The sequence below is a fragment of the Streptomyces telluris genome (genome assembly GCF_024519335.1).
In the GTDB taxonomy this organism is placed as follows: Bacteria; Actinomycetota; Actinomycetes; order Streptomycetales; family Streptomycetaceae; genus Streptomyces; species Streptomyces telluris.
Genome location: NZ_JANIID010000007.1, coordinates 1 through 226321, shown reverse-complemented (window position 1 = coordinate 226321; position 226321 = coordinate 1). Strand labels below are relative to the sequence as shown.

Sequence of the window (226321 nt, the reverse complement as noted above, 5' to 3'; positions counted from 1 at the left end):
ACCGGCGGCCTCACCGACCCGGTCCACGGCTATCTGGCCCCCGTGATCGCCTACATGACGGCCGTCGGCATGTCCCGGCGCCCCCGCTGGCGCGTGGCGATGTGGGCGGTCCTCCTCCTGGACGCCTTCGCGGTCCTGGTCAACGGCTACACGACACCGTTCTCGATCGTCACCACGGTCCTGATCGGCTGGACGGTCGCCTACGGCACCCTCTACGCCGTCGGCTCCCCCAACGTCCGCCCCACCGGCCGCCACTTGCTGACCGGACTGCGCCGCGTCGGCTTCAAGCCGGTCACCGCGCTGCGCGCCGAGGACGGCGCCGACGACACCGAGCCGCACGAGCGGGGCCGCCGCTACATCGTCACCCTGGAGGACGGCCCGCCCCTGGACGTCACGGTCGTCGACCGCGAACAGCAGGCGCAGGGCTTCTTCTACCGCGTGTGGCAGCGCCTCGCCCTGCGCGGCATCACCCAGCGCCGCAGCCTGCAGTCCCTGCGCCAGGCCCTGGAACAGGAGGCCCTGCTCGCCTACGCGGCCATCGCCGCCGGCGCCAACGCGCCCAAGCTGATCGCCACCTCCGAGCTGGGCCCGGACGCCGTCATGCTCGTCTACGAGCACATCGGCGGCCGCCCCTTCGGGCAGGTGCCCACCGACGAGATCACCGACGAGCTCATGGCGGGCGCCTGGCGCCAGGTCCAGGCCCTGCAGTCGCGCCGCATCGCGCACCGCAGGCTCGACGGCGACGCCCTGCTGGTGGATCGTTCCGGCAACGTGGTGCTGACCGACCTGCGCGGCGGCGAGATCGCGGCCGGCGACATCGTCCTGCGCATGGACGTCGCCCAGCTGCTCGTCACGCTCGGCCTGCGGGTCGGCGCCGAGCGCGCCGTGGCCACCGGCGTCGCCGTCCTCGGCCCCGACGCCGTCGCCGACAGCCTCCCGCTCCTGCAGTCCATCGCCCTCACCCGCACCAGCCGGGCGACCCTGCGCCAGCTCGCCCGCGAGCGGGCCCAGCGGGAGCGCGAGAAGGTCCTGGAGGCCGCGAGCGCCGCCAAGGAGGCCAAGGCCGCGGCGGCCGAGGAGGAGGTCAGCGGCCGCAAGGCGCTCAAGGCCGAGCGCCAGGCCGAGAAGCGGGCCATCGACGAGGCGCTGGAAGAGGCCCGCGAAGAGGACCTGCTGGCCCAGATCCGCCGCCAGGTGCTCCTCATCCGCCCCCAGGCCCCGATAGAGCCCGTACGCCTGGAGCGCATCAAGCCGCGCACCCTGATCAGCTTCGTCGCCGGCGCCTTCGCCGCGTACTTCCTGCTGTCGCAGCTCACCCACGTGCAGTTCGGCGACCTCGTCCACAAGGCGGAGTGGCCGTGGGTCGCGGTCGCGGTGGCCTTCCAGGCGCTGACGTACGTCGCCGCGGCCCTCAGCCTGCTGGGCTTCGTGCCCGAGAAGGTGGGCTTCGCCCGCACGGTGCTGGCCCAGGTGGCCGGCTCGTTCGTCAAGCTGGTCGCCCCCGCGGCGGTCGGCGGCGTGGCGCTCAACACCCGCTTCCTGCAGCGCTCGGGCGTCCGCCCCGGCCTGGCGGTGGCCAGCGTCGGCGCGTCCCAGCTGTTCGGCCTCGCCTGCCACATCATGCTGCTGCTGTCCTTCGGCTACGTCACCGGCACCGAGCGCAGCTCCTCGCTCGGCCCCTCGCGCACGGTCATCGGCGGCCTGCTGACGGCCGCGGTCCTGGTGCTCGTCGTGGCGGCGATCCCCGTCCTGCGGAAGTTCGTCTCGACGCGCGTGCGGTCGCTGTTCGCGGGCGTGGTCCCGCGCATGCTGGACGTCACGCAGCGCCCGCAGAAGCTCCTCTCGGGCATCGGCGGCATGCTGCTGCTGACGGCCGCGAACGTCATGTGCCTGGACGCCGCGATCCGCGCGTTCGGCGGCGAGCTGAGCTACGCGAGCATCGCGGTGGTCTACCTGACGGCGAACGCGCTGGGTTCGGCGGCGCCGACGCCCGGCGGCGTCGGCGCGGTGGAGCTCGCGCTGACCGCGGCCCTGACGGTGGCGGGCCTGCCGGCGGAGCAGGGCACGCCGGCGGTGCTCCTCTTCCGCCTGATGACGCTGTGGCTGCCGGTCCTGCCGGGATGGCTGTGCTTCACGCACCTGACCCGCAAGGGCGCGATCTAACCCGCATCTGCCAGCACACCAGCCCCAGCCCCTTGCACATGCAAGCGACAAGCACCTACGGTGCCGCATATGCGTTCCTACACGATCGGCCGTGCCGCCAAGCTGCTGGGCGTCAGCGCCGACACCGTGCGGCGGTGGGCCGATGCCGGCCGGATACCGACGCGCCGTGACGAGGCGGGGAAGCGGCACATCGACGGGGCCGACCTGGCCGCGTTCTCGGTGTCGCTCGCGGCGGAGGCGGCGGACGGCGAGGACGCGTACACCAGCGCCCGCAACGCCTTCCCGGGCATCATCACGGCCGTCAAGCTCGGCGGCGTCGCGGCGCAGGTGGAGATCCAGGCCGGTCCGCACCGCCTCGTCTCGCTGCTCACGCGCGAGGCCGTCGAGGAGCTGGGGCTGGCGGTCGGGATGGAAGCGGTGGCCCGGGTGAAGGCCACCAACGTGCACGTCGACCGCACCTGACACGGAGAACCGATGCACTCTCGCCGCGCGCTGCCGCTCCTGGCCGGCACGATGCTCATCCCGCTCCTGGCCGCCTGCAGCAGCGAGGACAAGGCGGACGCGAAACCGCGAACGGAACTCACCGTCCTGGCAGCAGCGTCCCTGACGGACGTCTTCAAGCAGGCGGGCCGGGCCTACGAGAAGGAACACCCGGGCACCACGGTCAAGTTCTCCTTCGCGGGCTCGCAAGAGTTGGCCGCACAGGTCCGCCAGGGCGCCCCGGCGGACGCACTGGTGACGGCGGACACGAAAACGATGCAAGATCTGAAGAGCGAGACGACCACCCCCACGGTGATCGCGAAGAACCGCCTGACGATCGCCACGGCGAAGAACAACCCCAAGAACATCAAGGCCCTGTCGGGCCTCTCCCGCAGTGACCTCAAGGTCGTCCTGGCGGCGCCGGAGGTGCCTGTGGGCCGCTACAGCAAGAAGGTCCTGGACCAGCAGCACGTCACGGTGAAGCCGGTCTCCCAGGAGCCCAACGTGCGGGCCGTCCTGAGCAAGGTCACCTTGGGCGAGGCCGATGCCGGGATCGTCTACGTGACCGACGCGGCCAAGGACAAGGTCGCCACCGTCACGGTGCCCGACGAGCAGAACGCGGTGGCGTCGTACCCCGCGGCCACGCTCAAGGGCTCCAAGCACGCGCAGCAGGCCGGCGACTTCGTGAAGTGGCTCGGCACGGAGGAGGCCCAGAAGCTCCTGCGGGCGGCGGGCTTCCAGCAGCCGTGACCAGGGCCCGCACGCCTCTGGCGCTCGGGCTGCCCGCGGCACTGGCGGTGGCGTTCCTGTTCCTGCCGCTGGCAGGCATCCTCGCCCGCACCCCGTGGAGAACACTCCCGTCCCGCCTCACCTCGGAAGCGGTCACCGAAGCCCTGGGGCTCTCCCTCCTGGTATCGGCCTGGGCACTCCTGCTCTCCCTGATCCTGGGCGTGCCGCTGGCGTGGCTGCTGGCGCGGGTGGAGTTCCGGGGCAAGTCCCTGGTGCGCTGCCTGGTGATGCTGCCGATGGTGCTGCCGCCCACGGTCGCCGGCGTGGCCCTCCTGCAGGGCTACGGCCGCCGCGGCGTCCTGGGCCCGGCCCTGGAATCCATGGACGTCACCCTCCCCTTCTCCACGGCAGGGGCAGTGGTGGCATCGGCTTTCGTGGCGATGCCGTTCCTGGTGATCAGCCTGGAGGGGGCGCTGGCGGGCCTCCACCCCCGCTACGAGGAAACGGCGACGTCCCTGGGGGCGGCGCCGCTCCGCGTCTTCCGCACGATCACGCTGCCGATGGTGGCTCCCGGCCTGATCGCGGGGGCGGCGCTCAGCTGGGCGAGGGCCCTAGGGGAGTTCGGCGCGACGATCACCTTCGCAGGCAACCTCCCGGGCGAAACACAAACGCTCCCCCTGCAGGTCTACCTGCTCCTCCAGGACGACCCCCAAGGGGCCACCGCAGTCTCACTCCTCCTCCTAATGATCGCGACAGCCGTACTTCTGGCTCTCAGGGGCCACTGGCTGCAGACGCAAAGGAACGGGAGGGGCCGGGGTGGTCCGGGGCCGGCAAGGGGCGTGACGCGTGATTTGCGGCGGGCTTCGGGGCGCCCGGCGCGTCGGGGCGAGGTCGTAAATCATGCAGCCCCGGAGGCCCCGGACCACCCCGGCCCCGCCCCCACGCCGCACCCGCTGCGCACCACAGTCGTAGGTGCCACCAACACCACCCTGAACGCCCCCGCAGGCACGACCATCGCCGTAGTGGGCCCGAACGGCGCAGGGAAAACCACCCTGCTCAGAGCCCTCCTGGGCCTGACGCCCCGCGCACACGCCACCCCCCTGCGCCTGGGCGACAAGGACATGGCCGAAGAGCCCCCGCACCGGCGCCGCATCTCCTGGGTCCCGCAGGACACGTCCCTCTTCCCCCACCTCACGGCCCTCGCCAACACCGCCTACGGCCTCCGCGCCCAGGGCGTCCCGAAGGCCGAGGCCCACCGCCGGGCCCGGTACTGGCTGAACCGCCTGGACGTGGGCGCCCTCGCCCACCGCAGGCCAGCGAGCCTCAGCGGCGGCCAGGCCCAACGCGTGGCCCTGGCCCGGGCCCTGGCCGCCCGCCCCCGCCTGCTCCTCCTCGACGAGCCCCTCGCCGCCCTCGACCAGTCGGCCCGCTCCGCCGTCCGCCACACCCTCCGCACCCACCTCGCGGACTTCCCCGGCGTCTGCCTCATCGTCACCCACGACCCCGTCGAAGCGGTGTCCCTGGCCGACCACGTCCTCGTCCTGGAGGACGGCGCGACCGTCCAGTACGCGACGCCGACGGAGCTGACCCGCCACCCCCGCTCGCCCTGGGTGGCCCGCATGCTGGGCCGCAACGCGTGGCCGGGCAAGTCGACCGCCGAGGGAGCCCTCCTCCTGGACGACGGCGCAAGTCTCACCGCGGCCGACAGCCACGAACCGGCGACGGGCCTGGCCGTGGTCCCTCCGGAGGCGGTCTCGCTCCACACGACCCGCCCCACGCCCGGCAGCCCTCGCAACACCTGGCAGGGCACGGTCCGCGAGATCACCGCCCACGGCGGCCGCCTGCGCGTCCTGGTCACGGGCGAGCCGGACGTCGTAGCGGAGATCACCCCGGCCGCCGCGGCCGAGCTGAACCTCGCGGAAGGCACACCGGTGTGGGTGAGCGTCAAGGCCACAGAGATCACATTCGTCCCCCTGTAGAGGGTTTGCAGCACACGCCACCACACACCCCTGCACACCCCCACACCCACACGCACCCACACAATCCGCCCAGCCCCAGCCCGGCCCCAGCCAAGCCCCACCTCCACCCCGCCCTCATCCCCAGCCCACCCCCTCCCACGTAACCCGTACGCCCCGCCCCGCGCGCCCCCGCACCTCCCCGCCCGGACGATGAGCAGGTGACCAGATCCGCACGGGCAAGGGGCATACTCACCGCCGCACTCCTGGCGGTCACGGCGGCGGGCTGCACCGGAAGCAGCGGAGGCGGCACCGGAAGCGGCGCGAGCGACCCGAGCGGGGCCGCCCACGCGAACGAGACCACCCGCGCGGGGGCGGCCGGAGGGACGGCCGCCCTGGAGGCCGCCCGCCAGAAACCGGACTGGAAGCCCTGCCCGCCGCCCACCACGGCGCAGAGCGGTTCCTCGGGCGGGGCCCCGGGCCCGGACTGGGAGTGCGCGACCCTCCACGCGCCTCTCGACTACGCCAAGCCCCGAAGCCGCAGCAACACCATCGACATCGCCCTGATCAGGGCCAAGGCCACGGATCAGGCCCGCCGCATCGGTTCGCTGATCTTCAACTTCGGCGGCCCCGGCGGCTCCGGCATCACCACGCTCCCGGCCTTCGCCGCCGACTACGAGAACCTGCGCACCCGCTACGACCTGGTCAGCTTCGACCCGCGGGGCGTGGGCCGCAGCAGCGGCGTCACCTGCCTGGACGACGGGCAACTCGACGCGTACTACGCCGCGGACGCCACACCGGCCACCCCGCCGGAGCAGAAGGCCCTGGTGGACCGGGTGACGGCCTACGCCGCCGGCTGCGAGCGCAGGTCCGGCAAGGTCCTCCCGCACGTGGGCACGGAGAACTCCGCCCGCGACATGGACCTGATGCGCCAGGTCCTGGGCGACGCCCGGCTGCACTACTTCGGGGTGTCGTACGGGACGGAACTGGGCGGCGTTTACGCCCACTTGTTCCCGGACAAAGTGGGCCGCGCGCTCTTCGACGGCGTGGTGGACCCCGGCGCGGACCCGGTGCAGAGCGCCCTCGGCCAGACGCAGGGCTTCCAGCTCGCGCTGACCAACTACATGGAGGCCTGCACGAGGACGTCGGACAACTGCCCGACGGAGGACCAGATCAGCGCCCTCCTCCGGCGCCTGGGCAAGGAGCCGATCCCGGGCGGGGGCGGGCGCGACCTGACCCGCTCCCTGGCCACGAGCGGCATCGCCCAGTCCCTGTACTCGAAGGACTTCTGGGACTACCTGACCGAGGGCATCGAGGACGCCGAGAACGGCGACGGACGGCTGCTCCTCTCCCTCGGCGACGCCATGAACGGCCGTGGCCAGGACGGCCGTTACAGCACGCTGCAGTCGTCCCTCAACGCCATCACCTGCGCGGACTTCGCCCAGCGCTACACCGCGGCCGAGATCGAGCCGCGCGTGCCCGCGTTCCGCAAGGCGTCCCCCGTCTTCGGCGACTTCATGGCCTGGAGCCTGACCCAGTGCACGGGATGGCCGGTGAAGGGCGCGTGGCGGACGCCCGACGTGAGCGCGAAGGGCTCCGCACCGATCCTCGTCGTCGGCAACACCGGTGACCCCGCGACCCCTTACGAGGGAGCGAAGCGGATGGCACAGGAGCTGGGGCCGGGCGTGGCGGCCGTGCTGACGTTCCGCGGCGAGGGCCACGGCGCCTACGACAGCGGCAACGCCTGTGTCAAGGGGGCGGTCGACGCCTACCTGCTGAACGGTACGGTGCCGGAAACAGACAAGATCTGCTCATAGCACACATAGCACATATCACCGGTGGCGCGGGCCCAAGGCGTGATCGATCCGGATTCGGGGTCGAATGTCAGTGGCTCGCACTACGATCGCCCGCACAGCAGTTCCGCGGACGACGAAGGAAGTTCGGGGGGACGACAGTGCCGCACAAGACGCCGTTCAGCACGCCGCACACCACCGGCGACCAGGCCGACCGCAGGGCCCGGGCCCTCACCGGCGCCCTGGCCATCGCCGCGCTGGTGGCCGCCCTCGTCGCGCTCTGGCAGACGCAGTCCACGCCGCTCGGCGGGCGCTCGTACTGCTGGGGCGCCTGGCCCGAGGACGAGGCCCCGTTCCACCGCGGCGACCACGACCGAACCGCCGACGAGAGCGCACCCGCGCCCGGGCGCCCCACCGGACACTGCTCGCTCCGCTGGCGCGGCGGCCGGGGCCTCGGCGCGTACGAGCAGCAGGTGGACCTCCGTCTGGGCACGGGGCCGCGCCAGGAGGGCGAACGCCGCTCGTGGCTGGGCGAGTTATTCGGGGACGGCGACACCCCCCTTCCCGACGGCTTACCGGGCTTCACCGCCGCCTCCGGCGCGGGCGCCCTGGTGCTCCCGGAGAGCTGCGACGTGGACGGCCGGCCGTCGGTGGTGACGCTGAAGAGCATCACGGCCCTCTCCCCCGCCACCATGGGGGAGTTGCTGGTCAGGGCGGCCAACAAGGCCACGAAGGCGACCAGCTGCACCACGCTTCCCCCGATCCGCCTGCACCGCGACCCGTCGGCTCCCACGCCCTCGGACGCCGGACGAGACCGCTGCGGCATCCCGGGCCTGGTCCCGAGCCCGGTCCCCGCCACGGGCAGCCCCGCCCCCGCCGCGAGCAGGAAGACGAGCCCGGCCCCGGCCGCCGGCCCCACCGGCCCCACCCCCGGCTCCTCCGCGAGCAGCGACTTCCACAGCTGCGCCATAGCGGGCGCCCAGGGCTGGGCCGCCCGCTTCCTGAGCACCGGCAGGCCCCGCCTGGTCGCCCTCTTCGACGGCCTCACCGGCGACCGCCCGCCGGCCCCCGGCTGGCGGGCGCACGGCAGCATCGACGCGGCCGGAGCCCTGGTCCGGGCCGACTGCGGCGGCAGGCCCACCGTCTTCACCATGCGCAGCGGCCCCGGCCGCACCCGCACCGGGCTGGACGACCCGCGCGAGGCCTTCCCCCGCTACGTGGACGCCGTCGCCGCGCAAATGGGCTGTGCGCCCCTGCGCGCCGGGTGACGCCTCCACGCGGCGGCTGCTCCGGCGCCTTCACCTCCGTACAGTCGGTGGAATGAGTTCCCTACGGCCTCGGGCCACCACCCCTCGGGCCACCACCGCCCTCCTCGGCGCCGGCATCGCGCTCGTGACGGCCCTCGCCGCCACCGGCTGCGGCGGCGACGGCTCCCCGGCCTCCGGGGACCCCAAGAACGCCGCCGGAGAAGGCCGCGCCTCCGACGTCCGGCTGCGCTGGACGGCGTGCTCCGCGCCGACCGCCGCGCAGGGCAGTGACGGCAAGGCCCCCGGCAAGGCGTGGGAGTGCGCGAAGCTCCCCGTCCCGCTGGACTACGCCAAGCCCGACGGCGAGAAGATCGAGCTCGCCCTGATCCGTACGAAGGCCCGGGACAAGGACAAGCGCCTGGGCTCGCTCGTCTTCAACTTCGGCGGCCCCGGCGGCTCCGGCGTGGCCACCCTGCCGGGCCTGGCCACCAGCTACGAGAAGCTGCGTGAGCGCTACGACCTCGTCAGCTTCGACCCGCGGGGCGTGGGCGAGAGCGCGGGCGTGCGCTGCCTGAGCGACAAGGAGACCGATGCCGCGAGCCAGATCGACGGCACGCCGGACGACGCGGCCGAGGAGCGGACCGCCCTCGCGGCGAACAAGGCGTACGTGGACGCCTGCGCGAAGAACTCCGGCAAGCTCCTGCCCCACGTCGGCACGCTGAGCGCCGCCCGCGACATGGACCGCCTGCGGGCCGCCCTGGGCGACGACAAGCTCAACTACTTCGGCATCTCCTACGGCACCGAGCTCGGCGGCGTCTACGCCCACGCCTTCCCCGGAAACGTGGGGCGCGCCGTGCTCGACGCGGTGGTCGACCCCTCGCAGGACCCCGTGCAGGGCAACCTCGGCCAGGCCAAGGGCTTCCAGCTCGCCCTGGACAACTACCTCAAGGACTGCGCCTCCTCGGCCCAGGCGGCCCGCTGCCCCACGCAGGAGCGGATCGTCTCCCTGCTCAAGAAGCTCGACGCGCAGCCCCTGCCGACGCGCCAGGGCCGCAAGCTGACCCAGGACGAGGCCGTCAACGGCATCGCGTCCGCGCTGTACTCCAAGGACACCTGGAAGTTCCTGACGCAGGGCCTGCAGGAGGCCATGAACAAGGGCAGCGGCGACACCCTGCTGCTGCTCTACGACCTCCTCACCGGCCGCGGCACCGACGGCCGCTACAGCAACCTCGGGCCGGCCAACCGGGCGATCTCCTGCGCCGACGCCCGGCAGCGCTACACCGCCGACGACGTGAAGAGCCGCCTGGCGGAATTCCGGGCCGCGTCCCCGGTCTTCGGGGAGTCCTCCGCCTGGTCGCTCCTCGGCTGCACGGGCTGGCCCGTCGAGGGCAAGTGGCAGACGATCGACGTGAGCGCGCAGGGCTCCGCCCCGATCGTCGTCATCGGCAACACCGGCGACCCCGCGACGCCGTACGCGGGCGCGCACCGCATGGCGGAGGGCCTGGGCAAGGACGTCGCCGTGGAGGTCACGTACAAGGGCGAGGGGCACGGGGCGTACAACAGCGGCAACGCGTGCATGGTGCGCACCGTCAACGACTACTTGCTGGAGGGGAAGGCCCCGGCCCGGGGCACGACCTGCTCGTGAGCGGGCGGCGCACGACCGAGCAAGGAACGCACAGATGCGTAAGGGGCTCCCCACCATGGCGGGGAGCCCCTTACTCACACAGAAGCGAACAGACCTGAAGGTCTAGTAGACCGGCTTGTCCGGCTCGATCTGGTGGACCCAGCCGATCACACCGCCGCCCACGTGCACCGCGTCGGAGAAGCCCGCAGCCTTCAGCACCGCGAGGACTTCCGCGGATCGGACGCCCGTCTTGCAGTGCAGGACGATCCGCTTGTCCTGCGGCAGGTCCTGCAGGGCCGTGCCCATCAGGAACTCGTTCTTCGGGATCAGCCGGGCGCCGGGGATCGAGACGATCTCGTACTCGTTCGGCTCGCGGACGTCGATGACGTCGATGTCCTCGCCGTCGTCGAGCCACTCCTTGAGCTGCTTGGGAGTGATCGTGGAGCCGGCCGCGGCCTCCTGGGCCTCCTCCGAGACGACGCCGCAGAACGCCTCGTAGTCGATGAGCTCCGTGACGGTCGGGTTCTCGCCGCAGACCGCGCACTCGGGGTCCTTGCGGACCTTGACCTGGCGGTAGGTCATCTCCAGGGCGTCGTAGATCATCAGACGGCCGACCAGCGGCTCGCCGATGCCCGCGAGGAGCTTGATCGCCTCGTTGACCTGGATGGAGCCGATCGAGGCGCACAGCACGCCCAGCACGCCGCCCTCGGCGCAGGAGGGCACCATGCCCGGCGGCGGGGGCTCGGGGTACAGGCAGCGGTAGCAGGGGCCGTGCTCGCTCCAGAAGACGGACGCCTGGCCGTCGAAGCGGTAGATGGAGCCCCACACGTACGGCTTGCCCAGCAGCACGCAGGCGTCGTTGACGAGGTAGCGCGTGGCGAAGTTGTCCGTGCCGTCGACGATCAGGTCGTACTGGGAGAAGATCTCCATCACGTTGTCGGCCTCGAGCCGGCCCTCGTGCAGGACGACGTTCACGTACGGATTGATGCCCAGCACCGAATCCCGCGCGGACTCGGCCTTCGAACGGCCGATGTCCGCCTGGCTGTGGATGATCTGGCGCTGCAGGTTCGACTCGTCGACCTCGTCGAACTCCACGATGCCGAGCGTGCCCACGCCGGCGGCGGCCAGGTACATCAGCGCGGGGGAACCGAGGCCGCCGGCCCCCACACACAGCACCTTCGCGTTCTTCAGGCGCTTCTGCCCGTCCATACCGACGTCCGGGATGATCAGGTGGCGGGAGTACCGACGAACCTCGTCAACGGTGAGCTCGGCAGCCGGCTCGACCAGGGGTGGCAGCGACACGGGGTCTCCAGGGGAGGCGTCCCCGCTCGCGCGGGGAACATACAGGCGGCGTTCGGTTCTTCCCCTGTAACCCTGCCACGCCCCGTCTCATTCCGAGACACCCGGTCCGATGCGCGAGACGATCTCGTCCCAGTAGCCGGGCATCACCTCCCAGGGGTCCGCTTCGTCCCGGTCCGTCCGATCGGTGAAGTAAATCGTGCCGGCGCCCTGCCAGCGGGCGAGGCGCAGCGCCTCGTCCAGGTGGGCGCGGGGGACGCCGTGCACGAGGTGGCAGAAGCGGGCCGCCGGGAAGTCGGCGGTCCACTCGGCGACCTGCGACCAGCGGTAGGCCGGCCAGGGCCCGTAGAACGTGACGAGCTGGTCGGCGAGGTCCGCGTAGCCCGGTGAGGGATAGGTGCCGTGGACGAGCACGACGTACGCCCGGTCGAGGATCGTCCGCAGGGAGGCGACGGTGCGCCGGGTGCCGGGCAGGGCGGCGGGGTCCGCGGGGGTGGCGTCGAGGGCGAACCCGTCGACCTTGTACCAGTTCAGATAGCGCTGGGCCTCGGAGAGCACCTCGCCGAGGGGGCGCTCGCCGAACCGCAGGTCCAGGTGGCCGAGGACCCGGATGCCCGCCTCGCGCAGCCGGGCGGCGGCGGCGACGCGATACGGGTCCGGGCGGTCGCCTGGGCCTCCGGAGGCCGTCCCGCCCGGGGCGGCCATGGCGCCGCTGCCGAGCACGACCCACTCCACGGGGACGTCGGCGCGCAGGAGTTCGCCCCATTCGGCGGGGGCGAGCAGCGGGTGCGCGAAGCCCGGGACCCCGAAGCGCAGCGGGGCCTCGCGGACGGCGCGGGACCGGCGCTGCCCGGGCGGGCTCAGATGCGACACGCGGCCTCCATCCAGATGTCGGCCAGGGACTCCTCCAGGCCGATGCGGGGGCGCCAGCCGAGCCGGTCGCGGGCGGTGCGGACGTCGGCCTGCTGCCAGCTGCCGCAGCCGTCGGGGTAGGGGTAGGCGGGCGGGGTGCCCAGGTGGGGGTCGTCCAGCTCGTGGAGGGAGCCGCCGTAACCGGCGACGCGGGCGAGCGTCGCCGCGGCCTCGCGCAGCCTGACCGCGCGGCCGGTGCCGATGTTGACGGCGCCCTGGGCGGCGGAGAGGGAGGCGGCGTGCACGGCGCGGGCGACGTCGCGGACGTCGACGAAGTCGCGCTGGACGCCCAGGCCGCTGAGCTTGAGCTCGCTGTCGCCGTTCTGCATGGCGCGGCGCAGGGCGTCGGCGAGCCTGCCGAGCGGGGAGCCTGCGGGGGTGCCGGGGCCGACGGGCGAGAAGACGCGCAGGACGATGGCGTCGAGGCCGGAGCCGAGGACGAGCTCGGTGGCGGCGAGCTTGCTCACCCCGTACGGGCCGCCGGGGCGGGGGACGGCGTCCTCGGCGGTGGACGAGCCGGGCTGGGAGGGCCCGTACTCGGAGGAGCAGCCGAGCTGGACGAGGCGGGCCCCGCAGCCGCTGCGGCGCAGCGATTCGCAGACGGTGGCGACGGCGACGGTGTTGTGGCGGGTGAGGTCGCGGGCGCCGCCGCGGGTGGCGCCCGCGCAGTTGATCACGACGCCGGGGTGGACGGCGTTGAGGAAGCGGGTGAGCGCGCCGGGGCTGCCGGTGGCGAGGTCGAAGCGGACGTCCGCGTCGTCGCCGCGGCCGAGGGCGGTGAGCTGGACGGCGGGGTCGGCGAGCAGCCGGTCGGCCACGTAGCGGCCGAGGTAGCCGTTGGCACCGAGCAACAGAACCCTCATCGGTCGCGCCCTCGCTCTCGCCCGGCGGTGCGGATGGGGTGAACGGTCATCTTGCTTGCTCCTCTGACGGGGGGTGTGCGGTGGGACGGATGCGGTCACCGGGCCCGGACGGGGGCTTCTCCCGGGTCGGCGGGGACGGGGGCGAACGCCCCGCAGCGGTGGGCGGAGGCCCGGGAGAACACGGTCAGGGCGTGGACGAGGAGGGCGAGCGCGGGGACCGCGCAGGCCACGAGGGGTATGGCGGCGGGCCCGTAGGTGCCGGCGGCCCAGGCGACGGCGGGCGCGGCGGCCGGCGGCGCGGCGAACGGCCCCGCCCCCGGCGCTCCCGCGCCCAGCGCCGCCGCGCCGAGGGCGGCCGCCTCCACGGCGCAGGCGGCCAGCACGGCGGCGACGGCGCTCCGCCCGAAGCCGCGGGCGGCGAGCAGCCGGGCCAGGAAGAGCAGGCCGCCGAGCGCGGTGACGGCGGCGAGCTCGCCGGGCGGGACGGCGGGAGCGTCCAGGGCCGCCCGCGCGGACCACAGGAGCGTGGCCAGGGCGGCCGTGAACAGCCCTACGGACGTGAGGAGTACGGGCCAGGCGCGGGCGCGGAACTCGGCGCGGGAGCGGCTGGCCACGAGGGCGTGCCGCACGCGCCCGGTGAACCACCGTGCGCACCACAGGGCGGGGGCGAGTCCGCACGCGAGGGCGACGGCGAGGGGGACGGCGGCGCGCAGGACGCCCGCCAGGGCCGGGCCGCTCGCCTGGCCGGGCGCGCCGCCGGAGACACCGCCGGGCGCAAGGCCGGGGGCGTGGCCGGAGAGCAGCACGGCGAGGGCGGGGCCGCCGAGGAGGGCGTACGCGACGAGCCAGGCGCCGGCGAGCAGTCCGGCGAAGCGCCAGGGGGCGCGCACCGTGCGCCCGAGCGCCCTCGTGCCGCGGGGGGCGCCGGGCGCGGGCCGGGCGTGCTCCTCGCGTTCGGCACGGGCGTAGAGCTCGTCGGAGAGGGAGAAGACGTCGCGGTGCCGGCACTCGGCCGCGGCGCGGTCCGTGAGGCCCCCGTCCTCCAGGACGGCGGCGATCTCCAGGGGGTCCACGGCGCGGGCGCACAGTCCGTGGTGGCGGTGCAGGAGGGCCTTCACCGGGTCGGTGCGGGGGGCGGCTATGCCGGCGGCGGCCGGTGCGCTGCCGTCCCTCAGGGGCGTGGTCATGGGCGCCCCGCCCAGGTCGGTGAGGACTGGCGCGGCGTGAGGTCGATCGGTGCGCGTGCTTCGGCGGCGCGGGAGAAGGGGACGGAGGGGTCGGCGGCGTCCTCGCGGGCGGGGGCGCGGGACATGAGCTCGAGGTAGATGCCGTGGAAGTCCGTCACATGCCTTTCGGTGGTGAAGAGTTCGAGGGCGCGGGCGCGGGCGGCGGCGCCGAGCCTGGCTCTTCGGCCGGGGTCGTGCAGCAGCTCCAGGCAGCCCTCGGCGAGGGCGCCGGGGTCGCGCGGCGGGACGACGAGGCCCGTGCCGCCGATGACTTCGCGGACGGTGGCGCAGTCCGGTGCGACGGTGGCGCGGCCGCAGAGCATGGCCTCGACGAGCGGCAGCGGGAAGGCCTCCGCGCCGCCGGCGAGGACGACGACGGTGCCGGAGGCGTAGGTGTCGGGGGTCGCCTCGGGGGCGTAGGAGACGCCGAAGGCGGGCTGGACGCCGGGCAGCGGGGGCGCGGCGATCCGCAGCTGCGCCTCGGGCTCGGTCCGGCGCAGGGCCGCGAGGGCCTCCCACAGGAAGGGGTCGGCGTTGCCGCCGGCCCACAGGACGGTCCGGCCGTCGTCCGTGCCGTCGCCGCCGGACTCGGCCCGCTCCCCCACGCCCTCGTAGGGAGCGGGGTCGAGGCCGGGGTGCACGGTGCGCAGCCGGGCGGGGTCGGCGCCGCAGCGCTCCTGCCAGCGGCGCACCTGGGCGTCGCCGGAGGTGATGATGTCGGCGCCGGCGTAGATCTCGGCGGTCAGCTGCCGGTGGAAGGCGGACAGCAGGGTGCGGACGGGCAGGGAGAGGCCGGCGGCGCTGGCGGCGCTGTTGAGGTAGTAGGCGCGCAGGCGGACCTCGTACTCGGTGACGAGGAAGGGGGTGCCGAAGAAGCGTTTGGCCAGCAGTCCCGGGAGGGCGGCCGGGCCGGCGGTGGTGGCGTGGCACAGATCGACGCCGGTGAGCCCGCGATCGGTGCCGGTGCCGTACCAGTCGAGGGACAGGGGGCGCAGTGCGCGCTCCAGGAGGGCGGTGACGGCGAGGAGGTCGGCGACGCGGATGCCGTAGGCCGCGGGGTGGGACCCGGGGGTGCGGCAGGCGGTCTCCAGGATGCGCAGGGCCTGTTCGGAGCGGAGGGCCGAGCCGAGGCCGCCGGCGTCGCGGGCGAGGTCGGCGAGGCCGTGCAGGGCGTCGGCGAAACGGTACGCCTGGTCTCTGCGGTCGTCGGGTCCGGGCTCGACGGTGGCGGTCAGCGACTCGGCCAGCCCCGCGAAATAGGCGCCGAAGCGGCGGCGTTCCCGGCGGCCGTACGAGCGGTGCGCGCGCCCCACGGCCCCGGCCGGATCCCCCCACAGGGGAGCCGTCCGCACGCGCCGGACGTGCTCCGGCAGATCGCACCAGCCGCCCGCGTCCTGCCGGGCGCGCCGGCTCAGGGCGCAGATCTCGAAGTCGTGCCCGGGCAGCCCCCGCACGAGGCGGTCGCACCACTGGCCGCCCTCACCCGAGGCATACGGATACCCACCCTCCGTAAGGAGTCCCACGCGCACGCACGCACCCCCGTCTGTCCCTTGTGGTCGCCCTCTTGCGGCCCGTGACCGCCGGACCGCAGCGGAAGCACGCTATGCGGGCTCGCCCGTGGCGCGACGGACGGTTGTCCGTCGCGCCACCGGAAGGGGTGAACAGAGGTGACTTTCCAGGAGATGAGACGTTGCCTCGCGCTATGCGGCGGCTTCGGCCCCTTCGAGTCGCGGAACCGCCGCGAGCAGGCCCTTGGTGTAGGCGTGCCGGGGCTGCTCGTAGACGGTGTCGGCCGCGCCCTCCTCGACGATCCGGCCCCCGCGCATCACGACGAGCCGGTCGCTGACCTGCCGGACGACCGCGAGGTCGTGGGCGATGAAGACGAGCGCGAGGCCGAGGTCGCGCTGCAACTCGCCGAGCAGCCGCACGACCTGCGCCTGGGTGGTGACGTCGAGCGCGGAGACGGGCTCGTCGCAGACGATCAGCTTCGGCTCGGGCGCGAGGGCCCGCGCGATGCCGACGCGCTGCCGCTGGCCGCCGCTGAACTCGTGCGGATAGCGGTGGTAGGCGCCGGGGTCGAGCCCCACGCGCTCCAGCAGCTCCCGCACGCGCGCGACGATCGCGGCCTCGTCGAGCTTGCCGGCGGCGCGCAGCGGGTCGGCGATCGACTCGCCGATGCTGCGCCGGGGGTTGAGCGAGGAGACGGGGTCCTGGAAGACCATCTGCAGCTCGCTGCGGAAGGCGCGCAGTTCGCGCTCCTTCAGGCCGCCGATGTCGCGTCCCCGGTAGCGCAGTTCGCCGCCGGTGGGGGCGAGGAGCCGGACGAGCATGCGGCCGAGGGTCGTCTTGCCGCTGCCGGACTCCCCCACGACGCCGACGGTCTCGCCGGGCCGTACGGTCAGCGAGACGTCGTCGACGGCGGTGACGGCGTCCTTGCCGCGGCCGAACCGCCGGGTGAGGCCGGTGGCTTCGAGCAGCGGCGCCTCGTCGGCGCCCGCGGCCCGCGCGCCCGCGCCCGGGCGGCGGACGTTCACGCGCGGTACGGCCGCGAGGAGGTCGCGGGTGTACGTCTCGCCCGGTGCGTCGAGCAGGGTGCGGACGGGGCCGCTCTCGACGGCGCGGCCGTCCTTCATCACGAGCAGCTCGTCGACGCTGCCGGCCGCCACGCCCAGGTCGTGGGTGACCAGGACGAGGCCCATGCCGGTCTCGGCGCGCAGGTCGCGCAGGAGGTCGAGGATCTGGGCCTGGACGGTGACGTCGAGGGCGGTGGTGGGCTCGTCGGCGACCAGCAGGCGCGGCTCGCAGGCCAGGGCCATGGCGATGAGGGCGCGCTGGCGCATGCCGCCGCTGAACTCGTGCGGGCGGGAGCGGGCGCGGCGGGCCGCGTCCGGGATGCCCACGCGGTCCAGCACCTCGGCGGCACGCGCGCGTGCCGCGCGGCGCGAGGCGTCGCGGCGGTGGACGCGGTAGACCTCGGCGATCTGGTCGCCGATGGACTGGTAGGGGTCGAGGGAGGAGAGCGGGTCCTGGAAGACCATGGCGGCGACGCCGCCGCGGAGCCGCCGCAGGGCGGCGTCGCCGGCGGCCTGGACGTCGTGGCCGGCGACGGTCACCGCGCCGGTGACCTCGGCGCCGGTGTCCCGGTGCAGCCCCAGCAGCGCGTAGGCGGCCGTGGACTTGCCCGATCCGGACTCGCCGACGATGCCGAGGGACCCGCCCTTCGGGAGGGTGAACGACAGGTCGTCGACGGCCCGTACGAGGCCGCCTCCGGCCCGGCCGCCGGGCCCCGCCGGGAAGGTGACGGAGAGCCCGGAGACGGTCACCAGGGGGCCGTCCGCGGCCGCGGCTCCGGGCGCCGGCGCGCCGGTCGTGCGGGTTTCGGACGTCATCGCAGGGCCACCCTTCGGTCCGCGACGGCGTAGAGCACGTCCGCCACGATGTTGGCGATGACGACGGCGGTGCCGGTGACCATCACGACGGCGACGACCACGGGCAAGTCGAGGCTCTTGGTGGCGTGCACCAGCAGCTGCCCGATGCCGGGCAGGCCGAACATCATCTCGGTGAGTACCGCGTTGCCGAACATGGACCCGAAGTCGGCCGCCGTCAGCGCGATGACGGGCGCGACGGCGCCGCGCAGGGCGTGGCGCGTGACGAGGGAGCGCTCGGCGACCCCGTAGGCGCGGAAGGTGCGGATGTGGTCCTCGGCCAGGGTCTCCAGCACGGAACTGCGGGTGAGCCGGGCGTACTTCGCCGACTCCAGGAGGCCGAGCGCGGCCCACGGCAGCAGCATGTTCCAGGCCCACTGCTCCGGGTCGTCGGTGAGGGGCACGTAGGACGGGAAGGGCAGCCAGGCCAGGTAGGCGCAGAAGAGCATCAGCAGGCCGAGGCCGCTGATGAAGACCGGCGTGGCCGTTCCGGCGAGGGTGAGCCAGGTCAGCGCCCGCTCGGTGATCCCTCCGCGGCGCAGCGCGGACAGCAGGCCGGTGCCGGTGCCCAGCAGCAGCCAGACGGCCATGGCGCCGACCGCCAGCGAGGCGGTGGCGGGCAGCCGCTCGATCAGCATGTCGGTGACCTGCTGGTTGTTCTGGTACGACAAACCGAAGCAGGGGGCGTCGCAGTGCAGCACCGCGGTGCCGGTGGAGTAGTCGTGCCCGGCGACGATGCCCTGCAGGAAGTGCCAGTACTGGACGTACACCGGGTCGCCGAGGGAGAGCTGCTCGCGGACCTGGGCGATCTGCTCGGGGTTGCAGCGCGGGCCGCAGGCCAGGCGGGCGGGGTCGCCGGGTGCGATGTAGAAGGTCGCGTAGACGACGGCGGAGAGCACGAGGAGGACGACGAGCGCGCCGGCGGCGCGCCGCAGGACGTATCCGGTCACGCCGCACCTCCCGCGCTGCTCGTGCGCGCCTTGCGCCGGCTCCGGCCGACGCGGAGCCGTGAGGCCTCGCGCGGGTCGAGCGCCGTGCGCACCCCGTCGCCGAGGACGGTGAAGGCGAGCGTGGTGACGAAGAGCATGAGCGCCGGCAGCAGCACGTACATGGGGTCGGCCCGGAACCAGGTGGTGGCCGAGGACAGCATGTGGCCCCAGGAGGGGGTAGGCGGCTTCACGCCGACTCCGAGGAAGGACATGCTCGCTTCCAGCACGATGTTGGTGGGCAGCAGGACGGCCGCGTAGGTGATCACGGGGGCGGCGAGCGAGGGCAGCAGCTCGCGCCGGGCGACCCGCCAGGTGGAGCCTCCGGTCAGCCGGGCGGCCGAGACGAAGTCGAGCTTCATCAGGCCCAGGGTCTGGGCGCGCACGAGGCGGGCCATCCCGCCCCACGCCAGCAGCCCGATGGCGATGACGAGCAGCACGGGGCGCGGGAAGTCCGCGGGGACGACGGCCATCAGGGCGATGGCGAAGACCAGCATCGGCATGGCGACCATGACGTCGGTGAGGTGGCTGAGCGCGCTGTCGACGAAACGGTTGCCCAGGGCCGCGGCCATGCCCACGCCGACGCCGATCAGCACCTGGACGAGGGTGGCGCCGAGGGCGACGAGCAGCGAGACGCGGGCGCCGTAGACGAGGCGCACGAACAGGTCGCGGCCGGTGCCCGGTTCGACGCCCAGCCAGTGCTCGGCGCTGATGCCACCGAAGTCGCCGAACGGCACGCCGCCGCGCGCGGAGTCGACCAGGGTGTCGTGGTACGTGTTCGGGTCCTGGCCCTCCAGCGCGGCCAGCAGGGGCGCGGCGACGGCGAGGAGGACGAGCAGGCCCAGCACGGCGGCGGCCGCCAGCGCGGACTTGCGCGCCGCCAGCCGCCGCAGGACCTGCCGGGCGCCGGAGGCGGGAGCGGCTCCCGCCTCCGGTTCCTTCGGTTCCCTCGTGATGAGCGGATCGGTGGTCACTTGACCGCGACCTGCGAGACGTCGAGGACACCGGTCCAGTCGCTGATGACGACGTTCTTGACGTCCTTGCCGTAGAGGCGCTTGTAGACCGGGTGGAAGAGCGGCACGGTCAGGGCCTGCTCACCGATCTTCTTGTCGAGGGCGCCCCAGCGCCGGGCGGCGGCGTCGTGGTCCGTGATCTTGTTGATCTCGTCGATCTCCTCGTTGACCTTGGAGTCGTCGAGGCGGGAGGCGTTGAAGTTGTAGCCGTCCTTGACGATCTGGCGGCCGTCGAAGATCGGGGCGAGGAAGGGGCCGCCGGAGGGCCAGTCGGCACCCCAGTGGGCGAGGAAGAGCGCCGGCTGCTTGTCGACGCTGTGGACCTTCTCCTCGTAGTCGTTGTCCTCCAGGCCCTCCAGCTTGACCGTGATGCCGGCCTCCTTCAGGGCCGCCTGGACCGCGGTCGCGATCTCGGGGCTGGTCTCGGAGTTCTGGGCGGTGGAGTGGGTGAGCGTGATCTCCAGGCCGTTCTCGTGACCGGCCTCCTTCAGCAGCTCCTTGGCCTTGGCCGCGTTGCCCTTGTCGCCCGCCGGGAAGTGGTCGTGGGGGGTGTACCCGAAGGACTTCTGGTTGGGCAGGAACGTCGTCGCGGGCTCGGCGAGCGAGGAGCCGCCGGCGGCGTTGACGACGCTGGTGCGGTTGATCGCGTAGGCGACGGCCTGGCGGACCTTCGGGTCGTCGAAGGGCTTGGCCGCCGGGTTGAACGCCAGGTAGTTGGTGTAGCCGAAGTGGCCGGTGCCGACCCGGCCGGCGAGCTTCTTGTCGCCGGTGACCTGGGCGAGCTCGGCCGGGCCGAGGTTGGTGTCGGTGGTCACCGCGGCGGCGTCGGCACCCGAGCCGGTCGACAGCCGCTGGTTGATGACGGCCGGGGACAGACCGGACTTGACCTCGATCCGGTCGGGGTAGGCGTGCCGCTCCTTGTCGGTCTCCTCCGACCAGTGCGTGTTGCGCTCCAGCGTCATCTGCTCGCCGTCGCCCGCGTTCTTGACGACCTTGTACGGGCCCGAGGAGACCGGGTGCTCGGCGTACTTGGCGCCGGTGTCCTTGGCCTTGGGCACGGGGGCGAACTGGGTGGAGGTGGCGAAGTAGGGGAAGTCGCCCTCGGACTTCTTCAGCTTGAAGACGATGGTCTTCGCGTCGGGCGTCTCGATGGAGTCGAGGCCCTTCTTCTCCTTGTAGGGACCCTGGTAGGTGTCGCCGCCGATGAGCCAGTCGCGCAAGTACGGGGCGCCGCCGGAGAGTTCGGCGGCGAAGGAGCGCTCGACGCCGTACTTGATGTCGGCGGAGGTGATGGGCGAGCCGTCCTCGAACTTCAGGCCGTCCTTCAGCTTGTACGTCCAGGTCCTGGCGTCGTCGCTGGGGGTGCCGGTGTCCGTGGCGAGGTCGGGGACGACCTTGGTGCCCTCGGCGCCGTTCTCACGGTTGCGGGTGGTGAGGGTGCGGTAGACGAGCGAGGGGACGTTGCCGCCGCCGGAGGTGTACAGGCGGGCCGGGTCGAACTGCTTCTGCGGCGCCCTGTTGAGCACCGTGAGCGTGCCGCCCTTCTCGGGCGCGCCGTCGGCGCCGCCGCCCTTGGCGCCGCCGCTCTCCTCCGGGCCGCACGCTGCCGCGCCCCCGATCAGGACCACACTGACGGCGGCGGCCGCCACACGGCGGGATATCGCGGGAAGTTGACGCATGACGAAGGAGGCCTTTCGCGGAAGCGGGAAGAGCGAGGGGGTGAGCTGCTGAGCCGGAAGCACCCACGGAAGGCGGTGGAAGGGGGCGCGAAGGCGCCGGACCGCCCCCCGGCGGACGCGACGCTGCATGCGGAAACGCGGAAGTGCAGACGCGGGAAGTGCTCGGGGGAAGAGTGCGGTCTCAGCGACAGTGAATGTCGGCGACGCTGTGCGCGGCCACGCCGATCAGCGCCAGCTCGAAGCCGGCGGTCTCGGGGGCGTGGTGGTGCGACATGCGCAGAACACTGGACGAATTTTCGCCCCCTGTCCAAGGTGTCTCATATCCGGAGATGAATCATCCCGGAATATGAGACATTGGATCAAGGGTGGGGCCAGGGGTTCGGCTTGCAGGTGACGCCGTCCGACGTGAGGAACTTGGTCTGCTGCATCATCACCGGGGCGAGCGCACCCTCCTTGGAGCACGACTCGTGGTCGCGCCCGAGGCGGTGGCCGACCTCGTGGTTGATGAGCATCTGCCGGTAGGCGTGCATCTTGTCGCCATACGTCGCCGCGCCCTGCGCCCACCGGTAGGCGTTGATCATGACGCGGTCGGTGGCGGCGGAGTCGCAGGAGACGTTGTCCTGCGTGGTGTCGAGCCCCGACTTGGCGCACCAATCGGCCGTGGTGCCCGGGCTGGCCAGGGTGATGACGAAGTCGGCGTCGCCGGAGGAGACCCGCTCGAAGGTGCGGGTGCCGCCGTGGCCCCAGCTGCGCTCGTCGTTGAGCGTGCGGTGCACGGCGGTGGCGAAGAGCTCGCCGTCGAGCGGCAGGCCCTTCTCCACGTCGACGCGGTAGCGCACCACGTCGCCCCGGCCGGGAGCCGGGTCGTGGCCGGCGACGGTGTCGAAGGAGCCGCTGCCCTTGGCCTTCGCGTCCAGGGGGTACTTGCGGTCCATCTTCTGCTCGTACGTGACCGGCGCGGCGACGCCGCCGTTGGGCGTCGGGCGGCTGTCGGAGCGGGAGGCGGCGTCCGGGCTCTGCCGCTCGACGTCCGCCGGGCGGGCCTGCGCCTGGGTTTCCGTGCCGTCCTCGACCTGTCCGGCGACGACGACGGCGAGCACGGCCGTCACGACGGCCGCGGCCACGCCGGTGGCCGTGCGCGCCACGGCTCCGCCGGGCTTCGCCGGGGAGGCGCCGCGGGAGCCGCCGGAGCGGGGGCGGGCGCCGGCGGGGCGGGGCGCCGGCACGCGCGCGGGGGCCGCGGCGGGACCGCCGGAGGCGGCTGCGGCGGCGGGCACGCGCGCGGAGCGGTCGCCGGATTCGCTCCCGGCGGCGGGTGCGGGCACGCGCGCGTGGACGTCGGTCGGCGCACCGTCGCCCGGCGCGGGGGCGGAGGCGGAGGCAGGCGCGCCTCCCAGCCAGTACGGGGAGTACGCCCGGTCCACGAAGGCGGCGTGCTCCGCGGCATCCGCGACGGCCGCGGGCCCGGCGGCATCCCGGCCGTAGGCCGTGCCGTAGGGCGCGTCATAGGACGTGGTCGTGTCATAGGACGTGGTCGTGTCATACGACGCAGGCGCGCCGTAAGGCACGTCGCGGCCCGCCTCGTAGGAGGAGGCGTAAGAGGAGTCGTAGGGGGCGTCGAACGAGGCGTCGTAGGCCGCCGCGTCCTGGCCCGTTCCGTATCCGCCGAGGTATCCGGCCAGCCGCGCGTCGTAGCCGGGCACGCTCCCCGGCCCGTACGCCCCCGCGTCCGTCGCAGGGGTGCGCTGCACTCCGATGACGCCCCAGCCGACGCCGACCTCCTGGCGCTGCCCCGGGAACCCCTCGGGGCCCGCCGGGTCCACCGGGCCCGCGGGTCTGACGGGGTCGTGGAGCGGGTCGCCCTCGCTCTCCCCCGGGGCGGCCGCGGGCTCGTGGCCGGCCGCTCCCGGGCCGCCGCCGGCACCGGGTGCGGTGGGCGCGGCGGGCCGGGAGACGGCACGGGGGGCGCGTGCGCTGTGTTTACCCACGAGGCGAGGCGCTCCGATCGGCAGTGGCGTGGTCCGCGAGGAGGTCGCGGAAGGCACGAGCCACCGCGTCCGGGTCCTCCATCATGGCGACATGTCCTGATTCCACCAGTGTCAGCAGCCGCGAGTCGCGGAAAGTCCTGCTGGCACGGCGGGCCATCCGGATGGAGACGAGCTGGTCGCGCATTCCGTAGACCAGAAGAGTAGGGGCAAGGACGCGCTCCGCCTGCCGCCACAGCGAATGCTGGCCCCCAAGGGTGTATGCGTCGACCACTCCGCGTGCGGAGCGGGCCATGACGTCCCAGAAGTAGGGGAGCTCCAGCCGCCGCTCGTACTCGGCGGCGGCGAGGGCGAAGCCCTCGGATGTCACTCGTCCGGGGTCTCCGTAACAGAGCGCGAGGACGTCACGCGTACGCCGCTCGGGTGTCCACTCCTTCGTCATCCGGGCGAAGAGGGGGGCCACGCCGGGCACCGCGAGCAGCGCCGTGGGCACCGCCGTGCGCTGCGGGCGCAGCTCGGGCAGCGCGGGCGAGATGAGGGTGAGCGTGCGGACGAGGTCCGGGCGGACGGCGGCGACGCGCGTCGCTATGGCGCCGCCCATGGAGTTGCCGACGAGGTGCACGGGGCCGCGGGCGCTGGCGTCGAGGTAGCGGATGACCACGCGGGCGAAGCCGGTGATCGAGTAGTCGCCGTCGTCCGGGGGCGGGGAGTCGCCGAAGCCGGGCAGGTCGAGCGCCTCGCAGGCGGTGTCGCCGGCGAGCAGCTCCATGAGCGCGGACCAGTTCTGCGAGGAGCCGCCGAGGCCGTGGATGCAGAGCGCGGGCGGCAGCCCCTCGGTGCGCGGCGGGCGGGAGCGCACGGCCAGCGTGACGCCGGGCAGCGTCACCGTGCGGACCTCCTCGCCCTCGCTGACGCGCGAGGGCCGACCGGGAGGCACCACGGGAACGGTGCGGGCATCCGGTGACTCGGTCGAAGACATGCGGGCAATGTTACGAGACGATCACGCCGGGCCCGTTGTGGCGGGCGTCACAGATCACCTGGCGGCACGGGGCCTTGTCTCCTAGGCTCGACCGCAAGGAGTACGAGGGCGCACATCCCGGATACCGGAAAGAGGTTCCGCATGCCTGTCGACCCGAGCGACCCCGAGACGTTCGAAGACTTCGACGAGGAGGACGCCGACGTGACGGAGTTCGACGCCGAGACCCCGGAAGCCGACGCCGCGGAGCAGCACGCCGACCTCGCCCAGCACCGCGACGACCCGCTCGCCCTCCTGGACCCCGCCGCGGCCAACGTGGCCGACGCCGCCGAGCAGGCGCGTGTCGTGGACCTGGACGAGGACGACTACCGCTGACCGGGGATGACCGCGGGGGCATGGGCTGACCTGCGCCAATTGTCAGGATTTTGTCAACTTCCCACAGCGTCCGGTCCGTGAAATTCTCCGCTCCGACCACGCACGCCCGGGTTACCCAAAAGTACGATGGCGGACGCGGTGCACACCGCGCAGTGAACGATCATGGGAGGCGGCGTGACAGCCATCGAGCAGACCGAGGCGCGGCCGCGGGGCACGCGCCTGCCGCGCCGAGCCCGACGCAACCAGCTGCTGGGCGCGGCCCAGGAAGTCTTCGTCGCACAGGGGTACCACGCGGCGGCGATGGACGACATCGCCGAGCGGGCCGGGGTCAGCAAGCCGGTCCTCTACCAGCACTTCCCCGGCAAGCTCGACCTCTACCTGGCCCTGCTGGACCAGCACTGCGAGAACCTGCTGCACGCGGTGCGCACCGCGCTGGCCTCCACGTCGGACAACAAGCTGCGCGTCGCGGCCACCATGGACGCCTACTTCGCCTACGTGGAGGACGAGGGCGGCGCCTTCCGCCTGGTCTTCGAGTCCGACCTGACCAACGAGCCGGCCGTGCGCGAGCGCGTCGACAAGGTCTCGCTGCAGTGCGCCGAGGCGATCAGCGACGTCATCGCCGAGGACACGGGCCTGTCGAAGGACGAGGCGATGCTGCTGGCCGTGGGCCTCGGCGGCGTCTCCCAGGTGGTCGCGCGCTACTGGCTCTCCAGCGAGAGCACGGTGCCCCGCGCGACCGCCGTCCAGCTGCTGACCTCGCTCGCGTGGCGCGGCATCGCGGGCTTCCCGAAGAACGCCCCCGAGCAGGGCTGACCCGGCGCCCGACCGGCTAATGTGTGGACGAATACCCACACCTTCGGAGGGACATAAGCCGTGGAGGTCAAGATCGGCGTGCAGCACGCGCCGCGCGAGATCGTCATCGAGAGCACGCAGAGTGCCGAGGAGGTCGAGCGGGCGATCTCCGACGCGCTGGCCGGCAAGGCACCGCTGCTCAGCCTGGAGGACAGCCGCGGCCGCAAGGTCCTGGTCCCGTCCGAGCGCCTGGCCTACGTCGAGATCGGCGAGCCCGCGACCCGCAAGGTCGGTTTCGGCGCGCTCTGAGCCCGCGCTTCGGAGGCCGCAGAGGCTTCGCACGGCGGGGCCCCGGTGAGGAATCACCGGGGCCCCGCCGTTGTCTTTACGGGTACACCCCGGTGCTGAACGGACGAGGGTTGCCGCGCATCCCCGAGGGGTAGTACGGCTTCGACCGGTTTGCACCCGCTCCTCGCCCCAGATACGGGAGGGAAGTGACCATGATCTTGTGGGAAGCGCTCGGCTCGGTCCTCATCGGACTCGCCGTCTCCTACGGCGCCCTGCGCTGGCTGCCCGAGCGGTACGGGCAGTTCCGCTCCCGGCCCCTGACGCTGGCCACCGGTCCCGTAGCGGCGCTCTTCGGCGCCCTGCTCGCCCACTCGGTCCTCGGCCCGGGCCACACGCCGGCCACGCTGGCGGTGTCACTGGGAGTGGCCGTGGCCCTGCTGTCCCTGCTGCTGCGCCAGGGGGACCGGGCCCGCCGCTCAGCCACGGCCTGAAGAGGGCCGCAGCGGCCCGGGCCGGAGCCCGGGCCGGAGGCGTCAGGCCGCCAGGCCCAGCGCGGCCATGCGCTTGGTGTGCGCCTCGGTGATCCGGGAGAACATCTTCCCGACCTCCGCGAGGTCGAAGCCGTCGGCCACGCCGCCCACCAGCATCGTGGAGAGCGCGTCGCGGTCGGCGACCACGCGCTGCGCCTGCGAGAGCGCCTCGCCCATCAGGCGGCGCGCCCACAGCGCGAGGCGGCCGCCCACGCGCGGCTCGGCCTCGATCGCGGCGCGCACCTTCTCGACCGCGAAGGTCGCGTGGCCGGTGTCGTCCAGCACGGTCAGCACCAGGGCGCGGGTGTCGGAGTCCAGGCGGGCCGCCACCTCGCGGTAGAAGTCACTGGCGATCGAGTCGCCCACGTAGGCCTTGACCAGGCCCTCCAGCCAGTCGGACGGAGCGGTCTGGCGGTGGAACTCGTCCAGCGCGGCCGCGAAGGGCTCCATGGCGCCGGTGGGCTCCGCGTCGATCGCGGCCAGCCGGTCGCGCAGCCGCTGGAAATGGCCGAACTCCGCCGCGGCCATCTTCGCCAGCTCTGCCTTGTCGTCCAGCGTCGGGGCCAGCTTCGCGTCCTCGGCGAGGCGCTCGAAGGCGGCCAGCTCGCCGTAGGCGAGGGCGCCCAGCAGGTCCACGACCGCCGCGCGGTACTGCGGGTCGGCGGATGCCTGAGCCCAGTCCTGGGCGGCGATCCCGGTGAGCGCCTCGGCGGGCTCGTTGGCGTTCTCAGCGTTGTCGGACGTCTCCATGGAGCGCACAATAGCCCGCTTCGCAACCCGGTGAAGGCCCAGGTCAGCTACTTCATCCGGATCTGTCCGAAGGATTGTCCGGACACACATGCGCCTTTCCGGGGTACAGTGGTAATGCGCCTGTCGAGTGTGTCGGCAGGCAGTCCCATGCTGTGTCTTCCGGGGGCCTCTCTCGCCCCAGCCCCTGGACCTCCAGCGGATGCCCGGTCGGTGGCCCGATCGGCTTCCAAAACCGACCGCCCTCCGCGCGGCGCACACGAGACGTGTGCACCAGGAGGGATCCGCTCGCGGCACGTGTGCTCGAGCGAAGGCAGTGGTCCCGCGCCATCCGGCGTCCCCAGGCCGGACAGTACTCCGGCGCGGTCCGTACGACCTTGTACGACCCCCTTCGCCGCCCAGCGCCGCCGCGTCTCACAGAAGAGGCAAGATCCTGTCCACTCCTTCGAACCCCTCGACTTTCCGAGATCTGGGAATCCTCCCCGAGACTGCCGAAGCGCTCGAAGCCGTCGGCATCGTGCACCCCTTTCCGATCCAGGAGATGACGCTCCCGGTCGCCCTCTCGGGCTCCGACGTCATCGGCCAAGCCAAGACCGGCACCGGCAAGACGCTGGGCTTCGGCCTGCCCCTCCTGGAGCGCGTCGTCGTCCCCGCGGACGTCGAGGCCGGCCGGGCCGAGCCCGGGCAGCTGACCGACGCCCCGCAGGCGCTCGTCGTCGTCCCCACCCGTGAGCTGTGCCAGCAGGTCACCAACGACCTCCTGACCGCCGGCAAGGTGCGCAACGTGCGCGTCCAGGCGATCTACGGCGGCCGTGCCTACGAGCCGCAGGTCGAGGCCCTCAAGAAGGGCGTCGACGTCATCGTCGGCACCCCCGGCCGCCTGCTCGACCTCGCCGGCCAGAAGAAGCTCAGCCTCGCGCACGTCAAGGCCCTCGTCCTGGACGAGGCCGACGAGATGCTCGACCTCGGCTTCCTGCCGGACGTCGAGCGCATCATCACGATGCTCCCGGCCAAGCGTCAGACCATGCTCTTCTCGGCCACCATGCCGGGCGCGGTCATCTCCCTGGCGCGGCGGTACATGTCCCAGCCCACGCACATCCGCGCCACCTCGCCGGACGACGAGGGCCAGACGCACGCCAACATCGCGCAGCACATCTTCCGCGCCCACAACATGGACAAGCCGGAGATGGTCGCCCGCATCCTGCAGGCCGAGGGCCGCAACCGCGCGATGATCTTCTGCCGCACGAAGCGCACCGCCGCGGACATCGCCGACCAGCTCGTCCGCCGCGGCTTCGCCTCCGGCGCGGTCCACGGCGACCTCGGCCAGGGCGCCCGCGAGCAGGCGCTGCGCGCCTTCCGCAACGGCAAGGTCGACGTCCTGGTCTGCACCGACGTCGCCGCCCGCGGCATCGACGTCGACGACGTCACCCACGTCATCAACTACCAGTCCCCCGAGGACGAGAAGACCTACCTGCACCGCATCGGCCGCACCGGCCGCGCGGGCAAGTCGGGCACGGCCGTCACCCTGGTCGACTGGGACGACATCCCGCGCTGGAAGCTCATCAACAAGGCGCTCGAGCTGCCCTTCGACGAGCCGGAGGAGACCTACTCCACCTCCCCGCACCTGTACGAGGTGCTGGGCATCCCCGCCGGTACGAAGGGCATACTGCCGCGCTCCGAGCGGACCCGTGCCGGGCTCGCGGCGGAGGAGATCGAGGACCTCGGCGAGACGGGCGGCCGCGGTGCCCGCGGCGGCCGTGGCGGTGACCGTGACCGCGGCCGTGACCGTGACCGCGGCCCGCGCCAGGAGTCCGAGGAGCGTCCCGCCCGTACGCGGACGCCGCGTCAGCGCCGCCGCACCCGCGGCGGGGCCGCGCGCGGCGCCGAGACCGCGTCCGCGCCGGCCGCGACCGCCGCTCCGGTGACCGAGGGCGCGCCCGCCACGCCGTCCAAGCCGCGTCGCCGCCGCCGTACGCGCGGCGGTGCGGGCTCGGCCGCCGCCGTGACGCCGGCCGCCACGGAGACCGTGGTGACCACCGAGGCCGCCGCTCCCGCCGAGACCGTCGCGGCGCCCGCCGCGGAGGTTCCGGCCCAGCCGCGCCGCCGCCGTACGCGCGCCGCCAAGCCGGAGGCCGCTGCCGCCGTCGTGACGGCGGAGACGGTGCCGGTCGAGGCCGCGCCGGTCGTTCCGGCCCAGGAGGTCCAGGAGCAGGCCGAGGTGCAGGCCGAGGCCAAGCCGGCCCGCCGGACCCGTACCAGGAAGGCTGCCGCCGCCCCCGTGGCGGAGGTCGTCGCCGAGGCTGTCGCCGTGACCGAGGCCGTGACCGAGGCTCCGGCCGAGGCCAAGCCGAAGCGCACGCGCGCCAAGAAGGCCGCAGCCGCGCCCGCCGAGGTCGCCGTGGAGGCGACCGAGGTCGTGGAGACCGTCGAGGCCAAGCCCAAGCGCACCCGCGCCAAGAAGGCCGCCGTCGCCCCCGTAGCGGAGCCGGCCGTCGAGGCCGAGGCCGAGGTCAAGCCGAAGCGCACCCGTAAGGCCGCCGCCCCCAAGGCGGACGCCACGGAGGCGGAGGCCGTGGAGGCCAAGCCGAAGCGCACCCGCGCGAAGAAGGCCGCGGCCGCCCCCGCCGAGGTCGCCGCCGAGGCGACCGAGGTCGTGGAGACCGTCGAGGCCAAGCCCAAGCGCACCCGCGCCAAGAAGGCCGCCGTCGCCCCCGTGGCGGAGCCGGCCGTCGAGGCCGAGGCCGAGGTCAAGCCGAAGCGCACCCGCACCACCAAGAAGGCTGCGGCCGCGGTGGAGCCGGTGGCCGAGGCCGCGACCGAGGCCGTGGAGAAGCCCAAGCGGACCCGCAAGACCGCCGCGGCGAAGAAGGCCGAGGCCGAAGCCGCGGTCGGCACCGCCGAGGCCGCCGAGGCGAAGCCCAAGCGCACCCGCACCACGAAGAAGGCCGCCGCCGCCGCGCCGGCCGAGCCCGTGGCCGACGCCGAGGCCAAGCCGAAGCGCACCCGTAAGGCCGCCGCCCCCAAGGCGGACGCCACGGAGGCGCCGGCCGAGGCAGCGGCCAAGCCGAAGCGCACGCGCAAGGCCGCAGCGCCCAAGGCCGAGGCCGACGTGGACGCCTGACGCCAGGTCCGCTGGCGAAGGCCGGTCCCCCCGTTCGCGGGGGACCGGCCTTCGCCGTTTCACCGGCCGGTGGGAGTTGAGCGCCGCCGCGGCGGGCATGGGGGTTGCGCCCCGGCCCCTCCGGGGGCCGGGGCGCTCTCCGGGAAACGGCGAAAGAGCGGGGCCGCTCCCTCCGCCGCGGCGGCGCTCAGCCCGACACCGGGGAGCCCGGCGGTGCCGGACTTCCGCAATCCGCAGCGCCCGGGGCGCATCCCCCGTACCGCACCGCGTTAGCCTCGACCCATGAGCAGGCCCCCCTTCCTCACCTTGCCCCCGTGCGCCCGCGCCCACCGGCTGTCCACCCCCCGCGGGGAATTCGCCGTGCACGACGCGCAGCCCTCCTCGCCGCCGCGCGGCACCGTGCTGCTCGTGCCGGGGTTCACCGGCAGCAAGGAGGACTTCATCGCGCTGCTGGAGCCGCTCGCGGCGGCCGGGTACCGGGCCGTCGCCGTGGACGGGCGCGGGCAGCACGAGAGCGAGGGGCCGCGGGACGAGGCGGCGTACGCGCTGGGCGAGTTGGCGGGCGACGTCCGCGCCCAGGCGGAGGCCCTCGGCGGCGGCGTGCACTTGCTGGGGCACTCGCTCGGCGGGCTGATCTCCCGCGCCGCGGTGCTGGAGGACGCGTCCCCGTTCCGGTCGCTGACCATCATGAGCTGCGGCCCGGCCGCGATCTGCGCCGCGCAGCAGGAGCGCACGCGGCGCCTGGTCGCGGCGCTGGGCGCGTACGACATGGGCACGGTGTGGCTGGAGATGCGCCGGGCGGACGGGGAGAGCGCGCCGGCCGCGCCCGTCCCGCCGGAGCTCGACGCGTTCCTGCGCCGCCGCTGGATGGGCACGGTGCCCGAGCAATTGACGGCGACGGGCAGGCAGTTGACGGCCGAGCCGGACCGTACGGCGGAGCTGGCGGCGGTGCCGCTGCCCAAGCACGTGATCTCGGGTGCCGTGGACTACGCCTGGCCGGTGCCGTCGATCGACGCGATGGCGAAGGAGCTGTCGGCGGTCCGTACGGTCGTCGAGGGCGCCGAGCACTCCCCCAACGCCGAGCGCCCCGGCCCGACGGCGGAGGCGCTCGTCCGCTTCTGGGACCTGTCCTGAGCCCTGCCCCGGACCCGTCCTGGGCCCCGCTCCCCGCGCCGGTCAGCTCCGTACGGCGGTCGTGAGCGTGAAGAGCCCGCCGTCGGGGTCGCGCAGTGTCGCCTCGTGCCCCACCTGCGACTCCCCCGGCTCGGCGACGACCGTGCCGCCGGCGGCGAGCGCGGACTCGACGGCCTTCTCCACGTCGTCGACGCAGAAGTAGACGTGCCAGCGCGGCCGGATCTGCGGGTCGGGGGCGGCCTCGATGGCGCCGCCGCGCAGGCAGGCCACGGTGTGGCCGCCGGACCGCACCATGACGACTTCGTCCTCGTAGCGGACCTCGCAGCGGTCGGGCCGCCCCGTGGCCCACTCGAAGACCTCGCCGTAGAAGATGGCGGAGGCGAAGGCGTCGCGGGTGCGCAGCTCCAGCCAGGCGGGGGCGCCCTGGCGGCCGATCTGCCACTCGCGCAGGGTCTTGCCCTCCCAGAAGCCGAAGACGGCCCCGGCGGGGTCGGCGGCCAGTGCGGCGCGGCCGGGCCCGACGGTGAGCGGGCCGACGGCGACGGTGGCGCCGCGCTCGCGGATGCGCGAGGCGGTCACGTCGGCGTTCTCGACGGCGAAGTAGGAGGTCCAGGAGACGGGGACGTTGACGTTGACGCCCATGCGGCGGGCGACGTTGCTGATGCCGGCGACGGGCCTGCCGTCGGAGAGTGCGACGGAGAAGTCCTCGCCGAGGCTGCCGCGGCGGAAGGTCCAGCCCATGACGGCACCGTAGAAGGCCTGCGACGCGGCGAGGTCGCCGGTCAGCAGGCTCACCCAGCACGGCGCCCCGGGCACGGCACGGTCAGTGAGCGACATGGCCGATCGCCTCGTTTCTGTTCCGGATTACGGGTCGGGATCCCCGTCAGGGGTGCCGGGCCGGTGGCCACGACCCCCTGCCAGGGTTCCACTCGGCTTCCCCGGATGCATTTCCGGCACGCGCGTTCACCGCGGAGTTCGTCCTATCCGAGGGAGGCCCGGCCGCCTGTGCGGACGACCGCACGGCCGGGCCGCCGGAACCGGGCGGTCAGAACTGCGTGTGCAGGTGGTCCCAGAAGCCGTCCCGCAGCGCCCGCCGCAGGTCCGCGTGGCCGCGCAGGGAGAGCCCGAGCAGCGCCTCGGCCTCGACGAGCAGTTCCTGGTCGACGGCTCCGGGCAGGATGGGGTGGCCGGGCAGCAGCTCGGCGACGGTGTCGCGGCCGCGCGAGGCCAGCCACTGGGCGGCGACCTGGGCCCCGACGAAGCGCACGTCGTCGCGGCCGGGTGCGGGCCGGCCCGCGGAGGCGGCGTCCGTGAAGAGCTCCGCGGCGGGGCGCCGGGTGACGTACGGCTTGCAGAAGTCGAGGTCGAAGGTGCGCTGGCTGTCGACCTCCCACAGCAGCGGCTCGGCCTGGTTGCGCCCGCCGGTCGCCTCGATGCCCCACAGGTGGACGCGGGCGCCGTAGCCCTGGGCGGCCTCGACGGCCGAGACGAGGTCCTCGTCGCCGCCGATGAGGGCCGCGTCGCTGATGGCCCGGTGGCGGGCGAGCGACTCCAGGTCGGTGCGGATGAGGGAGTCGACGCCCTTCTGCTGGTTGTTGGCGTTGAGGTTGCCCAGGCGGACCTTGACGTCGGGGAGCTCGGCGATGCGCTGCTGCTCGGTGGTGTGGATGCGGCGGCGGGCGCCGTCGTACCAGTAGACGCGCAGCAGCCGGCTGTCGGGGAAGATCGTGCGCGCCCGGTCGATGAACGCCTCGATCAGCCCTTCGGCGTCGAGGTCGAAGGAGCGGCGGTCCTCGGTGCCGGCGACGAGGCGACCCGCCGCGGCGTACACGTAGCCGGCGTCGACGAAGATCGCGTGGGTGGACGGGGTGGTGGCGACCTCGGCCAGGACGCGCGTCAGGAGGTCGTTGGTGCGCTCGACTGCGGCGGCGATCGCGTGCAGGTCGGGGGAGTCAGCCATAGGATGTCATCTCGTTCGGTTACACGCCGGACACGTTCCGTTGCACGGATTTAACAACTCTTAGTCAAGTTAAAAATTTCCTTAGCGTAGGGAATGGTTTCAGGGGTAACCTCGTTGTACCCGTACGGAACGCGCCCCGCCGACGCGGCGTGCTCCGTCAGCCATGCAGTTCTCCTCAGGAGGATCAGACGAAGGGAGAAGCCCTTGCGCTTCGAAATCATGCGCCTGGACGACGTCGACGGCTCGGCCGTCGACAGCACCGTCGTGGACGCCGCCTCCGTCAACCGGATCGTGCAGCAGGCCGCTTCCACCGGCCAGCGCATCTACATCCGCCCAGCCACCTCCGCGGCACAGTAGCGGGCACAGTAGCGCCGACGCTCCTTCGCGAACGACGACACCCCCGTACGGACTGCCCGTACGGGGGTGTCGTCGTTCGCCGCCCGTGCGGCAGGGCCGTCAGTTGGCCGCGATCACCTGCGTGACGCCGTTGATGATCTGCTGGACGGCGAGCGCCGAGAGCATCATGCCCGCGAGCCGCGTCACCAGCACCACACCGCCGTCCTTGATCACCCGGATGATCAGCAGCGAGTAGCGCATCACCAGCCACAGCACGATGTGCATGGCGGCGATCGCCGACCACACCGAGATCTGCCCGCCGACGGAGTCCGCGTGCTGCACCGCGAGGATCACCGAGACGATGGCGCCCGGGCCGGCCAGCAGCGGCATGCCGAGCGGCACGAGCGCCACGTTGACGTCCTTGGTCTGCGTCGGCTCCTCCGACTTGCCCGTGAGCAGGTCCAGCGCGATCAGCAGCAGGAGCAGACCTCCCGCGATCATCAGGGCGGGGGTGGTGATGTGCAGGTAGTCCAGGATCTGCTGGCCGCAGATGCCGAAGACGGTGATCACGCCGAAGGCGACCGCGGCCGCCTGCCAGGCCATCCGGCGCTGGACCTTGGCCGGGCGGCCCGAGGTGAGCGCCAGGAAGATCGGGGTGATCCCCGGCGGGTCCATGATCACGAAAAGGGTGAGGAAGAGGGATCCGAAGACGGCGAAGTCGAACACAGTTGAGCCTTGCGGGAGTGGGTGGTGCGAGCAGGTGCGGGACGCCCGCCGGGCCCGTACGGGCGTACGGACGGCGCGGGCAGGGGCGTACGGGCGCGGTCACCCGCGCACGGCATCACTGGGATGGGGACGTGCGGACGCGACCGGACCCGGAAGAGGGGTGGGTGCGGTCAGCCGCCGGCGCCGGGGACGGGGAACGCGCCCGTGGCCCGGCGCGTGATCTCGCCGTAGATTTCCGGATCGGTGGTGAACTCGCCGAGCGCGCAGGTCTTGCGGCTGCCGTGGTAGTCGCTGGAGCCGGTGGTCAGCAGGGAGAGGTCGGCGGCCAGGCCGCGCAGCCGGGCGCGGGTCGGGGCGTCGTGGTCCATGTGGTCGACCTCGATGCCGTCGAGCCCGGCCGAGGCCAGCTCGGCTATCGCGCTCTCGGAGGCGCAGTTGCCGCGCTTGAGCGCGAACGGGTGCGCCAGGACGGTGACCCCGCCGGCCGCCTTGACCAGGCGGATCGCGTCGAAGGGGTCCAGCTCGTGCTTCTCGACGAAGGCGCGGCCGTCGCCGGCGAGCCACTCGGAGGTGAAGGCCTCGGAGACGCTGCCCACGACGCCCAGCTCGACCATGGCGCTGGCCACGTGCGGCCGGCCGACGGCGCCGTCGCCCGCGATCTGCGCCACGCGCTCCCAGCGGACCGGGACGCCGAGCTCGTTGAGCTTGGCGACCATGGCGCGGGCGCGGGGGACGCGGTCGTCGCGGACGAGGTCCCGCTCGCGGGCCAGCTCGGGCTCCAGCGGGTCGAAGAGGTAGGCCAGCATGTGGACGCTGAAGCCGTCCGGGCCGCCGAGCCTGCAGGAGAGCTCCGCACCGGTGACCAGGGTCAGCCCGGCGGGGAGCGCCGCGATCGCCTCGGCGTGACCGCCGACGCCGTCGTGGTCGGTGAGCGCCACGACGTCCAGCCCGGCGGCGGCCGCGTTGCGGACCAGCTCGGCGGGGGTGTCCGTACCGTCCGAGGCCGTGGAGTGGGTGTGCAGGTCGATGCGCACGACACGGCTCCTCACGACGGACGGCGGACAGGGACCGGTTCAGGATAACCGGCGCGAGGACTCGCGCCGCGCTGTTCATCCGCCGCAGGCGGCAGCAGGAGGAGGGCTCATCCGCCGCAGGCGGCAGCAGGAGGAGGGCCCGGCGCCCGGGCGGCGGCGGGCCGCGGGCCGGAGGGAGGGCAGGTGGTGGGGCGGCGGCGGGGCGCAGGCCTAGCGGCTCGCCGGTGGCAGGAGGCGGGGGGACAAGGCCCCGCAGGGCAGGAGGTCCACCTCCGCCCCCGCGTCCCGCAGGTCCGTGAGGACCAGCTCGTCGTACATCAGCAGTCCCGACTGCTCCGGCCAGACCACGGCCCACAGCCACAGCCCGCGCGCCTCGCCCGCGAAGACGGCCCGGTCCTCCGGGGCGCCCTCGACGTGCCACAGGGGGGTGGGGCGGCCGGCGGCGTGGACCTTGGCGTGCGGGGAGCGGTCGACGCGGAGGTAGGGGCCGGGGTCGGGGCCGGCGACGCCCGCGTAGCGCGCGCCGAGGCCGACGCCGAGCTCCTCGGCGACGAGCAACAGCTCACCGGGGCCGCCGAGGGGGCTGGGGCCGGAGCAGGCGACGGCGGTGGCCCGCCCGCCGCTGCGGTCGTCCCCCGCGCAGACCACGCCGGTGAAGAGCCAGCCAACGGGCAGGGGCCAGGGCATCCACACGGGCACCCGGGCCCGGTTGACGACGACGCCCAGGGCCTCCACGCTCGGCGGGACGACGGGCTGCAGAGGGTGCACCGTGCCGTGGACGTCGCACTGCCAGGAGTCGGCGAAGAGACCGGGCGCTCGCACCCGGCCACCGCACTTCGGGCAACTGGGTTCGCCCCTCATAACCTCCAACGGTCCTCCCAGGCGCCCGCCGCGTCAAGGACGATCACCCGTCCGGACGTCGGCGGCCCGGCCGGTCACCCCAGGGGTACCCCGGAGCGCATCGGGTCACGCAGATCGGTGCCGTTGCGCAGCCACCGCTCCTGCAGCGCCTCCGCTCCCTGCACCCTCTTCCAGGCCGCCTCGTTGGGGGTCATCGGCAGCAGCGGGAGGAAGCGGACGGGGTCCATGGGCTCGTCCAGCTCCAGGTCCTCGACCAGGCCCCCGGACTCGGCGACGAGGACGGAGGTGAAGGGCGCTCCGGGCCAGAGCGGTTCCCCGGTGTCGAGCGAGGCGCCGGGCGCCACGATCAGGCCCTCCACCTGGGGGGAGGCGGCGAGGACGGCCAGGGGGCGCAGCACCTTGTCCGTATCGGCGCGGCCGCCGCGGACGGAGAGGACCAGCTCGGCGCGGGGACCGCGCAGGGGGTCCGCGATCACGGCCGTCGGGTCGGCCATCGGCTGGGCGGACATGCCGAGCGTGGCGTAGCGCACGACGTCCCCGTCATGGAAGCGGAGGACCTCGATCCGGTCCGTGCCGAGGAAGGTCACCGCTGCGCGCGCGTCCGGTTCGCCCAGGGCTGTCCGGAGCCGGGCCTCGACCAGTGCGAGAACGTCTGACATGCAGTGAGCATAGAACGCGTATCGAACGGGCAAAGGAGGGTATTGACGGGTTCAGTGGCTGCTAGCCTTGACCTCTGGTCAGGGAGTTACGTTCGTCCCTCAGCGGGGACCGGCCGGAGGAGGTGGGGCTGCGGTGGATCCTAGTCGACCGTGCAGTACCGACAGTTCTCCCGTCCCTTCGCTCCGGACGCACTCCTCGTGATCTGAGATCTTCCGCCTCTCGGCAGTGCCGCCGACGTTTTCCCGGAAGTTCCTCTGCGCCCGCAGCGCCGACGGAAGAGCGCCTTCGTCCCGCTTTGTTCCGTGTTCTCCGCGAAGTTCTCTGCTTCTCTGCGAAGTTCTCCGCGAACTGCCGTCAGCCTCGCCGCACCGCACGAAGCGCCGTCCGATTTGCGGACGTGTCCCGCACACGGCCTCCCCGCCGTCCAGGGCCTCACGTCCACGTTCCGGGCCGCGTTGCACTCGCGCTCCGCACCGGCTGGCGGCCGGCCCGTGAAGGAGCCCTGCCATGTCGATGATCCGTGATCTGCGCGAGGCCGTCCGCCCCGCCCTGCGCCGCGGCGCCCTGCCGTACGAGTACGACTCGACCCGGGACCCGTCCGTCAGCAGTGCGGTCGTCGACTGCGCCGTCTACCGCGACGGCAAGCGCCTCAGCGACCACGTCAGCCCCGCCGAGGCGATGCGCCGGGTGCGGGCCGGCGGCGGATTCGCCTGGATCGGGCTGCACGAGCCGACAGAGCGTGAGTTCTCGGGCATCGCCGCGGAGTTCGGGCTGCACCCGCTCGCCGTGGAGGACGCCGTCCACGCCCACCAGCGGCCCAAGCTGGAACGTTACGACGACACGCTGTTCACCGTCTTCAAGACCATCCACTACGTCGAGCACGCCGAGCTCACCGCCACCAGCGAGGTCGTCGAGACCGGCGAGGTGATGTGCTTCACCGGGCCGGACTTCATCATCACCGTCCGGCACGGCGGCCAGGGCTCGCTGCGCGCGCTGCGCCACCGCCTCCAGGACGACCCGGAGCTGCTGTCCAAGGGCCCCTCCGCCGTCCTGCACGCCATCGCCGACCAGGTCGTGGACGGCTACATCGCCGTCGCCGACGCCGTGCAGGACGACATCGACGAGGTGGAGATCGACGTCTTCTCGCCGGCCGGCAAGGGCGCCTCGCGCGGCGGCGACGCGGGCCGGATCTACCAGCTCAAGCGCGAGGTGCTGGAGTTCAAGCGCGCGGTCGCCCCGCTGCTGCGGCCGATGCAGCAGCTCAGCGAGCGGCCGATGCGGCTGGTCGACCCGGACATCCAGAAGTACTTCCGGGACGTCGCCGACCACCTCGCCCGCGTCCACGAGCAGGTCCTGTCCTTCGACGACCTGCTGAACTCCATCCTCCAGGCCAACCTCGCGCAGGCGTCGGTGGCGCAGAACGAGGACATGCGGAAGATCACGTCATGGGCGGCGATCTTCGCCGTGCCGACGATGATCGCCGGGATCTACGGGATGAACTTCGACCACATGCCGGAGCTGCACTGGAAGTACGGCTATCCGGCGGTCATGGTCGTCACGGTCGCCATCTGTGTGACGATCCACCGCGGCTTCAAGCGGAACGGCTGGCTCTAGCCTTCCCCGGCCCGTCCTCGGGTTCTCGGCCCGTCCCCGGCCCAGTCCCGGCCCGTCCGCGGCCTTCTCAGCCCTTCTTCGCCGCGCGGCCGGCCATGATGACGAGGCCCAGCCCGGCCAGGATCACCGCCAGCGCCGGGTAGGAGGCGACGGGCGGGGTCTGCCCCAGCCACAGCGCGGCGATCAGGGCCGCGCCGGGGGTCTCCAGGAGGATCGCCGTCGAGGTGACGGACGGGCCGAGCCCCTTGACCACGCGGTTGATCAGCGAGTGCCCGAGCAGCTGCGCGGTGACCGTCAGCACCGCCAGCTTCAGCCAGGTGTCCCCGCTGTAGCCCGCGAGGGACGAGCCGGAGAACAGGCACGCCGCGAGCAGCAGGACGGTCGTCGTCGCGTAGCAGACGTAGCTGTACGTGACCGTGCCCACCGTCCGGCGCACCTCCGCGCCCAGCAGGACGTAGCCGGCGGCCGCCATGCCGCCCGCGAGGGCCAGCGCGTCGCCCGCCAGGGCCCGCGGGGACAGGGACAGGTCGACGCCGGTCAGGATCACCACGCCCAGGAAGGCCAGGGCGGTGCCCGCCCACACCAGCGCGGGAGGCCGGTGGCCGCGCAGGCGCATCAGGAGCGTCGTCCAGATCGGGGTGGTGGTGACCAGGGCGGTCGAGGACGCCACCGACGTCATGTGCAGGCTCGGCAGCCACACCCCGAAGTGCACGGCCAGGAGCGCGCCGGCGGCCACGGCCAGCAGCAGGTTGCGGCGGCCGATGCCGCGGAGCTCGGCGCGGTGCCGGACGAGCGCGAGGGGGGTCAGGGCGCCCACGGCCATGGCGTTGCGCCAGAACGCGATGGCCAGGGCGGGGGCCGCGGTCGCGGCGATCAGGGGAGCCGACAGGGAGATGCCGGAGATGGCTATCGCGAGCAGGAAGAGGTCCGTACGGACGGCGGGATGGGGGTGGGCGTTCTGCGCCCCGGCGGCGGTCGCGCCGGTCGGGGCGTCGCTGCGCGTACGGGCACTGGTCACCCGTCCAGGGTAGATCTCCTGGTCGCGGGCACCGGCGCATACAGTAGGCCGCATGACACAGACGCAGGAGCTGCTCGACCGGGCGCTCATCGAGGAGGCCACGAAGAAGTCCGGCCTCATCTGGGTGCAGGGACCGGCGGGGCCGAGCCGTGCGCTGTGGCACGTGTGGCACGAGGGTGCCGTCCACGTCGTGGGCGGCGCCGGTGAGCAGCCCCTGGACGACCTCGGGCTCGCCGACGGCGCCGAGGCGACGGTGACCGTCCGCAGCAAGGACAAGGGCGGGCGCCTGGTCTCCTGGAGCGCGCGCGTCGCCGAGCTCCCGGCGGGGGGCGAGGCGTGGACGGCGGCGGTCGCCGAGCTGAAGGCGAAGCGGCTGAACGCGCCGGACGCGGAGCGGGTCACGGAGCGGTGGGCCGAGGGCTGCCGCGTCCTGCGCCTGGAGCCCTCCGGGGCCACGGCGGCGCTCCCCGACACGGCCCTGGCGGCCCGCCCTCTGCCCACTCCGGCGACGACGCGACTGCCGATGCCGGCGGCACTGCCGAAACTCCTCCGGAGGGGCCGCCGCGCAGGCCGCTAGCAGCGGCTGTCATTCCGGGCGCCCCGCAGGCCTCCGCCGCAGCGGCGCCCGGCCAGGACACACCGGACCGGGGGTGCCGGACCGGGGGTGCCGGACCGGCCTTGCTTCGAGCGTTGCGCACAGCACGGCACCGCCGGACACCGCCGGACACCGCCATCGGGCGTCTCGCCATCGCGGCGGAAACACATGGCGTGGCCGAGCCGAGAGGCCCTGTACGGAGGCCCGGTACGCCGGAAGGCGGCGCGGACGCGCCGCCCTACTTCGCCGGGGCCGGCAGGGACGCGCCCTCGCCCGCGGCGGGGATCCGCTTGCCGTAGTCGACCGTGTCCTGCTTCGGCGGGGGCGTCAGGGCGAAGTCCTTGCCCCAGTCCGACAGTTCCAGCTGGCCCGCCCCGCCCGCGCGCCGGACGCGCAGGGGGTAGGGCGTGTCCATGAGGGAGACGTCGAGCGTGCCGCCCGAGCCGCCGGCGCCGTTGACCCGGATGGTCGGGACGCCGGCCACCGTGCCGTGCTCCCCGCGGGCGAGCTTGCCGTGCAGGCCGATGAGCCCGTCGAGCAGGACGTTCTTGTCGGTGAAGCCCTTGAACTGCTGGTACGCGGGGTCGCCGGCCGGCACCTTCACGTACTTCTTCTCCAGCTTGCCCGCGGCGGCCGCGCCGTCCCCCGTGGCGCCCGTGGCGCCCTTGGCCCCCTTGTCGTCCTTGTCGCCGCGCGACCAGAACGCGGCGGGCGCCTTGAGGAAGAGCTCGTCGCCGACCCGCAGCAGCTCGAAGGTGCTGGCGTCGGAGGCGACCCGCCCCGTCCCGCCGTCCCGCTTCAGCCGCATGTCGAGCTTGTAGGTGCGCCCCTGGCTGACGACGCTGCCGGAGAGGTGGACGGAGGAGGCCTCCCGAGCCGCCGACCGCGCCTTGTCCTGGATCTTCGCGGGGTCGAGCCTGCCGACGCCGTTGGTCCCGGCGTCGGGGTCCTTGGTGCCACCACCGCCGCCGCAGCCGGTGAGCACCACGGACAGGCCGGCGCACAGCGCTCCCACGAGAGCCGCCTTCCGGGTTCGCACGTCGCTCCTGCCTCCTGTTCAGCCCTGTTCAGCCGCTGGAGTACGGCAGCGTACCCGTGCCGCCCGCAGGCGGAAGCAAGCAGTCCGGACGGGCGTCTCCCCCGCGCCGGGGAGAACCCGGTCACGTTAGCCTGAACCGGACACCGGACCACGGAGGAGGTGCGCGGCATGGCGGCAGGCGCCCACCGGGTCTTCGTGTCGCACCTCTCGGGCGTGGCGGTCTTCGACCCCAACGGCGACCAGGTGGGCCGCGTCCAGGACCTCGTCGCGATGCTCCGCGTCGGCGGCCGGCCGCCCCGCGTCCTGGGCCTGGTCGTGGAGGTCGTCAGCCGCCGCCGGATCTTCCTGCCCATGACGCGGGTGACCGGAGTGGAGTCCGGCCAGGTCATCACCACCGGCGTGATCAACATGCGGCGCTTCGAACAGCGCCCCACCGAGACCCTGGTCCTCGGCGAGCTGCTCGACCGGCGCGTACGTCTGGTCGACGGGGGCGAGGAGGTGACCGTCCTCGATGTAGCGATCATCCAGCTGCCCGCCCGCCGCGACTGGGAGATCGACAAGGTCTTCGTGCGCCGCGGCAAGGGCGGGGCGCTGCGCCGCAAGGGAGAGACGCTCACCGTCGAGTGGTCGGCCGTCACCGGCTTCTCCCTGGAGGAGCACGGGCAGGGCGCCGCGAGCCTCCTCGCGACGTTCGAGCGGCTGCGCCCGGCCGACCTCGCCAGCGTCCTGCACCACCTCTCCCCCAAACGCCGCTCGGAGGTCGCGGCGGCGCTGGACGACGACCGGCTCGCGGACGTCCTGGAGGAGCTCCCGGAGGACGACCAGATCGAGATCCTCGGCAAGCTCAAGGAGGAGCGCGCCGCGGACGTCCTGGAGGCCATGGACCCGGACGACGCGGCCGACCTGCTCTCGGAGCTCCCGGAGGACGACAAGGAGCGGCTGCTGACCCTCATGCAGCCGGACGAGGCGGCGGACGTGCGCCGCCTCCTGGCGTACGAGGAGCGGACCGCGGGCGGTCTGATGACGACCGAGCCGATCGTGCTGCGCCCGGACGCGACCGTCGCCGACGCCCTCGCGCGCGTGCGCAACCGCGACCTCTCCCCCGCGCTGGCCGCCCAGGTGTACGTGTGCCGGCCGCCGGACGAGACCCCCACCGGCAAGTACCTGGGCACGGTCCACTTCCAGCGCCTGCTGCGCGACCCGCCCTTCACCCTCGTCGGCGCGCTCGTGGACACCGATCTGCGGCCCCTCCCGCCGGACACTCCCCTGCCGGCCGTCACCAGCTACCTCGCGACGTACAACATGGTCGCCGCGCCCGTCGTCGACGAGAGCGGCTCCCTGCTGGGGGCGGTCACCGTCGACGACGTGCTGGACCACCTGCTGCCCGAGGACTGGCGCGAGACCGAGCTGCACCACGGGGCGCCGGGCATGACCGAGCTGCCGGAGGCCGTCGATGGCGGGCAATGAGCGGGGGCGCGAGGGCACCCCGGGGCACCGCCCCGACCGGGCCGAGCGCGTCCGGGCGCAGTCGGAGGCCGTGCACCCCCACCCGCACCCCCGCCCGCGCGTCCGGCTGGACCTGCCGCGGGTCAAGCGGCGCGGCTGGCTGCCGGAGTACGACCCGGAGGCGTTCGGCCGCACCTCGGAGCGGATCGCGCGCTTCCTGGGGACGGGGCGGTTCATCGTCTGGATGACGGTCGTCATCATCCTGTGGGTGGTGTGGAACACCTCCGCCCCCGGGCACCTGCGGTTCGACAACTATCCCTTCATCTTCCTGACCCTGATGCTGTCGCTGCAGGCCTCGTACGCGGCGCCGCTGATCCTCCTCGCGCAGAACCGCCAGGACGACCGCGACCGGGTCAACCTGGAGCAGGACCGCAAGCAGAACGAGCGGTCGATCGCGGACACGGAGTACCTCACCCGGGAGATCGCCGCGCTGCGGATGGGCCTCGGCGAGGTCGCGACGCGCGACTGGATCCGCTCCGAGTTCCAGGAGCTCGTCAAGGATCTGGAACAGCGCCGCGTATTCCCCGCGGAGAGTGAGGAACGCGACCGCTGACGGCCCTTTCCGGAGGCCCCCTCACGCGCCGTACCATCGTCCGTATGGCTACCGACACGAACGGAACGTCCCCGAGCGAGGACGCGGTCCGCGCCGCGCTCGCGACGGTGAACGACCCCGAGATCCAGCGACCCATCACCGACCTGGGGATGGTCAAATCGGTGGAGATCGCGGCGGACGGTTCGGTCGCGGTGGAGGTCTACCTGACGGTCTCCGGCTGCCCCATGCGGGAGACGATCATCAGCCGGGTGCGGGACGCCGTCTCGGGCGTCGCCGGCGTCACCGGCGTCACCGTCGAGCTCGACGTCATGAGCGACGAGCAGCGCCGCGAGCTCGCGGCCTCCCTGCGCGGCGGCACGGCCGAGCGCGAGGTGCCCTTCGCCAAGCCCGGCTCGCTCACCCGGGTCTACGCGGTGGCGTCCGGCAAGGGCGGCGTCGGCAAGTCCTCCGTCACGGTCAACCTCGCGGCGGCCATGGCGGCCGACGGCCTGAAGGTCGGCGTCGTGGACGCGGACATCTACGGCCACTCCGTCCCGCGCATGCTCGGCGCGGAGGGCCGCCCCACCCAGGTCGAGAACATGATCATGCCGCCGTCGGCGAACGGCGTGAAGGTCATCTCCATCGGCATGTTCACCCCGGGCAACGCCCCGGTGGTGTGGCGCGGCCCGATGCTCCACCGCGCCCTCCAGCAGTTCCTCGCCGACGTCTACTGGGGCGACCTGGACGTCCTGCTGCTCGACCTGCCCCCGGGCACGGGCGACATCGCGATCTCGGTCGCGCAGCTCGTGCCGAACGCCGAGATCCTCGTCGTGACGACGCCTCAGCAGGCGGCCGCCGAGGTCGCCGAGCGGGCCGGCTCGATCGCCGTGCAGACGCACCAGAAGATCGTCGGCGTCGTGGAGAACATGTCCGGGCTGCCGTGCCCCCACTGCGACGAGATGGTCGACGTCTTCGGCACGGGCGGCGGCCAGGTCGTCGCCGACGGCCTGACCCGCACCACGGGCGCCACCGTGCCCGTCCTGGGCTCCATCCCCATCGACGTCCGCCTGCGCGAGGGCGGCGACGAGGGCAAGCCGGTGGTCCTGACGGACCCGGAGTCCCCCGCGGGCGCGGCGCTGCGCGCCATCGCCGGCAAGCTCGGCGGCCGGCAGCGCGGCCTCTCCGGCATGTCGCTGGGCATCACACCGCGCAACAAGTTCTGACGGTACGCGCCGACGCGCGGGCAGGCTGCTCCTCCGCAGCCCTGCCCGCGCGTCGGCGCAGCTCCGTCAGCCCTGGGGCCCCAGGTCCTTCACGGGTGCCGAGGCCGCGTTCTGCTTCACGGACTCGATGCCCCTCTCACAGGCGGACCTGCTGTTGTACGACTCGCCGACGGCGATGATCTCGCCGTTGCCCGCCTTCAGCCGGTAGCGGTACTTGCCGGAGTTGTCCTCGTACATCTCGAACTTGCCTGGCATGGCTCATCACCTCTCCGAGTGCGGCTGCCCCCTGCCGGAAATTCAAGCCCGGCGCAACGGCAGGCGCAGCCCGGGAGAGCCCGGCGGGTGACCCGGCGCGGCCCCGCCGTGAACCGGCCCGGCGGCGGCCGGCGGTCAGCCCCGGTAGGCGGTGATGTCCTTGATCACCGAGAAGCCCATGCCGTAGGCGCTCATGCCCCGGCCGTACGCCCCGATGTGCACCCCTCCGCCGGTACCGGCCCCGCCTCCGCCGTCGCCGCGCTCGTCCATGGCGGAGCCGGCGAGCACCCAGCCGTACTCCGACTCGCGGTAGCGGAAGTCGGTGGGCACACCGTCCACCGGGAGCGACAGCGTCGACCACGCCGGGTCGTCCAGGTGGTCCGCCAGCTCCCAGGCGAGGGCCGTCTGCTGGTCGAGCCAGTCCTGCCGCAGCGCCCGCTCCATCTGCGCGGGCCAGGTGCACGAGAGCAGCCCCGACCCGGCCAGCCACGCCGCGGAGGAGACCGAGGTCGCCTCCAGGACGCCCGTGCCGTCGGCGCTGCGGCGGCCGGGGCGGCTGGCGACGGTCACGACGACCGCGAAGCGCTGCTTGGCGGCGTGGGGATCGGCGCGCTCGCTGCGCAGCGTGGGCTCCTCGCCGTGGCCCGTGGAGCCGTGCTCCACCGTCCCGTCGGCGGCGGTGCCGACCTGCATCAGCCAGCGCGGCCCGGTGTAGGCCTCGTCCAGGCCGTACCACGGGAACGAGGCCTGCAGATAGCCGTCGATCGCCCGCCGGTCGGCCGGCGCGCCCGGTGCGTCCTGCGCTGCGGCGTCCGCGGCGGACGCGTCGGCCGTGCCGGCCCCTTGAGCCCCAACCCGACTCGTCGTCTCCATCTGCGCGGCGCCTCCTTGTTGCCCGGTGTCCTGGGCGAGCCCGCCCCCCTCGGACGACTTCACCCCAAACACAGGGAGGATAGCCACCCCCGTCAATGGCGCACGGGATGCGCGGAACTCAGGTGGCGTCGGAGTCGAACGGAGGACGCTCTCCGGGGGCCGGCTTGTCCTGCTTCTTGAGCAGGTCCGGGCGGGCGGGAGTGCCGCCGTTCGAGGGAGCCTGCGCGGCGCCGGAGGCCGGGTCCGCCGCCGTGTCGCCGCCGCGGCCGTGGACGGCGTCGGCGACCTCGGTCATCTCCGACTTGAGGTCGAAGCCGTTGCGGATCTCCTTCAGGCCCAGCTCGTCCTTGTCCAGCACGTGCTTGCGGACGAACGTCTTGGGGTTGAGGTCCTCGAACTCGAAGTCCTTGAACTCGGGGCCCAGCTCGGAGCGGATGTCCTCCTTGGCGCTCTCGGAGAACTGCCGGATCTTGCGCAGCGTGCGGGACACGTCCTGGATCATCTTCGGCAGCTTGTCCGGTCCGAAGATGAGCACAGCGAGCACCACGAGCGCGACCAGCTCGAGGGGTCCTATGTCGAGCACGTTGAAGCTCCTTGATGCGTCAATGGCCGACGGTCCAGGCCACCTATCACGGTACCTGGCCCTGCGGGGTCGAAGGGATACACCTGGGGCAAGATCAGGCCAAAGCCGACGGCGGCGACGGTTCCGGTGCCCGCTCCGGGCCGGCCCCGGAAGGACGCGGGCGTCAGCGGGCGCCCGCGGAGCCGAGGGTCAGCTCGACCGCCCGCTCCCGGCCGTCCCGCTCCACGGTCAGCGTGAGCCGGTCGCCCGGACGATGACTGCGGATCTTGACGATAAGCTCCTGGCCGCTGCGCACGGCCACCCCGTCGACCTTTTTGATCACGTCGTCGGGCCGGAGGCCGGCCTTGTCGCCCGGGCCGCCGGGGGTGACGGGCGCGCTGTCGCCGCTCTTGGTGTTCACCCGGGCGCCGTCGCCCGAATACCCCATGTCCAGCGTCACGCCGATGACCGGATGGGTGGCCTTGCCGGTGTTGATGAGCTCCTCGGCCACCCGCTTGGCCTGGTTGATCGGTATGGCGAAGCCCAGGCCGATGCTGCCGCCCTGGCCGCCGCCGAGCTCGCCGCTGTCGCCCGCGGAGCGGATCGCGCTGTTGATGCCGATGACCCGGGCCTCCGAGTCCACCAGCGGGCCACCCGAGTTGCCCGGGTTTATCGGGGCGTCGGTCTGCAGGGCGTCGACGTAGCTGACGTCGCTGCCGTCGCCCTTCCGGCCGCCCGCGGTGATCGGGCGCTCCTTGGCGCTGATGATCCCCGTCGTGACCGTGCCCGCGAGGTCGTACGGGGCGCCGATGGCGATCACGGAGTCGCCGACGCGGACGGAGTCGGAGTTGCCGAGGGCGAGGGGGGTCAGGCCGGACACGCCCGACACCTTGATCACGGCGAGGTCGTAGCTGCTGTCCCGGCCGACGAGGGTGGCCTTGGCGGTCTGGCCGCTGTTGAACGTCACCGATATGTCACCGGCGGCTCCCGCGGGCTCCACGACGTGGTTGTTCGTGAGGATGCGGCCCTCCTTGTCGAGGACGAAGCCGGTGCCGGTGCCCTGGTCGCTGCCGCCGCGGACGTGGATCGTCACCACGCCCGGCAGGGCGCGGGCGGCGATGCCCGCGATGCTGCCCGGGGCGCGCCCCGAGCGGTCCGCGGTGGCCTGGGGCAGGCTGACGTGCCGGCCCATGGCGCCGTCCCGCTCCAGGTACGCCCCGACGCCGCCGCCGATGCCGCCGGCGACCAGCGCCACGAGCAGCGCCCCGGCGAGGAGCCGCCCGCGGCCGCGCTTGGCCGCGACGGGCTCCGGGGGACGGGCCGCGGACACGGCCCAGGGGTCGTACTGCCACGGCGCCGGGGTGCCGTGGGCGGGCGTCATCCCCACGGGAGGCACGGGGGTGCCGTGCGGCGGCGTGACGCCGGGCGGAGGGAAAGCGGCGCCCTGGGGCGCGGCGGGCCCTGCGGGCGGCAGCGGAGTGCCCTGCGGCGGCGTCACGCCGGACGGCGGAAAGGCGGCCCCCTGCGGCGCGACAGGCCCTGCCGGCGGCAGCAGCGTGCCCTGCGGCGGCGTGACCGGCCGCTGGACGGGCGGCGCGGGCGCCCACGGCCCGGGCCGCCCGTACGGAGGCGTGCCGTAGGGATCGGGAGCGTGCAGGGGAACGGCGCCGGCGCCGGAAGGCCCTTCCTGGCCGTACGGCGGCAGCGGGCGCGTCGGCGAGTCGCCGGGCGCGGACGCCTCCGGGCCGTACGGCGGCAGCAGGCGCGTCTCCGCCTCCGAGGAGGGCGTCTCGTCCGCCGGGGACGGGGGTGCGTCCAGGAACTGCGGGCTCTCGTCCCGGCCCGTGCGTCCGGCGGCGGCCGGCGCCTCGCCGTCCGGGCGCGGGCGGCTCCACCACTGCGGCGCGGACGTCCGCGCCTTCCCCTCGTCCATGTTCTCCCCACCGATCGCCGGAGGGCGCACGGCATCGCCCGAGGGATGCGCGGCCCACAGGAATTCAACCAGGTCTGCACACATGTGCGCAGGGGGCCCGGGCGGGGGTCAGCGCCGGGCGGTGTCGTCCGACGGCGCTCCCGGTGCCGGGTGCCCCCTCCGTATCAGCGGGGGCAGCAGCGGCGCCGCGGACGGGCGCAGCAGGGACACCTCCCGCACCGGCACGGCGGCCGACGGGGCGGACCCGCCGGAGCCCCCGGCAGCGCCCTGCGAAGCGGAGCGGGCGAGGCGCCGGTCGCGCCCGGCGGCCGACGAAGCGGAGGAGGCCGACGAAGCCGACAGCGGGGTCGCGGTGCGCGGGTTCTCGGCGCGCGGGCCCTGGGGGCCGGCGACCGAGGTCAGCGGAGCCGCGCCGCCGAGGGCGAACGCGGCCAGCGAGACGGCCCCGGCGGCGGCGAAGGCGATCCGCCGCCCCCGTATGCCACCGCGGGGCGGCTCGGGCATCTCGTGGATCCGGAAGCCGCCCTCACGGGGCCGGGCGGCACCGCCGGGGATGAGGCCGAGGGGCGCGAGGGAGTCAGCCCGGGCGCCGAGTACGGCTTTTCCCGGCCCTCCGGGGCCCTCGTGGCCCTCCCGGGCATCCGGGCCGTGGCCGGCCCGGCCGTCGTGATCGGCGCCGAGCGGGGCGCGGGGATCTCCGCCGGCCAGGCCCTGGAGCCGGGCCAGGAAGTTCTCGGAGAGCGGCGGGAGCGCCGCTTCCGCGAACACGCTTTTGAGCCGGCGCTGCGCGTCGGCTTCGGCTTTGCACTTCCAGCAGGTCGCCAGGTGGGCGAGCACCCGCTCCCGAGAATCGTGTCCCAACTCCCCGTCGACCAGGGCCGCGAGGCGGTCGCCGAGATGGTGCTCGGCGGGGGACTGACCGCCTGAACCGCTCACGCGATCCCTACCTCCCCACTGACAGGAACGCCGGGGGCCACGCCCGCCACGGCACGCTGCTCGGCCCGGGCGGCGGGCGAGCGGTGCTGGAGGGCCTTGCGCAGGTGGGAACGGCCGCGGTGGATCCGGCTGCGGACCGTGCCGAGCTTCACGCCCAGCGTCGCGGCGATCTCCTCGTAGGACAGGCCCTCGATGTCGCACAGGACGACGGCGGCGCGGAACTCCGGGGCGAGCGTGTCCAGCGCCTGCTGGACGTCCGCGTCGAAGTGCGTGTCGTTGAAGTGCTGCTGGGGGGAGGGCTCGCGGCTGGGGAGCCGCTCCGCGGCGTCCTCGCCGAGCGCGTCGAAGCGGATGCGCTGGCGTCGCCGGACCATGTCCAGGAAGAGGTTGGTGGTGATGCGGTGCAGCCACCCCTCGAACGTGCCGGGGGTGTAGGTGGAGAGCGACCGGAAGACCCGGACGAAGACCTCCTGCGTGAGGTCCTCGGCGTCGTGCTGGTTGCCGGTGAGGCGGTAGGCCAGGCGGTAGACGCGGGCGCTGTGCGTGCTGACGATCTCCTCCCAGGTGGGAGGCGTCCACGCCTGCGAGTCCGCATCGGTGGCGAAGGTCGCGGTCTGTGCGGAGTCGTTGGTGCGCGAACGGTCAGCGGTCTTGGTCACGGATTTCGGCTCGCCGGCGGACCTGCGAAAGCGCTTGAGCACTCCCCGACGGTCGTCGGCCGCAGCCGCACCTCCCCTGTCGGCTCTGGTGGTGTCCAGTAGAGCCCCTACCATATCCATCCCGCCTGTTAGCTCCGGATAAGGAATTTTGACCTGCATTTGGTCTTGCTTCCCCCGTCCTCCCGGCCATCCCCTCCATTTGCCGTCCCGCCCCTTCAACGCACGGTCCCATCTGCGGGTTCCCGTGGTCAGCGGATACAGTCACGGTTGCGTCGACTACGGGGACAGGAGAGGGCCATTACCGGCAACCAGCAGACGAGCTGGGCGTTCGCCGATGCGTTCGTCGCCGAGGACGAGGCGCTGCGCTGGGCCCGGGACCGGGCCCTGGAGGCAGGCCTGCGCTCGGTGTCGTCCGGCACCGGCGCCGCGCTGCGCCTGCTCGCCGCGGCGGTGGACGCCAAGGCGGTGGCCGAGATCGGCACGGGCACCGGCGTCTCCGGCATCCACCTCCTGCACGGCATGCGGCCCGACGGCGTGCTCACGACGGTGGACAGCGACCCCGAGTGCCAGCAGTTCGCCCGGCAGGCGTTCCGCGCGGCGGGCTTCGCGGGCAACCGCGCGCGCTTCATCCCCGGCCGCGCCCTGGAGGTGCTGCCACGCCTCGCCGACGGCGGCTACGACCTGGTCTTCTGCGACGGCGACCGGCTGGAGTGCCTGGACTATCTAGCCGAATCGTTGCGCCTGCTGCGGCCCGGCGGCCTCGTCTGCTTCGAGGGCGTCTTCGCCGACGGCCGCACGGTCGACTCCGCCGCCCAGCCCGCCGAGGTGCAGCGGCTGCGCGAGCTGCTGCGGGCGGTGCGCGAGTCGCGGGTGCTGGTGCCGTCGCTGCTGCCGGTGGGCGACGGGCTGCTGTGCGCGGCCCGTCGCGGCTGACCCCGCGCGGGCGCCCCGCCCGCCGGGCGCACCCCGGATGCACCACTGCCCCGGCAGCCGGTGCGGACCGGCTGCCGGGGCAGTGTAAGAACGGTGGTTCGGCGTGCGTCAGCCGACAACCTTCTTCAGGGCGTCTCCGAGGGCCTCGGCCTCATCCGGGGTCAGCTCGACGACGAGCCGACCGCCGCCTTCGAGCGGAACCCGCATGACGATGCCCCGCCCCTCCTTGGTCACCTCGAGCGGGCCATCGCCCGTCCGCGGCTTCATGGCCGCCATGCTCGTTCCCCTTCCTGAAACCAGCTCATCGTCAGCCGACGGCCCCACGACAGGCCCGCGTCACCGGCATCGAACACATTGCTTCCAGGCCATTATCTCGCATCGCGTGACCCAATGAACAACATCGGTCCGTATCCCTTCGGCAACGCGATCACGCAAAACCACTCAATTCGGCGATCGGACTGCGATACTGCGCCGCTTCGACCACGCATCCATGGCCGGATTCTTTGACGCAGGTCACATATCGGTGCCCGGTGATCTCCGGCATGCTGGGCCCGGAACGCCACTGACGGGGCTTGCGACGAGGGAGGGACCGGCACATGGCCGACTCCGTGCTGTACGAGGTGACGGACGGGCTCGCGACGATCACGCTGAACCGTCCCGACGCGATGAACGCGCTGAACACCGACACCAAGGTCGCCCTGCGCGACGCCCTGCGGCGGGCCGGGGCCGACGCGGCCGTCCGGGCGGTGCTGCTGACCGGCACCGGGCGCGCCTTCTGCGTCGGGCAGGACCTGAAGGAGCACGTCGAGTCGCTGGCCGCCGACCGCGCGAGCGGCACGGGGAGCACCATGACGACGGTCAAGGAGCACTACAACCCCATCGTCACGGCCATCGCCGGCATGCCGAAGCCGGTCGTGGCGGGGGTGAACGGGGTCGCCGCCGGCGCCGGGGCGGGGTTCGCCTTCGCCGCGGACTACCGGGTGGTGGCGGACACCGCCGCGTTCAACACGTCCTTCGCGGGGGTCGCCCTGACCGCCGACTCGGGGGTCTCCTGGACGCTGCCGCGCCTCGTCGGCCACAGCCGGGCCTCGGACCTGCTGCTGTTCCCGCGCAACGTGCCGGCGCAGGAGGCGTACGAGCTTGGCATCGCCAACAAGGTCGTGCCGGCGGAGGAGCTGGCCGCGGAGGCCGAGGCCGTCGCCCGCCGCCTCGCCGCGGGCCCCACCGGCGCCTACGCCGCGATCAAGGAGTGCCTCGCCTACGGCGCCGGGCGGCCCCTGACCGAGGCCCTGGCCAAGGAGGACGAGCTGCAGACCCGTGCGGGGGCGTCGGAGGATCACTCGATTGCCGTGGACGCCTTCCTCAAGAAGGAGAAGCCGAAGTTCGTCGGCCGCTGAGCGGCCGGGCACGGGCGGGCCCCGCGTCAGCGGGCCCCCGCGCCCTCCCTCGCGTGACACCCCGCCAGGTGGTCGTTCACCAGCCCGCACGCCTGCATCAGGGCGTACGCCGTCGTCGGCCCGATGAAGCGGAAGCCGCGCTTCTTGAGGTCCTTGGCGAGGGCCGTCGACTCCGGCGTCACCGCCGGGACGTCCGCGGCCGTGCGCGGCGCGGCGGCCTGCTCCGGGGCGTAGGACCAGATCAGGGCATCCAGCTCGCCGGGCGCCCACTCCGCCGCGACCCGTGCGTTGGCGATCGTGGCCGTGATCTTGGCGCGGTTGCGGATGATGCCGGGGTCGGCCAGCAGGCGCTCCGCGTCGGCGTCGGTGAAGGCCGCGACCTTGGCGATGGAGAAGCCGGCGAAGGCGGCCCGGAAGCCCTCGCGGCGGCGCAGGATCGTCAGCCACGAGAGCCCGGACTGGAAGGCCTCCAGGCACATCCGCTCGTAGAGGGCGTCGTCCCCGCGCACGGGGCGGCCCCATTCGGTGTCGTGGTAGACGCGGTAGTCCGCCATGGTCTCCGCTTCGAGGCCCCACGGGCAGCGGTGCAGCCCGTCCGCCCCTATGACCGGTGCGCCGCTCATTCCTTCTCCCCCTCGTCCTCGCGCCGCTCCTTCTCCTCATGGCCGGCCTTCGCGCCGCCGGCCATGGCCGCCGCCTGCGCGCCCGCGAGGGCGGCCTCCAGCTCGGAGATGCGGGCGTCGCGCTCGGCGAGCTCGGCGCCGAGGCGGTCCAGGGCCTCGTCCGTCTCCGCCATGCGGTAGCCCCGCAGGGCCACGGGCAGGCGCAGCGTCTCGACGTCGGCCCGGGCCATGGGGCGGTCCGCGGGGAGCGGCCAGACGGTCCGGTCGGCCGCGGCCTCGGGCAGCGCCGCGCCGCTTCCGCCGCCGGCGACGAAGAGCGCGACCGCGGCGACCACCACGACCAGCGCGATGAGCAGGAACCAGAACACGACCATCTCCCAGGAACACGGACTGCGTTTCCGTCCACCCCGATCGTGCCATGCCGCACTGACAGTTAAGGTCGCTGCGGACCACCGAGAGGGAGTAGGGACATGCTGCGGCTGGGACGACGCGAGTTCGATGCGCACGAGCCGGTGATCATGGCGATCGTCAACCGGACGCCGGACTCCTTCTACGACCAGGGTGCGACGTTCACCGACGAGCCCGCCCTGGCCAGGGTGGAGCAGGCCGTCGCGGAGGGCGCCGCCATCATCGACATCGGCGGGGTGAAGGCCGGCCCCGGCGAGGAGGTGACCGCCGAGGAGGAGGCCCGGCGGACGGTCGGCTTCGTGGCCGAGGTCCGCAGGCGCCACCCGGACGTGGTGATCAGCGTCGACACCTGGCGGCACGACGTGGGCGAGGCCGTGTGCGAGGCCGGCGCGGACCTCCTGAACGACGCATGGGGCGGCGTGGACCCCAAGCTGGCCGAGGTCGCGGCCCGTTACGACGTGGGCCTGGTGTGCACGCACGCGGGCGGCGTGGAGCCGCGCACGCGCCCGCACCGGGTGGAGTACGAGGACGTGATGGCGGACATCCTGCGGGTCACGCTCGGGCTGGCCGAGCGCGCGGTGGCGCTGGGCGTCCGGCGCGACGGCATCATGATCGACCCGGGGCACGACTTCGGGAAGAACACCCGGCACTCGCTGGAGGCGACCCGGCGGCTCGGCGAGATGGCGGAGACGGTTCCCCAAGCTCTCGGCTTCGCTCTAGCAGGGGACACCCCATTGCCGGTGCTGGTCTCGCTGTCGAACAAGGACTTCGTCGGAGAGACGCTCGACAAGCCGGTCAAGGAGCGCGTCCTGGGCACGCTCGCGACGACGGCCGTCTCGGCGTGGCTGGGCGCGCAGGTCTACCGCGTCCACGAGGTGGCGGAGACGAAGCAGGTGCTGGACATGGTCGCGTCCATCGCCGGCCACCGCCCCCCGGCAGTCGCCCGCCGCGGCCTGGCCTGACCCGCACCCACGACCCGGCGGACGGAGTCCGGCGCAGCCTCCCGAAGCCGGTGAGGCGCCCCGGCGCCGAACCTCGCGAGGGGGGCGTCAAGAGGAGCAGCCGAAGCAGGTGCTGGACATGGTGGCGTCCATCGCCGGCCACCGGGCACCTGCGGTGGCCCGGCGGGGTGGCCTGAGTCGTGGCAGGACCGGCACCGCCGGGCCGCCCCGTCGTGGTTGCGCGCCGTTGCGGCGGAAGGGATTCCCGCCGCAACCCGCGCGTTCGTCGCGGCCTGCCGGAGGCGGTGGGCTACGCCCCCGCCTCCTTCGTGACCAGCCGCACCGCCTCCTCCACGTCGTCCGTGACGTGGAAGAGGTGCAGGTCGTTCGGGCCGGCCTTGCCTCCGGCGATGAGCGTGTCCCGGAACCAGTCGACCAGGCCGCCCCAGTAGGCGGAGCCGAACAGGACGATCGGGAAGCGCGTGACCTTCTTGGTCTGGACGAGGGTCAGCGCCTCGAACAGCTCGTCCAGCGTGCCGAGTCCGCCCGGCAGCACGACGAAGCCGCTCGCGTACTTCACGAACATCGTCTTCCGCACGAAGAAGTAGCGGAAGTCGACGCCGAGGTTGACGTACTGGTTGAGCCCCTGCTCGAAGGGCAGTTCGATGCCGAGGCCGACGGAGATGCCGCCCGCCTCCGTCGCCCCCTTGTTGGCGGCCTCCATCGCGCCGGGCCCGCCGCCCGTGATGACCGCGAAGCCCGACTCGACGAGGCCGCGCCCGATGGCGATGCCGGCCTCGTACTCCGGCGAGTCCCGGGGCGTGCGGGCCGAGCCGAAGACGCTGATGGCGGGTGGCAGTTCGGCGAGGGCCCCGAAGCCCTCGACGAACTCGGACTGGATGCGCATCACCCGGAAGGGGTCCTCGTGGACCCAGTCCGCGGCCCCTCTCGTGTCCAGCAGGTGCTGGTCCGTGGTGCCCGCCTGCATCTGGCCGTACCGGCGTACCACCGGCCCCCGGCGCTGCTCCCGCCGCGCGCGCGACCCTTCGGGATGTGCCATGCCGTGCTCCCTCCGCTGCAGATCGTTGCTGTTCAGCGTAGGCCCACGGGTACGGCGTACCGAAAGGTCAGCCGACCAGCCAGGCGCGCAGCCGCTCTTCGCAGTCGTTGATCAGCGAGGCCCGGACGCGCTCGTCCCGCTTGTGCGCGAGCGTCGGGTCGCCGGGGCCGTAGTTGACGGCGGGGACGCCGAGCGCGCTGAAGCGGGAGACGTCGGTCCAGCCGAACTTGGGCTTGGGCGTCCCGCCGACGGCCTCGATGAACGCGGCGGCGGCGGGGTGGGACAGCCCGGGCAGCGCGCCGGGCGACTCGTCGTCCACGACGAGCCCGGCGACGCCGCAGTCCGCGAAGACCTCGCGGACGTGCTCCAGGGCCTGCGCGGGGCTGCGGTCGGGCGCGTAGCGGTAGTTGACGGTGACGGTGCAGGCGTCGGGGATGACGTTGCCGGCGACGCCGCCCTCGATGCGGACGGCGTTGAGGCCCTCGTGGTACTCCAGGCCGTCGATGACGGGGCGGCGCGGCTCGTAGGCGGCGAGCCGGGCGAGGATCGGCGCGGCCGCGTGGATCGCGTTGCTGCCCATCCAGCTGCGTGCGGAGTGGGCGCGCTCTCCCGCGGTGTGCAGGTGGACCCGCAGGGTGCCCTGGCAGCCGCCCTCGACCTGGGCGTCGGAGGGCTCCAGGAGGACGGCGAAGTCGGCGGCGAGCCAGTCGGGGTGGGCGTCCGCGATGCGGCCGAGGCCGTTGAGGTGGGCGGCGACCTCCTCGTTGTCGTAGAAGACGAGGGTCAGGTCGCGGTTGGGCTCGGGCACGGTGGCGGCGATGCGCAGCTGCACCGCGACGCCGGACTTCATGTCGCTGGTGCCGCAGCCCCACAGGAAGCCGTCCTCGTCCAGCCGGGAGGGGACGTTGCCGGCGATCGGGACGGTGTCGATGTGGCCGGCGAGCACGACGCGCTCGGCACGGCCCAGGTTCGTGCGGGCCACGACGTTGTTCCCGTACCGGTCCACCGTCAGGTGCGGCAGGGCGCGCAGGGCGTTTTCTACGGCGTCGGCCAGCGTCTTCTCGCTCCCGCTCTCGGACGGGACGTCGACGAGCTGGGCGGTGAGGGCGGCGGCGTCGAGGGACAGGTCGAGTGCGGCGTCATCCATGCGTGCGACTCTAGCCCGGGCGGTGCGGGCGCGGCCGGGCCGGAGGGCGGCCCCGGGCCGCCGCCTGTCCTCTCCAGTAACGTGGGCCGCATGTCCCGGATCTTCGTCACCCGACGTGGCCGCGTGTTGCGCATCGTGGCCGCCTGCGCCGTGCTGCTGGCGCTGATCGGCTACGGGATCGCCCAGCTGGTGACGGGCGGCCCGGGAGCGCCGCGCTGCACGGTGCGCGCCGACGGCGCCTCGTACTCCCTCTCGCCCGAGCAGGCGGTGAACGCGGCGACGATCTCGGCCGTGGGCTCCGAGCGCGGGCTGCCGGAGCGGGCGGTGACGATCGCCCTGGCCACGGCCATGCAGGAGTCGGGGCTGCGCAACATCCACCACGGCGACCGGGACTCGCTGGGGCTGTTCCAGCAGCGGCCCACGCAGGGCTGGGGCTCCGCGCGGCAGATCACCGACCCCGTGTACGCGGCGGGGAAGTTCTACGACCACCTGGTGGAGGTGCCGGGCTACTCGCGGCTGCCGCTGACGGTGGCAGCGCAGAAGGTGCAGCGCAGCGGCTTCCCGCAGGCGTACGCCAAGCACGAGCCGGACGCGTCGCTGCTGTCGTCCGCGCTCACGGGCCGGGCGGTGGCGGCCTTCAGCTGCACGACGAGCCCGAGCGACGGCAGGAAGGGGGACGTCTTCGCGGTGCGGGCCAAGCTGCGCCGGGAGTTCGGCGCGGCGGCGGTGCCGGCGGCGGAGACCCTGGCGGCCCCGGGGAGCGGCGGTGCGGGCGCGGTGGGCGGCGGCGCCGCGCGGACGCTGGCGGTGCCCGTGCCGGACAAGGCGACGGGGCCGGGCGAGCCGGCCGGGAGCGGCCGGGAGCGGCGCGGCTGGCAGCTGGCCTCGTGGGCGGTGGCCCACGCGACCGAACTGCGGATCGAGCGGGTCTCCTTCGGCGGCCGGGTGTGGACGGCGGCCGATTCGCGGGACGGCTGGCGCAAGGACGGCAAGGCCGCGGCGGAGACCGGGAATTCCCCCGGGAACGCGGCCGCAGAGGTACGGATCACGACCGCTCAGTAGTGCGACCGTCCCCCCGCCGGGGGTAGGCACAACAGCCCCGGGCGCTTAATGGGCAACGCCCGCCCCAGGCGTCCGGATTTCCCGGCAATTCCTTGTGACTAAAGGCTTGTCAGCCTTCCCGACCTGCATACTGCGCGCCCGTTTTGCCCCGCTTTTAGGGGGACAGATAATGCGACGCATTACCAACTCTTTACCGTGGCGCACCGCAACCTTCCACGGATTCGCGCGGTAGTCACTGCGTCCGCTCGCCGGACAGCCAACGTCCTCAACTCCGCCAAAGGAGCATCATGTCCCTCCCCCTGACGCGTCGGATCGCCCGGGCCGCCCTGCTGGTAGCCGCCGGTGCGGCACCCGTGATCGGCGCGGCCGGAGCGGCGAGCGCCGCCCCGCAGGCCACCGACCTGGCGAGCGGCCTGACCGCGGTGGACGGCGCGAACCTCGGCACCAACGTCGACGCGGCCGCCCACAAGGCCGGGGAGACGGTTTCGGGCGTCGGCACCAGCGCCATCAAGACCACCGTGCCCGGCGCCGCCGACGCCACCGGCAAGGCCGCCAAGACCGCCGCCCCCGCCGTCCAGAAGGTCGCCGGCCAGGCCGCGGGCGCCACCTCCGGGCTCGCCGGCCAGGCCACCCAGGCCGCCAACGGCGTCAACGCCAAGGGCCTGCCCCTCGGTGGCGGCGGGCTCCCGATCGGCGGCTGACCCAGCGCACGCACGAGCACGCGAGAGGGCCCGGGAGAGATCTCCCGGGCCCTCCGCACGTCCTGCCTCGCGGGCGGCTACGGCGCCAGGCGGCGGACCGCTGCCTCGACGCGCTCGTCGGTCGCGGTGAAGGCGATCCGCACGAACCGCTCCCCGGCCTCCCCGTAGAAGACGCCGGGCGCCACCAGGATGCCGAGCTCGGCCATGGCCGCGACGGTGTCCCAGCAGGGCTCGTCCCGCGTGGCCCACAGGTACAGCGACGCCTCGCTGTGCTCGATGCGGAAGCCCGCGCCCTCGAAGGCGGCCCGCAGGGCGTCGCGGCGGCGGGCGTAGCGCGCCCGCTGCTCGCTCACGTGCGCCGTGTCGCCCAGGGCCGCGACCGTGGCGGCCTGGACCGGGGCCGAGACCATCATCCCGCCGTGCTTGCGGATCTGCAGCAGCTCACCGAGGACGGCGGGGTCGCCGGCCAGGAAGGCCGCGCGGTAGCCCGCCAGGTTCGACCGCTTGGAGAGCGAGTGCACCGCGACGATGCCCTCGTACGAGCCGCCGCAGACGTCCGGGTGCAGGACGGAGACCGGGTCGGCCTCCCAGCCCAGCTCCACGTAGCACTCGTCGCTGAAGAGCAGCACCCCGTGCTCGCGCGCCCACGCCACCGTGCGGCGCATCTCACCGGCCGACAGGACGCGGCCGGTGGGGTTGGACGGGGAATTGAGCCAGAGCAGCTTCAGGCCCGTGGGGTCGAGCTCCGTCGGGTCGTCGTAGACGACGGGCTCGGCGCCCGCGAGGCGCGCGCCGACCTCGTAGGTCGGGTAGGCCAGGCGCGGGTAGGCCACCTTGTCGCCCGCCCCGAGGCCGAGCTGCGTCGGCAGCCAGGCCACCAGCTCCTTGGAGCCGACGATCGGCAGCACGTTGGTGTGCGCCAGGTCCCGGGCGCCCAGCCGGTGCTCCGCCCAGCCGGTCAGCGCGTCGCGCAGCGCGGGCGTGCCCCACACCGTGGGATAGCCGGGGCTGTCGGCGGCGTCGGTCAGCGCCCGCTGGATCAGGGCGGGCACCGGGTCGACGGGGGTGCCGACCGAGAGGTCCACTATTCCGCCGGGGTGGGCCGAGGCTTTCGCCTTGTACGGGGCGAGCCGGTCCCAGGGGAAGACGGGGAGGCGGGAGGAGACTGCGCTCACGGTGTTCGCTCTCTTGCTCTGGGGGTGACCGGCGATACGCCGCGGCCCCGCACGGCGGCGGCCGTACGGGGCCGGGGTGGCCGCTCGGGTCAGTGCTCCGGGTTGATGTCCGCGGGCAGCGCGGCGATGAAGGGGTGGTCGCGCTCGATCAGGCCGAGCTTCGAGGCGCCACCGGGCGAACCGAGCTCGTCGAAGAACTCGACGTTCGCCTTGTAGTAGTCCTTCCACTCCTCGGGAGTGTCATCCTCGTAGAAGATCGCCTCGACGGGGCAGACCGGCTCGCAGGCACCACAGTCGACACATTCGTCCGGGTGGATGTACAAGGACCGGGAACCCTCGTAGATGCAGTCGACGGGGCACTCCTCGATGCACGCCTTGTCCTTCACGTCGACACAAGGCTGCGCGATGACGTAGGTCACGCTGTCGTTCCTCCTCGGTAGGGCTCATCTCGCGCGGGAGCGCGGCGTCGTCGATGCCCACACCTAGTATCTCCGTTCCCGGGCACTTGACGAACAAGAGGGGCGAGGAGAGCTGTGGAATTCACCACGGGCGGACGGCTGGAAATCAGGATCAGTACCGCTGATGTGGGAAAAAGGGTATCCGTACGCCGTCTGAACCCTTCCACAGGGGCTTCGGAGGGATCTTCCGAGCGGTTCACGGACACCGTCGGCACCCTTACCTCCTGGGAAGGAGGAGTGCTGCGGATCACACGGCGGACCGGAGAGATTGTCACTTTCGACGAGGCCTCTCTCGTGGCCGGCAAGGTCGTCCCCGGCGCTCCGCCGCGCCGTCGCGGCCCCGCGGCGACCGTGCGCGAGCTCCAGGAGATCGCGGCCCGCGGCTGGCCCGCGCGGGAGACCGCACGGCTCGGCGCCTGGACCCTGCGCGCGGCGGGCGGCTTCACCGCCCGTGCCAACTCGGTCCTGCCCCTCGGCCCTTGCGGGCTGCCGCTGCCGGAGGCCGTGGACCGGGTGTCGGCCTGGTACGCCGAGCGCTCCTTGCCCGCGATGATCCAGATCACCACCGGGGACCCGGAGCAGGACGCCCTCCTGGACGCCGAGCTGGCCCGGCGCGGCTGGACCGAGGAGCGCCACGCCCTCGTGCGGACGGCGGCGCTGGCTCCGATGGCGGACACGGGGGCGGCCACGGAGCACGTGCGGCTCTCGCGCACCCCCGACGAGGCGTGGCTGCGCGCCTACGGGCGCACGGGCGGCCGCTCCGAGGACGCCCTCGCCGTGCTGGGCGGCGGGCCCTCGGTGTGGTTCGCGGCGGTCCCCGGGGCGCCGGGCGAGGGCCCGGTGGCCGTCGGGCGGTGCGTGGTCGACGGCCGGTGGGCAGGCTTCTCGGCGGTGGCCGTCAGTCCGGAGCACCGCCGCCGGGGGCTGGCCACGCAGGTCATGGCGCGCCTCGCCGAGCAGGCCCTGAGCGAGGGCGCCTCCGCGGCGTACCTGCAGGTGGAGACGGGCAACGGCGCCGCGGCGTCGCTCTACGACGAGCTGGGATTCACGACGCACCACACGTACCACTACCGCTGCGCGGCGCGCCCTTAGCGCCGCTTACGGTGATCGTCCGTTCCGGCGGAACGCACAGTCAGCGCAACCGGCGCGCACCATGGAAGGCGGAGGCGGAGGCACCATGAACGACACCACCGGACGGCAGCGGTTCGCGGACGCGGCGCGCGAGGAACGGCCCGACCTCGCGCTGCTGTGCCTGCTGATCGCCGCCGAGGCCGACCCGGAGCCGGGCGAGGAGGCGGTCGACGCCGCGCAGATAGAGCTGGACCGGCTCGCCGGGCTGCTCCCCGCGCTGGGCCGGCAGGCCGCCCCGCGCCGGTGGGCGGAGGCGCTCGCGGAGCTCCTGGGCGAGCGCTGCGGCTTCCACGGCTCCCCGGCCGACTACCGGCGCCTGGAGTCCTCGCTGCTGACCGAGGTGCTCCGGCGGCGGCGCGGGCTGCCGATCCTGCTGTCCGTGGTGTGGATGGAGGTCGCGCGGCGGGCCGGGGCGCCGGTGTACGGGGTGGCGCTGCCGGGTCACTTCGTCGTCGGCTTCGGCGACCCCCTCGGCGGGCACGTCCTGGCCGACCCCTTCGACGGCGGCCGGATCCTGTCCGAGGAGGAGGCGGGCCTGCTGGTCGCGGGCGCGACGGGCACCCCGCTCGCCCCCTCGATGTTCTCCCCCGCGGAGCCGGCGGAGATCGTGCTGCGCGTGCTGAACAACATCCGCGCCTGGGCCGCGGCCCGGCCCGAGCGCAGCGACGTCCAGCTGTGGGCCGTCGAGCTGTCCCTGCTGCTGCCCAGCCACCCGGCCAGGCTCCGCTACGAGCGCGCCGAGCTGCTGGTGGAGCGCGGCGACTTCGTGGCGGGCGCGCACGAGATGGAGGAGTACGCGGAGGTCATCGACGCGCTGGAGCCGACGGTCGCGGAGACGGTGCGCCGGCAGGCCCGGGCGGCCCGGGCGATGCTCAACTGACGGGCGCCGGGGCGGTGCCCGCCGCCGTCACGGCCGGCCCTCGTCCAGCGCGGTCACAGCCAGCCCTTGTCCCGCGCGATCCGCACCGCCTCGGCGCGGTTGCGCGCGCCCGTCTTCTGGATGGCCGTCGACAGGTAGTTGCGGACGGTCCCGTTCGACAAGTGCAGGGCTTTCGCCAGCTCCGCGTTGGTCGAGCCGTCGGCGGAGGCCCGCAGCACCGCGCGCTCGCGGTCGGTCAGCGGATTGGCGCCCTCCGCGAGCGCCGCCGCCGCGAGGGTGGGGTCGATGACGCGCTCGCCGCGCAGCACCCTGCGCAGGGCGTCCGCGAGCTGGGACGCCGGAGCGTCCTTGACGAGGAAGGCCTCCGCGCCGGACTCCATGGCCCGGCGCATGTAGCCCGGGCGCCCGAACGTCGTGAGGATCACGACCTTGAGGGCCGGCAGCTCGCGGCGGACCAGGGCGGCCGCGTCGAGCCCCGTCATCCCGGGCATCTCGATGTCGAGCAGGACCACGTCCAGGTCATGGGCGCGGGCCGCGTCGAGGACTTCGTCGCCCCGGGCGACCTGGGCGACGACTTCGATGTCGCCCTCCAGCCCGAGCAGCGCCGCCAGCGCCTCCCTGACCATGGACTGGTCCTCCGCGAGGAGGACTTTGATGATGCGTCGGCCGGCCGGATCGGCAGGGTGGTGCTCGTCTGTCACGACGACAGGGTAGGCCGCTCCGGGGCGAGGCTGCGCGAGAGAGGGACGAATGCACGCAAGCGGAAGCCGCCCCGCGGGCCCGGGCCGGTCTCCAGGCGGCCGTCGGCGAGCTGGAGCCGCTCGGACAGGCCCGTCAGCCCGTTGCCGGGAAGGCCGCCCCCGGGGCCGCGGCCGTCGTCGCCGACGGTCAGGCAGAGCTCGTCGCCCTCTTCGGCCAGCGTGATCTCGCAGCGCTGTGCGGCGCTGTGCCGCACCACGTTGGTCACGGCCTCCCGCAGCGCCCAGGCCAGCGCGCCCTCCTCGTCGGGCGGCAGGTCGGGGTGGTCGGTGGCGGCGCGGGCGAGGTCGGCGGTGATGCCGGCCGCGGCCAGGGCCGTCCGGGCGCCGGCCAGCTCGGCCTCCAGCGTGGGGCGGCGGAAGCCGCTCACCGCCTCGCGGACGTCCACCAGGGCCTGCCGGCTGACCCGCTCGATGTCGGCGACCTGCTGGGCCGCCTGGTCGGGCCGGTCCGGGAGCATCCGCCCGGCCAGCTCGCTCTTGAGCGTGATCAGCGACAGGGAGTGCCCCAGGAGGTCGTGCAGGTCGCGGGCGAGGCGCAGCCGCTCCTCGTTGGCCGCGAGGTGGGCGACCGTGGCGCGGGCCTCGCGCAACGCACGGGTCGTCAGCGCCATCTGACGCACCCCCACCATCGCGAAGCCGCCGAGCAGCGCCGGGACGACGAGGGCGGCCAGGTATTCGGGAGCGCCCGGCGTGATCGCACCGAGTCCCGCCAGTACCCCCGTGACCAGCGGAATCGCGATGCGGGACAGCTTCGTCGGCAGGACCGCGCCGGAGGCGACGCAGACATAGACGAAGAGGACGAGCCAGGCGCCCCCGAGCGTGAGGGCCAGCACGACCGCGAGGGACACCAGCGCGGCGAGCGCGCCGAGCACGCGGGCGCGCTCCAGGGGACGGGACGTGTGCCGGAAGACCAGGGCGAGGTAGCCGGAGACGAAGGCCGCAAGGCCGCAGCCGCCGAGGACGTCGCCGGTCAGGGTGTGGTGGTCGCCGAGGAGGTCCTCCACGGGGGCCGCCATGTAGGCGAACCAGATGGCGATCCAGATGAGCTTGATGATCACCTGGCGGCGGTTGTCGGGCTCAGTGCCGATGCCGATGGTGTACGACGGGTCGTCATGGACCTCCATGGCGAGGCGCCATGGGTTCCGGCGCCGCGGTCGTGCTGCCATGTCCTGCCTGTCTTCCTGGTCTTCCGGCGTCCGTCAGGACTTGCGGGTGTCCTTGCGGTACAGCCAGGCTGCCACGCCGGCGAACAGCACGAGGTAGACCACGAGGAGCGTCACGTGCTTGACCTCGGGGGCGTTCGCCTGCTCGATCGACCGGCCGAGCCCGGCGTACGCGTAGGTGGGCGTCCACTCCGCGACCTTCTGCAGCCACGTGGGGAAGGTGGTGGTCGGCATCCACAGGCCGCCGAGCATCGACAGCGCGAAGTAGATGATCATCGTAATGGGGCGGACGGCGTCGCCCGTGGCGAGGTAGCCGACGGCCACGCCGAGCGCGGCGAAGACGATGCTGCCCGCCCAGATCGCGCCGACGAGCGCGAACCACTGCCAGGCGGCGTCCATCCGGACGTCCTTGACGAGCGCGGCGACCAGGAAGACCACCAGGATCGAGGGGAGCGAGACCACGGCGGCGGAGGCGACCTTGGCCGTCACGTAGCCGCGGCCGGGCAGGGCCGTCAGGCGCAGCTGGCGCACCCAGCCCTTCTCGCGCTCCTTGGCGATCCGCTCGCTGTTGCCCACGAGGACGGCGGTGATCGCGCCGAAGGAGGCCATGGAGACCATCATCAGCAGCGGCAGGGTCAGCCCGGTGCCCTCGACGATCTCGGTGCTGCTCGCGCCGCCCGCGATCAGCAGATAGAGGCCGGCGGGGTAGATCACCGAGAAGAACATGAACTTCTTGTTGCGCAGGGTGCGCGCGATCTCGAGCTTGATCAGGGTGTTCATCAGACTGCGCCTCGCGAAACGGATCCGAGCACTGCGGTGGGGCTGTGGTTGCGGCCGGGGGTCCGGGGGTTGTCCCCCGGGGAGATCAGCACAGGGCCGCCTCCTCGGCGGCGGCAGCGTCGGTGATGGCGATGAAGGCCTGCTCCAGGCCGAGCCCCGCGACCTCCAGGTTGCGCGGGTAGAGGCCGAGCCCGTAGACGGCGTGGACCGTGGCGTCGGCGTCGTGCGACTGGATGCGCACCGTGCGGCCGGATATCTCCAGGGAGGACAGGAACGGCAGCTCGCGCAGGGCGGCTTCGCCGATGTGCCCGTCCAGGTCGAAGACGATGCGGCGGGCCCCGGCCTTCGCCTTGATCTCGGCAGCCGAGCCGTCCGCGAGGACCCGCCCGCGGTGCAGCACGATCACGCGGTCGGCGATGGCGTCGGCCTCTTCGAGGTAGTGCGTGGCGAAGAGGATGGCGCGCCCGGCCCGGGCCTGCTCGCGCATCACGCCCCAGAACGCCTGGCGGGCGGAGACGTCCATGCCGGTCGTGGGCTCGTCCAGCACGATGAGCTCGTTGGCGCCGGCCGTCGCGAGCGCGAACCGCACCCGCTGCTCCTGGCCGCCGGAGAGCTTGTTGACCTGGCGGTCGGCTATCTCGGTGAGATCGGCGGCGGCGAGCACCTGGTCGACGGGGTAGCGACGGGGGTGCAGATCACAGCCGAGCTTCACGATCTCGCGGACGGTCACGTCCTCCATCAGGCCGCCGGACTGCAGCATCGCGCCGACCTTGCCCTGGGAGATGGCCTCCTGGGGGGTCGTGCCGAAGAGCTCGACCCGGCCCGCGTCGGGGTTCCTCAGGCCGAGGAGGAGGTCGAGGGTGGAGGACTTGCCGGCGCCGTTGGGGCCGAGCAGGGCGACGGTCTCGCCCGGGTACAGCTGCAGGTCCAGATCGGCCACGGCACGCACCGCCCCGTAGCTCTTGCTGACGTTCTCGAAACTGACCACGGGGGCGCCGGTGCGGCGCCCGTCCCCCGTGTACGTGACTGCTGTGGTGGTCATGTCCACCATCCTGTCCGGCGGGCGGGGTCGGCGGCAGTGTCAGCCGTACGGTCCTGGCGATGACAGATGTCATGGGTGCCCGGACGTGAGCGAGCCCCCGCGCCACGGGGGCGCGGGGGCTCGCAGGGCCTGTCTGCCGGCCGGACGGCGGGCCGTCAGCCGAGCGGGATGGTCCCGGTCCGCTCGGCGAGCGTCTTGCCCAGGAGCGCCTTGCGCAGCGCGCCGACGACGTCCTGCGGGGTGACCTCCGTCTTGGTGCCGTTGCCGCGCTGGATGAGGACGCCCTTGAACTTGGTGCCGTACAGCTCCTTGAGCGCTTCGAGGTCGTAGCTCTCGACGAGCTTGCCGCCCACCTCCTTGACGCCCAGGATCTTCGGCAGCGAGCGCTCCGGGCCGAACTGGATGCTGTGCGCCGCATCCGTGCGCACCGTGACCAGGCCGGACATCGCGGGCTGCGCGAACTCCTTCATCATCCGGTCGACCTCGGCGTTGCTCACCTTCGGCTGCTGGCTCGCGCTCGGCAGCGCCACCGTGGTCTCCTGCCCCGTGGCGGCGCGGTCCTTGTACGCCTTGGCGACGGCATCGACGCCCTTGTCGCCGTCGATGCCCTCGTACGGCTTGCCGTAGACCGGCACGGCCTTGCCCGGCTCGAACTTGATCGTGCCGTCCTTGGCCGCGCCCGACTCGCCGGCGAGCGTCTTGAGCGCGTCCGCGATCTTCTCCTCGTCGGCGACGATCACGGGCTCGGCCTTGCGGGTGCCGCCGATGAGCGAGGGGATGACGGTCAGCGGGTTGTAGTCCCGGCCGGCCGCCGCGCGCACCGTGGCCTGGGTGTCGATGGACAGGCCCGCCACGGACGGCTTGAGCTGCGCCTCCTTGCCGCCGATGGAGACCGTCAGCGGCTTCGTCGCCCGGTCGCCGAGCGCGGAGTCGAGCTTCTGGACGGCCTGCTCCTTGGAGGAGCCGCCGATGTTCACCCCGAGCACGGTGGTGCCGTTCGGCACGTCCGCGTGGTCGAGGAGCAGCCCGGCGCCGTACGCGACACCGGCCAGGCCGACGACCGCGCCGCCCAGCAGCACGAGCTTGGAGCGGCCCTTCTTCTTCGGCTTGGACTTCGCGGGTGCGCTCTTCGCGGGGCCCTTGGGAGCCGCGCCCTTGGCCGGGGGCGGCGGGACGGCCGGTCCGGCGCCGGGGCCCGGCACCTTGGGCTTGGGCACGGCGATGCGCGGCGCGCCGCCGTCCACGGGCTTCTTGGGCTGCGCGGCCCCGCCCGGGCCGGGCGGGGGCACGGCGGGCACCCCGCCGACGAGCGTCGCGCCGCCGGCCGGGCCGCCGGGCGCGGAGGCCTGGGGGCCGCCCTTCTTGCCGCCCTTGCCCTTGGCTCCCTTGCCGCCCTTGGGCGCCTGGGGGGCCTTGCCCGGGGCCGCCGGAGCGGCGCCGGCCGCGGACTGCGCGCCGACGGGCGGCGCGGGCACGCGGGGCACGCCCTCGTGCGGGGTGTCCGTGCGTCCGGCGGCGCCCCCGGCGGGGGCGAACGGCGCCGCGGCGCCCTGGCCCATGGCGGGCGCGGGGAACTGCTGCGTGCTCTCCGGCTCGGTCCACTGCGTGCTGGTGCTCGGCGGCGTGCCCGGGGCCTGCATGATGCCCATGGGGCCGGTGTTCACCGGGTCGTCGGGCCAGGGCGCGCCGGTGCCGCTGCCCGGGGCGGGCGGCTGCGGCATCGAACCGGTCGTCTGCGGGTCACCCGGCCACGGCGTGGAGGCCGTGGTGGAGGGGCCGGCCGGCCAGTCGTCCACGGGTGCGGCGGGAGCGGAGGAGGCCGACGGGCCGCCCGGCCAGTCGTCCTGCGCACCGCGCCGCTGCGCCCGGCCACCGCCGGCCGCACCGCCGGGCACGCCCGCGCCACCGGGCACACCGACGCCCGGAATGTCGTTCATGCCTGCGTTCATGCCGGCATTCATGCCCGGGTCGGCACCCGGGTTCATGCCCGCGTCCCACGAGGTCGCACCCGTGGCCGAGGAGCCGCCGGGCCAGTCGTCCTCCGCGCCGCGCCGCGGCGAGGAGCCGGGCGCCTGAGGGGCGCCGCCCTGCGTGGTGTCGCGCTGCCAGCCGTTGCCCGGGGCGGGCGGCTGGGGCATCGAACCGGTCGTCTGCGCGTCGCCGGGCCAGGGCGCACCGCCCGCGACCGCACCCATGACCGGGTTCGCCGCGGCAGGAGCCTGGGGGGCGTTGCGCGGGCCGGAGTGCTGCGGGGCACCGGAGACCGGCGCACCGCCCTGCGGCGCGCCCGTGCCGGGTGCGCCGCCCTGGGCCGCGGACCGGCGGGCCGCCGCGCTCCCCGAGGGGGCGGGGCCGCCGGACTTGCGCGGGGCGAACCAGTCGCTGGCCTTCTCGCCCTTGGCGCCCTGGTCCTTGTCGCCGGAGCGGTCCTGCGGCTTGCGGCCGGGAGGCGTCGTGGGGGCGGGGCGGCGCGGCAGTTCGGCCTTGCGCTCGCCCGCCGGGGCGCCGCCGCCGGCCGGAGCGGCGGGCTTGGCGGGCGCGCTCGCGGGCGCTGCCTCGCCGTCGACCGGGGTGCGCATGATGACCGGCGGGATGGGCCGGGATCCCGGGATGTTGATACGGATCCGCGTCGTCAGCGTGGTCTCGGTCTTGGGCTCTTCGGGCCTGGAGGCCGCGGCCCCGCGGGCCTGCTCCTCACTGCCGTACGGAGGGGTCCCGGACGGGTAGGCGGCGCCACCGCGCCCCTGGGGCCCGGAGGACGAACTGTCAGATTCACGGCTCAAAGCAGGTTCTCCCGGTTAGCTCCGCCGCCCGTCATGACCTCGCTCGGGCGGCTCGGCGGCGCGCACCACCATACTGGGCACCGCGCACACGCACTTGACGACCGCCGGTTCACACCGGCGGACGGGAGCGCGCTGCGTGGCCGCGCGCCGTCGGCCCGTCACGGGACAAGTCCGGCAGATACCGGATGACCTGCTAGGGAGCCGAACGACACTCAGGCAGAAATCGTCACGTCACTTGCCAAGTCGGACCGAAGGTCCGTCCGGTTGCGGCAGTTTCGGGACAGTGGCGCACATCACAGCCAGCGCCATCCCGCCCAGCAGGAAGACGTACGCGCCGATTCCGGCGCCGAAGAAGAAGTCGCCCTCGGGGCGCGACGAGGTCATCAGGAGCACCGCGACGAGCCAGCCGCCGCCGGCCACCGCCCCGCCGGCGCGGCTGCCCGTCGCGGTCACCGCGCCGTAGCTGAGGCCCGCGACGGCGAGCAGCGCCAGCGACAGGCCGCCGGGGAACCAGCCGCCCTGGGTGAGCGCGCCGGCGAAGCCGGTCGCGGCGCCGAGGACGAAGAGGCCGGCGAAGGCGGCGATGCGCCCGGCGCTCAGGGGGGCGGTCATCCCGGTCATGCGTCCACCCCGGCGAACAGGTCGTCCTCGCGGGGGCCGGCGGCCCGGCCGCGGACGAGCTTGTAGTACTCGTCGGCGAGGATCGGCTGGCCCAGGTCGTTGGAGAGCGCGAAGAACGGACCGTCCACGGCGATCTGGGTGGCATGGGCACGCATCGCCGCGGCCTTGGCCTCCGCATGACCGGCGGTCGCGATCGCGGCCGTCACCTCCTCGTCGGGGACGACGCCCGGCACGTCGGCCGGGGAGGCGATGCCGGGGAAGGGGATCTCGCGGCCCGCGGCGCGCAGCCGGGCGAAGCCCTCCTCCACGACGGACAGCGGCACGCAGTTCCAGTAGACCTTCGCGATCTCGTGGGGGTCGCCCAGGTCGCGCCGGAAGGCCGTCTCGCCGGCGAGCTCCGCGGCGCGCATCGCGACGCGGTGCGCCTGGATGTGGTCGGGGTGGCCGTAGCCGCCGTCCGGGTCGTAGGTGACGAGCACCTGCGGCCGCACCTCGCGAATCACCTCAACGAGGGACGCGGCGGCCTCGTCCACGTCCGCCCGCCAGAAGCATCCGGGGTGGTCGTTCTGCGGCGCGCCCATCATTCCCGAGTCCCGGTAGCGCCCGGGGCCGCCGAGGAGGCGGTGGTCGGTGACGCCGAGCTCCTTCATGGCGGCCGCGAGCTCACCGGCGCGGAAGGGCCCGAGGGCGTCCTCCCGGTCGGCGGCGAGGTGTGCCAGATCGGCCGGGATCACCTCGCCCTCTTCGCCGAGCGTGCAGGTCACGAGGGTGACGTGGGCCCCTTCGGCCGCGTACTTGGCCATGGTCGCGCCGTTGTTGATGGATTCGTCGTCCGGGTGCGCGTGCACCAGGAGGAGCCGGCGACCCGGCAGGAAGGAGCTGTCGGTCATGGGACCAGCCTACGAGTCCTGCGGGCCCGGCGGACCCCCGCCCGCGGACCCGGGGCGGACGCCCTCAGAACTTGATGTTGCTGATCACGTCGGTGGCGCTCTTGGTCACCTGGTGGATCGTCGGCCCGAGGGACGAGCTCGCCAGATAGAAGCCCAGCAGGACACAGACCGCTGCGTGACCGGCCTTCAGCCCGGACTTCCGGCACAGCATGAAGACGACGATCGCCAGCAGCACCACCGCCGAAATCGAGAGTGCCACGGCGGTTCACCTCCAGTAAACGCGCGGTTGGACGGATGAGAACGACGAACGAGCGACGGACAAGCGACGAACAAAAACGACGAAACGCCGAACGGGCAGGCCGAACGGGGTGGAGCGGTTGTCACGCGAAACTCATCTGGCTATGCGTCCGTGATCATAACTTTCCAGAGCGTGACCCAGCACTGGGTGCATGGGGGCAATTCCGGGGCGCACGGCGGATTCTCGCCGTCTCGCCGTAGGCTCGGCGGCATGACCGGACAAGTCTCGTTCCCGCGACAGTACGCCCGTACGCAGCGCTTCTCGCTCGGCGCGCCGCGCTCGTTCACCGTGTCACCCGACGGCTCGCGTGTCGTCTTCATCCGCTCGCGTTCCGGCACCGACCGCTCGGGCGTGTTGTGGGTCCTCGACCCGGCCACGGGACGGGAGTTCCCCGCCGCCGACCCGGCCGTGCTGCTGGCCGGGGCCGGAGAGGAGCTGTCGGCCGAGGAGAAGGCCCGGCGCGAACGGCTGCGCGAGGGTTCGGCGGGCGTCGTGGGCTACGCCGTGGACAGCGCGGCGGAGTTGGCGGCGTTCCCCCTGTCGGGCCGGCTGTTCGTGGCGGAGCTGCGCGGCGGCACCGCCCGTGAACTGCCCGTTCCCGGTCCGGTCGCCGACCCGCGCCCCTCCCCCGACGGCCGCCGGGTCGCCTATGTCGCGGGCGGCGCGCTGCGCGTGGTGGACGTGGAGCCGGCGCCGGGCGAGGCCTCCGGCGCGAGCGCGGACCGGGCCCTGGCCGAGCCGGACGGGCCCACGGTGACCTGGGGGCTCGCGGAGTTCGTGGCGGCCGAGGAGATGGACCGCCACCGCGGCTTCTGGTGGGCCCCGGACGGGGAGTCCCTGCTGGCCGCGCGGGTGGACGACGCCCCCGTGCGGCGCTGGTGGATCGCCGACCCGGCCAACCCCGGCAGCCGTCCCGCGGAGGTGGGCTATCCGGCGGCGGGCACGCCGAACGCCGAGGTGACGCTCGCGCTGCTGGGCCTGGACGGGACCCGCACGGACGTCCGGTGGGACCGCGCGCGCCACCCGTACCTCGCGCGCGTGCACTGGTCGGCGGGCGGGCCCCCGCTGCTGCTGGTGCAGAGCCGCGACCAGCGTCACCAGGCGTATCTCACCGTGGACACCGGGACGGGCGCCACGAGCGTGCTCCGCGAAGAGCAGGACGCAAAGTGGCTTGAATTGTTCCCCGGTGTTCCCGCCTGGACCCCCGACGGGCGCCTGGTGCGCGTCTCGGACGAGGACGGCTCCCGGGCCCTGGTGGTCGGCGACCGCACGCTGACCGGAAGCGGGCTGCACCTGCGCGCCGTGCTCGACATCGGCGCCGACGACGTGCTCGTCTCCGCCTCCGCGGGGGCCGGCGCGGAGGCGCCCGAGACCGGGGAGACGCACGTCTACCGGGTGAGCGAGCAGGGCGTGGAGCGCGTCTCGCAGGAGCGCGGCTGGCACTCGGCCGTGCGCTCGGGGGCGGTCACCGTCCTGGTGTCCGCGGTACCGGAGCGCGCCGGGGCCGCTGTCCGGGTCCTGCGCGACGGCGCGGAGGCGACCGGCGTGACCTCGTATGCCGAAGCGCCGGTGCTCACCTCGCGCGCACGGCTCACGGAGGCGGGCGCGCGCCGGATCCCGTGCGCCGTACTCCTCCCGACGGGCTACACGGAGGGCGACGGGCCGCTGCCGGTCCTCATGGACCCCTACGGCGGCCCGCACGGCCCGCGCGTGGTCGCCGGGCACAACGCCCACCTGACCTCGCAGTGGTTCGCCGACCAGGGCTTCGCCGTGGTCGTCGCCGACGGCCGGGGCACCCCGCACCGCTCCCCCGCCTGGGAGAAGGCGATCCACGAGGACTTCGCCGGCGTCACCCTGGACGACCAGGTCGAGGCCCTGCAGGCGCTGGCCGCGGACTTCCCCCTGGACCTGGGCCGGGTGGGCATCCGCGGCTGGTCCTACGGCGGCTACCTCGCGGCGCTGGCCGTGCTGCGCCGCCCGGACGTCTTCCACGCGGCCGTCGCGGGCGCCCCGGTGACCGACTGGCGGCTGTACGACACGCACTACACCGAGCGCTACCTCGGCCTCCCGGAAGAGAAGCCGAAGGTGTACGCCCACAACTCGCTGGTCACCGACGACGGGCTGGCGGAGACGGCCGGCCCGGTCCGGCCGCTGATGATCGTCCACGGGCTGGCCGACGACAACGTGGTCGCGGCGCACACCCTGCGGCTGTCCTCGGCGCTGCTGGCGGCGGGCCGGCCGCACGAGGTGCTGCCGCTGTCCGGCGTCACGCACATGACCCCGCAGGAGCAGGTCGCGGAGAACCTCCTGCTGCTCCAGGTCGACTTCCTCAAGAGGTCCCTGGGCATGGCCTGACCCTGTGCGCCCCCGCCCGCGGGGGCCGCGCGCGGCGTGCCCGCCACCCCGGCCGGGCACGCCGCGTCAAGCACGCCGCGTCGTCGATACGTCGTCGATCCGCTCAACGTTCGCTCAAGAAGCGCCGCCCGCCCTCCCGCGGTCGGCAGCCCTCTTGACTGCGCTGTGAATCCGTTGCGAAAGTCCGCTCAACCCACTGCGCGCGCCCGTGCGTCCGCGGTGGGTTCGACGACGACAGTGCGGGGGATTACGCGATGACGAGTTCCTCCCCGGCCCCGGTGGCACATCCGGAACCGGTCGGCAGATCACCCGGACAGCTGATGCGGCGGCGCTTCAAACGCGACCGTCCGGGTGTCGTCTCCGCCTACGTGGTGACGTTCTTCTTCCTGGTCGCGCTGGCGGCACCACTGATCGCGAAGCTCTACGGCAGGAATCCGACGGAGACCTACGGGCTGAACGAGCCGGGCCTGCTCAACGAGTTCGGCTATCCGGTGAAGCCCAACGGGGGAATATCGGGGGACTTCTGGTTCGGCATCGAACCCACCCTCGGCCGGGACGTCCTGACCCAGCTGGTCTACGGAATCCGTACGTCCTTGCTCATCGCCGCGGCAGCCACGGTCCTGTGCGTCCTGACCGGCGTGCTGATCGGGGTGACGGCCGGATATCTGGGCGGCCGGACCGACTATCTGCTCGGCCGCTTCATCGACTTGCTGCTGGCCTTCCCGAGCCAGCTGTCGTTCATCGCCTTCACCCCGGTCGTCTACGCGCTCTTCGTGAGCCCGGAGAAGGAGACCCCGACCTACCTGCGCGTGCTGACGCTGATTCTGGTGCTGTGGGTGCTGGGCTGGATGGGGCTGGCGCGGCTGCTGCGCGGACAGGTGCTGAGCCTGCGGGAACGGGAGTTCGTCGAGGCGGCGCGGGTCACCGGCGCCTCGCCCTGGCGGATCATCACCAAGGAGCTGCTGCCCAACCTCTGGACGCCCATCCTGGTGCAGTCGACGCTGATGCTGCCCAGCTTCGTGACCATCGAGGCCGGGCTGTCCTTCATCGGCGTCGGCATCGTGGAGCCCACGCCGGACTGGGGCCGGATGTTCGCCAACGGCGCCCACTACTACGAGAGCGACATCACCTACATCTTCTTCCCCGGCCTCGCGATGATCGTTTTCGTGGTCGCCTTCAACCTGCTCGGGGACTCGGTCCGGGACGCCTTCGACCCGCGGACCGGACGCTGAGGACGTGCACACAGGAACCGCCGACGACGGACAGGCAGGTGCATCGACCCATGACGCCCACGACGAAGCCCACCACGGGCCCCCTCCGCTCCAGAGTCCGGCTCGCGGCCGCGGCGGCCGCCCTGGCCTCCGGCGCCCTCGTGCTCTCCGCGTGCAGCAGCGGAGGCGGCGGGGGCGGCGGTGACAAGAGCCAGGGGCCCGGAGCGGACAAGAACGCCTCCGCCAACTACTCGGTCGGCACCAAGGAGGACTCCGCCGGGCCGGCCCCCGAGGTGCCCGGCGCGAAGAAGGGCGGGACGGTCGGCGTCCTGCAGCGCGACGCCTTCGTCCACCTCGACCCCGGGCAGATCTACTACAACGACATGCTCGCCAACCAGATGCTCTACAACCGCACGCTCACCTCGTACAAGGTGGACGACAAGGGCAAGGTGAAGATCGTCGGCGATCTGGCGACCGACGCGGGCACGCCGTCCGACGGCGGGAAGACCTGGAAGTTCACCCTCAAGGACGGGCTGAAGTTCGAGGACGGCTCGCCGATCACCGCCAAGGACGTGCGCTGGGGCATCGAACGGCTCTACGCCGACTTCGAGACCGACGGCCCGCAGTACATCCCGCAGTGGCTCTCCGGCGACGGCACGGCCTTCCGCAAGGCGCTGCCCGACGGCCCGTACAAGGGCGCGCACCTGCCCGCGTCCGTGCTGGACACCCCGGACGACAAGACGATCGTCTTCCACTTCCGCCAGCCGCACGCCGACACGCCCTTCGCCACCGCCATGCCGAACATCGGCGCCGTGAAGGCGGAGAAGGACACCCGGCGCAAGTACGACAACGCCCCCTTCGCCTCCGGCCCCTACAAGGTCGGCGAGTACAAGGTCGGCAAGTCGCTGACGCTCGTGCGCAACGAGCACTGGGACGCGAGGACCGACCCGATCCGGCACCAGTACGCCGACCGGTTCGAGATCAGCTTCGGCCACCAGTACGCGGACTCCACACGGCGCTACCTCGCCGACCAGGGCGCCGACAAGAACACCCTGTCGTTCTCCAACGCCGTCGCCCCGGAGATGACCGAGAAGGTCCTCGGCCAGGCCGACACCAAGGCGCGCCGGTTCGTGGAGATCCAGCCGTACGTGGACTACATCAGCTTCAACATGGACCGGCTCAAGGACGTCAACGTCCGCAAGGCGCTCGCGTACGCGATGCCCAACGGGCAGATCCTCCAGCAGATGGGCGGCGCGACCGCCGGGGTGGTCGCCACCAACCTCCTCTCCCCCGCCATGGACGGCTACCGGCCGACCGACCCGTTCCGGAAGAAGGACAAGCCGGCCGGCGACCCGGAGAAGGCCCGCGAGCTGCTCAAGGCGGCCGGCAAGGAGGGCCAGGAGATCGTCTACGCCTACGCCAACACCGACATCCAGCAGAAGGTCTCCGTGGTCGTCACCCAGGCCCTGGAGCGCGCGGGCTTCAAGGTGCAGAAGAAGGAGATCGACTCCAACACCTGGCGGACGGCGATCGCCGAGGTGAAGAACAAGTTCGACATCTACCGCACCTCCTGGGGCGCGGACTGGCCCGTCGCCTCGACCGTCGTGCCGCCCCTCTTCGACGGCCGGCAGATCGCCGACGGCTCCCAGAACTACGGCCACCTCGACAACGCCGCGGTCAACAAGGAGATCGACCGGATCAACGCGATCCCGGACGTGAAGCAGGCCGCACCCGAGTGGCAGAAGCTCGCCGACAAGATCCTCACCGAGGACGTGCCGGGCGTGCCGACCTTCTACAACACCCAGTTCTCCCTGTGGGGCTCGAACCTGGGCGGGGTCCGCTACCAGCCGGTCTACGGAACCGTCGACCCGACCGGCGTCTACGTCAAGTAACGCTCCCCCGGACGGCGGACCATGCTGCGCTTCCTCGCGCGCCGCTCGCTCGGCGCCCTCGTCATCATCGTGCTGATCAGCGCGATCACCTTCGCCCTGTTCTTCGCGCTGCCCTCCCAGCCGGCCCTGATGTCCTGCGGCAAGAACTGCACCCCGGACGCCATCGCCCTGATCAACAAGAACCTCGGTCTGGACGAACCGGTGCCCGTGCAGTACTGGCACTACATGACGGGCATCTTCACCGGCCGCGACTTCACCGTCGGCCACTGCCCGGCGCCCTGCTTCGGCTACTCGTTCTCCAACCAGCAGCCGGTGTGGGGCACCATCGTGGACCGCTTCCCCACGACCCTGTCCATCACGCTCGGCGGAGCCGCCGTCTTCCTCGTCGTCGGCGTCGGCATCGGCATGATCGCCGCGGCCTTCCGCGGGACCTGGATCGACAAGTTCTTCAGCTCCCTGTCCCTCGTCGGCAACGCCCTGCAGATCTACTTCGTCGGCGTCATCGCCCTGGCCGTGCTCGTCAGCGGGCTGCACTGGATGGACAACCCGGCCTACCACCCGATCACCGAGGACCCGGTGAAGTGGTTCACCGGCATGCTCATCCCCTGGCTGGTGCTGTCCATCATCTTCATCGCCAACTACAGCCGGATGACGCGCTCCCAGATGATCGAGCAGCTCGGCGAGGACCACGTGCGCGCGGCCCGCGCCAAGGGCCTGGGCCGGCGCGCCGTCTTCTTCCGCTACGCCTGGCGGGGCGCGCTCGCGCCCATCGTCACCATCTTCGGCATCGACCTCGGGTCGCTCTTCGGCGGCGCGATCATCACCGAGTTCACCTTCAGCCTGCACGGCCTGGGCCGGCTCGCGGTGTCCTCGGTGAGCGAGACCGACCTGCCGACCCTGATGGCGGTGATGCTCGTCGGCTGCACGGCGATCGTCGTCGCCAACATCGTGGTGGACGCCGCCTACGCCGTCATCGACCCGCGCGTGCGGCTCGCCTAGCCGTCAGGAGACCGCAGTTGACCCCCTTCCTCTCCGTGCGCGACCTGTACGTGCGCTTCGCCACCGAGGACGGCACCGTACGGGCCGTCGACGGCCTGTCCTTCACCCTGGAGCGCGGCCGCACGCTCGGCATCGTCGGCGAGTCCGGCTCCGGGAAGTCCGTCACCAACCTCGCCGTGCTCGGGCTGCACGACCCGCGCACCACCGAGATCCGCGGCGAGGTCCGGCTCGACGGGCAGGAGCTGACCCGGGCACCGGAGTCCGTCCTGGAGAAGCTGCGCGGGAACAAGATGGCGATGGTCTTCCAGGACTCGCTCACCGCCCTCTCCCCGTACTACACCGTCGGCCGGCAGATCGCCGAGCCGTACCGCAAGCACACCGGCGCCTCCCGGCGGGAGGCCCGGCTGCGGGCGGTCGAGATGCTGCGCCGGGTCGGCATCACCGACCCGGCGCTGCGCGTCGACGACTACCCCCACCAGTTCTCCGGCGGGATGCGGCAGCGCGCGATGATCGCGATGGCGCTGGTCTGCGACCCCGAGCTGCTCATCGCCGACGAGCCGACGACCGCGCTCGACGTCACCGTGCAGGCCCAGATCCTCGACCTGCTCAAGGAGCTCCAGCAGCAGACCGGCGCGGCCATCGTCCTCGTCACCCACGACCTGGGCGTCGTCGCCGGCACGGTGGACGACCTGCTGGTGATGTACGCCGGGCGGGCCGTCGAACAGGGGCCCGTCCGCGAGGTGCTGCGGGCGCCCCGGCACCCGTACACCTGGGGTCTGCTGGGCTCCATGCCCCGGCTCTCCTCCGACGTCGGGCGGCCGCTCACCCCCATCCCGGGCACCCCGCCCAGCCTGCTGGCCCCGCCGCCCGGCTGTCCCTTCCACCCGCGCTGCGCGTACGCCGCCGACGTGGCGGAAGGCCGCTGCCGCACGGAGCGGCCGTCCCTGCCGCCCGGCCGGGGAGCGGCCTGCCACCTCGGGGAGGAGCGGCAGCGCAGCATGTTCGCGGAGCAGATCCGACCCCGGCTCGGCTGAGGAGCAGCGACCATGGACGACAAGAGCCCCCGGGTCGGCGAGCCGCTGCTCGTCGCCGAGAACCTCACCAAGCACTTCCCGGTGCGCGGCGGATTCCCCGTCCGGCGGACCGTCGGCGCCGTGCGGGCCGTCGACGGCATCGACCTGACCGTGCGCGCCGGGGAGAGCTTCGGCCTGGTCGGCGAGTCCGGCTGCGGCAAGTCGACCACCGGGCGGCTGCTCACCCGGCTGCTGGAGCCGACGGCCGGGCGGATCCGCTACCGGGGCCGCGACATCACCCACGCCGGGCGCAGGCAGCTCGCCCCCGTCCGCTCCGAAATCCAGATGATCTTCCAGGACCCGTACGCGTCGCTGAACCCGCGGCAGACGGTCGGCCGGATCGTCTCCGGGCCGATGGAGATCCACGGCGTCGAGCCGCCGGGCGGGCGCGAGGCGCGCGTGCGCGAGCTCCTGGAGACCGTGGGGCTCAACCCCGAGCACTACAACCGCTTCCCGCACGAGTTCTCCGGCGGGCAGCGGCAGCGGATCGGGGTGGCCCGGGCGCTCGCCCTGGACCCGAAGGTCGTCGTCGCCGACGAGCCGGTCTCGGCGCTGGACGTCTCCATCCAGGCGCAGGTCGTCAACCTGCTGCAGTCGCTGCAGCGGGAGCTGGGGATCGCCTTCCTGTTCATCGCCCACGACCTGGCCGTGGTACGGCACTTCTCGCAGCGCGTCGCCGTGATGTACCTCGGCAGGATCGTGGAGACCGGCTCCCGCGACGACATCTACCGGCGGCCGCGCCACCCGTACACGCACGCGCTGCTGTCGGCGGTGCCGGAGGCGGCGGACGCGGAGGGCGCGGAGGGCACGGCGCGGCGCGAAAGGATCCGCCTCACCGGGGACGTGCCTTCCCCGGTCGCCCCGCCGTCGGGGTGCCGCTTCCGCACGCGCTGCTGGAAAGCACGGGAGCGCTGCGCGACGGAAGACCCGGAACTCGCCCGCGCGGCCGGCTCCGGGGACGGACACCTGACGGCGTGCCACTTCCCGGAGGCCCCGACGACGGTGGTGCAGCCCGGCCCTTGATGGGTCCCGGGCCCCCTCGCCTTGCCGCAGGCAAGAACTTCCGCCGCCACGGCGATCAACCACAACGGCGCAGTCCGGCGGTGCCGGACCGGCCCCAGGCCGCCGGGCACCGCCGGACACCCCGGCGGGGGCTGAGCGCCGTCGCGGCGGAGGGTCTGGCCGCGGCGGCCGAGGACTGTGGGAGCACTCGGCTATTGCGGCTCGCCGCAAGGCGGCTCGCGTTCCTCCGCGTAGTGGCAGGCCGACGCGTGCGCCTCCGGGCCGGCGCCCTCCAGGAACCAGTCCGGGATCTCCAGCGGCGGCACGACCTTCGCGCACTTCTCCTGCGCCTTCCAGCAGCGGGTGCGGAAGCGGCACCCCGACGGCGGGTCGGCCGGGGAGGGCACGTCCCCGGTGAGGATGATGCGCTCGCGGCCCTCCCGCGCCCGCGGGTCCGGGACCGGCACGGCCGACAGCAGGGCCTGCGTGTACGGGTGCGTGGCGTGCTCGTAGATCTGGGCGTCCGTGCCCGCTTCGGCGAACCGCCCGAGGTACATCACCGCGACCCGGTCCGAGATGTGCCGGACCACCGACAGGTCGTGGGCGATGAAGACGTACGCCAGGTCGAACTCGGCCTGGAGCCGTTCCAGGAGGTTGACGACCTGGGCCTGGACGGAGACGTCCAGCGCCGAGACGGGCTCGTCGGCGACGATCACCTCCGGGCGCAGGGCGAGCCCCCGGGCGATGCCGATGCGCTGGCGCTGGCCGCCGGAGAACTGGTGCGGGTAGCGGTTGATGTACTCGGGGTTGAGGCCGACGACGTCGAGCAGCTCGCGGACCCGCTTGCGCCGGTCGCCCTTGGGCGCGACCTCGGGGTGGATGTCGTAGGGCTCGCCGATGATGTCGCCGACCGTCATCCGCGGGTTGAGCGAGGTGTACGGGTCCTGGAAGACCATCTGGATGTTGCGCCGGACGGCCTTCAGCGCGCGCCCGGACAGGTTGGTGACGTCCTCGCCCTTGTAGAGGATCCGCCCGGACGTGGGGCGCTCCAGGTGCACGAGGAGCTTGGCGACCGTGGACTTGCCGCAGCCGGACTCGCCCACGATGCCCAGCGTCTCGCCGCGCCGCAGGTCGAAGGAGACGCCGTCGACGGCGTGCACGGCCCCGATCTGCTTCTTGAAGAGGATGCCTTGGGTGAGCGGGTAGTGCTTGACCAGGTCCCGCACCTCCAGAATGGCCTCGCCGTTACCCCGCATCGTCGAGGGTCTCCTTCCAGAAGTGGCAGGCGCTGGTGCGCCCGGGGGCGACGTCGAAGAGCGGCGGCCGGTCGGTCCGGCAGACCGCCCGGGCGCGCGGGCAGCGCGGGTTGAAGGGGCAGCCGGCGGGGATGTCGGTGAGGCTGGGCGGCAGGCCCTTGATGGCGTGGAGCTCCTTGCCCTTGTGGTCCAGGCGCGGGATGGAGCCGAGCAGGCCGGCGGTGTACGGGTGGGCGGGCGCGGCGTACAGCTGGTGGACGGGTGCGGTCTCGACGATCCGCCCGGCGTACATCACGGCGATCTTGTCGGCGACGTCGGCGACCACGCCCAGGTCGTGGGTGATGAGGATCAGGCCCATGTTGTACTCGCGCTGCAGCTCGGCGAGCAGGTCCATGACCTGGGCCTGGACGGTGACGTCGAGGGCGGTGGTGGGCTCGTCGGCGATGACGAGGTCCGGCTCCAGCGCCAGCGCCATGGCGATCATGATGCGCTGGCGCATGCCGCCGGAGAACTGGTGGGGGTAGTCCCCGGCGCGCTCGGCCGCGGCGGGGATGCGGACGCGCTCCATCAGCTGGACGGCCTTGTCCCGGGAGTCCTTGCGGGTCATGCCGTCGTGGACGGAGAACATCTCGCCGAGCTGGGCGCCCACGCTCATCACGGGGTTGAGGGCCGAGAGCGCGTCCTGGAAGATCATCGACAGCTTGGAGCCGCGGATCCGGCGCCGGGCCTCCCCGCCCATGGTGAGCAGGTCCCGGCCGCGGAAGAGGACCTCGCCGCCGGTGACGTGGCCGGGCGGGGAGTCGAGGATGCCCATGACGGCCTGCGCGGTCACCGACTTGCCCGAGCCGGACTCCCCGAGCACGGCGAGGGTCTCCCCGGCGCGGACGCTGTAGCTGACGCCGTTGACGGCCTTGGCGACGCCGTCGCGGGTGCGGAACTCCACGTGCAGGTCGCGCACGTCCAGCAGGGGTACGGCGGCGTCCGCCTTTCCGGTGGGCTGTGTCATCCGCCCGCTCCTCAGCGCAGTTTGGGGTCGAGGGCGTCGCGGACCGCGTCGCCGAGCATGATGAACGCCAGCACCGTGATGCTCAGGGCGCCCGCGGGCCACAGCAGCATGTGGGGGGCGTTGCGGATCTGGGTGGAGGCGTTGGAGATGTCGATGCCCCAGGAGACGGTGGGCGGTTTGAGGCCGACGCCCAGGAAGGACAGCGTGGCCTCCAGGGCGATGTACGTGCCGAGGGCGATGGTCGCGACGACGATGACGGGGGCCACGGCGTTCGGCGCGATGTGCCGCAGCAGCAGGCGGGTGCCGCCCGCGCCGAGGGCCCGCGCCGCCTGGACGTAGTCGTGCTGCTTGGCGGTGACGACGGAGCCGCGGGCGATGCGGGAGATCTGCGGCCAGCCGAGCAGCACGATGAAGCCGACGACGGGCCACAGCGAGCCGCTGGTGACCACGGAGAGGAAGACCAGGCCGCCCAGGATGATCGGGATGCCGAAGAAGATGTCGGCGATCCGGGAGAGCAGCGCGTCCCACCAGCCGCCGAAGAAGCCGGCGAGCCCGCCGAGCGCGCTGCCGAGCAGGGCGGCGCCGGCTGTGGCGCAGATGCCGACGGTGATGGAGGCGCGGGCGCCGTGGACGGTGCGGGTGTAGACGTCGCAGCCCTGGGTGTCGAAGCCGAAGGGGTGGCCGGGCTGGGAGCCCTCCTGGGCCTTGGCGAGGTCGCACTGCAGGGGGTTCCCGCTCGCGATCAGCCCGGGCCACAGGGCGATGAGGACGAGGAAGACGATGATCAGCGCGGAGACCAGGAAGACGGGGTTGCGCCGCAGGTCGTGCCAGGCGTCGGACCACAGGCTGCGGGCCTTGCCGCTCGCGGGGGCGCCGGGGAGCGGGCCGTCCTCCAGGGTCTCCGCTTCGGTGGTGGCCAGGGACATCGCTCCTCCGCCCGCGGGGGTGACGGCCTCGTCGGGGTCGAGGCTCCCGGGCTCCTTCGGCTCGGGTTCAGGCATAGCGGATCCTCGGGTCGAGCACGGCGTAGAGGAGGTCGACGAACAGGTTCGCCAGCAGGAAGACGATGACGAGGATGGTCACGAAGCCGACGACGGTGGGCGAGTTCTGCCGCAGGACGCCCTGGTAGAGCTGGAAGCCCACGCCGTGGATGTTGAAGATCCGCTCGGTGACGATGGCGCCGCCCATCAGCGCGCCGATGTCGGTGCCGATGAAGGTGACGACGGGGATGAGGGAGTTGCGCAGCAGGTGCCGGGTGACGACGCGGCGGCGCGGCAGGCCCTTGGCGACGGCCGTGCGGACGTAGTCGGCGCGGGAGTTCTCGGCGATGGAGGTGCGCGAGAGGCGGGTGACGTAGGCGAGGGAGGTCAGGGCGAGGACGATGCCGGGCAGCAGCAGCTCGTCGAAGGGCGCCTCGGGGGACACGGACGGCGAGACGATCCCCCATTTGACCCCGAAGAGGTACTGCAGCACGTAGCCGCTGACGAAGGTCGGGATGGAGACGACGATCAGGGTCAGCAGCAGCACGGTGGTGTCGGCGGAGCGGCCGCGCCGCAGGCCGCTGAGGACGCCGAGGGTGATGCCGATGACGATCTCGAAGAGGATCGCCACGAGCGTGAGCCGGAGGGTGACGGGGAAGGCGTCGGCCATCAGCTCGATGACCGGCTGGCCGTTGAAGGCCGTCCCGAAGTCGCCCGAGAGGATCTGGCCCATGTAGTGCGCGTACTGCTTCCACAGGGGTTCGTCGAGGTAGAGCTCCTGGCGGATGCGGGCGGCCGTCGCGGGGTCGGGCGCCTTGTCGCCGAAGAGGGCGGCCACGGGGTCGCCCAGGGTGTAGACCATGAAGAAGATCAGGAACGTGCTGCCGATGAACACCGGGACCATCTGGAGCAGCCGCCGGACCACGTACCGTCCCATGGACGCGTCAGCCCACCTTGATCTGCTCGTAGACGGGCACGCTGAACGGGTTGAGCGTGACGTCGGAGAGCCGCTCGGAGTAGCCGGCGCTGCCGTTCTGGTACCAGAGCGGGATGGCCGGCATCAGCCGGGCGAGGATCCGCTCCGCGTCGTGGAACTTGGCGTTGGCCGTGCCCTGGGAGCTCTCGGCGTTGGCCTCGTCGACGAGCCGGTCGAACTGCGGGTCGCTGAACTTGCCGTAGTTGGAGGAGGCGTCCGTGTAGTAGAGCGGCTGGAGGAAGTTCTGGATCAGCGGGTAGTCCATCTGCCAGCCGGAGCGGAAGGGGTTGCTCATGCGGTGCTCGGAGACCTGGTTGCGGAAGTCCGCGGAGGTGCCGACCGGGTTGACGACGCAGGCGTTGTCGTTGCCAAGGGCGTTGTTGATGCTGTTGCAGACGGCGTCCAGCCACACCCGGTGCGAGCCGGTGTCGACGTTGGAGGTGAGGGTGATCCGGCCGCCGGGCAGGCCCCCGCCCTCCTGGATGAGCTGCTTCGCGGCGGCGGCGTCGAAGGTGCACGCGTCCCCGCACAGGCCGGCCTTGTAGCCGCCCTTGTCGCCGAGGGCCGGTGAGGTCCAGTCCGTCGCCGGGGTGCGGGTCTTGTGGTAGATCTGGTCGGTGATCTGCTCGCGGTTGATCGCCATGGACAGCCCGCGGCGGACCTTCTCCATGCCGCTCTTCGACCAGTTCGCGTCGTACATGGGGAAGACGAGGGTCTGGATGATGCCGGCGGGCTGGTTGATGTAGCGGTCGCCCAGGTCGGTCTTCACGTTCTTGAGCTGGGCGCTGGGGATGTCGTCGACCAGGTCGAGGTTGCCGGCCTGCAGGTCGGTGTACGCGGTGTTGTTGTCGGTGTAGACGCGCAGCTCCACGCCGTTGTTGCGCGCCTTGTCGTCGCCCGGGTAGCCCGCCCACTTGGTGAGCTTCATCGCCGAGCCCTTGGCGTAGGAGTCGACGGTGTACGGGCCGTTGCCGACAGGCTTCTTCAGCCAGGCCTCGTGGTCGTCGAAGAAGGCCCGGGGCAGCGGGGCGTAGGCGGCGTAGCCGAGGGTGTCGGGCCACGTGGAGAACTTGGTGCTGAGCTTGACCGTGAAGGTCCGGTCGTCCTTGACGACGAGCCCGGAGAGGGTCTTGGCGGTGGCGGCCCCGCTCGCCGGGTGGACCTTGTCGTAGCCGTCGATGTACTCGAAGAAGGAGGCGTTCTTCTGCTTGTTGTCGACGAGGGCCGCGTAGTTCCAGGCGTCCACGAAGGACTTCGAGGTGACCTTCTCGCCGTTGGAGAAGGACCAGCCGTCCTTGAGGGTGATGGTGAAGTTCTGCTGGTCGGAGGTCTCGATCTGCTCGGCCAGCATGTTCTCGGCGGCCCCGCTGCGGGGGTCGTAGCGCTTGAGCCCGCGGAAGATCATGGCGAGCACCTTGCCGCCCTGGACCTCGTTGGTGTTGCCCGGCTCCAGCTGGTTCTGCGGGTCGCCCCAGGAGGAGCGGACGACCCCGCCGCTGCTGCCGCTGCCGCCGCACCCGGCCGCCGCGGCGGCCAGCGCCGCCGCGAGTGCACAGACGGCCCACCGGGCGCGCGTGGCTCCACGCATCGAGTGCCTCCTCCAGATCCCAAGTGTCACTTAGGCCCAGATAACACCCCATTCGGTGGTGTGATGCACCTCTGTGGCGGCTTTCCCCGGCCGAACCACACGAAAGGGCTCCCCCGGCGCGACCAGCGCGCCCCGGGAGAGCCCTTTCCGTCGTACGACCGGCGCTACGCGGCGCCGACCACCTGCTTCACCTCGGCGAAGTGGCAGGCCGACTCGTGTGCGGCCGGGGTGTCCTTGCCCTCGTAGAGCGTGGGCACGGCCAGGAGCGGCAGCTCCTCGGCGCACTTGTCCTCGGCCTTCCAGCAGCGGGTGCGGAAGCGGCAGCCGGACGGCGGGTTGGCCGGGGAGGGCACGTCACCGGTGAGGATGATGCGCTCGCGGCCCTCGCGGGCCTCGGGGTCCGGCACGGGGACGGCCGACAGCAGCGCCTGGGTGTAGGGGTGCGTCGGGTGCTCGTAGATCTGGGCGTCCGTGCCGATCTCGGCCATCTTGCCCAGGTACATCACGCCGACGCGGTCGGAGATGTGCCGGACGATGGACAGGTCGTGCGCGATGAAGACGTAGGAGAGGTTGAACTCGTCCTGCAGCCGCTCCATCAGGTTGATGACCTGCGCCTGCACCGAGACGTCCAGCGCCGAGACGGGCTCGTCGCAGATGATGATCTCGGGGTTGAGCGCCAGGCCGCGGGCGATGCCGATGCGCTGGCGCTGACCGCCGGAGAACTGGTGCGGGTAGCGGTTGACGTACTCGGGGTTGAGACCGACGACGTCGAGCAGCTCCTGGACCCGCTTGCGCCGGTCCCCCTTGGGCGCCACCTCGGGGTGGATCTCGAAGGGCTCGCCGATGATGTCGCCGACCGTCATCCGCGGGTTGAGCGAGGTGTACGGGTCCTGGAACACCATCTGGATGTTGCGGCGGACGGCCTTCAGCGCGCGCCCGGACAGCTTGGTGATGTCCTGGCCCTTGTAGAGGACCTCGCCGGAGGTGGCCGTCTCCAGCGTCATCAGCAGCTTGGCGACCGTGGACTTGCCGCAGCCGGACTCGCCCACGATGCCCAGCGTCTCGCCCTGGTAGAGGTCGAAGGAGATCCCGTCGACGGCCTTGACCGCGCCGACCTGCTTCTTGAACAGCAGCCCCTGCGTCAGCGGGAAGTGCTTGACGAGGTTGCGGACCTGGAGGATCGGCTCCCGCTGACCGGCCTTCCCGGCCTCCTTGGTCATGTCAGCCATGGATCGTCTCCTTCCAGAAGTGGCACGCGCTGCCGCGGCCGTCGAGCTCGGTGCCGTCCTGCTCCGTCACCGGGTGCAGGGCGGGGATGTCCTCCCTGCAGACGTCCTGGGCCTTGGGGCAGCGCGGGTTGAAGGCGCAGCCGGTGGGGATCCGCAGGAGGTTGGGCGGCAGGCCCTTGATCGCGTACAGCTCCTGGCCCTTGTGGTCCAGACGCGGGATCGAGTCCAGCAGGCCGCGCGTGTACGGGTGGGCGGGGCGCTTGTAGAGCTCGTGCACGGGCGCGGTCTCCACGATGCGGCCCGCGTACATCACGGCGATCTTGTCGGCGACGTCCGCCACCACGCCCAGGTCGTGGGTGATGAGGATCAGGCCCATGTTGTACTCGCGCTGCAGCTCCGCGAGCAGGTCCATGACCTGGGCCTGCACCGTCACGTCGAGGGCCGTGGTCGGCTCGTCGGCGATGATCAGGTCCGGCTCCAGGGCCATCGCCATGGCGATCATGATGCGCTGGCGCATGCCGCCCGAGAACTGGTGCGGGTAGTCGCCCACGCGCTGCTTGGCGGCCGGGATGCGCACCCGGTCCATCAGCTCGATGGCCTTGGCCTTGGCGTCCTTCTTCGACAGGCCCTGGTGCACCCGGAACATCTCGCCGAGCTGGTTGCCGACGGAGAAGACGGGGTTGAGGGCGGACAGCGCGTCCTGGAAGATCATCGCCATCTTCGGGCCGCGCAGCTTGCGCCGCTCGCTCTCCGGCAGCTTCAGGATGTCCTGGCCGTGGAAGAGGATCTCACCGCCGGCCACACGGCCGGGGGGCGAGTCCAGGATGCCCATGATGGCCTGGGCGGTGACGGACTTGCCGGAGCCCGACTCGCCGAGCACGGCGAGGGTCTCGCCGGCGTCGACGCTGTAGCTGACACCATTGACGGCCTTGGCGACGCCGTCGCGGGTCTTGAACTCGACGTGCAGGTCGCGCACTTCGAGCAGGGGCGCGGACTTCTTCGCGTCCTGCGGCGCGGAACCGGCCGCCCCTTCGGTCTTTTCGGTCGTGGTCATCGGGACGTTCTCCTCAACGCAGCTTCGGGTCGAGGGCGTCGCGCAGCCCGTCACCGACAAAGACAAATCCGAGCACCGTCAGCACGATCGCGGAGCTGGGGTACACCCACAGGAAGTCGCTGACGCCGAGGGAGTCCTTGCCCGCGGAGATCATGTTGCCCCACTCCGGCACCTCGGGGCTCACGCCGATGCCGAGGAAGGACAGCGAGGCCTCGGCGACGACGGCGGTGCCGACGCTGAAGGACACGTAGGACATCACGGCCGCGATGGAGTTGGGCATGATGTGCCGCAGGATGATGCGGGTGGTGCTCGCGCCGAGCGCCTTCGCCGCCGTCACGTAGTCCATCTCGCGCACGGACAGGATGCTGGAGCGCAGCAGACGGGCGACGGTGGCCCAGCTGAAGACGGCCAGCGAGATGATGACGGGCAGCACGCCGCGGCCCATCACCAGGATGATCACGATCGCGCCGATGAGCAGCGGGAAGGCGAAGAAGACGTCGGCGGTGCGCATGATGACGCTGTCGACGGCCTTGCCGAAGTAGCCGGACAGGGCGCCGAGGATGCAGCCGATCACACAGGCCAGGAAGATCGAGGCCAGACCGACGATGACGGCGATGCGGCTGCCGTAGATGATCCGGGAGAACTGGTCGCGGCCGAGGGCGTCGGTGCCGAACCAGTGGTCCCCGCTGGGCTCGGCCAGCGTGTTGGTGAGGTTCTGCGCGTACGGGTCGTGGGTCGCGATCAGCGGCGCCGCGGCGGCGACGATGAAGAGCAGGACGACCAGGCCGAGGCCGACCACGGCGAGCTTGTTGGCCATGAAGCGGTGGCGGATCTCGCCCCACTGCGTGATGCGGGCCGGTGCGGGCTCGGCGGTGTTGTTCGCGGCGGCGGTCTGTGCGGTCGCGGCGTCCGGCCCCTGGTCGCTCTTGGTGAGCTCAGTCATGGGTGACTCCTAGAACGGGGTATGACCTGGCGGTCAGCTGAGGCGGATCCGCGGGTCGAGCACCGCGTACAGCAGATCGACCAGCAGGTTGAGCAGGACGAAGACGGCGACACCGTAGGTGACCACACCGACGATGATCGGGTTGTTCCCCTGCTGGATCGCGGTGACCAGCGCGTAGCCCATGCCGTCCCAGTTGAAGATCGCCTCGGTGATCAGGGCGCCGCCGAGCAGGCCGCCGAAGGAGATGCCGATGTAGGTCACCACGGGGATGATCGAGTTGCGCATGACGTGCTTGAGGAGCACCGTGCGGCGCGGAAGGCCCTTGGCGATGGCCGTCTTGACGTAGTCCGCGCGCAGGACCTCGAGCATGGTGCCGCGCATCAGCCGGGCCACGAGCGCCGCGTCGATGATGGCCAGCGTGAACGCCGGCATGATCATCGAGTTGAACGACCCGTCCGAGATCAGCGGGAACCAGCCCAGGTTCACGGCGAACTGGCTCTGCAGGATCATGCCGATGACGAAGCTGGGGAAGCCGATGGCCAAGGTCGTGAGAAGTGTGACCAATACGTCCCAGAACGAATATCTGAACAAGGCCGCCACCAGGCCCGCCAGGACGCCGAGCACCACGTCGATGATGATCGCCGCCACGGCCAGCTTGGCGGTGTTGCCGAGCTTGGGGCCGAGCACCTCGGTCACTTGGCGCCGCTGGGTGTAGTCCTCGCCGAGGTCACCCTTGACCAGGTTGGTCACATAGTTGCCGTACTGCACGGCGAGGGGCTTGTCCAGGCCGTAGCGCTCGCGCAGCTGCTCGACGACGGCGGGGTCACGCGCCTTGTCGCCGCCGAGCGAGCCGACCGGGTCTCCGGGAAGGACGAACAGGCAGGCGAAGAGGATGAGGGTCGCACCGAAGAGGACGATCACCATCTGCCCGATCCGCCGGATCACATATTTGCCCACGATGTCTCCTTGACTTACTGCCGCCGTGGGGCGTTCGCCGTCGCCTCCCGGTACGGGAAGGGTGGGGAGGCGGCCGCACACGGCCCGGCCCTCGGGCCGGGACATGCGGAGGCGAAGGCCGTGGAGCCTCAAGTCGCTGCTCGGGGCTCCACGGTCTTCACGGGACTGGCTGGAGGGTGATGGTTACTTGACGCCGATCTCGGCGAGGTTCGGGTCCTCGAAGAAGTCCATCTTGATGTTGGTGAACTTCTTGCTGTTCACGAGGCGGTACTGGGTGCGCTTCCAGGTCGGGATGACGCCCTGGTCCTCGTCGATGGCCAGCTTCTCGGCCTCGTTGTAGATCTTGGCGCGCTCGGCCGCGTCCTTGGTCTGACGGGCCTTCACCAGCAGCTCGTCGAACTTCGGGTTGCTGTAGCGGCCGCGGTTGTCGCCCAGCGCCTTGCCGTTGGCGTCCGGGTTGATGCCGCTGGTGGACAGCAGGGGCGAGAAGAAGTTGTCGGCGGTCGGGTAGTCGGCGGTCCACGCCTGACGCCAGATGCCGATGGTGCCCTTGTCCTGCTGGCGCGCCAGGGCCTCCTTGAAGGGCAGGCCGTTGAGCTTGACCTTCAGGCCGAGCACGTCCTCGACCTGCTTGGCGACGGCCTGCACCCACTCCTCGTGCCCGGCACCGGTGTTGTAGCCGAAGTCCAGGGTGTCGCCCGGCTTGAGACCGGCCTTCTCCGCGTACTCCTTGGCCTTGTCCTTGTCCTGCTTGACGCAGGAGGTGCACACGTCGGCCTTGTAGACGTCCTTGAAGGACGGGGGCAGCAGGGCGGTGGCCGGCTCCTGGAGACCCTGGAAGACGCCCTTGGCGATCTCCGCGCGGTCGATCGCGTAGGAGATGGCCTTACGCGCGTCGGCCGACTTCATCGGACCCGACTCGTTGAACGGGGAGATGTAGTTGACGCCGCTGACGTCGGCCTTGAGCCACTCGCCCTGGGGGTCGAACTTGGCCTTGGCGCCCGGCATCTGAGGCACCGGCATACGGGCCCAGTCGAACTGGCCCGACTCGAAGCCCTTGTACTCCAGGGTCACGCCGTTGGCCGGGTTGAGGATCGACAGCTCGACCTTGTCCAGCTTGGCCTTGGTCAGACCGTAGTCGTCGTTGCGGACGAGGGTGATCTTCTTGTTGTGCTCCCACGAACCCGACATCTTGAAGGGGCCGTTGCCGATGGGGGCGTCGTTGAACGACTTGTTGTCACCGGCGCCGGCGACCTTCGGGACCGGGCTGAAGGCCGGGTGGGCGGTCTTCTTGTCGAACTCGAAGTCCGGTGCGGAGAGCTTGACCTTGAGGGTGTAGTCACCCTCGGCGCTCAGGCCGGAGAACTTGTCGCTCGAACCGCCGTTGAGCTCCTTGTAGCCGGCGATGCCGTTCATGTGGTAGGCCACGTCGGAGGCGGACGCCTTGGCGGTGACACGGGTCCAGCCGCGGATGAACGCCTCGGCGTTCACGGGCTCGCCGTTGGAGAACTTGGTGTCCTTCTTGATCTGGAAGGTCCACTCGTCACCGGCGTCGTTCGGCTTCGCGGACTCCGCCAGCTTCGCGTTGAGGGTGCCGTCGACGTTCACGTCGTAGAGACCCACGAACAGCTGACGGGCCACCAGCGTGCCCTCGGACTCCTGGGCGTTGACCGGGTCGATCGACTTCGGCTCGGTGATACCGAGACGGAAGACCGCTCCCTTTCCGCCGCTGTCCTTGCTGTCACTGCCACCACAAGCAGTCGCCGCCATCGCCACGACTATCGCGCCGACGACCCACTTGGCGCTCTTGGCACCGCGCATGGGTATGCCTCCTCAAGAGTCCACTTTTCACTACGAGAGAGGCGCCGGCCCCACGCTGACACCCCTGACAGCGGAGACGGAACCGGCACCTCGAGTGTGCTCGTGAGTCGGCGCTCCCCACAGCGCGTGACCCATTGACCCGAGCTCAATGAACCCAACTATTAAGTACGTCCGCCTTGTAAACCACACTTAAAGGGTCTCGCTTTGGTCACATCGAGCACCCCCAGAGGTTCGAAAACCGGACAAAGCCAGCACAGACAGACACCCGCGAAACGGACTGTTAACACAACTTCCGGCGTCGACCGGCCGGTATTCGGACAACCTTTACGGCCGTGCATAAATACGGACTGTCTGATTCCGAGTCACTCGGATACGCCGGAGGCCCGGTCCCGCCGCAGTGGACTGCGGCGGGACCGGGCCTCTCGGTACCCACGCTCCTGTCGGAGCGTCAGGAAATTCAGCGCTTGGCGCGGGAAGCCGTGCGGCCGCGCTCCTTCTGGTCCAGGACGACCTTGCGGATGCGGACCGCCTCCGGGGTGACCTCGACGCACTCGTCGTCGCGGCAGAACTCCAGGGACTGCTCCAGCGACAGCTTGCGCGGCGGGACGATCGCCTCGAAGGAGTCGGCGGAGGAGGAGCGCATGTTCGTGAGCTTCTTCTCCTTGGTGATGTTGACGTCCATGTCGTCGGCGCGCGAGTTCTCGCCGACGATCATGCCCTCGTACACCTCGGTGCCCGGGTCGGTGAAGAGCACGCCGCGCTCCTGGAGGTTCGTCATCGCGAAGGCGGTGACGGCGCCGGCGCGGTCGGCGACCAGGGAGCCGTTGTTGCGGGTCTTCAGCTCGCCGAACCACGGCTCGTGGCCCTCGTGGATCGAGTGGGCGATGCCGGTGCCGCGGGTGTTCGTCAGGAACTCCGTGCGGAAGCCGATCAGACCGCGGGACGGGACGACGAACTCCATGCGGACCCAGCCGGAGCCGTGGTTCGACATGTTGTCCATGCGGCCCTTGCGGGTGCCCATGAGCTGGGTGACGGCGCCCATGTGCTCCTCGGGCACGTCGACCGTGAGGCGCTCGACGGGCTCGTGGACCTTGCCGTCGACCTCCTTGGTGACGACCTGGGGCTTGCCGATGGTCATCTCGAAGCCCTCGCGGCGCATCTGCTCGACCAGGATGGCCAGCGCCAGCTCACCGCGGCCCTGCACCTCCCAGGCGTCGGGGCGCTCGGTGTCCAGGACGCGCAGCGAGACGTTACCGACCAGCTCGCGGTCCAGACGGTCCTTGACCTGGCGGGCGGTGACCTTGCGGTCCTTGACGGCGGACTTGGCGTCCGCGCCCTTGCCCGTGCCGCCGCGGCCGACCAGCGGCGAGGTGTTGGTGCCGATGGTCATGGAGATCGCGGGCTCGTCGACCGTGATCAGGGGCAGCGCGACCGGGTTCTCCGGGTCGGCCAGGGTCTCGCCGATCATGATGTCGGGGATACCGGCGACCGCGCAGATGTCACCGGGGCCGGCGACCTCGGCGGGCTTGCGGGTGAGCGCCTCGGTCATCATCAGCTCGGTGATGCGGACGTTGGAGATCGAGCCGTCGCGCTTGATCCACGCGACCGACTGGCCCTTGCGCAGCTCGCCCTGCTCGACGCGGAGCAGCGCGATGCGGCCGAGGAAGTTGTCGGCGTCGAGGTTGGTGACGTGGGCCTGGAGCGGCGCGTCCTCCTCGTAGGCCGGGGCCGGGACGTGCTCCAGGATCGTGGAGAAGAACGGCTCCAGGTTGGTGCTGTCCGCGGGGACGGTGCCGTCCTCCGGCTTGGTCAGCGACGCGATGCCGTCACGGCCGCAGGCGTAGACGATCGGGAACTCGATCTGGTCCTCGTCCGCGTCCAGGTCGAGGAAGAGGTCGTAGGTCTCGTTGACGACCTCGTCGATGCGGGAGTCCGGGCGGTCCGTCTTGTTGATGCAGAGGATGACCGGCTTCCGCTGCTGGAGCGCCTTGCGGAGCACGAAGCGGGTCTGCGGCAGCGGGCCCTCGGAGGCGTCCACCAGCAGCACGACCGCGTCCACCATCGACAGACCGCGCTCGACCTCGCCACCGAAGTCGGCGTGGCCGGGGGTGTCGATGATGTTGATGGTGATCGGCTCGCCGCCGTCCTTGGGGTGGTACTTCACCGCCGTGTTCTTGGCGAGGATCGTGATGCCCTTCTCACGCTCCAGGTCGTTCGAGTCCATGACTCGGTCGTCGACGGAGTCGAGCTGGTGCGCGGCGAAGGCGCCGGCCTGCTTGAGCATGGCGTCGACGATGGTCGTCTTGCCGTGGTCGACGTGGGCGACGATGGCGACGTTACGGATGTCGTGGCGGGTGGGCATACTTGCGGCGCTTCTCCCGGAATCGTGGATGGCGGCGCGTACGGTCCGGCACGCGCGCCCGCCGGGCAGATCACGCCGCGGCCACTTCCATGGTACGGGCCCGCGCCGACTTCGGCCGCCCCAGGCTTCCGGCGGACCCTCTGACCTGGGGTTTCGCCCCCTTATTCACAGCGCAGGGGGCTGCAACCGGCCCGGGCAAGGAGGTCCCGCCGCGGCGGCGCGCAACCCCCCGGCGGGGAATCCGGCGGTGCCGGACAGCCCTCGGCAGGCTCGGCACCGCCGGATTCCACCGCGGAAGCCGATCGCCGTTGCGGCGGAGAAGGGCACCGGCGCTCGCCGGAAGGAAGACCGCCGCCACGGCGGGAACCCCCGGCGGCGAGGGCCCGGCGGAACGACCGGGCGCAGATACCCGGACATGCTCAGCCGGCGGCCAGGCGGCCGCGCGTCGCCCCGCCGCCGAAGGTCGCCGGGAGGAGACCCGCCAGCACGATGCCGCCCAGGAGGGCGCCGCCCAGGGCCCGGGCGGGGGGCGGGGTGCCGGGGTCGTAGCGGGTGCCGTAGGTGCCCACGTCGTGTTCGGCCAGGGCGCGGGCCTGGCGGGCGAGGGAGTCCGCGTGGCCCGTCTCCGAGCGGACGGTGCGCAGGTCGGCGGAGGTGCGGGCGAGGGCCAGGTGGCGTTCGGCCTCGGCGAGGCGGGTGCGGGCCCGGCAGCCGATCGCGCCCCGGTGGGTGGTGACGAAGTCGCGGGCGGAGGCCACCTCTCCCCGCACCCGGCGCAGGGCCCGCTCGGCCCGGGCCCGCGCCCGGTCCTCGTGCCCGGCGTCCAGGGCGGCCGCGGTCTCCTCCACGTGCCGCAGCACGGCCCGCGGGTCGTACCGCCCGCTTTCGACTTCGCGGCGGGCGCAGGCGAGGGAGCGGGCCTGGGGACTGCCGCGCGGGGCGCGCGCCTCGGCCTCGGCGAGGGCGGCGGGGAGCCGCCCGGTGGCGACGGTCAGCTCGTGGGCGCGGCGCAGGGCGGCGAGGGTCAGGACGCGCGCCTGGGACAGGGCGGCCTCGCCGGCGCGCAGGGAGATCGCGGCGCCGTCGGTGTCGTCGGCGGCGAGGGCGCGCCGGGCCTCGGTGAGGGCGGCCGTGGCGAAGGACAGCCGGTCGCGGGCCTCTCCGGGGTGGCGGGCCACGGCGGCGAGGGCGGCCGGGGTGCAGTGCCCGGCGAGGGCGGCGAGGGCGGCTTCGGCGGTGGCGACGCGGGGGACGAGGGACCGGGCGTCGGCCTCGGCGCGGGCCAGGATGCCGGCCGCGTTGGCCCTGAGGCCGCGCAGCCGGTCGAAGGACTCGGACTCGGCGTCCAGGCGCCGGTTCGCGCTGGTGCAGTGCGAGCAGATCTCGTCCAGGGTCCGGCGGCGGATCTCCTCGTCCTCGTAGGGCGCGTCGTCGAGGGCCTGCCGCAGCCGGAAGGCGTCGGCGAGCTCCTCCCTGGCGTAGGCCACGGCCTCGGCGAACGGCCGGGCGGCCTCCTCGCCCAACTGGGCGGCGGCGAAGAGGAGTTCCTCGGCGCTGGTACGGACCGCGTCGTCGGTCTCGACGAGGGCGCGGACGGCCTCCGCGTCGAGCTCGGGCAGCGGCGTCAGCGGCTGGACGAGGCGGGCGAGGCCGGGCGGGGTGGTGGCCGCGGGGGCGTACGGCTGCTCCTCCGCGCGGCGTCTTCGGGAGGCGCGCCGGGCGCACAGGTACAGCCCCAGGAGGCACAGCCCGGCGCCCATGGCGACGGGGAGCCAGACCCTGCGGTGCCCGGGGACGAGGCCTTCGCCGCCGGGGTCCCTGCTGCCGGGGGAGATGGCGGGCGGGCGCACCGGATCGCCCTGGAGGACGGCCCGGTAGCCGTCGGCGGCGCCGATGGCCGCCCCGGCCCAGTCGTGCTGGGCGACGGCGGGCGCGATGGCGGTGTCGGCGACGGCCTTGAGCTGGTCGGCGCGGAAGCCGGAGCGCTTGTCGGCGGAGACGGCGTACTGCTGGCCGTGGGTGGCGACGGCGAGCAGGACCTCGTGCTCGCCGAGGCCGTTGCGGTCGGCGGTGGCGTCCGCCCAGGCGCGCGCCGAGCGGCCGGAGAAGTCGCGGACGTAGGTGACGTAGAGCTGGACGCGATGGGTGGTGCGCAGCCGTTCGATCGCGGTGGTCACCTGGGCGCGGCGGCGGCCGAGCGCGCCGACGGTGTCGGTGATGCGGCCGCCGGCGTCCAGGTCCAGGGGCGTGTCGGCGCGGGCGGCGGGGGCCGGGAGCAGCAGCAGGGCGCACAGCGCGAGGAGGGCGCCGGCGACGGCCCGCCCCGGCGCCCCCTTCCCGTACCGCCTCGAAAGCCGCGTCACACTTGGGAGCGTATGGCGGCAATGCCCGTTCCGCTACTGGGAGCAAGGGGCTGGATACGGAGCGTGCCCACGCTCCCGCGTGCGCCCGGCTCGCGCCCGGCGGGCGGGCCGCGCCGGGCGAGCGGGGGTCACACCCGGCGGCGGATCTTGCTCCCGAGCCAGACCAGGGGGTCGTACTTCCGGTCGACGGCGCGCTCCTTCAGCGGGATCAGCGCATTGTCGGTGATCTTGATGTGCTCGGGGCAGACCTCCGTGCAGCACTTGGTGATGTTGCAGTAGCCGAGCCCGTGCTCCTCCTGCGCGGAGCGCTTGCGGTCCAGGCCCGCGTCGGCGGCCCCGTCCAGCGGGTGCATGTCCAGCTCGGCGACGCGCATCAGGAAGCGGGGGCCGGCGAAGACCGGCTTGTTCTCCTCGTGATCACGCACCACGTGGCAGGTGTTCTGGCACAGGAAGCACTCGATGCACTTGCGGAACTCCTGGGAGCGCTCCACGTCCTCCTGCTGCATCCGGTACTCCCCGGGCCCGAGCCCGGCCGGCGGGACGAAGGAGGGGACCTCGCGCGCCTTGGCGTAGTTGAAGGACACGTCCGTCACCAGGTCCCGCACCACGGGGAACGCCCGCATCGGGGTGATCACCACGGGCTCGTCCGGGTCGAGCAGCGACATCCGCGTCATGCACATCAGCCGCGGCCGCCCGTTGATCTCCGCGCTGCACGAGCCGCACTTGCCCGCCTTGCAGTTCCAGCGCACGGCGAGATCGGCGGCCTCGGTGGCCTGGAGCCGGTGGATGATGTCGAGGACGACCTCGCCCTCGTTGACGGTCACGGTGTAGTCGACGAGGGAACCGCCGTCCGCGTCGCCCCGCCACACCTTGAAGTGGGCCTCGTAACTCAAGAGGTCAGCTCCTCGTCCGTCAGGTACTTCACCAGCTCCTCCTTGTCGAAGAGCGCGAGCAGGTCGTCACGGATGGGCGGCATGGCGCGCCGCTCCAGGCGCACCCGGCCCAGCAGCGGATCCGCGCCCGGCTCCGTGCTGTCCCCGTTCAGCCGGCACACGAGGTTCAGCCGGCGCCAGCGCCGGTCCATCGCCGGGTGGTCGTCACGGGTGTGGCCGCCGCGGCTCTCGGTGCGCTCCAGCGCCGCCCGGGCCACGCACTCGCTGACCAGCAGCATGTTCCGCAGGTCGAGCGCGAGGTGCCAGCCGGGGTTGAACTGGCGGTGGCCCTCCACGCCGGCCCGCCGGGAGCGGGCCCGCAGCTCGGTCAGCCGGCGCAGCGCCTCCTCCATCTCCGGGCCCTTGCGGATGATGCCGACCAGGTCGTTCATGGCCTGCTGGAGCTCCTGGTGCAGGGCGTACGGGTTCTCGGCCGGCCCCGGGGAGGCGGCCGGGTCCTCGCCCTCCGCGCTGAACGGGCGCAGGGCCTCCGCCTCCGCCGCCTCGATGTCGGCGTCGGAGACCACGGGCCGGCCGGCGCCGGGGAAGGAGGCGGCGTGCTCGGCCGCGTACAGCCCCGCCCGCCGGCCGAAGACCAGCAGGTCGGAGAGGGAGTTGCCGCCCAGCCGGTTGGAGCCGTGCATCCCGCCGGCGACCTCGCCCGCGGCGAACAGGCCGGGCACGCCCACCGCCGCCGCCGTGTCGGGGTCGACGTCCACCCCGCCCATCACGTAGTGGCAGGTGGGGCCGACCTCCATCGGCTCGGCCGTGATGTCGACGTCCGCCAGCTCCTTGAACTGGTGGTGCATGGAGGGCAGTTTGCGCTTGATGTCCTCGGCGGGCAGCCGGGTGGAGACGTCGAGGAACACCCCGCCGTGCGGGGAGCCGCGGCCCGCCTTGACCTCGGAGTTGATGGCGCGCGCCACCTCGTCGCGCGGGAGCAGCTCGGGCGGGCGGCGGTTGTTGTCGGGGTCCTGGTACCAGCGGTCGCCCTCGGCCTCGGACTCGGCGTACTTCTCCTTGAAGACGTCCGGGACGTAGTCGAACATGAACCGCTTGCCGTCGCTGTTGCGCAGCACCCCGCCGTCGCCGCGGACGGACTCGGTGACCAGGATGCCCTTGACGGACGGCGGCCAGACCATGCCGGTCGGGTGGAACTGCACGAACTCCATGTTGATCAGGGACGCCCCGGCGAGCAGCGCGAGCGCGTGCCCGTCGCCGGTGTACTCCCAGGAGTTGGAGGTCACCTTGAAGGACTTGCCGATCCCGCCGGTCGCCAGCACGACGGCCGGGGACTCCATGGCGAAGAACCGGCCGGACTCGCGGTCGTAGCCGAAGACGCCCGCGATGCGGTCGCCGTCCTTCAGCAGGCGGGTGACCGTGCACTCCTGGAAGACCTTCAGCCGGGACTCGTAGTCGCCGGTCTCGCGGTGGTCCTCCTGCTGCAGCGAGACGATCTTCTGCTGGAGGGTGCGGATCAGCTCCAGGCCCGTGCGGTCGCCGACGTGCGCCAGCCGCGGGTACTCGTGGCCGCCGAAGTTCCGTTGCGAGATCCTCCCGTCCCGGGTGCGGTCGAAGACGGCGCCCCAGGTCTCCAGCTCCCAGACCCGGTCCGGGGCCTCGCGGGCGTGCAGCTCGGCCATCCGCCAGTGGTTGAGGAATTTGCCGCCACGCAGGGTGTCGCGGAAGTGGACCTGCCAGTTGTCGCCCTCGTTGACGTTGCCCATGCTGGCGGCGATGCCGCCCTCCGCCATCACGGTGTGGGCCTTGCCGAAGAGCGACTTGCAGATCACGGCACAGCGCATGCCCCGCTCGCGGGCCTCGATGGCGGCGCGCAGCCCGGCGCCCCCGGCACCGACCACGACCACGTCCCAGGCTTGTCGGGCCGTACGCGACATCAGAAAGCACCTCTCCCTTGTGCTGTGAACGTGAACGTGTGCCGTTGAGGCCCGGATCGCCTAGAAGAAGCGCGGGTCGTCGAAGACGCCACTGGCCACCAGGTAGACGTAGAAGTCGGCGACCGCCACGCTGACCAGCGAGGCCCAGGCGAGCTGCATGTGGCGGGCGTTGAGCGCACTGACCCAGCCCCACATGCGGTAGCGCACGGGGTGCTTGGAGAAGGTACGGATCCGGCCGCCGACGATGTGCCGGCACGAGTGGCAGGAGAGGGTGTACGCCCAGATCAGAGCGATGTTGGCGAGGAGGACGAGGGTGCCGAGGCCCATGTGGCCCCACTCGCCGCGCGGATTGCGGAAGCCCAGCGCCGCGTCGTAGGTGAGGATGCCCGCGACGATCACCGCGAAGTAGAAGAAGTAGCGGTGGATGTTCTGCAGGACCAGCGGGAAGCGCGTCTCGCCGGTGTACTTGCGGTGCGGCTCGGCAACGGCGCAGGCCGGGGGCGAGGCCCAGAACCCGCGGTAGTACGCCTTGCGGTAGTAGTAGCAGGTCAGCCGGAAGCCGAGCGGGAAGATCAGGATCAGCAGGGCCGGCGACAGGCTCCACCAGGAGCCGAAGACCTCCCAGTCCGCGCCGTCCTTCATCGGGACGCAGTTCTCCGCGATGCAGGGCGAGTAGAACGGGGAGACGTAGGGCGCCGCGTAGTAGTCGTCGCCCGCGAAGGCCCGCCAGGTCGAGTAGACGACGAAGGCGAACAGCCCGGCGGCGGTGGCGGCCGGCTGCAGCCACCAGCGGTCGGCGCGCAGGTGGCGGGCGGGGATCGTGGCGCGCGAGGGGTGGTGGACCCCGCCTTGGGCGGGAACCCCGGCGGAGGTCGCGGATCGGGGGTCGGTACCAGTGGCCAAGAGGGACTCCGGGAGGAGCGGAAGGGGGTGGGTCGGTTGCTGCCGCGCTGCCCGGCCCCGTCAGGGCGCGTGCCGGTCCCGGGCGCCGAGCCCCTCCTCGTCCGCGTCCTTCCACAAGGACGCGTCGTACGGGGCGTCGGGGACCGGCACCGGCTCGGGGCGCGGCCGCTCCGCGGGGTGGACGTCGCGCAGGAGGGTGACGCTCTCGCGCAGGTGGGCGGCGTCCGTACGCACCCGGCGCAGTTCGAGGTCCTGGCTGCCCAGGTGCTTCTCCAGCCGTGCGAGCGCCCGGCCGAGATCGTCCAGGCAGCGCTGGACCGCGGTCACTTCGTCTTGCAGGGACATGTCTGGCCCTCACTTCCGCTGTACTTCCGCTGTCGGCGGTTGCGGGTGGCGACGGTGATGCGACTGAGAGTGTCGCGCGTCACACCCCTCCGGGGGAAGATAGCGATCGCGCCTTCGCCGGAACGGGTGCGGCGCGCGCCGGGACGCTGCAGAAACGTTCGTTCATGGTGCGTCCACCCGTGGGCGGGGGCTGCGGAATCGTTCGTCCACGCGGGTGGCGTACACCCGGGCGGCGCCGTGTCGGCGCGCAGCCGGACCGACTGTCGCATTCAGTGGTGAGCAGTAGATGCGATCAACGGCGCATTACGCCGAAGGAGCCCGGCGACCGAGTCCGGCGGAGGTGGCACGACCCATGGCCTTTAACCGATCTCTGCGGCGTGCGGGACCTCCCCGGCCCGGGCGATCCCTGCGGTCCGTGCGGTCCCCCCGGGCGCTCCGCTCCCGTACGCGGCGCGGTGCCGCCCTGCTCACCGCCGGGATCCTGCTCACCGGCTGCGGCCTCGACCAGGACGGCGACGGGGTCGTCACCCCGCAGGACATTGCCACCGCGCCACGGGCCAAGGTCGCCGACGGCGGCACCCTCACCTGGGCGGTCGACACCCTGCCCAGCACCCTCAACACCTTCCAGACGGACGCCGACGCCACCACCCAGCGGGTCGCCGCGGCCGTCCTGCCCGCCCTGTTCACCACCGACGGGCGCGGCCGCCCCCAGCGCAACGCCGACTACCTCCGCTCGGCCGAGGTCGTCCAGCGCGAGCCCCACCAGGTCGTCGTCTACAAGCTCAACCCGAAGGCCGTCTGGAGCGACGGCAAGGCCCTCACCGCCGCCGACTTCGAGGCCCAGTGGAAGGCCCTGCGCGGCAAGGACAGCGCCTACTGGACGGCCCGCAACGCCGGCTACGACCGCATCGACCGGGTCGAGCAGGGCGCCGACGCGCAGGAGGTGAAGGTCACCTTCGCCCGCAGCTGCGCCGACTGGCCCGCCCTGTTCACCCCGCTCTACCCGAAGGCCGTCATGAACAGCCCGGACGGCTTCAACGACGGCGCCCGCAAGGAACTCGCACTCGCCTCCGGGCCCTTCCGGGTCGCCGGGCGCGACGACGCGCAGGGCACCCTCACCCTCGCCCGCAACCCCAAGTGGTGGGGCGACGCCGCCAAGCTGGACCGGCTCGTACTGCGGACCGTGCCGCGCGCCGAACGGGCCGAGGCGCTGGCGGCCGGCAAGCTCGACCTCGCCGACGTCAGCGCCGCCGACGCCCGCCGCATCACCGACGCGAACAAGCCCGCGAAGCAGGACAAGGGCGACAAGCCGCCCGCCGCCGCGGCCCCGCGCTCCCCCGCCCTGCGCGGCATCGTCGTCCGCAAGTCCCTGGAGCCCGGGTACACCCAGCTCGCCCTCAACGGCGCGAGCGGCCCCCTCGCCGACGAGCGCGTCCGCCGGGCCGTCGCCCGCGCCATCGACCGCCGGGCCCTCGCCAAATCCGTCCTGGGACCGCTGGGCCTGCCCGCCGAGCCGCTCGGCAGCCACCTCTTCCTCGCCGGCCAGGAGGGCTACGAGGACAACAGCGACGCCATCGGCGGCCCCGACCCCAAGGCCGCCCAGGCCCTGCTCGCGGACGCCGGCTGGGAGCAGGGCCGCGCCGACGGCCGCAGGACGGCGGCCGGAGCCGACGGAGCCGACGACCGCTCCCGTACGCCCGGCAGGACCGTCGAACTGCGCCCCGGCCCGCAGGCCGGGCCCGACCCCACCGACGAGGACGATCCGGAGGGCACCCTCGACGACTCCGCGGACACGGCCGACCCCGAGGACGGCGACGAGAGCGGCAACGACGAGGGCACCTGGCCCGACGACAAGCGCGCCGCCCGCGACGGCGGAGGCAAGGCGGCCGCCGCCCCGGTCCGCATGAAGAACGGCAAAAAGCTCACCCTCCGCTTCGTCGTGCCGGTGAGCGCCGGGACCGAGTCCCTGCGGTCCGTCGCCGACCACATCGCCCGGCGGCTCGACGCGGTCGGCATCGCCACCGAAATGACCAAGGTCGGGGACGTCGGCTTCTTCAAGGACCACATCGCCGCCGGCAGCTACGACCTCGCCCTCTACTCCTGGCCCGCCACCGCCTTCCCCGCGACCGACGCCCGCCCGCTCTACGCCAAGCCGCAGCCCGCCGCGGACGGCTCCCTGGTGGTGGAGCAGAACTACACCCGGGTCGGCACCGACCGCATCGACCAGCTCTTCGACCAGGCCTCCACCGAACTCGACGCGGAAGCCTCCCGCGACCTCGCCGCCCGCGCGGACGCCCGCATCTGGGCCCTGGCGGGCTCGATCCCCCTCTACCAGCGCCCCCAGCTGGTGGGCACCCGCAAGACGGTCGTCAACGCGGGCGCGTTCGGACTGGGGACGCCGCGGTACCAGGACATCGGGTTCCGGAGGTGAGGGACGGGCGGGCGGGCGCCGGGTCGGCCGCCCGCCGGGAGCCTGCCCGTCAGAGCAGGTGATCGGCCTTGCCGGCCTTGATGTCGCGGATGAGTGCGCGCAGGGCGTCGTGGGTGTCGGTGATGGGGTGGTCTTCGGCGCCGTTGACGGCGATGTAGGCGTTGCCGTCGGGGTCGGTGCCGATGCGGAAGCAGTTGTTACCAGTACCGCAGAACGGGTCTTCCCAGTTGACGTGCGGCATGGGTGCCTCCCTTTTGAGCGAGTGCCGCGCTGTCGAGGCGCGGGTCAGAACAGGCTGGCAGCGGGAGCCGGCTCCCCCTTTTCCTGGCGCCGGTCAGGGTGACCGTAGCGGTGGGGCTGGGATCCGTGGGTCGGGCGCGGGTCAGAACAGGCTGGCAGCGGGGGGAGAGGTGGGGGGCTTGGGTTCGGTGAGTTGGCTGTGCGGCCGGTGGGAGGTGGGCCGCCGTACTCGCGCCGTCACGGATGCACGAGCGTGAGGAGACCGGTCCCTCCGGTTGTGGCTGAGGGGGAGCTGGCTGCTGCCGCGATGTGGTTCCTGCCGTCGTGGGCGCTTCGCTCAGCTCGCCACCGTCGTGGCAGAGCGGGCGAGTGTCCCTGAGTGGGGGCTGCTGTGACGGAGGACGCGTGGTGAGACTGCGGGTGGCTTGCGGCCTGCGAGCGGGCCCGCTTATCCGCCGCGGAGGGTGGCCGACTGCCCCTGGGGGTGGTGTCTGTGACAGGAGAGGCCCGGTGGGGCTGGAGGTGGCCCGCAGTCTGCGACTCGGCCCGGTTGTCCGCCGCCGTGGGCGGCTGGCCGTCCCCGAGTGGGCCCGTCTGTGACAGGAGCACCTCGTGGGGCCGCTGAGGTGCCCGGCCGCCGTCCCGGGCCCGCTTATCCGCCGCCCTACACCCCACGCCGGGTGAACTCCGCACCCACATGCATCCCGCAGCCGGACGAGCAACCACAACGGCGGGAAACCGAGCGAAGCGCCCACGACGGGCCCAGCCACATCGCGGCAGCAGCCAGCTCCCCCTCAGCCACAACCGGACAGACCGGTCTCCTCACGCTCGTGCATCCGTGACGGCAGGAGTACGGCGGCCAACACCCCACCCACCGCACAGCCAACGAGCCGGACCCGAGCCCCCCACCCCTCCCCCCGCTGCCAGCCTGTTCTGACCCGCACCCGACCCACGGATCCCAGCCCGGTGGCCGAGCCCGTCAGAGCAGGTGATCGGCCTTTCCCGCCTTGATGTCGCGGATCAGTGCGCGCAGCGCGTCGCGGGTGTCGGTGACGTAGCGGTCCTCGGCTCCGCTGACGGCGATGTAGGCGTTGCCCACGGTGTCGGTGCCTATTCGGAAGCAGTTATTTCCGTCGCCGCAGAAGGGGTCTTCCCAGTGGATGTGCGACATGGCTGCCTTCTTTCAGAGATCGGACGCGATTGTGTGGATGAAGGAACGCGATTGCTCTACGTCGAGGGCAGATCGTTCCATCCAGTCCAGTTGGGCACGGTAACGGGCAATCTGCGCTTCCGCGGACAGGAAGACCGGCCCACCCACCACATCGAGTAGCACAGTGTCGAGTTGGGGTACCCGCCCTTCGGCGTACGCCATTGTGTTCCCCGCACCGGGGAACACTCCGGCTTCCACAGGTACTACCCGCAACACGATGTTCTCGCGCTCGGACATGAGCAGAAGGCGTTCGAGCTGCTCCCGCGTCACCTCGCGACCGCCGAACCGCATGCGCAGTGCCGCCTCATGGATGAATCCCGTGTACTCCATCCTGTCCCCGTCAAGGATCAGTTGGCGTTGCATCCGATGCGCCACGCGGAGCTCAACTTCCAGCCGCGGCAGGGCCGGAAGCACTCCGTCGAAGATTGCACGGGCATACTCCTCCGTCTGGAGGAGGCCTGGTAGATGCATCACCTGCACGGTGTGTAGTCGAGTTGTATGCCACTCCAACTCCGCGATGTCCAGGAGCCCTACGGGTAGGGTGCCCCGGAACTGCTCCCACCAGCCACGCTCGCGCTTCTCGGCCATGGACGCAAGAGCCTCGATGTAGTCCCCGTCGGCACATGCGTAGTGGCAGGCCAGGGTGCGGAGCCGGTCTGGCGTGATGACGCGCACACCGAGCTCGATATTGGAGATCTTCGTGCGGTCGATGCCGAGCAGACCGGCGGCGTGATCTGTCGTAATCCCTGCGGCTAAGCGCATCTTGCGCAGCTCGGCACCGAGCCGCTTCTGGCGTTCGGTGGGCGTTGTCCTGGGTGGCATGCGCCCTTCCTATCGCTTCCGGGTGGCCTATTCATCAGCGCTGGCCGCACTTCACTCGATCGGGGAAATAGTCACAGGACGCGTGGCACGTGTGTCATCACACGGCTAGCTTCAGTGCCGCACCGCGACAGCACGGCGCAGCCGGAAGCGCATCGTACGGGCGACGTACGTCCTCCTGCCCCGAGACAGGCCACCGGCTCAGCGCCGCACCGCAGGATCACACCCCCACACCCAGCCCTGGAGCCCCCGCATGCCCTCCACCGGTCCCGACAGCCTCCTCTGCCCCCTCATCACCCCAACCCCCCGCACCCCCTCCACCCTCGCCTCAACCCACCGCCCCGCCTACGTCCCCCGCTCCGCCGACCCCTCCGCCCTCGCGTACAGCTTCACCGTTCCCGGGGACCCCCGGTCCGCCACCGTCGTCCGGGCGACCGTCCGCAGTGTCCTGCGTACCCACGGGCTCACAGCCATGGAAGAGCCCGCCCTCTCCGTGGCCGGAGAACTCGTCGCCTGCGCTACACGCTTCGCGCCCGGGCAGGACCTCTACCACTCCCTGCGCTGGCAGGAGGGCGCGCTGCGCATCGTCAACTGGGACGCCCACCACGCCCACTCCGACCCCCGCCAGGCCGCCCACTGCACCGCCTGCCGCAAGCGCACCCTGCTCCTGCTCGCCGCCGTCGTGCACGAGTGCCGGGGGACCTGGGGCATCAGCAAGCCGGGGTCCACCACCGAAGGCACCCGGATCTGGGCCAGCCTTCCGCTCGACGGCGGGGCCTGAACCCCGGGCCGCGCCTCAGTACAGGCTCATCAACGCCTCCACCGCATCCGGTGCCGGGAACTCCCCGTCCGGCAGGGCGAGCTCGAACCAGACCGTCTTGCCGTGGGGGGTGCGGCGGCTGCCCCAGGCCGCGCTCAGGAGGCCGACGAGTTGCAGGCCGCGGCCGCCCTCGTCGGTGTCGCGGGCGCGCCGGCGGCGGGGCTGGACGAGGCCGCCGTCCCAGACCTCGCACACCAGGGTCCGGTCGAGGAGGAGCCGGAGCCGGATCTCGCCCTCGCCGTAGCGGAGGGCGTTGGTGACGAGCTCGCTCACCAGCAGCTCGGTCGTGTCGAGCAGGCTTTCCAGGCCCCACAGGGGGAGCTGTTCGCGGGCGAGTTCGCGGGCGCGGGCGACCGAGCGGGGTTCGGCGGGGAGCGTCCAGTCGCCCACGTGCTCGGCCGGCAGTCCGCGCAGGCGGGCCATGAGGAGGGCGATGTCGTCCTCGCCGTGGTGGGTGTCGAGCGCGCCGAGGACGTGCTCGCAGACCTCTTCGAGGGGGCGGGCGGGGCCGGTGAGGGCTTCCTGGAAGGCCTCCAGGCCCTCGTCCAGGGCGTGCTCGCGGGATTCGACGAGGCCGTCGGTGTAGAGGGCGAGAAGCGCGCCGTCGGGCAGGTCGACGACGGTTTCCTCGAAGAGTTCGCCGCCGACGCCGAGCGGCATGCCGGGCGGGACGTCGAGCAGTTCGGCGGAGCGCCCGGCCTGGACCAGGACGGGCGGCAGGTGGCCGGCGTTGGCGATGGTGCAGCGCCGGGTGACGGGGTCGTAGACGGCGTAGACGCAGGTGGCGAGGTAGACCTCGGAGAGGTCGGCGGCGCGCACCCCGCCCCGTACGCCGCGGGTGGAGGACTGCTTGCCGCCGGGGCGGCCGAGCCCGTGGGCGATCTCGTCGAGGGCGGAGAGCACCTCGGCGGGTTCGAGGTCGAGCATGGCCAGGGTGCGGACGGCGGTGCGCAGCTCGCCCATGGCGACGGCGGCGCGCAGGCCGCGGCCCATGACGTCGCCGACGACGAGGGCCGTGCGGTGCCCGGGCAGTTCGATGACGTCGAACCAGTCGCCGCCGACCTCGGTGGCCGCGTTGGCGGGCAGGTAGCGGCAGGCGATCTCCAGGCCGGCGGCCTCGGGGTCGCCGGGGGGCAGGAGGCTGCGCTGGAGGATGACGGCGCGCTCGTGTTCGCGCCGGTAGAGGCGGGCGTTGTCGATGCAGACGGCGGCGCGGGCGGCCAGTTCGACGGCGAGGGCGGTGTCGCGTTCGCCGAAGGGTTCGCTGCCCTTGGTGCGGGAGAACTGGGCGAGCCCCACCACGGTGTCGCGGGCGACCATCGGCACGGCGAGCGTGGACTGCACGACGGCGCCGAGCTCGGGGCCGTCCTCGCCCTCCCGGCGCGGGATGAACTGCACCTGCGCGGTGCGCAGCGCGGCGGCGCACGGGGAGTGGAAGGGGTAGCGGTGCACCTCGCCGACCTGGACGGGCTTCTCGCCGCCGGCCAGGGGCGCGCCGGAGACGGCGCTGGCGTAGGCGACGCGGCGCAGCTCGGCGCTGCCGTCGGCGAGCCCGGGCGGGGCCTCGTCGCCGGCGAGCAGGCCCTGGTAGAGGTCGACGGAGGCGAGGTCGCAGAACTGGGGGACGGCGACGTCCAGCAGTTCGCGGGCGGTGGTCTCCAGGTCCAGGGAGTTGCCGATGCGGGCCCCGGCCTCGTTGAGCAGGGCCAGGTTGCGGCGGACGCCGGCGGCTTCGCGCTCGGCGCGGCGGCGCCGGGTGACGTCGGTGGCGAGCGCGGCGACGCCGATGGGCCGCCCGCTGCCGCTGTGCAGCCGGTAGAGCGAGACCGACCAGCGGCGGCGCTCGCTGTGCCCGGGCACGGGTCCGACGAGCTGGATGTCCGACACCGGCTTTCCGGTGTCGAGGACTTGGCGCAGGGCGGCGGTGAGCCGCTCGGCCTCGCCGCGGGGCAGGAAGTCGTGCGGGGTGCGGCCGCGGTGCCAGTCGGCGGGCCGGCCGAAGGCCTGCGCGAAGCTCTCGTTGACGCGCAGCAGGGTGAGGTCGGTGCCGAAGAAGAAGAATCCCAGCGGAGATTGGCCGAAAACGGCTTCGGAGGCCGCGATGTCGGTCTCTATTCCGCGCAGCGCCCGGACGTCGACGGCGACGCAGAGCGCGGCGCGCTCCCCGCGCTCGTTCTGGGTGGGCATCACGTAGATCTCGGCGAGGCCGGACTGCCCGTCGGCGGGGAGGCCGCCGGCGGTGGACACACCGTCACCTGCGGACGCTCCGTCACGGGCCCCCGGCCCGCCGCCCGCTCCGGGCTGCCGGCCGCCGCGCTGATACGGGATCAGGCCCGTCCACTCGCGCCCGTCGAGGCCGCCCTCGCCGAGGAAGGGGGCGGACGGGTGCGGGCGGCCGTGCCCGTCGGCCGGGGTCAGCACCTCCAGCGGGTCCTTGCCGACGGCGTGCCGTGCCGCTATTCCGAAGAGCTCGGCCGCGCGCTCGCTCCACTGCTCGATCCGCCCGTCGGGCCCCAGGGAGAAGGAGGCGACGCGGATGTAGTCGTAGAGGGATCCGGGCGGGTTGTTCTGCCACATCTCCGTGGCGCGCGGTCCCTGCGCCGTACCACCCGCCGCACCCGCTGGCTTTTCGCTCACGTGCCCGTCCCCTCCGGCTCATGTGCTCGCACCGGCATCAGAAGGCCGAGTATCCAGCACAGGGGCCCTTCGGAACACGGACTTCACGATCACAGCACGGTCTCAACCCGCTACAGGTCCTTTCCCCGGTCAGTGGCCGGGCAGGCTCAGTTCGAACCACACGGTCTTGCCCGTGTTCCCCCGTCGCGTTCCCCAGCGGCGGGAGGCGCATGCCACGAGCTGCAGCCCGCGTCCGCCCTCGTCGTCGGGGTCGGCCACGCGCTCGCGGGGCGGGTCGGGGAGGGGGTCGGAGACCTCCACCAGAAGGGTGGGGCCCGCGTGGGAGTACATCCGTACTCCGATCGGTCCGCTCGCGTACCGCAGGGAGTTGGTGACGAGCTCGCTGACCAGCAGCACCGTCACGTCGGTGACGCCTTCCATGCCCCAGTCCTGCAGGGTGTCGCGGACGAGGGTGCGTGCCTTCCGGACGGCGCCGGGCTCGGCAGGGAAGCTCCATTCGGCGAAGCCGGGTGTCGAGGCCAAGGTCCCCGCGCTGTCGTTCACGCCGACCACTTCCCAGACCGCTGCGGCCCCGCCGGGTTTACCCGGTTCGGGGTGAATAATCAGCACATACCCGGTATGAGGGGCCGACTATCTTCTTCTGCGGTCCGAGGTCGCCGCGCGTGCGGCAGATGGCGTAGCCCGGCTGCGCGCGGCTCGTCCGCGCGCTCGGGGGCGGGCACGGAAGGGCCGGCTCACGGCGCCGTGCGCCGCAGCAGCCCCGCGGCGAGCGCCACGGCGGGGCGGTCCTGGTCGAGCCAGTCGACCTCGTCCAGCTCGTCGGGGGCGAGCCAGCGCAGCTCGTCGTGGTCCTGGAGGGGGCGGGCCTCGCCCGCGAGCAGCCTGGCCGTCCAGACGTGCAGCACGTACGGCGGGCGCAGCGGCCACTCGCCCGCGACGCGCTCCAGCGGCTCGGCCTCGACGCCGAGCTCCTCGCGCAGCTCCCGGACGAGCGCCTCCTCGGCGCTCTCACCGGGCTCCAGCTTGCCGCCGGGCAGCTCCCAACGGCCGGCGAGCTCGGGCGGAGCGCTCCGCCTGGCGGCGAGCAGGCGCCCTCCGTCGAACAGGGCTGCGCCCACCACTACGCGTACGGTCGTCATGGGCCCCCAGCGTACGGGCCGTGCGGGCGGCCGTTACGACGCGGCCCGTCCCACCCGTTCGACTATGTAGAGCCGGCGGCGGCCGCCGTCGCCGTCCAGGCGGCCGACGACCTTCTCGGCCTCGGTCCGCGTGGCGTACCGCCCCACGCGGTAGCGGTTGCCGTTCTCGTCCTGGCGGATCACCAGCCACGGCAGGACCGGTCCGCTGTCCGTCATCGCCCCTGCCCTTCCGCCGCGGTGAGCGCCCGCGCACGCCCCTTGGCCATTCCCGGAGAAACCGCAGTACGCATATGCCCGAGCGTACGCCCGACCCTTACGCAGCGGATACGGTTTTTTACGATGAGGCACGCATTCGGCCACCGGGGCCCGGGGCGCGGATGCGAGAAGGGGCGGCCGACGGCCCTTGCGGGCCCTCGGCCGCCCCTGCGCGGCACTGGAGATCCGGTCGACTACGACTTCGCCAGGGAGGGCTCGGAGCGCTCCTCCGGGTCGCCGGAGGCCTCGGCGGCCTCGGCGGCGGCCATCTCCTTCTCGGTCGCGACGAGGGTCGGGTTGCGCCAGGCGCTGCGGACGCCCCAGTAGTAGAAGACGAGCGCGATCAGGGCGACGACCACGATGTCCCAGCCCTGGGCCAGGTAGCCCTTGCCGCCGAACTCGGTGCCGCCGGCCCACGAGACGAAGGCCATGACCAGCAGGTACGTGACCATCCAGGCGCCGGCCTGCAGGTGCGGCTTGAGCTCGGCCCACGGCTTGCGCAGCTCGTACCAGGCCCAGATCGGCAGACCGATGGCCATGATGAAGATGACCTTGCCCGTCAGCGGCCAGCGGGCCCAGTACATGACCAGGGAGCCGAAGATCATCGCGATGGGGGCGATGACCGGCATGGCCTTGAGCTTGACCGGGCGCTTCATGCCGGGCGCGATGCGGCGCAGCGACATCACGGCGACGGGGCCGGTGATGTACGAGATGACGGTGGCGACACCGACGATCTCGGCGATCGAGCCCCAGCCGCGGAAGACGGCGAGGAAGACGAAGGAGATCACGAGGTTGAGCAGCAGGGCCGGCTTCGGCACGCCGGTCTTGGGGTCGACCTTGCCGAAGACCTTCGGCAGGTGACCGTTCTCCTGGACGCCGTTGATCATGCGCGAGGTGGTGGCCGCGTAGATCATGCCGGTGCCGGACGGGGAGATGAAGGCGTCCGCGTACAGCAGCAGCGCGAGCCAGTTCAGGCCCCAGGTGATGGAGAGGTCGGCCAGCGGCGACTTGTAGGCCAGCGTGTTCCAGCCGCCGGAGAGGTCCGCGGCGGGGACGGCCATCAGGAAGGCGACCTGCAGCGCGATGTAGATGACCAGCGCGATCAGGATGGAGCCGACGACGGCCTTCGGCAGCGACTTGCCGGGGTTACGGGCCTCGGCGGCCATGTTCAGCGGCGACTGGAAGCCGTTGAAGGCCCAGACGATGCCCGCGACGGCGACGGCGCTGAAGACGGCGCTCCAGCCGTTGGGGGCGAAGCCGCCGTGCTCGGGGCCGACGTTGCTGGTGTCGAAGTGCGCGAAGATCAGCGCGCCCGCGGTCAGCGCCGGCACGACGACCTTGAACACGGTGATCGCGTTGTTCGTCTTGGCGAACAGGGTGATCGCGAACCAGTTCAGGAAGAAGTAGAAGACGACCAGGACGCTGGCGGCGGCGAGGCCGGTGCTCGTGAGCTCCTTGCCGTCGAAGAGCTTGCCCGCCCAGTCGAACTTCCACGAGCTCATGTACTGGATCGAGGCGGTCGCCTCACCCGGGATCACCGAGACGATGGCGATCCAGTTCGCCCACGCGGCCATGTACCCGGCCAGCGAGCCGTGCGAGTACTGGCCGTAGCGCACCATGCCGCCGGCCTTGGGGAACATCGAGCCGAGCTCGGTGTAGGTGAGGGCGATGGTCAGCGCCACGATGGCGCCGATGACCCAGGCGAAGATGGCAGCCGGGCCGGCCAGTACGGCGGCACGTTCGGCGCCGAAAAGCCAGCCGGAGCCGATGATCGACCCGAGACCGACGGCCGTCAGGGCCGTCGTGCCCAGGGTCCGGCGGTAATTCGAGTGGGAACCCTGTTCGGTACTCAAGCTCCGGATCTCCTTTTCTCTCTACTCCCCCACGCAGGACACAAACCGCGCCATCGTACGAGCGTTTTGGAGGACCGGATTCCGCGAAACGCCCCTGACCTGGGCGTATGTGAGTTTTGCAACAGAAAAAATGACCCGATTATGTCGGGTCAAAGTGGGACAGACCGTGCACTACTTACCCGCGAGTAAAGAGCGCTCGGAGGGGCCCGGACACGCCGAGGACGGCGCCGGTACGGTGAGTTCACCCCGGCGCCGTCCTCACGTCACCGCTACTTCACCGGAAGGTGGTAAGCGACGCGGTAGCGGTCGGCCAGGGCGACGATCTCGGCCGTCTCCACCGGGCAGCCCCCCGCGAAGTACGTGCGCGTGACGACCACGACGCAGTGGCCGGGGACGCCGCCGAGCGCCAGGACCTCCTCCGCGAGCCCGGGCCGGGCGCCGACCTCCTCGGCGACGTTGTCCACGACGAGGTCGATGGCGGCCATCCGCTCGACGACGCCACGGCCCGCCAGCGGACCCTCCTCGGGGAGCATCACCGGCGTCCGCCCGGTGACGGACAGGGGCTCCCAGGAGGTGGAGAGCATGACGGGCTCGCCCTGCGCCCGGAAGACGTAGTCGGTGCGCATGGTGCGGTCGCCCGTGGCGATGCGCAGGCGGCGGGCCACGGCGGCGTCGGCCGGGACCTGCTCGCTGCGCGACTCCCAGGTGCCCTTGACCCGGCTGTCCGCCTGCTCCTGGCGGAAGGGCGTCGACTCGCCGGCCGGGCGGTACCCCGTGCGGACGAGGGTGCGCGGGACGGGCTGCTCGCGCACGTACGTACCGGAACCGGAGCGGCCCTCCACCAGGCCCTCCGCCATCAGGACCTTGCGGGCCTCCAGGGCCACGGTGTCCGAGACGCCGTACTGCTCGCGGATGCGCGCCTGGGACGGCAGCCGGGTATGCGGCGGCAACTCACCGGCGACGATCTTCTGACGCAGATCGCCGGCCACTCGAAGGTACGCGGGCTGGTCACCGAAGGCCACGGCCACTCCCAACAGGTTGACAGTCCGCAACAGCTTGGCAACCCTCGGTTGCTGTCCGCAACTCAAGGCCATTGATTCACTAGATGTAGTGAATTGCAGCTCAGGGACGCTTAGTTGGCGGCAGCACCCACGCAAGCGGTGAGGGCCACCCCCGGCACATCCGCAAATATGCACCGGCCGATCCATACCCAGCCCACGCGCCGCAAACACGCTCCGTCACGGGAGAGGGTGACCGGCCCGGCTCGTCGCGCCCCGGAGCGGCTCCCACTGGTCCGTTGGTGGGCAAAGCGCCCCGCACACGCTTGCGCCTGCCGCCCCGCTCCCCCGCGGCGCCCAACAATCGCCCTGGTCAGCGGCGCAACGGATGCGCCGCGACACACCGAGGGGAGCAACCCGATGGACGGAGCGGAACACCCGGACCGCAGAGCCCTGCTCGCCGGCGGCCTCGCGGCCGGCGCGATCGCCCTCACGGGATGCGCGGCGAGGAGCACCACCCCGTGGGCGGCGGCCGGCCTGGCGCAGGAAGTGCGGCCGGTCACCCCCGCGGCGGCCTTCGCGCGGCTGATGGACGGCAACAGGCGCTGGGTGAGCGGGCACCTCCACCACCCCGACCGGGATCCGGACCGGCGCGAGTTCGTCGCGCAGGCGCAGGAGCCCTTCGGCTCGGTCCTGTCGTGCATCGACTCCCGCGTCCCGCCCGAGCTCCTCTTCGACACCGGCCTGGGCGACCTGTACGTGATGCGCACCGGCGGGCAGGCGGTCGGCCCGGTCGTCACCGGCTCCGTGGAGTACGGGCCCATGACGAGCGGCACCCCCCTGATCGTCGTCCTCGGGCACCAGCGCTGCGGCGCCGTCGAAGCGGCCTAAGTCCTTCCGCGACCACAAGCCGCTGCCCGGCAACCTGCAGGCGATCGCCCGCGCGCTGCGGCCGGCGTACGAACGCGCGCGCCGCGAGGGCGGCGCCGACCCGGTCGAAACCATGACCCGCGCCCAGGTCCGCCTGACCGCGTCCGACCTCCGCTCCAACCGCGACCTGGCCCCCCTCGTCCGCAAACGCTCCCTCGCCGTGGTGGCCGCCTACTACTCCCTCGACACGGGCAGGGTGGAGGTTTTGGCGGGGGCGCCTTCCTGACGCGGGGCGGGAGCTCGCCGATCGGACGGGGGCCCTTCGGCATCGCGCATGGCCGGCTACCAAAAGCCCGGCCGGCCATGAGCGGCGAACCACCGGAATTCCTCCGGCCGGGGGTCATCGGCCCCGCCGGCCCGAGACGCGGGCCGCTACCGTGAAGCCATGACCGCACTGCCCGACTGGATGCGCCCACCGCGCTTGGAAGGCTGGTTCGCGGAGGATCTGGACAGCCTCCCCGAGGCGCCGCGCCACACCGAGCTGATCGATGGAGCGCTCGTCTTCATGATGTCGCCGCAGAGGTGGTGGCACGGCCACCTCGTCACCATGCTCACCGTCGCCCTCATGGAGCAGGCCCCCGCGGACACCAGGGTCGGCCGCGAGATGACCATCAAGCTCGATCAGCGCAACCGGCCCGAACCGGACCTCCTGGTGACGACGGCCGACTTCGACGGTGACCGGACCTGGTTCGCCCCCGCCGAGGTACAACTCGTCATCGAGGTCGTCTCCCCCGAGTCAGCCCACCGCGATCGCACAGTGAAGCTCCGCAAGTACGCCGAGGCCGGCATCCCGCACTACTGGTGCATCGAGGACGAGGACGGCGCCCCCGTCGTCCACGTCTACGAGCTCGACGAGCCGACCCGCGCCTACGCGCCCGCCGGCATCTTCCGGGGCTCGCTCCGGCGCCCGGTGCCCTTCGAGATCACCCTCGACCTGGACAGGCTCACACCGCCCAGACGCAGCTGAACGCAGAAAGGCTGCGGCACCGGTGCCGGGCCGGGCCGGGCCGGGCCGGGCCCGCCGGATTGTCAGTGGTGGCTGCTTCCATGGCGCCATGAGCACCGTGCATGAGATCGCCGCCCTTCTCCCCGACCCCGCCCGGCTCCGTGCCCATCTGCGTGCACTGGCTGTCCTGGACGCGGCGATCGGCGACGATCCGCGGTTCTGCCAGTACACCTTCGACACCGCCTGGGGTCCCGGTGAGGAGGCGGCCCTGATGGAGAACGGTTCGGGGGACGACTTCTCCGTCCTCTTCACCCCGGCCGGCGCGCTCATACGCGGCTTCGACCACGAGTCGGAGATGAGCCCGTACGGGACGGACGACGAGCAGGTCTGGCCCGGTGTCATCGACGAAGTGCCCCCGGTGCTGCGCCCGCTCCTGGACGAGCCCGCCTTCTGCGACGAGGGCATCGACGTCCCTCGGGTCACCGCCTGCCTGTGGCGGGAGACCGGCGACACCGTCTGGCGCACCGGCTCGGCGATCGCCTTCCCCGCCGGCAGCAAGGACCCGGACGGCTCCGGCTTCCTCTTCCGGCTCCTCACCGACCGCTCCCCCGAGGCCGTCCAGGCCCACTTCGAGGACTACTACGAGCGCCCCGTCCCCCTCGACGCCATCCGCCACGTCCTCGCCGGGCACCCCCTCACCCCCGCGATCGCCGGGGCCCTCAACCCGGCTGTCCTCTCATCCGGCACTCGTCCGGCACGGTGATGCGGAAGGGGCCGGCTCCTTGAGGAGCCGGCCCCTTCTGACGTGCGCGCCTGCACATCACCTCGCGCGCAGCGACACCGCGATCAGACGTTGAAGCGGAACTCCACCACGTCGCCGTCGGCCATCACGTACTCCTTGCCCTCCATGCGGGCCTTGCCGGCCGCGCGGGCGTCGGCGACGGAGCCGGCCGCGACGAGGTCGTCGAAGGAGATGACCTCGGCCTTGATGAAGCCCTTCTGGAAGTCGGTGTGGATGACACCGGCCGCCTCGGGGGCCGTGGCGCCCTTCTTGATCGTCCAGGCGCGGGTCTCCTTGGGACCGGCGGTGAGGTAGGTCTGCAGGCCCAGGGTGTCGAAGCCGACGCGGCCCAGGGTGGCGAGGCCGGGCTCGTCCTGGCCCATGGACTGCAGCAGCTCCAGCGCCTCCTCGTCGTCCAGCTCGATGAGCTCGGACTCGATCTTGGCGTTGAGGAAGATGGCCTCGGCCGGGGCGACGAGCGCGCGCTGCTCGTTCTTGAAGTCCTCGTCGACCAGCTCGTCCTCGTCCACGTTGAAGACGTAGAGGAAGGGCTTGGTGGTGAGCAGGTGCAGCTCGTGCAGCAGGTCGCCGCGCTCGGTGCCCTTGGTGATGCCCGCGGAGAACAGGGTCTGGCCCGACTCCAGGATCGTCTTCGCCTCCTCGACGGCGGCGAGGACGGCGACCTTCTCCTTCTGGAGGCGCGACTCCTTGGTCAGGCGCGGGACGGCCTTCTCGACCGACTGCAGGTCGGCCAGGATCAGCTCGGTGTTGATCGTCTCGATGTCGTCCTTGGGCGAGACCTTGCCGTCGACGTGGACGACGTTCTCGTCCTTGAAGGCGCGGATGACCTGGCAGATCGCGTCGGACTCACGGATGTTCGCGAGGAACTTGTTGCCCAGGCCCTCGCCCTCGGAGGCGCCGCGGACGATGCCCGCGATGTCGACGAAGTCGACCGTGGCGGGGAGGATCTTCTGCGAGCCGAAGATCTCGGCCAGCTTCTGCAGCCGGGGGTCGGGGACGCCGACGACGCCCACGTTGGGCTCGATGGTGGCGAACGGGTAGTTGGCCGCCAGCACGTCGTTCTTGGTCAGGGCGTTGAACAGGGTCGACTTGCCGACATTGGGCAGACCGACGATTCCGATCGTGAGCGACACGTGGCGACTTCCCGTAGGTTCCAAAGGGTCCGCGGCCCACTGGCGGGCCGGTCATGGCCCACCTGCCGGGCCGGTCATCCAGTCTACGGGTCCACTCGCCCGGCGAGCCCGTACGGACTATCAGTCGAACGTACGGCCAAGGTGGCTCAAACCGCGTGTCCAACGCCGGATTCCTCCCGCTTGTCGACCTAGTTTGGTCGGGTGGAGCAACCCAGCACGCGCACGCCCCAGGGCAAGGCCCGCCGCGTCCCTCCCGTGCCGCGGCCCGCGGCGCCCGTGGGGCAGGGCCGGGCCGCCGCCGTCCGCCGGCCCCGCGGCGGGCCGTCCACGCAGCAGCTGCGGGCCCTGGGGCGGCTGCCTGCGCCCCGGCTGACCGGCCTCGGCAGCGGCGTGCTCACCACCGCGTGGATGCTCGGCATCGGCTGGCTGGACTCCCTGGCGGGCGGCTCCTCCGCCTTCTACGGGCTCTTCTTCCTGCTGGCGGGCACCGTGTGCGCGCTGTGGGTGCGGCCGGCCGACCTGATCACCGCGCCCGTCACCGCCCCCATCGCCTTCGCCGTGGGCGCCGTGCCCCTGGCCGGCGGGGGCGACGGGGCGGGCGCCAAGGTCATGGGCCTGGTCACGCTGCTGTCGCTGAACGCGGGCTGGCTCTACGCGGGCACCCTGCTGACCGCACTGATCACGCTGGTGCGCCGGATCGTGCTGATCAGGCGGCGGAGACGGGCACGGCTGCGCCGGTCGCAGCGGCAGCAGCCATCGCGGCCCCCACGATCCCCGCGTTGTTCTCCAGCTCCGCAGGCACGATCTCGGCGCTGACGCCCTCGATCAGCGGCAGGAACTTGGCCGCCTTGCGGCTCACCCCGCCGCCGATGACGAACAGCTCGGGCGAGAACAGCATCTCCACGTGGGCCAGGTAGCGCTCCACGCGCCGGGCCCAGTGGTGCCACTTCAGGCCCTCCTCCTCCTTGGCCCGGGTCGAGGCGCGGGTCTCCGCGTCGTGGCCCTGCAGCTCCAGGTGGCCCAGCTCGGTGTTGGCGACGAGCTTGCCGCCGGTGAAGACGGCGCTGCCGATGCCCGTGCCGAAGGTGAGGACGATGACGGTGCCGCGGCGGCCGCGGCCCGCCCCGAAGTGCATTTCGGCCAGGCCGGCGGCGTCGGCGTCGTTCAGCACGGTCACCGGAGCGCCCAGCCGCTCGCCGAGCAGCCCCGCGGCGTCCCGGCCGATCCAGCCCTTGTCGACGTTGGCGGCCGTGCGCGTCGTGCCGCCGACGACCACGCCGGGGAACGTGGCCCCGACCGGCCCGGCGGGCGCGCCGAAGTGCTCCACGACCTGCCGGACGCAGTCCGCGACGGCGTCCGGGGTCGCCGGGCGCGGAGTGAGCACCTTGAAGCGCTCCTGGGTGAGCTCGCCCCGCAGCACGTCGACCGGAGCGCCCTTGATGCCCGATCCGCCGATGTCCACGCCGAATACGTTCATGGCCACCACGCTACGGCGTGGTGGCCATGAATGCAGGGTTCCTGCGCGGTCCGGGGGCCCTTAGGCGGACTCGCCGCCGACCATCCCCGCGGCCTCCGCGCGCAGGTCGCGGCGGAGCTCCTTGGGCAGGGAGAAGGTGATGCTCTCCTGGGCGGCGGTGATCGTCTCGACGTCGCCGTAGCCGCGCTCGGCCAGCCAGTCCAGGACGCCCTCGACGAGGATCTCCGGGACGGAGGCGCCCGAGGTCACGCCGACCGTGGTGACGCCCTCCAGCCAGGCCTCGTCGATCTCGTCGGCGTAGTCCACCAGGTGGGCGTCCTTGGCGCCGGCGCCAAGGGCGACCTCGACCAGGCGGACGGAGTTGGAGGAGTTCTTCGAGCCGACGACGATCACCAGGTCGGCGTCGGCGCCCATCTGCTTGACCGCGATCTGACGGTTCTGCGTGGCGTAGCAGATGTCGTCCGACGGCGGGGAGAGCAGGTTGGGGAACTTCTGCTGCAGCGCGCCGACCGTCTCCATGGTCTCGTCCACCGAGAGTGTGGTCTGGGAGAGCCAGACGACCCGGTCCGGGTCGCGGACCTCGACGTTCGCCACGTCGCCGGGGCCGTCGACCAGGGTGATGTGGTCGGGCGCCTCGCCGCTGGTGCCGATGACCTCCTCGTGGCCCTCGTGGCCGATCAGGAGGATGTCGTAGTCCTCCTTGGCGAAGCGGACGGCTTCCTTGTGGACCTTGGTGACCAGCGGGCAGGTGGCGTCGATGGTGGCCAGCTTGCCGCGCCGGGCCTCCTCGTGGACGACCGGGGCGACGCCGTGCGCGGAGAAGATGACGATGTTGCCCTCGGGCACCTCCTCCGTCTCGTCGACGAAGATCGCGCCCTTCTTCTCCAGGGTCTTCACCACGTACTTGTTGTGGACGATCTCATGACGCACGTAGACGGGGGCGCCGTACTGCTCCAGGGCCTTCTCGACGGCGATCACGGCGCGGTCCACACCCGCGCAGTAGCCACGGGGGGCGGCGAGGAGGACCTTGCGGGCGGTGGGTGCAGTCATGCCGTCCATCGTAAGGGCCCGCGGTGCCGACCGGCGGCGGGCGGCCCGGTGGGGCACGATGACGGAAGCCGCGATTCCGTCCGCTCCAGAGGCAGCCCATGACCGCACCCGTGACCGCACCCCCCGGCGGCACCGACGGAAAGCTTCACCGCACCCTCACCTTCCGGGACCTGATCGTCTACGGGATGCTGTTCATCGCCCCCATGGCGCCGGTGGGAATCTTCGGCACGCTGGACGCGAAGTCGCGCGGGGCGGTGGCGCTCGTCTACATCGTCGCGACGGTCGCGATGGCCTTCACCGCCTTCTCGTACGCGCAGATGGTGCGCGTCGCCCCGCAGGCCGGCTCGGTCTACACGTACGCGCGCGTGGGGCTCGGCGAGGGCCCGGGGTTCATCGCCGGCTGGATGGCGCTGCTGGACTACCTCCTGATCCCCGCGGTGGCCTACCTCTTCTCGGGGATCGCCCTGCACGCGCTGGTGCCGTCGGTGTCGCAGTGGGTGTGGACGGCCGTCGCGGTCGTGGTGACGACCGCCCTGAACCTGGCGGGCGTGCGGACGGCCGCCGCCGTCGGCTTCCTGGTGCTCGCCATGGAGATCGCCGTCCTGCTGGTCTTCGTGGCGTGCGCGGTGTTCGCCCTCGCGGAGCACGGGGCCCGGCGCGGCTTGCTGTCGCCGCTGACCGGGGAGGGCGACTTCGCCATGGGCGCGGTGGTCGCCGCGGTGTCCGTGGCGGTGCTGTCGTACCTGGGCTTCGACGCGATCGCGGCGTTCGCGGAGGAGGCCGCCGGAGGCTCGGAGCGCGTCGCCCGGGCGGTGATGACCTGCCTGGCGGTGGCGGGCGTGCTGTTCATCGTCCAGACGTACCTGGCGGCGCTGCTCGCCCCGATGACGGCGGCTGAGCTGGCGGCGGACCCGGCCGCGCAGGGCTCGGCGTTCTACGACACGGTGGACTCGGCGACCGGCGCGTGGCTGCACGACCTGGTGGCGGTCAGCAAGGCCGTCGGGGCGGCGTTCGCGGCACTGGCGGGGCAGGCCGCGGCGGGGCGGCTGCTGTTCGCGATGGCGCGGGACAGGAGGCTGCCGGGCCCGCTGTCGAAGGTGGACCCGGCCTCGGGCGTGCCCCGGATCGCGGTGCTGGGCGCGGCGGCGGTCAACCTCGTGGCGGCGGTGTGGGCGGCGCGGCGCGCCGACGGCCTGGACCGCCTGGTGTCGGTGGTGGACGTGGGCGCGCTGGTGGCCTTCGCGCTGCTGCACCTGTCGGTGATCGGCTGGTTCGCGATCCGCAGACGAGGCCGCGAGCTGCGGCCCGTGCGGCACGTGGTGATGCCCCTGCTGGGGCTGGCGGTGGTGATCGCGGTGATCGTCGAGGCGTCGCCCATGGCTCAGGTCGTGGGCGGGGTGTGGCTGGCGGCGGGGCTGGGGGTCCTGGGGGCGGAAGCGCTCCGCAGGGGTCCGGCGTAGGAACGGTGCGGCGCGGTGCGGCGCGGTACAGCCGCCCTGCGGCGCGGCGCGGTACAGCCGCCCTGCGGCCCGGTACGGCACCGCCGGGCTGCGCCGCGGTGGTCACTCGCCGCGGCGGCGGCTTGAGGGGCGAGGCCCTCAAGGAAATGCCCGCCGCCACGGCGGGCGACCACGACGGCGAGGGTCCGGCGGAACGCCCGGAGAGGGCCGACCGTACGTGCCCGGCCCCCGGCCGGTGAGAGGCCACTACGCTCACCCCATGGCCCTCAACACGTCCCCCGACGCCCCGATCCCCGTGGGGCAGGTGTCCCGGCTCATCGGCGGCTGGATCGACCGTCTCGGCGCGGTGTGGGTCGAGGGGCAGATCACCCAGCTCTCCCGCCGCCCGGGCGCCGGCGTCGTCTTCCTGACGCTGCGCGACCCGGCGCACGACATCTCGCTGTCCGTCACCTGCTACCGCGCGGTCTTCGACCGGGTCGCCGACATCGTCTCGGAGGGCGCGCGCGTCGTCGTGCACGCCAAGCCCGAGTGGTACGCCCCGCGCGGCCAGCTCTCGCTGCGGGCGGCGGAGATCCGGCCGGTGGGCGTCGGGGAGCTGCTGGCGCGGCTGGAGCAGCTGAAGAAGTCGCTGGCGGCGGAGGGCCTGTTCGCGGCGGAGCGCAAGCGGCCGCTGCCGTTCCTGCCGCAGCTGATCGGCCTGGTCTGCGGCCGTGCCTCGGCCGCCGAGCGGGACGTCCTGGAGAACGCCCGGCACCGCTGGCCCGCCGTCCGCTTCGAGATCCGCAACGTGCCCGTTCAGGGCGTGCACGCGGTCCCGCGGGTCATCGAGGCCGTCGAGGAGCTCGACAAGGCCCCCGGCGTGGACGTGATCATCGTGGCGCGCGGCGGCGGCAGCGTCGAGGACCTGCTGCCGTTCTCCGACGAGCGCCTGGTGCGGACGGTGGCCGCGTGCGGCACGCCGGTGGTCTCCGCGATCGGCCACGAGCCCGACTCCCCCCTGCTGGACCTGGTCGCGGACCTGCGCGCGTCCACGCCGACGGACGCGGCCAAGCGCGTGGTGCCCGACGTCGGCGAGGAGCTGGTCCGGGTCCGCCAGCTGCGCGAGCGCGCCCTGCGCTGCGTCACCGCGCACCTGGACCGCGAGGAGCGCGGCCTGGCGTCGGTGCGGGCCCGCCCGTGCATGCAGCACCCGCAGCGGATGGTGGAGGAGCGCGAGGACCGGATCGACGCGCTGACGGCCCGGGCGCGCCGGACGCTCGGCCACCTGCTGGACCGTGCGGACTCGGAGCTGTCGCACACGCACGCGCGCGTGGTGGCGCTGTCCCCGGCGGCGACGCTGCGCCGGGGCTACGCCGTGCTGCAGCACGCGGACGGCTCGGTGGTGCGGGACGCCGCGGAGGTGACGGCGGAGGAGGAGCTGCGGGCCCGGGTCGCGGAGGGCGAGTTCACGGTGCGGCCCGTTGCGGGGTCCGCTGTCGTACCGCCCGCATAGGCTGGTGGCCATGGCGACGACAACGGATGCGCTGGGGTACGAGCAGGCGCGCGACGAGCTGATCGAGGTCGTGCGCCGCCTGGAGGCGGGCGGCACGACGCTGGAGGAGTCGCTGGCCCTGTGGGAGCGCGGCGAGGAGCTGTCGAAGGTGTGCCGGCGCTGGCTGGAGGGCGCGCGGGCGCGGCTGGACGCGGCGCTGGCCTCCGAGGAGGAGGCCGGGGCGGCGGAGGGTGCCGCGGAGGATGCCGAAGAGGCGTCCTGACACCGGCCTACCCCTTCTGACCAGGCAATACGTCACCGAGGGCGGGTGAACCCGGCCACATCCCCACCCCTTTAGTTGAAGTTTCATCTACTTGTCGTACAGTGGATCCCGTAAGCCCTCCCCCCGGGATCTTCCGTACGCAAGAAGGTGCACCGCCATGTCCCTCGCCCTCGACTCCGCCGCCCAGGACCTGCTCTTCCGTGAGGCGCACACCGCCAACACCTTCTCGGACGAGCCGGTGACCGACGAGCAGATCCAGGCCGTCTACGACCTGGTGAAGTACGCCCCGACGGCGTTCAACCAGTCGCCCCTGCGCATCGTGCTGATCCGCTCCGAGGAGGCCCGCGAGCGCCTCGCGCCGCTGATGGCCGAGGGCAACCGCGAGAAGACCCGCAACGCCCCGCTCGTCGCGATCCTCGCCACGGACAACGAGTTCCACGAGGAGCTGCCGGAGCTGTTCCCGCACTTCCCGCAGGCCAAGGACGTCTTCTTCACCGAGCGCCCGGTCCGTGAGAAGTCCGCCGCGCTCAACGGCTCGCTGCAGGCCGGCTACTTCATCCTCGGCATCCGCGCGGCGGGCCTGGCCGCCGGCCCGATGACGGGCTTCGACTTCGCGGGCGTCCAGAAGGAGTTCCTGGACGGCGACCACACCCCGCTGATGATCGTCAACATCGGCAAGCCGGGCGAGGGCGCCTCGTACCCCCGCTCGCCGCGCCTGCCCTACGAGCAGGTCGTCACGACGGTCTGACCCGTCCGCACAGCCCGGAACGCGGGGACGGCCTCAGGTCGTCCCCGCAGCGGCACCGGCCGTCGCGCTCCCTCAGCCCTTCTTGGACTTGAGCGCGGCGGCCATTTCCGCGAGCCGCTCCGCGGACGCGGTTCCGGTGACCACCGTGGTCACGCCGCGCTCCTCGCGCACGAGCGCGTTGTACTTCTCGCCCTCGTAGTGCCGCCACGTGGCATCGCCCACGCGCTGCGTCCTGTCCGTCTTCACCGCGCGCTGGCTCGCGCCGTCGATGAAGGCACGGGCCGGGCCGTCGCTCTGCTCGACCGCCACGTACTCCGTGTCCGGGTCGAGGAAGCCCAGGTGCCAGACCGAGCCCTCCTTGCCGCCCGTCCCGCCCGCCCGGTACGAGACCGAGGTGGCGCGCCAGTCCTTGTCCAGCCCGGCCGGGGCCGCGACGGGGTACGGCGCCGCGCGCCGCGCCGTGTCGAGCTCGACGCGGTAGTCGACGGTCGGCACCGCGTCGCTCGCCCTGCCCTCGTCGTGCGGGATGAACACGTAGCTGACGAAAGCGACGGGAATGATCACCGCCATCGCGAGCACCATGTTGCGTACGGTCTGCGCCTTGGGATTCCTACCTGCCACGACCCCATCGTCCCCCATGCCCCGGGAGATCTTGACGGCGGCCCCGGGGGCGCGCCGGAACCCCGTCCGCGGCCCGTCCGCAAGACCTTGACGCCGCTCATGCGTGGGGCCCTCTGCTCACTCTCGCAGTAAACAGATAAAGTCATCAGCACCCTCACCTTCTGCCCCTTTCGGGGGAGAGGGGTCCCACGGCCGTCGCCGTACAGAAAGGTGCGCTCCGATGACCGAGCATCATCTGCCGTCCTCGCTCGAGGTCAGCCCCGAGGCTCCCGACCGCAACCTCGCCCTGGAGCTCGTCCGGGTCACCGAGGCCGGTGCCATGGCATCGGGCCGCTGGGTCGGCCGGGGCGACAAGAACGGCGCGGACGGCGCCGCGGTCAAGGCCATGCGCGCCCTGATCGGCACCGTGTCCATGAACGGTGTCGTCGTCATCGGCGAGGGGGAGAAGGACAACGCCCCCATGCTCTACAACGGCGAGCGCGTGGGCGACGGAACCGGCGCCGAGTGCGACGTGGCCGTCGACCCGGTGGACGGCACGACCCTCACCGCCAAGGGCATGGCCAACGCCGTCTCCGTGATGGCCGTCGCCGACCGCGGCACCATGTTCGACCCGTCCGCGGTGTTCTACATGGACAAGCTGGTCACCGGCCCGGAGGCCGCCGACTTCGTCGACATCGACGCCCCCGTCGCCGTCAACATCCGCCGCATCGCCAAGGCCAAGCACTCCTCCCCCGAGGACGTCACGGTCGTCGTCCTGGACCGCCCCCGCCACGACGGGCTCGTCAAGGAGATCCGCGAGGCCGGCGCCCGGATCAAGTTCATCTCCGACGGCGACGTGGCCGGCGCCATCATGGCCGCCCGCGAGGGCACCGGCGTGGACCTGCTGCTGGGCATCGGCGGCACGCCGGAGGGCATCATCGCGGCCTGCGCGATGAAGTGCCTCGGCGGCACCATCCAGGCCAAGCTGTGGCCCAAGGACGCCGAGGAGCGGCAGCGCGCCCTCGACGCGGGCCACGACCTCGACCGCGTCCTGCACACGAACGACCTGGTCAGCGGCGACAACGTGTTCTTCGTGGCCACCGGCATCACCGACGGGGAGCTGCTGCGCGGCGTCCGCTACCGCGCGGAGACGGCGACCACGCAGTCGCTGGTCATGCGCTCCAAGTCGGGCACGATCCGGCAGATCGACTCCACGCACCGGCTCTCGAAGCTGCGCGCGTACAGCACGGTGGACTTCGAGCGCCCCAGCTGACCGCCCTGCGGGCACGCGTGCCCGCAAACGCCGGACGGGCTGCGATTCCGGCTGGACCCAGCCGAAATCAAGCCCGTCCGGCGCTCGTGCCGCCCCGGTGCGCTCAGCCCGCGGCGGCGACCCGCGTCGTGCGCGCCAGCTCGGCCTCGCGCCGGCGCCGGCGCGCCAGCACCACCCGGCGCTCGGCGGCGGTGAGACCGCCCCAGACCCCGTAGGGCTCCGGCTGCAGCAAAGCGTGCTCGCGGCACTCGACCATCACCGGGCAACGGGCGCAGACGCGCTTGGCGGCCTCTTCGCGCGACAGACGGGCGGCCGTCGGTTCCTTGGATGGTGCGAAGAAGAGCCCGGCTTCATCCCGGCGGCACACCGCCTCCGAATGCCAGGGGCCGGCCTGATCCCGCGCGGACGGAATCCGCGGGGACGGTACGGCGGCTTCCTGCAGGGGCTGATGCGGTAGCAGCACGGTCTACTCCTGACGACGGCTTTTGCTTGGCCGGTTGAGTCACCCTTGCCCGCCTCCACTGCGCACGGCCATTCGCACCGGCAGCCGTACGAGAGACGATGCACCAAGCTTTACCCGCTGTGCGCGTGCTTATTCACACCGTTGCCATGAGCGGAACGCGGTAACCCGCAGTAAGTTCGCGGTGATAGGGCGCGCGGCCCGCCATCAGCGGCCCGGGCGAAGGTTCTTGAGCCGCTTTCCCCGCTTCGGTTCGGCGTCCACGCCCCCGAAGACGGCGAAGCCGGTGACGGAGACGACCGGGGCGTCGGGGTCGGGCGCCTCCACGGTCCTGACGTCGAAACCGCCGAAGATCCCGGTGCCCGTGGAGCGCAGGGTGACGTTCTCCGGGACCGTGATGTCGACGCTGCCGAAGAGCGAGGTCGCGTTGATGACGATCTCCCGCTGCTCGAAGAACGCCTCGGTCAGATCGATCTCCACGGCGCCGAAGAGCGCGAACGCGTTCGTCCGCCGGCTCACCCGCCAGCGTCCCTTGCGGCTCGCGGCGCCGAAGACGGCGACGAGGTTCTCGGCGGGACCCGCGCCGGCGGTGTGCACCGGGGCGGCGTGCGGGCGCGCGGAGCCCTGCGGCCGGGCCCGGCCGTCCACCGGCAGGTCACGGACCGGCGGCTCCAGCTCGCCCAGGGTCCTGGCCCGGTAGACGGCGCCGATCCGCTCGGCGTGCTCCTCCGCGGTGATCCGGCCCTCGCCCAGGGCGTCGCGCAGGATGCGGGCGGTGCGGTCGCGGTCGGCGTCGGAGGCGCGCAGCCCGGCCTCCGGCACGGCGGGCCGGCCCGGCCGGGGGTTCTTCTCGAACGAGGGGGACGATGGCTCTTCCACGGCAAGCAAGGGTAGCCACAACGCGATAGATCGCGATAGAGGGCAGGGTCATCCCGGGGATTCCCGCTGGTCGGAGCGGGTGAGCCTTACCTCACAAGACCGTTCCCCCGCGCGCGCCCTAGGCTGGTATGCGCTGTCGAGGACGCCAGCCACCACCGCCTGCCGAGTGAGGAATCCGCCGCAATGTCTGCCTCTGAGTTCGCCTATACGGACCTCCTGCCCCTGGGCGAGGACAACACTCCGTACCGCCTGGTCACCTCCGAGGGCGTGTCGACCTTCGAGGCCGACGGCCGCACCTTCCTCAAGGTCGAGCCGGAGGCGCTGCGCAAGCTGGCCGCCGAGGCGATGCACGACATCTCGCACTACCTGCGCCCGGCCCACCTCGCGCAGCTGCGGAAGATCCTCGACGACCCCGAGGCCTCCCCGAACGACCGCTTCGTCGCCCTGGACCTGCTGAAGAACGCCAACATCGCGGCCGCCGGCGTGCTCCCGATGTGCCAGGACACCGGCACCGCGATCGTCATGGGCAAGCGCGGGCAGAACGTGCTGACCGAGGGCGGCGACGAGAAGGCCCTCTCGCACGGCATCTTCGACGCCTACACCGAGCTCAACCTGCGCTACTCGCAGATGGCCCCGCTGACCATGTGGGACGAGAAGAACACCGGCTCCAACCTGCCCGCGCAGATCGAGCTGTACGCGACCGACGGCGGCGCCTACAAGTTCCTCTTCATGGCCAAGGGCGGCGGCTCGGCCAACAAGTCCTTCCTCTTCCAGGAGACGAAGGCCGTGCTCAACGAGGCGAGCATGATGAAGTTCCTGGAGGAGAAGATCCGCTCGCTCGGCACGGCCGCCTGCCCGCCGTACCACCTGGCGATCGTCGTCGGCGGCACCTCCGCCGAGTACGCCCTCAAGACCGCCAAGTACGCCTCCGCGCACTACCTCGACGAGCTGCCGGAGGAGGGCTCCCCGCTCGGCCACGGCTTCCGCGACAAGGAGCTGGAGGAGAAGGTCTTCGAGCTCACGCAGAAGATCGGCATCGGCGCCCAGTTCGGCGGCAAGTACTTCTGCCACGACGTGCGCGTCGTCCGCCTCCCGCGCCACGGCGCGTCCTGCCCGGTGGCCATCGCCGTCTCCTGCTCCGCCGACCGCCAGGCGCTCGCGAAGATCACGCCCGAGGGCGTCTTCCTGGAGCAGCTGGAGACCGACCCGGCGCGCTTCCTCCCGGAGACCACCGACGCCGAGCTCAACGGCGGCTCCGCCGCGGGCCTGGAGTCGGAGGGCGACGTCGTCCGCATCGACCTCAACCGGCCCATGGACGAGATCCTCGCCGAGCTGACCAAGTTCCCCGTCAAGACCCGCCTCTCGCTGACCGGACCGCTCGTCGTGGCCCGCGACATCGCACATGCGAAGATCAAGGAGCGGCTGGACGCGGGCGAGGAGATGCCCCAGTACCTCAAGGACCACCCGGTCTACTACGCCGGCCCGGCCAAGACCCCCGAGGGCTACGCCTCCGGCTCCTTCGGCCCGACGACGGCCGGCCGCATGGACTCCTACGTCGAGCAGTTCCAGGCCGCGGGCGGCTCCAAGGTGATGCTCGCCAAGGGCAACCGCAGCAAGCAGGTCACCGACGCGTGCGGCAGCCACGGCGGCTTCTACCTCGGCTCGATCGGCGGCCCGGCGGCCCGCCTCGCCCAGGACTGCATCAAGAAGGTGGAGGTCCTGGAGTACGAGGAGCTGGGCATGGAGGCCGTCTGGAAGATCGAGGTCGAGGACTTCCCGGCGTTCATCGTCGTGGACGACAAGGGCAACGACTTCTTCGTGGACCCGGCCCCGGCGCCGACGTTCACGTCCATTCCGGTGCGCACGAAGTAGTCCCGCAAGCCGGCTTGTGGGCAGTCGTTCCGCCGGGCGGAACGGGTGGGCACAAGCCGGCCCCACGGCGGGTCGGCCGCTACGCGAACCGCTGTGACCGCGACCCGTCACACGCCTGCAGCCGTACGGGGTCCTTGGCCGCCCCCAGCGTCAGGCAGAGCCCGCCGGCCGCGGCCGGCCGCACGGTCAGACCGTCCCGCACGAACTGCTGGTTCGCCCCGCCGTGGCAGTTCCACAGCACCACGGCCGTCCCCGCCGCGTACTTCCCCCCGGGAACGTCCACGCACCGGTCGTGCGAGAGGGCCGTCCGCAGCGCCTTGGTGCCGGGGTCGTGGCCCCACTCCTGGTTGCGGTTGCCCGTGCAGTCCCATCCGCCGACCGCGGTCCCGTTGCGGCTGCCCGCCCCGTACGCGTCGACGCAGGCGCCGGTGGCCTCGTTCTTCAGCGGCCGGAAGGCGTCGTCCCAGGCGCCCTCGCGCAGCACGGGCTTCCCGGTGCTCGCCGGGTCGGCGCAGCCGGCCTCGCGGTAGCCGGCCTGGTAGGCCTGGCTCAGGCAGGACGCGAACGCGCCGTGGCCCCGGGCGTTGGGGTGGAAGGACTGCCGCACGGAGTTCGCGTCGGGCGGGAAGGGGTTGGACAGGTCGACGTAGAGGCCGCGCGCCCAGGCGTCCTCCATGCAGACCTCGTGCCCGTGGAAGAGGCGCGAGTTGTCGAGGTAGACCGCTCCCGTGTCGCGCGCGGCCTTGCGCATGCCGCGCTCGAAGGCCGGCACGGCGTGGTTGCGGCCCCAGGCGGCGTCGGAGGTGTGGCCGACGCAGCCGCCGGGGAGCTTGCCGGGGAAGGAGGGGTTGTCCTCGAAGTCGGGGCCGATGGGGCTCGGGTAGCCCATGAGGACGAGCTTGTAGTCGCCGTCGGCGTAGCCGGCGTCCTTCATCACGGTGCGCAGGTCCCGTACGGTCTGCTCGACCTTGGGGACGAGTCCGTCGACGCGGGCCTGCCAGCCGGGGGCGTACTTGGGCTCGCAGGTGCCCTGGAGGGTCAGGTAGCGGGTGACGCAGTCGGTCATGACGGGCCCGAACTGCAGGTCGTCGTTGGCGCCGGCGACGAGCAGGACCATCTTCACGCGCGTGTTGCGCGCCTTGACGGCGAGGCTGTCGCTCTGGACGAGCTCGTCGGCGTACTGCTTGGAGCCGCCGATGCGGATGTTGGCGGTGGAGGCGCCGGAGCAGGCGACGTTGTAGGTGACGTCGGCGGGGATCGTGGTGCGGTGGATGGCGGCGTCGGGCGAGCGGTGGCACCAGTTGGCGGGGCCGTTCGTGCCCGGTTCGTAGGTGCCGACGCCTTCGCCGGAGATCTCGCTGTCGCCGAGCGAGAGGAGCGAGGTCTTGCGCTGCTCCAGGGGGCGCTGGGCGGCGTCCCCGTAGAGCTTGACCGCTTCGGCGGCGCGGATCTTCTCCAGTTCGGGCGACAGGGGCGTCGCGGCGGCGGGCGCGTTCGGCGCGGGGGCCGCGTGGGCGGTGGGTGCGGTGACAGCGATGCCGCCGAGCGCCGCGGCGAACGCGGCGACGGCGGCGAGTGAACAGCGCAGGGTGGGTCTGCGTGTCATGGTGCCTCCCCGATTTCAGTTGTTACCCGCGGTATTTACTAGGCGGTAGTGCTTTTTGGGAACACCGTGAACCGGACAAACGCTTGGTGTGTCAGGAGGTAGTGACGATGACCGATGGTGAGCAGTACCGGATCGAACACGACTCGATGGGTGAGGTCCGGGTCCCGGCGGATGCCAAGTGGCGGGCGCAGACCCAGCGCGCGGTGGAGAACTTCCCCATCAGCGGGCAGCGGCTGGAGCGGTCGCACATCGAGGCGCTGGCCCGGATCAAGGCCGCGGCGGCCAAGGTCAACGCCGAGCTGGGCGTGGTGGACAAGGACGTCGCGGAGGCGATCGAAGCGGCCGCCGCGGAGGTCGCCGAGGGCCGCTGGGACGACCACTTCCCCGTGGACGTCTTCCAGACGGGCTCCGGCACGTCCTCCAACATGAACACGAACGAGGTCGTCGCCACCCTGGCGAGCGAGCGCCTGGGCCGCCCCGTGCACCCCAACGACCATGTGAACGCGTCGCAGAGCTCCAACGACGTCTTCCCGTCCAGCATCCACATCGCGGCGACGGCCGCCGTCACCCGCGACCTGGTGCCCGCGCTGGAGCACCTCGCGGCGTCCCTGGAGCGCAAGGCCGCGGAGTTCGCCGAGGTCGTCAAGTCCGGTCGTACGCACCTGATGGACGCCACCCCGGTGACCCTCGGCCAGGAGTTCGGCGGCTACGCGGCCCAGGTCCGCTACGGCGTCGAGCGGCTGCGGGCGTCGCTGCCGCGCCTGGCCGAACTCCCCCTGGGCGGCACGGCCGTGGGAACCGGCATCAACACCCCGCCCGGCTTCTCCGCCGCCGTCATCGCCGAGGTCGCCCGCGCCACGGGGCTGCCGCTGACGGAGGCCCGCGACCACTTCGAGGCGCAGGGCGCGCGCGACGGCCTGGTGGAGACCAGCGGCCAGCTGCGCACCGTCGCCGTCGGCCTCACCAAGATCGCGAACGACCTGCGCTGGATGGGCTCGGGCCCGCGGGCCGGACTGGCCGAGATCAACCTGCCGGACCTGCAGCCGGGCTCCTCGATCATGCCGGGCAAGGTCAACCCGGTCATCTGCGAGGCCGTCCTGATGGTGGCCGCCCAGGTCACCGGCAACGACGCGACGGTCGCGGCCGCGGGCGCCGCCGGGAACTTCGAGCTCAACGTGATGCTCCCGGTGATGGCGAAGAACGTCCTGGAGTCGGTGCGGCTGCTCGCCAACGCCTCCCGGCTGCTGGCCGACCGCACGGTCGACGGCATCACGGCCAACACGGAACGGGCCCGCGAGTACGCCGAGTCCTCCCCGTCGGTCGTCACGCCCCTCAACCGCTACATCGGTTACGAGGAGGCGGCGAAGGTGGCGAAGAAGTCGCTCGCCGAGCGGAAGACGATCCGCGAGGTCGTCCTCGAGTCGGGTTACGTCGAGCGCGGGTTGCTGACGCTTGAGCAGCTGGACGAAGCGCTCGACGTGCTGCGCATGACGCGCCCGTAGGGGCCGGGCCGGTTGCCGGCGGGCGGGGTCCGCGCGTCCCCGCCCGCCGGCAACCGATCCTGTGCGTCACACATCACGGCGCATACGCACCCCCCGCGCCTAGGATCTCCGCATGACAGCGGACGCGGACACGGACACGGTGGACTCCACGAACACGGCCGGCACGCCCTCCTGGGCGCCCGGGGACCAGATCCTCTGGCGCTACCGGGGCAATGCCACGGACCGGGTCCACATCTGCCGCCCCGTCACCGTCGTGCAGGACACGGCCGACCTGCTCGCGGTCTGGGTCGCGCCGGGCACGGCCTGCGTGCGCCCGCTGCTGGCCGACGGCACCCCGGTCCACCAGGAGCCGCTCGCCACCCGCTACACCAAGCCCCGCACCACGGGCGTCTCCCCGTGGTCCGGCACGGGCGTGCTGAAGCTGGCCCGGCCCGGCGAGCCGTGGTCGGTCTGGCTGTTCTGGGACCGTGACTGGCGGTTCAAGAACTGGTACGTGAACCTCGAGGAGCCGCTGGCCCGCTGGACGGGCGGCGTGGACTCCGAGGACCACTTCCTCGACATCGCCGTCTACCCGGACCGCAGCTGGCAGTGGAAGGACGAGGACGAGTTCGCGCAGGCGCAGCAGGCGGGCCTGATGTCCGCCGGGCAGGCCGAGCGGGTGCGGGCGGCCGGGCGGGCCGCGGTCGAGCGGATCGAGTCCTGGGGGGCGCCGTTCGCGGCGGGCTGGGAGGCCTGGCGGCCGGATCCGGCGTGGCCCGTACCCGCCCTTCCGGACGACTGGGACCGTTCCCCGGCCCGGATCCGGGCATGAGGCATGACGGAACCCCGGAGAGAACCGGCAACCGCTTGGCGTCGGCCCTCCGGGCAATCGTAGGATCGGCCTCCGCGATACTGCACAGCAGCACGGCACTAACAGAGCACGGCATGTGACGCTTGTTCACGGAAATACGGTCACAGAGAGGGCGGGCGCCGTGAGCGGTGACGAGAACCAGCGGGACTACGACGGCTATGCCCGTCCGGGGCTGGACCGCAGCGGTCAGGCCGAGGCGTTCGACGCGATAGGCCACCGCTACGACGAGGCCTTCCCGCACAAGGAGGGCCAGCTCGGCGCCGCCGCCTGGCTCGCGGCCGCCCTGCCGCCCGGCTCCCGCGTCCTCGACGTCGGCTGCGGCACCGGCCTGCCCACCGCCCTGCAGCTGGCCGACGCGGGCCACCACGTCGTGGGCGTCGACCTCTCCGCCGGCATGCTGGAGCTGGCCCGGGAGAACGTTCCCGGGGCCGACTTCCACCTGGCGGACCTGGCGGACCTGCGCGACGGCCGGCTGGGCGCCTTCGACGGCGTCACCGCGTTCTTCTCGCTGCTGATGCTGCCGCGCGCGGAGATCCCGCACGCCCTGCGGATGCTCCACGGGCTGCTGAGACCCGGGGGGTTGCTCGCCCTGTCGATGGTCGAGGCCGACGTGGACGACTACGCGATCCCGTTCCTGGGCAACACGATCCGGGTATCCGGATACCTGCGGGACGAACTGCGCCAGGTCGTGCGCGAAGCGGGTTTCGAAGTCGCCGGGGAGAACTCGCTGGCGTACGCCCCGGCGAGTACGGACGTACCACCCGAGATCCAGCTCTTCCTCAATCTGCGACGCGCCTGACCCACGGTGCACCCGCGCGAGCGGGCGCACGGCCCCGACGGATGGAACCCCACGCGTGACGGAGCACACCGACTCCCACGGAAGCCAGCGGATCGCCGCGGTGCGGCAGGCCGCCGCGCCCGCCGCTGCCTCTGCCCCGGAACCGGAACCGGGACGTCCCCGGCCGGTCCCCGAGCCGGGGCCCCAGGGCGTGCCGCCCCAGCGGCGCGACGACGCGCACGCGGGGACGCGCCCGGCGGCGGACGCCCCTTCCCGCGGGCGGACGCGCGCGAGCTCCCACCCGGAACCGGAGGGCCTCCCGGCCCGGGGCACCCCGGCGGCACCCGGCCCGGCGCCCGCGCCCACGGGGTCCCGGGCCACCGGGTCCCCTGCCGACGGCTCCCCGGCCGACGGCTCCCCGGCCGAGGAGCCCCGCGCCGCCGGCTCCCGCACCGCCCGGTCGCGGCGGGCCGAGGGGTCCCGGGCCGCTTCGTCCCAGGCCGGTGGAGTCCCGGCCACGAGCCCTCGCGGCGGCCGCTCCCGTACCCGTGCCTCCGGCGCGGCCTCCGCCGCGCTGCCCGCCGCCACGGCCGAGCGCCCTCCCTCCGTGACCGCTGACAACGATGCCCCGAAGCCCGCCGCGGGCGCCCCGCAGCCGGAAGGAGCCACCGGGCCCGCGAACGGCGGCGACGGCGCGCAGGCCGCCGCGCCGAGCGGCCCGGGTGCGGGCCCGGTCGGCACCACCGGCGGCGAGCGCCTGCGGTTCGTGGGAGCCGCCACGCGGCGGATCGCCCGGGGCATCGACCTGGACGAGATCGTCCTCGGCCTGTGCCGGGCCACCGTGCCGACGTTCGCCGACGCCATCCTCGTCTACCTGCGCGACCCGCTGCCGGTCGGCGACGAGCGGCCCGTGGGCCCCGTCGTGCTGCGGCTGCGCCGCACCGACCAGCTGCCCGAGCACGTGCGCGGCGTGGGCGAGGGCGACGGCACGGACTTCGCGGCCGAGCGCCCCGAGCCCGTCCCCGATCTCGCCGGCTGCGCCGCCGAGCGCTGCGAGGTGCGCATAGGAGGGCCGCTCGCGGAGGTGCTGCGGGGTGTCAGACCGGTCTTCGGGGACTCCTCCGCCGCGCGGGCGGCCCTTCCCGAGCTGCTGGGCGACGACCGTCCGGTCCCGGACCGGCACCGGACGATCCTGGCGCCGCTGCGGGGGCGGCGCCGGGTGATCGGCGCCGCGGTGTTCATCCGCCGCCCGGACCGGGCCGCGTTCGAGAACGACGACCTGCTCGTGGCCGCGCAGCTGGCGACGCACACCGCCCTGGGCGTGGACAAAGCCGTGCTCTACGGCCGCGAGGTGTACATCGCGGACGAGCTGCAGCGCACGATGCTGCCCGACTCCCTCCCCCAGCCGACCGGCGTCCGGCTCGCCAGCCGCTATCTGCCGGCCGCCGAGACCGCCCGCGTGGGCGGCGACTGGTACGACGCGATCCCGCTGCCGGGCAACCGGGTGGCCCTGGTCGTCGGCGACGTCATGGGCCACTCCATGACCTCGGCCGCGATCATGGGCCAGCTGCGCACGACCGCGCAGACCCTGGCGGGCCTGGACCTGCCCCCGGCCGAGGTGCTGCACCATCTGGACGAGCAGGCCCAGCGCCTCGGCTCGGACCGCATGGCCACGTGCATGTACGCGGTGTACGACCCGGTCGCGCACCGCATCGTGATCGCCAACGCGGGCCATCCGCCGCCGATACTGCTGCACCGCGGCGGCCGCGCGGAGGTCCTGCGCGTCCCGCCGGGCGCGCCGATCGGCGTGGGCGGGGTCGACTTCGAGGCGGTGGAGCTGGACGCGCCCGCCGGGGCGACGCTGCTGCTGTACACGGACGGCCTGGTGGAGTCGCGGATCAGGGACGTCTGGACGGGCATAGAGCAGCTGCGCGAGCGGCTGATCGAGACCGCCCGGCTGACCGGCCCGAACCCGCCGCCGCTGGAGCCCCTGTGCGACGAGGTGCTCGGCATGCTCGGCCCGGGCGACCGGGACGACGACATCGCCCTGCTCGCCGCCCGCTTCGAGGGCATCGCGCCCAGCGACGTGGCCTACTGGTTCCTCGACCCGCGCCCGCAGACGGCCCGTCAGGCGCGCCGGCTGGCCCGCCGCGCCCTGACCCGCTGGGGCCTGGAGGAGCTCACGGACTCCGTGGAGCTGCTGGTGAGCGAGGTGATCACCAATGCCGTGCGGTACGCGGAGCGGCCGATCACGCTGCGCCTGCTGCGCACGGACGTGCTGCGCTGCGAGGTGGGCGACGACGTGCCGCAGCTGCCGCGGCTGCGCCAGGCCCGCCCCTCGGACGAGGGCGGCCGCGGGCTGTACCTGGTCAACCGGCTGGCCAGGCGGTGGGGAGCGACCCGGCTGAGCACGGGAAAGGTGGTCTGGTTCGAGCTGGCGCTGCCGCCCCGCGCCCGGTGAGCCGCGCCGGGTGACCGCGCCGGGCGGCGCCCTCTCGTACCCGCTCCGGGCGGGCTCGAACACGAGGAGACCCGTACGCGGTGAAATTCTGGACAGTGTCCAGACGCCCGTTGCCGACACGTCGTCGGCGGAGTTCACTGGCGAGTTGGAGGGCGGGCACTGCCGCGCGCCCTCACCATCCCCCGTACCGGGAGGCGTCCCATGACCGACTCGGCGCAGCAGACCCCGTACACGACGGACAACGCCGGCATCCCCGTCGAGAGCGACGAACACTCGCTCACCATCGGCGACTCCGGACCCATCCTTCTCCAGGACCACTATCTGATCGAGAAGATGGCCCAGTTCAACCGGGAGCGGGTCCCCGAGCGGGTGGTCCACGCCAAGGGCGGCGGCGCGTACGGCACCTTCCGCGTGACCGGCGACGTCAGCCAGTACACCAAGGCGGACCTCTTCCAGCCCGGGCGCAGCACGGAGATGCTGGCCCGCTTCTCCACGGTGGCGGGCGAGCAGGGCAGCCCCGACACCTGGCGCGACCCGCGCGGCTTCGCCCTGAAGTTCTACACGGACCACGGCAACTACGACCTGGTCGGCAACAACACCCCGGTCTTCTTCGTCCGGGACCCGATCAAGTTCCAGGACTTCATCCGCTCCCAGAAGCGCCGCACCGACAACGGACTGCGCGACAACGACATGCAGTGGGACTTCTGGACCCTGTCGCCCGAGTCCGCCCACATGGTCACGTGGCTGATGGGCGACCGCGGCGTGCCGCGCACCTGGCGCCACATGAACGGCTACGGCTCGCACACCTACATGTGGGTCAACCGGGGCGGCGAGAAGTTCTGGATCAAGTACCACATCAAGACCGACCAGGGCATCGAGTGCTTCACCCAGGCGGAAGCCGACCGGATGGCGAGCGAGGACGCCGACTTCCACCGGCGCGACCTCTTCGACGCCGTCAGGAGCGGTGACGCCCCCTCCTGGACGATGTACGTGCAGGTCATGCCGTTCGACGACGCCCCGGACTACCGCTTCAACCCCTTCGACCTCACCAAGGTGTGGCCCCACGGCGACTACCCGCTGATCGAGGTCGGCCGGATGACGCTGGACCGCAACCCCGACGACTTCTTCGTCCACATCGAGCAGGCCGCCTTCGAGCCGTCGAACCTGGTGCCCGGCATCGGCCCGTCGCCCGACAAGATGCTGCTGGGCCGCCTCTTCTCCTACCCGGACACCCACCGCTACCGCATCGGCCCCAACTACGCCCAGCTGCCGCCCAACCACCCGCGCTCGGACGTCCGCTCGTACGCCAAGGACGGCCCCATGCGCTACGAGGCCGCCCGCGTGGCCCGCCCCTACGCGCCCAACTCCTACGGCGGCCCGGCCGCCGACACCGGGCGCTTCGGGGACGTCGCCGGCTGGCGGGCGGCGGGCGAGATGGTCCGCGAGGCGTACAAGCCGCACCGCGAGGACGACGACTGGGGCCAGGCGGGCACGATGGTCCGCCAGGTCCTCGACGACGCCGCCCGCGACCGCCTCGTCTCCAACGTCGCCGGCCACGTGGGCAACGGCGTGAGCACGGCCGTCCGGGAGCGGGCCCTGCAGTACTGGCGCAACATCGACAAGGAGATCGGCGACCGCATCGCCACGAAGGTCAACGGCGGCTGAGCGGGTTCCCCCTGACGGTCATGAAGGAGCCGGGAAAGCGAAAGCCCCGGCCGCTCACCCTGCGCGGAGGGTGGGCGGCCGGGGCCGGAGCCGACCGGAGGTCAGTTGCCGATCGGTTCGCGGCTTCCGTTGGGCTGGAGCCCGCCACCGCCGGTGGCCGGCTGGGAGGTGGACGGCTTGCCGCTCGGCGTGACCGGCGGGACCGGCGGCCGCGAGGACGGAGGCGCCGACGAGGGCGCGCGGGACGGGGTGCGCGAGGACGAGGCCGACGGCGACTGCGAGGGCCGCGAGGGCGACGGCGACGGGCTGTGCGACGCGGGCGCGGAGGGGCTGGACGAGGCGGGCGGGCCGGGGATGACCGGGACCGTCGTGCTCATGTTCGTCTCGAGGTCGAACTCCTCGGCCTCCGAGCCCTGCAGCGCGTTGGCGGTGTAGGCGGCCCAGATGCGGGCCGGGTACGTACCACCGTTGACGCGGCCGTTGCCGCCGGTGCCCTTGAGGGTGACCTGCTTGCCGCCCTCGCCCTCGCCGAACAGGCCGACGGCCGTGACCAGGTCGGGGGTGTAGCCGGTGAACCAGGCGGACTTGTTGTCGTCGGAGGTGCCGGTCTTGCCCGCGACCTGACGGCCGACGCTCTGCACGACGGAGGCCGTACCGTCGTCGACCACGCCCCTGAGGACGGTGGTGACGCCGTCGGCGGTGTTCCGCGAGATGGCGTCGCCGCCGATCGGGTTGTCGAGCGACAGCTCCTTGCCGTTCTGCGAGGCCGACTTGATGATCGAGGGCGTGACCTTCTTGCCGTGGTGGGCGAGGGTCGCGTAGACGCCGGCCATGTGCAGCGGGCTGTTGCCCATGGAGCCGAGCGACATGGCGGGCTTCTCCACGAAGTCGCGGACCTTGCCGTTCATGCCCATGTCGACGGCGGTCTTCTTGACCTCGGGCAGGCCGACGTCGATGGCCATCTGCGCGAAGACGGAGTTGACCGAGTCGTTCATGGCCTTCTGCACGGGGATCATGCCGTGCGAGTAGCCGTCCTCGTTCTCCGGGGCGAAGTGCTCGCTCGTGCCGGTGACGGGACGCTCGGTGGTCGAGTCGTACAGCGTGCCGGCGTTGATGCGCACCTTGTCCTGGGTGGTGGACTTGTTCTCCAGCGCCGAGGCGAAGATCATCGGCTTGAAGGTCGAGGCGACCTGGTAGTCCTCGCGGGTGGCGTTGTTCGTCCAGTGCTGGAGGGCGTCGGTGCCGCCGTAGAGGGCGACGACCTTGCCGGTCTTCGGGTCGACGGAGGCGGCGCCGACCTGGACGTTCTTGTCGACCGCGCGGGCCTTGGGGTCGAGGTCGTCCAGGAGCTTGTCCTTGACGGCCTTCTCCAGGGCCTTCTGCTTCTTGTTGTCGACGCTGAGGGTGATCGTCCAGCCGCCGGCGTCGAGGTCGCTCTCGGGGCGGCCGTCCTTGGCCAGCTTCTTGCGCATCTCGGCCTTGGCGGCCTCGATCAGGTAGCCGTTCTGGCCGGTGAGGCCCTTGGCGGCCGGCGGCTTGCCGGGCTCCTTGAACTGCATCGTGGCGCGCTTGTCCTTGTCGAGCCACTTCTGCTCGACCATCTTGTCCAGGACGTAGTTCCAGCGGGCCTTGGCGTTCTCCTTGCCCGCCGGGGTGGCCGCCGTCCAGTCGTACTGGCTGGGGGCCTGGAGCAGCGCGGCGAGGTAGGCGCCTTCCTCAAGGCTGAGCTTGTCGACGTCCTTGTTGTAGTACGCGCGGGAGGCGGCCTGGATGCCGTAGGCGCCGCGGCCGTAGAAGCTGGTGTTCAGGTAGCCCTCGAGGATCTCGTCCTTGGACTTCTCCTTCTGCACCTTGAGGGAGATGACCAGTTCCTTCACCTTGCGGGTGACGGTCTGCCGCTGGTCCAGGTAGTAGTTCTTGACGTACTGCTGGGTGATGGTGGAGCCGCCCTGCTTGCCGCGGCCCATCACGGTGTTGAGGACGCCCCGGGCGGTGCCGAGGACGTCGACGCCGGGGTCGGTGTAGAAGTTCTTGTTCTCGGCGGCGACGACGGCGTGCTCGATGTCGTCCGGGATCTTGTCCAGGGTCACTTCCTGGCGGTTGACGTCGCCGCTACGCGCGATGATCTTGCCGTCGGCGTCCTTGAAGACGTTGCTCTGCAGCTTGGCCTGGCTGTTGCCCTTGGGGACGTCCACGTACAGGTAGAGCGCCACGCAGGCGCCCGCCCCGAGAGCGACGAGCACCACGAAGTAGGCGAGCAGCTTCTTCCAGGTGAAGAAGCGGCGTATACCGGTTTTCCCGGCCTTCTTGGGCTTCTTGCCCTTTGCTGTGCGGGTGCTCTTCTGCGCCCGTCGCGCTTCCGCTCGGCCCATCTCTCCCGTAGCTCCAGTCTTTCCGCCCCCAACCCAGCTCATGAAGCTAACACCGCAACTGTCACCAAACGCCCATTGATCAAGGCTTTGACGCACGTGACATACAGCACCCCGGCTGGCGGGAACCGGGCGCGGCGCAGTGCGGCAAACCGTACAGGGCTCCGATTCCGGATCCGATTCGGCAGCCCGAACAGCGGGCGCACAAGGGGCTGTCGGGGCCGGCGGGCCATATCTGCAGGGGCCACTCACCGGCCAATCAAGGGCGATTTTCAGCCACCTATACTCCCTATGTATACACACGATGTACAGTCCGGGCATGTCAATCGGACACACTCTGCTCGCGCTCCTGGAGTCCGGCCCGCGCCACGGCTACGACCTCAAGCGCGCCTTCGACGCCCGCTTCGGCCACGACCGCCCGCTCCACTACGGCCAGGTCTACGCGACCATGTCGCGGCTGCTGAAGAACGGCCTGGTGGAGGTAGACGGGGTCGAGCAGGGCGACGGCCCCGAGCGCAAGCGCTACGCGATCACCGACGCGGGCGTCACGGACGTGGCGGACTGGCTCGCCCGGCCCGAGAAGCCCGAGCCCTACCTGCAGTCTGTCCTCTATACGAAGGTCGTCGTGGCCCTGCTGACCGGCCGGGACGCCGACGAGCTGCTGGACGCCCAGCGCGCCGAACACCTGCGGCTGATGCGCGAGCTCACCCGCCGCAAGACCGGCGGCGACCTCGCCGACCAGCTGATCTGCGACCACGCCCTCTTCCATCTGGAGGCCGACCTGCGCTGGCTGGAAATGACCGCTGCCCGGCTCGACCAGCTCGCCCGGGCGGTGCGCCCATGACGCCGTCGGGCTCCCTGCTCGCCGCGACCGGACTACGCAAGGCCTACGGGCCCACGACCGCGCTGGACGGCGCGGACTTCTCCGTCCACCCGGGCGAGATCGTCGCCGTCATGGGCCCCTCGGGCTCCGGCAAGTCGACATTGCTGCACTGCCTGGCCGGAATCATTCGCCCGGACGCGGGCGTCGTCCGCTACGGCGCACGCGAGCTTTCGGAGCTCTCCGACGCCGAGCGCAGCGCCCTGCGACGCGGCGAGTTCGGCTTCGTCTTCCAGTTCGGGCAGCTGGTCCCGGAGCTGACGTGCGTGGAGAACGTGGCGCTGCCGCTGCGGCTGGGCGGTCTGCGGCGCAAGGAGGCCGAGCAGCAGGCCATGCGGTGGATGGAACGGCTGGAGGTCGCGGACGCGCGCGGCAAGCGCCCCGGCGAGGTCTCCGGCGGCCAGGGCCAGCGCGTCGCCGTCGCCCGCGCGCTGGTCACGACCCCGCGCGTGATCTTCGCGGACGAGCCGACCGGCGCCCTGGACTCCCTCAACGGCGAGCGTGTGATGGAACTGCTGACCGAGGCCGCCCGCGACACCCGGGCCGCCGTCGTCCTGGTCACCCACGAGGCCCGCGTCGCCGCGTACTCCGACCGCGAGGTCGTCGTGCGCGACGGACGGGCGCGCGACATGGCGGGGGCGAGGCTGTCATGACCGGCCGCGACGACAAGCACGGGCGCGAGGGCGGGAACGGGCGCGGCGACGAGAACGGGCGCGAGGGCGGGGCTCCCCGCCCCGGTGGCGGCCCAACGGACCGGCCGACCGGGCCGACCGGGCCGTCCGGCCCCGCCGCCTGGCTCCGCGACCTGCTCATGGGCGCGCGCTTCACCGTCACCGGCGGCCGCGAGGGCCTGGTGCGCGCCGCCCTCACCGCCCTGGCCGTCGGCCTCGGCGTGGCCGTCCTGGCGATCGCCGCGTCCGTGCCGCAGCTGCTGGACGACCGCGACCGGCGCGACGCGGCCCGCAGCGTGTTCCCGGCGGGCGCGGACATCCCGCCGGACGACCAGCCGCACAAGGGCACGGGAACGCTCCTCTACCAGCGGGCGTCCACGGACTTCCGCGACCGGCCGGTCGACGGCGCGATCCTGCGCCCCGAGGGCCCCGGGGCGCCGGTGCCGCCCGGCGTCGGCACGCTCCCCGGCCCCGGCGAGATGCTCGTCTCCCCCGCCCTCGGCCGGCTCCTCGCCTCCGACGAGGGGAAGCTGCTGAGCGAGCGGTTCCGCCACCGGACCGTGGGCACCATCGGCGACGCGGGGCTCACCGGCCCCGACGAGCTCTTCTACTACCTGGGCAGCGACCGGATCGAGCAGGGCGGCGGCGTCGTCCGCATCGACGGCTTCGGCAGCAGCCGGGACGAACCCGTGGACCCGCGCGTCATCGTCCTGGCGGCCATGGTGTGCGTCGTGCTGCTGCTCCCGGTCGCGGTCCTCATCGGCACGGCCGTCCGCTTCGGCGGCGAGGGGCGCGAGCGCCGGCTCGCGGCGCTGCGGCTCATCGGCGCCGGCATCGGCTCCACCCGGCGGATCGCGGCCGGCGAGGCGCTGTGCGGCGCCCTGCTCGGCCTGCCGGCCGGGGCGGGGATCTTCCTCTTCGTCCGCGGTTTCGCCCCGCACGTCGCGATCCGCGAGATCGGCGTCTTCCCCGCGGACGTCACCCCCGACCCGGTCCTGGCCGCGCTGATCGCCGTCGCCGTGCCCGCCCTGGCCGTCGCCGTGACGCTGTTCGCGCTGCGCGGCGTCGCGGCCGAACCGCTCGGGGTCGTCCGCGACGCCCCGGTCCGGCGCCGGCGGCTGTGGTGGCGGCTGCTGATACCGGCCGCGGGTCTGGCCCTGCTGGCGCCCGGCGTGCTGCAGACGCGCGGCGCCCCGGGCTTCGGCTCCGCCTTCGCCGGGTCCGGGCAGCCGGTCCTGGTGGCCGCCGGTGCCGCGCTGCTGCTCACCGGGGTCGCCACGCTCCTGCCGTGGCTGGTCGAGGTGTGCGTGGCCGGGCTGCGGGGCGGGCCGCCGGCCTGGCAGCTGGCCACGCGGCGGCTGCAGGCGAACAGCGGCCCGGCCGCGCGGGCGGTCGCGGGCATCACCGTGGCGGTGGCCGGGGCCGTCGCCGTCCAGATGATGGTCTCCGGCATGCGGGGCGACGACGACGGGCCGCCGGGGACGGTCGCGAGCCACTCCCAGCTGCAGGCCGCCTACCGCCCGGGCACGCCGGACGAACTCCGCGCGCACACCGAGGCGTTCCGGTCCACGCCGGGCGTCCGCGACACCGTCGCCTTCGTGGAGCAGTACGCCGCCGCCGGCTCGGGCCCGGAGCGCAAGGTCACCACGGTGCACGTCGCCGACTGCGCCACCCTGAGCCGCATGGCGAAGATCGGCTCCTGCCGCGACGGCGACGTGTTCGTGGCGCAGGAGAAGGACGGCGACGTCGACACCGCCGGGCGGTTCCCGCCCGGCACCGCGCTGGAGATGGACGGCTTCGAGGAGGCGAAGGCCAAGGGCACGCCCGCCTACCGGTGGACGGTCCCGCGGACCGCGCGCGTCGTGGAGACGCGGACCGCCCCCGCCGGATCGGACACGTTCGGCATCCTGGCCACGCCGTCGGCCATCGACGCCCGGGCGATCCCGGACGCCCGCACCACCGTGCTGGCGCGGGTCGACCCCGGTGACCGCGACGACGCCATCGAGCGGTTCCGCAACACCGCCGCCGCCATCGACCCCGGCATGCGGGTGTGGCGCATGGGCGGCGTCGTGAAGAAGGACCAGCTCGCGGCCGTCGAGGGGGGACTGACGACCGGTGGGGTCGGTGTCCTCGTCCTCATCGGGCTGAGCCTCCTCGTCGCCACGGTGGAGCAGTTGCGCGAGCGGAGGCGGGCGCTGTCCGTGCTGGTCGCCTGCGGGACGGACCGGTCGACGCTGGCCTGGTCGGTGCTGTGGCAGACGGCGGTCCCCGTCGCCGTGGGCCTCGTGCTGGCGACGGCGGGCGGCCTCGGGCTGGGCCGGTTGATGGTGGCGCTGACCGGCGAGCGGGTACGGGACTGGTTCGCCTTCGTCCCGCTGGTCGGCGCCGGCGCGGCCGTGATCGTCGCGGTGACGCTGCTGGCGCTGCCCACCTTGTGGCGCCTGACTCGGCCGGAGAGCATGCGGACGGAGTGACGGGGGCGGGCGCCCCGGGGTGACCGACCGGGGCGCGCGGCCGGGGGCGGGTGCCGGTGACGGGTGCCGGGGGCGGAAGGGCCGGAGGGACGGTCCGGCCGCCCCCGGTCACCCGTTGACGATCCGTACGGGCAGCTTCCGCATCGCGATCCGCAGGGCCGCCGCGAACTGCTCGAACTCCCCCTGCCGCGCCGCCCCGGTCCGCATCGCGAGGGCGATCCTGCGCGAGGGCACCGGGTCGGCGAAGTGCCCGGTGGCGAGCTGTTCGTTGCGCTCGGTCTCGACGCGCAGGGCCGTGCGCGGCAGCAGGGTGACGCCCATGCCGCCGCCGACCAGCTGGACGAGCGTGGACAGGCCGGCCGCGCTGGTGGTCACCGCGGCGCCGGTCGTCCGGCCGGCCTCGCGGCAGATGTCCAGCGCCTGGTCGCGCAGGCAGTGGCCCTCGTCCAGGAGGAGCAGCTCCAGCTCGCGCAGGGCCTCCCGCGGGATGTCTCCGCGCTCGGCCAGCCAGTGGTCCCGGGGGGTGACCAGGACGAAGTCCTCGTCGAAGAGGGGGATTTCGCTGACGCCGGGCGCACCCAGCGGCACGGCGAGCAGCAGCAGGTCCAGCCGCCCCTGGGTGAGCCCGTCGAGCAGGGAGGACGTCTGCTCCTCGTGGACCTGCAGGTCGAGGTCGGGGTAGGAGTCGTGGACCAGGCGCAGGACCGTGGGCAGGAGGTAGGGGGCGACGGTCGGGATCACCCCGAGGCGCAGGACTCCGGTGAAGGGCGCGCGGGCCGCGTCGGCCTCCTCCATCAGGGCGGCTACGGCGTCGAGGACCGTGCGGGCCCGGGTGGCGAGCCGCTCCCCCGCGGGACTGAGCAGCACCTTTCTCGTCGTACGCTCAAGGAGCTGGACGTCGAGGATGTCCTCCAGCGCGGAGACGGCGCCCGAGAGAGCGGGCTGGCTCATCCCGAGCGCGGTGGCGGCGTCACGGAAGTGCAGGTGCTCCGCGACGGCGGCGAAGGCCCGCAGCTGGGCGAGGCTGGGCTGGCGGGGGCGCGAGCCCGGGGCTATGGAGGACACGGCCGGACCGGCCGGCGTCTGTGGTGGGTGCGGTGCGGACGACATGACTGATAAGCACCTCCGATCAACATCTCCCAGTCTAGCTATTTCCGTTATCAATGGCTCCTGTGGCAGGGTTGCTCATGTCCAACCCCGAGGGAAACTCCTGTCACGGGAGCTTCCCGCTCGCTGCAAGGAGAGCGCGTGCTCACTGTCGGTGACAAGTTCCCCGAGTTCGACCTGACCGCTTGTGTGGACCTCGACGCGGACAAGGCTTTCGCGCAGATCGACAACAAGACCCACGAGGGCAAGTGGAAGGTCGTCTTCTTCTGGCCCAAGGACTTCACCTTCGTCTGCCCGACCGAGATCGCCGCGTTCGGCCAGCTGAACGACGAGTTCGCCGACCGTGACGCCCAGATCCTCGGCGTCTCCGGCGACTCCGAGTTCGTCCACCACGCCTGGCGCAAGGACCACAAGGACCTCCGCGACCTGCCCTTCCCGATGCTGGCCGACGCCAAGCACGAGCTGATGCAGGCTTGCGGCGTCGAGGGCGAGGACGGCTACGCCCAGCGCGCCGTCTTCATCGTGGACCCGAACAACGAGATCCAGTTCGTCATGGTGACCGCCGGCTCCGTCGGCCGTAACCCCAAGGAGGTCCTGCGGGTCCTCGACGCCCTGCAGACGGACGAGCTGTGCCCCTGCAACTGGTCCAAGGGCGAGGAGACCCTCGACGCGGTCAAGCTCCTCGCGGGCGAGTGAGCTGATCTCCCATGGCGCTCGATGAGCTGAAGTCCGCCATACCGGACTACGCCAAGGACCTGAAGCTGAACCTCGGCTCGGTCATCGGCAACTCCGACCTGCCGCAGCAGCAGCTGTGGGGCACCGTCCTCTCCTGCGCGATCGCGACCCGCTCGCCGATCGTGCTGCGCGAGCTGGAGCCGGTCGCCAAGGCCAACCTGTCGCCCGAGGCGTACACGGCCGCCAAGTCGGCCGCCGCCATCATGGCGATGAACAACGTCTACTACCGCACCCGGCACCTGCTGTCGGACCCGGAGTACGGCAACCTGCGCGCGGGCCTGCGGATGAACGTCATCGGCAACCCGGGCGTGGAGAAGGTCGACTTCGAGCTGTGGTCGCTGGCCGTCTCGGCCATCAACGGCTGCGGCCTGTGCCTCGACTCGCACGAGCAGGTCCTCCGCAAGGCGGGCGTCTCGCGCGAGACGATCCAGGAAGCGTTCAAGATCGCCGCGGTCCTCCAGGCCGTCGGCGCCACCCTGGACGCCGAGAAGGTCCTGGCGGACAACGCCTGATCTGCTCTCCTGCTCTGATACGTGTGGGCCCCGGCCGTTGCGGCCGGGGCCCACACGTGTGTCCTGGACTGCGGTTCTCAGCCGCGGGGGGCCTCGGAGGAGGCTTGCGCAGGAGGCCCGTCCGGTGGCGCCGCGGCCAGGGCCTTGTCCTTGGCGTAGGCGCGCAGGTAGCCGACGACCGTATTGGTCACCGCGGCCAGCGGAACCGCGACCACCGCGCCGCCGATGCCGGCGACCAGGGAGCCCGCGGCCACCGAGAGGACCACCGCGAGCGGGTGGACGCGCACGGCGCGGCCGAGGATGAACGGCTGCAGCACGTGCCCCTCGATCTGCTGCACCGCGAGCACCACGGTCAGCACCATCAGGGCCGTGAAGACGTCCTTCGTCACCAGCGCCACGACCACCGCGAGCGCGCCGGAGACCACGGCACCGACCAGCGGGATGAAGGCGAACAGGAAGATGAAGACGGCCAGCGGCACCGCCAGCGGCACCTTGAGGAAGAACAGCCCTATGCCGATGAAGATCGCATCGATCAGGGCCACTATCACCGTGCCCCGCACATAGGCGGTCAGCGTCGCCCACGCGCGCGGGCCCGCGCCCGCCACGCCCTCGCGCGCCGCCGCCGGGAACAGCTTCAGCAGCCACTCCCAGATCCGCGGCCCGTCGTAGAGCAGGAAGAGCGTGCTGAACATCGCCAGCAGGATGCCGGTCAGCACCTCCAGGATCACCTGGACGCCCTCGATGCCGGCGGTGGTGATGTCCTTGGTGTTGGCGCCGATGGCCGTGCTGAGGTTGTCGGCGATGTTGTTGATCTGGTTCTCGGTGACGTGGAACGGGCTGGTGAGCAGCCAGTGCTTCAGGTCCTTGATGCCCTGCTGCACCTGTCCTGACAGGTCGTCGAGGTTGTCCGTCACCTGCCACACCACGAACCAGCCGACCAGGCCCATGACGACGAAGCCGGAGATGAACGTCATGGCCGTGGCGAGTCCCCGCGGCACCCCACGGCGCTTGAGCCAGGCGACGGTGGGCTGCAGCAGCGCGGTGATCAGCAGGCCGGCGACGAAGGACAGCACCACCAGGCGGACCGAGCTGATCACGCGCATCAGCACCCAGAGGGTGCCCGCCAGGATCAGCAGCCGCCAGGCGACCTCGGCCGCGACCCGCACGCCCCAGGGCACGACGGCCACGGGGTCGGGGCGCGCCGGGACCGCGGGTGCGTACCCGGGCGGCGGCGGTACGTGTTCGGGGTCGCCCGCGGCGGGCGCGGGTGCCGGACCCGGATGCCCCGGGCCGGACCCGGCGGAGTCACCGGCGGAGTCACCGGCGGAGTCACCGGCGGCGCCGGAACGTATCGGCAAGGAGGCGTGTGCAGGGTCGGCGGCGCGGCCGGACTCGGGCGCGCCGTCGGCACCGGTGGCGCCGGCGGCCGGCGCCGCGCTCTCCACCTCGGCCGTGCGCTCCTCGAGCCGCCGGGCGAGACGGGTCAGACCCGCTCCCACACCGCCGACCCATCGTGGCAATCTGGACATTTCTCTTCCTCTACCCCCACTCCCCCGTGGCCAGGGTGAACGTTACCCCTGACGGGTGACGCGGTAGGACAGCCAAGCCCCCGGCCTGATGAGGACCGGGGGCTTGCGAGGGCGGGGAAGTGACCGGCGCTAGGCGCGGCCGGTGCGCCCTAGTACCACTGGTTGGCCTGCCAGAACGACCAGGCGCCGCAGGGGCTGCCGTAGCGCTCGTTCATGTAGCCGAGGCCCCACTTGATCTGGGTGGCGGGGTTGGTCCGCCAGTCGGCGCCGGCGGAGGCCATCTTGGAGCCGGGGAGCGACTGCACCAGGCCGTACGCGCCGGAGGAGGGGTTCTCCGCCGTGTAGTCCCAGGTGCTCTCGTTGTTCACGATGTTGCTGAAGCACTGGAACTGGTCGCCGGGGACCATGGAGCGGGCCATCGCCTTGACCTCGGCGACGGAGTAGGAGCTCTTGGCGGGGAAGGACGAGGCGTCACGCGTCGCAGAGCGACTGCTGACCTGCTCCTTCTCCTCCTTCTCGCGCTCCTTGGCCTTCTCCTCGGCCTCCTCCTTCTTCTTGGCGGCCTCGTCCGCGGCTTCCTTCTTCGCGGTGGCGTCCTCGGCGGCCTGCTTGCGCGCGGCCTCCTCGGCGTCCTTCTTGGCCGCGCTCTCGGCGGCCTCGGACTGCGTGTCCGCCTGCTGGGTCAGGGAAGCGGCCTGTGCCCGGACGTTCTGTCCTGCGGGGATGTCCGCGAGGAGCGTCGTGTCCGCTGCGGTCGCCTCGACCCGGTCGTTCGTACCCTGGTCATGGCCTGCAGCGACACCCACGACGGCGCCGACGGTGGTGACCGCGGTGGCGGATGCCACGGCGAACCCCCGGACCGAAATCCGGCTCACACGTTTTCCTTCCAGCATCGCCCGCATGGGTGACCTCGCGAGCGCGATCGTGCCCCTGGCGCTGGCCTCCGTAATCGGTCACAGAAGGCACGGGCCCGTGGGGCCTCCCGCGAGGGAGGTCCGCGTGACGCTCGGGCGGCATACGGCGACGCTGTTCAGTTCTGGATCTGCTCTGCACCGCCCCGGTGAGGGGACGAAGTGCCGTATGCGGGGCCTGACAGGACCCAGACTCTGCCCGACCCGGTTGCCCCGAGGCAATTCCGGGTTACGTGGGAAAGGTCACACCTCGTTTATGCCTGGGCTTTTCCGGAAAGCCCGACGCACAACAGCGGCGCGCGGCTAAGCTCCTTGGCTTTGCCGCGCGCCACCGGGTATCGGCCTTCGGGGAACACTCCTCGGACAACGGCCTTCGGTGATGGGCCGGATGAGCCGGACGGGCCGGATGAGCCTGATGAGCCGGACAGGGCGGCCGTCTCCTCTCCTTTGAGGACGAACCCTGCCCGGTCTTTCGAGGACGAGCCCTATCCGGCGAGCCGCATCAGATCCGGCCTTCCTCCAGCATTTCGGTCACCAGCGCCGCAATCGGCGAACGCTCCGAACGCGTGAGCGTGACGTGCGAGAAGAGCGGATGCCCCTTCAGCTTCTCGACCACGGCGACCACGCCGTCGTACCGCCCCACCCGGAGGTTGTCGCGCTGCGCCACGTCGTGCGTGAGCACGACGCGCGAGTTGGCGCCGATGCGGGAGAGGACGGTCAGCAGCACGTTCCGCTCAAGTGACTGCGCCTCGTCCACGATCACGAAGGCGTCGTGCAGCGACCGGCCGCGGATGTGGGTGAGCGGCAGCACCTCCAGCATGCCGCGCCCGGTGACCTCCTCGATCACCTCGGAACTCGTCACCGCCGAGAGGGTGTCGAAGACGGCCTGGGCCCAGGGGCTCATCTTCTCCGCCTCGCTGCCCGGCAGATACCCCAACTCCTGCCCGCCGACCGCGTACAGCGGCCGGAAGACCATCACCTTGCGGTGCTGCCGCCGCTCCAGGACGGCCTCCAGCCCCGCGCACAGCGCCAGCGCGGACTTGCCCGTGCCGGCCCGGCCGCCCATCGAGACGATCCCGATCTCGGGGTCGAGCAGCAGGTCGAGCGCGACGCGCTGCTCGGCGCTGCGACCGTGGATGCCGAACGCCTCGCGGTCGCCGCGCACCAGCCGCACCGAGCCGTCGGCCGCGACCCGGCCGAGCGCCTTGCCCCGCTCGGACTGCAGCACCAGGCCGGTGTGCACGGGCAGTTCCGCGGCCTCCGGGACGTGGACCACCTCGGCGGCGAAGAGCTCGTCCACCTGCTCGGCGGTGACGGTGAGCTCCGCCATCCCGGTCCACCCGGAGTCGGTGATCGCAAGCTCCGCGCGGTACTCCTCGGCGAGCAGGCCGACCGCCGACGCCTTGATCCGCAGCGGCAGGTCCTTGGAGACGACCGTGACGTCGTACCCCTCGGCCTGGAGGTTGCGGGCGACCGCGAGGATGCGCGAGTCGTTGTCGCCGAGGCGGAAGCCGGCGGGCAGTATGCCCGTATCCGAGTGGTTGAGCTCGACCCTGAGCGTCCCGCCCAGATCGCCGATCGGAATCGGGGAATCCAGTCGGCCGAATTGCACCCGGTACGCGTCCAGCAGGCGCAGCGCCTGCCGCGCGAAGTAACCGAGCTCGGGGTGGTGCCTCTTGGCCTCCAACTCCGTGACCACCACCACGGGCAGCACGACCTCGTGCTCCTCGAAGCGGGACATGGCGCCTGGGTCGGCCAGCAGGACGCTGGTGTCGAGGACGTAGGTGCGCCGGTCGTTCTCACGGCGCTTCTTGCTGGTCACCACGGGTGGACGAACCCCCTCGGGGAGGTCGGGGCGCGACGGCGTCGCCGGGGAATGGGCCGGGATCGGAGCCCTTCGAGGGCCCGGCTGCGGCCCTCCGCGGGCGGCCGCGCGACCTGACAGGGCCGCTCGGTCCGCACGGTCGTCGTCCGTGTGCAAAGGGCCTCCCGGGCGGGCGGCCCCATGCCGCCCGCTGGCAGAGCGACGGTCTTAGGACAGACCGTCGGCCTGCAGGGGATATTCCCGCTGGACCGCTTGACCATGCAACGGCATATGCGGTGACGTGGTGAGCCACCGGTCCGTCAGGAGCCGTACCGGTGGCAGAAGGAGTTGCGGCCACGGGACCTCAGGAACCGTACCTGCGGTGCCGCGCCGCACAGCGCCTTGCGGGGGATAACCCCCGCGCCCCCAGCCGGATCCATGCGCAGCGCAAACGCCTCAGGAACCGTACCTGCGGTGCCGCGCCGCGTAATCCCGCAATGCGCGCAGGAAGTCGACCTTCCGGAAAGCCGGCCAGAAGACTTCGCAGAAGTAATACTCGGAGTGCGCGCTCTGCCAGAGCATGAAGCCGGACAGCCGCTGTTCACCGCTGGTGCGGATGATGAGGTCCGGATCGGGCTGGCCGCGCGTGTAGAGGTGCTTGGTGATGTGCTCGACGTCGACCGTCTCGGCCAGTTCCTCGAAGGACGTGCCGTTCTCCGCGGCTTCGAGGACCAGCGAGCGCACCGCGTCCGCGATCTCCTGCCGGCCGCCGTAGCCGACGGCCACGTTGACCAGTATTCCGCCGGTGCCGAGCGTGTCCTGCTCGGCCTCCTTCAGCACCGACTGCGTCCGGGCGGGCAGCAGGTCCATCGTGCCCACGTGGTGCACGCGCCAGCGGCCGTCCGCGGCGAGGCCGCGCACCGTGTTCTCGATGATGCCGAGCAGCGGGTTGAGCTCCACGGCCGGGCGGTCGAGGTTGTCGGTGGAGAGCATCCAGAGGGTGACGACCTCGACGTCCGTCTCGGCGCACCAGCCGAGCAGCTCGGAGATCTTGTCGGCGCCCGCCTGGTGACCCTGCTCGGTCGTGCGGCCGTCGGCCCGCGCCCAGCGGCGGTTGCCGTCGAGGATGACGCCGATGTGCTTGGGCACCTGCGCATGGTCGAGGCGGCCTTCCACCCGGCGTGCGTAGAGCCTGTACACCAGGTCGCGCAACTTCACGTTTCCAGCCCCTCCAAGCCACAGCGGTCGCCCCGAGGGCGCCACATTACTGCCCGCGTGTCACGGGAACCCAACTCGGTCTGTCACAAGACCGTGATAGTCAGATGCACATGACCGATTCCACACATTCCGCTCACTATCGTGCGGCCGATTCCCGCTACGACGCGATGGAGTACCGGCGAACGGGCCGCAGCGGGCTGAAGCTGCCCGCCATCTCCCTCGGACTGTGGCACAACTTCGGTGACGACCGCAGCCTGGAGTCGCAGCGCGCCATTCTGCGCCGCGCCTTCGACCTCGGTGTCACGCACTTCGACCTGGCCAACAACTACGGCCCGCCGCCCGGCTCCGCCGAGCTGAACTTCGGCAAGATCTTCGCACAGGACTTCCGGCCGTACCGCGACGAGATCCTGATCTCCACGAAGGCCGGGTATCTCATGCACCCCGGCCCGTACGGCGAGTGGGGCTCGCGGAAATACCTGCTGTCCTCGCTGGACGCGTCGCTGCGCCGGATGGGCGTCGACTACGTCGACATCTTCTATTCGCACCGGTTCGACCCGGAAACCCCGCTGGAGGAGACGATGGGCGCGCTCGCGTCCGCCGTGCAGCAGGGCAAGGCGCTCTACGCGGGCGTGTCCTCGTACAGCGCCGAGCAGACCGCCGAGGCGGCCCGGCTGCTGCGCGCGATGGGCGTACCGGCGCTGATCCACCAGCCGTCCTACTCGATGATCAACCGCTGGACGGAGGACGACGGCCTGCTCGACACCCTGGAGACGGAGGGCATGGGCTGCATCGCGTTCGCGCCGCTCGCGCAGGGCCTGCTCACCGACAAGTACCTGCAGGGCGTCCCGGAGGGCTCGCGCGCGTCGCAGGGCAAGTCGCTGGACCCGGGGCTGCTGACCGAGGACGTGGTGGGCCGGCTGCGCGGCCTGAACGCGATCGCCGGGCGGCGCGGGCAGTCGCTCGCCCAGCTGGCGCTCAGCTGGGTGCTGCGCGATCCGCGGATGACCTCGGCGCTGATCGGCGCGTCGAGCGTCGGCCAGCTGGAGGCCAATGTGGCCGCGCTGGGGTCTCCGAAGCTGACCGATGAGGAACTGGCCGAGATCGATTCCTTCGCGGTAAGCACCGAAGGCGTCAACATCTGGGCCCGCCGCAGCTGACCCGGGGCGGACCGGCCCGGGATGCACCGCATCGTCACCGTGGGTGACAAGGGGGAAAGAAAACGGGCCGGTCCGTGGGGGGGATACGGACCGGCCCGAGGGGGGGTTTCCACCTTAACCGGTCTGAGGCCGTGCTCGTTGCACCGACAGGGGTGACGGCGCGCGGGATGCTGACACTGGGTGACCTTTTTGATCTTGAACGAGTAGACGCGGCCGGTGTGTTCGGAGGCCCGGGGGGCCTGCCAGCACTGGGCCTACAGCGTAGAACCAGCCATTCGGCGGACAGCTCCGGTCGGCGCTTGGGAACACTTCGATAACGTCCGGAAAAATCACGGCCGACTTGACGCCGCGACGGGCTCGGGCGCGTCGGCGGCCCGTTCGGCGGCACCCTCGGCCGGACGGGTGAGGCTCCGCCGCGGAAGACCGGGAACGAGACCGGGAACGAGACCGGGAACGAGATCGGGAACAAGGGTGAGGACCCCGGCGACGGCCATGGCGGCGCCGAGCCACAGCGGCGAGCGCAGGCCGTAGGCGTCGATGGCCAGCCCGCCGAGCGACGAGCCGATGATGATCCCGAGGGTGATGAACGAGGAGTGGATGGAGTTGACCAGCGGGCCGGCGTTGCCGGCGCGCTGGACACGGGTGACCATCGCCGGGTTCATCGTGACGCCGACGAGGCCGATGCCCAGCAGGAAGGCCACCGTGGGGGCGGGCAGGTGCGCGGTCAGGGCGAAGCCGGCGAGGAAGACCGCGTTGAGGACGAGGCCGCACAGCAGGACGCGGACGGGGTACCGGTCCGCGAGGCGCCCGACGACCCAGTTGCCGACGACGGTGGCGGCACCGTAGGCGATGAGCAGCAGGGGCACGGAGCCGGCGGAGAACCCGGTGACCTCGGTGAGGACGGGGTTGAAGTAGCTGAAGGCCGAGAACGTCGCCCCGATGACGAAGGTGCTGGTCAGCAGCGTGAGCCAGAGCTTGCGGCGCTTGAAGACGGCCAGCTCGCCGCGGATTCCGCCGCCCCCGGCGGGCCGGTCCGCGTCGGGGATGCCGAGGGCCGTGCAGAGCGCGGCGAACAGGGCGAGGGCGGAAATGACCCAGAAGGCGGCGCGCCACCCGAAGTGCTCGCCGACGAGGGTGGAGAGCGGCAGGCCCAGCAGGGTGCCGAGCATCAGGCCGTTCATGGCGACGGCGACGGCACGGCCGCGCACCTCCGGACGGGTCAGCTGGGAGCACAGGGACAGGGAGACGCCGAAGAAGGCCTGCGCGGCGACGCCGGTGACGATCCGCGCGGCCAGCATCGCGCCGTACGTGGTCGCGGTGGCGGCCAGGACGTTCCCGGCGAGGAAGACGGCGAACAGCGTCAGCAGGGCGGCCCTGGGCCGCAGCCGCATCACGGCGACGGTCAGGAACGGTCCGCCGGCGGCCATGGCGACCGCGAAGGCGGTGATGAGATAGCCGATCTCCGGAACGGTGACTCCCAGCCCGTCGGCCATCTGCGGCATCAGGCCGGCGACGACGAATTCGCTGGTCACCATCGCGAAGATGCCCAGGGCTAGGAGGTAGACGGCGCGGGGCATGGTGGGGTGCTCCTCGGTGCTTGGGTAGGGCATGGTTTTGGATTGCTCAGTACAAAATCAAGGCACGAAAAGGCATAAAGGTATGAATCAAACGGAGAGGAAGAAGGAGAGGTAGAAGAGGAGAGACGAACCGGCAGAGAAACGGACCGGCCGCACCCCCAGGAGGCGCGCCCCGCCCGTCAGAGCGCGTCGACCGTGGTCCGCATGATCCCTTCGAGCGCCTGCCGCCCGATGCCGGCCCGGGCGGAGACGCGCATGCCGCCGACGGCCGCGATCACGAAGTGCGCGAGGGCGCCGGCGTCCTTGGCGCGGTCGATGTCACCGTCCCGCTGCCCGGCTTCAATGGCGGCCTTCAGCGCCTCGAACCGCCGCCGGTAGTCACGCTCCAGCACGCCGGCCACCTCGGGGTCCCTGGACCCCAGCTCGATACAGGTGTTGACGACCAGACAGCCGCGCCGGTCCTCCGGGTAGAGCCCCTCCTCCTCGATGATCACACCGAGGAGTGCCCGGATCTTCTCCTTCGCGGGCATCTCGCCCTCCAGCACCGCGTCGAGGTTCCCGTTCTTGCGCTCCATATAGCGGAGCAGGGCCCGCCGGAAGAGGTCGTGCTTGCTCTTGAAGGTGTTGTAGATGCTGCTGCGGCCCAGGCCGGTGGCGTCGCACAGATCCTGGGTCGAGGTCGCCTCGTACCCGGCGGTCCAGAACGCCTCCAGCGCGGCGTCGACCGCCCGCTCCTCGTCGAACTTCCTCGGTCGGGCCATGGTGGGAACCGTAGCAGTTTTGGATCACCCATTCCAATACTTTCGGGCCGCTCAGCCGATGCCCGTCCCTCCGGTCAGCACCCCCAGCCAAGCGCCTGCGATCATGAAGGGCCCGAAGGCCAGCGCCGAGCCGCGGCCCGCGCGGCGGGTCACCAGCAGCGCCACCCCGTAGAGGGAGCCGAGCATCAGCCCGGCGAAGGCTCCCAGGAACAGCACCTGCCAGCCGTACCAGCCGAGCGCACAGCCCAGCCCCACCGCCAGCTTCACGTCACCGAAGCCCATCCCCGCCGGGTGGATCAGGAACAGCGTGAAATACCCGCCGCCCAGCACCAGGCCGCCCAGCAGCGCGCCCGGCCACGACCCGGCGGCCCCGGGTATGAGCGCGGCGGCGCCGAGCAGGACGGCCATTCCCGCGGCCAGGGGCAGCGTCAGCACATCCGGCAGTCGCCGCACCGAGCGGTCGACCGCCGCCAGCACCACGGCCACCGGCGCGGCCAGCAGCCACACCGCGAGCTCGGGCCGGGCCCCGACCCCGGCCGCCAGGACCCCGCACACCAGGGCGGTCATCGCCGCGGGCCACAGCGCCCCCTGTCCGTACGCCTCGCCGCACACGCCGCACCGCGCACGGCCGAGCCACCCCCCGACCGCGTGCCCGCACGGGCCCGCCGACCGCCAGGGCTCCTCCGGCTCGACGCTCAGCCGATACCGGGCCCGTGGCACCAGCAGGCCGGCCCCGGCCCCGTAGACGACCGCCAGCATGATCAACAACGCCTCCATGCCCCGAGAATACGGAGATCCGCCCGCACCCGCCGGGGCCTGTGGATAAAGTCCGGGCATGCCCCGCAGACAGGACGGCACGGCGCAGCTGCACATCCCCGGCCGGCCGCCGGTCCCGCTGGAGATCGCCGCGTCCTACCGTGCCCGCACCCGGGGGCTCCTGGGCCGGGATACCCTCGAAGGCGCACTGCTCCTCACGCCTGCCACGAGCGTGCACACCTTCCGGATGCGCTTTCCCATCGACGTGGCCCACCTGGACCGGGACTTGACCGTCCTCGCGGTGCGCACCATGCGGCCCGGCCGACTCGGAGCGCCGCGGCTGCGGGCGCGCCACGTGCTGGAGGCAGCGGCGGGCGCCATGGGCGGCTGGGGCCTGCGCCCGGGCGTCCGGGTGGAGATCCGGGACGCGGATCCGGCCTCCGGCCCCGGGCTCCCGCGCCCCCTCTAGCCCCTTCAGTTCCTCATCCCCCTCAGCCCCCTCAGCCTCTTACGCACCGGGGCGGCGGGCCCGGCGGCGGGCCGCCAGCGTCCACCCCGCGAGGCCGACCAGCAGCGCCGAGCCTGTTCCCACGCCCGCGTAGCCGACGACGCGCAGCCGACCGTCGGGGCCGCCGCCCACGGGGGCCGCTGCACCGCCGGCGGCTGGCTTCGGGTCCGGCCCGGCCGGCCGGGCGGCGGCCACGTCGACGTCGAGCGTGACGGGCACCTCCGCGGAGGTCCCGCCGGCCTTCGGGCTCACGCTCACCTGGAGGTAGTACCACCCGGCGAACCGCATGCCGCGGACGGCGTCACCGATCGCCACACCGTTGGCGTAGGCCGCCGGGGGCGTGGCCAGGGAGACCGTCACGGGCCTGCCCTGGTAGCCGGTCGTCCTGTTCATCACGTATCCGCGGGCGGAGTTGTTCAGCCCGAGGCGCACCCCGCCGGCCACGTACCGGGCGGTGGGGCCGCCGCTGGGGGCCGCTCCGAACCGGGCCCGGGCGAAGAGCTGCCGGCCCGCGTCGACCGAGACCCGGTAGAAACGGGTCTCACCGGGGCGGAGTTCGTCCTTCCAGGAGCCGGCGGCCACCTCGGCCGCGTCGTGGAAACCGGATCCGCCGGTGATCTGCGTGCCCGGCCCGTCGGGCATCTCCGGCACCTGCGAGGACCAGGTGCCGCCCGAGGCCGACGGGCCGCCGCCCCGGACACCCGGCCTCCCCGCGTCCGGCGGAGCCGTGACGTACTTCAGCTCCACGGGCACCGGCGAGCCGTCCCCGCCCGTGGCATCGCCCCGCTCCAGTACGAAGTGGTACGTCCCCGCGGACGCGCAGGGGCTGCCCGACCGCACGACCCGTTCCGCGTAGTCGGCGACGGGGTAGGCGCCCCCGGCCGACAGGAACGTGCGGTGCCGCCCGCCGCCGCAGGGCGTCCCGTCCGGCGCCTCCAACGCGACCTCGATGCCGTCCCTGGGGCCCATGGTGCTGCCGGGGCGGGGAGCCGCCACGGCGGAGACGTACGCGCTGGACCCGCCGTCCAGCTCCACCGTGTAGTACCTGCGCTCTCCCGGCCGGACGGAGTCCTTGTACGTCTGCGGGCCCGGTCTCAGTAACGGCCCGCCCTCCTTGGCCGCGGTCCCTTCCACCAGCTGTGCCCCCGGCGCCATCACGTACGCGGCCGGGGTCCCTGTCTCGTCTGCCGCTCCCGCCCGGCCGGTCACCGCCATCAGGAGCCCCAGCGCCGTCACCCCGACGATCCCGCCCCTCGCCTTCCCGTGGCCCCGCATCCCACGCCTCCCTCACCACTCCCCCGGCACCCGCGCCGTCCCATCCTGCCGTGCCACCCGGGGAGTTCGCGAGCCTTCAGCCCTCTGCGCGGAGGTCGTTCAGCGCCCTTCGGACCGTGCGGACCATTAGCCGAGGACGGTGGAAGACGTCGTCCCGGGTGAAGCGGAGAATGCGGCACACTCCGGGGCAGCCGGCCAGATCGTTGAAACGCATGGCGTCGTTCTGATGGGCGGCCCTCGTGCCGTGCCAGGTGAACCCCTCGATCTCGATGCCGAGTCCCTCCGCGCGGAAGAGGAAGTCCAGCCGCGCCGTGCGCCCGCGGGCCGTCGTGACCTCGGCCTGGGACTCCGGGTGCAGTCCCTCCCGCCCCATCTCCAGCCGGGCCTTGGTCTCGGCCGGGGAGCCGCTGGCCGGATCGGTGAGCGCCAGAGCCCGGCGCGCCGGGCGGGTGCCCGGGCGGCGCGCCGCCTCGTCCAGGGCCAGGGCCACGTCCTCCCGTCGGGCCAGGCCGCGGGCGAACGCCGAGTCGGCGGCGATGACCGCCTCTTCGGCAGGCAGCACCCGCAGCAGATCGGACAGCGTCCGCACCGCAGTCGTGACCCGGACGCCCGCGACCACGGTGACCTCGCTCTCCGCCAGCAGGACCCGGTGCGAGACGACCCCCGCTCTGCGTCTGCGCCCTTCGAGAGCGGTGAACTCGGGCCTGCACGGCCGTATCAGCGCGATCCCGTGCGCGGCGGCGGCCGAGGTGTGGCTCGCGACGAGCTCCGGGTGGTGCAGTTGCAGAGCCCGCAGTCGCAGCCGCAGACCGGCCTCGCGGCCGGGCTCGGCCCACGCGCCGGCATGCAGCCGGGACCAGCCCGCGCGGCGCAGCGAGCGGGCCGCTCCGCCGGGCGACAGTCCGGCGGCCACGGCCTGGGACGTCAGCACGACGCCGCCCTGTACGGCGGCCAGTTCACGCAGGCGCGGGTGATCTGCCTTCATCCATCCAGCACAGCGCATACCCGCCCCGCACCGCGACCCCTGTGGACAACCGCCCCGGGGGCATGGGCACCCCTATCCGCGCCGCGGGAAGCTCACCTCCACCCGGCGATTCTTCCTGCGCCCCTCCTCCGTGGAGTTGTCCGCGATCGGGAACTGCTCCCCGTACCCCCGGATCTGGTACGTGACAGAGGACGAACCGATCTCGCGGGCGAGTTGCCGCTGGACCGCGTTGGCACGTTCCTTCGACAGGGACAGGCCGTGTGCGACGGAGCCGAGGTTGTCGGTGAAGCCGAAGACGCGCAGGGCGCCCGCCTTCTGCTTCTTCACCTCCGCCGCGATCGAGCTGATGCGCTTGCCGGCTTCGCCGCTCAGCTGCGCGCTGTCCTTGCCGAAGAGGACCTCGGCCTGCAGGGCGAAGGTGACATCGACGTTGGTGTCCTCGCGGCGCTCGTCCCCGCCCTCGGTCTCGACCACGGACTTGATGTCGAGGACGCGCCCCGCGGCGAGCTTCGCGCCGGAGCGCAGCTTCAGGTCCGGATCAGCGCTGTCGATCTTGACGGGTGGGGTGGTGTTCGCCGGACTGCCCGGGCCGCCGGCGCCGGGGCGTCCCTGCGCGGCGGCGGGCGGGGCGGCGGGTGTGACGGCGAGGATCGTGGTCAGGGCGGCGGCGAGAGCGGTGCCGCAGCAGGCCCGGAGCGTCGGCACGGCGCCCTCACCCCGAGATCTTGATGTGGACGGACGGCATGGCGGGCAGTTGGAAGTCGACCTCGGTGACGTCGTCCGGGGGCGCGGGGAACTGGGCGAAGACCGGGCGGGTCTCGTTGGGCTTGACGTTGGTCAGGCCCGTGCTGCACAGGCACTCCCCGTCGGTGTCACGGAGCACGAGATAGCGCTTCTTGCTCGCCTGGTCGACGAGTGAGGCTCCGGAGACGGAGGACCTGGACTTCATCTCCGTCTCCTTCGACGACCAGTGGATCGCGTTGAACGGCCTGGAGCCGCGGTTGGTGAGTGTGCCGTTGACGGTGACGAACCCGCCCTTGTCCCGTACGGCTGAGGTGAGGGCGATGGCCGTGCCGTCCGGGCCTTCCATCTCGCCGATCCCGTCGGAAGCGGGTTCCCGGGCGCGGTTCTTGGCCTCGCCGTGCTGGGCGGCGGGCTTCTTGGAGCTACGGGCGTCCGCGCCATCCTCGCCCTTGTCTCCTCCGTCGTCGCCGCAGCCCGCCACGGCCAAGGCCATGACGGCCGTGAGCACGGTCACCGCCGCGCGCCCGCGGGCCTTCGTCGTGCGCCGCATTCTCATGGTCGCGTTCCTTCGCTCGTCGGGCGGGCTTCCGCTGCACGGGCCGCGCGGGACAGCACCGGGCCGGGCCTCCGGCCGCACGGCGCCGCACCGTGCAGCCCCTCCGCACGGCCCCTCACTCGCCGTCCGCCAGGCGCACGGTGAAGAGCGTGGTCGCTCTCACCAGGGTCCCGTGCCCGCCGGGTTCGATCCTTACGGTCTCGCCGTCGCAGACGACCTCGACGGCCGGCTTGTGCTCCGCGGGGCTCCCGGGGCCCGGGCCGCCGGACGGTTGCGGGCTGCCGGACGGCCCCGGCGGGGGCCCCGATGGCTCCCCTTCCGGGGGCTTTTCCCCGGGCGGCTTCGCCGTGCACCGCGGCTCGACCACCGCACGCGCCGTCGCGGTCGCGTGCCGGTCCTCGGTGCCGGGGACAACCGATTTACCCACCGCCTCGGCGGACCTGACCGTGACAATGAAGGAGACGGGCAGCGGACCCCACGAGGCCGAGCAGCGCCCTTGCACGTCGGCACCGTTGGCCTCCGCGTACGGGCCCGCCTCGTCGCAGGCCGCGGCCGCATCGCCCAGGCGGCCGACAAGCCAATCGGTCCAGGGGCCGCCTGCACCGACGGCCGTCAGGAGACCGGTACGGAGCTGATCACGGTAGGCCTGTGCGGCGGCGAGGGCCGCCGCGTCGGCCGCGGTCTGGGTGCCGTTCTTCGTGGCGCCCGCGCGACCGACGGCGAAGAACGCCAGGGCGAGGAAGAGGAGGGCGGCCACGGCGGTGATGTAGATCGGGAAGGCCTGCCCCCGGTCGTCCGCCGCCCGCGCTCCGGTCAGCCGCTGGTGACCTCGCTGATCTTGTCGGAGATGGCGCTGGCGATCGCGCTCCCGAAGTCCGTCCTGGTCAGTACGAGAACGATGGCCACGACCACGGCGATGATGCCGAGGTACTCGATCGCGGTCTGGCCACGGTCGTTTCCCGGGAGGCGGCCCCTCCGCGGAAAGCGGTCGTTCCCCACGAAGCGGATCCTCCCCAAGAGGCGGCTCTTCCCCGCGAAGCGCTTCCCCATCACGTTCCCCTCCATCGGCAGCCTGCCCCGTCCGTCCTGGCGGGCGAGCACAAGAAAAGTACGCCGGTTCAGCCGCGGCGGAACAGTGCCTCCGCCACCATTCACCCACCGTTGAAGCGAGTTGGGGAATCACCCGCACCACCTGAACCACACGCACCGCACGGCTCGGCCGGTCCATCCGCCCCACCCCCGCCCCGCAGTGCCCCGCCGAGGATCCTCCGGAGAACGACTGTCCCACATCCCATTGCACCCGCGAAGGGTTCTTCCGCAATGACGCCTCGGTCATGCCAACCCCGCCGGGAGCCACGTCAATCCCCCAGGATCGGGCCGAAGTTCGTTCCCGACCCCAGGAAGAACCCGGCGACCAGCAGGATCATCGTGGCCGGGACCATGAAGGTCGTGATCACCACAGTCGCCTTCGGCACCGCGCGCGCGGCGCGGCGCCGGGCCTGCTGGGCATCGACGCGCCGCATGTCGTCGGCGATGGCGATCAGCGTGTCGACGATGGGGGCGCCCAGCTCCTCGCCCTGCTGCAGCGCCGTGACGAACTGGGCCACCTGTTCGGAGTCGTTGCGTCGGCGCAGCTCTTCGAACGCCTGCCGGCGGCTCACGCCCATGTCCATCTGGCGCAGAGTGATGCGCAGTTCGTCCGCCCACGGCCCCGCGTAGCGCTCGGCGACGCGCTCCAGGGCCTGCCGGAAGCCGAGACCGGCGCTGACGACCACCGCGAGAACGTCCAGGAAGTCCGGCAGCGTCCGGTCGATCGCCGCCTTGCGCTCGCGAACGGCGGCCCAGATGCCGACCTCGGTCCAGAACAGCCCGAAGGCCACCAGCAGCAGCGCCAGGAGCAGCTGACCGTCGCCGAGCATCACCAGGGCGCCGCCGAAGCCGAGCGCGCCGTAGACGGCGCGGCGGGCCGCGTACCGGTCGACGGTCAGGCCTCCGGGGTTGCCCGCGCGGTCGATGCGGCTGCGGACCTTCGCCACGCGCTTGCCGCCCATCATCCGCAGCACCAGCGGGGCGTAGCGCATGCCGAGCCGGTCCACGGCCGACCCCACGGCCGTCGTGCGCGTGGAGCCGACCTCCAGTGCGATGGCCAGGTCCTCCGGCAGCCTGGCCCGGCTGCGGCACAGGACGAGGCCGGCGCAGGCGCCCGCCACGGACAGCCCGGCCAGCAGACCCAGCAGAAGTCCCGCGATTCCCATGTGCAGCCGCCCCTCAGACGTCGATCCGGGACAGGCGGCGGATGACGAAGAAGCCCAGCCCGTACAGCGCGAAGGCGGCGATCACGGCCGCCTGCCCCAGGACGGAGGAGGTCATCCGGTCGATCGAGCCGGGTGCGACCCGGTCCGTCAGCAGGAGCGTGCCGATGCCCATCAGCGGGACGACGTACGCCGTGATGGTCACCTGGGCCAGCTGGGTGCGCACCTCGCGCCGGGTCTCCTTGCGCTCCTCCAGCGTCCGGGTGAGGTTGCGCAGCGAACTGACGACCGTGCCGCCCGCCCGGTTCGACAGGATCAGGGTGGTGACGAGGACGACCAGCTCGCGGGAGGGCAGCCGGTCTGCCAGCTCGCCCAGCGCGTCGTCGATGGAGTGGCCCACGGCGAGCTTGTCGGCGACCTTGGCGAGCTCCTCCCCGGCCGGCGCCTCCATTTCGTCCGCGGCCATGCCGAGGGCCGTGCGGAGGGCGAGCCCGGCCTGGGTGGCGTTGGCGAGGATGCGCGAGAGCTCGGGGAGCTGGTTGATGAACTTCTCGATGCGTTTGCGGCGCTGCCGGGCGAGGAAGCCGGAGGCGGTCCACACCGCGACCAGGGCGGCCAGGGGTCCGAAGAACGGGGCGAGGGCTCCGGCCGCGACCAGCCACAGCCCCGCGGCGGCGCCCAGCGTGGCGACGGCGAATTCGGCGGGAGTGACGTCCAGGCCGGTCGCGGCGAGCCGCCGTTCCAGCCGGCGCCCGGCTCCGGTGGCCCGAAGCCGCCGGTCGAGACGCGCGAAGCGGCGGGTGCGGCCCGCCTGCGGCAGCGCGGGCGCGTCGGAGAGCCGGTCCACCAGGGAGCGGCGCTGCGCCTTCCCCGAGGCGTACATCTGCAGGCCCGCGGTGCCGAGGACACCGGCCAGCACGACGGCGCCGATGGTCGGCGCGACGAGGTGCGCGAGATCGTCCATGCCCGTCGCCCTCCCTATCCCTGCCGCGCTTCCGGTGCCGCCGGCCCGGTGGGGAACGCCGCGACGCCGAAGGCGGGCGGCACGGATTCCCCGGCGAGCCGCAGGCGGTCGGCGGCCCGCTCCGGAACGGGGAAGCAGGTGAAGCCTCCGCGGACGATCCGGTCGGCGTCGAGCGGGCGGGCGTCGAAGCGGCAGACGGTCGCCAGCCGGTAGTCCTCGCGGCCCTGCGAGTCGAGCAGGGCGACCTCCGCGATGCGGCGCGACCCGTCGGCCTGCCGGGTGAGCTGGATGACGCAGTCCACGGCGCTGTTGATCTGGTCCCGCAGCGCCTCGTAGGGGACCTTGACCTCCGACATGGAGGCGAGCGTCTGCAGCCGCATCAGCGCGTCCTCGGCGCTGTTGGCGTGCACCGTGGCGAGGGAGCCGTCGTGTCCGGTGGACATGGCCTGGAGCATGTCGAGGGTCTCGCCGCCGCGCACCTCGCCGACGATGATGCGGTCGGGCCGCATGCGCAGGGAGTTGCGCACGAGGTCGCGGATGGTGATCCGGCCCTTCCCCTCGACGTTGGGCGGCCGCGATTCGAGGCGGATGACGTGCGCCTGCTGCAGTTGCAGCTCGGCGGCGTCCTCGACGGTGATGATGCGCTCTCCTTCCGGAATCAGCCCCGAGAGGGCGTTCAGCAGGGTCGTCTTGCCGGACCCGGTCGGGCCGGACACCACCACGTTGAACTTCGCCCGGACGAGCGCGGAGAACAGCATCAGCATCCGCTCGTCCAGCGTGCCCATGCCGATGAGCTCGGGCAGGGCGTAGGCGCGCGGGAAGCGCCGGATGGTCAGCGTCGCGCCGTTGAGGGCGAGCGGCGGGATGATGACGTTGACGCGCTCGCCGCTCGGCAGCCGGGCGTCGACCATCGGATTCGACTCGTCCACCCGGCGGTTGACCGTGGAGACGATGCGTTCGATGGTCTGCATGAGCTGCTCGTTCGATGCGAACCGCACGGGGACGGGCTCGACCCGCCCCGAGCGCTCGATGAAGATCTGATCGGGCCCGTTGACCATGATCTCGGTGATGGAGGGGTCCTCCAGGAGCGGTTCGAGGACGCCGAGGCCGAGGGCCTCGTCCACGACGCGGCGGATGAGCCGGTCCCGCTCGGCGGTGGACAGGACCGGTCCCTCGCGGCTGATGATGTGGCCGAGGACGCGCTCCAGCCGGGTCCGGCGCTCGGAGGCGGCGAGCGCCGACATCTCGGCCAGGTCGATCTCTTCGAGCAGCTTGGCTCGGTAGACGGGGACGAGGTGGCCCGACTCCCGTCCGTCGCCGGGGGTCTGGGGGGTGGTGATGCGGGCCCGCAGGCTCATGGCGCACTCCTCGGCAGCGGGTACGGTCCGGTGTCGGCCGGGCAGGGCATCGTGGCCCGGCGGGTGACGGAACGCTCGCCGAGGAAGGGCAGCACCGCCGGGATGACGACGGTGACCGAGGCGGTCGTCCGCGGGGCGCCGGCCGCGCACGGCGCCGCCGCCGGCGCGCCGTCGGTCCGCAGCCACCCGCTCATGGCGGCCCGCCCGGCTGCGGCCGGCGACACCCTCGGGTCGTCCAGCGAGGCGGTGCGCGCCGCGGCCCGGGCCGCGCTGCCGGCCTGCTGCGTCGCGTACGCGGCGAGCCCGAGCTGGATGGCGGCCAGCCCGACGAGCAGGAGCACCGGCAGGAAGCCGATGAGTTCGATGGACAGGGAGCCGCGGTCGCCGCGGCGGGCGGCCGCCGCCCCCGGCCGGGGTGGCCGCATCACCTCGCCTCCTCCGCCGCGCCCGCGGAACCCGTCACCGTCCACGGCCAGTTCACGAGCCCGGGGAAGAGGGCCGGGACCTGCAGGGCGACCTCGGCGCGGACGACGCCCGTGCCGTCTCCCCCGCACTCCGGGCCGCCGCGCCAGGCTCCCGGCAGGTCCGCCCTGGCGGCTGCGACGCAGTTGCCTCCGGCCGCCCCCGCCCGCGCGCCCTTGTCCGCCGCGTCCCCCGCGAGCGAGTACGTGTAGCCGATCAGGACGCACTGCCACACCACCGCGAACACGACGAGGATGAGCGGGAGGATGCCCAGGAACTCCACGGCGACCTGCCCCCGGTCGCCGCCCGCCCGCCGCCGGAAGCGGCTCGTCGGCACGGGGGAGAGCCGGTCGGCCCCCGTGCCGCCGGAGCCGCCGGCTCCCAGGGCCCGGCGCCGCCGGGTGCCGCCGGTGAGCGAGCGGTTCGCGTGGGCGGCGCCGCCGCGTAAGGAGCCGCCGCCCGCGGCGGGAGCGGCGATCAGGCCGATCTCGCCGGCCAGGGTCCACAGGGCCTGCCGCACCCCGGAGCGGGCGTCGAGGTCCTGCATCCGGCCGGAGTCGACGGCCGGTTGCAGCTCCTTGTAGCCCGCCGGGACCGTGGTGCGTGCCGTCCGCGTGCCCGTGGTGCGCTCCACCAGGGCGGGCTGGATCTCACTGTTACGGGTGTGCCGGTTGATGACGGTCGTGGTCTCGGCGGCCTTGCGGATCTGGAGCCGGTCCCAGAGCCGCACCATGCGCTTGGCGGCCCGTACGGAGACGACGTCCGGCGTCGTCACCAGCAGGGCCACGTCCGCCGTCTCGACGACGGCGGCGCCCGCCGCCGTTATCTGCGTGCCGCAGTCGGCGACGACCAGCTCGTAGCGGCTGCGCAGGGCGGCCGCGATCTGCCGGGCGGCGAGGTCGCCGATCTCCTCGCCGCGCTCGCCCTCGGCCGGGGCCAGCAGCAGGCCGAGGCCCGTGGGGTGCGGGAAGACGGCGTCCTGGAGGACTCGCGGCGAGATGTCGCTGATGCCGGCCAGGTCCGCGATCGACCGCCGGAACTGGACGTCCAGGTAGGAGGCGATGTCACCGGACTGCAGGTCCAGGTCGACCAGGGCGACGCTGCGCCCGGCGGCGCAGGCGGCGAGGGCGAGCTGCACGGCGGTGACGGTCGTGCCGACGCCGCCCTTGGCCCCGACGACCGCGAGGAGCGTCCCGCCCTCCCCGCCGCCGGGCCCCTCTCCGACACTGCCGAGATGGCGGCGGACCCCTACGGCCCAGTGGGCGGCGGCCTGGACGCGGGCGCCCACCTCCTCGTACGACAGCGGCAGTCCGGCGAGCCCGCGCGCCCCGACGTCCATCGCCGCCGCGTACAGCGCGGGCCCGCGGTCGGCGGTGACGAGCACGACGCCCGTGGCCGGGAAGCGCAGGGCCACCTCGCGGATGACCTCCAGGGCGGGTACCGGTCCGAGCCGCTCGTGGACCAGCACGACCTCGGGAAGCTCGTCGACCGAGGCGGCCGCCAGGACCGCCAGGGTGTCGAGCAGGCGCGTGGAGTCGCCGACGGCCTGCAGCGGTTCGACACCGGGCAGCTGTCCGAGCAGCCCGCCGAGGGCGCGGGCGGCGTCGGGGTCACCGACGGCCGGGAGGATTCTGATGGTCACCGTTCTCCCCTGCTCTACTTGTCGCCGTCGAGCGTGTAGGTGCGGTCGCTGCCGCTGACCGCGTCGTCGCCGCCGGGGGCGACGAGCGCGAGCCGGACGTGGGAGGCGAAGGACTCCGCGTAGGCCACCCGCTGGGCGTCCTTGGTGTCGAGGGCGAAGGTGATCGGCACGGCCTCGCCGCCGCGCCGCCCGCCCGCCGTGCCGCTGCCGGCGTCACGCTCGAAGGGGGTGAGCTTGCCGACCTGGATGACCTGGGCGTTGGTGACGATCACCTTGGACACCGGCTTGGCGCCCTGCTCCTTGCCGTCGAAGGTGGCGTAGACGTTGACCTTCGCCCCCGCGTAGATCTTTCCCGCGACACCCGTCGCCGCGTCGATCATGATGGCGATCTCCTGCTGGCCGGGCCGCAGCTCCGGGCGGGCGACGGCCATGTCCTGCTGGAGGAGCGACCCCTTGCGGAGCGGAGTGACGGAGATCTTCCCGTCGAGGTAGTCCAGGTCGGTGACGGCCGTCGCCGGGAGCCAGCGCCGGGGCATGGAGACCCTTTCGAACCGCTCCTTGGCGTCCCCGAGGTGCTGGTAGGCCGGGATGTCGGCCTTGAGCCGGTAGGCGGTGGCCTCGGGGCCGAGCTTGGACTCGGCGTCGTGCACGACCGCGAGCACTCCGGCGAAGGCGCCGAGGGCGCAGAGCACCGACAGGAGCAGGAGGATGATCCCGCGGCGCTGACGTGAATTCATGGGGCGGCGAACCTCGTTCGGGGACGTGACCGGGCGGTCCCGGCGGACCGGGCGGTGCTCAGCGGCGGGCGGGGACGGCGGGGGCCGCCCGGTCGCGGCGGGGCGGGGACGGGGCGGGGCCGCCGTCGGTTCGCGGCAGGGGCCCGGTGCAGAACGCGCAGCGGTCCCCGATGAGTTCGAGGCCGCACCAGTGGCACTCCTCCCTCCTGACGGACGCCACGAGCTGGTAGAGCAGGGACGGGTCCGGGATGGCCGCCGCGAACTCGACCGCCCGCCGCGTGCCCCACCAGCGCCGGGACTCCTCGGGCAGCGCGGTCTCCTGAGCACCCTGGACGTGCCAGTGGGGGGCGAGGGTCTCCAGCACCCAGTCGTCGCCGCGGACCGGCTTGTCGCGGGCGACGGTCATCCAGGTGGCGAAGCCCGGGCCGTCGGGGACGGCGTCACCGCCGATCCTGAGGAGCCGCGGACCGGGGTTGACGAGGGCGGCGAAGCGCGTGCCGGGCAGGACCGAAGCGAGGTGCGCACCGAGCCCCACCTCGACGCGGTCGAGGCCGGTGACGCTGGAGAGCTGTGCTCCGGCGTAGATGTAGTGGGCGAGCAGCCGCGCGGCGGAGGCGAGCACTCCCGGACTGAGGTCGGAGACCGACAACTGCCGTAACTGGCGGGCCAGGACGCCGACGGCCAGCGGTGGCAGCGCGATGGGCAGCAGTGCGATCCGGTCGCTCTCCAGGACGGCCCGGACCGCGTGCAGGCGCCGCACGTACGGGCCGGGCAGGGAGTCGGGGTAGAGGACGACGACGTGGCCGCACCGGTCGAGCAGCGCGGACGCGCGGGCCACGGCGGTCTCCAGCGGCTCCTCCCCGGGCGGATGGAGGACGGCCGCGTCGGGGACCGGCCCGTCGGTCGGTGAGATCACCAGGTCGGGGCTGGTCACTGCTATCGCTAGGGGCACGTCGGCTTCCCCGTTCACTCCGGCCTCGGGGGCTGCTGGCAGGCGCGGTTCGGCACTGCCCCGTCCTGGCGCCTCCGCACTTTATCCACGAATGGAGCGGCTGAGAACCGGTCTTCGGGAACCCTTGACGGATGTATTGGCCTAGACCATCTTTACGCGCACACGGCCGCCGCCGTACCCCCACATCACTACCCACCGGCACGACGCCAACTCCTCTCCCACCGGAGGAAACAGTGGATCACCATCGGCATGGCACAACCCGTCGCAGCAGACCCTCCAGACCCTGCAGATCCCGCAGACCTCACGCTCGCCGCACCCCCTTCCTCGCCGCCGTCACCCTCCTCCTGACCGGCCTCCTCCCCCTGTTCGGCGGCGCGGCCCCCGCACAAGCAGCCGCCGAGCCCAATCTCGCCAAGAACCCCGGATTCGAGAACGGCCTCTCCGGGTGGTCCTGTTCCGGGGGCAGCGGGGTCGTCGTCGGGGCGCCCGTGCACGGTGGGAGTGGGGCGCTCAAGGCCTCGCCGGCCGGGGCGGACAACGCGCGGTGCGGGCAGAGCGTTGCCGTGCGGCCCGGGTCGTCCTACACGCTGAGTGCGTGGGTGCAGGGGCCCTACGTTCACCTCGGTGCGAGCGGGACCGGGACGACGGACGTCTCCACGTGGACGCCTTCCGCCGGTACGTGGCAGCAGCTCTCCACCTCCTTCACCACCGGGCCCTCCACCACCTCCGTCACCGTCTACACCCACGGGTGGTACGGGCAGGCTCCCTACTTCGCCGACGACATCACCCTCACGGGGCCCGGCGGCGGCGAGCCCGGCGAACCGGTGCCGGGGGCTCCGGGCGGGCTCAGGGCCGGGGCCGTGACCGCCTCTTCCGTGGCCTTGTCCTGGGACGCGGTCGCCGGGGCCACGGGGTACAACGTCTACCGCGACGGCACCAAGGTCGCTTCGGCCGAAGGGACTTCGGCCACGGTCGGCGGGCTCGCGGCCTCCACCTCGTACCGGTTCGAGGTGACCGCCACCAACGCGACCGGGGAGTCGCCCAGGTCGGCCGCGGTGACCGCCACGACCACCGCCGGCGGGGATCCGGGGCCCTCCCTGCCCAAGCACGCCGTCACCGGCTACTGGCAGAACTTCAGCAACGGCGCCACCGTCCAGAAGATCAGTGACGTGCAGAGCCAGTACGACATCATCGCCGTCGCCTTCGCCGACGCGACGGCGACGCCGGGCGCGGTCGACTTCCGGCTCGATCCCGCGCTCAACTACTCCGAGGCGCAGTTCAAGGCCGACATCGCCGCCAAGCAGGCGGCCGGCAAGCGCGTCATCATCTCGATCGGCGGCGAACGCGGCACGGTCACCGTCAACGACGCGGCCTCTGCCGCCCGCTTCGCGGACAGCGTCCACGCCCTGATGCAGAAGTACGGGTTCGACGGCGTCGACATCGACCTCGAGAACGGCCTCAACCCGACCTACATGACGCAGGCCCTGCGCGCGCTCTCGGCGAAGGCGGGCAGCAAGCTCGTCATCACCATGGCGCCGCAGACGATCGACATGCAGTCGGCGTCGGCGGGCTACTTCCGCACGGCCCTCAACATCAAGGACATCCTGACCGTCGTCAACATGCAGTACTACAACAGCGGGTCCATGAACGGCTGCGACGGGAAGGTGTACGCGCAGGGGTCCGTCGACTTCCTCACCGCGCTCGCCTGCATCCAGCTCGAAGGCGGCCTCGACCCCTCGCAGGTCGGTCTGGGCCTGCCCGCCTCCCCGCGCGCGGCGGGCGGCGGCTACGTGTCTCCGTCCGTCGTCAACAACGCCCTGGACTGCCTGGCGAAGGGCACGGGCTGCGGCGCGTTCAAGCCGTCGAAGACGTATCCCGGGATCCGCGGGGCGATGACGTGGTCGACGAACTGGGACGCCGCGGCCGGCAACGCCTGGTCCGGTGCGGTGGGGCCGCACGTCCACGGGCTGCCGTAGGTCCTGCCCGCCCGGCGCCCCACGCATCCCCTGCTGCCGGGCGGGCCTGCGGGCCCGCCCGGCAGCAGGGCAGCAGAGCAGCAGAGAGGCGGGGTGCCAGGGGTGCGAGGGGTGCGAGCGGCGATCAGGGCTTCGGCAGGGCACAGCCCGGCAGGCTCAGGTCCACCTTGTTCCCCGCCTTGACGCACTTGGCGATGCCGTACGTCTCCTGGGCGTAGTTGATGCCCTTCCGCACGGTGACCTGGCCGCTCTCGTCGACCTCGCACGGGTTGTTCATCGTGCAGCGCTCGCCGCTCTCGTTGCCCGTGTTGTTGATGGCGACGACCTTCCCGGTGTTCGCGTCGATCACCGGCGAGCCGGACGTGCCGCCTATCGTGTTGCACGACGGGGTGTAGCGGAGCGAGTCCTTCCAGGTCCAGTCGCTCTCGCGCAGGCGGTAGACGAAGCCGTCGACGTTGCAGCTGTAGATCCGCTTCCAGAAGCCGGAGACGACCTTGATCGGCGTACCGCTCACCGGGTGGTCCGCCGACAGGCTGAGCGCGTTGATCCCGTAGCGCTGCTTGATCTGGGCATATGTTGTGTTCAGCTCGTACAGCGTGACGTCCGTGTCGGTCATCGTGGCGTACGAGATCTTGGTCGCGCGCAGCGTGGCGACCTTGTTCGCGCTGGAGTCGAGCAGGCTGAACGTGCGGGTGGACGGCTTGTCGGTGAAGACGACGCCCGGGCCCGGCATGCCGGTCTCCAGGCAGTGTCCGTTGGTCATGACGAGACCGGGGTCGTTGTCGGACGAGCTCGGCAGGCGGATCAGGGAGCCGGAGCAGTTGCTGAGCGCCACGGTGCCGGCGAAGTCGACGGCCTTGGGCGTGCCCTTGCCGTAGGCGCTCGCGCCGATGTTCGCGGCCGCAGCTGCAGCCGAAGCCGTGGTCGTAGCTGTAGCCGAATCCGTGGCCGTGGTCGAAGCCGTGACCGAAGCCGCTCCCCCGTCCGGGGAGACGGCGGAGGCGGTTCCGGCGCCGGCCATGGTCGCCCCGGCGAGGAGGAGGGTAGTGGTGAGCGCGCCGACGAGAGGTCTTCTCATGGGGGGTGGTTCCTCTCTGAGACGGATCCGGGCCGCCCGGGCCGGATCCGGGCCGAAGTTCCGTTCGGTTTTGACGTGTGCATTGTTGGTGCCCCTGAGGGCGCGCGCAATCAACCGGTCGCAAGTGAAAGGGAAGTTGGCCTGAATCTCCCGTTCGGACGCGTTGACCAGTTCATGACACCCTCCGACACTGGCCACGCGCCCCCGGGCACTACCCGCACCCTACGCACACCCCGCGCAACCCGCACGCCATGCGCCATCCGCACGCCATGCACCACCCGCGGGCGACGCACCGCCGGCGGGCCCGGCACGCCATGCACCACCCGTGCACCACCCGCGGGCCCCGCACCCCCCACCCGTCGCACTACCGGAACCCCCCAGGAGACCGCATGCGACCCCGCTCGCACGGCAGATGGGCCACCGCCCTCGCCGCCGTGCTCACCCTGGCCCTGGCCGTCCCCGCCGCCTCGCGGGACACGGACGAGAAGACCACCGACGGAAGGTCCCGGGCGTACGAGGTCACCGGCCCTCGTACCGCCGCCCAGCGCACCGCCGTGGCCGCGACCGGCGCCGCCATCGACGCCGTGCGGCACGGCTCGGTCGTGATCACCGCGGACGACGCCCAGGCCGAGCGCATCCGCCGGATGGGCTACAAGGTCAGCCGGCTGCCCGGGCCGCCGGACCGCACGGAGGGCCGCTCCCCCGAGCCGTACGACTTCCCGCCCGCCGACGCCGGGTTCCACAACTACCGCGAGGCGATGGCGGAGATCGACGCCGGCGTCGCCAAGTACCCGTCGATCATGAGCAAGAAGGTCATTGGCAAGTCGTACGAGGGCCGCGAGATCGTCGCCGTGAAGATCAGCGACAACGTGGCCGCCGACGAGGACGAACCCGAGGTCCTCTTCACCGCGCATCAGCACGCGCGCGAGCACCTCACCGTCGAGATGGCCCTCTACCTGATCAAGGAGTTCGGCTCCAAGTACGGCAGCGACCCGCGGATCACCAAGGCGGTCGACAGCCGCGAGATCTGGATCGTGCCCGACGTCAACCCCGACGGCGGCGAATACGACATCGCCACCGGCTCGTACCGCAGCTGGCGCAAGAACCGCCAGCCCAACGCGGGGTCCAGCAGCCGCGGGACCGACCTCAACCGCAACTGGAACTTCAAGTGGGGCTGCTGCAACGGCTCCTCCGGCAGCACCGGCTCCGAGACCTACCGCGGCTCGGCCGCCGAGTCCGCGCCCGAGGTGAAGGTCGTCGCCGACTTCGCGCGCAGCCGGATCGTCGGCGGCAAGCAGCAGATCAAGGCCGGGATCGACTTCCACACGTACAGCGAGCTGGTGCTGTGGCCGTTCGGCTACACCTACAACGACACCGGCCCCGGCATGACCCAGGACGAGCACGACGTCTACGCGACCCTCGGCAAGTCCATGGCCGCCAGCAACGGCTACACGCCCGAGCAGTCCAGCGACCTCTACATCACCGACGGCACGATCGACGACTGGCTCTGGGGCGACCAGCGGATCTTCTCGTACACCTTCGAGATGTATCCCGACGAGAGCGGAGCGGGCGGCGGCTTCTACCCGCCCGACGAGGTCATCGACCGCGAGACCGCGCGCAACCGCGACGCGGTGCTGCAGCTGCTGGAGGCGTCGGACTGCATGTACCGGGTCATCGGCAAGGAGGCGCAGTACTGCAAGCAGTAGCGCGGCAGGAGCCCGCGGTACGAGACCGCAGGCAGCAGTAGCCGTCGTACGAGCGGCCCCGCCGGGCAAGCCGGACAAGCCCGCGGGGCCGCGGCCCCGCGTCACGGAATCACGACGCTCAGCGCCCCCGCCACCGCGAACCCCGCCACCGACAGCACCGACTCCAGCACCGTCCACGACTTCAGCGTCTCCCGCTCCGGTATGCCGAAGTACTTGGCCACCATCCAGAAGCCGCCGTCGTTGACGTGCGAGGCGAAGGTCGAGCCCGCCGACACCGCCACGATGACCAGCGCCAGGTGGGCCTGGGAGGAGGTGGTGCCGGAGAGGAGCGGGGCGACGATGCCCGCCGTCGTGACGATCGCGACCGTCGCCGAGCCCTGTGCCACGCGCAGCGCGACCGCGAGCAGCCAGGCCAGGACGATGACCGGCAGGCCCGCGCCGTCGAACGTGCCGGCCAGCGCCCGGGCCACCCCGCTGCCCTTGAGGACCGCACCGAAGATCCCGCCCGCGCCGACGACGAGCAGGATGTTGCCCACCGGCTTCAGCGACGCGGTCGAGACGGCCTCCAGCGACGCGCGGGACCAGCCGCGCCGCAGGCCCAGCAGCCAGTACGCCAGGAGCAGGGCGATGGTCAGCGCCACGAAGGGGTGGCCGAAGAACTCCACCACCGAGCGGGCCGTGCTCGGTGCGAACGCCACCGAGGAGAACGTCGCGAGGAGGATGAGGAGCAGGGGCGTGCCGATGACGGCGAGCAGGGTGCCGAGCGCGACCGGCTTCTCCGGCGCGGCCGGGCTCCCGGGCTCGGCCCGTTCCCCGGATTCCCCAGGTTCCCCGGATTCCCCTGATTCCTTGAGCACGGGGCTCTGCGCGGTCACCGCCCGCTTCGTCTCCTCCGCCGCCTCGGCCATGTCGGCCGGTACGGGGACGAAGACGCGGCGGCCGATCCACGCCGCGTACCCCCACGCCGCCAGGACCGCCGGCACGCCCGTCGCGGCGCCCATGAGGATCACCCAGCCGAGGTCCACGTGCAGCAGCCCGGCCGCGGCCACCGGGCCCGGGTGGGGCGGCAGGAACGCATGGGTCATGGAGAGCCCGGCCAGCAGCGGCAGCGCGTACAGCAGAATCGATTTCCCGCTGCGCCTCGCGGCCGCGTACACGATCGGCGCGAGGACGAAGATGCCCACGTCGAAGAAGACCGGGATGCCGAAGAGCACCCCGGTCACCCCCATCGCGAGAGGCGCCCGCCGCTCGCCGAAGAGGGCGAGCAGCCGCGCGGAGAGGGCCTCCGCCCCGCCGGAGACCTCCAGGACCGAGCCGAGCATCGTGCCGAGCCCGATGATGACGGCGATGTGACCGAGGGTGCCGCCCATGCCCGCCTCGACGAGCGGGACGGCACCGGACTTCTGGACCGTGCCGAAGAGTTCCGTCACGGACAGCCCGGCGCCGAGGCCGACGGCGACCGAGACGGCCAGCAGGGCCACGAACGGCTGCAGCCTGACCTTGATGATCAGGAACAGGAGCAGGGCGATGCCGAGGGCCGCGACGGTCAGCAGACCGGCGGTGCCGGGTACGAGGGCCGGCAGCCCTCCCGTGCGACCCTCGGCCGCGTATATGACGGATGTGGCGGATGTGGCAGATTTGGTGGATATAGCGGATGTGACGGACACGGCGAGCACCCCCGGGCCCCGGTACGGCCGTCAGCCGAGCACGGCGAGCGCGTCGATCTCGATGAGCAGGCCCGCGGGGAGGCCGACGTAGACGGTCGTACGGGCCGCCGGAACGGACTTCAGGTCGGCGAAGTACTCGTTGTAGATCGCGTTCATCTCCGCGAAGTGGGCGGTGTCCGTGAGGTAGATCCGCATCATGATCACGTCCTCCCAGGTCGCTCCGCCCTCCTCCAGGACGGCCTTGACGTTGGCGAGGGTCTGCAGGGTCTGCTCGCGCAGGGTGTCCCCGGCGGGCGTCGGAGGCTGTCCCTCCACCGCCGGCAGGAAGCCCACCTGCCCGGCGACCTGCAGGATGTTGCCCTTCTTCACCCCGTGCGAGAACTTCGCGGGCGGGGTGGTGTGGGTGGCCGGCGTGATGGCGGCCTTCTCGGTCTTCGCGGCCTTCTCGGTCTTCGCGGCCTTCGCGGTCTTCGCGGTCTTCGCGGTCTTCGCGGTCATGGCGTGACTACTTCCTGACGGGTGGCGGTGGCGGTGTGGTGCCGGAGTACTCCGCGCTGACGGCTTCCGCGGTGCGGCGCAGCAGCGGGAGGAGTTCGAGGAGCTCGCCCGTGCCCACGACGACGTTGGGCGCGGAGATCGAGCAGGCGGCGACGACGCGCCCGTCGGTGCCGCGGACCGGTGCGCCGACGCAGTTGATGGACTCCTCATGGCCGCCGAAGTCGGTGGCCCAGCCCTGCTCGCGCACGGTCGCCAGCTCCTTGAGGAACGCGGCGGCGTCCGGCGTCGAACGGGACGTGTAGGCGGGGTAGTCGAGGCGTTCGGCGACGGCGCGGCGCTCGGGCTCGGGCAGGTCGGCGAGGAGCAGCTTGGCGACGGCGGCGACGGTGATCGCGACGGGCTTGCCGATGCGCGAGTACATCCGTACGGGGTAGCGGCTCTCGACCTTGTCGATGTAGAGGACCTCGCCGTCCTCGTACACGGCGAGGTGCACGGTGTGCCCGCACCGCTCGTTGAGCGCGACGAGGTGCGGGTGGGCGATCTCGCGCACGTCGAGGTTCTCGGCGGCCTGCTGGGCGAGGGCGAACAGGCGGGTGCCGAGGCGGTAGCGCTGGTCCTGCTGCCGGTAGACCATGCCGTGCTCGTGGAGGGTGCGCAGCAGGCGCAGCGCGGTCGACTTGTGGACGTCGAGGCGGGCCGCCACCTGCTCCAGGTTGGCCGGCCCCTCGGCGAGCAGCGGCAGGATCCGCAGGGCGCGGTCGACGGTCTGGCTCATGTGCGTTCCTTCGCGGCGGCGGGCCCGGGGTCGGTGCCCCCGGTCGATTCGGTGGGGCCGGTGGGGCCGGTGGGGTCAGTGGATGCAGGGGGTGCGGCGGGTGCAGGGGGTGCGGTCACGGCCTCCGTCCAGCCCGGGCCGAGACGCAGCCGCCCCCACTCCTCGGCGCCGAGGGCCGCGAGCCGGTCGGCGAGGTCGCGCCGGGGCGGGGCAGCGAGGTCGCCCGGGGAGGTCAGCGCGGCGGCGGCCATCAGGTGGCCGTGGCGCAGCCGCCGCTCGACGGGCAGCCCGCGCAGCGTGCCGGAGAGGAAACCGGCGGCGAACGCGTCCCCGGCACCGACGGGCGCGACGACGTCGACGGAAAGGGCGGGAACGTAGACGACTGCGTCAGTGTCAGCACCGGCACCGGCAGCGGCAGCGGCAGCGGCAGCGGCAGCACCGCGTACGTACGCCGTCGCCCCCGCGGCCCCCTGTTTGACGACGAGGACCCGCGGCTCGGGCAGCGCGGCCCGTATCGCCGCGGCGCCGCGGACGCCCCAGGCCGCTTCCGCCTCGTCCTCGCCGACGAAGACGAGGTCGCACCGGCGGGCGAGGTCGGCCAGGACGGCGGGTCCGTCGGAGGCGCCGGCCCCGGCGGAGGCGACGGGCCCTGCGGAGGCGTCAGGTCGCCCTGCGGGAGCGCCCCGCCACAGCGCCACGCGGTAATTGACGTCGAAGGAGACGAGGGGGCGGCCGGGGCGCCGCTCGGTGAGGTCGCGGACGAGGGCGAGGCAGCCGGCGGAGAGCGCGGCGGTGATGCCGGTGAGGTGCAGGACGCGGCCGGACCACGCGGTCGCGCGGCGGACGAGGGCCGGCGACATGGCGGAGGCGGCGGATCCGGCGCGGTAGTAGAGGACTTCGGAGAGGGGGGCGGAGGCGGGTCCGGGATGCCCGGGACATCCGGGAAGCCCGGAAGGTCCGGGAAGCCCCACGCCCCGCTCCCCCGCCGTGCGGAAGTACACGCCCGTGGGCCGCCCGGCATCCCGCTGGACCGCTGACACGTCCACGCCGTACGCGGCGATCGCCGCCACCAGGTGGTCGCCGAACGCGTCCGCGCCGACCCGGCTCACCCATTTCGCCCGGTGCCCGGCGGCGGCCAGTGCGCAGGCGACGTTGGACTCCGCTCCCCCGATGCCGCGGTCGAAGGACGCGACGCCGGCGAGGGGGCCCGGCTCCGGCCGCGCGGGGCGGAAGGCGACCATCGACTCGCCGAGGCACACGACGTCGGCTGCGGTCACGGTCGGCCTCGCTCCCCGGTCCGGTTGCGTACGCCTCTGGTGTACGCGTCTGGTGTACGCCTCTTGTGCACGCGCCTTACGCACGCGCCTTACGCACGCGCCCCTGTGCACACGGTCCTGTGCACGCGGTCCCATGTACGCAGTCCCATGTACGCGCCCTGTGCACACGGTCCTGTGTACGCGTCCTGTCACGGTCGCTCTCAGGACGCGAGATGACCGTTGACCCCGTACTTGGCGGGATGTTAGACAGCATCCAGCGCTCTACGCAATGGGCGTTGCACTGTGCGCAACGAAATCCGACGCGCGCTGTACGTACACACGACTCCCCGGGAGGCTCCATGGCCACCGCCGACGCGACCAACGCGACCACCGACGCCGTCGCCCGCCTCGCGGACACCCGCGTCGACCACCGCTTCAAGGGCCTGCCCCCGGACGCCGAGGGCCTGACCGTCGGCGCGCTGGCCGCCGAGCGCCGCTCGCTGTTCACGGGCGGCTTCACCACGCCCGTGCTCGCCCTCTCGGCGGAGGCGCTCGACCACAACCTCGCCCTCATGGAGCGCTGGTCCACCGGCCACGGCCTGGCCTTCGCCCCGCACGGCAAGACCACCATGGCCCCGCAGCTGCTGGAGCGGCAGATCGCGCACGGCGCCTGGGGGATCACTGCCGCGACGGTCTCCCAGGTTCGCGTCTACCGCGCCTTCGGCATACGCCGCGTCTTCCTCGCCAACGAGGTCGTGGACCCCGCCGCGCTGCGGTGGCTGGCCGCCGAGCTGGACGCCGACCCGGAGTTCCGCCTCTTCACCTACGTCGACTCCGTGCGCGGCGTCGAGCTGATGGACGCCGCGCTCCGCGAGGCCGGGGCCGCGCGCCCGCTCGACGTCGTCGTCGAGCTGGGTGCGGCCGGCGGCCGCACGGGCGCCCGCACCGAGGCCGAGTGCACGGCCGTGGCCGACGCCGTGGCCGCCGTGAGCACCCTGCGACTGGCGGGGGTCGGCGGGTACGAGGCGGAGATCCCCGGCGCCGACGGCGAACTCGTCGGCGCGTGGCTGCGCCGGCTGACCGCGCTGGCCGTCGAGTTCGACAAGGCGGGCCGGTTCGCCGGCGTGGAGCAGGTGGTCGTCAGCGCGGGCGGCAGCGCGTGGTTCGACGCGGTCGCGGAGGTCTTCGCGGAGCTGCCGGAGCTGTCGGTGCCCGTGCTGAAGCTGCTGCGGTCGGGGGCGTACATCACCCACGACGACGTCGCGTACCGGAAGAAGACCCCCTTCAACCGGCACCCGGAGGAAGGCGAGCTCCGCCCCGCGTTCCGCCTCTGGGCCCAGGTCGTCTCCCGCCCGGAGCCGGGCCGCGCCTACCTCAACGCGGGCAAGCGCGACGTCCCCTACGACCTGGACCTGCCGGTGGTACGGGCGGTGCGCTCGGCACGGGACGGCTCGGTGCGGGGCGGTGCGGGCATGACCGTGATCGGGCTGGCCGACCAGCACGCGTTCGTGGAACTGGCGGAGGACGTGGAGCTGGAGGTCGGGGACTGGGTGGGGCTGGGTCTGTCGCACCCGTGCACGGTCTTCGACAAGTGGCAGCTGATCCCGCTGGCCACGGAGGCCGGCACGGTCACGGACTACGTCCGCACCTTCTTCTAGGCCCGGTTCGGGTCGGCTCGCCCCCGCGCAGGGCACGGGCCGCTGCGCGGGCCTGCCCGGCACCACCGCCGGCCACTGCGCCGGCCCGGCGTGCCAACCGATCCGCACAGGCCGGACCGGCACCACCGCACTTCGCCGTCGTGGCAGACCACCGCTGCGGCGGGAGAGGGTGGCCCGGCCACTCGGTACGCCCTGCCGCCGGGCAGGAACCACCACCGCACCGGCCGGCGGTGCCCGGCCGGCCGTCACACCGGCCGTGACACCGGCCGTCACACCGGCCCGCCGGCGGCGCCGCCGGACCGCGCCCTCCTGGCCGGTCACCACCACGGCGGGACGGGCAGAAAGACCCGGCCCCTCCGTACGTCCCGCCGCCGGGCAGAAAAACCCGCCGCCGCGGCGACCGGCCACGACGGCGCAACCCGGCGGTGCCGGACCGGCCGTCACAGCCCGCGCGTACCGGCCGTCACAGCCCGCGCGCACCGGCCGGTCGTCCCCCACCGCCCACCCCCCGCCTTCCGCCAACCGCTCGCGAAGGGACCCGCTCATGGACACCGTCTTCCGCAACGTGCGCGTCATCGACGGGTCCGGCGGGCCCTCCTACCGGGCCGACGTCGGGCTGGCCGGGGGGCGGATCGCCGAGATCCGGCGGCCGGGGGACGGGCCCCGTCCGGGCGCCCGCCGCGTCGTCGACGCGGCGGGCCTCGCGCTGTCCCCCGGCTTCATCGACATGCACGCCCACAGCGACCTGGCCCTCCTCCGCGACCCCGTCCACGAGGCGAAGGCCGCGCAGGGCGTGACGTTGGAGGTCATCGGTCAGGACGGGCTGTCGTACGCGCCCGTCGACGACCGCACGCTCGCCGGGGTCCGCGCTCAGATCACCGGCTGGAACGGTGACGGTTCGGACGTCGCCTTCTCCTGGCGCACCGTCGGCGAGTACCTGGACCGCCTCGACCACGGCTTCGCCGGCGAAGGGATCGCGGTGAACGCCGCCTACCTCCTCCCCCAGGGGACCGTCCGCGCGCTCGCCGTCGGCTGGGAGGACCGGCCCGCCACGGCCGCCGAGCTCGGCCGCATGAAGCGGCTCGTCGCCGAGGGGCTGGAGCAGGGCGCGGTGGGCCTGTCGTCCGGGCTGACGTACACGCCCGGCATGTACGCCGACGACGCCGAGCTGACGGAGCTGTGCCGCGTCGTCGCCTCGTACGGCGGCTACTACTGCCCGCACCACCGCTCGTACGGCGCGGGCGCCCTCGCCGCGTACGAGGAGATGATCGCCCTCGGCCGGGCCGCCGGCTGCGCCCTGCACCTGGCCCACGCCACCATGAACTTCGGGGTGAACGAGGGCCGCGCCCCCGAGCTGCTGGCCCTGCTCGACTCCGCGCTCGCCGCGGGCGCGGACATCTCGCTCGACACCTACCCCTACACCCCCGGCTGCACCACGCTCGTCGCGATGCTGCCGAGCTGGGCGGGCGAGGGCGGCCCGGAGGCGGTGCTGGCGCGTCTGCGCGACGACGCGACCGCCGGGCGCATCCGGTACGCGATGGAGGTGGAGGGCGCGGACGGCTGCCACGGGGTGCCCATCGACTGGGACACGATCGAGATCTCGGGCGTCTCCGACCCGGCCCTCGCCGCGGAGCACGTCGGAAGGACGGTGGCGGGCGCCGCCCGCGAGCGCGGCGAGGAGCCGTGGGCGACCGCGCGCCGGCTGCTGGTCGCGGACCGGCTGGGGCCGACGATCCTGCAGCACGTGGGCCACGAGGAGAACGTCCGCACGATCATGCGGCACCGCGTGCACACCGGCGGCAGCGACGGCATCCTGCACGGCGCCAAGCCGCATCCGCGGGCGTACGGCACGTTTCCGCACTACCTGGGCCGGTACGCGCGGGAGCTCGGCGTGCTCTCCCTGGAGGAGTGCGTGGCGCATCTCACGTCGCGGCCCGCGGCGCGTCTGAGGCTGCCCGACCGGGGTCTCGTGCGCGTCGGGCACCGCGCCGATCTCGTCCTCTTCGATCCGGAGACGGTGGCCGCCGGTGCCACTTTCGAAGCCCCTCGGACCCTTCCGACCGGCATTCCTTATGTCCTGATTGCGGGACGCTTTGTGATGGAAGACGGGCAGCGGACGGACGTCCTGGCCGGCCGGGCGGTCCGGCGCACCGCGGCGGCGTGATCGGCCGCTGCGCGGCGGCTCCGGCCGGGCCGGAAACGGCGAGCACGCGGCCCGGAGCCCCCGTATGGTGGCCGTCATGCAGGTGATCCAGTCAACGAAGCTCGCCAACGTCTGCTACGAAATCCGTGGCCCGGTGCTCGAGGAGGCCATGCGGCTGGAGGCGGCAGGTCACCGCATCCTCAAGCTCAACACCGGCAACCCCGCGATCTTCGGGTTCGAGTGCCCTCCGGAGATCCTGGAGGACATGCTGCGCAACGTGGGCGACGCCCACGGCTACGGCGACGCCAAGGGCCTGCTCGCGGCCCGCCGCGCGGTGGTGCAGCACTACGAGACCAAGGGCGTCGAGCTGTCCGTCGAGGACGTCTACCTCGGCAACGGCGTCTCGGAGCTGATCCAGATGTCGATGCAGGCGCTGCTCGACGACGGCGACGAGGTCCTCGTACCGGCCCCGGACTATCCGCTGTGGACGGCCTCGGTCTCCCTGGCCGGCGGCACCGCCGTGCACTACCGCTGCGACGAGCAGTCGGACTGGATGCCGGACCTGGCGGACATCGAGCGCAAGATCACCGACCGCACCAAGGCCCTCGTCATCATCAACCCGAACAACCCCACGGGTGCGGTCTACGACGACGAGATGCTGCGCGGCCTCACCGAGATCGCCCGCCGCCACAACCTGATCGTCTGCTCGGACGAGATCTACGACAAGATCCTCTACGACGGCGTCACCCACACCCCCACCGCGGCCCTCGCCCCGGACCTGCTGACGCTCACCTTCAACGGCCTGTCCAAGGCCTACCGGGTGGCCGGCTACCGCAGCGGCTGGATGGCGGTCTGCGGCCCCAAGGCCCACGCCGAGAGCTACATCGAGGGCCTGACGATCCTGGCGAACATGCGCCTGTGCGCCAACATGCCCGCCCAGTACGCGGTGGCCACGGCCCTCGGCGGCCGGCAGACGATCAACGACCTGGTGCTGCCGGGCGGCCGGCTGCTGGAGCAGCGCGACGTCGCGCACGAGCTGCTGACGCAGATCCCGGGCGTGACGTGCGTGAAGCCGAAGGGCGCGCTGTACGCCTTCCCGCGGCTGGACCCCAAGGTCTACAAGATCAAGGACGACCGGCAGATGGTGCTGGACCTGCTCCGCGCCGAGAAGATCATGGTCGTGCACGGCACGGGCTTCAACTGGCCGGAGCCGGACCACTTCCGCCTGGTCACGCTGCCGAACGCCACGGACCTGGCGGACGCGGTGACGCGGATCGGGAGCTTCCTGGACGGTTACGGGCAGCCGTAGCCGGCCTGCGGCCCACCGGTTACGGGCAGCCGTAGCCGGTCGGCCGACCGGTTCTCTATAGAGAAGATAACTTTAGACGCCGTCTAAGTTAGGATGGCCTTCTGAGGCATTCCCAGGAGGCCATCCATGTACGAGCCGATCCGGACGCAATCGGTCCACAGCCTGGCCGCACAGCGCTGGAGCAAGCGGGTCCTGCACCGTTCCCGCGAGGAGGAGCTGGACATCCGGCTCGCGGGACATCTCACCGCGCTGCTGACCGTGACCGACGAGCTGCGCGCCCTCGCGCCGTCCGGCGCGCTGGACGACGCCGCCGACCGTCTCGCCGACGCCATCACCCGCATGAGCGGCACCACCCCGCTCCGGGCGGCCCCGTCGGCGGACCACCCCACCCCCGCCCGCGTCAACGCCCTCCACCAGCGCGCCCACCAACTGGCCGGCCAGGCCCTGGTCGTCGCCGCATCGGCCGGCGACGCAGCGGGCCGGGCTCTCGCGGCCGAGCGCCTGCGGGCTCACGCGACGGCGCTCGGCATCCCCGAAGAGGAGTAGTGACGCCCGCCCCGGGAGCCGGGGCGGGCGTCGCGCGCGACCCGGGCCGTCAGCCCAGGCGCCGTACCAGCGCCCGGTACTCGTCCCACAGCTCCTTCGGCGTGTGGTCGCCGAAGGTGTTCAGGTGTTCGGGGATCAGCGCGGCCTCCTCGCGCCAGACCTCCTCGTCCACCGTCAGCAGCAGGTCGAGGTCCTCGTCCGAGATGCGCAGGCCCGCGGTGTCGAGCGCCTCGCGGGTCGGCAGGATGCCGATGGGGGTCTCGACGCCCTCGGCGCGGCCGTCGAGGCGGTCGACGATCCACTTCAGGACGCGGCTGTTGTCACCGAAGCCCGGCCACACGAACCGGCCGTCGGCGTCCTTGCGGAACCAGTTGACGTAGTAGATCTTCGGGAGCTTGGACTCGTCCCCCTTGGCGATTGCGGTCTTGCCGACGTTGACCCAGTGGCCCATGTAGTCGCCCATGTTGTAGCCGCAGAAGGGCAGCATGGCGAAGGGGTCGCGGCGCAGCTCGCCGACCTTGCCCTCGGCGGCCGCGGTCTTCTCGGAGGCGACGTTGGCGCCGAGGAAGACGCCGTGCTGCCAGTCGAAGGACTCGGTCACCAGCGGGACGGCGGAGGCGCGGCGGCCGCCGAAGAGGATCGCGGAGATCGGCACGCCCTTGGGGTCCTCCCACTCGGGCGCGATGATCGGGCACTGCGAGGCGGGGACGGTGAAGCGGGCGTTGGGGTGGGCGGCCGGGGTGGGCGAGGCCGGGGTCCAGTCGTTGCCCTTCCAGTCCGTCAGGTGGGCGGGCTGCTCCTCGGTCATCCCCTCCCACCACACGTCGCCGTCGTCGGTGAGGGCGACGTTGGTGAAGACGGAGTTGCCCCAGAGGGTCTTCATGGCGTTGGCGTTGGTGTGCTCGCCGGTGCCGGGGGCGACGCCGAAGAAGCCGGCCTCGGGGTTGATGGCGTAGAGGCGGCCGTCCGCGCCGAAGCGCATCCAGGCGATGTCGTCGCCGATGGTCTCGACGGTCCAGCCGGAGACCGTGGGCTCCAGCATGGCGAGGTTGGTCTTGCCGCAGGCGGACGGGAAGGCCGCGGCGACGTACTTGGACTCGCCCTGGGGCGGGGTGAGCTTGAGGATGAGCATGTGCTCGGCGAGCCAGCCCTCGTCGCGCGCCATCACGGACGCGATGCGCAGGGCGTAGCACTTCTTGCCCAGCAGGGCGTTGCCGCCGTAGCCGGAGCCGTAGGACCAGATCTCGCGGTCCTCGGGGAAGTGCGAGATGTACTTGGTGGTGTTGCACGGCCACGGGACGTCGGCCTCGCCCTCGGCGAGCGGCGCGCCGAGGGTGTGGACGGCCTTGACGAAGAAGCCGTCGGTGCCGAGCTCGTCGAGGACGGCCTGGCCCATCCGGGTCATGGTGCGCATGGAGACGGCGACGTAGGCCGAGTCGGTGATCTCGACGCCGATCGCGGACAGCGGGGAGCCGACCGGGCCCATGCAGAAGGGCACGACGTACATCGTGCGGCCGCGCATGGAGCCGCGGAAGATGCCGCCCTGGTCGTCCTTGCCCCGGAAGATCTCCCGCATCTCGGCGGGGGCCTTCCAGTGGTTGGTCGGGCCGGCGTCCTCCTCCTTCTCGGAGCAGATGAACGTGCGGTCCTCGACGCGTGCCACGTCACTGGGGTCGGAGGCGGCGTAGTACGAGTTGGGGCGCTTGACCGGGTCGAGCTTCCTGAAGGTGCCCTTGCGGACGAGCTCCTCGCTCAGGCGCTCGTACTCCGCCTCGGAACCGTCGCACCAGACCACGCGGTCCGGCTGGGTGAGGGCGGCGATCTCGTCGACCCAGGAGATCAGCTCCTGGTGCTGGGTGGGGGTGGTGGGAGCCGCATCACTGCGCGCCACGATCGCTCCGTCCCGCCGGAATCCACACTGGCCGGCGTAGATGTTGAGGGTTGACGGACTCGCCCGTTTCGCCCGCGAAGTCCGCTTCTATGGATGGATGCCCCTTGGGGGCTGCGACCCAGACGCTTCGTGACTGCTCATCCGGTGCCGCCCGCACTCATTTGATCATCCGACTCCGTCGACATTCTGTCCAGGGGGCGCCCCCGTGACCATCGCCACGCGATACTGATCCGTAACTTACGGTGGCGTAGGTAGCATGTCGGCCATGACTCCCGCGCCCGACGCAGCGCCTTCCGCGCTCCCCGCGCCCGCCGGCGCCGCGGCCGCAGCAGCCCTCCCCGCCGGGGCCGCACCCTCCGCCGCCGGCCTGCCCGCCGACCCGCCGGTCCCCGTGAAGCCGCGCCTGCGCGGCTGGCTGCACGCAGGGATGTTCCCCGCCGTGCTGATCGCCGGCGTCTTCCTGACCGCTCTCGCCGACAGCACGCGCGGCCGGATCGCGTGCGCCGTCTACGTCCTGACCGCAGGGTCGCTGTTCGGCATCAGCGCCCTCTACCACCGGGGCGACTGGAGCCCGCGCGCCAACGCCGTCCTGCGCCGCCTCGACCACGCGAACATTTTTCTGATCATCGCCGGTACGTACACCCCGCTGACGATGCTGCTGATCCCGGGCGGCCGCGGACAAGTGCTGCTGTGGGCCGTCTGGGCGGCCGCCGCGGCGGGCATCGCCTTCCGCGTCTTCTGGGTCGGCGCCCCGCGCTGGCTCTACACCCCCTGCTACATCGCCATGGGCTGGGCCGCGGTCTTCTTCCTCCCGGACTTCCTGCGCAAGGGCGGCATCGCCGTCCTCGTCCTGGTGGTCGTCGGCGGGCTGCTCTACAGCGCCGGCGGCGTGATCTACGGGATCAAGCGGCCGAACCCCTCGCCGCGCTGGTTCGGCTTCCACGAGGTCTTCCACTCGCTCACGCTGGCGGCGTTCATCGTGCACTACGTCGGCATCTCCCTGGTGGCCTACACCCACGCCTGAGCCTGCCACCCCTTCCCCTCCTTCGCAGGACGGCCGCGACCGCAGAGGTCGCGGCCGTTTTTTCATGCCCGCTCCCGGACCCTGATTGACAGTGTCCATCTTTTGAGAGTTACTGTCATTTGACTTCAACTCTCTTTCGGAGGTGTGCCGTGAGCACCCGTCCCGACCCCCGCCGGTGGTGGGCCCTCGGCGCCCTGGTCGCCTGCATGCTCGTCCTCGGCTTCGACGGCACGATCCTGAACGTGGCCCTGCCGGAGATGGCGGCCCAGCTGGGCGCCGACAGCGCCGAGCAGACCTGGATCGCCGACTCCTACCTGATCGTCTTCGCCGCCCTGATGCTCCCCGCGGGTCTGCTCGGCGACCGCTTCGGCCGCCGCCGGATGCTCCTGGCCGGCCTCGGGATCTTCCTCGCCGGATCGCTCTTCGGCGCGTTCGTCACCAGCCCCGGGCTCGTCGTCGCCGCCCGCGTGGTCCTGGGCGCGGGCGGGGCGCTGATCATGCCGCTCGCGCTGTCCGTGCTGCCGTCGCTCTTCCCCGCCGAGGAGCGCTCCCGGGCGCTGGGCGCCGTCTCGTCCGCCTCCGCGCTGGGCCTGCCGCTCGGCCCGATCGTCGGCGGCTGGCTGCTGGACCACTTCTGGTGGGGGTCGGTCTTCCTCGTCAACGTCCCCCTCGTGGCCCTCGGCATCGCCGCGTGCCTCTTCCTGCTCCCGGAGACCAGGGACCCCGCGTCCCCGAAGGTGGACCTGCGGTCCACCGCCCTGACCGTCACCGGCCTGGCCGCCCTCGTCGCCGGCGTCAACGAGGGCCCGGCGCGCGGCTGGTCCTCGCCCCTCGTGCTCGGCGCGCTCGCCGCGGCGGTCCTCCTGCTCACCGCCCTGGTGCTGCGCGAGCGCCGCTCGGCCCGGCCCGTGCTGGACGTGGCCCTGCTGCGCAACCGGGCGTTCCGCTGGAACACCCTGGCCGCGGCCCTGGTGACCTTCGCCCTCACCGGCCTGCTGTTCGTCGTCCCCCAGCACCTGCAGACCGTCCAGGGCCAGGACGCCTTCGGCACCGGGCTGCGGATGCTGCCGATGATGGGCGGGCTGCTGGTGGCCTCGCGCGCCGCCGGGCCCCTCGCCGGGCGCTTCGGCTCCCGCGTCGTCATCCCCGGCGCCCTGCTCGTGCTCGCCGCCGCCGCGCTGACCGGCAGCCGCACGGAGGCCGGCGACGGCTACGGCTTCACCGCGCTGTGGCTGACGCTCGCCGGCTTCGGGTTCGGCTTCGGGATCCTCCCGGCCATGGACGGGGCGCTCGGCGCCCTGCCGCGGGACCGGGCGGGCAGCGGCTCCGGGCTGCTGATGACGCTGCGTCAGGTCGCGGGGGCCGTCGGCGTCGCGGTGCTCGGCAGCCTCATCGCCGGCTCGTTCGCCGCCCGCCTCGACACCGGCGGCCTGCCCCCCGCCGCGGCGGACGCCGCGGGCGACTCCGTGGTGGCCGCGCACCAGGTGGCCGCGCGGCTCGGGGACGCGGCACTCGCCCGGTCGGCGGACGCCGCGTTCGTCCACGGCATGGACCTCGCCCTGCTCGCCTGCGGCATCGCGGCGATCGCCGCCGCGGCCCTCACCGCCGCCTTCCTGCCCGGCAAGCAGGCCGGGGCCGGGGCGGCCGGGCCTGCGGAGGCGCGGCCCGCGGAGGCCCGGGAAGTGGTTCCGCGGAAGGCCGATGCCTGAGAATGCAGGCATGGCCTCCGCAGATACACCTTCCGTCGCACAGGCCGGGCCCCGGCTCGGACTGCGCGAGCGGAAGAAGATCCAGACCCGTCAGGCGATCCGCCGCGCCGCCTACCGGCTCTTCGAGCAGCAGGGCTACGACGCGACGCCGGTCGACCGGATCGCGGAAGCCGCGGACGTCTCCCCCAGCACCGTCTTCCGGTACTTCCCCACCAAGGAGGACATCGTCCTCACGGACGAGTACGACCCGGTGCTGGAGGCCGCGATCCGGGCCCGCCCGGCCGGGGAAAGCCCGGTCGAGGCCATCCGGCAGGGCGTCGTCGACTCGATGCAGCGCATCATCGACCGCGACCTGGCCGAGCTCCGCCAGCGCACCCGGCTCATGCGCGAGGTGCCCGCCCTGCGTGCCCGGGCCGCCGAGGGCATGACGGATTCGGCGCGCATGCTCTGCGCCGTCCTGGCCGAGCGCACCGGGCGCCCGGCCGACGACGTCGAGCTGCGCATCGTCGTCAGCGCGATCTTCGCGGCGATGAACGAGGCCCTCATGTGCTGGGTCGAGCAGGGCCAGACGGGTGACCTCATCGCGCTCATCGGGCAGGCGCTGGACGTCCTGGCGCGAGGCCTGACGCTCTGACGCCCGCGTCCTGACGCCCGTCTCCTACGCCCGCCACCTGGAACCGGCCGGCCCGGCGTCACGCCGGCCGGTGTCCCACAGCCCGGCCGGTGTCCCATCAGCCCGGCCGGGCTCAGCGCAGGCTCTCCGCCAGCGCCTCCGGATCCGTCGTCGGCGCGTCGCAGGTGAAGCCGCGGCACACGTACGCCACCGCGCGCCCGTCGGCCAGCGGCCGGTGCGCGAGCAGCGGCACCTCGACCGCTGCCGGCTCGGACGCCGGCGGGGGCCCGCCCACGGCGACGGCCAGGCCGGGCGCCGTGGCCAGCAGGGCGGTACGGTGCAGCGCCACGGTGGCCGGATCGTCCGGCAGGCCCACGACGGCGACCTCGCGGGGGCCGTCGAGCAGGGCCTCGGCCACCGCCAGTCCCCAGCTGATGAAGCGCGGCGCCCGCGGGCCCAGCGCCCGCACGACGCCGAGCGCCCGCTCGGCCGCCTCGCGGTGCGTGGTGCTGCCGGTGTACGCGGCGTAGGTCAGCAGCGCTCCGCAGGCGGCGCTCCAGCCCGACGGGGTGGCGTTGTCCATCGGGTCCTGCGGGCGGCGGATGAGCGCCTCGGCGTCGTCGGCGGTGTCGAAGAGCGCGCCGTCCGCGCCGGTGAAGCGGGTGAGGACCGTGTCCAGGAGCAGGCCCGCGAAGTCCACCCAGACGCCCTCGCCGGTGACGGCGCTCAGCGCGAGGAAGCCCTCGGCGACGTCGCCGTAGTCCTCCAGGACGCCCGCGTGGGAGCCGGCCGTGCCGTCCAGGGAGGTGCGGAAGAGCCGGGCGTGCCAGTCCATGTGCGTACGGACCAGCAGGTCGGCGGCGTCCGTGGCGGCCTGGACGAGGTCCGGCCGGTCGAAGTAGGCGCCCGTCTCGGCCAGCGCGGCGACGGCGAGCCCGTTCCAGGCGGCCACGACCTTGTCGTCGCGGCCGGGCCGGGGCCGCTGTTCGCGCGCCGCGAGGAGCCTGCGGCGCACCGAGTCCAGCTTGCCGGCGTCCAGGAGCTCCTCGGAGTCGGGCAGCTGGAGGACGGAGGCGCCCTCCTCGAAGGTGCCCTCCTCGGTGACGCCGAAGTGCGCCGCCGCGAGCAGGGCGTCCTCCTCGCCGAGCACGTCGCGCAGCTGCTGCGGCGTCCACACGTAGTAGGCGCCCTCGGCGTGCCGCCCCGTGCCGTCGTCGCTGTCCGCGTCCAGCGCGGAGGCGAAGCCGCCCTGCTCGGTGCGCATCTCGCGGACCAGGAAGTCGGCGGTCTCCAGGGCGACGCGGCGGGCCTGCTCGGAGCCGGTGGCGCGCCACAGGTGCGCGTAGACGCGGCAGAGCAGGGCGTTGTCGTAGAGCATCTTCTCGAAGTGCGGGACCACCCACTCCGCGTCGACCGAGTAGCGGGCGAAGCCGCCGCCCAGCTGGTCGTAGATGCCGCCCCGGGCCATCGCCTCGCAGGTGGCCTGCACCATCTCCAGGGCGCCCGCGGAGCCCGTACGGGCGTGGTGGCGCAGCAGGAACTCCAGCGTCATGGACGGCGGGAACTTCGGCGCCCCGCCGAACCCGCCGCGCACCGCGTCGAAGTCACGGGTGAGCGCCAGCAGCGCGGCGTGCACGTCCTCGGCGGACGGGGGCTGCGGCGGGGCGCCCTTCTCCCCCGCGACGCCCAGGGCGAGCGTGCGCTCGGACAGCTCCCGCACGATGCGGCCGGCGACCTGGCCGACCTCCTCACGGCGGTCGCGCCACGCCGCCCGCACGCCCTCCAGGACCTGCTGGAAGCCCGGCATGCCGTGCCGGGGGGCGGGCGGGAAGTAGGTGCCGAAGTAGAACGGCTCGGCCTCGGGCGTGAGGAAGACCGTCATCGGCCAGCCGCCCTGGCCCGTGGCGGCCTGGACGGCCTCCATGTACACCGCGTCGATGTCGGGCCGCTCCTCGCGGTCGACCTTCACGGAGACGAAGTGCTCGTTGAGGAGGGCCGCGGTGGCGTCGTCCTCGAAGGACTCGTGCGCCATCACGTGACACCAGTGACAGCTCGAATAGCCGACGCTCAGCAGCACCGGCACGTTCCGCCGCCGCGCCTCGGCGAAGGCTTCGGCCGACCACGGCCACCAGTCGACCGGGTTGCCGGCGTGCTGGAGGAGATAGGGGGACGTCTCGTGCGCCAGTCGATTGGGCATACGCCCATCCTCGCGCACGGGCTTCCGTACGGGGCGGCGGTGGGCCCGTGTCCGCGACCGGGCCACGGGCCCGGAGACACCGCACACCAGGGGCCGCGTCGCCCTGCACCGCCGGGACGCATGCATATGGCTGATCACCGCCGCGGCGGAAAATCTTCCGCCGCAACGGCGAAACGCCCAACGGCGGCCACCGGCGGCCACCGGCGGTGCCGAACACACCCCGGCAGGCCGCCCCGGCACACCGACGGCCGGACCCGCCCGGGACCCGGGCCGGCCGAGCCGGACACCACCCACCGGCCGACGCCGGTCCGGCACCGCCGGCACGCGCCGGCATGGCTGATCACCACTGCGGCGGCAGATCTTTCCCGCCGCAACGGCGAAACGCCCCGACGGCGGCCACCGGCGGTGCCGAACCCACCGGCAGCCCCCGGCACACCGACGGCCGGAGGACGATCCGGCACCGCCGGAACGCATGCACATGGCTGATCACCGCCGCGGCGGGAAGAACTCCTCCACCGCAACGGCGAAACACCCGACGGCACAGCCACCGGCGGTGCCGAATCCACCCCTCCTGCAGGGAGGACCGCTCCGCCCGGCGGCGACCCCCGAGTCAGCCCTGCCGGACCTCGCCGGAGGCGACCGGTGCCGCGCCGGAGACGTCCGGCTCCTCGGCGAAGTCCACTCGCTTCATGTGCTTGTTCATGCTCTTCATCAGGAACCACACCGCCACGCCGATGACGGCGAAGACGATGAAGCCGAGGACACCGGGGGTGACCTTGTTCTTGTCGAGTTCTTCGGCGAGCGGCACCAGCTGGGTGGCGGCGAGGGAGCTCATCATGGGGTCAATTGTTGCGGATGCCCGCGAAGAGGTCGTCCTCGGGGAGGGACGTGCCGACGAGAGACTTCGCCAGCTCGTACTCCTCCGTGGGCCACACCTCGCGCTGGAGGTCCAGCGGCACGCGGAACCAGCCGCCGTCCGGGTCGATCTGCGTGGCGTGCGCGATCAGCGCCTTGTCGCGGATCTCGAAGAAGTCGCCGCAGGGCACGAACGTGGTCAGCGTGCGCTCGCGGCCCATGGTGTGCCAGCGCTCCAGCCACTCCCCGTAGGGGGACTCCATGCCGCGCTCCAGCAGCGCGTCGTGCAGCGCCTGCGTGCGCTGACGGTTGAAGCCCTGGTTGTAGTAGAGCTTCTGCGGCTGCCAGGGCTCGCCGGCCTCGGGGTAGCGCTCGGGGTCGCCGGCGGCCTCGAAGGCCACCATCGTGATCTTGTGGGTCATGATGTGGTCGGGGTGCGGGTAGCCGCCGTTCTCGTCGTACGTGGTGACGACGTGCGGACGGAACTCGCGGATGAGCTTCACCAGGCGCCCGGCCGCCTCGTCCACGTCCTGGACGGCGAAGCAGCCCTCGGGCAGCGGCGGCAGCGGGTCGCCCTCCGGCAGGCCGGAGTCGACGAAGCCCAGCCACTCCTGCTTGACGCCGAGGATGTCGCGCGCCTCGGCCATCTCCTTGGCCCGGACCTCGTGGATGTGCTCCTCGATGTACGGGTCGCCCTGGAGCTTGGGGTTGAGGATGGAGCCGCGCTCGCCGCCCGTGCAGGTGGCCACCAGCACGTCCACCCCCTCGGACACGTACTTGGCCATCGTGGCCGCGCCCTTGCTCGACTCGTCGTCGGGGTGGGCGTGCACGGCCATCAGTCGCAGCTGCTCAGTCAAGACTTCGTCCTCGGTCACTGGTCATGGCCCGTCTTATCGGTGTGTCGGGGCGCCTCCTATAGTGACCGAAGCGGGAGGCGTTTCATTCCTGTTTCCCGACCAGCACCGACCCGGAGGAAGATCATGGCTGCGGCACGCGAGGGCCTTCCCGACGGTCGCTACGGCCGCTCGGCGGACGCGCGCGCGGACCGCAAGCTCAAGATCGTCGGCGCCGTGCTGGGCGCGGGGCTGCTGGGCGTCGTCGCCTGGTCGGGTGTGCACTACATCACCACGACCGACGTGACGGGACAGCTCCTCCGCTCGAAGCCCGTGTCGGACGACACGGTGGAGGCGGTCATCGAGGTCCGCAAGGACAAGGACCGCACCGCGGTGTGCACCCTGCGCTCCCTGGGCGCGAACGGCGCCGAGGTCGGCCGCAAGGACGTCACGCTCGACCGGCGCGAGGAGCACTTCACCGAGACGGTCGTCCTGCGCACCACGGCGCACGCGGCCGCCACCGACCTCGAGGGCTGCCGCTCCGTCTCCGGCAGCTGAGCCGCCCCGGCCACCCCGCGCTGACCTGCATTGACGCAGCGCTTGCGTGATTTCTCCCGTTTACTTCTTCCCCCTTTCGGGACGGAATTGTTAGGCTCGTGGTTTCGCCCCGCTTTGAAGGTGCACCCTTCTGAGTAGGGCGTTCATTTGTTATCGCGATGTATCCCCAAGCATTCCCCAGTACCGACGAGGAGCACCTGTGACCCAGACCAGCGACAACGTCACCTGGCTGACTCAGGAGGCGTACGACCAGCTCAAGGCCGAGCTGGAGTACCTGTCTGGTCCCGCTCGCACCGAGATCGCCGGCAAGATCGCGGCGGCCCGCGAGGAGGGTGACCTGCGAGAGAACGGCGGGTACCACGCGGCCAAGGAGGAGCAGGGCAAGCAGGAGCTCCGCGTGCGCCAGCTCACCCAGCTGCTGGAGAGCGCGAAGGTCGGCGAGGCCCCGGCGGCCACCGGCGTCGTCGCGCCCGGCATGGTCGTGACCATCGCCTTCGACGGCGACGTGGACGACACCCTGGAGTTCCTCCTCGCCTCCCGCGAGTACGCCAGCTCGGACATCGAGACGTACTCGCCGCAGTCCCCGCTGGGCTCCGGCGTCAACGGCAAGAAGATCGGCGAGGACGCCCAGTACGAGCTGCCGAACGGCAAGAAGGCCATGGTGCGCATCCTGGAGGCCAAGCCGTACACCGGCTGAGCCCCACGGACGCGACCGTGACCGTGCCCCGTACTCCTCTCCCGGGAGTACGGGGCACGGCGCTTTCCGGGCGGTTCCCGGTGGTGAACACCCTCGGGACCCCCTCAGGCCCTCAGGACCCCTTCAGGCCGTCCTCAGGCCGCCCTGAGGACCTCCTCAGGCCACCCTCAGGACGTCTTCAGGACCCCCTCATGCCGTCTTCAGGCCCCCTCAGGCCGTCGCCGACCGGAACTTCCGCACCGACAGCGTCCGGAACAGCGCGATGATCAGCACCGACCAGATCAGCGACGCCCACACCGGGTGCTGCATCGGCCACGCCGACGGCACGGGATAGCCCGCCGGCAGGTTGCCGAAGAGCTCCCGGGCCGCCTGCACGGTCGCGCTGAAGGGGTTCCACTCGGCGATGGTGCGCAGCACGGTGGGCATGTTGTCGGCGGGCACGAAGGCGTTGGAGATGAAGGTGAGCGGGAAGAGCCAGATCAGCCCGCCCGAGGTGGCCGCCTCCGGGGTCCGTACGGACAGCCCGATCAGGGCGCCGATCCAGGAGAAGGCGTAGCCGAGCAGGAGCAGCAGGGCGAAGCCCGCCACGGCCTTGGGGATGCCGTTGTAGACGCGCCACCCGACGATCACGGCGACGATCGCGAGCACGACGAGCGTGAGCGCGGTCTGGACGAGGTCGGCGAGCGTGCGGCCGGTGAGGACGGCCCCGCGGGCCATGGGCAGGGACCGGAAGCGGTCGATGAGCCCCTTGTGCATGTCGTCGGCGATGCCCGCTCCGGCGCCGGCGGTGGCGAAGGTGACGGTCTGGGCGAAGATGCCCGCCATCAGGAACTGGCGGTAGGTGTCCGGGTCCGTGCTGCCGCCGACGGCGATGGAGCCGCCGAAGACGTAACTGAACAGCACCACAAACATGATCGGCTGAATAAGCCCGAAAATGACCACTTCGGGGATGCGCGCCATGCGGATCAGATTGCGCTTGGCGACGACCAGGGAGTCGCGCACGGAGCGGCCGAGGCCGCCGTGCACCCGCAGGGCCGCTTCCCTGGAGGCGGCGCTTCCGACGACGCTCATGGCCTGACCTCCTGCTGCGCTCCGTCCTGCTGTGCTCCGTCCTGCTGCGCTCCGGCGTCCCCGGCCGCTCCCGCGGCGGCCCCGGCGGGACCGGCCGCCCCGCCGTCGCCGTTCCCGCCGTCGCCGTTCCCGCCGTCGCCGTTCCCGGCGGCGCCGTTCCCCGCGGCGCCTGTCTCCGCGGCGTCCGTCTCCGCGGCGTGACCGGTGAGCGAGATGAAGACGTCGTCCAGGGTCGGGCGGCGCAGGGCGATGTCGTCGATGTCGATCCCGCGGGCGTCGAGCTCTCTGATGACCTCGGCGAGCAGCTTCGCGCCGCCGGAGACCGGCACGGTGACCTTGCGGGTGTGCTTCTCGACCGAGGACGCGCCCTTGCCGAAGCCCAGCAGGACCTCGTCGGCGGTGGCGATGTGCTCGGGGCTGCGCACGACGACTTCGACGCGCTCGCCGCCGGTACGGGCCTTGAGCTGGTCGGAGGTGCCGCGCGCGATGACCTTTCCGTGGTCGACCACGCAGATGTCGTGGGCGAGGTGGTCGGCCTCCTCCAGGTACTGGGTGGTGAGCAGGAGGGTGGTGCCGCCGGCCACCAGTTCCTGGATGACCTCCCACAGGCCCTGGCGGTTGCGCGGGTCCAGGCCGGTGGTGGGCTCGTCCATGAACATGACGGGCGGGCTGACGACGAGGGCCGCGGCGAGGTCGAGGCGGCGGCGCATGCCTCCCGAGTAGGTCTTGGCGATGCGGTCCGCGGCCTCCGCGAGGTCGAAGCGCTCCAGCAGCTCCCCCGCGCGGGCCTTCGCGGCGCGGGCGCTCATCTGGTAGAGCTGGCCGACCATGCGCAAGTTCTCACGGCCCGTCAGATACTCGTCGACGGCGGCGAACTGGCCGGACAGCCCGATGGAGCGGCGGACCGCGTCGGGCTTCTTCAGGACGTCGATGCCGGCCACGAGGGCCGAACCGCGGTCGGGCTTGAGCAGAGTGGTCAGGACGCGTACGGCGGTGGTCTTGCCGGCGCCGTTGGGGCCGAGCAGCCCCAGAACGGTTCCTTCCGGCACATCGAGATCGACCCCGTCCAGAGCCCTGACGTCGCCGAAGGTCTTCACCAGGCCTTCGGCATAAATGGCGCCTGGCATGGAAGTACTCCCCGCTTGGTGACGTACTGCCCGATTTTACGTTCGGGACAGCCGTTGCGCCCTGTGAATGCCGCACCCCACTTGTCGCATGCGGCCGCCTGCGGGGCGGCGGTTCGCGGCGATCAGGCCGTCACCCGGTACCCCGCCGCCCGCAGGGCCTCCCGTACCGCGGCGCAGTGCGCGTGCCCCTTGGTCTCCAGATGCAGCTCCACCTCGGCCTCGGTCAGGCCGAGCCGCGGGTCGGTGCGGACGTGGCCGACGTCCAGGACGTTCGCGTCGGCCGCCGAGAGCACCTCCAGGAGCGCCGCGAGCGCCCCCGGCCGGTCGGTCAGCCGCACGCTCAGGCTCAGGTAGCGGCCGGCCGCCGCCATGCCGTGCCGCAGGACGCGCTGCAGCAGCAGCGGGTCGACGTTGCCGCCCGACAACACGGCGACGAGCGGTCCCTCGAACGAGTCGGGTTCCGCGAGCAGGGCCGCCACCGGCGCGGCCCCGGCGGGCTCCACGACCATCTTGGCCCGCTCCAGGCAGAGCAGCAGCGCCCGGGCGAGCGCGTCCTCGGAGACCGTCCGGACCTCGTCGACCAGCTCCCGGACCAGGGCGAAGGGCACCGCGCCGGGGCGGCCCACGAGGATGCCGTCGGCCATCGTCACGGGCTCCGCGAGCGTCACGGGGCGCCCGGCGGCCAGCGACGGCGGGTACGCGGCGGCGCCGGCCGCCTGCACGCCCACGATCCGCACGTCCGGCCGCAGCGCCTTGACCGCCACCGCGGTGCCCGCCGCGAGCCCGCCGCCGCCCATGGCCACCACGATCGTGCGCACCTCGGGGCACTGCTCCAGGATCTCCAGACCCACCGTGCCCTGACCTGCGACGACGTCGGGGTGGTCGAAGGGGTGGACGAGGACGGCGCCGGTGCGGCGCGCGTGCTGCCGGGCCGCGCTCAGCGCCTCGTCCAGGCCCTGCCCGCACAGCCGCACCCCGGCGCCGTACGAGCGGGTCGCGGCGATCTTCGGCAGGGGCGCGCTCACCGGCATGAACACCGTGGCGCGCACGCCCAGGAGCGCGGCCGCCAGGGCCACGCCCTGCGCATGGTTGCCCGCGCTGGCGGCCACGACCCCCGCCGCGCGCTCCTCCCGCGCCAGCGCCGCGATCCGGGTGTACGCGCCCCGCACCTTGAAGGAGCCGGTCCGCTGGAGGTTCTCGCACTTGAGGTGGACGGGCGCGCCGATCAGGCCGGAGAGGTGGCGGCTGCCCTCCAGGGGCGTGGTGCGGACGACCCCCGAGAGGATCTTCCGGGCACCGAGGACGTGGTCGAGGGTGACCGCGCGAGGGGGCTCCGCCGGTGGACGGACTCCGTCCGGCACGTCCGGTACGTCCCTGTCCGCCGCATCCGTTCCGTCCGCTGCGCGTGCGGCCATAAGGCCAGTCTTGCAGCTCGTTTGCGTAACGACCGTCGCAACGGACGCATATCGCCCGGACGATTCCGGATCGCATGGCAGCGCATATCGATGCATACCGAGCGGATTGTTCGGTACCGGCGGAGCGGATTGCCCGGCACCGGCCCAGGCGCCCTCCGGGCCGCGTACTCTGTCCCCCAATCTTCCCTGCCCGACGCACGAAGTGAGCCCCAGGCCATGCCCACCCCTTCGGACATGACGACCGACCTCGCCCCAGGTGTCCTCGACGCGCTCCAGCACCAGGTGGCCGTCTTCGCACGCCGCGCCGAACAGACGCGGCTCGGCGGCGTGGGCCAGGTCCGCAACTCGATGGACCGCGCCGCTTATCTGCTGCTCAACCGCCTCGACCAGGAAGGTCCGATGGGCGTGAAGGCGCTCGCGGCCGGCATGGGCATCGACTCCTCGACCGTCACCCGCCAGGTGGCGCCGCTGGTCGACACCGGCCTGGTCAAGCGCACCTCGCACCCCGAGGACGGCCGCGCCGTCGTCCTCCAGCTCTCCCCGCGCGGCAAGGCCCGCCTGGAGGAGGTCCGGGCCTCGCGGCGCGCGCTGATGGCCCTGGTGACGGACGGCTGGAGCGAGGACGAGCGGGACGCGTTCTGCACCCTGCTCACCCGCTTCAACACGGCCCTCTCCGAGGTCCACAACGCACTGCCGCCGGTGACGCCGACGGCCTGACCGGCCTGACCGGACCGGGGGGGAGCAACCGGGGGAACCAGCGGAGACACAACTGCGCCGGGCGGGCCGGAAGAAACCGGCCCGCCCGGCGCAGAACAGCAGGTGCGGGTGGCGCTGAGCGCCAGGGGACTAGCCCAGCGCCTGCGTGAGGTCGGCGAGCAGGTCGTCGACGGACTCGATGCCCACCGACAGGCGCACCAGGTCCGCGGGGACCTCCAGCTGCGAGCCGGCGGTCGACGCGTGCGTCATCAGGCCCGGGTGCTCGATCAGCGACTCGACGCCGCCGAGGGACTCGCCGAGGGTGAACACCTCGGTGCGGTTGCAGATCTCCACGGCCGCTTCCTGGCCGCCCTCGACGCGGAAGGACACCATGCCGCCGAAGGCCTTCATCTGCTTGGCGGCGACCTCGTGCAGCGGGTGCTCGGGCAGGCCCGGGTAGTAGACCTGGGTGACCTTGGGGTGGGAGACGAGCAGCTCGGCCACGCGCTCGGCGTTGGCGCTGTGCCGGTCCATGCGCACGGCCAGCGTCTTGATGCCGCGCAGCGTCAGCCAGGAGTCGAAGGGGCCGGCGACGGCGCCCATCGCGTTCTGGTGGTAGGCGAGCTCCTCGGCCAGGGCCGCGTCGGCGGTGACCAGCGCGCCGCCCACGACGTCGGAGTGACCGCCCATGTACTTGGTGGTGGAGTGCACGACGACGTCCGCACCGAGCGCCAGCGGCTGCTGCAGGTAGGGGCTGGCGAAGGTGTTGTCGATGACCAGGCGGATCCCGGCCGAGTGCGCGACCTCGGCGAGGGCGGCGATGTCGCTGATGCCCAGCAGCGGGTTCGACGGGGTCTCCACCCAGATGACCTTGGTCGTGGGCCGCAGGGCGGCGCGCACGGCGGCCGGGTCGGAGGTGTCGGCGACCGACCACTCCACGCCCCAGCGGCTGATCACCTTGGCGAAGAGGCGGAACGTGCCGCCGTAGGCGTCGTTCGGGATGACCACGTGGTCACCGGGCGCCAGGAGCGTGCGCAGCAGGGTGTCCTCGGCGGCCAGGCCGGAGGCGAAGGCGAGGCCGCGTACGCCGCCCTCCAGCGCCGCCAGGTTCTCCTCCAGAGCGGTACGGGTGGGATTGGCGCTGCGGCTGTACTCGTAACCGCCGCGCAGGCCGCCGACGCCGTCCTGCTTGTACGTGGACACCTGGTAGATCGGCGGCACGACAGCCCCGGTCAGCGGGTCCGGCTCCTGCCCGGCGTGAATGGCAAGGGTCTCGAATGCATGCTGATCGCTCATTTTCCCGAGCCTAGTACTCCGCACACCCGAACACCCGTGTTCACTTGTAACCGGAGCATGAACGATCCGCGGACCTCGCGCGTTGTTCCTCACACAGCCCTACTCGTAGCACTACGCTGCCCCACCCACGTTCAGGACCGATCATGGAGTTTCTGCTCATCCTGCTGGCCGTCCTCGCGATCTGCGCCGTCCTCGCCGGGCCGGCGCTGCGCCGCAGGCGGGCGCACGCGGGCCTGACCCCCTCCCCCGGGGCGACGGCCGCGTCGTACGGCTTCCTGCCGCCCGAGCAGCTGGACGTCCGCCTGCCCGGCCCCGACCCCGAGCTGCTCTCCGCCGTCGAGGAGGCCCGCCGCACCCAGGACTGGAAGCCGGCCGCCGAGCTGCTCTCGCACACCGAGGACCCCGAGCAGCGCTGGCAGCGGGTGCAGACCCTGGCGGGCGCGGCGGTCCGCGAGCTGGCCGAGGCGCCCGGCACGGGCGGGCTGTGGCTGCGGCACTGGCGGGTGGTGGCCCCCGAGGACGCGGGCGGCGCGGCCGTCCAGGCCGAGTTCCTCGTCCAGCAGGCGCTGCGCGACCCCTCCTCCGAGGACTACCGCATGATCCTGGAGGAGGCCGGCACGGTCTGCGCGGAGGCCGCCCGGCTGGCCCCGGAGGACGTGGTGCCGCTGATCGTCGAGCTGGGCCTGGCGCGCGGCACGGGGGCCGGCGAGGCCGAGTTCCAGTCGGCGTGGGAGCGGGTCGTCTCCCGCGCCCCCCAGCACATGGGCGCGCACCTGGCCGCGCTGCGCTACTGGAGCGCGAAGTGGCACGGCTCCCGCGAGAAGGCCGACGCCTTCGCGCAGCGCGCCGCCGCGGGCGCGCCTCAGGGCAGCCTGCTGCCGGCCCTGCCGCTCTTCGCCGTCCACGACCACCTGCCGGACGTCAATCTGGTCCAGGGCCTCTACCGCGGCGAGGTCGTCACCCGCGCGATCCAGGCCGCCCAGTACGCGGCCGCCCACGCCCCCGCGACCCACCCCGTGCTGCCGCACGTGCGCCACCTGCTGGTGTGGTTCCTGGTCAACGCCGAGCGCTATCCGGAGGCCCTGGAGCAGCTGCAGCGCGTCGACGGGCACATCGGCGCGGTCCCGTGGACGTACGAGGCGGATCCCGTCGCGGCGTACACGGCGTACCGGGCGCTGGCGGTCGCGGGCGGGGAATCGCCGGGCACGGCGAACCGTTGGCCCTGACACCGGATCTTCCCCACCACTCCCGGAGGCCGCCACCATGCTCTTCCCCACCCGAGAACCCCGCCTCCCCACCCCCGAGGAAGCCCTCAAGGGCCGCCCCGAGCCGGAATTCCCCCTCCAGGAACGCCACACGGTCCTGGGCACGCCCCTGGGCGGCCCCTACCCCGCGGGCCTGGAGGTGGCGGACTTCGCCCTGGGCTGCTTCTGGGGCGCGGAGCGCAAGTTCTGGCAGACGGAAGGCGTCTGGACCACCCTCGTCGGCTACCAGGGCGGTCACACCCCGCACCCCGCCTACGAAGAGGTCTGCAGCGGCCTGACCGGCCACACCGAGGTCGTCCGCGTGGTCTTCGACCCGTCGGTCGTCCCCTACACCGCCCTCCTGAAGCTCTTCTGGGAATCCCACAACCCCACCCAGGGCTTCCGCCAGGGCAACGACCGCGGCACCCAGTACCGCTCGGCGGTCTACACCCACTCCCCCACCCAGCAAACGGCGGCGGAAACCTCCCGCGACTCCTACCAACAGGTCCTGCACGCCGCGGGCTACGGCCCCATCACCACGGAAATCCTCCCGGCGGGGCCGTTCTGGTACGCGGAGGCGTATCACCAGCAGTACTTGGACAAGAATCCCGCGGGTTATTGCGGCATAGGAGGCACGGGCGTCAAGCTGAGTGACCCCTTCGAGACGAACTGGGGCGGCTCGTGCCCGACGGGGATCGCGCCGGTCGAGGACTGACGCGCACAGGCTGACAGGGCACCCCGTCGCGATCATCGGGCGGGGGCTGGTCGCCGAGCAGGTCACCGCACAGCTATCGCGTCCAGGTGAGCGCGCGCCGAACGGGAGAAGCTGTCCAGGAGCGCCTTGCCCTTGGCCGCGGTGGCCAGCGACGGCTGTCCGATGATGCCGTTGGTGGTGTAGCCCGACATGCCCAGGGTGAGTAGGTGGGGGCGCTTCGGGGCCGAGTGATCGTCCCCCTCTATGCCCTCGTGCACCAGGTGCGGCGCACCGTGGAGAAGTAGAGAGACCTCGAACTCGCCGCCGTGCATGTCCTCGGCGCTGCTGCTCTCCAAATCGGCATCGGCGCGGGCCTGAGCCCGGTCCTCGCTGACGGGGAAGAGGGCGACGCGGGGGCCGGTGACGTTGAGCTCCTGGACGACGTTCGACAGGACGTAGTTGCCGCCGTGGCCGTTGACGATGATCAGCCCGGGGTGTCCGGACGCTTCGAGCGATCTCCAGATGTCGTTGACCATGGCGTACAGCGTTCCGGCGCTGATGCTGACCGTGCCAGCCATGGGGGCGTGCTCGTGAGAGCAAGCCATGGTGATCGGTGGTAGCAGGAACAGGCCGTGGTCATCGGCGAGCCGACGAGCGATCAGGCAGGCGATGACGGTGTCGGTGATCAGGGGCAAGTGGTCGCCGTGTTGCTCGAAGCTTCCGATGGGCAGGACGGCGACGGCGGGCCCTCGACGGCGCTCGTCGCCGGTGGTGGCTTGCGTGATCAGTTCGTCCATGATCCCAGCATCTCTCATCAATTCCGGGCCAGTCATGCCGCGAACCGGTCACGAACCACGGCGAAGTGCTCAAGTAAGGCCGCTACGGTCGGAAGTCGCCGCTCTCCTGCCACAGAGTCCGCCACTGCCGAAAGCACGCCGAACGTACGGGCGGATCCGGTGTACCTGACGATCCCGAGCGACTTCGTCGCGGCCTCGGCCCCGCGTTCCAGCTCACCGGCACGGACGTACGCGCGGGCAAGGCGCGCGAGGTAGACACCTCGGTCATTGCGGTAGACCTGCGGCAGCGCTTCCAGGTGCCCTTCGAAAAGCTCGATTGCCTGTTGAGGCTTACCCAGATCGATCCAGCAGTTTGCGCGCTGCATCTCGATGTACGTGGGCGTGCAGTACGAGGTGTCGAGCCCGGTAGCCGGCACTGTCTGGGTAGGCTCGGCCACGAGGGCGCGCGCCTCGTCGAACCTGGCCAGGGCAGCCTTCGGGTTCCCCATCAACGCGTACCCCTGGGCCTCCTGCTGAGCAGCGAGCGCCTCGATCTGCGGGGTGAGCCCGGGCAGACGCTGCGCCGCTTTGGCCAGCCCGACCGCCCTGTCTGCGCTGGCACGCGCAGTCGCCTGGTTGCTCTTGCGGAAGAGGATGTAGGCCTGCATGTGGCCGTCTGCGGCCTCTTGGGCCCACTCCATCGCGCGGTCGGACCAGAGGGCCGCGCGCCGGAAGTCACCCAAGTCCTGGTACAGCCACCCGATGAACTCGGCGACTCGCCCACCGGTCTGCAGGAGCGCCTCTCGCGGCACCCCGCTGCTGCCGCGCTCCAGCAGCCTGGTGATGGTCTGAGCGTGCTGTACGACGGCCGGGATGGTGTGCCGGGCGCCGAAGAAGTTCGAGCTCTTGTAGTGCTGGGGCAGCTGGCTTTCGATGAGCGCGGCAACGAATTGCGGATCGGTGGGCTCAACATCCGGACCGGTGTCGGCCAAGCAACCGAACGGGTCCACCTCGGACGACGTCACCTGCACGGCCACCGCGGCGCTGTCCGCCTCCCAGTCGCGGCGGGCGAGTCCCAGCATGCGCCCGGGGATCCGCAGGCCATCGGCGACGCGCTCCACCACGCTGATGTTGTTGATCTCGCGGTTCCCCTTGATGATCTCCCCGACGGCACTCGGCGTCAGCTCCACACACCGCGCGAGGCGCGCAGGGTAGAAGCCCGCTCGCTTGGCCAGCTGGAAGATCACCGAGAAGTCGCGGACGCGGCACGCTTCCACCATCGCTTCCTCTCGCAACAGGCGTGGTGGAAAGCCTTGTGAAAGCTCGTGCTTGGGCATGAGCGGTGCTCCGGGAAGGGACGGAATCCGCGGTGAGACCATGCGGGTCGGGTTACCGGTGATGTTACCCATCGTGGGTAACCACGCCGGGCTCGTTTCCCGAACTGTCACCCGTGATGCTGCTCGGCATGGAGAGACGACAGGAAGACACGAACGGCGAAGAGGTGACCAGGCGTTGGCCCTGCCACCCTCGCTGCGTCGGCCTGGCGCGCCGGGAGCTGCGCAGAGCACTTGAGGCCTGGGGGCTGACGTCGGTCGAGGACACGGCGCTCTTGGTCCTCTCTGAGCTTCTCACCAACGCGGTGGTGCACGGGCGGGTTTCGCCGGGCCGGGAGATCGAGACCCGGTTTCAGCTGGAGGCGGGCGCCCTCCGCATCAGGGTCGATGACGCCTGCGGGCAGTGGCCTTCCACCGGAACCCGAAGGGCAGAGGGAGGCCGCGGGCTGGCTCTGGTCGGCGCGCTGTCGATCACCTGGGGCGTGAGCAGCCGGGTGGGCGTCGGCAAATCGGTGTGGGCGGTGCTGGCAGTACCGGCCGGGAAGGGAGAACACAGTGGCACGAATGCGGGCGTCACAGTTGCGGCGCGGTGACCTGGTCAGCCTCCGGGGCGACTTCCGAGAGGTCAAAGACGTACGCACCAAGGAGCGGGGCCTGCGGAGCGGTTCCGAAGTGGTGCTGACGTTCAAGACCGGCAGTGCCGTGCGCATGGAGGCAACGGACGAAGTCGAGGTCTCGGTGTACCCGTCGCGGCGGTCCCGATGACGACGGCCTGGTCGAAGTTCTCAAGGGCGCCCGGCCGTCGGCAGGGCACTCTTGGCAGGGACCTGGACGCACTGCTGGCGGACTTCCGCGCCCATCTGGTCAGGGGGCTGCGCCCCGTGACTGAAGAGGCGAACGCGGCCGCGCTCCGGCGCCTTGAAGAGCGCGTGTCCCGCCGGATCGCAGAGGGGCTCGGGCCCCCTTAGACACCCTCGGGGCCAGGGCTCACAGCTGTCACGTGCTGCGCGCCCTGCGGATCCCCCGACACCCCGAGGGGAGGCGGCGCCCATCCTCAGGTTCCGCCGCCTGCGGCCCTGCTCAAGATCCGAAGCTTGGGCAGGGCCGCGAACAACAAGCGCATACGAAACCGGACCACCCCGTTACCTGGCGGGCGCGGGGGTGGTCCGACGGGGACCTTCAAGATCCCCGGTGCCGATGGTACCGGGGCGGTCGCCGTGTGTCAGTGCGATGAACCCCACTGGTTACCAGTCCAGTTCACATGAAGGGGATGGGTGAGATGGGGTTTGACGTCGAGGAATTCGACCCGGACGACGTGCTCTGGGTGCGCGGCGTGGACTACGTCGCCGGCTGGCGCGAGGCCACCGACCTGGCGGCGGATCTAACGGCGGCGCTGACCGCGGCCGGGGTGCCCCTAGAGGGCGCGAAGGCCACGGCGCGGACGGCGCCGGACGGGTCGGGAGTGGTCCGGCTGATGTGGCCGGTGGAGACCGTACGGGCGGTGGTGGAGCTCGTCCGCGGTGACGGGCCGGACCCTTGGCAGCCTGAGCCTCGGCCACCGATCACGGGCAGCCGGACGCTCGGCCACGGCGGCGCCGAGCTGAGCGAAGCGCCCACGACGGGCCCGGCACATCGCGGCAGCTGCCCGCTCCCCCTCAGCCACGGCCGGGCAGTGCGGTCTCCTCACGCTCCTGCATCTGCGACGGCGGGAGTACGGCGCCCATCTTCCCACTGCACCCACCGGACCCGCGCCCCCACCTGTCCCCCCGCTGCCAGCCTCCTTGACGCGCGCAACGACGAGACCGGCGGACGACCAAGCACCCGCCATGTGTACCGCTGTGCGTAGCCGTGCCACCCAGTGGGCTGCAGTCGGCGAGGCCGGGTGGAGGTGGATGGCTTATAAGGCGCCTCAACGCTGGCGGTCGGGTGTCCGTCCCCCGGGCCGCCGAGGCCGACGGGCGCACACAACGTTGCGCCTTGGCCAGAGTTCTGCGACGTCAACGTGACTCGGCGCTCCCCAGGTTCACGCTGGCGGGTGGATTGATCCCCCGAACGGCCCAATCGGTCTATTTCCGGTCTGGATGCCAGCACCATGGACCTGGCTCAACCCGCGCCCACCGCCGAAGGGAACCCCCATGCGTGCGCGTCCCACGCTGCTCGCCCTCGCGAGCGCTCTCGCCCTGGTCTTCTCCGTCCCCGGTTCCGCGCACGCGGCACCCCAGACCGGCATTTCGTTCTCTTACCACGACAAGGACGGCGACCACTCGGCAAACATTCAGGAGCGGGATCTGAACGAGTGCGTCTTCCTCGACGTCCTCGGAGCCGAATCGACCAACTATGGGTTCTCCCCGGAGAACGTCGGCACCGAAACCTATGCCGATCTCTACCCGGATGACGACTGCAAGGAAGCCAAGCTCGTCACCCTCAAGCCCGGAGAAAGCGAGGGCGAGGATCTGCACTTCCGGTCAGTGCTGTTCCGGCCCATGCCCACGTGATGAGGCGTCCGGAACGCGGCTCGGGCCGAGTCACCGCTCGCCGCCCGAGGCGACAACAGTTGCCTTGCCGTCACTCCACCGGGACGTGACCGATCGCCCTGCAGTCCGGCCACCCGCTCCGGACTCGCCCCCACTTCAGTGAGGACACCCCCATGGCCGTAAGCATCCGCACCCGTCTCGCCGCCGCCCTCGGCACCCTGGTCCTGGCCGCCGGAGGAGCGGTCATCGCGGCCCCGGCCGCCCACGCCAGCAGCGCCGACTGCTCCAACTCACGCGCAGCCTCCACGCCCGCCCACAGCACCAGCATCGGGGACCTCGCCTGCAGGGTCGGCGCGACCGGCCTCCCGACAGCCAGCGAACTGGCGTGCAACCTCCTGCTCACCCAGCTCGCCGCTGCCGGCCCGGCGAAGGCCGGCAGCGACTGCACCCTGGCCCGCCGCTGACCCCAGCGGATTCGAAGCCCCGGCCGAGACCGGCCCGGGGCTTCGTCTCGACCACTTCCGAGCGGCGAACCGGCCCCAATGAACCAGGGGTGCACGCCGCCGAAAAGTAGCCTTGACCTAGGGCAGCCGCGCCCAGCATGCATGCCCATAAGACATCGTCTGCCGTGGCCCTTGTCGGCCTGTGCCACCGACAGTCAGCCGCGATGGTGGGGCGGTCGGGCGATCACCCGCCACGTGTGCACCTGTGCCATATTCCGGTCTCAGCCATGCTGAGATGGCTTTTCCCACGTCACGGCCGGTGCCACCGGCGTCGGCACCGATGATGCCCATACACCTCCTGCAGGCGACAACGGCACCGCAACGCGAAGCGAGCCAAGCCACCGGCCATCAGGCCCCGCCGGTCCGCGGCCGACGATCAGCCTGCCCCGGTACGCCTTCGCTGACCGCGACTGGCAATGGCCGGGAGCCGAAGCCCGGAGCCGTGACGCCGGGCTCTGACGGGCTTGGTGTGTCTTCACGCTGCGGCGGGTTCGGGATCGCCTGGGCGGTGGGGCGTCCGGCGGGACCGGCCGTCAGGCCGCAGCCCGCCGGGCGCCCCGGCCGCCCGGCGCGCCCACGGCGCGCCCTTGAGGAAGTGAAGAAGATTTCTACCGATCGCCCCATCCAATGGAACGAGTTGGCGGCGCATAGCCATTGCGGGAATTCAGGGACTCAGCGTCCGTGCGGCCGCAAGGGACGGATATTCGCTGGTGGCTTTGAGGGACGCCTGGGAACGTGTAAGGACGAGCGATAACTACAGCATCTGATCTAGGTGCATCAGCGCGGCTGACGTGAAGCCAGCCCAGGTAAGAGATCTGTCCACGATCCCCGTGGTCCGGCCGCTGACAATGCCCTGGAGGTTGCTCGTTGCCCGTCGGCCTCAGTTCCGACACTCACAAAGCCGCTCGTAGCAGGGGCCCCTTGGCTCCTGATGAACTTCGCCATCGCGTAGCCGCCTCCCGCGCTCGCCAGCTGAGCTGTCGTCACGCCCGCGGCTTCGCCGCCAGTTGTGACGGGTCGTAGCCCGGGGCGACGCCGTCGGTGAGGATGATCGGGCCCTTCACGTGTTCCGTGCGGAGGGGGATCAGGGCCTGGTAGGCGGGTGACGCGTACCAGGCGCGGGCCTGCGTCAGGTCCGGGAAGGCGATCAGGACCAGGTTGCCGGGCCAGGTGCCCTCCACGACGTGGACCTCCGCGCCGTGGACGAGGAAGCGGCCGCCGAACGGGTCGAGGGTGGCCTGGATGCGGTCGATGTATTCGAGGATGTCGCGGTGGGTGCCGCCGGCGGTGTGCGGGGCGATGTCGCGGAAGCTGCCCAGGGCGTATGCGGTCATGGTGGCTCGCTCTCAAGGTGGGGGCCGGGGCCCGCTCCGGGGACCCGGGTAATTCCCTTGGTCCGTCTCGGGTTTCAGCGGGCTTCAGTCTTGCCCGGCGTCCCGGGCCCGTCGATTACCTCCCAGGTCATCGCCCCCGCCTCGCCACGAAGCGGAAACTCCCCTTCCCCACCGTCACCGTGCACTCCGCGAAGCCCGCCATCCGCAGCCGTGCCTCCAGGGTCTCCGGCGGGACCGGCACGCACGTGTCGCCGAGGTGGATCAGGCGGAAGGCCCGGCTGCTGAGGGCGTCGCAGCCGGTGAAGACGCCGCCAGGGCGGAGGACCCGGTGGGCTTCGGCGAAGAGGCGGTCCTGTTCGGTGAGGGACGGTACGTGGTGGAGCATCGTGAAGCAGGCGACGGAGTCGAAGCGGGCCTCCGGGAAGGGGATGTCGGCGCCGTCTCCGTACACGACGTCCACCCGGTCCCCGAAGAGCAGCCGCAGCCGCGCCGCGTAATCCGCGTCCGCCTCGACGACGCTCAGCTTCTCGGCCTTGCGCACCAGGACGCGCGTCGTGGCCCCGTAACCCGGGCCGATCTCCAGGCAGTCGGTGCCCAGCGGGACGTCCTCCAGTGCCCAGGGCAGGAGTTCGTCCCGGATCGCGCGGGCCCAGCGGTCGGAGGAGCAGAGGCGGCGGTGGATGAGGTTCATCGGCATGGTTCGAGGCTAGGAAGGAGGGGACGTGTCGTATACGGGCCAGGAGGTCAACTCATGTCGTCGGACGGACATCGGGCGGAGGGGCGCGAGCACCGGTCCCCGCCCCATCTCGTCAATCCTCCCGGCGCCGCCGTCGCCGTCGGCAGCTTCCCCCTCGACGGCAGCGAGTGGTTCGGCCGTCACCAGCACGCGGCGCACCAGCTGGCGTGGGCGCCCCACGGGGTCCTGGCCGTGCGCGCCTGCGGCCGTACGTGGGTGCTGCCGTCGACCGTCGCCCTCTGGATCCCCGCGGGCGTCCCGCACGCCACCGGCGCGACCTCGTCCGCGCTCCTGCGCAGCCTCTACTTCTGGCCGGACCGCTGCCCGCTGACCTGGGACGAGCCCCAAGTCGTCCCCGTCTCCGGCCTCTTGCGCGAGCTGATCGACCACCTGGCGCAGGACCCGGAGGTCCTCGGCCCGGAGGCCCGCCACCGCGCCGAGGACGTCGTCCTCGACCTCCTGCACCCGGTCTCCGTGACGACCGTGCGCGCCCCGTTGCCCGCCGACCCCCGCGCCCGCCGCGTCGCGGAGGCCCTGCGGGCGGATCCCTCCGACGGCCGGTCGCTGGCGGAGTGGGGCGAGGTCGTGGGTGCGAGCGCGCGGACCCTCGCGCGCGCCTTCGTCTCCGGTACGGGCATGACGTACGGGCAGTGGCGCACGCAGCTGCGCCTGCAGGCGGCGATGCCGATGCTGGCGGCGGGTTCGACGGTCTCGGCCGTGGCGCGGCGCGTCGGCTACGGGTCGCCGAGCGCGTTCGTGGCGGCGTTCCGGCGGGGGGTGGGGGTGCCGCCGGGTGCCTATTTCACGCCTGCGGAGCCCCGGCCGTGAACCGGCGAGGGCCCGCCCCGGCCATGCCTCGCCCCGGCTCGCCTCACCCCAGTTCCGCCGCGTCCGCCGCCTCCGCCCCCCGCGCCCAGCCGTCCGCGTCGCGCCCCTTCAGGCGGTGCGAGGTGGTCTGCGGGAAGAGCCGTTCGGCGGTCTCGCCGACCGCGAGGTCGCGCGCGGCGAGCACCGGCAGCACCTCGGGCCGCGCCTCCTGCGCGACGGCCTCGGCCGTGGCGTCGCGCACCGCCGCCGCGAGCCGCTCGCCGATGCGGGACGCGTAGGCGATCAGGAAGGACTCGCGGAAGTCGCGGGTGCGGCGCGAGCGCCCGCCCGCGTGGTGGGCGTCGGCCGCGCGGTGCATCGCGGTGGTGGCCTGGACCAGCAGGGACGTGTACATGAGCTCGACCAGCTCCAGGTCGGCGTCGAAGCCGACGACGGTGGAGAAGCAGTGGTCGGCGGACCACACGGCCTGGCAGTGGTTGGCGCCGGCGACCGCGTCCAGCAGCAGCGCCTTCGCGGACTCGTACGGGCCCTCGACGCCGATCCGGCAGGCTCCGGGCCCGTCGGCGGCGGCCCCGTCCGCGTGGGCGGCGAGCAGCGCCTCGTCCATGGAGTGCCGCGCCATGAGCTCCTGGGCCTTGGCGGAGAGCGCCTCGGCCTCTTCGGGGAAGTCGGTCGACTCGGCCTTGGCCAGCAGTGCGCGGATGCGGCCCAGGACGCGCGGCTCGACGTGCACGCCGGGCCGGGTGTACGCGGCGCCGGGCATCGGCCCGACCGCCCCGGTCCGCGGCAGCCCTGCGGCGAGCCGCAGCGCGCCGAGCGCGCACGCGACGGTCTCGAAGCGGCTGAGGCGCTCGCGCTGCGCGAAGCCCTCCAGGAAGGCCGCGTCGTCGTCCCACCACACCCGCGCCTGGAGCTCGCGCAACTGCGCGGTCCAGCGGGCGCCGAGGGTGTCGGGGGCGTAGCGGCGCGCCTCGGCGGCCAGCGCGGCCACGGCGAAGCGCACCTCGGCGGGGGTGAGCTCGCGCCGGGCGAGCCGGATCACGTCCGCGGGCTGCCAGCCGCGCTCCCAGCAGCCGCGTACGGTCGCCGAGGCGGTGCGCACGACGGCGCGGCTGAGGGCCTCCCAGCCGGCGGGGGCGGCGGAGAGTGCGGAGGCTGCGGCGTAGACGGCGTCGTCGAGGGTGTCGGGTCCGTGCGTGCGCAGGGAGGCCAGGGCCGCCTCGACGGACTCCAGGAGGGCGGTGTCCTCCAACCGCTCCTGCTGCCGCTCTTGCTGCTGCTTCCTGCGTTCGGCCACGGAACTCTCTTCCTTGCATGACGCACGGCGGATCACCGCGACGGAGGGGTCGCTGCGATACGGCGTACGGCGCTACGGCGGTACCCCGGTACGGCCCATTGTCCGTGACATTGTCCGTGACGGCCGGGTCGCCGGGGGTTACCGCCCAGGTCAGCGCGCGGAGGCTACCATTCCGCAGGCTGTCCCGGGGAGCCCCCTGCGCCATCCCGGCCGTCGCCGTCCCGGCCGCCGCCATCCAGACCGCCGCCGACCCGACCGCCGCTGCCGTCCCCACCGCCCCGCAGCGCCTGCAGCACCTCGCCCGGCGCCTTCGCCTGGAAGATCCCGACGGACCGCTCCGGCCGGTAGCCCAGCATCTTGTTCACGGCGCGCATCGGGCCGTTGTCGTCGGCGACGTGCGTGGCGATCTCCCGTATGGGCGGCTCCTGCTCGCGCAGCAGCTGCAGCATGCGCAGCTTGACGGCGCGTCCGAGGCCCAGGCCCCGGTGGGCGGGCGCCACGACGGTCTCGTACTGCTGCGCGCGGACGTCGCCGGGCGAGCGCCGGCCGACCTCCGTGAGGGCCGCGTACGTGCCGTCGGGAGCTTCGGCGACGACGGTGAACAGGACGCCCCCGCGCTCCCCGTACGCGCTCTGGGCGGCGGTGACGGTCTCCGCGTGCCAGCGCATGGGCTCCTGGTCCAGCTCGCCCATCGGGGCGTCGGCCATGGCGTTCCTGACGCCGGCGTACGCCTCGGCGGACCCGGCGGGTACGGCGCCCGTCCATTCCACGAAGCGGTAGCCGACGGGCAGCCGGGGCAGCTCCGGCCCGGCTGCGTCACCGGCGATCCCCTCCGCGACCTCGCCGACGCCCTGATCAGCGACCTCGTCTGCGACCCGATCAGCGACCTCGTCGGCGACCCGCTGGACGTACAGGACGAGCTGCAGCCCGCACACGAACCCGCGGTTCCTGGCGAACTGCTCGCCCTCGCCGCCGATTTCGACCTCCACGCTCACCGACTGCCGCTGCTCGCGCTCCAGGACGGCCTGTATCTCCTGCCACAGCAGCGTGCCGATGCCGCGCCGCCGCTGCTCGGGCCGGACGGCGAGCCGCCCGATCCAGGCGGTCGTGCGGTTCCGGTCGTCCTCGAAGAGCCGCAGGAGGGCGACGCCCGCGTAACCGGGCGCGCCGCCGGGCGACGGGACCACCAGGCGGACGATCCTGCTGCGCGAGGCGGGAATCCGCAGCTGGCCGGCCGTCTCCACGCGCCCCGGCCCCGGGACCCCGGCCGGCATGTCGTGGGCGTGCGCGGCGGTGACGACGGCGTGCCAGGCGTCGATCTCCTCCTCGGAAGGGGCGGCCCCCAGGCGCTCGACGCCTGATCGCAGAAGTTCGCTCATCCAGCGCACGGTACGGATCGCGCTGACGCTTGTCCTGCGGATTTACGGCTCCTGCGGCCTGCTGAGTTACGACCCCTGCTGCCTGCGGATTTACGGCCCCTGCCGCGCGGCACCCGGCAAAAAGGCGGCGGCCCCCACTTCCGTGGGGGCCGCCGCCCTGGAAAAGCCGCTCGGAGGTCCGGAGGGACTACGCGCCGGTGGCGCTCCCCGCGACCCATGCGTTCCAGTCCATGTTCCAGCCGTTGAGGCCGTTCTCCGGAGCGATGGTCTTGTCGGGCGAGTTCTTCACCTCGACGACGTCACCGATCTGGGAGTTGCTGAAGAACCAGGCGCCCGAGGTGTTGGGGTCGTCGGCACCCTGCTTGTCCTGCAGGCCGATGCAGCCGTGGCTGGTGTTGGCCGTGCCGAAGATGCCGCTGCCCCAGTAGTTGCCGTGGATGAAGGTGCCGGAGGTGGACAGGCGCATGGCGTGCGGCACGTCCTTGATGTCGTACTCGCCCTTGCCGTCGCCCTTGGTGAAGCCGACGGTGGAGCCGTCCATCCGGGTCTCCTTGAACTTCTCGGAGATCACCATCTTGCCGTTGTACGTGGGGTTCTCGGGGCTGCCGGCCGAGATCGGGATGGTCTTGATGGTCTTGCCGTCACGGACGACCGTCATCTGGTGGGACTTGGTGTCCACCGTGGAGACCTGGGCATGACCGATCTTGAAGGAGACGGTCTTCTTCTGGACGCCCTTGACGCCCGGAGCGCCCTCGACGCCGTCCAGGTTGAGCTTCAGGGTGACCTGGGAGTTGGCCTTCCAGTAGTCCTGGGGGCGGAAGTCGATGCGCTGGTCGCCGAACCAGTGGCCGACGACCTTCTGGCCGCTGTCCGAGTTCACCTCGATGTGCGACTGGACGGCCTTGCGGTCCTTGATCGGCTTGTCGAAGTTGATCGACACGGGCATGCCGACGCCGACGGTCGAGCCGTCCTCCGGCGTGAAGGAGCCGATGAAGCTGTTGGTGGGCGAGACCGTGGTGAACGAGGAGTTCTCCGTGGCCTTGCGCTTGTCGGAGTCGACCGCCTCGACCACGATCTTGTACTTGGTCGAGCGCTCGAGCTGCGCCTTGGGCTGCCAGGACGTCTTGTCCGGCGATATCGTGCCCTCGACCGGGGTGCCCTTGTCCGTCGTCATCTTGACGCTGGTGAGCGTACCGTCACTGACGGTGACCTTGGCGTTGTCCGCCGCGATGCCGGCGTTGGCGGAGCCGTCCTTCTGCGCGATCTTGATCTGCGCCTTGGAGGCTTCCTTCGCGGCCGCGGCGTCGACCTTGTTCTGCTCCTTGCCGCTGCTGCTGGAGCTGCTCTTGCCGCCGCCGTCGTCGTCGCCACCGCCGCAGGCGGCGAGGGTCAGTACACCGCCGAGCACAGCGGCCGCGGCCACGAGAGCCTTGCGGCGCTTGCCGTACGTCATCACACGCTTCTCCATTGCTCCTGCGGCCCCTATCCCCGAGCCGAACCGTGGGGCAGCACGATTCCCGGCTACTACTTCAAGGAACGCCTGCACCGGTTCGTCCGTTCCACACCCTTGGAGAATGTGGGGAAGGCCACGCCTGCAGAGCCCCTCGGAGGGGCGCCATGATAGCGGGGGTCCTGATAGGGGCGGGGGCGGTTGCGGGGCGCGGGGCGGCAGTGACCGCCGGAAACCCGTGGCTTCCTCAGGGGCGTTCGTATCACTACCATCGGGTCACTGACATCGAGTCAGCCCGGGAGCGGCGGATCCGCCGTGCCCCCAAAATCCGCCGCGCCGAGGGGGTTTCGTCCGTGACCGCACGCCGACCGCTGCTGACCGCCGTCGCCGCAGGGTCGCTCCTGTGTGCGGTGTGGTTCATGCCGACCGCGAACGCGACGGTCGAACGGACGGACCGGCCCGCCCCGGAGGCCCATGTCGCGGCACCCTCTGCGCAAGGCGCTGAGCAGCAGCTTTCCCTCGCCGCCTCGGGCGGTGTCGACACCACTCCCTATGTGTTCGGGGGAGTTGCCTTCCTGGCGGCGGGCGGAGCGCTGGTGACGGTCGCCGTGCGCAGGACGCGCACGGCGGACCGCTGACCAACCTTTACCTTCTTTGCCTTCTTTGCCATTCCTTGCCTGAAGCCGGCTCGGAGGCTGCGGCTCCGGCCCAACGCGGCTACGCCAGCGGACCCGTTACGGGTTCAACCGCCTCGACGAGCTTCCCGGCCCGTACGAACTCCTCCGCCCGGGCCAGGTCCGGGGCGAGGAAGCGGTCCTCGCCGGGGCCCTCGACGCCCGCGGCGCGCACGGCCTTCAGCACCGCCTGCGTGGCGGGCGACGGCGTCAGGCCCTCGCGCAGCTCGACGGCCCGGGTCGCGGCGACCAGCTCGACGGCGATGACGCGCGCGAGGGCGTCCAGGGCGGTGCGCAGCTTGCGCGCCGCCGACCAGCCCATGGAGACGTGGTCCTCCTGCATCGCGGAGGACGGGATGGAGTCCACCGAAGCGGGGACGGCCAGCCGCTTCATCTCGCTGACGAGGGCGGCCTGCGTGTACTGCGCGATCATCAGGCCGGAGTCGACGCCCGCGTCGCCCGCCAGGAAGGGCGGCAGGCCGTGCGAGCGGTTCTTGTCGAGCAGCCGGTCGGTGCGGCGCTCGGCGATGGAGGCGAGGTCGGCGGCGGCGATCGCGAGGAAGTCCAGGACGTACGCGACCGGGGCGCCGTGGAAGTTGCCGTTGGACTCCACGCGGCCGTCGGGCAGCACGACGGGGTTGTCGACGGCGGAGGCGAGCTCGCGGTCGGCGACGAGGCGGGCGTGCGCGAGGGTGTCGCGGCCGGCGCCGGCGACCTGCGGGGCGCAGCGGATGGAGTAGGCGTCCTGGACGCGCGGCGCGTCGTCCTGGTGGTGCCCGGTGAGCCCGGAGCCGGCGAGGACGCGCAGCATGTTGTCGGCGCTGGCCCCCTGGCCGGGGTGCGGGCGGATGGCGTGCAGCTCGGGCGCGAGCACCTTCTCGGTGCCGAGCAGGGCCTCCAGCGACAGGGCGGCGGTGACGTCGGCCGAGGTCAGCAGCCTGCCGAGGTCGGCGCAGGCCATGACCAGCATGCCGAGCATGCCGTCGGTGCCGTTGAGGAGGGCGAGGCCCTCCTTCTCGCGCAGTTCCACGGGCTCGATGCCGTGCTCGGCGAGCAGCCGGCCGGCCGGCTTGACGGTGCCGTCGGGGCCCTCGGCGTCGCCCTCTCCCATGAGCGTGAGCGCGCAGTGGGACAGCGGCGCGAGGTCGCCGGAGCAACCGAGGGAGCCGTACTCGTGCACGACGGGGGTGATGCCGGCGTTGAGGATCGCCGCCATGGTCTCGACCACGAGCGGGCGCACGCCGGTGCGGCCCGAGGCGAGGGTCTTCATGCGCAGGAACATCAGCGCGCGGACGACCTCGCGCTCGACGCGCGGGCCCATGCCGGCGGCGTGCGAGCGCACGATGTTGCGCTGCAGCTGGGCGCGCAGCTCCGGGCTGATGTGGCGGACGGCGAGGGCTCCGAAGCCGGTGGAGACGCCGTAGACGGGGTCGGGCTTGGCGGCGAGGTCGTCGATGACGCGGCGCGACGCGGCGACGGCGGCCAGTGCTTCTTCCGATACGACGACGCGCGCGGCGCCCCGTGCCACGGCGATCACGTCTTCCGCGGTCGTCCCGGCCGTCCCCACCACCACAGTGTGCATATCCATATTCAGGCACCCTAGAGACTGAATCGCTGCCTGTACATAGCCGATGAGTGGCCTGTCAGGTACAACGCGTAGGGACCCGTTCCGCATACCGGACCGGGCCCGGGAATCCCGCCGCCGTCACGGCCGCCGCCCCCGGAAGCGCCGCCGCTCGGCCGCCGGCACGGCCGGCGGGTGGTCCGCGAGACGGACCACCGGGTCGGCCGGTCCCCCGGCCCGCCCGGCGACGACCGGCCCGGGCGCGCGCGCCGCCTTCGCCCGGTACTGCGCGGCGTCCGCGAGGCGGAAGAGCCGGCGGGCCGTGCCCACCGCCCCGATCTGGTCCCCGGTGGAGGCGACGCCGCACGCGACGCCTTCCCCCAGCTCCAACGCGGCGGCCCTGCGGCACAGTTCGCCCGCCACGCGCACCACTTCATCCGCCGTGGGCCCCACCGTCAGCAGGCAGAACTCGTCGCCGCCCAGGCGCGCCGCCAGTGCCCCGGGCAGCATCGCTCCGCACAGCGAGAGCACCGAGCCGAACCGCTCCAGGAGGCGGTCGCCGACCGCGTGCCCCAGGGTGTCGTTGACGCGCTTGAGGCCGTTGAGATCGCACACCACCAGGCTGACGACGACGCCGTCCGCCAGGTGCCGCTCCACGGCCTCGTCCAGCCGCGCATCGACCGCGCGCCGGTTGGCCAGCCCGGTCAGCGGGTCGGTGAAGGCGAGGCGGCGGACCTCCTCCAGCCGCTCGGTCTGGGCGATCCCCGCCGCCGCGACGGAGGCCAGGACGGTCGCGAAGTCGGCGTCCGTGCGGTCGAAGGCGGGCGCTCCGGGCGGCCGGGCCACATACAGCTCGCCCCAGGCCCGCCCGTGCAGCACGACGGGGGCGACCACGCAGCAGCCCCGGCCCCGGCGGCGCAGCGCCGCCACCCGCTCGTGCCGGTAGGCGCCCGGGCCCGCGGCGCCCTGTTCGGCGGCTTCGTCCATGTTCTCGACCCAGGCGCGGGGCTCGGCGCCGCCGCCGACCCACTCCTCGTGGAGGAACTCCACGATCTCGGGGAAGTCGTGCACCGGGTACGACTCGTCCTCGGGGAAGCGCTCCTCGCCCGCGGTCAGCTCCCCCGCGTTGACCAGGACGCGCAGCCGGCCGCGCTCGCGCTCCCACACGGAGACCGCGGCGAAGCTGCCCTCCAGGGCGGACATCACGCGCTCGGCGGCGGCGGACACGGTCTCCAGCGGGGTGCGCGCGGCCGCCATCGCCTGCGCGAGCTCCACCACGGCGCGCAGCCGACCGTCGCACTCCCCGCCTGCCGCCACCCGAGCCTCACATTCCGTTGCTGAGCGCAGTTTCTGCACTCCAGCCTAAGAATGTCGGCCGCATTCCGCCGCATGAGCGCGGAGGTCAGGCGAGGTCGCTCCGGTACCAGTTCCAGCTGTCCTCGCTGGTCCAGGCCTTGGTGAAGCGGTCGAGCGCGCCCTTCGCGCCCGCCGTGGCCCACAGGCCGGTGCGGTTGGTGCCGTCCGGCTCCCGGCCGTTGTTGTAGAGGACACCGACATCGGCCTTGCCGTCGCCGTCGAAGTCACCCACGGTGACCTTGCTCCGGCTGCCGTTCCAGCTGCCCGTGCCGGAGTCCACGCTCTCCCAGGTCCGGTTCGGCTTGCCGAAGCCCTTGCCCGTGGAGGCGAACGTCCACAGGGCGGTGTGGTTCACGCCCTTGCCGTCCTCGCCGTTGTCGTAGAGCACGCCGACGTCGGCCTTCCCGTCACCGTTGAAGTCCCCGGCGACGGCCTTGCTGCGGTCCCAGTTCCAGCTGCCGAAGCCCGAGTTGACGCTCTCCCACGTGCGGACCGGCTTGTCGAAGCCGTTGCCGGTGCTGATGAAGGTCCACAGCGCCGTGTGGTTGACGCCCTTCTCGTCCTCGCCGCCGTTGCAGAGGATGCCGATGTCGGCCTTGCCGTCGCCGTTGAAGGCGCCAGCGGTGACCTTCGAACGGCCCCAGTTCCAGCTGCCCTTGCCGGAGTCGAAGCTGTCCCACACCTTCACCGGGCTGCCACGGTCGTCCGGCTGCTCGCCGCGGGCCACACCGACGAGGCCATCGCCAAACGGCTCGGCGTGTCCTCACGCACGGCGCGGCGCATCGCCACGGACCTCATGGAACGTCTCGGGGCGCACAGCCGGTTCGAAGCGGGAGTCAGGGCGGTACGAAGAGGCTGGCTGCCCGCGCACGACTGACGCGGTCGGCGCCCCGGTGCCGTGCTCAGTGCCCCGGCCACTCGGGCTTGCGCTTCTCGTTGAAGGCCGCCACGCCCTCGGCCCGGTCGCCGGAGAAGGCGACGGACCTCCACGCCGCGTCCTCGACCTCCAGCCCGGCCCGCAGGTCCAGGCCGTGCCCCAGCCGCAGTGCCCGCTTGGCGGCGCGCAGGCCGACAGGGGAGTTACCGGCGATGCGACCGGCCAGCGCAAGGGCCTCCGCCCGGTCCTGCCCCTCGGCGACGAGCTGGTCGACGAGCCCCAGGGCCCGCGCTTCCTCGGCTTCCACGCGCCGCGCACTGAAGATCAGCTCGGCGGCCCGGGCCGCCCCCACCCGCCGGGGCAGCAGCTGCGTCCCGCCGCCGCCCGGGATGACGCCCACCGAGACCTCGGGAAGACCGACCACGGCAGTGGCGTCGGCCACGATCACATCGCAGGAAAGAGCCAGCTCGAACCCGCCGCCGAGCGCGAACCCGTGCACCGCGGCGATGGTGGGCATCGGCAGCTCCAGCACGCCCGTGTAGGCGGCGCGAGCGTGCGGCCGCTGCCGGCTCAGGTCGGCGTCCGTAAAGGAATTCCGCTCCTTGAGGTCCGCACCGACGCAAAAAGCACGCTCATGCGTGGACGTAAGGACAACGACCCGCACGGAGTCATCGCCGCCAAGGGCCCGAGTCGCCTCGGCAAGACGAGCGGCCAGCTCACTGGACACGGCGTTCATGGCCTTGGGCCGGTCCAGGACGAGCTCGGCCACATGACCGTGCCGCCGGACCGCGATCCACTCTCCGAAACGCTGCTCGCTCATCGCCTGCACCCTCCGGGTTAACGCCTGTAAACCTGCGGAACCCGATCATGCCCTGCACCCACCGGGCAGGGCCATACCCGAGGGAGGGCTCGCGGCCGGTCAGCCGCCCCGCCGCGACAGCAGCCACGGCTCGACCATGCCCAGCCCGCGAACCGGCCGCTGCCACATCGGCTGCAGCGCAAAGCGGTACCCCGCGGCCGCCTCGTCGCCCTCCCCCACGTCCGCCTCCGACTTCGGCGCGTCGCCGTTGCGGGTCAGCTCCTCCGCCAGCGCCTGGTCGACGAGCACCGCGTCCTTCGGCGCTATCGACGTCAGCCGCGACGCCAGGTTCACCGTCGTGCCGAAGACGTCGCCCATCCGCGTCGTCACGGTCCCGAACGCGAGCCCGACCCGCAGCTCGGGCATCGTCTCGTCGTGCGTCATGGTCTCGATGAGCCGCAGCCCGATCTCGGCCGCGGTGCCCGCGTCGTCCGCCGAGTACAGGACCTCGTCGCCGAGCGTCTTGATCAGCCGCCCCCCGTGCGCGGCCACCAGATCCGCCGCGGTGGTCTCGAAGGCCTCGACGAGCTCGCCGAGCTCCTCCTCCTCCAGACGCCGCGTCAGACGGGTGAAGCCGACGAGGTCGGCGAACCCGACGGCCAGCCGCCGGTCGACCATCTCCGCGTCGTCCTGAGCCTGGACGACACGGCCCGTGGCGGCCGCCAGCTGCCGCCGCCACACGTAGATGAGGAACTCCTCCAGCTCCGGCAGCAGCAGCTCGACGAGCGGGTAGGTGATCTCCGTCCGTGTCATGCCGGGCTCCTGGGGCTCCGTCAGGCCCTCCAGGAAGGAGTCGATCTGCCAGTCCGCGAGGCGCGCCGTGGTCTGCCCGGTGGACCGGGCGACCTGCACGGCCATCGGCTCGCTGAGCAGCCCGGCCTCCACGAGGCCGGCCAGCCGGCGCAGCGCGAGCACGTCGGCCTCGGTCAGCGCCTTGGCCTGCCCGATGTCGGCGAAGCCCATGGCCCGCCAGAAGCGGGAGGCGAGGTCCATGGAGACGCCGGCCGCGCGGGCGGCCTGGAAGGGGGTGTAGCGGCGCTCGGCGCCGAGGATCAGCGCTTCGAGGCGGAGCGCGATGGGGTCTCCGCCCTCGTCGCCGACGTCGTCGCCGTACTCCTCCGCGACTGCGCCGACACCGTCGACACCGGCTCGCGCGGCGCTGTCGGCACGCGCAGCACCGTCCTCGCCCGTAGCCCTCACGGCACGGGAGGTTCCCCCACCGTCGGCGGTCACCGCCCGCCCCCTGTCCGATCCGTGCGCACTGCCCTGCCGATCACTGCTCGCTTAGGTTCTGGGCACAACGATACGACAGGTGTGCCGTAGCTCACTCTTCCGACGGGGCGGGCCGTACGTGAACGATGTCGCCGGCGCCCACCGGCTGCTGCACCCCGTCGCCCGTGGCGAGCACGAGCCGCCCGTCCCCGTCGACGGCCACGGCCTCTCCGACCAGCTCACGGCCGCCGGGAAGTTCGGCGCGGACGTGGCGCCCGAGCGTGGCGCACCCGGCGGCGTACGCCTCCTGCAGAAGGCTCTGCGCCGGATCGCCCGCCGCGTCGCGCCACCGGCCGTACCACTCCTCCAGCGAACGGAGTACGGCGCGCAGCAGCGGATCGCGGTCCAGGACCTGCGCTCCGGCCAGCGCCAGCGAGCCCGCCGTGGGGACGGGCAGCTCGTCGGCCCGCAGCGACACGTTCAGGCCGATGCCGACGACGACGGCGTCCCCGGTCCGCTCGGCGAGGATCCCGCCGGCCTTGCGCTCGTGCCCGTCGACGGTCACCAGCAGGTCGTTGGGCCACTTCAGCGCCGTGTCGACGCCGGCCGCCCGGGACAGCGCGGCCGCCGTGGCGACCCCGGCGAGCAGCGGCAGCCAGCCCCACCGCTCCACGGGCACGCCCGGGCCGGGCCGCAGCAGGACGGAGAAGAAGAGGCCGGACCGCGGCGGCGCCGTCCACGTGCGGTCGAGCCGCCCGCGCCCGGCGGACTGCTCCTCCGCGACGAGGACCGCCCCTTCGGGCCCGCCGGCGGCCACGAGGTCGGTGTTCGTCGAGCCCGTCCGCGCCACCACGTCCACCGAGGTCCACAGCCCTCCGGGCCGCAGCAGCCCGCGCCGCAGCGCGGTGACGTTGAGCGGCGGCCGGTCGAGATCGGACCAGCGGCCGCCGGAGGGGGAAGGCGTCTCAGGAGGCGTCATAAGAGCCACCATAGGAGGGAAGTGGAGGCGAACCGGTGTGGCCAACGACGCACTGCCGCAGCGCACCCGCGCGGATACGCTACGGACCGGTAGCACCGGTTAGCCCACTCAGCCTCAGTTCATCCTCAGCCAGCCCACCTCTGGACGAGCAGGAGCCGCATCCCGATGTCCGAGCCGGAATACGACATCCACACCACCGCGGGCAAGCTCGCGGATCTGCAACGCCGGATCGAGGAGGCCACGCACGCCGGCTCCGAGCGCGCCGTGGAGAAGCAGCACGCGAAGGGCAAGCTGACCGCCCGCGAGCGCATCGAACTCCTCCTGGACGAGGGTTCCTTCGTCGAGCTGGACGAGTTCGCCCGGCACCGCTCGACCAACTTCGGCATCGAGAAGAACCGCCCGTACGGGGACGGCGTCGTCACCGGCTACGGCACCGTCGACGGCCGCACCGTCTGCGTCTACTCCCAGGACTTCACGGTCTTCGGCGGCTCGCTCGGCGAGGTCTACGGCGAGAAGATCGGCAAGGCCATGGACTTCGCGCTGAAGACCGGCTGTCCGATCATCGGCATCAACGACGGGGGCGGCGCCCGCATCCAGGAGGGCGTGGTCGCCCTCGGCCTCTTCGGCGAGATCTTCCGCCGCAACGTGCACGCCTCCGGCGTCGTCCCGCAGATCTCCCTGATCGTCGGCCCCTGCGCGGGCGGCGCGGTCTACTCCCCCGCGATCACCGACTTCACGGTGATGGTCGACCAGACCTCGCACATGTTCATCACCGGCCCCGACGTCATCAAGACCGTCACCGGCGAGGACGTCGGCTTCGAGGAGCTCGGCGGCGCCCGCACGCACAACAGCACATCGGGCGTGGCGCACCACATGGCCGGGGACGAGAAGGACGCCATCGAGTACGTCAAGGCGCTCCTCTCCTACCTCCCCTCCAACAACCTCTCCGAGCCCCCGGCCTTCCCCGAGGAGGCCGACCTGGAGATCTCGCCCGCCGACAGCGAGCTCGACACCCTCATCCCGGACTCGGCCAACCAGCCGTACGACATGCACACCGCCATCGAGCACGTGCTGGACGACGGCGAGTTCCTGGAGACCCAGGCCCTGTTCGCGCCGAACATCATCACCGGCTTCGGGCGCGTGGAGGGCCGCCCGGTCGGCATCGTCGCCAACCAGCCGCTCCAGTTCGCCGGCTGCCTCGACATCAACGCCAGCGAGAAGGCCGCCCGCTTCGTCCGCACCTGCGACGCCTTCAACGTGCCGGTGCTGACCTTCGTGGACGTGCCCGGCTTCCTGCCCGGCACCGACCAGGAGTACAACGGCATCATCCGGCGCGGCGCCAAGCTGATCTACGCCTACGCCGAGGCCACGGTCCCGCTCATCACGGTGATCACGCGCAAGGCGTTCGGCGGCGCGTACGACGTCATGGGCTCCAAGCACCTCGGCGCCGACCTCAACCTCGCCTGGCCCACCGCCCAGATCGCCGTCATGGGCGCCCAGGGCGCGGTCAACATCCTCCACCGCCGCACGATCGCCGCGGCGGAGACCCCGGAGGAGCAGGAGGAGCTGCGGGCGAAGCTCATCGCGGACTACGAGGACGCGCTCCTCAACCCGTACGCGGCCGCCGAGCGAGGCTACGTCGACGCGGTGATCATGCCGAACGAGACGCGCCGGCACATCGTGCGGGGCCTGCGGGCGCTGCGCGACAAGCGCGAGGCGCTGCCGCCGAAGAAGCACGGCAACATCCCCCTCTAGATCCCCCGCTGGATCCCCCTCCAGACCCCTCTCCAGATCCCTCCAGGAGGCTCTCGGTGATCAAGGTAGTCCGGGGCAACCCGACCCCCGAGGAGCTCGCCGCCGCCCTGGCGGTGGTCCGGGCGCGCGCGGCGGCGGGCAGCGCCGCCGCGCCCGAGACGGGCGAGACCCGCCCGGAGTGGTCGACGCCGGCGCGGCGCCTGACCGCGACGCGCATGCCACAGGCGGGCCCGCGGGCGTGGCGTACGACGTACTGGCCCGCGTAACAGGTACGGCATAACGCGTGGGGGAGCGAGCCGCAGTCGCGGCCCGCTCCCAGCCACCCGATCGACCTGCTGACCGCTTCGGGCCGGGCCACGAAGCGCAAGCCCTAACACCCCCGCCCCCGGCGATTGAGTACGCGTACTCAGGCGCTCCGGACCCCCCGGCGGCACCATGGGGGCAATGCTGTGGTCGGACCCTTCGAACGAACCCCCCGAGGAGCTGCGCGAGGCGCAGGCGATGCTCCGCCGGGCCGGTCTCGTGCTCGCGATCGGCATGGTGATCGCTTTCGTCATCCTCGGCATGGGCTGAGCCACAGGGAACCCACAGTTACAGGCTGTCTGCAACCAAATCCTCCCCATCCCTCATCATGGCTAGTGAAATGCCGCGAACCGGGGAGTGCGTCACACCATGAACAAGCCCGTGCGCCACATATCCGTCTTTGTCGGATTGCTGGTCCTGGCCCTGCTGGTCCGGGCGAACTGGCTCCAGTTCGTCCGCAGCGACGATCTGGCCAATCACAAGGACAACAAGCGGGTGAAGATCGCCTCCTTCGCACAGCCTCGCGGCAACATCATCGTCGGCGGCCAGCCGATCACCGGCTCCGGCGAGACCACGGGCGACTACAAGTACAAGCGCACGTTCAAGGACGGCGAGATGTACGCCCCGGTCACCGGCTACTCCTCGCAGCTGTACGGCAACAGCCAGCTCGAATTCGTCAACAACAAGCTGCTCAGCGGCACCGACGACAAGCTGTTCCTGCAGCGCACCACCGACATGCTCAGCGGCAAGAAGCCCCGCGGCGGCGACGTGGTGACGACCATCGACCCGAAGGCGCAGAAGGCGGCCTTCGAGGGCCTCGGCAAGTACAAGGGCGCGGTCGTCGCCCTCGACCCGCGCACCGGCAAGATCCTCGCCCTGGCCTCCACCCCCTCCTACGACCCCTCGGTCTTCGCGGGGAACACGCTGAAGGACCAGGAGGCGTACAAGAAGCTGGAGGCCGACAAGGACAAGCCGCTGGTCAACCGGGCGATCAAGGAGCGCTACCCCCCGGGCTCCACCTTCAAGATCCTCACCGCCGCGGCCGCCCTCGAACACGGCATCGTCAGCGACATCAACGCCAAGGGCAGCGCCCCGGTCCCGTACAAGCTGCCCCTCAGCACGACCACGGTCCGTAACGACGTCCAGACCGAGGAGTGCGTCAACGGATCCCTCAAGGCCGGCCTTCAGTGGTCGTGCAACAACGTCTTCCTCGACCTGGCCGACAAGCTGGGCAAGGACAAGATGCGGGAGACCGCCGAGAAGTTCGGCTTCAACAACAAGGACATCTTCATCCCCAACGGCACCGTCGAGAGCATCTACCCCAAGAACCTCGACCGCCCGCAGACCGCCCTCACCGGCATGGGCCAGGGCAGCCTCGACAGCACCCCGCTGCAGATCGCGATGATGACCGCCGCCCTCGCCAACGACGGCAAGCTCATGAAGCCGTACCTGGTCGAGGAGCTGCGTGACCCCGGCCTGAACACGCTGGAGAAGCACAAGCCCGAGGTCATGTCGCAGGCCGTCTCCGCCGGCACGGCGAAGAAGGTCCAGCAGATGATGGAGAACACGGCCCAGAACGGCACCGGCAAGAAGGCCCTCATCGACGGCGTCACCGTCGGCGCCAAGACGGGCACCGCGCAGCACGGCGTCAACAACGAGAAGCTGCCGTACGCCTGGTTCGTCTCCTACGCCAAGCAGGGCGACGGCTCCCCCGTCGCGGTCGCCGTCTTCATCGACCCCGAGGGCTCCGGCATCGACCGCGACGAGATCTCCGGCGGCGGTCTCGCCGGCCCGATCGCCAAGAAGGTCATGCAGGCCGTGATCAAGAAGTAGCGCCCGGGGGCGGGGGCCGCGGTTGTCTACGATGGCGGGCATGACCCCTCAGCGCCGCCTCGTCCTCGCCTCCCAGTCCCCCGCCCGCCTCGGCCTGCTCAAGGCCGCCGGGCTGCGGCCCGAGGTGATCGTCAGCGGCGTCGACGAGGACGCGCTGACCGCCCCGACCCCCGCCGAGCTGGCGCGCGTCCTGGCCGAGGCCAAGGCCGACGCGGTCGCCGCCCGGCCGGAAGCGGCCGGGGCGCTGGTCATCGGCTGCGACTCCGTCCTCGAACTGGACGGGCAGGCCCTGGGCAAGCCGGACGACGCCGAGGACGCCACCGCCCGCTGGAAGTCGATGCGGGGCCGGTCCGGGATCCTCCGGACCGGCCACTGCATCGCCGACACGGCCATGGGCCGCCGGGTGTCGGCGACCGCTTCCACGACCGTGCGCTTCGGGGAGCCCTCCGACGCCGAGATCGCGGCCTACGTCGCGACCCGCGAGCCGCTGTACGTCGCGGGCGCCTTCACCCTCGACGGCCGCTCCGCCCCCTTCATCGAGGGCATCGACGGCGACCACGGCAACGTCATCGGGCTCTCCCTCCCCCTGCTCCGCAAGCTCCTCGCCGAGCTGGGGATGTCGATCACGGAGCTGTGGGCCGACGCCTAGAGCGGCAGGACGCCCAGCACCGGCGAGAGCAGACCGACGACCGGGTCGAGCGCCTGCTGGGCCTGGCCCAGCTGGTTCAGCTGGTTGAGCTGGTCCAGCTTGCCGAGCTGGTTGGTGGCCCCGGGGTGGATGCTGGTCGCCGGCGGCTCGGGAGCGGGCGCCGGCGGGGCCATCACATCCCCCGCGTTCGAAGTGGGCGGTTGCGGCATGGGAGCGGCCGTGGCTGCGGTGGCGGTCAGGGCGAGAGCGGCGCCGGTGAGAGCGGCGGCGGCAACGATGCGCTTCATCATGACCGCCCCAACGAGGTCACGGCGCCTCGGTCACCATTCCTTCCGCCAGTCGGGGGGCGCACCCCAGACATGCACGGGCCGTACCGGAATCCTCACCACGGCGGAGAAGTGCGTACGGCCGGGCAAGTACCCGGCATTCTTCGAGGACTTCGCACGCGCCCGGAACAGGAGGCCCCGGCCCTGCTCCCGTTCGGGATCTTCCGGGCGAACGGCCTGTCGGGACGAGGCGGTTCGCGGACGCCCGGACCGCCCACCGGTGCACATACGGGACTCCAGGAGCCCCACCGGCCCCACCCTCACCATCAACCAACCCACCTGGGCAAGTTTCCTCGGACATGTCAAAGCGCATATTCCGGTGTAGGCCGGAAGCCATCCGGCTACGCCTCCTACCCCCGAGGAGCCTGCCGCCATGCCGAGGATCCTGATCACCACCGGTGACGCCGCCGAGGACCTGGAGGTCCTCTACCCCTACCAGCGCCTGCTGGAGGAGGGCTACGAGGTGGACATCGCCGCTCCCACCGTGAAGCAGCTCCAGTTCGTCGTGCACGACTTCGTCGCGAGCTTCGACACCTACACGGAGAAGCTGGGTCACAGCTGGCCCGCGGACGTCGCGCTGGCGAACGTGAACCCGTCGGACTACGCCGCGGTCGTCATCCCCGGCGGCCGCGCGCCGGAGTTCCTGCGGCTGGATCCCGACTTCCAGCGGATCATCAAGTCGTTCTTCGCGCAGAACAAGCCCATCGCGCACATCTGCCACGCCGTGATCGCGCTGACGCCGCTGGGCGTCCTCAAGGGCCGCCGCACGGCCGCGTGGCCGGCGTGCCGCCCGGACGTGCAGCTCGCGGGCGGCACGTTCGTGGACGCGGAGGCCGTCGTCGACGGGAACATGGTGTCCGCGCGGGCGTGGAACGACCAGCCCGCGTGGATGAGGGCGTTCGTGGAGCTGCTGCGCGAGAAGGCGCCGGTCAAGAGCTGACGCCGGCGGCTCCTGTGCGAGGCTGGGAGGTCCGCCGACAGCCGCCCAGCCCCGAAGGAACCCGAACCTCCATGTCCCAGTCCGTGGACCGCGCCCTCGACGTCCTGGACGCCGTCGCCGCGGCGAACGCCCCCGTCACGGCGAAGGCGCTGGCCAGAAACCTCCGCTGCGGGCTCTCCACGGTGTACGAGATCCTCGGCACGCTCACCGCCCGCGGGCATCTGGTCCGCACCGCGGGCGGCTACACCCTCGGGTACCGCGTGCCCGTCCTGCACCAGGCGTTCCAGCGCCAGATGCAGCTGGACGACGCCGTGCACGCGCTCCTGCTCACGGCCCGGCGGGAAGCGGGCGCGGACACGTACTTCAGCACGTACCGCGACGGGGACATCGCCGTGCTCGCCGGGAACGCCGCCGACCCGTCGACGGGCGGCTTCAGCGTGGGCCGGGATCTCGACGGGCACGCGACCGCCCACGGCAAGGTGCTGCTCTCGGCGCTGCCCCGGGCGGCGCGCATGCGCTACCTGACGGGTACGGGGATGCGGGCGATCACGCCGCGGACGATCACGTCGCCGGACCGGCTGGACGCGGAGCTGCGGCGCGTGCGGCGGGAGGGGGTCGCCGTGGAGGTCGAGGAGTGCGCGCCGGGAGTGGCGTGCGTGGCGGTCCCCGTACCGGTCATGCCGGGCGCACGAACCGGCCCCCGCGGCGGCGCGTCCGCCGTGTCCGCCGTATCCGCCGCCGTCCCGCTGGAGGACTTCCACCGCCGCAGGAGCCGGCTGACGGACACGCTGCGCCACGTCGCGGCGGAGGCGGCGAAGTTGGCCGCGCGTCAGCGCGGGACGACGGCCTCCGCCGGCTGAGCCCAGCGCTCCGGGTCGTAGACCATCAGCGTCCAGACGACCAGTGCGAGGACGGCCATGACGGCCGCGAACGCGGACCAGCCGACGAGGCCGACGCAGAACGCGCCCAGCAGGCCGTGCACGACGCCGCAGGTGATCAGCAGAATCCTTCCCGCCGTGCGGGGCGGGCGGTCGCGGAGGGCGGCGCGGAGGGCGACGACGGCGCACAGGAGCAGGTAGAGCGCGAAGAGGCCGCCGGCGATCCAGGCGGCGAGGGCCATGAGGCCGGGGTCGCTGCCCGCGAGGGACATGTGCTGGCGGCGGACGACGACGCCGAGGATCCAGTTGACGAGGGCGATGCCCAGGCCCTCCACGGCGAGGGCGAGCGCAGTGAGGCCGGCGAGGGGTCTGCGGAGCCGGAACCGGGTCGTCACCACCCCTTCACCACCCCCTTGTCAGCCCCTCGTCCGCCCCTCCGCGGGCGATTGCCACCTGTTACCGCGGGTACCTACGTCTGGAGGGACGCTACTCACGGGTAGAACCATGAGCAAGGGGTCGGTGCGGAGTCAGTGACAAAGCGCGCCCGGATCCGCAGCCGCACCCCCTCGGGGCCCGCGCCCGGCCGAACGGCCCCCGGGCCGGTTCCCGCACACGCAAACTTTGGGCCACCCCTTCGTAGGGACTCAACAAAGAAAGCTCTTTCCTGCCCGGCGGCACACGTCGAGAGCTCCGCCACATGCAAAGGTCGACGGAGACCCTCATACCCGGCGTACGGTGGGAGAACTGGGGACTTCGGCGCGCACACGGCCTCCGGTTCACGCTCCGTGTGGGCAAGCTCACCTCGGGAGTCGGCTCGGCACAGAGTGTCGCCAGTACCTAAACTCACCTTGTTTCAAGGAGGGAGC

Annotated in this window: 208 protein-coding genes and 1 pseudogene (1 of these 209 cut by a window edge); 85 read left to right on the top strand and 124 right to left on the bottom strand. The window is 72.3% G+C overall.

Going from position 1 to position 226321, the window contains the following annotated elements:
* The 7 genes from NQU55_RS11070 to NQU55_RS11040 form a co-directional block, all read left to right on the top strand.
* Window positions 1-2163, top strand: partial view of a lysylphosphatidylglycerol synthase transmembrane domain-containing protein gene (locus NQU55_RS11070; RefSeq protein ID WP_168092693.1) — the 3' portion only. Its footprint begins 495 nt before the window's first position; 2163 of the gene's 2658 nt are visible here — the last part of the coding sequence; its start codon lies beyond the left edge, outside the window; the stop codon is at window positions 2161-2163.
* Window positions 2164-2232: 69 nt separating this feature from the next.
* Window positions 2233-2625 carry a TOBE domain-containing protein gene (locus NQU55_RS11065; RefSeq protein ID WP_168092694.1) on the top strand — a complete coding sequence of 131 codons (393 nt, stop codon included), beginning with the start codon at window positions 2233-2235 and terminating at the stop codon, window positions 2623-2625.
* A gap of 12 nt (window positions 2626-2637) precedes the next feature.
* Window positions 2638-3393, top strand: a complete 756-nt coding sequence (gene modA, locus NQU55_RS11060; RefSeq protein WP_168092695.1) for a molybdate ABC transporter substrate-binding protein — start codon at window positions 2638-2640, stop codon at window positions 3391-3393.
* On the top strand, window positions 3390-5351 hold the full coding sequence (locus NQU55_RS11055) for an ABC transporter permease (RefSeq protein ID WP_168092696.1): 1962 nt from the start codon (window positions 3390-3392) through the stop codon (window positions 5349-5351). The genes modA and NQU55_RS11055 overlap by 4 nt, the downstream gene beginning before the upstream one ends.
* Before the next feature lie 197 nt (window positions 5352-5548).
* Window positions 5549-7144, top strand: coding sequence for an alpha/beta hydrolase (locus NQU55_RS11050; RefSeq protein ID WP_168092697.1), 1596 nt, complete (start codon window positions 5549-5551; stop codon window positions 7142-7144).
* A gap of 137 nt (window positions 7145-7281) precedes the next feature.
* Window positions 7282-8388 (top strand): hypothetical protein, encoded by a 1107-nt coding sequence (locus NQU55_RS11045; RefSeq protein ID WP_168092698.1) that lies wholly within the window; start codon window positions 7282-7284, stop codon window positions 8386-8388.
* A 52-nt stretch (window positions 8389-8440) separates the two neighbouring features.
* Window positions 8441-10012 carry an alpha/beta hydrolase gene (locus NQU55_RS11040; RefSeq protein ID WP_168092699.1) on the top strand — a complete coding sequence of 524 codons (1572 nt, stop codon included), beginning with the start codon at window positions 8441-8443 and terminating at the stop codon, window positions 10010-10012.
* Window positions 10013-10114: 102 nt separating this feature from the next.
* On the opposite strand, the gene moeZ is transcribed toward NQU55_RS11040, so the two are convergent.
* The 12 genes from moeZ to NQU55_RS10985 form a co-directional block, all read right to left on the bottom strand.
* A complete protein-coding gene (moeZ, locus tag NQU55_RS11035; RefSeq protein ID WP_168092700.1) occupies window positions 10115-11293 on the bottom strand; it encodes an adenylyltransferase/sulfurtransferase MoeZ in 1179 nt (392 codons plus the stop codon).
* Window positions 11294-11380: 87 nt separating this feature from the next.
* Window positions 11381-12154, bottom strand: coding sequence for a spherulation-specific family 4 protein (locus NQU55_RS11030; protein ID WP_256790410.1), 774 nt, complete (start codon window positions 12152-12154; stop codon window positions 11381-11383).
* The gene (locus tag NQU55_RS11025) at window positions 12151-13065 is read right to left on the bottom strand and encodes an NAD-dependent epimerase/dehydratase family protein (protein WP_030366193.1); all 915 of its coding nucleotides are present in this window, start codon (window positions 13063-13065) and stop codon (window positions 12151-12153) included. Before NQU55_RS11025 ends, NQU55_RS11030 begins: the two co-directional genes overlap by 4 nt.
* 95 nt (window positions 13066-13160) lie before the next feature.
* Window positions 13161-14252 carry a hypothetical protein gene (locus NQU55_RS11020; protein ID WP_256790382.1) on the bottom strand — a complete coding sequence of 364 codons (1092 nt, stop codon included), beginning with the start codon at window positions 14250-14252 and terminating at the stop codon, window positions 13161-13163.
* Window positions 14249-15814, bottom strand: coding sequence for a DUF3492 domain-containing protein (locus tag NQU55_RS11015; RefSeq protein ID WP_308402211.1), 1566 nt, complete (start codon window positions 15812-15814; stop codon window positions 14249-14251). The genes NQU55_RS11020 and NQU55_RS11015 overlap by 4 nt, the downstream gene beginning before the upstream one ends.
* Window positions 15815-15991: 177 nt before the next feature.
* A complete protein-coding gene (locus tag NQU55_RS11010) occupies window positions 15992-17680 on the bottom strand; it encodes a dipeptide ABC transporter ATP-binding protein (protein ID WP_256790381.1) in 1689 nt (562 codons plus the stop codon).
* On the bottom strand, window positions 17677-18666 hold the full coding sequence (locus tag NQU55_RS11005) for an ABC transporter permease (protein ID WP_168094455.1): 990 nt from the start codon (window positions 18664-18666) through the stop codon (window positions 17677-17679). The genes NQU55_RS11010 and NQU55_RS11005 overlap by 4 nt, the downstream gene beginning before the upstream one ends.
* Complete coding sequence (locus NQU55_RS11000; protein ID WP_372504678.1) at window positions 18663-19676, bottom strand: ABC transporter permease; 1014 nt, start codon at window positions 19674-19676, stop codon at window positions 18663-18665. The genes NQU55_RS11005 and NQU55_RS11000 overlap by 4 nt, the downstream gene beginning before the upstream one ends.
* Complete coding sequence (locus NQU55_RS10995; protein WP_168094456.1) at window positions 19673-21394, bottom strand: ABC transporter substrate-binding protein; 1722 nt, start codon at window positions 21392-21394, stop codon at window positions 19673-19675. The genes NQU55_RS11000 and NQU55_RS10995 overlap by 4 nt, the downstream gene beginning before the upstream one ends.
* 181 nt (window positions 21395-21575) lie before the next feature.
* Window positions 21576-21668, bottom strand: a complete 93-nt coding sequence (locus NQU55_RS37085) for an Ms4533A family Cys-rich leader peptide (RefSeq protein ID WP_311766081.1) — start codon at window positions 21666-21668, stop codon at window positions 21576-21578.
* 85 nt (window positions 21669-21753) lie between these two features.
* Window positions 21754-23382, bottom strand: coding sequence for a DUF3152 domain-containing protein (locus tag NQU55_RS10990; RefSeq protein ID WP_256790378.1), 1629 nt, complete (start codon window positions 23380-23382; stop codon window positions 21754-21756).
* A complete protein-coding gene (locus NQU55_RS10985) occupies window positions 23375-24358 on the bottom strand; it encodes an alpha/beta fold hydrolase (protein WP_168094457.1) in 984 nt (327 codons plus the stop codon). Before NQU55_RS10985 ends, NQU55_RS10990 begins: the two co-directional genes overlap by 8 nt.
* Window positions 24359-24499: 141 nt before the next feature.
* Here NQU55_RS10985 and NQU55_RS10980 point away from each other — a divergent pair, with 141 nt between their 5' ends.
* The 4 genes from NQU55_RS10980 (at window position 24500) to NQU55_RS10965 (ending at window position 26301) form a co-directional block, all read left to right on the top strand.
* Entirely contained in the window at window positions 24500-24730 is a 231-nt protein-coding gene (locus NQU55_RS10980; RefSeq protein WP_168094458.1) for a hypothetical protein, read from the top strand.
* Between the two features lie 174 nt (window positions 24731-24904).
* Window positions 24905-25543, top strand: a complete 639-nt coding sequence (locus tag NQU55_RS10975; RefSeq protein ID WP_168094459.1) for a TetR family transcriptional regulator — start codon at window positions 24905-24907, stop codon at window positions 25541-25543.
* A gap of 60 nt (window positions 25544-25603) precedes the next feature.
* Window positions 25604-25831 carry a DUF3107 domain-containing protein gene (locus NQU55_RS10970; RefSeq protein ID WP_058046123.1) on the top strand — a complete coding sequence of 76 codons (228 nt, stop codon included), beginning with the start codon at window positions 25604-25606 and terminating at the stop codon, window positions 25829-25831.
* 191 nt (window positions 25832-26022) lie between these two features.
* The gene (locus tag NQU55_RS10965) at window positions 26023-26301 is read left to right on the top strand and encodes a hypothetical protein (protein WP_179082515.1); all 279 of its coding nucleotides are present in this window, start codon (window positions 26023-26025) and stop codon (window positions 26299-26301) included.
* A gap of 42 nt (window positions 26302-26343) precedes the next feature.
* Here the strand turns inward: NQU55_RS10965 and NQU55_RS10960 are convergent, their stop codons facing one another.
* Window positions 26344-27090 carry a ferritin-like fold-containing protein gene (locus NQU55_RS10960; protein ID WP_058046122.1) on the bottom strand — a complete coding sequence of 249 codons (747 nt, stop codon included), beginning with the start codon at window positions 27088-27090 and terminating at the stop codon, window positions 26344-26346.
* 538 nt (window positions 27091-27628) lie between these two features.
* Here NQU55_RS10960 and NQU55_RS10955 point away from each other — a divergent pair.
* Both NQU55_RS10955 and NQU55_RS10950 read left to right on the top strand, forming a co-directional pair.
* Entirely contained in the window at window positions 27629-30208 is a 2580-nt protein-coding gene (locus NQU55_RS10955) for a DEAD/DEAH box helicase (protein ID WP_256790376.1), read from the top strand.
* A 282-nt stretch (window positions 30209-30490) separates the two neighbouring features.
* A complete protein-coding gene (locus tag NQU55_RS10950) occupies window positions 30491-31342 on the top strand; it encodes an alpha/beta fold hydrolase (RefSeq protein ID WP_168096537.1) in 852 nt (283 codons plus the stop codon).
* Between the two features lie 42 nt (window positions 31343-31384).
* Here NQU55_RS10950 and NQU55_RS10945 read toward each other — a convergent pair whose 3' ends face one another.
* Window positions 31385-32179, bottom strand: a complete 795-nt coding sequence (locus NQU55_RS10945; RefSeq protein WP_168096536.1) for a VOC family protein — start codon at window positions 32177-32179, stop codon at window positions 31385-31387.
* A 208-nt stretch (window positions 32180-32387) separates the two neighbouring features.
* The gene (locus NQU55_RS10940) at window positions 32388-33302 is read right to left on the bottom strand and encodes an NYN domain-containing protein (RefSeq protein ID WP_256790373.1); all 915 of its coding nucleotides are present in this window, start codon (window positions 33300-33302) and stop codon (window positions 32388-32390) included.
* Window positions 33303-33506: 204 nt separating this feature from the next.
* On the opposite strand from NQU55_RS10940, the gene NQU55_RS10935 reads away from it, so the two are divergent.
* Window positions 33507-33659 (top strand): DUF8834 family protein, encoded by a 153-nt coding sequence (locus NQU55_RS10935; RefSeq protein ID WP_168090753.1) that lies wholly within the window; start codon window positions 33507-33509, stop codon window positions 33657-33659.
* A 99-nt stretch (window positions 33660-33758) separates the two neighbouring features.
* Here the strand turns inward: NQU55_RS10935 and NQU55_RS10930 are convergent, their stop codons facing one another.
* The 4 genes from NQU55_RS10930 to NQU55_RS10915 all read right to left on the bottom strand — a co-directional run bounded on the left by NQU55_RS10930 (window position 33759) and on the right by NQU55_RS10915 (window position 36918).
* Window positions 33759-34364, bottom strand: a complete 606-nt coding sequence (locus NQU55_RS10930) for a MarC family protein (RefSeq protein WP_168090752.1) — start codon at window positions 34362-34364, stop codon at window positions 33759-33761.
* 170 nt (window positions 34365-34534) lie between these two features.
* The gene (locus tag NQU55_RS10925) at window positions 34535-35398 is read right to left on the bottom strand and encodes a PHP domain-containing protein (protein WP_168090751.1); all 864 of its coding nucleotides are present in this window, start codon (window positions 35396-35398) and stop codon (window positions 34535-34537) included.
* A gap of 210 nt (window positions 35399-35608) precedes the next feature.
* Window positions 35609-36259, bottom strand: coding sequence for a DUF6758 family protein (locus NQU55_RS10920; protein ID WP_168090750.1), 651 nt, complete (start codon window positions 36257-36259; stop codon window positions 35609-35611).
* A 74-nt stretch (window positions 36260-36333) separates the two neighbouring features.
* Complete coding sequence (locus NQU55_RS10915) at window positions 36334-36918, bottom strand: suppressor of fused domain protein (protein WP_168090749.1); 585 nt, start codon at window positions 36916-36918, stop codon at window positions 36334-36336.
* Between the two features lie 508 nt (window positions 36919-37426).
* Here NQU55_RS10915 and NQU55_RS10910 point away from each other — a divergent pair.
* Window positions 37427-38533 carry a magnesium and cobalt transport protein CorA gene (locus tag NQU55_RS10910; RefSeq protein WP_168090748.1) on the top strand — a complete coding sequence of 369 codons (1107 nt, stop codon included), beginning with the start codon at window positions 37427-37429 and terminating at the stop codon, window positions 38531-38533.
* Window positions 38534-38600: 67 nt separating this feature from the next.
* Here the strand turns inward: NQU55_RS10910 and NQU55_RS10905 are convergent, their stop codons facing one another.
* Complete coding sequence (locus NQU55_RS10905; RefSeq protein WP_256790367.1) at window positions 38601-39551, bottom strand: DMT family transporter; 951 nt, start codon at window positions 39549-39551, stop codon at window positions 38601-38603.
* 52 nt (window positions 39552-39603) lie between these two features.
* Here NQU55_RS10905 and NQU55_RS10900 point away from each other — a divergent pair, with 52 nt between their 5' ends.
* A complete protein-coding gene (locus NQU55_RS10900) occupies window positions 39604-40128 on the top strand; it encodes a hypothetical protein (protein WP_168090746.1) in 525 nt (174 codons plus the stop codon).
* 256 nt (window positions 40129-40384) lie between these two features.
* Here the strand turns inward: NQU55_RS10900 and NQU55_RS10895 are convergent, their stop codons facing one another.
* Entirely contained in the window at window positions 40385-41185 is an 801-nt protein-coding gene (locus NQU55_RS10895) for a hypothetical protein (protein ID WP_168090745.1), read from the bottom strand.
* A 168-nt stretch (window positions 41186-41353) separates the two neighbouring features.
* Between NQU55_RS10895 and NQU55_RS10890 the strand changes: the two genes are divergently transcribed.
* Genes NQU55_RS10890 through NQU55_RS10880 form a run of 3 tightly spaced genes read left to right on the top strand, consistent with a single transcriptional unit; the run spans window position 41354 to window position 44446 of the window.
* Entirely contained in the window at window positions 41354-42652 is a 1299-nt protein-coding gene (locus NQU55_RS10890; protein ID WP_168090744.1) for a magnesium transporter MgtE N-terminal domain-containing protein, read from the top strand.
* Complete coding sequence (locus tag NQU55_RS10885; RefSeq protein ID WP_206328823.1) at window positions 42639-43244, top strand: DUF1003 domain-containing protein; 606 nt, start codon at window positions 42639-42641, stop codon at window positions 43242-43244. Before NQU55_RS10890 ends, NQU55_RS10885 begins: the two co-directional genes overlap by 14 nt.
* 44 nt (window positions 43245-43288) lie before the next feature.
* Window positions 43289-44446 (top strand): Mrp/NBP35 family ATP-binding protein, encoded by a 1158-nt coding sequence (locus NQU55_RS10880; RefSeq protein WP_168090743.1) that lies wholly within the window; start codon window positions 43289-43291, stop codon window positions 44444-44446.
* Window positions 44447-44512: 66 nt separating this feature from the next.
* On the opposite strand, the gene NQU55_RS10875 is transcribed toward NQU55_RS10880, so the two are convergent.
* The 6 genes from NQU55_RS10875 to sigE all read right to left on the bottom strand — a co-directional run bounded on the left by NQU55_RS10875 (window position 44513) and on the right by sigE (window position 49778).
* Window positions 44513-44701 (bottom strand): YegP family protein, encoded by a 189-nt coding sequence (locus tag NQU55_RS10875; RefSeq protein WP_168090742.1) that lies wholly within the window; start codon window positions 44699-44701, stop codon window positions 44513-44515.
* A 135-nt stretch (window positions 44702-44836) separates the two neighbouring features.
* Window positions 44837-45574, bottom strand: coding sequence for a hypothetical protein (locus tag NQU55_RS10870; RefSeq protein WP_168090741.1), 738 nt, complete (start codon window positions 45572-45574; stop codon window positions 44837-44839).
* 118 nt (window positions 45575-45692) lie between these two features.
* Window positions 45693-46157, bottom strand: a complete 465-nt coding sequence (locus NQU55_RS10865; protein WP_168090740.1) for a sec-independent translocase — start codon at window positions 46155-46157, stop codon at window positions 45693-45695.
* Window positions 46158-46320: 163 nt separating this feature from the next.
* A complete protein-coding gene (locus tag NQU55_RS10860; protein WP_168090739.1) occupies window positions 46321-48069 on the bottom strand; it encodes a S1C family serine protease in 1749 nt (582 codons plus the stop codon).
* Between the two features lie 108 nt (window positions 48070-48177).
* Window positions 48178-49005 (bottom strand): anti-sigma factor family protein, encoded by an 828-nt coding sequence (locus NQU55_RS10855; protein WP_168090738.1) that lies wholly within the window; start codon window positions 49003-49005, stop codon window positions 48178-48180.
* Window positions 49002-49778, bottom strand: coding sequence for an RNA polymerase sigma factor SigE (gene sigE / locus NQU55_RS10850; protein ID WP_168090757.1), 777 nt, complete (start codon window positions 49776-49778; stop codon window positions 49002-49004). Before sigE ends, NQU55_RS10855 begins: the two co-directional genes overlap by 4 nt.
* A gap of 153 nt (window positions 49779-49931) precedes the next feature.
* Between sigE and NQU55_RS10845 the strand changes: the two genes are divergently transcribed.
* Window positions 49932-50597, top strand: coding sequence for an O-methyltransferase (locus tag NQU55_RS10845; RefSeq protein WP_168090737.1), 666 nt, complete (start codon window positions 49932-49934; stop codon window positions 50595-50597).
* A 108-nt stretch (window positions 50598-50705) separates the two neighbouring features.
* On the opposite strand, the gene NQU55_RS10840 is transcribed toward NQU55_RS10845, so the two are convergent.
* Window positions 50706-50873 carry a DUF3117 domain-containing protein gene (locus NQU55_RS10840; protein WP_009997451.1) on the bottom strand — a complete coding sequence of 56 codons (168 nt, stop codon included), beginning with the start codon at window positions 50871-50873 and terminating at the stop codon, window positions 50706-50708.
* Window positions 50874-51193: 320 nt separating this feature from the next.
* On the opposite strand from NQU55_RS10840, the gene chcB reads away from it, so the two are divergent.
* The gene (chcB, locus tag NQU55_RS10835) at window positions 51194-51994 is read left to right on the top strand and encodes a 2-cyclohexenylcarbonyl CoA isomerase (protein ID WP_168090736.1); all 801 of its coding nucleotides are present in this window, start codon (window positions 51194-51196) and stop codon (window positions 51992-51994) included.
* 26 nt (window positions 51995-52020) lie between these two features.
* On the opposite strand, the gene NQU55_RS10830 is transcribed toward chcB, so the two are convergent.
* On the bottom strand, window positions 52021-52617 hold the full coding sequence (locus tag NQU55_RS10830) for a DNA-3-methyladenine glycosylase I (protein ID WP_168090735.1): 597 nt from the start codon (window positions 52615-52617) through the stop codon (window positions 52021-52023).
* Window positions 52614-52991: a DivIVA domain-containing protein gene (locus tag NQU55_RS10825; protein ID WP_240976071.1), complete on the bottom strand. Its 378-nt coding sequence runs from the start codon at window positions 52989-52991 to the stop codon at window positions 52614-52616. The genes NQU55_RS10830 and NQU55_RS10825 overlap by 4 nt, the downstream gene beginning before the upstream one ends.
* A gap of 96 nt (window positions 52992-53087) precedes the next feature.
* Here NQU55_RS10825 and folP point away from each other — a divergent pair, with 96 nt between their 5' ends.
* On the top strand, window positions 53088-53987 hold the full coding sequence (folP, locus tag NQU55_RS10820) for a dihydropteroate synthase (RefSeq protein WP_168090734.1): 900 nt from the start codon (window positions 53088-53090) through the stop codon (window positions 53985-53987).
* A gap of 289 nt (window positions 53988-54276) precedes the next feature.
* On the opposite strand, the gene NQU55_RS10815 is transcribed toward folP, so the two are convergent.
* Together NQU55_RS10815 and dapE are read right to left on the bottom strand one after the other, a co-directional pair.
* Window positions 54277-55026 carry an LOG family protein gene (locus NQU55_RS10815; protein WP_058046096.1) on the bottom strand — a complete coding sequence of 250 codons (750 nt, stop codon included), beginning with the start codon at window positions 55024-55026 and terminating at the stop codon, window positions 54277-54279.
* Between the two features lie 67 nt (window positions 55027-55093).
* Entirely contained in the window at window positions 55094-56173 is a 1080-nt protein-coding gene (gene dapE, locus NQU55_RS10810) for a succinyl-diaminopimelate desuccinylase (RefSeq protein ID WP_168090733.1), read from the bottom strand.
* Window positions 56174-56263: 90 nt separating this feature from the next.
* Between dapE and NQU55_RS10805 the strand changes: the two genes are divergently transcribed.
* The gene (locus NQU55_RS10805; protein ID WP_168090732.1) at window positions 56264-57235 is read left to right on the top strand and encodes a VldE C-terminal domain-containing protein; all 972 of its coding nucleotides are present in this window, start codon (window positions 56264-56266) and stop codon (window positions 57233-57235) included.
* Window positions 57236-57522: 287 nt separating this feature from the next.
* Window positions 57523-57936: an ATP-binding protein gene (locus NQU55_RS10800; protein WP_168090731.1), complete on the top strand. Its 414-nt coding sequence runs from the start codon at window positions 57523-57525 to the stop codon at window positions 57934-57936.
* Between the two features lie 77 nt (window positions 57937-58013).
* Here the strand turns inward: NQU55_RS10800 and dapC are convergent, their stop codons facing one another.
* Complete coding sequence (gene dapC / locus NQU55_RS10795; protein WP_168090730.1) at window positions 58014-59111, bottom strand: succinyldiaminopimelate transaminase; 1098 nt, start codon at window positions 59109-59111, stop codon at window positions 58014-58016.
* Window positions 59112-59200: 89 nt separating this feature from the next.
* Entirely contained in the window at window positions 59201-59530 is a 330-nt protein-coding gene (gene fdxA, locus NQU55_RS10790; protein WP_030366150.1) for a ferredoxin, read from the bottom strand.
* A gap of 114 nt (window positions 59531-59644) precedes the next feature.
* Between fdxA and NQU55_RS10785 the strand changes: the two genes are divergently transcribed.
* Both NQU55_RS10785 and NQU55_RS10780 read left to right on the top strand, forming a co-directional pair.
* Entirely contained in the window at window positions 59645-60661 is a 1017-nt protein-coding gene (locus NQU55_RS10785) for a GNAT family N-acetyltransferase (RefSeq protein WP_168090729.1), read from the top strand.
* 85 nt (window positions 60662-60746) lie between these two features.
* The gene (locus NQU55_RS10780) at window positions 60747-61580 is read left to right on the top strand and encodes a transglutaminase-like and tetratricopeptide repeat-containing protein (RefSeq protein WP_168090728.1); all 834 of its coding nucleotides are present in this window, start codon (window positions 60747-60749) and stop codon (window positions 61578-61580) included.
* Window positions 61581-61633: 53 nt separating this feature from the next.
* Here the strand turns inward: NQU55_RS10780 and NQU55_RS10775 are convergent, their stop codons facing one another.
* From NQU55_RS10775 to NQU55_RS10740, 8 genes are all read right to left on the bottom strand, one after another.
* The gene (locus NQU55_RS10775) at window positions 61634-62239 is read right to left on the bottom strand and encodes a response regulator transcription factor (protein WP_168090756.1); all 606 of its coding nucleotides are present in this window, start codon (window positions 62237-62239) and stop codon (window positions 61634-61636) included.
* Between the two features lie 38 nt (window positions 62240-62277).
* The gene (locus NQU55_RS10770; protein ID WP_372504677.1) at window positions 62278-63507 is read right to left on the bottom strand and encodes a sensor histidine kinase; all 1230 of its coding nucleotides are present in this window, start codon (window positions 63505-63507) and stop codon (window positions 62278-62280) included.
* Between the two features lie 33 nt (window positions 63508-63540).
* The gene (locus NQU55_RS10765) at window positions 63541-64284 is read right to left on the bottom strand and encodes an ABC transporter permease (protein ID WP_168090727.1); all 744 of its coding nucleotides are present in this window, start codon (window positions 64282-64284) and stop codon (window positions 63541-63543) included.
* Window positions 64285-64369: 85 nt separating this feature from the next.
* The gene (locus NQU55_RS10760; protein ID WP_168090726.1) at window positions 64370-65326 is read right to left on the bottom strand and encodes an ABC transporter ATP-binding protein; all 957 of its coding nucleotides are present in this window, start codon (window positions 65324-65326) and stop codon (window positions 64370-64372) included.
* Window positions 65327-65481: 155 nt separating this feature from the next.
* Window positions 65482-68109, bottom strand: a complete 2628-nt coding sequence (locus NQU55_RS10755; RefSeq protein ID WP_168090711.1) for a hypothetical protein — start codon at window positions 68107-68109, stop codon at window positions 65482-65484.
* A 231-nt stretch (window positions 68110-68340) separates the two neighbouring features.
* Window positions 68341-68730: a DUF6113 family protein gene (locus NQU55_RS10750; protein WP_168090725.1), complete on the bottom strand. Its 390-nt coding sequence runs from the start codon at window positions 68728-68730 to the stop codon at window positions 68341-68343.
* Window positions 68727-69620, bottom strand: a complete 894-nt coding sequence (mshB, locus tag NQU55_RS10745; protein ID WP_168090724.1) for an N-acetyl-1-D-myo-inositol-2-amino-2-deoxy-alpha-D-glucopyranoside deacetylase — start codon at window positions 69618-69620, stop codon at window positions 68727-68729. Before mshB ends, NQU55_RS10750 begins: the two co-directional genes overlap by 4 nt.
* A 64-nt stretch (window positions 69621-69684) precedes the next feature.
* Window positions 69685-69879 (bottom strand): hypothetical protein, encoded by a 195-nt coding sequence (locus tag NQU55_RS10740; RefSeq protein WP_030366139.1) that lies wholly within the window; start codon window positions 69877-69879, stop codon window positions 69685-69687.
* Window positions 69880-70128: 249 nt separating this feature from the next.
* On the opposite strand from NQU55_RS10740, the gene NQU55_RS10735 reads away from it, so the two are divergent.
* The 6 genes from NQU55_RS10735 to NQU55_RS10710 all read left to right on the top strand — a co-directional run bounded on the left by NQU55_RS10735 (window position 70129) and on the right by NQU55_RS10710 (window position 78471).
* Window positions 70129-72273: a S9 family peptidase gene (locus NQU55_RS10735; RefSeq protein ID WP_168090723.1), complete on the top strand. Its 2145-nt coding sequence runs from the start codon at window positions 70129-70131 to the stop codon at window positions 72271-72273.
* A 254-nt stretch (window positions 72274-72527) separates the two neighbouring features.
* The gene (locus NQU55_RS10730) at window positions 72528-73505 is read left to right on the top strand and encodes an ABC transporter permease (protein ID WP_168090722.1); all 978 of its coding nucleotides are present in this window, start codon (window positions 72528-72530) and stop codon (window positions 73503-73505) included.
* Between the two features lie 50 nt (window positions 73506-73555).
* The gene (locus NQU55_RS10725) at window positions 73556-75376 is read left to right on the top strand and encodes an ABC transporter substrate-binding protein (RefSeq protein ID WP_168090721.1); all 1821 of its coding nucleotides are present in this window, start codon (window positions 73556-73558) and stop codon (window positions 75374-75376) included.
* 21 nt (window positions 75377-75397) lie between these two features.
* Entirely contained in the window at window positions 75398-76375 is a 978-nt protein-coding gene (locus NQU55_RS10720; RefSeq protein ID WP_168090720.1) for an ABC transporter permease, read from the top strand.
* Window positions 76376-76392: 17 nt separating this feature from the next.
* Window positions 76393-77409, top strand: coding sequence for an ABC transporter ATP-binding protein (locus tag NQU55_RS10715; RefSeq protein ID WP_168090719.1), 1017 nt, complete (start codon window positions 76393-76395; stop codon window positions 77407-77409).
* A 12-nt stretch (window positions 77410-77421) separates the two neighbouring features.
* A complete protein-coding gene (locus NQU55_RS10710; protein ID WP_168090718.1) occupies window positions 77422-78471 on the top strand; it encodes an ABC transporter ATP-binding protein in 1050 nt (349 codons plus the stop codon).
* Window positions 78472-78662: 191 nt separating this feature from the next.
* Here NQU55_RS10710 and NQU55_RS10705 read toward each other — a convergent pair whose 3' ends face one another.
* The 16 genes from NQU55_RS10705 to NQU55_RS10630 form a co-directional block, all read right to left on the bottom strand.
* Window positions 78663-79706, bottom strand: a complete 1044-nt coding sequence (locus tag NQU55_RS10705) for an ABC transporter ATP-binding protein (RefSeq protein ID WP_168090717.1) — start codon at window positions 79704-79706, stop codon at window positions 78663-78665.
* Window positions 79696-80712: an ABC transporter ATP-binding protein gene (locus NQU55_RS10700; RefSeq protein WP_168090716.1), complete on the bottom strand. Its 1017-nt coding sequence runs from the start codon at window positions 80710-80712 to the stop codon at window positions 79696-79698. The genes NQU55_RS10705 and NQU55_RS10700 overlap by 11 nt, the downstream gene beginning before the upstream one ends.
* Before the next feature lie 11 nt (window positions 80713-80723).
* On the bottom strand, window positions 80724-81713 hold the full coding sequence (locus NQU55_RS10695; RefSeq protein ID WP_168090715.1) for an ABC transporter permease: 990 nt from the start codon (window positions 81711-81713) through the stop codon (window positions 80724-80726).
* Window positions 81706-82629 (bottom strand): ABC transporter permease, encoded by a 924-nt coding sequence (locus tag NQU55_RS10690; protein ID WP_168090714.1) that lies wholly within the window; start codon window positions 82627-82629, stop codon window positions 81706-81708. Before NQU55_RS10690 ends, NQU55_RS10695 begins: the two co-directional genes overlap by 8 nt.
* A gap of 7 nt (window positions 82630-82636) precedes the next feature.
* Entirely contained in the window at window positions 82637-84256 is a 1620-nt protein-coding gene (locus tag NQU55_RS10685) for a peptide ABC transporter substrate-binding protein (protein WP_168090713.1), read from the bottom strand.
* Between the two features lie 164 nt (window positions 84257-84420).
* Window positions 84421-85485 (bottom strand): ABC transporter ATP-binding protein, encoded by a 1065-nt coding sequence (locus NQU55_RS10680; RefSeq protein ID WP_277355253.1) that lies wholly within the window; start codon window positions 85483-85485, stop codon window positions 84421-84423.
* A complete protein-coding gene (locus NQU55_RS10675) occupies window positions 85478-86539 on the bottom strand; it encodes an ABC transporter ATP-binding protein (RefSeq protein WP_256790358.1) in 1062 nt (353 codons plus the stop codon). Before NQU55_RS10675 ends, NQU55_RS10680 begins: the two co-directional genes overlap by 8 nt.
* A gap of 13 nt (window positions 86540-86552) precedes the next feature.
* Complete coding sequence (locus NQU55_RS10670; protein WP_168096876.1) at window positions 86553-87482, bottom strand: ABC transporter permease; 930 nt, start codon at window positions 87480-87482, stop codon at window positions 86553-86555.
* Window positions 87483-87515: 33 nt separating this feature from the next.
* Window positions 87516-88439: an ABC transporter permease gene (locus NQU55_RS10665; RefSeq protein ID WP_256790357.1), complete on the bottom strand. Its 924-nt coding sequence runs from the start codon at window positions 88437-88439 to the stop codon at window positions 87516-87518.
* A 183-nt stretch (window positions 88440-88622) separates the two neighbouring features.
* Window positions 88623-90260, bottom strand: a complete 1638-nt coding sequence (locus tag NQU55_RS10660; protein ID WP_168095183.1) for a peptide ABC transporter substrate-binding protein — start codon at window positions 90258-90260, stop codon at window positions 88623-88625.
* A gap of 457 nt (window positions 90261-90717) precedes the next feature.
* Complete coding sequence (typA, locus tag NQU55_RS10655; protein WP_168095184.1) at window positions 90718-92622, bottom strand: translational GTPase TypA; 1905 nt, start codon at window positions 92620-92622, stop codon at window positions 90718-90720.
* Between the two features lie 419 nt (window positions 92623-93041).
* A complete protein-coding gene (locus NQU55_RS10650) occupies window positions 93042-94985 on the bottom strand; it encodes a TPM domain-containing protein (RefSeq protein WP_256790353.1) in 1944 nt (647 codons plus the stop codon).
* Window positions 94986-95113: 128 nt separating this feature from the next.
* Entirely contained in the window at window positions 95114-95878 is a 765-nt protein-coding gene (locus NQU55_RS10645; protein WP_168096829.1) for a succinate dehydrogenase/fumarate reductase iron-sulfur subunit, read from the bottom strand.
* Complete coding sequence (locus NQU55_RS10640) at window positions 95875-97815, bottom strand: fumarate reductase/succinate dehydrogenase flavoprotein subunit (RefSeq protein ID WP_256790351.1); 1941 nt, start codon at window positions 97813-97815, stop codon at window positions 95875-95877. Before NQU55_RS10640 ends, NQU55_RS10645 begins: the two co-directional genes overlap by 4 nt.
* Window positions 97816-97875: 60 nt before the next feature.
* The gene (gene sdhC / locus NQU55_RS10635) at window positions 97876-98718 is read right to left on the bottom strand and encodes a succinate dehydrogenase subunit SdhC (protein WP_168093498.1); all 843 of its coding nucleotides are present in this window, start codon (window positions 98716-98718) and stop codon (window positions 97876-97878) included.
* A 60-nt stretch (window positions 98719-98778) separates the two neighbouring features.
* Window positions 98779-99063, bottom strand: coding sequence for an Rv0250c family protein (locus NQU55_RS10630; RefSeq protein ID WP_168093499.1), 285 nt, complete (start codon window positions 99061-99063; stop codon window positions 98779-98781).
* A 352-nt stretch (window positions 99064-99415) separates the two neighbouring features.
* Here NQU55_RS10630 and NQU55_RS10625 point away from each other — a divergent pair, with 352 nt between their 5' ends.
* Window positions 99416-101494: an ABC transporter family substrate-binding protein gene (locus NQU55_RS10625; RefSeq protein WP_206329450.1), complete on the top strand. Its 2079-nt coding sequence runs from the start codon at window positions 99416-99418 to the stop codon at window positions 101492-101494.
* Window positions 101495-101543: 49 nt separating this feature from the next.
* On the opposite strand, the gene NQU55_RS10620 is transcribed toward NQU55_RS10625, so the two are convergent.
* The 3 genes from NQU55_RS10620 to NQU55_RS10610 all read right to left on the bottom strand — a co-directional run bounded on the left by NQU55_RS10620 (window position 101544) and on the right by NQU55_RS10610 (window position 103766).
* The gene (locus NQU55_RS10620; RefSeq protein ID WP_168093501.1) at window positions 101544-101735 is read right to left on the bottom strand and encodes a hypothetical protein; all 192 of its coding nucleotides are present in this window, start codon (window positions 101733-101735) and stop codon (window positions 101544-101546) included.
* Window positions 101736-102713: 978 nt separating this feature from the next.
* Window positions 102714-102905, bottom strand: coding sequence for a hypothetical protein (locus NQU55_RS10615; protein WP_168093502.1), 192 nt, complete (start codon window positions 102903-102905; stop codon window positions 102714-102716).
* Window positions 102906-102917: 12 nt separating this feature from the next.
* On the bottom strand, window positions 102918-103766 hold the full coding sequence (locus NQU55_RS10610) for a Scr1 family TA system antitoxin-like transcriptional regulator (RefSeq protein ID WP_168093503.1): 849 nt from the start codon (window positions 103764-103766) through the stop codon (window positions 102918-102920).
* A 250-nt stretch (window positions 103767-104016) separates the two neighbouring features.
* Between NQU55_RS10610 and NQU55_RS10605 the strand changes: the two genes are divergently transcribed.
* Window positions 104017-104544 (top strand): ATP-binding protein, encoded by a 528-nt coding sequence (locus tag NQU55_RS10605; RefSeq protein WP_168093504.1) that lies wholly within the window; start codon window positions 104017-104019, stop codon window positions 104542-104544.
* A gap of 15 nt (window positions 104545-104559) precedes the next feature.
* Here NQU55_RS10605 and NQU55_RS10600 read toward each other — a convergent pair whose 3' ends face one another.
* The 6 genes from NQU55_RS10600 to NQU55_RS10575 all read right to left on the bottom strand — a co-directional run bounded on the left by NQU55_RS10600 (window position 104560) and on the right by NQU55_RS10575 (window position 111489).
* Window positions 104560-107160: a SpoIIE family protein phosphatase gene (locus NQU55_RS10600; RefSeq protein ID WP_168093507.1), complete on the bottom strand. Its 2601-nt coding sequence runs from the start codon at window positions 107158-107160 to the stop codon at window positions 104560-104562.
* Between the two features lie 189 nt (window positions 107161-107349).
* Window positions 107350-107772 (bottom strand): ATP-binding protein, encoded by a 423-nt coding sequence (locus tag NQU55_RS10595; protein ID WP_058046054.1) that lies wholly within the window; start codon window positions 107770-107772, stop codon window positions 107350-107352.
* 182 nt (window positions 107773-107954) lie between these two features.
* Entirely contained in the window at window positions 107955-108359 is a 405-nt protein-coding gene (locus NQU55_RS10590) for a (deoxy)nucleoside triphosphate pyrophosphohydrolase (protein WP_168093505.1), read from the bottom strand.
* 33 nt (window positions 108360-108392) lie between these two features.
* Window positions 108393-108575, bottom strand: a complete 183-nt coding sequence (locus tag NQU55_RS10585) for a hypothetical protein (protein ID WP_058046052.1) — start codon at window positions 108573-108575, stop codon at window positions 108393-108395.
* A gap of 233 nt (window positions 108576-108808) precedes the next feature.
* On the bottom strand, window positions 108809-110467 hold the full coding sequence (locus NQU55_RS10580; RefSeq protein ID WP_168093506.1) for an APC family permease: 1659 nt from the start codon (window positions 110465-110467) through the stop codon (window positions 108809-108811).
* 269 nt (window positions 110468-110736) lie between these two features.
* Window positions 110737-111489: a GntR family transcriptional regulator gene (locus NQU55_RS10575; RefSeq protein ID WP_168093508.1), complete on the bottom strand. Its 753-nt coding sequence runs from the start codon at window positions 111487-111489 to the stop codon at window positions 110737-110739.
* A gap of 396 nt (window positions 111490-111885) precedes the next feature.
* On the opposite strand from NQU55_RS10575, the gene NQU55_RS10570 reads away from it, so the two are divergent.
* The 4 genes from NQU55_RS10570 (at window position 111886) to NQU55_RS10555 (ending at window position 114104) form a co-directional block, all read left to right on the top strand.
* On the top strand, window positions 111886-112356 hold the full coding sequence (locus tag NQU55_RS10570) for a carbonic anhydrase (protein WP_240976834.1): 471 nt from the start codon (window positions 111886-111888) through the stop codon (window positions 112354-112356).
* Between the two features lie 112 nt (window positions 112357-112468).
* On the top strand, window positions 112469-112621 hold the full coding sequence (locus NQU55_RS10565; RefSeq protein WP_240976833.1) for a carbonic anhydrase: 153 nt from the start codon (window positions 112469-112471) through the stop codon (window positions 112619-112621).
* A gap of 159 nt (window positions 112622-112780) precedes the next feature.
* Window positions 112781-113362, top strand: a complete 582-nt coding sequence (locus tag NQU55_RS10560) for a Uma2 family endonuclease (RefSeq protein ID WP_168095397.1) — start codon at window positions 112781-112783, stop codon at window positions 113360-113362.
* An 88-nt stretch (window positions 113363-113450) separates the two neighbouring features.
* A complete protein-coding gene (locus NQU55_RS10555; RefSeq protein WP_168095396.1) occupies window positions 113451-114104 on the top strand; it encodes a hypothetical protein in 654 nt (217 codons plus the stop codon).
* 83 nt (window positions 114105-114187) lie between these two features.
* Here the strand turns inward: NQU55_RS10555 and ychF are convergent, their stop codons facing one another.
* A complete protein-coding gene (gene ychF, locus NQU55_RS10550) occupies window positions 114188-115276 on the bottom strand; it encodes a redox-regulated ATPase YchF (RefSeq protein ID WP_168095395.1) in 1089 nt (362 codons plus the stop codon).
* Window positions 115277-115477: 201 nt separating this feature from the next.
* Here ychF and NQU55_RS10545 point away from each other — a divergent pair, with 201 nt between their 5' ends.
* Entirely contained in the window at window positions 115478-116092 is a 615-nt protein-coding gene (locus NQU55_RS10545; protein ID WP_206329897.1) for a DUF6542 domain-containing protein, read from the top strand.
* On the opposite strand, the gene ppgK is transcribed toward NQU55_RS10545, so the two are convergent.
* Window positions 115983-116753: a polyphosphate--glucose phosphotransferase gene (gene ppgK, locus NQU55_RS10540; protein WP_168095394.1), complete on the bottom strand. Its 771-nt coding sequence runs from the start codon at window positions 116751-116753 to the stop codon at window positions 115983-115985. The two genes, NQU55_RS10545 and ppgK, sit on opposite strands and share 110 nt — an antisense overlap.
* Window positions 116754-116813: 60 nt before the next feature.
* Window positions 116814-117812, bottom strand: a complete 999-nt coding sequence (locus NQU55_RS10535; protein ID WP_206329896.1) for a 4-hydroxy-3-methylbut-2-enyl diphosphate reductase — start codon at window positions 117810-117812, stop codon at window positions 116814-116816.
* Between the two features lie 89 nt (window positions 117813-117901).
* On the opposite strand from NQU55_RS10535, the gene NQU55_RS10530 reads away from it, so the two are divergent.
* From NQU55_RS10530 to NQU55_RS10515, 4 genes are all read left to right on the top strand, one after another.
* Window positions 117902-119263 (top strand): APC family permease, encoded by a 1362-nt coding sequence (locus tag NQU55_RS10530; protein WP_256790348.1) that lies wholly within the window; start codon window positions 117902-117904, stop codon window positions 119261-119263.
* A gap of 259 nt (window positions 119264-119522) precedes the next feature.
* Window positions 119523-120755 carry an exodeoxyribonuclease VII large subunit gene (xseA, locus tag NQU55_RS10525; protein WP_168095784.1) on the top strand — a complete coding sequence of 411 codons (1233 nt, stop codon included), beginning with the start codon at window positions 119523-119525 and terminating at the stop codon, window positions 120753-120755.
* Window positions 120756-120765: 10 nt separating this feature from the next.
* Entirely contained in the window at window positions 120766-121017 is a 252-nt protein-coding gene (locus NQU55_RS10520; protein ID WP_168095785.1) for an exodeoxyribonuclease VII small subunit, read from the top strand.
* Between the two features lie 157 nt (window positions 121018-121174).
* Window positions 121175-121765 carry a malonic semialdehyde reductase gene (locus NQU55_RS10515; RefSeq protein WP_168095786.1) on the top strand — a complete coding sequence of 197 codons (591 nt, stop codon included), beginning with the start codon at window positions 121175-121177 and terminating at the stop codon, window positions 121763-121765.
* Window positions 121766-121837: 72 nt separating this feature from the next.
* On the opposite strand, the gene NQU55_RS10510 is transcribed toward NQU55_RS10515, so the two are convergent.
* Window positions 121838-122386 carry a DUF4245 domain-containing protein gene (locus NQU55_RS10510; protein WP_168095787.1) on the bottom strand — a complete coding sequence of 183 codons (549 nt, stop codon included), beginning with the start codon at window positions 122384-122386 and terminating at the stop codon, window positions 121838-121840.
* Between the two features lie 220 nt (window positions 122387-122606).
* Here NQU55_RS10510 and glpX point away from each other — a divergent pair, with 220 nt between their 5' ends.
* Complete coding sequence (glpX, locus tag NQU55_RS10505) at window positions 122607-123638, top strand: class II fructose-bisphosphatase (RefSeq protein ID WP_256790347.1); 1032 nt, start codon at window positions 122607-122609, stop codon at window positions 123636-123638.
* A gap of 103 nt (window positions 123639-123741) precedes the next feature.
* Here the strand turns inward: glpX and NQU55_RS10500 are convergent, their stop codons facing one another.
* Both NQU55_RS10500 and NQU55_RS10495 read right to left on the bottom strand, forming a co-directional pair.
* Complete coding sequence (locus NQU55_RS10500; RefSeq protein ID WP_058046041.1) at window positions 123742-124101, bottom strand: WhiB family transcriptional regulator; 360 nt, start codon at window positions 124099-124101, stop codon at window positions 123742-123744.
* A 204-nt stretch (window positions 124102-124305) separates the two neighbouring features.
* A complete protein-coding gene (locus NQU55_RS10495) occupies window positions 124306-124977 on the bottom strand; it encodes a DUF1707 SHOCT-like domain-containing protein (protein ID WP_372504676.1) in 672 nt (223 codons plus the stop codon).
* 183 nt (window positions 124978-125160) lie between these two features.
* Between NQU55_RS10495 and NQU55_RS10490 the strand changes: the two genes are divergently transcribed.
* Window positions 125161-126849 (top strand): fumarate hydratase, encoded by a 1689-nt coding sequence (locus tag NQU55_RS10490; protein WP_256790346.1) that lies wholly within the window; start codon window positions 125161-125163, stop codon window positions 126847-126849.
* A 79-nt stretch (window positions 126850-126928) separates the two neighbouring features.
* On the opposite strand, the gene NQU55_RS10485 is transcribed toward NQU55_RS10490, so the two are convergent.
* Window positions 126929-128455 (bottom strand): ricin-type beta-trefoil lectin domain protein, encoded by a 1527-nt coding sequence (locus NQU55_RS10485; protein WP_256790344.1) that lies wholly within the window; start codon window positions 128453-128455, stop codon window positions 126929-126931.
* A gap of 107 nt (window positions 128456-128562) precedes the next feature.
* Between NQU55_RS10485 and NQU55_RS10480 the strand changes: the two genes are divergently transcribed.
* The 5 genes from NQU55_RS10480 (at window position 128563) to NQU55_RS10460 (ending at window position 135711) form a co-directional block, all read left to right on the top strand.
* Window positions 128563-129957, top strand: a complete 1395-nt coding sequence (locus NQU55_RS10480) for a class II fumarate hydratase (RefSeq protein ID WP_256790342.1) — start codon at window positions 128563-128565, stop codon at window positions 129955-129957.
* 112 nt (window positions 129958-130069) lie between these two features.
* Window positions 130070-130768 carry a cytidylyl-2-hydroxypropylphosphonate hydrolase gene (gene fomD / locus NQU55_RS10475; RefSeq protein WP_256790340.1) on the top strand — a complete coding sequence of 233 codons (699 nt, stop codon included), beginning with the start codon at window positions 130070-130072 and terminating at the stop codon, window positions 130766-130768.
* Window positions 130769-130928: 160 nt separating this feature from the next.
* Entirely contained in the window at window positions 130929-131606 is a 678-nt protein-coding gene (locus NQU55_RS10470; RefSeq protein ID WP_256790337.1) for a class I SAM-dependent DNA methyltransferase, read from the top strand.
* A gap of 55 nt (window positions 131607-131661) precedes the next feature.
* Window positions 131662-134046 carry a SpoIIE family protein phosphatase gene (locus NQU55_RS10465; RefSeq protein WP_256790334.1) on the top strand — a complete coding sequence of 795 codons (2385 nt, stop codon included), beginning with the start codon at window positions 131662-131664 and terminating at the stop codon, window positions 134044-134046.
* A gap of 201 nt (window positions 134047-134247) precedes the next feature.
* Window positions 134248-135711: a catalase gene (locus tag NQU55_RS10460; protein ID WP_168095029.1), complete on the top strand. Its 1464-nt coding sequence runs from the start codon at window positions 134248-134250 to the stop codon at window positions 135709-135711.
* A gap of 101 nt (window positions 135712-135812) precedes the next feature.
* Here the strand turns inward: NQU55_RS10460 and NQU55_RS10455 are convergent, their stop codons facing one another.
* Complete coding sequence (locus NQU55_RS10455; protein WP_168095030.1) at window positions 135813-138083, bottom strand: transglycosylase domain-containing protein; 2271 nt, start codon at window positions 138081-138083, stop codon at window positions 135813-135815.
* A 316-nt stretch (window positions 138084-138399) separates the two neighbouring features.
* On the opposite strand from NQU55_RS10455, the gene NQU55_RS10450 reads away from it, so the two are divergent.
* Genes NQU55_RS10450 through NQU55_RS10440 form a run of 3 tightly spaced genes read left to right on the top strand, consistent with a single transcriptional unit; the run spans window position 138400 to window position 142105 of the window.
* On the top strand, window positions 138400-138924 hold the full coding sequence (locus NQU55_RS10450; RefSeq protein WP_168095031.1) for a PadR family transcriptional regulator: 525 nt from the start codon (window positions 138400-138402) through the stop codon (window positions 138922-138924).
* Window positions 138921-139613, top strand: coding sequence for an ABC transporter ATP-binding protein (locus NQU55_RS10445; protein WP_256790331.1), 693 nt, complete (start codon window positions 138921-138923; stop codon window positions 139611-139613). Before NQU55_RS10450 ends, NQU55_RS10445 begins: the two co-directional genes overlap by 4 nt.
* A complete protein-coding gene (locus tag NQU55_RS10440) occupies window positions 139610-142105 on the top strand; it encodes an FtsX-like permease family protein (RefSeq protein ID WP_240977037.1) in 2496 nt (831 codons plus the stop codon). The genes NQU55_RS10445 and NQU55_RS10440 overlap by 4 nt, the downstream gene beginning before the upstream one ends.
* Window positions 142106-142213: 108 nt before the next feature.
* On the opposite strand, the gene NQU55_RS10435 is transcribed toward NQU55_RS10440, so the two are convergent.
* A complete protein-coding gene (locus NQU55_RS10435) occupies window positions 142214-143215 on the bottom strand; it encodes a LysR substrate-binding domain-containing protein (RefSeq protein ID WP_168093707.1) in 1002 nt (333 codons plus the stop codon).
* A gap of 138 nt (window positions 143216-143353) precedes the next feature.
* Between NQU55_RS10435 and NQU55_RS10430 the strand changes: the two genes are divergently transcribed.
* Together NQU55_RS10430 and NQU55_RS10425 are read left to right on the top strand one after the other, a co-directional pair.
* Window positions 143354-143908: a peroxiredoxin gene (locus tag NQU55_RS10430; protein WP_030367520.1), complete on the top strand. Its 555-nt coding sequence runs from the start codon at window positions 143354-143356 to the stop codon at window positions 143906-143908.
* Between the two features lie 11 nt (window positions 143909-143919).
* Window positions 143920-144459, top strand: a complete 540-nt coding sequence (locus tag NQU55_RS10425) for an alkyl hydroperoxide reductase (RefSeq protein ID WP_058046027.1) — start codon at window positions 143920-143922, stop codon at window positions 144457-144459.
* Window positions 144460-144536: 77 nt separating this feature from the next.
* On the opposite strand, the gene NQU55_RS10420 is transcribed toward NQU55_RS10425, so the two are convergent.
* From NQU55_RS10420 to NQU55_RS10405, 4 genes are all read right to left on the bottom strand, one after another.
* Complete coding sequence (locus NQU55_RS10420; protein WP_168093708.1) at window positions 144537-145988, bottom strand: AI-2E family transporter; 1452 nt, start codon at window positions 145986-145988, stop codon at window positions 144537-144539.
* A gap of 149 nt (window positions 145989-146137) precedes the next feature.
* On the bottom strand, window positions 146138-146863 hold the full coding sequence (locus NQU55_RS10415) for an aggregation-promoting factor C-terminal-like domain-containing protein (RefSeq protein ID WP_443744697.1): 726 nt from the start codon (window positions 146861-146863) through the stop codon (window positions 146138-146140).
* Between the two features lie 538 nt (window positions 146864-147401).
* Window positions 147402-148724, bottom strand: a complete 1323-nt coding sequence (phoH2, locus tag NQU55_RS10410; RefSeq protein WP_168093710.1) for an RNA 5'-3' helicase PhoH2 — start codon at window positions 148722-148724, stop codon at window positions 147402-147404.
* 435 nt (window positions 148725-149159) lie between these two features.
* Window positions 149160-149921 carry an isoprenyl transferase gene (locus NQU55_RS10405; protein ID WP_168093711.1) on the bottom strand — a complete coding sequence of 254 codons (762 nt, stop codon included), beginning with the start codon at window positions 149919-149921 and terminating at the stop codon, window positions 149160-149162.
* 104 nt (window positions 149922-150025) lie between these two features.
* Here NQU55_RS10405 and mgrA point away from each other — a divergent pair, with 104 nt between their 5' ends.
* Entirely contained in the window at window positions 150026-151078 is a 1053-nt protein-coding gene (gene mgrA, locus NQU55_RS10400) for an L-glyceraldehyde 3-phosphate reductase (protein ID WP_372504675.1), read from the top strand.
* Between the two features lie 329 nt (window positions 151079-151407).
* Here the strand turns inward: mgrA and NQU55_RS10395 are convergent, their stop codons facing one another.
* From NQU55_RS10395 to NQU55_RS10385, 3 genes are all read right to left on the bottom strand, one after another.
* On the bottom strand, window positions 151408-152655 hold the full coding sequence (locus NQU55_RS10395; protein ID WP_168093717.1) for an MFS transporter: 1248 nt from the start codon (window positions 152653-152655) through the stop codon (window positions 151408-151410).
* 179 nt (window positions 152656-152834) lie between these two features.
* Window positions 152835-153416, bottom strand: a complete 582-nt coding sequence (locus NQU55_RS10390) for a TetR/AcrR family transcriptional regulator (RefSeq protein WP_168093713.1) — start codon at window positions 153414-153416, stop codon at window positions 152835-152837.
* 51 nt (window positions 153417-153467) lie between these two features.
* Window positions 153468-154193: a prepilin peptidase gene (locus NQU55_RS10385; RefSeq protein WP_168093714.1), complete on the bottom strand. Its 726-nt coding sequence runs from the start codon at window positions 154191-154193 to the stop codon at window positions 153468-153470.
* Window positions 154194-154251: 58 nt separating this feature from the next.
* On the opposite strand from NQU55_RS10385, the gene NQU55_RS10380 reads away from it, so the two are divergent.
* Window positions 154252-154641, top strand: a complete 390-nt coding sequence (locus tag NQU55_RS10380; RefSeq protein WP_168093715.1) for a DUF192 domain-containing protein — start codon at window positions 154252-154254, stop codon at window positions 154639-154641.
* A 39-nt stretch (window positions 154642-154680) separates the two neighbouring features.
* On the opposite strand, the gene NQU55_RS10375 is transcribed toward NQU55_RS10380, so the two are convergent.
* From NQU55_RS10375 to NQU55_RS10315, 13 genes are all read right to left on the bottom strand, one after another.
* The gene (locus NQU55_RS10375) at window positions 154681-155955 is read right to left on the bottom strand and encodes a hypothetical protein (protein WP_256790329.1); all 1275 of its coding nucleotides are present in this window, start codon (window positions 155953-155955) and stop codon (window positions 154681-154683) included.
* A gap of 76 nt (window positions 155956-156031) precedes the next feature.
* Window positions 156032-156940: a putative endonuclease domain-containing protein gene (locus tag NQU55_RS10370; RefSeq protein WP_256790327.1), complete on the bottom strand. Its 909-nt coding sequence runs from the start codon at window positions 156938-156940 to the stop codon at window positions 156032-156034.
* A 72-nt stretch (window positions 156941-157012) separates the two neighbouring features.
* Entirely contained in the window at window positions 157013-157645 is a 633-nt protein-coding gene (locus NQU55_RS10365; RefSeq protein ID WP_256790325.1) for an OmpA family protein, read from the bottom strand.
* Window positions 157646-157652: 7 nt separating this feature from the next.
* The gene (locus NQU55_RS10360) at window positions 157653-158240 is read right to left on the bottom strand and encodes a hypothetical protein (RefSeq protein ID WP_168095934.1); all 588 of its coding nucleotides are present in this window, start codon (window positions 158238-158240) and stop codon (window positions 157653-157655) included.
* A 115-nt stretch (window positions 158241-158355) separates the two neighbouring features.
* Window positions 158356-159057 (bottom strand): pilus assembly protein TadG-related protein, encoded by a 702-nt coding sequence (locus NQU55_RS10355; protein WP_168095939.1) that lies wholly within the window; start codon window positions 159055-159057, stop codon window positions 158356-158358.
* The gene (locus tag NQU55_RS10350) at window positions 159054-159239 is read right to left on the bottom strand and encodes a hypothetical protein (protein ID WP_168095935.1); all 186 of its coding nucleotides are present in this window, start codon (window positions 159237-159239) and stop codon (window positions 159054-159056) included. The genes NQU55_RS10355 and NQU55_RS10350 overlap by 4 nt, the downstream gene beginning before the upstream one ends.
* 359 nt (window positions 159240-159598) lie before the next feature.
* Complete coding sequence (locus NQU55_RS10345) at window positions 159599-160495, bottom strand: DUF5936 domain-containing protein (RefSeq protein ID WP_168095936.1); 897 nt, start codon at window positions 160493-160495, stop codon at window positions 159599-159601.
* Window positions 160496-160508: 13 nt separating this feature from the next.
* Window positions 160509-161456, bottom strand: a complete 948-nt coding sequence (locus tag NQU55_RS10340) for a type II secretion system F family protein (RefSeq protein ID WP_168095937.1) — start codon at window positions 161454-161456, stop codon at window positions 160509-160511.
* A 14-nt stretch (window positions 161457-161470) separates the two neighbouring features.
* The gene (locus NQU55_RS10335) at window positions 161471-162814 is read right to left on the bottom strand and encodes a TadA family conjugal transfer-associated ATPase (protein WP_256790321.1); all 1344 of its coding nucleotides are present in this window, start codon (window positions 162812-162814) and stop codon (window positions 161471-161473) included.
* A complete protein-coding gene (locus tag NQU55_RS10330; RefSeq protein WP_168097008.1) occupies window positions 162811-163239 on the bottom strand; it encodes a TadE/TadG family type IV pilus assembly protein in 429 nt (142 codons plus the stop codon). Before NQU55_RS10330 ends, NQU55_RS10335 begins: the two co-directional genes overlap by 4 nt.
* On the bottom strand, window positions 163239-164918 hold the full coding sequence (locus tag NQU55_RS10325; protein ID WP_256790319.1) for a CpaE/TadZ family protein: 1680 nt from the start codon (window positions 164916-164918) through the stop codon (window positions 163239-163241). Before NQU55_RS10325 ends, NQU55_RS10330 begins: the two co-directional genes overlap by 1 nt.
* Window positions 164919-164932: 14 nt before the next feature.
* On the bottom strand, window positions 164933-165655 hold the full coding sequence (gene cpaB / locus NQU55_RS10320) for a Flp pilus assembly protein CpaB (protein WP_168094245.1): 723 nt from the start codon (window positions 165653-165655) through the stop codon (window positions 164933-164935).
* 58 nt (window positions 165656-165713) lie between these two features.
* Complete coding sequence (locus NQU55_RS10315) at window positions 165714-166607, bottom strand: hypothetical protein (protein ID WP_256790318.1); 894 nt, start codon at window positions 166605-166607, stop codon at window positions 165714-165716.
* Window positions 166608-166738: 131 nt separating this feature from the next.
* Here NQU55_RS10315 and NQU55_RS10310 point away from each other — a divergent pair, with 131 nt between their 5' ends.
* Window positions 166739-168583 carry a chitinase gene (locus tag NQU55_RS10310; protein ID WP_372504674.1) on the top strand — a complete coding sequence of 615 codons (1845 nt, stop codon included), beginning with the start codon at window positions 166739-166741 and terminating at the stop codon, window positions 168581-168583.
* A gap of 124 nt (window positions 168584-168707) precedes the next feature.
* Here NQU55_RS10310 and NQU55_RS10305 read toward each other — a convergent pair whose 3' ends face one another.
* Window positions 168708-169661 (bottom strand): trypsin-like serine peptidase, encoded by a 954-nt coding sequence (locus NQU55_RS10305; RefSeq protein ID WP_168094246.1) that lies wholly within the window; start codon window positions 169659-169661, stop codon window positions 168708-168710.
* A 389-nt stretch (window positions 169662-170050) separates the two neighbouring features.
* On the opposite strand from NQU55_RS10305, the gene NQU55_RS10300 reads away from it, so the two are divergent.
* Window positions 170051-171367, top strand: coding sequence for a M14 family metallopeptidase (locus tag NQU55_RS10300; protein ID WP_168094247.1), 1317 nt, complete (start codon window positions 170051-170053; stop codon window positions 171365-171367).
* Between the two features lie 101 nt (window positions 171368-171468).
* On the opposite strand, the gene NQU55_RS10295 is transcribed toward NQU55_RS10300, so the two are convergent.
* Genes NQU55_RS10295 through NQU55_RS10280 form a run of 4 tightly spaced genes read right to left on the bottom strand, consistent with a single transcriptional unit; the run spans window position 171469 to window position 175548 of the window.
* Complete coding sequence (locus tag NQU55_RS10295; protein WP_372504683.1) at window positions 171469-173016, bottom strand: GntP family permease; 1548 nt, start codon at window positions 173014-173016, stop codon at window positions 171469-171471.
* Between the two features lie 48 nt (window positions 173017-173064).
* Window positions 173065-173532, bottom strand: a complete 468-nt coding sequence (locus tag NQU55_RS10290; RefSeq protein ID WP_168094248.1) for a RidA family protein — start codon at window positions 173530-173532, stop codon at window positions 173065-173067.
* Between the two features lie 7 nt (window positions 173533-173539).
* The gene (locus tag NQU55_RS10285; RefSeq protein ID WP_168094249.1) at window positions 173540-174307 is read right to left on the bottom strand and encodes an IclR family transcriptional regulator; all 768 of its coding nucleotides are present in this window, start codon (window positions 174305-174307) and stop codon (window positions 173540-173542) included.
* A complete protein-coding gene (locus tag NQU55_RS10280) occupies window positions 174304-175548 on the bottom strand; it encodes a sugar kinase (RefSeq protein ID WP_372504682.1) in 1245 nt (414 codons plus the stop codon). The genes NQU55_RS10285 and NQU55_RS10280 overlap by 4 nt, the downstream gene beginning before the upstream one ends.
* 374 nt (window positions 175549-175922) lie before the next feature.
* Here NQU55_RS10280 and NQU55_RS10275 point away from each other — a divergent pair, with 374 nt between their 5' ends.
* From NQU55_RS10275 to NQU55_RS10260, 4 genes are all read left to right on the top strand, one after another.
* Window positions 175923-177221: an amino acid deaminase gene (locus NQU55_RS10275; RefSeq protein ID WP_256790316.1), complete on the top strand. Its 1299-nt coding sequence runs from the start codon at window positions 175923-175925 to the stop codon at window positions 177219-177221.
* Window positions 177222-177765: 544 nt separating this feature from the next.
* Window positions 177766-179385: an N-acyl-D-amino-acid deacylase family protein gene (locus NQU55_RS10270; RefSeq protein WP_168096637.1), complete on the top strand. Its 1620-nt coding sequence runs from the start codon at window positions 177766-177768 to the stop codon at window positions 179383-179385.
* Between the two features lie 76 nt (window positions 179386-179461).
* Window positions 179462-180673, top strand: coding sequence for a pyridoxal phosphate-dependent aminotransferase (locus tag NQU55_RS10265; RefSeq protein WP_256790313.1), 1212 nt, complete (start codon window positions 179462-179464; stop codon window positions 180671-180673).
* A gap of 126 nt (window positions 180674-180799) precedes the next feature.
* The gene (locus NQU55_RS10260) at window positions 180800-181219 is read left to right on the top strand and encodes an SCO4983 family protein (protein ID WP_168090912.1); all 420 of its coding nucleotides are present in this window, start codon (window positions 180800-180802) and stop codon (window positions 181217-181219) included.
* A gap of 49 nt (window positions 181220-181268) precedes the next feature.
* Here NQU55_RS10260 and NQU55_RS10255 read toward each other — a convergent pair whose 3' ends face one another.
* Entirely contained in the window at window positions 181269-183110 is a 1842-nt protein-coding gene (locus tag NQU55_RS10255; RefSeq protein ID WP_168090910.1) for a phosphoenolpyruvate carboxykinase (GTP), read from the bottom strand.
* 265 nt (window positions 183111-183375) lie between these two features.
* Between NQU55_RS10255 and trhA the strand changes: the two genes are divergently transcribed.
* The 3 genes from trhA to NQU55_RS10240 all read left to right on the top strand — a co-directional run bounded on the left by trhA (window position 183376) and on the right by NQU55_RS10240 (window position 186477).
* Window positions 183376-184134, top strand: coding sequence for a PAQR family membrane homeostasis protein TrhA (trhA, locus tag NQU55_RS10250; RefSeq protein WP_168090908.1), 759 nt, complete (start codon window positions 183376-183378; stop codon window positions 184132-184134).
* A gap of 149 nt (window positions 184135-184283) precedes the next feature.
* Window positions 184284-185843, top strand: a complete 1560-nt coding sequence (locus NQU55_RS10245; protein WP_256790309.1) for an MFS transporter — start codon at window positions 184284-184286, stop codon at window positions 185841-185843.
* A gap of 10 nt (window positions 185844-185853) precedes the next feature.
* The gene (locus NQU55_RS10240) at window positions 185854-186477 is read left to right on the top strand and encodes a TetR/AcrR family transcriptional regulator (protein WP_168090906.1); all 624 of its coding nucleotides are present in this window, start codon (window positions 185854-185856) and stop codon (window positions 186475-186477) included.
* 112 nt (window positions 186478-186589) lie between these two features.
* Here the strand turns inward: NQU55_RS10240 and NQU55_RS10235 are convergent, their stop codons facing one another.
* The 3 genes from NQU55_RS10235 to mca all read right to left on the bottom strand — a co-directional run bounded on the left by NQU55_RS10235 (window position 186590) and on the right by mca (window position 190365).
* Window positions 186590-188653, bottom strand: a complete 2064-nt coding sequence (locus NQU55_RS10235; protein WP_168090905.1) for a thioredoxin domain-containing protein — start codon at window positions 188651-188653, stop codon at window positions 186590-186592.
* A 610-nt stretch (window positions 188654-189263) separates the two neighbouring features.
* Window positions 189264-189491 carry a hypothetical protein gene (locus tag NQU55_RS10230; protein WP_168090904.1) on the bottom strand — a complete coding sequence of 76 codons (228 nt, stop codon included), beginning with the start codon at window positions 189489-189491 and terminating at the stop codon, window positions 189264-189266.
* A 4-nt stretch (window positions 189492-189495) separates the two neighbouring features.
* The gene (gene mca / locus NQU55_RS10225; protein WP_168090903.1) at window positions 189496-190365 is read right to left on the bottom strand and encodes a mycothiol conjugate amidase Mca; all 870 of its coding nucleotides are present in this window, start codon (window positions 190363-190365) and stop codon (window positions 189496-189498) included.
* Between the two features lie 123 nt (window positions 190366-190488).
* On the opposite strand from mca, the gene NQU55_RS10220 reads away from it, so the two are divergent.
* Together NQU55_RS10220 and greA are read left to right on the top strand one after the other, a co-directional pair.
* Entirely contained in the window at window positions 190489-190899 is a 411-nt protein-coding gene (locus NQU55_RS10220; RefSeq protein ID WP_168090901.1) for a DUF4307 domain-containing protein, read from the top strand.
* Between the two features lie 199 nt (window positions 190900-191098).
* On the top strand, window positions 191099-191596 hold the full coding sequence (gene greA, locus NQU55_RS10215) for a transcription elongation factor GreA (RefSeq protein ID WP_168090899.1): 498 nt from the start codon (window positions 191099-191101) through the stop codon (window positions 191594-191596).
* Between the two features lie 210 nt (window positions 191597-191806).
* Here greA and NQU55_RS10210 read toward each other — a convergent pair whose 3' ends face one another.
* The 3 genes from NQU55_RS10210 to ilvA form a co-directional block, all read right to left on the bottom strand.
* Complete coding sequence (locus NQU55_RS10210; protein ID WP_168090897.1) at window positions 191807-192667, bottom strand: ABC transporter permease; 861 nt, start codon at window positions 192665-192667, stop codon at window positions 191807-191809.
* Window positions 192664-193794, bottom strand: coding sequence for an ATP-binding cassette domain-containing protein (locus NQU55_RS10205; RefSeq protein ID WP_168090896.1), 1131 nt, complete (start codon window positions 193792-193794; stop codon window positions 192664-192666). The genes NQU55_RS10210 and NQU55_RS10205 overlap by 4 nt, the downstream gene beginning before the upstream one ends.
* 122 nt (window positions 193795-193916) lie before the next feature.
* Window positions 193917-195209, bottom strand: coding sequence for a threonine ammonia-lyase (gene ilvA, locus NQU55_RS10200; protein ID WP_168090895.1), 1293 nt, complete (start codon window positions 195207-195209; stop codon window positions 193917-193919).
* Between the two features lie 216 nt (window positions 195210-195425).
* Here ilvA and NQU55_RS10195 point away from each other — a divergent pair, with 216 nt between their 5' ends.
* Complete coding sequence (locus NQU55_RS10195) at window positions 195426-195926, top strand: MarR family winged helix-turn-helix transcriptional regulator (protein WP_058045983.1); 501 nt, start codon at window positions 195426-195428, stop codon at window positions 195924-195926.
* 129 nt (window positions 195927-196055) lie between these two features.
* Here the strand turns inward: NQU55_RS10195 and NQU55_RS10190 are convergent, their stop codons facing one another.
* A complete protein-coding gene (locus NQU55_RS10190; protein ID WP_058045982.1) occupies window positions 196056-197201 on the bottom strand; it encodes a cystathionine gamma-synthase in 1146 nt (381 codons plus the stop codon).
* Between the two features lie 143 nt (window positions 197202-197344).
* Here NQU55_RS10190 and NQU55_RS10185 point away from each other — a divergent pair, with 143 nt between their 5' ends.
* Both NQU55_RS10185 and msrA read left to right on the top strand, forming a co-directional pair.
* Window positions 197345-198427, top strand: a complete 1083-nt coding sequence (locus NQU55_RS10185; RefSeq protein ID WP_168090894.1) for a hypothetical protein — start codon at window positions 197345-197347, stop codon at window positions 198425-198427.
* Window positions 198428-198464: 37 nt separating this feature from the next.
* Window positions 198465-199160 carry a peptide-methionine (S)-S-oxide reductase MsrA gene (msrA, locus tag NQU55_RS10180; RefSeq protein WP_168090893.1) on the top strand — a complete coding sequence of 232 codons (696 nt, stop codon included), beginning with the start codon at window positions 198465-198467 and terminating at the stop codon, window positions 199158-199160.
* A 62-nt stretch (window positions 199161-199222) separates the two neighbouring features.
* Here the strand turns inward: msrA and NQU55_RS10175 are convergent, their stop codons facing one another.
* Together NQU55_RS10175 and NQU55_RS10170 are read right to left on the bottom strand one after the other, a co-directional pair.
* Window positions 199223-199936, bottom strand: a complete 714-nt coding sequence (locus NQU55_RS10175) for a creatininase family protein (protein ID WP_168090892.1) — start codon at window positions 199934-199936, stop codon at window positions 199223-199225.
* Between the two features lie 32 nt (window positions 199937-199968).
* Entirely contained in the window at window positions 199969-201252 is a 1284-nt protein-coding gene (locus NQU55_RS10170) for a tetratricopeptide repeat protein (protein ID WP_168090891.1), read from the bottom strand.
* A gap of 116 nt (window positions 201253-201368) precedes the next feature.
* On the opposite strand from NQU55_RS10170, the gene NQU55_RS10165 reads away from it, so the two are divergent.
* From NQU55_RS10165 to NQU55_RS10155, 3 genes are all read left to right on the top strand, one after another.
* The gene (locus NQU55_RS10165) at window positions 201369-201842 is read left to right on the top strand and encodes an ATP-binding protein (protein WP_168090927.1); all 474 of its coding nucleotides are present in this window, start codon (window positions 201369-201371) and stop codon (window positions 201840-201842) included.
* A gap of 1542 nt (window positions 201843-203384) precedes the next feature.
* Window positions 203385-203744 carry a hypothetical protein gene (locus NQU55_RS10160; protein WP_168090890.1) on the top strand — a complete coding sequence of 120 codons (360 nt, stop codon included), beginning with the start codon at window positions 203385-203387 and terminating at the stop codon, window positions 203742-203744.
* Between the two features lie 152 nt (window positions 203745-203896).
* Window positions 203897-204187, top strand: a complete 291-nt coding sequence (locus tag NQU55_RS10155; RefSeq protein ID WP_168090889.1) for a hypothetical protein — start codon at window positions 203897-203899, stop codon at window positions 204185-204187.
* A 1022-nt stretch (window positions 204188-205209) separates the two neighbouring features.
* Here the strand turns inward: NQU55_RS10155 and NQU55_RS10150 are convergent.
* A complete protein-coding gene (locus NQU55_RS10150; RefSeq protein ID WP_168090888.1) occupies window positions 205210-205560 on the bottom strand; it encodes a DUF1330 domain-containing protein in 351 nt (116 codons plus the stop codon).
* 127 nt (window positions 205561-205687) lie between these two features.
* Entirely contained in the window at window positions 205688-206257 is a 570-nt protein-coding gene (locus NQU55_RS10145) for a class I SAM-dependent methyltransferase (RefSeq protein ID WP_240976086.1), read from the bottom strand.
* A 54-nt stretch (window positions 206258-206311) separates the two neighbouring features.
* On the opposite strand from NQU55_RS10145, the gene NQU55_RS10140 reads away from it, so the two are divergent.
* Window positions 206312-207124: an AraC family transcriptional regulator gene (locus NQU55_RS10140; RefSeq protein ID WP_168090887.1), complete on the top strand. Its 813-nt coding sequence runs from the start codon at window positions 206312-206314 to the stop codon at window positions 207122-207124.
* Window positions 207125-207167: 43 nt separating this feature from the next.
* Here NQU55_RS10140 and NQU55_RS10135 read toward each other — a convergent pair whose 3' ends face one another.
* The 3 genes from NQU55_RS10135 to NQU55_RS10125 form a co-directional block, all read right to left on the bottom strand.
* Entirely contained in the window at window positions 207168-208421 is a 1254-nt protein-coding gene (locus tag NQU55_RS10135; protein WP_256790307.1) for a DUF2786 domain-containing protein, read from the bottom strand.
* Window positions 208422-208585: 164 nt separating this feature from the next.
* The gene (locus tag NQU55_RS10130; RefSeq protein WP_168090886.1) at window positions 208586-209800 is read right to left on the bottom strand and encodes a GNAT family N-acetyltransferase; all 1215 of its coding nucleotides are present in this window, start codon (window positions 209798-209800) and stop codon (window positions 208586-208588) included.
* 187 nt (window positions 209801-209987) lie between these two features.
* On the bottom strand, window positions 209988-211268 hold the full coding sequence (locus NQU55_RS10125; protein WP_240976085.1) for a L,D-transpeptidase: 1281 nt from the start codon (window positions 211266-211268) through the stop codon (window positions 209988-209990).
* 335 nt (window positions 211269-211603) lie between these two features.
* Between NQU55_RS10125 and NQU55_RS10120 the strand changes: the two genes are divergently transcribed.
* On the top strand, window positions 211604-211888 hold the full coding sequence (locus NQU55_RS10120) for a hypothetical protein (protein ID WP_168090885.1): 285 nt from the start codon (window positions 211604-211606) through the stop codon (window positions 211886-211888).
* 79 nt (window positions 211889-211967) lie between these two features.
* Here NQU55_RS10120 and hutH read toward each other — a convergent pair whose 3' ends face one another.
* From hutH to NQU55_RS10105, 3 genes are all read right to left on the bottom strand, one after another.
* The gene (hutH, locus tag NQU55_RS10115; protein ID WP_168090884.1) at window positions 211968-213512 is read right to left on the bottom strand and encodes a histidine ammonia-lyase; all 1545 of its coding nucleotides are present in this window, start codon (window positions 213510-213512) and stop codon (window positions 211968-211970) included.
* Window positions 213513-213629: 117 nt separating this feature from the next.
* Complete coding sequence (locus tag NQU55_RS10110; protein WP_168090920.1) at window positions 213630-214745, bottom strand: GGDEF domain-containing protein; 1116 nt, start codon at window positions 214743-214745, stop codon at window positions 213630-213632.
* A gap of 145 nt (window positions 214746-214890) precedes the next feature.
* Window positions 214891-215571, bottom strand: coding sequence for an FG-GAP repeat domain-containing protein (locus tag NQU55_RS10105; protein WP_168090872.1), 681 nt, complete (start codon window positions 215569-215571; stop codon window positions 214891-214893).
* Between NQU55_RS10105 and NQU55_RS10100 the strand changes: the two are divergent.
* Window positions 215542-215721, top strand: a pseudogene (locus NQU55_RS10100) (response regulator transcription factor); the annotation flags it as partial. The gene NQU55_RS10105 and the pseudogene NQU55_RS10100 overlap by 30 nt on opposite strands.
* A gap of 25 nt (window positions 215722-215746) precedes the next feature.
* Here NQU55_RS10100 and NQU55_RS10095 read toward each other — a convergent pair.
* The 3 genes from NQU55_RS10095 to NQU55_RS10085 all read right to left on the bottom strand — a co-directional run bounded on the left by NQU55_RS10095 (window position 215747) and on the right by NQU55_RS10085 (window position 218771).
* Window positions 215747-216541: an enoyl-CoA hydratase/isomerase family protein gene (locus NQU55_RS10095; protein ID WP_168090883.1), complete on the bottom strand. Its 795-nt coding sequence runs from the start codon at window positions 216539-216541 to the stop codon at window positions 215747-215749.
* A gap of 99 nt (window positions 216542-216640) precedes the next feature.
* On the bottom strand, window positions 216641-217780 hold the full coding sequence (locus tag NQU55_RS10090; protein WP_256790305.1) for an adenylate/guanylate cyclase domain-containing protein: 1140 nt from the start codon (window positions 217778-217780) through the stop codon (window positions 216641-216643).
* A gap of 124 nt (window positions 217781-217904) precedes the next feature.
* On the bottom strand, window positions 217905-218771 hold the full coding sequence (locus tag NQU55_RS10085) for a biotin--[acetyl-CoA-carboxylase] ligase (RefSeq protein ID WP_168090881.1): 867 nt from the start codon (window positions 218769-218771) through the stop codon (window positions 217905-217907).
* 165 nt (window positions 218772-218936) lie between these two features.
* Between NQU55_RS10085 and NQU55_RS10080 the strand changes: the two genes are divergently transcribed.
* From NQU55_RS10080 to NQU55_RS10060, 5 genes are all read left to right on the top strand, one after another.
* A complete protein-coding gene (locus NQU55_RS10080; protein ID WP_168090880.1) occupies window positions 218937-220526 on the top strand; it encodes an acyl-CoA carboxylase subunit beta in 1590 nt (529 codons plus the stop codon).
* Between the two features lie 56 nt (window positions 220527-220582).
* Window positions 220583-220792, top strand: a complete 210-nt coding sequence (locus NQU55_RS10075) for an acyl-CoA carboxylase epsilon subunit (protein WP_168090879.1) — start codon at window positions 220583-220585, stop codon at window positions 220790-220792.
* Between the two features lie 178 nt (window positions 220793-220970).
* Complete coding sequence (gene mmpB, locus NQU55_RS10070) at window positions 220971-221099, top strand: morphogenic membrane protein MmpB (protein ID WP_256790302.1); 129 nt, start codon at window positions 220971-220973, stop codon at window positions 221097-221099.
* Between the two features lie 99 nt (window positions 221100-221198).
* The gene (locus NQU55_RS10065; protein ID WP_168090878.1) at window positions 221199-222662 is read left to right on the top strand and encodes a peptidoglycan D,D-transpeptidase FtsI family protein; all 1464 of its coding nucleotides are present in this window, start codon (window positions 221199-221201) and stop codon (window positions 222660-222662) included.
* A 31-nt stretch (window positions 222663-222693) separates the two neighbouring features.
* The gene (locus NQU55_RS10060) at window positions 222694-223311 is read left to right on the top strand and encodes a Maf family protein (protein WP_168090877.1); all 618 of its coding nucleotides are present in this window, start codon (window positions 222694-222696) and stop codon (window positions 223309-223311) included.
* Here NQU55_RS10060 and NQU55_RS10055 read toward each other — a convergent pair.
* The gene (locus NQU55_RS10055; protein ID WP_168090876.1) at window positions 223308-223601 is read right to left on the bottom strand and encodes a hypothetical protein; all 294 of its coding nucleotides are present in this window, start codon (window positions 223599-223601) and stop codon (window positions 223308-223310) included. The two genes, NQU55_RS10060 and NQU55_RS10055, sit on opposite strands and share 4 nt — an antisense overlap.
* Between NQU55_RS10055 and NQU55_RS10050 the strand changes: the two genes are divergently transcribed.
* The 3 genes from NQU55_RS10050 (at window position 223519) to NQU55_RS10040 (ending at window position 225437) form a co-directional block, all read left to right on the top strand.
* Entirely contained in the window at window positions 223519-223962 is a 444-nt protein-coding gene (locus NQU55_RS10050) for a DUF397 domain-containing protein (RefSeq protein ID WP_308402210.1), read from the top strand. The two genes, NQU55_RS10055 and NQU55_RS10050, sit on opposite strands and share 83 nt — an antisense overlap.
* Before the next feature lie 48 nt (window positions 223963-224010).
* Complete coding sequence (locus NQU55_RS10045) at window positions 224011-224577, top strand: DJ-1/PfpI family protein (protein ID WP_058045963.1); 567 nt, start codon at window positions 224011-224013, stop codon at window positions 224575-224577.
* 71 nt (window positions 224578-224648) lie between these two features.
* Window positions 224649-225437 (top strand): IclR family transcriptional regulator, encoded by a 789-nt coding sequence (locus tag NQU55_RS10040; protein WP_168090874.1) that lies wholly within the window; start codon window positions 224649-224651, stop codon window positions 225435-225437.
* Here the strand turns inward: NQU55_RS10040 and NQU55_RS10035 are convergent.
* A complete protein-coding gene (locus NQU55_RS10035; protein WP_168090873.1) occupies window positions 225407-225850 on the bottom strand; it encodes a hypothetical protein in 444 nt (147 codons plus the stop codon). The two genes, NQU55_RS10040 and NQU55_RS10035, sit on opposite strands and share 31 nt — an antisense overlap.
* Between the last annotated feature and the right edge of the window lie 471 nt (window positions 225851-226321).

Bases quoted from the DNA above. Each gene is read 5' to 3' on its own strand.
- NQU55_RS11065 (WP_168092694.1), top strand. From the start codon at position 2,233: ATGCGTTCCTACACGATCGGCCGTGCCGCCAAGCTGCTGGGCGTCAGC.
- modA (WP_168092695.1), top strand. From the start codon at position 2,638: ATGCACTCTCGCCGCGCGCTGCCGCTCCTGGCCGGCACGATGCTCATC.
- NQU55_RS11040 (WP_168092699.1), top strand. From the start codon at position 8,441: ATGAGTTCCCTACGGCCTCGGGCCACCACCCCTCGGGCCACCACCGCC.
- NQU55_RS11025 (WP_030366193.1), bottom strand. From the start codon at position 13,065: ATGAGGGTTCTGTTGCTCGGTGCCAACGGCTACCTCGGCCGCTACGTG.
- NQU55_RS11020 (WP_256790382.1), bottom strand. From the start codon at position 14,252: ATGACCACGCCCCTGAGGGACGGCAGCGCACCGGCCGCCGCCGGCATA.
- NQU55_RS11010 (WP_256790381.1), bottom strand. From the start codon at position 17,680: ATGACGTCCGAAACCCGCACGACCGGCGCGCCGGCGCCCGGAGCCGCG.
- NQU55_RS10995 (WP_168094456.1), bottom strand. From the start codon at position 21,394: ATGCGTCAACTTCCCGCGATATCCCGCCGTGTGGCGGCCGCCGCCGTC.
- NQU55_RS37085 (WP_311766081.1), bottom strand. From the start codon at position 21,668: ATGTCGCACCACCACGCCCCCGAGACCGCCGGCTTCGAGCTGGCGCTG.
- NQU55_RS10985 (WP_168094457.1), bottom strand. From the start codon at position 24,358: ATGTCTTCGACCGAGTCACCGGATGCCCGCACCGTTCCCGTGGTGCCT.
- NQU55_RS10980 (WP_168094458.1), top strand. From the start codon at position 24,500: ATGCCTGTCGACCCGAGCGACCCCGAGACGTTCGAAGACTTCGACGAG.
- NQU55_RS10965 (WP_179082515.1), top strand. From the start codon at position 26,023: ATGATCTTGTGGGAAGCGCTCGGCTCGGTCCTCATCGGACTCGCCGTC.
- NQU55_RS10960 (WP_058046122.1), bottom strand. From the start codon at position 27,090: ATGGAGACGTCCGACAACGCTGAGAACGCCAACGAGCCCGCCGAGGCG.
- NQU55_RS10955 (WP_256790376.1), top strand. From the start codon at position 27,629: ATGACGCTCCCGGTCGCCCTCTCGGGCTCCGACGTCATCGGCCAAGCC.
- NQU55_RS10950 (WP_168096537.1), top strand. From the start codon at position 30,491: ATGAGCAGGCCCCCCTTCCTCACCTTGCCCCCGTGCGCCCGCGCCCAC.
- NQU55_RS10945 (WP_168096536.1), bottom strand. From the start codon at position 32,179: ATGTCGCTCACTGACCGTGCCGTGCCCGGGGCGCCGTGCTGGGTGAGC.
- NQU55_RS10940 (WP_256790373.1), bottom strand. From the start codon at position 33,302: ATGGCTGACTCCCCCGACCTGCACGCGATCGCCGCCGCAGTCGAGCGC.
- NQU55_RS10920 (WP_168090750.1), bottom strand. From the start codon at position 36,259: ATGAGGGGCGAACCCAGTTGCCCGAAGTGCGGTGGCCGGGTGCGAGCG.
- NQU55_RS10915 (WP_168090749.1), bottom strand. From the start codon at position 36,918: ATGTCAGACGTTCTCGCACTGGTCGAGGCCCGGCTCCGGACAGCCCTG.
- NQU55_RS10910 (WP_168090748.1), top strand. From the start codon at position 37,427: ATGTCGATGATCCGTGATCTGCGCGAGGCCGTCCGCCCCGCCCTGCGC.
- NQU55_RS10900 (WP_168090746.1), top strand. From the start codon at position 39,604: ATGACACAGACGCAGGAGCTGCTCGACCGGGCGCTCATCGAGGAGGCC.
- NQU55_RS10890 (WP_168090744.1), top strand. From the start codon at position 41,354: ATGGCGGCAGGCGCCCACCGGGTCTTCGTGTCGCACCTCTCGGGCGTG.
- NQU55_RS10885 (WP_206328823.1), top strand. From the start codon at position 42,639: ATGGCGGGCAATGAGCGGGGGCGCGAGGGCACCCCGGGGCACCGCCCC.
- NQU55_RS10880 (WP_168090743.1), top strand. From the start codon at position 43,289: ATGGCTACCGACACGAACGGAACGTCCCCGAGCGAGGACGCGGTCCGC.
- NQU55_RS10875 (WP_168090742.1), bottom strand. From the start codon at position 44,701: ATGCCAGGCAAGTTCGAGATGTACGAGGACAACTCCGGCAAGTACCGC.
- NQU55_RS10870 (WP_168090741.1), bottom strand. From the start codon at position 45,574: ATGGAGACGACGAGTCGGGTTGGGGCTCAAGGGGCCGGCACGGCCGAC.
- NQU55_RS10860 (WP_168090739.1), bottom strand. From the start codon at position 48,069: ATGGACGAGGGGAAGGCGCGGACGTCCGCGCCGCAGTGGTGGAGCCGC.
- sigE (WP_168090757.1), bottom strand. From the start codon at position 49,778: ATGGTAGGGGCTCTACTGGACACCACCAGAGCCGACAGGGGAGGTGCG.
- NQU55_RS10840 (WP_009997451.1), bottom strand. From the start codon at position 50,873: ATGGCGGCCATGAAGCCGCGGACGGGCGATGGCCCGCTCGAGGTGACC.
- chcB (WP_168090736.1), top strand. From the start codon at position 51,194: ATGGCCGACTCCGTGCTGTACGAGGTGACGGACGGGCTCGCGACGATC.
- NQU55_RS10830 (WP_168090735.1), bottom strand. From the start codon at position 52,617: ATGAGCGGCGCACCGGTCATAGGGGCGGACGGGCTGCACCGCTGCCCG.
- NQU55_RS10825 (WP_240976071.1), bottom strand. From the start codon at position 52,991: ATGGTCGTGTTCTGGTTCCTGCTCATCGCGCTGGTCGTGGTGGTCGCC.
- folP (WP_168090734.1), top strand. From the start codon at position 53,088: ATGCTGCGGCTGGGACGACGCGAGTTCGATGCGCACGAGCCGGTGATC.
- NQU55_RS10815 (WP_058046096.1), bottom strand. From the start codon at position 55,026: ATGGCACATCCCGAAGGGTCGCGCGCGCGGCGGGAGCAGCGCCGGGGG.
- dapE (WP_168090733.1), bottom strand. From the start codon at position 56,173: ATGGATGACGCCGCACTCGACCTGTCCCTCGACGCCGCCGCCCTCACC.
- NQU55_RS10805 (WP_168090732.1), top strand. From the start codon at position 56,264: ATGTCCCGGATCTTCGTCACCCGACGTGGCCGCGTGTTGCGCATCGTG.
- NQU55_RS10800 (WP_168090731.1), top strand. From the start codon at position 57,523: ATGTCCCTCCCCCTGACGCGTCGGATCGCCCGGGCCGCCCTGCTGGTA.
- NQU55_RS10780 (WP_168090728.1), top strand. From the start codon at position 60,747: ATGAACGACACCACCGGACGGCAGCGGTTCGCGGACGCGGCGCGCGAG.
- NQU55_RS10770 (WP_372504677.1), bottom strand. From the start codon at position 63,507: ATGGCAGCACGACCGCGGCGCCGGAACCCATGGCGCCTCGCCATGGAG.
- NQU55_RS10765 (WP_168090727.1), bottom strand. From the start codon at position 64,284: ATGAACACCCTGATCAAGCTCGAGATCGCGCGCACCCTGCGCAACAAG.
- NQU55_RS10760 (WP_168090726.1), bottom strand. From the start codon at position 65,326: ATGACCACCACAGCAGTCACGTACACGGGGGACGGGCGCCGCACCGGC.
- NQU55_RS10750 (WP_168090725.1), bottom strand. From the start codon at position 68,730: ATGACCGGGATGACCGCCCCCCTGAGCGCCGGGCGCATCGCCGCCTTC.
- mshB (WP_168090724.1), bottom strand. From the start codon at position 69,620: ATGACCGACAGCTCCTTCCTGCCGGGTCGCCGGCTCCTCCTGGTGCAC.
- NQU55_RS10735 (WP_168090723.1), top strand. From the start codon at position 70,129: ATGACCGGACAAGTCTCGTTCCCGCGACAGTACGCCCGTACGCAGCGC.
- NQU55_RS10730 (WP_168090722.1), top strand. From the start codon at position 72,528: ATGACGAGTTCCTCCCCGGCCCCGGTGGCACATCCGGAACCGGTCGGC.
- NQU55_RS10725 (WP_168090721.1), top strand. From the start codon at position 73,556: ATGACGCCCACGACGAAGCCCACCACGGGCCCCCTCCGCTCCAGAGTC.
- NQU55_RS10720 (WP_168090720.1), top strand. From the start codon at position 75,398: ATGCTGCGCTTCCTCGCGCGCCGCTCGCTCGGCGCCCTCGTCATCATC.
- NQU55_RS10710 (WP_168090718.1), top strand. From the start codon at position 77,422: ATGGACGACAAGAGCCCCCGGGTCGGCGAGCCGCTGCTCGTCGCCGAG.
- NQU55_RS10705 (WP_168090717.1), bottom strand. From the start codon at position 79,706: ATGCGGGGTAACGGCGAGGCCATTCTGGAGGTGCGGGACCTGGTCAAG.
- NQU55_RS10700 (WP_168090716.1), bottom strand. From the start codon at position 80,712: ATGACACAGCCCACCGGAAAGGCGGACGCCGCCGTACCCCTGCTGGAC.
- NQU55_RS10695 (WP_168090715.1), bottom strand. From the start codon at position 81,713: ATGCCTGAACCCGAGCCGAAGGAGCCCGGGAGCCTCGACCCCGACGAG.
- NQU55_RS10690 (WP_168090714.1), bottom strand. From the start codon at position 82,629: ATGGGACGGTACGTGGTCCGGCGGCTGCTCCAGATGGTCCCGGTGTTC.
- NQU55_RS10685 (WP_168090713.1), bottom strand. From the start codon at position 84,256: ATGCGTGGAGCCACGCGCGCCCGGTGGGCCGTCTGTGCACTCGCGGCG.
- NQU55_RS10680 (WP_277355253.1), bottom strand. From the start codon at position 85,485: ATGGCTGACATGACCAAGGAGGCCGGGAAGGCCGGTCAGCGGGAGCCG.
- NQU55_RS10675 (WP_256790358.1), bottom strand. From the start codon at position 86,539: ATGACCACGACCGAAAAGACCGAAGGGGCGGCCGGTTCCGCGCCGCAG.
- NQU55_RS10670 (WP_168096876.1), bottom strand. From the start codon at position 87,482: ATGACTGAGCTCACCAAGAGCGACCAGGGGCCGGACGCCGCGACCGCA.
- NQU55_RS10660 (WP_168095183.1), bottom strand. From the start codon at position 90,260: ATGCGCGGTGCCAAGAGCGCCAAGTGGGTCGTCGGCGCGATAGTCGTG.
- typA (WP_168095184.1), bottom strand. From the start codon at position 92,622: ATGCCCACCCGCCACGACATCCGTAACGTCGCCATCGTCGCCCACGTC.
- NQU55_RS10640 (WP_256790351.1), bottom strand. From the start codon at position 97,815: ATGTCGCGTACGGCCCGACAAGCCTGGGACGTGGTCGTGGTCGGTGCC.
- NQU55_RS10630 (WP_168093499.1), bottom strand. From the start codon at position 99,063: ATGTCCCTGCAAGACGAAGTGACCGCGGTCCAGCGCTGCCTGGACGAT.
- NQU55_RS10625 (WP_206329450.1), top strand. From the start codon at position 99,416: ATGGCCTTTAACCGATCTCTGCGGCGTGCGGGACCTCCCCGGCCCGGG.
- NQU55_RS10620 (WP_168093501.1), bottom strand. From the start codon at position 101,735: ATGCCGCACGTCAACTGGGAAGACCCGTTCTGCGGTACTGGTAACAAC.
- NQU55_RS10615 (WP_168093502.1), bottom strand. From the start codon at position 102,905: ATGTCGCACATCCACTGGGAAGACCCCTTCTGCGGCGACGGAAATAAC.
- NQU55_RS10610 (WP_168093503.1), bottom strand. From the start codon at position 103,766: ATGCCACCCAGGACAACGCCCACCGAACGCCAGAAGCGGCTCGGTGCC.
- NQU55_RS10605 (WP_168093504.1), top strand. From the start codon at position 104,017: ATGCCCTCCACCGGTCCCGACAGCCTCCTCTGCCCCCTCATCACCCCA.
- NQU55_RS10600 (WP_168093507.1), bottom strand. From the start codon at position 107,160: ATGTGGCAGAACAACCCGCCCGGATCCCTCTACGACTACATCCGCGTC.
- NQU55_RS10590 (WP_168093505.1), bottom strand. From the start codon at position 108,359: ATGACGACCGTACGCGTAGTGGTGGGCGCAGCCCTGTTCGACGGAGGG.
- NQU55_RS10585 (WP_058046052.1), bottom strand. From the start codon at position 108,575: ATGACGGACAGCGGACCGGTCCTGCCGTGGCTGGTGATCCGCCAGGAC.
- NQU55_RS10570 (WP_240976834.1), top strand. From the start codon at position 111,886: ATGGACGGAGCGGAACACCCGGACCGCAGAGCCCTGCTCGCCGGCGGC.
- NQU55_RS10565 (WP_240976833.1), top strand. From the start codon at position 112,469: ATGACCCGCGCCCAGGTCCGCCTGACCGCGTCCGACCTCCGCTCCAAC.
- NQU55_RS10560 (WP_168095397.1), top strand. From the start codon at position 112,781: ATGACCGCACTGCCCGACTGGATGCGCCCACCGCGCTTGGAAGGCTGG.
- NQU55_RS10555 (WP_168095396.1), top strand. From the start codon at position 113,451: ATGAGCACCGTGCATGAGATCGCCGCCCTTCTCCCCGACCCCGCCCGG.
- ppgK (WP_168095394.1), bottom strand. From the start codon at position 116,753: ATGAACGTATTCGGCGTGGACATCGGCGGATCGGGCATCAAGGGCGCT.
- NQU55_RS10535 (WP_206329896.1), bottom strand. From the start codon at position 117,812: ATGGACGGCATGACTGCACCCACCGCCCGCAAGGTCCTCCTCGCCGCC.
- NQU55_RS10530 (WP_256790348.1), top strand. From the start codon at position 117,902: ATGACCGCACCCGTGACCGCACCCCCCGGCGGCACCGACGGAAAGCTT.
- xseA (WP_168095784.1), top strand. From the start codon at position 119,523: ATGGCCCTCAACACGTCCCCCGACGCCCCGATCCCCGTGGGGCAGGTG.
- NQU55_RS10520 (WP_168095785.1), top strand. From the start codon at position 120,766: ATGGCGACGACAACGGATGCGCTGGGGTACGAGCAGGCGCGCGACGAG.
- NQU55_RS10515 (WP_168095786.1), top strand. From the start codon at position 121,175: ATGTCCCTCGCCCTCGACTCCGCCGCCCAGGACCTGCTCTTCCGTGAG.
- glpX (WP_256790347.1), top strand. From the start codon at position 122,607: ATGACCGAGCATCATCTGCCGTCCTCGCTCGAGGTCAGCCCCGAGGCT.
- NQU55_RS10490 (WP_256790346.1), top strand. From the start codon at position 125,161: ATGTCTGCCTCTGAGTTCGCCTATACGGACCTCCTGCCCCTGGGCGAG.
- NQU55_RS10485 (WP_256790344.1), bottom strand. From the start codon at position 128,455: ATGACACGCAGACCCACCCTGCGCTGTTCACTCGCCGCCGTCGCCGCG.
- NQU55_RS10480 (WP_256790342.1), top strand. From the start codon at position 128,563: ATGACCGATGGTGAGCAGTACCGGATCGAACACGACTCGATGGGTGAG.
- fomD (WP_256790340.1), top strand. From the start codon at position 130,070: ATGACAGCGGACGCGGACACGGACACGGTGGACTCCACGAACACGGCC.
- NQU55_RS10460 (WP_168095029.1), top strand. From the start codon at position 134,248: ATGACCGACTCGGCGCAGCAGACCCCGTACACGACGGACAACGCCGGC.
- NQU55_RS10455 (WP_168095030.1), bottom strand. From the start codon at position 138,083: ATGGGCCGAGCGGAAGCGCGACGGGCGCAGAAGAGCACCCGCACAGCA.
- NQU55_RS10450 (WP_168095031.1), top strand. From the start codon at position 138,400: ATGTCAATCGGACACACTCTGCTCGCGCTCCTGGAGTCCGGCCCGCGC.
- NQU55_RS10445 (WP_256790331.1), top strand. From the start codon at position 138,921: ATGACGCCGTCGGGCTCCCTGCTCGCCGCGACCGGACTACGCAAGGCC.
- NQU55_RS10440 (WP_240977037.1), top strand. From the start codon at position 139,610: ATGACCGGCCGCGACGACAAGCACGGGCGCGAGGGCGGGAACGGGCGC.
- NQU55_RS10435 (WP_168093707.1), bottom strand. From the start codon at position 143,215: ATGTCGTCCGCACCGCACCCACCACAGACGCCGGCCGGTCCGGCCGTG.
- NQU55_RS10425 (WP_058046027.1), top strand. From the start codon at position 143,920: ATGGCGCTCGATGAGCTGAAGTCCGCCATACCGGACTACGCCAAGGAC.
- NQU55_RS10420 (WP_168093708.1), bottom strand. From the start codon at position 145,988: ATGTCCAGATTGCCACGATGGGTCGGCGGTGTGGGAGCGGGTCTGACC.
- mgrA (WP_372504675.1), top strand. From the start codon at position 150,026: ATGCACATGACCGATTCCACACATTCCGCTCACTATCGTGCGGCCGAT.
- NQU55_RS10395 (WP_168093717.1), bottom strand. From the start codon at position 152,655: ATGCCCCGCGCCGTCTACCTCCTAGCCCTGGGCATCTTCGCGATGGTG.
- NQU55_RS10390 (WP_168093713.1), bottom strand. From the start codon at position 153,416: ATGGCCCGACCGAGGAAGTTCGACGAGGAGCGGGCGGTCGACGCCGCG.
- NQU55_RS10385 (WP_168093714.1), bottom strand. From the start codon at position 154,193: ATGGAGGCGTTGTTGATCATGCTGGCGGTCGTCTACGGGGCCGGGGCC.
- NQU55_RS10380 (WP_168093715.1), top strand. From the start codon at position 154,252: ATGCCCCGCAGACAGGACGGCACGGCGCAGCTGCACATCCCCGGCCGG.
- NQU55_RS10375 (WP_256790329.1), bottom strand. From the start codon at position 155,955: ATGCGGGGCCACGGGAAGGCGAGGGGCGGGATCGTCGGGGTGACGGCG.
- NQU55_RS10370 (WP_256790327.1), bottom strand. From the start codon at position 156,940: ATGAAGGCAGATCACCCGCGCCTGCGTGAACTGGCCGCCGTACAGGGC.
- NQU55_RS10360 (WP_168095934.1), bottom strand. From the start codon at position 158,240: ATGAGAATGCGGCGCACGACGAAGGCCCGCGGGCGCGCGGCGGTGACC.
- NQU55_RS10345 (WP_168095936.1), bottom strand. From the start codon at position 160,495: ATGGGAATCGCGGGACTTCTGCTGGGTCTGCTGGCCGGGCTGTCCGTG.
- NQU55_RS10340 (WP_168095937.1), bottom strand. From the start codon at position 161,456: ATGGACGATCTCGCGCACCTCGTCGCGCCGACCATCGGCGCCGTCGTG.
- NQU55_RS10335 (WP_256790321.1), bottom strand. From the start codon at position 162,814: ATGAGCCTGCGGGCCCGCATCACCACCCCCCAGACCCCCGGCGACGGA.
- NQU55_RS10330 (WP_168097008.1), bottom strand. From the start codon at position 163,239: ATGCGGCCACCCCGGCCGGGGGCGGCGGCCGCCCGCCGCGGCGACCGC.
- cpaB (WP_168094245.1), bottom strand. From the start codon at position 165,655: ATGAATTCACGTCAGCGCCGCGGGATCATCCTCCTGCTCCTGTCGGTG.
- NQU55_RS10310 (WP_372504674.1), top strand. From the start codon at position 166,739: ATGTATTGGCCTAGACCATCTTTACGCGCACACGGCCGCCGCCGTACC.
- NQU55_RS10305 (WP_168094246.1), bottom strand. From the start codon at position 169,661: ATGAGAAGACCTCTCGTCGGCGCGCTCACCACTACCCTCCTCCTCGCC.
- NQU55_RS10300 (WP_168094247.1), top strand. From the start codon at position 170,051: ATGCGACCCCGCTCGCACGGCAGATGGGCCACCGCCCTCGCCGCCGTG.
- NQU55_RS10290 (WP_168094248.1), bottom strand. From the start codon at position 173,532: ATGACCGCGAAGACCGCGAAGACCGCGAAGACCGCGAAGGCCGCGAAG.
- NQU55_RS10285 (WP_168094249.1), bottom strand. From the start codon at position 174,307: ATGAGCCAGACCGTCGACCGCGCCCTGCGGATCCTGCCGCTGCTCGCC.
- NQU55_RS10280 (WP_372504682.1), bottom strand. From the start codon at position 175,548: ATGGTCGCCTTCCGCCCCGCGCGGCCGGAGCCGGGCCCCCTCGCCGGC.
- NQU55_RS10275 (WP_256790316.1), top strand. From the start codon at position 175,923: ATGGCCACCGCCGACGCGACCAACGCGACCACCGACGCCGTCGCCCGC.
- NQU55_RS10270 (WP_168096637.1), top strand. From the start codon at position 177,766: ATGGACACCGTCTTCCGCAACGTGCGCGTCATCGACGGGTCCGGCGGG.
- NQU55_RS10265 (WP_256790313.1), top strand. From the start codon at position 179,462: ATGCAGGTGATCCAGTCAACGAAGCTCGCCAACGTCTGCTACGAAATC.
- NQU55_RS10260 (WP_168090912.1), top strand. From the start codon at position 180,800: ATGTACGAGCCGATCCGGACGCAATCGGTCCACAGCCTGGCCGCACAG.
- trhA (WP_168090908.1), top strand. From the start codon at position 183,376: ATGACTCCCGCGCCCGACGCAGCGCCTTCCGCGCTCCCCGCGCCCGCC.
- NQU55_RS10240 (WP_168090906.1), top strand. From the start codon at position 185,854: ATGGCCTCCGCAGATACACCTTCCGTCGCACAGGCCGGGCCCCGGCTC.
- NQU55_RS10235 (WP_168090905.1), bottom strand. From the start codon at position 188,653: ATGCCCAATCGACTGGCGCACGAGACGTCCCCCTATCTCCTCCAGCAC.
- NQU55_RS10230 (WP_168090904.1), bottom strand. From the start codon at position 189,491: ATGATGAGCTCCCTCGCCGCCACCCAGCTGGTGCCGCTCGCCGAAGAA.
- NQU55_RS10220 (WP_168090901.1), top strand. From the start codon at position 190,489: ATGGCTGCGGCACGCGAGGGCCTTCCCGACGGTCGCTACGGCCGCTCG.
- NQU55_RS10210 (WP_168090897.1), bottom strand. From the start codon at position 192,667: ATGAGCGTCGTCGGAAGCGCCGCCTCCAGGGAAGCGGCCCTGCGGGTG.
- NQU55_RS10205 (WP_168090896.1), bottom strand. From the start codon at position 193,794: ATGCCAGGCGCCATTTATGCCGAAGGCCTGGTGAAGACCTTCGGCGAC.
- ilvA (WP_168090895.1), bottom strand. From the start codon at position 195,209: ATGGCCGCACGCGCAGCGGACGGAACGGATGCGGCGGACAGGGACGTA.
- NQU55_RS10195 (WP_058045983.1), top strand. From the start codon at position 195,426: ATGCCCACCCCTTCGGACATGACGACCGACCTCGCCCCAGGTGTCCTC.
- NQU55_RS10190 (WP_058045982.1), bottom strand. From the start codon at position 197,201: ATGAGCGATCAGCATGCATTCGAGACCCTTGCCATTCACGCCGGGCAG.
- NQU55_RS10185 (WP_168090894.1), top strand. From the start codon at position 197,345: ATGGAGTTTCTGCTCATCCTGCTGGCCGTCCTCGCGATCTGCGCCGTC.
- msrA (WP_168090893.1), top strand. From the start codon at position 198,465: ATGCTCTTCCCCACCCGAGAACCCCGCCTCCCCACCCCCGAGGAAGCC.
- NQU55_RS10175 (WP_168090892.1), bottom strand. From the start codon at position 199,936: ATGGACGAACTGATCACGCAAGCCACCACCGGCGACGAGCGCCGTCGA.
- NQU55_RS10170 (WP_168090891.1), bottom strand. From the start codon at position 201,252: ATGCCCAAGCACGAGCTTTCACAAGGCTTTCCACCACGCCTGTTGCGA.
- NQU55_RS10165 (WP_168090927.1), top strand. From the start codon at position 201,369: ATGCTGCTCGGCATGGAGAGACGACAGGAAGACACGAACGGCGAAGAG.
- NQU55_RS10160 (WP_168090890.1), top strand. From the start codon at position 203,385: ATGCGTGCGCGTCCCACGCTGCTCGCCCTCGCGAGCGCTCTCGCCCTG.
- NQU55_RS10155 (WP_168090889.1), top strand. From the start codon at position 203,897: ATGGCCGTAAGCATCCGCACCCGTCTCGCCGCCGCCCTCGGCACCCTG.
- NQU55_RS10150 (WP_168090888.1), bottom strand. From the start codon at position 205,560: ATGACCGCATACGCCCTGGGCAGCTTCCGCGACATCGCCCCGCACACC.
- NQU55_RS10145 (WP_240976086.1), bottom strand. From the start codon at position 206,257: ATGCCGATGAACCTCATCCACCGCCGCCTCTGCTCCTCCGACCGCTGG.
- NQU55_RS10140 (WP_168090887.1), top strand. From the start codon at position 206,312: ATGTCGTCGGACGGACATCGGGCGGAGGGGCGCGAGCACCGGTCCCCG.
- NQU55_RS10130 (WP_168090886.1), bottom strand. From the start codon at position 209,800: ATGAGCGAACTTCTGCGATCAGGCGTCGAGCGCCTGGGGGCCGCCCCT.
- NQU55_RS10125 (WP_240976085.1), bottom strand. From the start codon at position 211,268: ATGGAGAAGCGTGTGATGACGTACGGCAAGCGCCGCAAGGCTCTCGTG.
- hutH (WP_168090884.1), bottom strand. From the start codon at position 213,512: ATGGATATGCACACTGTGGTGGTGGGGACGGCCGGGACGACCGCGGAA.
- NQU55_RS10110 (WP_168090920.1), bottom strand. From the start codon at position 214,745: ATGGCGGCCGCGCGCACCCCGCTGGAGACCGTGTCCGCCGCCGCCGAG.
- NQU55_RS10095 (WP_168090883.1), bottom strand. From the start codon at position 216,541: ATGAGCGAGCAGCGTTTCGGAGAGTGGATCGCGGTCCGGCGGCACGGT.
- NQU55_RS10085 (WP_168090881.1), bottom strand. From the start codon at position 218,771: ATGACGCCTCCTGAGACGCCTTCCCCCTCCGGCGGCCGCTGGTCCGAT.
- NQU55_RS10080 (WP_168090880.1), top strand. From the start codon at position 218,937: ATGTCCGAGCCGGAATACGACATCCACACCACCGCGGGCAAGCTCGCG.
- mmpB (WP_256790302.1), top strand. From the start codon at position 220,971: ATGCTGTGGTCGGACCCTTCGAACGAACCCCCCGAGGAGCTGCGCGAG.
- NQU55_RS10065 (WP_168090878.1), top strand. From the start codon at position 221,199: ATGAACAAGCCCGTGCGCCACATATCCGTCTTTGTCGGATTGCTGGTC.
- NQU55_RS10060 (WP_168090877.1), top strand. From the start codon at position 222,694: ATGGCGGGCATGACCCCTCAGCGCCGCCTCGTCCTCGCCTCCCAGTCC.
- NQU55_RS10050 (WP_308402210.1), top strand. From the start codon at position 223,519: ATGGGAGCGGCCGTGGCTGCGGTGGCGGTCAGGGCGAGAGCGGCGCCG.
- NQU55_RS10055 (WP_168090876.1), bottom strand. From the start codon at position 223,601: ATGATGAAGCGCATCGTTGCCGCCGCCGCTCTCACCGGCGCCGCTCTC.
- NQU55_RS10045 (WP_058045963.1), top strand. From the start codon at position 224,011: ATGCCGAGGATCCTGATCACCACCGGTGACGCCGCCGAGGACCTGGAG.
- NQU55_RS10040 (WP_168090874.1), top strand. From the start codon at position 224,649: ATGTCCCAGTCCGTGGACCGCGCCCTCGACGTCCTGGACGCCGTCGCC.